Annotated in this window: 191 protein-coding genes, 2 tRNA genes and 12 pseudogenes (1 of these 205 cut by a window edge); 109 read left to right on the top strand and 96 right to left on the bottom strand. The window is 43.3% G+C overall.

What is annotated here, in order from left to right:
• Nucleotides 1-355: 355 nt before the first annotated feature.
• Nucleotides 356-805, bottom strand: coding sequence for a nucleoside-diphosphate kinase (ndk, locus tag RAM70_RS05615; protein WP_008205931.1), 450 nt, complete (start codon nt 803-805; stop codon nt 356-358).
• A gap of 690 nt (nt 806-1,495) precedes the next feature.
• On the opposite strand from ndk, the gene RAM70_RS05610 reads away from it, so the two are divergent.
• From RAM70_RS05610 to RAM70_RS05585, 6 genes are all read left to right on the top strand, one after another.
• On the top strand, nt 1,496-2,134 hold the full coding sequence (locus tag RAM70_RS05610) for a histidine phosphatase family protein (RefSeq protein ID WP_045361880.1): 639 nt from the start codon (nt 1,496-1,498) through the stop codon (nt 2,132-2,134).
• A gap of 49 nt (nt 2,135-2,183) precedes the next feature.
• On the top strand, nt 2,184-2,828 hold the full coding sequence (locus RAM70_RS05605) for a histidine phosphatase family protein (protein WP_002759710.1): 645 nt from the start codon (nt 2,184-2,186) through the stop codon (nt 2,826-2,828).
• 972 nt (nt 2,829-3,800) lie between these two features.
• A complete protein-coding gene (locus RAM70_RS05600) occupies nt 3,801-4,514 on the top strand; it encodes a biotin--[acetyl-CoA-carboxylase] ligase (protein WP_312672692.1) in 714 nt (237 codons plus the stop codon).
• Between the two features lie 45 nt (nt 4,515-4,559).
• Nucleotides 4,560-5,804 (top strand): M23 family metallopeptidase, encoded by a 1,245-nt coding sequence (locus tag RAM70_RS05595; protein WP_312672691.1) that lies wholly within the window; start codon nt 4,560-4,562, stop codon nt 5,802-5,804.
• Between the two features lie 212 nt (nt 5,805-6,016).
• Nucleotides 6,017-6,298 carry a hypothetical protein gene (locus RAM70_RS05590; protein ID WP_159251906.1) on the top strand — a complete coding sequence of 94 codons (282 nt, stop codon included), beginning with the start codon at nt 6,017-6,019 and terminating at the stop codon, nt 6,296-6,298.
• A 1-nt stretch (nt 6,299) separates the two neighbouring features.
• On the top strand, nt 6,300-6,482 hold the full coding sequence (locus RAM70_RS05585; RefSeq protein WP_253852245.1) for a type II toxin-antitoxin system RelE family toxin: 183 nt from the start codon (nt 6,300-6,302) through the stop codon (nt 6,480-6,482).
• A gap of 317 nt (nt 6,483-6,799) precedes the next feature.
• Here RAM70_RS05585 and RAM70_RS05580 read toward each other — a convergent pair whose 3' ends face one another.
• From RAM70_RS05580 to RAM70_RS05560, 5 genes are all read right to left on the bottom strand, one after another.
• Nucleotides 6,800-9,022, bottom strand: a complete 2,223-nt coding sequence (locus RAM70_RS05580) for a tetratricopeptide repeat-containing sulfotransferase family protein (RefSeq protein ID WP_312672684.1) — start codon at nt 9,020-9,022, stop codon at nt 6,800-6,802.
• Between the two features lie 119 nt (nt 9,023-9,141).
• Nucleotides 9,142-9,963 carry a PEP-CTERM sorting domain-containing protein gene (locus RAM70_RS05575; protein WP_312672682.1) on the bottom strand — a complete coding sequence of 274 codons (822 nt, stop codon included), beginning with the start codon at nt 9,961-9,963 and terminating at the stop codon, nt 9,142-9,144.
• Between the two features lie 271 nt (nt 9,964-10,234).
• Nucleotides 10,235-10,627: a hypothetical protein gene (locus tag RAM70_RS05570; protein WP_312672680.1), complete on the bottom strand. Its 393-nt coding sequence runs from the start codon at nt 10,625-10,627 to the stop codon at nt 10,235-10,237.
• A 17-nt stretch (nt 10,628-10,644) separates the two neighbouring features.
• Nucleotides 10,645-11,211 carry an IS630 family transposase gene (locus tag RAM70_RS05565; RefSeq protein ID WP_080754277.1) on the bottom strand — a complete coding sequence of 189 codons (567 nt, stop codon included), beginning with the start codon at nt 11,209-11,211 and terminating at the stop codon, nt 10,645-10,647.
• 11 nt (nt 11,212-11,222) lie between these two features.
• A complete protein-coding gene (locus RAM70_RS05560; RefSeq protein WP_045359021.1) occupies nt 11,223-11,714 on the bottom strand; it encodes a helix-turn-helix domain-containing protein in 492 nt (163 codons plus the stop codon).
• A gap of 61 nt (nt 11,715-11,775) precedes the next feature.
• Between RAM70_RS05560 and RAM70_RS05555 the strand changes: the two genes are divergently transcribed.
• From RAM70_RS05555 to RAM70_RS05545, 3 genes are all read left to right on the top strand, one after another.
• Nucleotides 11,776-12,306 carry a hypothetical protein gene (locus RAM70_RS05555; RefSeq protein ID WP_312672678.1) on the top strand — a complete coding sequence of 177 codons (531 nt, stop codon included), beginning with the start codon at nt 11,776-11,778 and terminating at the stop codon, nt 12,304-12,306.
• 40 nt (nt 12,307-12,346) lie between these two features.
• Nucleotides 12,347-12,916 carry an REP-associated tyrosine transposase gene (locus RAM70_RS05550; RefSeq protein WP_312672677.1) on the top strand — a complete coding sequence of 190 codons (570 nt, stop codon included), beginning with the start codon at nt 12,347-12,349 and terminating at the stop codon, nt 12,914-12,916.
• Between the two features lie 120 nt (nt 12,917-13,036).
• Nucleotides 13,037-14,203 (top strand): cysteine desulfurase family protein, encoded by a 1,167-nt coding sequence (locus RAM70_RS05545; RefSeq protein ID WP_312672676.1) that lies wholly within the window; start codon nt 13,037-13,039, stop codon nt 14,201-14,203.
• Between the two features lies 1 nt (nt 14,204).
• Here RAM70_RS05545 and RAM70_RS05540 read toward each other — a convergent pair whose 3' ends face one another.
• Nucleotides 14,205-14,402: a hypothetical protein gene (locus RAM70_RS05540; protein WP_012264871.1), complete on the bottom strand. Its 198-nt coding sequence runs from the start codon at nt 14,400-14,402 to the stop codon at nt 14,205-14,207.
• Nucleotides 14,403-14,808: 406 nt separating this feature from the next.
• Between RAM70_RS05540 and RAM70_RS05535 the strand changes: the two genes are divergently transcribed.
• Complete coding sequence (locus tag RAM70_RS05535; protein WP_312672675.1) at nt 14,809-15,750, top strand: TIGR04168 family protein; 942 nt, start codon at nt 14,809-14,811, stop codon at nt 15,748-15,750.
• A 46-nt stretch (nt 15,751-15,796) separates the two neighbouring features.
• Here the strand turns inward: RAM70_RS05535 and RAM70_RS05530 are convergent, their stop codons facing one another.
• Both RAM70_RS05530 and RAM70_RS05525 read right to left on the bottom strand, forming a co-directional pair.
• On the bottom strand, nt 15,797-16,738 hold the full coding sequence (locus RAM70_RS05530; protein ID WP_312675814.1) for a hypothetical protein: 942 nt from the start codon (nt 16,736-16,738) through the stop codon (nt 15,797-15,799).
• A gap of 160 nt (nt 16,739-16,898) precedes the next feature.
• Complete coding sequence (locus RAM70_RS05525; RefSeq protein ID WP_045361858.1) at nt 16,899-17,441, bottom strand: NUDIX hydrolase; 543 nt, start codon at nt 17,439-17,441, stop codon at nt 16,899-16,901.
• A 107-nt stretch (nt 17,442-17,548) separates the two neighbouring features.
• On the opposite strand from RAM70_RS05525, the gene ylqF reads away from it, so the two are divergent.
• From ylqF to RAM70_RS05515, 3 genes and pseudogenes are all read left to right on the top strand, one after another.
• Nucleotides 17,549-18,388 (top strand): ribosome biogenesis GTPase YlqF, encoded by an 840-nt coding sequence (gene ylqF / locus RAM70_RS05520; protein WP_045361857.1) that lies wholly within the window; start codon nt 17,549-17,551, stop codon nt 18,386-18,388.
• 31 nt (nt 18,389-18,419) lie between these two features.
• Nucleotides 18,420-18,608 (top strand): annotated as a pseudogene (locus RAM70_RS22885) (hypothetical protein).
• Nucleotides 18,609-18,765: 157 nt separating this feature from the next.
• Nucleotides 18,766-20,250 carry a glutamate synthase subunit beta gene (locus RAM70_RS05515; RefSeq protein ID WP_045361853.1) on the top strand — a complete coding sequence of 495 codons (1,485 nt, stop codon included), beginning with the start codon at nt 18,766-18,768 and terminating at the stop codon, nt 20,248-20,250.
• Nucleotides 20,251-20,628: 378 nt separating this feature from the next.
• Here RAM70_RS05515 and rpaA read toward each other — a convergent pair whose 3' ends face one another.
• The gene (gene rpaA, locus RAM70_RS05510; RefSeq protein WP_002736267.1) at nt 20,629-21,369 is read right to left on the bottom strand and encodes a two component system response regulator RpaA; all 741 of its coding nucleotides are present in this window, start codon (nt 21,367-21,369) and stop codon (nt 20,629-20,631) included.
• Between the two features lie 510 nt (nt 21,370-21,879).
• Between rpaA and RAM70_RS05505 the strand changes: the two genes are divergently transcribed.
• The 7 genes from RAM70_RS05505 (at nt 21,880) to RAM70_RS05475 (ending at nt 27,927) form a co-directional block, all read left to right on the top strand.
• A complete protein-coding gene (locus RAM70_RS05505) occupies nt 21,880-22,599 on the top strand; it encodes a biliverdin-producing heme oxygenase (RefSeq protein WP_312672672.1) in 720 nt (239 codons plus the stop codon).
• Between the two features lie 484 nt (nt 22,600-23,083).
• Entirely contained in the window at nt 23,084-23,335 is a 252-nt protein-coding gene (acpP, locus tag RAM70_RS05500) for an acyl carrier protein (RefSeq protein ID WP_002748990.1), read from the top strand.
• 70 nt (nt 23,336-23,405) lie between these two features.
• The gene (gene fabF, locus RAM70_RS05495; RefSeq protein WP_312672668.1) at nt 23,406-24,656 is read left to right on the top strand and encodes a beta-ketoacyl-ACP synthase II; all 1,251 of its coding nucleotides are present in this window, start codon (nt 23,406-23,408) and stop codon (nt 24,654-24,656) included.
• A gap of 82 nt (nt 24,657-24,738) precedes the next feature.
• Nucleotides 24,739-26,745, top strand: a complete 2,007-nt coding sequence (gene tkt / locus RAM70_RS05490; RefSeq protein WP_312672666.1) for a transketolase — start codon at nt 24,739-24,741, stop codon at nt 26,743-26,745.
• Nucleotides 26,746-26,858: 113 nt separating this feature from the next.
• Nucleotides 26,859-27,119 (top strand): helix-turn-helix domain-containing protein, encoded by a 261-nt coding sequence (locus tag RAM70_RS05485; RefSeq protein WP_036386251.1) that lies wholly within the window; start codon nt 26,859-26,861, stop codon nt 27,117-27,119.
• A complete protein-coding gene (locus RAM70_RS05480) occupies nt 27,100-27,666 on the top strand; it encodes a hypothetical protein (protein WP_238567890.1) in 567 nt (188 codons plus the stop codon). The genes RAM70_RS05485 and RAM70_RS05480 overlap by 20 nt, the downstream gene beginning before the upstream one ends.
• Before the next feature lie 72 nt (nt 27,667-27,738).
• A complete protein-coding gene (locus RAM70_RS05475) occupies nt 27,739-27,927 on the top strand; it encodes a hypothetical protein (protein ID WP_238567889.1) in 189 nt (62 codons plus the stop codon).
• A 9-nt stretch (nt 27,928-27,936) separates the two neighbouring features.
• Here the strand turns inward: RAM70_RS05475 and RAM70_RS05470 are convergent, their stop codons facing one another.
• Nucleotides 27,937-28,830, bottom strand: coding sequence for a DNA adenine methylase (locus tag RAM70_RS05470; RefSeq protein WP_312672662.1), 894 nt, complete (start codon nt 28,828-28,830; stop codon nt 27,937-27,939).
• A gap of 373 nt (nt 28,831-29,203) precedes the next feature.
• Between RAM70_RS05470 and RAM70_RS05465 the strand changes: the two are divergent.
• The 3 genes and pseudogenes from RAM70_RS05465 to RAM70_RS05455 all read left to right on the top strand — a co-directional run bounded on the left by RAM70_RS05465 (nt 29,204) and on the right by RAM70_RS05455 (nt 41,372).
• A pseudogene (locus tag RAM70_RS05465) lies at nt 29,204-30,443 on the top strand (ISL3 family transposase).
• Between the two features lie 623 nt (nt 30,444-31,066).
• A complete protein-coding gene (locus RAM70_RS05460; protein ID WP_312672661.1) occupies nt 31,067-40,819 on the top strand; it encodes an FG-GAP-like repeat-containing protein in 9,753 nt (3,250 codons plus the stop codon).
• Nucleotides 40,820-40,859: 40 nt separating this feature from the next.
• Entirely contained in the window at nt 40,860-41,372 is a 513-nt protein-coding gene (locus tag RAM70_RS05455) for a hypothetical protein (RefSeq protein WP_008203188.1), read from the top strand.
• Between the two features lie 130 nt (nt 41,373-41,502).
• Here the strand turns inward: RAM70_RS05455 and RAM70_RS05450 are convergent.
• Nucleotides 41,503-41,575, bottom strand: a tRNA-Ile gene (locus RAM70_RS05450).
• A gap of 64 nt (nt 41,576-41,639) precedes the next feature.
• Between RAM70_RS05450 and RAM70_RS05445 the strand changes: the two genes are divergently transcribed.
• The 4 genes from RAM70_RS05445 (at nt 41,640) to grrM (ending at nt 45,878) form a co-directional block, all read left to right on the top strand.
• Nucleotides 41,640-41,933: a hypothetical protein gene (locus tag RAM70_RS05445; protein ID WP_002768475.1), complete on the top strand. Its 294-nt coding sequence runs from the start codon at nt 41,640-41,642 to the stop codon at nt 41,931-41,933.
• 32 nt (nt 41,934-41,965) lie between these two features.
• On the top strand, nt 41,966-43,297 hold the full coding sequence (locus RAM70_RS05440) for a hemolysin family protein (RefSeq protein WP_312672658.1): 1,332 nt from the start codon (nt 41,966-41,968) through the stop codon (nt 43,295-43,297).
• A gap of 219 nt (nt 43,298-43,516) precedes the next feature.
• The gene (gene mltA / locus RAM70_RS05435) at nt 43,517-44,638 is read left to right on the top strand and encodes a murein transglycosylase A (protein WP_312672657.1); all 1,122 of its coding nucleotides are present in this window, start codon (nt 43,517-43,519) and stop codon (nt 44,636-44,638) included.
• 79 nt (nt 44,639-44,717) lie between these two features.
• Nucleotides 44,718-45,878, top strand: coding sequence for a cyclophane-forming radical SAM/SPASM peptide maturase GrrM/OscB (gene grrM / locus RAM70_RS05430; RefSeq protein ID WP_312672656.1), 1,161 nt, complete (start codon nt 44,718-44,720; stop codon nt 45,876-45,878).
• A gap of 144 nt (nt 45,879-46,022) precedes the next feature.
• On the opposite strand, the gene RAM70_RS05425 is transcribed toward grrM, so the two are convergent.
• On the bottom strand, nt 46,023-46,754 hold the full coding sequence (locus RAM70_RS05425) for a Uma2 family endonuclease (protein WP_045361831.1): 732 nt from the start codon (nt 46,752-46,754) through the stop codon (nt 46,023-46,025).
• Between the two features lie 391 nt (nt 46,755-47,145).
• Here RAM70_RS05425 and RAM70_RS05420 point away from each other — a divergent pair, with 391 nt between their 5' ends.
• The 10 genes from RAM70_RS05420 to rnhB all read left to right on the top strand — a co-directional run bounded on the left by RAM70_RS05420 (nt 47,146) and on the right by rnhB (nt 60,510).
• Nucleotides 47,146-48,090, top strand: coding sequence for a LysR family transcriptional regulator (locus tag RAM70_RS05420; RefSeq protein WP_288000395.1), 945 nt, complete (start codon nt 47,146-47,148; stop codon nt 48,088-48,090).
• A 46-nt stretch (nt 48,091-48,136) separates the two neighbouring features.
• The gene (locus RAM70_RS05415; RefSeq protein ID WP_312672655.1) at nt 48,137-49,990 is read left to right on the top strand and encodes an NAD(P)H-quinone oxidoreductase subunit F; all 1,854 of its coding nucleotides are present in this window, start codon (nt 48,137-48,139) and stop codon (nt 49,988-49,990) included.
• Between the two features lie 80 nt (nt 49,991-50,070).
• Entirely contained in the window at nt 50,071-50,796 is a 726-nt protein-coding gene (locus RAM70_RS05410) for a carbonic anhydrase (protein WP_288000397.1), read from the top strand.
• A 78-nt stretch (nt 50,797-50,874) separates the two neighbouring features.
• The gene (locus RAM70_RS05405; protein ID WP_288000398.1) at nt 50,875-52,425 is read left to right on the top strand and encodes an NADH-quinone oxidoreductase subunit M; all 1,551 of its coding nucleotides are present in this window, start codon (nt 50,875-50,877) and stop codon (nt 52,423-52,425) included.
• Between the two features lie 57 nt (nt 52,426-52,482).
• Nucleotides 52,483-53,778, top strand: coding sequence for a CO2 hydration protein (locus RAM70_RS05400; protein WP_190381593.1), 1,296 nt, complete (start codon nt 52,483-52,485; stop codon nt 53,776-53,778).
• Nucleotides 53,779-53,860: 82 nt separating this feature from the next.
• Nucleotides 53,861-54,553, top strand: a complete 693-nt coding sequence (locus RAM70_RS05395; RefSeq protein WP_045361816.1) for a Uma2 family endonuclease — start codon at nt 53,861-53,863, stop codon at nt 54,551-54,553.
• A 199-nt stretch (nt 54,554-54,752) separates the two neighbouring features.
• Nucleotides 54,753-55,508: a DUF2232 domain-containing protein gene (locus RAM70_RS05390; RefSeq protein ID WP_190381595.1), complete on the top strand. Its 756-nt coding sequence runs from the start codon at nt 54,753-54,755 to the stop codon at nt 55,506-55,508.
• Nucleotides 55,501-57,018, top strand: coding sequence for an FkbM family methyltransferase (locus RAM70_RS05385; protein WP_288000400.1), 1,518 nt, complete (start codon nt 55,501-55,503; stop codon nt 57,016-57,018). Before RAM70_RS05390 ends, RAM70_RS05385 begins: the two co-directional genes overlap by 8 nt.
• Before the next feature lie 709 nt (nt 57,019-57,727).
• Nucleotides 57,728-59,887 (top strand): ribonuclease E, encoded by a 2,160-nt coding sequence (gene rne / locus RAM70_RS05380; protein WP_045361808.1) that lies wholly within the window; start codon nt 57,728-57,730, stop codon nt 59,885-59,887.
• Entirely contained in the window at nt 59,884-60,510 is a 627-nt protein-coding gene (rnhB, locus tag RAM70_RS05375; protein ID WP_045361804.1) for a ribonuclease HII, read from the top strand. Before rne ends, rnhB begins: the two co-directional genes overlap by 4 nt.
• Nucleotides 60,511-60,810: 300 nt before the next feature.
• Here rnhB and gnd read toward each other — a convergent pair whose 3' ends face one another.
• Nucleotides 60,811-62,238 carry a decarboxylating NADP(+)-dependent phosphogluconate dehydrogenase gene (gnd, locus tag RAM70_RS05370; protein ID WP_045361801.1) on the bottom strand — a complete coding sequence of 476 codons (1,428 nt, stop codon included), beginning with the start codon at nt 62,236-62,238 and terminating at the stop codon, nt 60,811-60,813.
• A gap of 402 nt (nt 62,239-62,640) precedes the next feature.
• Here gnd and RAM70_RS05365 point away from each other — a divergent pair, with 402 nt between their 5' ends.
• Complete coding sequence (locus tag RAM70_RS05365; RefSeq protein WP_312672647.1) at nt 62,641-63,423, top strand: MBL fold metallo-hydrolase; 783 nt, start codon at nt 62,641-62,643, stop codon at nt 63,421-63,423.
• Between the two features lie 273 nt (nt 63,424-63,696).
• Nucleotides 63,697-64,650 carry a DNA-methyltransferase gene (locus RAM70_RS05360; RefSeq protein WP_312672646.1) on the top strand — a complete coding sequence of 318 codons (954 nt, stop codon included), beginning with the start codon at nt 63,697-63,699 and terminating at the stop codon, nt 64,648-64,650.
• Between the two features lie 295 nt (nt 64,651-64,945).
• On the opposite strand, the gene RAM70_RS05355 is transcribed toward RAM70_RS05360, so the two are convergent.
• Together RAM70_RS05355 and RAM70_RS05350 are read right to left on the bottom strand one after the other, a co-directional pair.
• Nucleotides 64,946-66,016, bottom strand: a complete 1,071-nt coding sequence (locus RAM70_RS05355; protein WP_312672645.1) for a glycosyltransferase family 4 protein — start codon at nt 66,014-66,016, stop codon at nt 64,946-64,948.
• Between the two features lie 146 nt (nt 66,017-66,162).
• Nucleotides 66,163-67,293 (bottom strand): glycosyltransferase family 4 protein, encoded by a 1,131-nt coding sequence (locus RAM70_RS05350; protein WP_312672644.1) that lies wholly within the window; start codon nt 67,291-67,293, stop codon nt 66,163-66,165.
• A gap of 430 nt (nt 67,294-67,723) precedes the next feature.
• On the opposite strand from RAM70_RS05350, the gene RAM70_RS05345 reads away from it, so the two are divergent.
• Nucleotides 67,724-68,818: a WD40 repeat domain-containing protein gene (locus RAM70_RS05345; RefSeq protein WP_312672643.1), complete on the top strand. Its 1,095-nt coding sequence runs from the start codon at nt 67,724-67,726 to the stop codon at nt 68,816-68,818.
• Nucleotides 68,819-69,300: 482 nt separating this feature from the next.
• On the opposite strand, the gene RAM70_RS05340 is transcribed toward RAM70_RS05345, so the two are convergent.
• From RAM70_RS05340 to RAM70_RS05330, 3 genes are all read right to left on the bottom strand, one after another.
• Complete coding sequence (locus RAM70_RS05340) at nt 69,301-70,641, bottom strand: AAA-like domain-containing protein (protein ID WP_312672642.1); 1,341 nt, start codon at nt 70,639-70,641, stop codon at nt 69,301-69,303.
• Nucleotides 70,642-70,855: 214 nt separating this feature from the next.
• Nucleotides 70,856-71,071 (bottom strand): hypothetical protein, encoded by a 216-nt coding sequence (locus tag RAM70_RS05335; protein ID WP_288000406.1) that lies wholly within the window; start codon nt 71,069-71,071, stop codon nt 70,856-70,858.
• Between the two features lie 11 nt (nt 71,072-71,082).
• Complete coding sequence (locus tag RAM70_RS05330) at nt 71,083-71,625, bottom strand: peroxiredoxin (RefSeq protein WP_190380848.1); 543 nt, start codon at nt 71,623-71,625, stop codon at nt 71,083-71,085.
• Between the two features lie 262 nt (nt 71,626-71,887).
• Between RAM70_RS05330 and aroA the strand changes: the two genes are divergently transcribed.
• Nucleotides 71,888-73,228, top strand: coding sequence for a 3-phosphoshikimate 1-carboxyvinyltransferase (gene aroA, locus RAM70_RS05325; RefSeq protein ID WP_190380847.1), 1,341 nt, complete (start codon nt 71,888-71,890; stop codon nt 73,226-73,228).
• An 83-nt stretch (nt 73,229-73,311) separates the two neighbouring features.
• Here aroA and RAM70_RS05320 read toward each other — a convergent pair whose 3' ends face one another.
• Nucleotides 73,312-73,527, bottom strand: a complete 216-nt coding sequence (locus tag RAM70_RS05320; RefSeq protein WP_312672641.1) for a hypothetical protein — start codon at nt 73,525-73,527, stop codon at nt 73,312-73,314.
• 211 nt (nt 73,528-73,738) lie between these two features.
• Here RAM70_RS05320 and RAM70_RS05315 point away from each other — a divergent pair, with 211 nt between their 5' ends.
• Nucleotides 73,739-75,454: an ABC transporter ATP-binding protein gene (locus tag RAM70_RS05315; protein ID WP_312672640.1), complete on the top strand. Its 1,716-nt coding sequence runs from the start codon at nt 73,739-73,741 to the stop codon at nt 75,452-75,454.
• A gap of 347 nt (nt 75,455-75,801) precedes the next feature.
• Here the strand turns inward: RAM70_RS05315 and purF are convergent, their stop codons facing one another.
• A complete protein-coding gene (purF, locus tag RAM70_RS05310; protein ID WP_312672639.1) occupies nt 75,802-77,265 on the bottom strand; it encodes an amidophosphoribosyltransferase in 1,464 nt (487 codons plus the stop codon).
• 137 nt (nt 77,266-77,402) lie between these two features.
• Nucleotides 77,403-79,673: a phosphoribosylformylglycinamidine synthase subunit PurL gene (gene purL, locus RAM70_RS05305; protein WP_312672638.1), complete on the bottom strand. Its 2,271-nt coding sequence runs from the start codon at nt 79,671-79,673 to the stop codon at nt 77,403-77,405.
• Between the two features lie 127 nt (nt 79,674-79,800).
• Between purL and RAM70_RS05300 the strand changes: the two genes are divergently transcribed.
• Entirely contained in the window at nt 79,801-80,313 is a 513-nt protein-coding gene (locus tag RAM70_RS05300; RefSeq protein WP_242017409.1) for a DUF29 domain-containing protein, read from the top strand.
• Between the two features lie 268 nt (nt 80,314-80,581).
• A pseudogene (locus RAM70_RS05295) lies at nt 80,582-81,160 on the top strand (DUF2887 domain-containing protein).
• 60 nt (nt 81,161-81,220) lie between these two features.
• Here RAM70_RS05295 and RAM70_RS05290 read toward each other — a convergent pair.
• Complete coding sequence (locus RAM70_RS05290) at nt 81,221-81,613, bottom strand: hypothetical protein (protein ID WP_312672632.1); 393 nt, start codon at nt 81,611-81,613, stop codon at nt 81,221-81,223.
• Nucleotides 81,614-81,909: 296 nt separating this feature from the next.
• Nucleotides 81,910-82,773, bottom strand: a pseudogene (locus RAM70_RS05285) (formylglycine-generating enzyme family protein); the annotation flags it as partial.
• 92 nt (nt 82,774-82,865) lie between these two features.
• On the opposite strand from RAM70_RS05285, the gene RAM70_RS05280 reads away from it, so the two are divergent.
• A complete protein-coding gene (locus RAM70_RS05280) occupies nt 82,866-83,927 on the top strand; it encodes an ISKra4-like element ISMae42 family transposase (RefSeq protein ID WP_312672631.1) in 1,062 nt (353 codons plus the stop codon).
• Between the two features lie 78 nt (nt 83,928-84,005).
• Here the strand turns inward: RAM70_RS05280 and RAM70_RS05275 are convergent, their stop codons facing one another.
• The 4 genes from RAM70_RS05275 to lepB form a co-directional block, all read right to left on the bottom strand.
• Complete coding sequence (locus RAM70_RS05275) at nt 84,006-85,076, bottom strand: YheT family hydrolase (RefSeq protein WP_045361992.1); 1,071 nt, start codon at nt 85,074-85,076, stop codon at nt 84,006-84,008.
• Nucleotides 85,077-85,141: 65 nt separating this feature from the next.
• On the bottom strand, nt 85,142-85,510 hold the full coding sequence (locus RAM70_RS05270) for a DUF1818 family protein (RefSeq protein WP_190381473.1): 369 nt from the start codon (nt 85,508-85,510) through the stop codon (nt 85,142-85,144).
• 6 nt (nt 85,511-85,516) lie between these two features.
• Complete coding sequence (locus tag RAM70_RS05265) at nt 85,517-86,092, bottom strand: hypothetical protein (protein WP_288001770.1); 576 nt, start codon at nt 86,090-86,092, stop codon at nt 85,517-85,519.
• Between the two features lie 151 nt (nt 86,093-86,243).
• Complete coding sequence (gene lepB, locus RAM70_RS05260) at nt 86,244-87,341, bottom strand: signal peptidase I (RefSeq protein WP_045361755.1); 1,098 nt, start codon at nt 87,339-87,341, stop codon at nt 86,244-86,246.
• 187 nt (nt 87,342-87,528) lie between these two features.
• On the opposite strand from lepB, the gene RAM70_RS05255 reads away from it, so the two are divergent.
• The 3 genes from RAM70_RS05255 to RAM70_RS05245 all read left to right on the top strand — a co-directional run bounded on the left by RAM70_RS05255 (nt 87,529) and on the right by RAM70_RS05245 (nt 89,254).
• Nucleotides 87,529-88,188, top strand: a complete 660-nt coding sequence (locus tag RAM70_RS05255) for a glutathione S-transferase family protein (protein WP_045361753.1) — start codon at nt 87,529-87,531, stop codon at nt 88,186-88,188.
• The gene (locus RAM70_RS05250; protein WP_045361750.1) at nt 88,189-88,485 is read left to right on the top strand and encodes a hypothetical protein; all 297 of its coding nucleotides are present in this window, start codon (nt 88,189-88,191) and stop codon (nt 88,483-88,485) included.
• 148 nt (nt 88,486-88,633) lie between these two features.
• Nucleotides 88,634-89,254: a chorismate lyase gene (locus tag RAM70_RS05245; protein ID WP_002740739.1), complete on the top strand. Its 621-nt coding sequence runs from the start codon at nt 88,634-88,636 to the stop codon at nt 89,252-89,254.
• Nucleotides 89,255-89,472: 218 nt separating this feature from the next.
• Here the strand turns inward: RAM70_RS05245 and RAM70_RS05240 are convergent, their stop codons facing one another.
• Nucleotides 89,473-91,512: a hydantoinase/oxoprolinase family protein gene (locus RAM70_RS05240; protein ID WP_312672628.1), complete on the bottom strand. Its 2,040-nt coding sequence runs from the start codon at nt 91,510-91,512 to the stop codon at nt 89,473-89,475.
• Between the two features lie 84 nt (nt 91,513-91,596).
• Here RAM70_RS05240 and RAM70_RS05235 point away from each other — a divergent pair, with 84 nt between their 5' ends.
• Complete coding sequence (locus RAM70_RS05235) at nt 91,597-92,604, top strand: Gfo/Idh/MocA family protein (RefSeq protein WP_312672626.1); 1,008 nt, start codon at nt 91,597-91,599, stop codon at nt 92,602-92,604.
• Nucleotides 92,605-93,115: 511 nt separating this feature from the next.
• Nucleotides 93,116-93,880 (top strand): type I methionyl aminopeptidase, encoded by a 765-nt coding sequence (map, locus tag RAM70_RS05230; RefSeq protein WP_045361741.1) that lies wholly within the window; start codon nt 93,116-93,118, stop codon nt 93,878-93,880.
• A gap of 747 nt (nt 93,881-94,627) precedes the next feature.
• Here map and RAM70_RS05225 read toward each other — a convergent pair.
• Nucleotides 94,628-95,876 (bottom strand): annotated as a pseudogene (locus RAM70_RS05225) (ISNCY family transposase).
• A 286-nt stretch (nt 95,877-96,162) separates the two neighbouring features.
• Here RAM70_RS05225 and RAM70_RS05220 point away from each other — a divergent pair.
• The gene (locus tag RAM70_RS05220) at nt 96,163-97,308 is read left to right on the top strand and encodes an aldo/keto reductase (RefSeq protein WP_312672623.1); all 1,146 of its coding nucleotides are present in this window, start codon (nt 96,163-96,165) and stop codon (nt 97,306-97,308) included.
• Here the strand turns inward: RAM70_RS05220 and cobO are convergent, their stop codons facing one another.
• Both cobO and RAM70_RS05210 read right to left on the bottom strand, forming a co-directional pair.
• Nucleotides 97,309-97,914, bottom strand: a complete 606-nt coding sequence (gene cobO / locus RAM70_RS05215) for a cob(I)yrinic acid a,c-diamide adenosyltransferase (RefSeq protein ID WP_002767649.1) — start codon at nt 97,912-97,914, stop codon at nt 97,309-97,311.
• A 74-nt stretch (nt 97,915-97,988) separates the two neighbouring features.
• A complete protein-coding gene (locus tag RAM70_RS05210) occupies nt 97,989-98,774 on the bottom strand; it encodes a Uma2 family endonuclease (protein ID WP_045361735.1) in 786 nt (261 codons plus the stop codon).
• Nucleotides 98,775-98,922: 148 nt separating this feature from the next.
• Here RAM70_RS05210 and RAM70_RS05205 point away from each other — a divergent pair, with 148 nt between their 5' ends.
• Nucleotides 98,923-99,276 (top strand): phenylpyruvate tautomerase MIF-related protein, encoded by a 354-nt coding sequence (locus RAM70_RS05205; protein WP_190380382.1) that lies wholly within the window; start codon nt 98,923-98,925, stop codon nt 99,274-99,276.
• Between the two features lie 28 nt (nt 99,277-99,304).
• On the opposite strand, the gene RAM70_RS05200 is transcribed toward RAM70_RS05205, so the two are convergent.
• The 3 genes from RAM70_RS05200 to rimO all read right to left on the bottom strand — a co-directional run bounded on the left by RAM70_RS05200 (nt 99,305) and on the right by rimO (nt 102,759).
• On the bottom strand, nt 99,305-99,739 hold the full coding sequence (locus RAM70_RS05200) for a DUF4332 domain-containing protein (protein ID WP_045361729.1): 435 nt from the start codon (nt 99,737-99,739) through the stop codon (nt 99,305-99,307).
• Between the two features lie 225 nt (nt 99,740-99,964).
• The gene (locus RAM70_RS05195) at nt 99,965-101,404 is read right to left on the bottom strand and encodes a DEAD/DEAH box helicase (RefSeq protein ID WP_312672617.1); all 1,440 of its coding nucleotides are present in this window, start codon (nt 101,402-101,404) and stop codon (nt 99,965-99,967) included.
• A gap of 41 nt (nt 101,405-101,445) precedes the next feature.
• On the bottom strand, nt 101,446-102,759 hold the full coding sequence (gene rimO, locus RAM70_RS05190) for a 30S ribosomal protein S12 methylthiotransferase RimO (RefSeq protein ID WP_045361723.1): 1,314 nt from the start codon (nt 102,757-102,759) through the stop codon (nt 101,446-101,448).
• A gap of 470 nt (nt 102,760-103,229) precedes the next feature.
• On the opposite strand from rimO, the gene btpA reads away from it, so the two are divergent.
• The 5 genes from btpA to RAM70_RS05165 all read left to right on the top strand — a co-directional run bounded on the left by btpA (nt 103,230) and on the right by RAM70_RS05165 (nt 108,789).
• Nucleotides 103,230-104,081 carry a photosystem I biogenesis protein BtpA gene (gene btpA, locus RAM70_RS05185; protein ID WP_061432788.1) on the top strand — a complete coding sequence of 284 codons (852 nt, stop codon included), beginning with the start codon at nt 103,230-103,232 and terminating at the stop codon, nt 104,079-104,081.
• A gap of 179 nt (nt 104,082-104,260) precedes the next feature.
• On the top strand, nt 104,261-105,247 hold the full coding sequence (locus tag RAM70_RS05180) for a vitamin K epoxide reductase family protein (RefSeq protein WP_312672613.1): 987 nt from the start codon (nt 104,261-104,263) through the stop codon (nt 105,245-105,247).
• A gap of 109 nt (nt 105,248-105,356) precedes the next feature.
• A complete protein-coding gene (locus RAM70_RS05175; protein WP_190380385.1) occupies nt 105,357-106,550 on the top strand; it encodes a DNA methyltransferase in 1,194 nt (397 codons plus the stop codon).
• Nucleotides 106,551-106,566: 16 nt separating this feature from the next.
• Nucleotides 106,567-107,478, top strand: a complete 912-nt coding sequence (locus tag RAM70_RS05170) for a Bpu10I family restriction endonuclease (RefSeq protein ID WP_288001792.1) — start codon at nt 106,567-106,569, stop codon at nt 107,476-107,478.
• A gap of 72 nt (nt 107,479-107,550) precedes the next feature.
• Nucleotides 107,551-108,789, top strand: coding sequence for a DNA cytosine methyltransferase (locus tag RAM70_RS05165; protein ID WP_312672607.1), 1,239 nt, complete (start codon nt 107,551-107,553; stop codon nt 108,787-108,789).
• Nucleotides 108,790-109,066: 277 nt separating this feature from the next.
• Here RAM70_RS05165 and RAM70_RS05160 read toward each other — a convergent pair whose 3' ends face one another.
• The 10 genes and pseudogenes from RAM70_RS05160 to RAM70_RS05115 all read right to left on the bottom strand — a co-directional run bounded on the left by RAM70_RS05160 (nt 109,067) and on the right by RAM70_RS05115 (nt 125,557).
• Nucleotides 109,067-109,573 carry a hypothetical protein gene (locus RAM70_RS05160; RefSeq protein WP_045361710.1) on the bottom strand — a complete coding sequence of 169 codons (507 nt, stop codon included), beginning with the start codon at nt 109,571-109,573 and terminating at the stop codon, nt 109,067-109,069.
• 43 nt (nt 109,574-109,616) lie between these two features.
• The gene (locus RAM70_RS05155; protein ID WP_312672604.1) at nt 109,617-111,230 is read right to left on the bottom strand and encodes an ABC transporter substrate-binding protein; all 1,614 of its coding nucleotides are present in this window, start codon (nt 111,228-111,230) and stop codon (nt 109,617-109,619) included.
• Nucleotides 111,231-111,452: 222 nt separating this feature from the next.
• A complete protein-coding gene (locus RAM70_RS05150; RefSeq protein ID WP_312672602.1) occupies nt 111,453-112,373 on the bottom strand; it encodes an FTR1 family iron permease in 921 nt (306 codons plus the stop codon).
• A gap of 34 nt (nt 112,374-112,407) precedes the next feature.
• Entirely contained in the window at nt 112,408-112,842 is a 435-nt protein-coding gene (locus RAM70_RS05145) for a ferritin-like domain-containing protein (protein WP_002731529.1), read from the bottom strand.
• 243 nt (nt 112,843-113,085) lie between these two features.
• Nucleotides 113,086-113,946, bottom strand: a complete 861-nt coding sequence (locus RAM70_RS05140) for a tetratricopeptide repeat protein (protein ID WP_312672600.1) — start codon at nt 113,944-113,946, stop codon at nt 113,086-113,088.
• Nucleotides 113,947-114,162: 216 nt separating this feature from the next.
• A complete protein-coding gene (gene ilvD, locus RAM70_RS05135) occupies nt 114,163-115,848 on the bottom strand; it encodes a dihydroxy-acid dehydratase (protein ID WP_151697214.1) in 1,686 nt (561 codons plus the stop codon).
• A gap of 239 nt (nt 115,849-116,087) precedes the next feature.
• On the bottom strand, nt 116,088-124,118 hold the full coding sequence (locus RAM70_RS05130; protein WP_312672597.1) for an ELWxxDGT repeat protein: 8,031 nt from the start codon (nt 124,116-124,118) through the stop codon (nt 116,088-116,090).
• Nucleotides 124,119-124,242: 124 nt separating this feature from the next.
• A pseudogene (locus RAM70_RS05125) lies at nt 124,243-124,661 on the bottom strand (DUF4347 domain-containing protein).
• Between the two features lie 156 nt (nt 124,662-124,817).
• Nucleotides 124,818-125,315, bottom strand: coding sequence for a PIN domain-containing protein (locus RAM70_RS05120; protein ID WP_103111397.1), 498 nt, complete (start codon nt 125,313-125,315; stop codon nt 124,818-124,820).
• Nucleotides 125,312-125,557, bottom strand: coding sequence for a UPF0175 family protein (locus RAM70_RS05115; protein ID WP_312672593.1), 246 nt, complete (start codon nt 125,555-125,557; stop codon nt 125,312-125,314). Before RAM70_RS05115 ends, RAM70_RS05120 begins: the two co-directional genes overlap by 4 nt.
• A 135-nt stretch (nt 125,558-125,692) precedes the next feature.
• Here RAM70_RS05115 and RAM70_RS05110 point away from each other — a divergent pair, with 135 nt between their 5' ends.
• Nucleotides 125,693-125,845: a hypothetical protein gene (locus tag RAM70_RS05110; protein ID WP_190381644.1), complete on the top strand. Its 153-nt coding sequence runs from the start codon at nt 125,693-125,695 to the stop codon at nt 125,843-125,845.
• On the opposite strand, the gene RAM70_RS05105 is transcribed toward RAM70_RS05110, so the two are convergent.
• From RAM70_RS05105 to RAM70_RS05090, 4 genes are all read right to left on the bottom strand, one after another.
• Nucleotides 125,817-126,809 carry a DUF4351 domain-containing protein gene (locus RAM70_RS05105; RefSeq protein WP_312672590.1) on the bottom strand — a complete coding sequence of 331 codons (993 nt, stop codon included), beginning with the start codon at nt 126,807-126,809 and terminating at the stop codon, nt 125,817-125,819. The two genes, RAM70_RS05110 and RAM70_RS05105, sit on opposite strands and share 29 nt — an antisense overlap.
• Nucleotides 126,810-127,055: 246 nt before the next feature.
• Nucleotides 127,056-128,546 carry an MFS transporter gene (locus RAM70_RS05100; RefSeq protein WP_312672588.1) on the bottom strand — a complete coding sequence of 497 codons (1,491 nt, stop codon included), beginning with the start codon at nt 128,544-128,546 and terminating at the stop codon, nt 127,056-127,058.
• A 22-nt stretch (nt 128,547-128,568) separates the two neighbouring features.
• Nucleotides 128,569-129,351 carry a DNA repair protein RecO gene (recO, locus tag RAM70_RS05095; protein WP_312672586.1) on the bottom strand — a complete coding sequence of 261 codons (783 nt, stop codon included), beginning with the start codon at nt 129,349-129,351 and terminating at the stop codon, nt 128,569-128,571.
• Between the two features lie 284 nt (nt 129,352-129,635).
• Nucleotides 129,636-129,708 (bottom strand) — tRNA-Ala (locus RAM70_RS05090).
• Between the two features lie 77 nt (nt 129,709-129,785).
• Between RAM70_RS05090 and trhO the strand changes: the two genes are divergently transcribed.
• Complete coding sequence (gene trhO / locus RAM70_RS05085) at nt 129,786-130,598, top strand: oxygen-dependent tRNA uridine(34) hydroxylase TrhO (RefSeq protein ID WP_312672584.1); 813 nt, start codon at nt 129,786-129,788, stop codon at nt 130,596-130,598.
• 48 nt (nt 130,599-130,646) lie between these two features.
• On the opposite strand, the gene RAM70_RS05080 is transcribed toward trhO, so the two are convergent.
• From RAM70_RS05080 to rpaB, 5 genes are all read right to left on the bottom strand, one after another.
• Entirely contained in the window at nt 130,647-132,194 is a 1,548-nt protein-coding gene (locus RAM70_RS05080) for a protein kinase domain-containing protein (RefSeq protein ID WP_312672582.1), read from the bottom strand.
• A gap of 57 nt (nt 132,195-132,251) precedes the next feature.
• Nucleotides 132,252-132,674 carry a shikimate 5-dehydrogenase gene (locus tag RAM70_RS05075; protein ID WP_045361681.1) on the bottom strand — a complete coding sequence of 141 codons (423 nt, stop codon included), beginning with the start codon at nt 132,672-132,674 and terminating at the stop codon, nt 132,252-132,254.
• Nucleotides 132,675-132,718: 44 nt separating this feature from the next.
• Nucleotides 132,719-133,273, bottom strand: coding sequence for a lipolpp family protein (locus RAM70_RS05070; protein ID WP_045361678.1), 555 nt, complete (start codon nt 133,271-133,273; stop codon nt 132,719-132,721).
• An 81-nt stretch (nt 133,274-133,354) separates the two neighbouring features.
• Entirely contained in the window at nt 133,355-133,996 is a 642-nt protein-coding gene (locus RAM70_RS05065) for a cofactor assembly of complex C subunit B (RefSeq protein WP_312672580.1), read from the bottom strand.
• Between the two features lie 9 nt (nt 133,997-134,005).
• Nucleotides 134,006-134,734 carry a response regulator transcription factor RpaB gene (rpaB, locus tag RAM70_RS05060; protein WP_002781934.1) on the bottom strand — a complete coding sequence of 243 codons (729 nt, stop codon included), beginning with the start codon at nt 134,732-134,734 and terminating at the stop codon, nt 134,006-134,008.
• Nucleotides 134,735-134,967: 233 nt separating this feature from the next.
• On the opposite strand from rpaB, the gene radA reads away from it, so the two are divergent.
• From radA to RAM70_RS05005, 11 genes are all read left to right on the top strand, one after another.
• A complete protein-coding gene (radA, locus tag RAM70_RS05055; protein ID WP_190381107.1) occupies nt 134,968-136,494 on the top strand; it encodes a DNA repair protein RadA in 1,527 nt (508 codons plus the stop codon).
• A gap of 45 nt (nt 136,495-136,539) precedes the next feature.
• Nucleotides 136,540-136,641: a cytochrome b6-f complex subunit PetL gene (petL, locus tag RAM70_RS05050; protein WP_002791324.1), complete on the top strand. Its 102-nt coding sequence runs from the start codon at nt 136,540-136,542 to the stop codon at nt 136,639-136,641.
• A gap of 72 nt (nt 136,642-136,713) precedes the next feature.
• Nucleotides 136,714-137,169, top strand: a complete 456-nt coding sequence (locus tag RAM70_RS05045; RefSeq protein WP_150975675.1) for a DUF29 domain-containing protein — start codon at nt 136,714-136,716, stop codon at nt 137,167-137,169.
• A gap of 12 nt (nt 137,170-137,181) precedes the next feature.
• Complete coding sequence (locus tag RAM70_RS05040) at nt 137,182-137,637, top strand: DUF29 domain-containing protein (protein WP_002796852.1); 456 nt, start codon at nt 137,182-137,184, stop codon at nt 137,635-137,637.
• A gap of 11 nt (nt 137,638-137,648) precedes the next feature.
• Nucleotides 137,649-138,104, top strand: a complete 456-nt coding sequence (locus RAM70_RS05035; RefSeq protein WP_045361665.1) for a DUF29 domain-containing protein — start codon at nt 137,649-137,651, stop codon at nt 138,102-138,104.
• 11 nt (nt 138,105-138,115) lie between these two features.
• On the top strand, nt 138,116-138,571 hold the full coding sequence (locus RAM70_RS05030; RefSeq protein WP_288016684.1) for a DUF29 domain-containing protein: 456 nt from the start codon (nt 138,116-138,118) through the stop codon (nt 138,569-138,571).
• Nucleotides 138,572-138,582: 11 nt separating this feature from the next.
• Nucleotides 138,583-139,041: a DUF29 domain-containing protein gene (locus RAM70_RS05025; protein ID WP_045361660.1), complete on the top strand. Its 459-nt coding sequence runs from the start codon at nt 138,583-138,585 to the stop codon at nt 139,039-139,041.
• The gene (locus RAM70_RS05020) at nt 139,034-139,963 is read left to right on the top strand and encodes a lysylphosphatidylglycerol synthase transmembrane domain-containing protein (protein WP_045361657.1); all 930 of its coding nucleotides are present in this window, start codon (nt 139,034-139,036) and stop codon (nt 139,961-139,963) included. The genes RAM70_RS05025 and RAM70_RS05020 overlap by 8 nt, the downstream gene beginning before the upstream one ends.
• Before the next feature lie 185 nt (nt 139,964-140,148).
• Nucleotides 140,149-140,979: a Uma2 family endonuclease gene (locus tag RAM70_RS05015; protein WP_190381708.1), complete on the top strand. Its 831-nt coding sequence runs from the start codon at nt 140,149-140,151 to the stop codon at nt 140,977-140,979.
• A 296-nt stretch (nt 140,980-141,275) separates the two neighbouring features.
• A complete protein-coding gene (locus RAM70_RS05010) occupies nt 141,276-142,649 on the top strand; it encodes a 1-acyl-sn-glycerol-3-phosphate acyltransferase (protein WP_045361653.1) in 1,374 nt (457 codons plus the stop codon).
• 349 nt (nt 142,650-142,998) lie between these two features.
• Nucleotides 142,999-143,460 carry an Hsp20/alpha crystallin family protein gene (locus RAM70_RS05005; protein WP_045361650.1) on the top strand — a complete coding sequence of 154 codons (462 nt, stop codon included), beginning with the start codon at nt 142,999-143,001 and terminating at the stop codon, nt 143,458-143,460.
• Nucleotides 143,461-143,562: 102 nt separating this feature from the next.
• Here the strand turns inward: RAM70_RS05005 and RAM70_RS05000 are convergent, their stop codons facing one another.
• The 3 genes from RAM70_RS05000 to RAM70_RS04990 form a co-directional block, all read right to left on the bottom strand.
• Nucleotides 143,563-144,777 carry a DUF790 family protein gene (locus tag RAM70_RS05000; RefSeq protein ID WP_190381040.1) on the bottom strand — a complete coding sequence of 405 codons (1,215 nt, stop codon included), beginning with the start codon at nt 144,775-144,777 and terminating at the stop codon, nt 143,563-143,565.
• Between the two features lie 78 nt (nt 144,778-144,855).
• Nucleotides 144,856-145,200: a hypothetical protein gene (locus RAM70_RS04995; RefSeq protein WP_061430783.1), complete on the bottom strand. Its 345-nt coding sequence runs from the start codon at nt 145,198-145,200 to the stop codon at nt 144,856-144,858.
• 462 nt (nt 145,201-145,662) lie between these two features.
• Nucleotides 145,663-146,433 (bottom strand): ABC transporter ATP-binding protein, encoded by a 771-nt coding sequence (locus tag RAM70_RS04990; protein ID WP_287998855.1) that lies wholly within the window; start codon nt 146,431-146,433, stop codon nt 145,663-145,665.
• 277 nt (nt 146,434-146,710) lie between these two features.
• Between RAM70_RS04990 and RAM70_RS04985 the strand changes: the two genes are divergently transcribed.
• Both RAM70_RS04985 and RAM70_RS04980 read left to right on the top strand, forming a co-directional pair.
• A complete protein-coding gene (locus RAM70_RS04985) occupies nt 146,711-147,787 on the top strand; it encodes an AI-2E family transporter (RefSeq protein WP_045361639.1) in 1,077 nt (358 codons plus the stop codon).
• 1,241 nt (nt 147,788-149,028) lie between these two features.
• Nucleotides 149,029-153,270 (top strand): S8 family serine peptidase, encoded by a 4,242-nt coding sequence (locus tag RAM70_RS04980; protein ID WP_312672561.1) that lies wholly within the window; start codon nt 149,029-149,031, stop codon nt 153,268-153,270.
• Nucleotides 153,271-153,469: 199 nt separating this feature from the next.
• On the opposite strand, the gene RAM70_RS04975 is transcribed toward RAM70_RS04980, so the two are convergent.
• On the bottom strand, nt 153,470-154,279 hold the full coding sequence (locus RAM70_RS04975) for a hypothetical protein (RefSeq protein ID WP_190381901.1): 810 nt from the start codon (nt 154,277-154,279) through the stop codon (nt 153,470-153,472).
• Nucleotides 154,276-155,499 carry an RNA-guided endonuclease InsQ/TnpB family protein gene (locus RAM70_RS04970; protein ID WP_312672559.1) on the bottom strand — a complete coding sequence of 408 codons (1,224 nt, stop codon included), beginning with the start codon at nt 155,497-155,499 and terminating at the stop codon, nt 154,276-154,278. Before RAM70_RS04970 ends, RAM70_RS04975 begins: the two co-directional genes overlap by 4 nt.
• Before the next feature lie 50 nt (nt 155,500-155,549).
• On the opposite strand from RAM70_RS04970, the pseudogene tnpA reads away from it, so the two are divergent.
• A pseudogene (gene tnpA / locus RAM70_RS04965) lies at nt 155,550-155,980 on the top strand (IS200/IS605 family transposase).
• Between the two features lie 108 nt (nt 155,981-156,088).
• On the opposite strand, the gene RAM70_RS04960 reads toward tnpA, so the two are convergent.
• Nucleotides 156,089-156,508 carry a hypothetical protein gene (locus RAM70_RS04960; RefSeq protein WP_312672557.1) on the bottom strand — a complete coding sequence of 140 codons (420 nt, stop codon included), beginning with the start codon at nt 156,506-156,508 and terminating at the stop codon, nt 156,089-156,091.
• 197 nt (nt 156,509-156,705) lie between these two features.
• On the opposite strand from RAM70_RS04960, the gene RAM70_RS04955 reads away from it, so the two are divergent.
• From RAM70_RS04955 to RAM70_RS04930, 6 genes and pseudogenes are all read left to right on the top strand, one after another.
• Entirely contained in the window at nt 156,706-157,431 is a 726-nt protein-coding gene (locus tag RAM70_RS04955) for a lysophospholipid acyltransferase family protein (RefSeq protein WP_312672555.1), read from the top strand.
• A 39-nt stretch (nt 157,432-157,470) separates the two neighbouring features.
• Nucleotides 157,471-157,632, top strand: a complete 162-nt coding sequence (locus RAM70_RS04950) for a hypothetical protein (RefSeq protein ID WP_312672553.1) — start codon at nt 157,471-157,473, stop codon at nt 157,630-157,632.
• A 48-nt stretch (nt 157,633-157,680) separates the two neighbouring features.
• Nucleotides 157,681-158,947: pseudogene (locus tag RAM70_RS04945) on the top strand (IS701 family transposase).
• A gap of 26 nt (nt 158,948-158,973) precedes the next feature.
• Entirely contained in the window at nt 158,974-159,519 is a 546-nt protein-coding gene (locus tag RAM70_RS04940) for a hypothetical protein (protein WP_312672551.1), read from the top strand.
• Nucleotides 159,520-159,612: 93 nt separating this feature from the next.
• The gene (locus RAM70_RS04935; protein WP_312672549.1) at nt 159,613-159,951 is read left to right on the top strand and encodes a hypothetical protein; all 339 of its coding nucleotides are present in this window, start codon (nt 159,613-159,615) and stop codon (nt 159,949-159,951) included.
• A 63-nt stretch (nt 159,952-160,014) separates the two neighbouring features.
• Complete coding sequence (locus RAM70_RS04930) at nt 160,015-160,731, top strand: polysaccharide deacetylase family protein (RefSeq protein WP_312672547.1); 717 nt, start codon at nt 160,015-160,017, stop codon at nt 160,729-160,731.
• A gap of 1,910 nt (nt 160,732-162,641) precedes the next feature.
• Here the strand turns inward: RAM70_RS04930 and RAM70_RS04925 are convergent.
• Nucleotides 162,642-163,756, bottom strand: a pseudogene (locus RAM70_RS04925) (ISAs1 family transposase).
• 706 nt (nt 163,757-164,462) lie between these two features.
• Here RAM70_RS04925 and RAM70_RS04920 point away from each other — a divergent pair.
• Both RAM70_RS04920 and purH read left to right on the top strand, forming a co-directional pair.
• Nucleotides 164,463-167,789 carry a S8 family serine peptidase gene (locus RAM70_RS04920; protein ID WP_312672545.1) on the top strand — a complete coding sequence of 1,109 codons (3,327 nt, stop codon included), beginning with the start codon at nt 164,463-164,465 and terminating at the stop codon, nt 167,787-167,789.
• 485 nt (nt 167,790-168,274) lie between these two features.
• Nucleotides 168,275-169,810, top strand: a complete 1,536-nt coding sequence (gene purH, locus RAM70_RS04915; protein WP_312672543.1) for a bifunctional phosphoribosylaminoimidazolecarboxamide formyltransferase/IMP cyclohydrolase — start codon at nt 168,275-168,277, stop codon at nt 169,808-169,810.
• A gap of 71 nt (nt 169,811-169,881) precedes the next feature.
• Here purH and RAM70_RS04910 read toward each other — a convergent pair whose 3' ends face one another.
• The 6 genes from RAM70_RS04910 to RAM70_RS04885 all read right to left on the bottom strand — a co-directional run bounded on the left by RAM70_RS04910 (nt 169,882) and on the right by RAM70_RS04885 (nt 175,379).
• Complete coding sequence (locus RAM70_RS04910; RefSeq protein ID WP_312672541.1) at nt 169,882-170,718, bottom strand: class I SAM-dependent methyltransferase; 837 nt, start codon at nt 170,716-170,718, stop codon at nt 169,882-169,884.
• Nucleotides 170,719-171,037: 319 nt separating this feature from the next.
• Nucleotides 171,038-171,379: a type II toxin-antitoxin system PemK/MazF family toxin gene (locus tag RAM70_RS04905; protein WP_159291501.1), complete on the bottom strand. Its 342-nt coding sequence runs from the start codon at nt 171,377-171,379 to the stop codon at nt 171,038-171,040.
• Nucleotides 171,379-171,624 (bottom strand): hypothetical protein, encoded by a 246-nt coding sequence (locus RAM70_RS04900; protein ID WP_002739747.1) that lies wholly within the window; start codon nt 171,622-171,624, stop codon nt 171,379-171,381. Before RAM70_RS04900 ends, RAM70_RS04905 begins: the two co-directional genes overlap by 1 nt.
• Nucleotides 171,625-171,700: 76 nt before the next feature.
• On the bottom strand, nt 171,701-172,963 hold the full coding sequence (locus RAM70_RS04895) for an NAD(P)/FAD-dependent oxidoreductase (RefSeq protein WP_312672539.1): 1,263 nt from the start codon (nt 172,961-172,963) through the stop codon (nt 171,701-171,703).
• A complete protein-coding gene (locus RAM70_RS04890; RefSeq protein WP_287998722.1) occupies nt 172,960-173,919 on the bottom strand; it encodes a hypothetical protein in 960 nt (319 codons plus the stop codon). Before RAM70_RS04890 ends, RAM70_RS04895 begins: the two co-directional genes overlap by 4 nt.
• Complete coding sequence (locus RAM70_RS04885; RefSeq protein ID WP_312672537.1) at nt 173,919-175,379, bottom strand: MBOAT family O-acyltransferase; 1,461 nt, start codon at nt 175,377-175,379, stop codon at nt 173,919-173,921. Before RAM70_RS04885 ends, RAM70_RS04890 begins: the two co-directional genes overlap by 1 nt.
• Nucleotides 175,380-175,541: 162 nt before the next feature.
• On the opposite strand from RAM70_RS04885, the gene RAM70_RS04880 reads away from it, so the two are divergent.
• Nucleotides 175,542-176,513, top strand: coding sequence for an FkbM family methyltransferase (locus RAM70_RS04880; RefSeq protein WP_045361620.1), 972 nt, complete (start codon nt 175,542-175,544; stop codon nt 176,511-176,513).
• A gap of 179 nt (nt 176,514-176,692) precedes the next feature.
• Here RAM70_RS04880 and RAM70_RS04875 read toward each other — a convergent pair whose 3' ends face one another.
• Nucleotides 176,693-177,118, bottom strand: a complete 426-nt coding sequence (locus RAM70_RS04875; protein WP_045361618.1) for a hypothetical protein — start codon at nt 177,116-177,118, stop codon at nt 176,693-176,695.
• 129 nt (nt 177,119-177,247) lie between these two features.
• On the bottom strand, nt 177,248-178,246 hold the full coding sequence (gene galE / locus RAM70_RS04870) for a UDP-glucose 4-epimerase GalE (RefSeq protein WP_045361615.1): 999 nt from the start codon (nt 178,244-178,246) through the stop codon (nt 177,248-177,250).
• 68 nt (nt 178,247-178,314) lie between these two features.
• Here galE and pap point away from each other — a divergent pair, with 68 nt between their 5' ends.
• Nucleotides 178,315-179,808, top strand: a complete 1,494-nt coding sequence (pap, locus tag RAM70_RS04865) for a polyphosphate:AMP phosphotransferase (protein WP_312672533.1) — start codon at nt 178,315-178,317, stop codon at nt 179,806-179,808.
• A gap of 184 nt (nt 179,809-179,992) precedes the next feature.
• A complete protein-coding gene (gene purN / locus RAM70_RS04860) occupies nt 179,993-180,628 on the top strand; it encodes a phosphoribosylglycinamide formyltransferase (protein WP_190380051.1) in 636 nt (211 codons plus the stop codon).
• A gap of 230 nt (nt 180,629-180,858) precedes the next feature.
• Here the strand turns inward: purN and RAM70_RS04855 are convergent, their stop codons facing one another.
• A complete protein-coding gene (locus RAM70_RS04855; RefSeq protein WP_190380050.1) occupies nt 180,859-181,455 on the bottom strand; it encodes a Uma2 family endonuclease in 597 nt (198 codons plus the stop codon).
• Nucleotides 181,456-181,928: 473 nt separating this feature from the next.
• Between RAM70_RS04855 and RAM70_RS04850 the strand changes: the two genes are divergently transcribed.
• Nucleotides 181,929-184,649 carry a valine--tRNA ligase gene (locus RAM70_RS04850; protein ID WP_312672530.1) on the top strand — a complete coding sequence of 907 codons (2,721 nt, stop codon included), beginning with the start codon at nt 181,929-181,931 and terminating at the stop codon, nt 184,647-184,649.
• Nucleotides 184,650-184,718: 69 nt separating this feature from the next.
• On the opposite strand, the gene RAM70_RS04845 is transcribed toward RAM70_RS04850, so the two are convergent.
• The 5 genes from RAM70_RS04845 to RAM70_RS04825 form a co-directional block, all read right to left on the bottom strand.
• The gene (locus tag RAM70_RS04845; RefSeq protein ID WP_286827026.1) at nt 184,719-186,155 is read right to left on the bottom strand and encodes an NADP-dependent isocitrate dehydrogenase; all 1,437 of its coding nucleotides are present in this window, start codon (nt 186,153-186,155) and stop codon (nt 184,719-184,721) included.
• A 433-nt stretch (nt 186,156-186,588) separates the two neighbouring features.
• On the bottom strand, nt 186,589-187,395 hold the full coding sequence (locus RAM70_RS04840) for a hypothetical protein (RefSeq protein ID WP_312672526.1): 807 nt from the start codon (nt 187,393-187,395) through the stop codon (nt 186,589-186,591).
• Between the two features lie 26 nt (nt 187,396-187,421).
• Nucleotides 187,422-187,637 carry a hypothetical protein gene (locus RAM70_RS04835; protein ID WP_312672524.1) on the bottom strand — a complete coding sequence of 72 codons (216 nt, stop codon included), beginning with the start codon at nt 187,635-187,637 and terminating at the stop codon, nt 187,422-187,424.
• 6 nt (nt 187,638-187,643) lie between these two features.
• The gene (locus RAM70_RS04830; RefSeq protein ID WP_312672522.1) at nt 187,644-187,823 is read right to left on the bottom strand and encodes a hypothetical protein; all 180 of its coding nucleotides are present in this window, start codon (nt 187,821-187,823) and stop codon (nt 187,644-187,646) included.
• Nucleotides 187,824-187,923: 100 nt separating this feature from the next.
• Nucleotides 187,924-188,112, bottom strand: a complete 189-nt coding sequence (locus RAM70_RS04825; protein WP_312672520.1) for a BrnT family toxin — start codon at nt 188,110-188,112, stop codon at nt 187,924-187,926.
• A gap of 113 nt (nt 188,113-188,225) precedes the next feature.
• Between RAM70_RS04825 and RAM70_RS04820 the strand changes: the two are divergent.
• The 3 genes and pseudogenes from RAM70_RS04820 (at nt 188,226) to RAM70_RS04810 (ending at nt 190,741) form a co-directional block, all read left to right on the top strand.
• Nucleotides 188,226-189,440 (top strand): annotated as a pseudogene (locus tag RAM70_RS04820) (ISL3 family transposase).
• A gap of 30 nt (nt 189,441-189,470) precedes the next feature.
• On the top strand, nt 189,471-189,638 hold the full coding sequence (locus RAM70_RS04815) for a transposase (RefSeq protein ID WP_312672518.1): 168 nt from the start codon (nt 189,471-189,473) through the stop codon (nt 189,636-189,638).
• Nucleotides 189,639-189,679: 41 nt separating this feature from the next.
• Nucleotides 189,680-190,741: pseudogene (locus tag RAM70_RS04810) on the top strand (ISKra4 family transposase).
• A gap of 42 nt (nt 190,742-190,783) precedes the next feature.
• On the opposite strand, the pseudogene RAM70_RS04805 reads toward RAM70_RS04810, so the two are convergent.
• Nucleotides 190,784-190,999: pseudogene (locus RAM70_RS04805) on the bottom strand (transposase family protein); the annotation flags it as partial.
• A gap of 149 nt (nt 191,000-191,148) precedes the next feature.
• Complete coding sequence (locus tag RAM70_RS04800) at nt 191,149-191,520, bottom strand: helix-turn-helix domain-containing protein (protein ID WP_312672517.1); 372 nt, start codon at nt 191,518-191,520, stop codon at nt 191,149-191,151.
• Between the two features lie 14 nt (nt 191,521-191,534).
• On the opposite strand from RAM70_RS04800, the gene RAM70_RS22880 reads away from it, so the two are divergent.
• Nucleotides 191,535-191,699: a transposase gene (locus tag RAM70_RS22880; RefSeq protein WP_376750910.1), complete on the top strand. Its 165-nt coding sequence runs from the start codon at nt 191,535-191,537 to the stop codon at nt 191,697-191,699.
• A 108-nt stretch (nt 191,700-191,807) separates the two neighbouring features.
• The gene (locus RAM70_RS04795; RefSeq protein ID WP_312675812.1) at nt 191,808-192,665 is read left to right on the top strand and encodes an IS5 family transposase; all 858 of its coding nucleotides are present in this window, start codon (nt 191,808-191,810) and stop codon (nt 192,663-192,665) included.
• Between the two features lie 206 nt (nt 192,666-192,871).
• On the opposite strand, the gene RAM70_RS04790 is transcribed toward RAM70_RS04795, so the two are convergent.
• Nucleotides 192,872-193,411 (bottom strand): phage tail sheath N-terminal beta-sandwich domain-containing protein, encoded by a 540-nt coding sequence (locus RAM70_RS04790; protein WP_312672515.1) that lies wholly within the window; start codon nt 193,409-193,411, stop codon nt 192,872-192,874.
• A gap of 840 nt (nt 193,412-194,251) precedes the next feature.
• Between RAM70_RS04790 and RAM70_RS04785 the strand changes: the two genes are divergently transcribed.
• A complete protein-coding gene (locus tag RAM70_RS04785; protein ID WP_312672513.1) occupies nt 194,252-195,535 on the top strand; it encodes a protein kinase domain-containing protein in 1,284 nt (427 codons plus the stop codon).
• A 521-nt stretch (nt 195,536-196,056) separates the two neighbouring features.
• Entirely contained in the window at nt 196,057-196,821 is a 765-nt protein-coding gene (locus RAM70_RS04780; protein ID WP_312675810.1) for a metallophosphoesterase family protein, read from the top strand.
• Here RAM70_RS04780 and RAM70_RS04775 read toward each other — a convergent pair.
• The 3 genes from RAM70_RS04775 to pgl all read right to left on the bottom strand — a co-directional run bounded on the left by RAM70_RS04775 (nt 196,740) and on the right by pgl (nt 199,575).
• Complete coding sequence (locus tag RAM70_RS04775; RefSeq protein ID WP_045361600.1) at nt 196,740-197,987, bottom strand: site-2 protease family protein; 1,248 nt, start codon at nt 197,985-197,987, stop codon at nt 196,740-196,742. The two genes, RAM70_RS04780 and RAM70_RS04775, sit on opposite strands and share 82 nt — an antisense overlap.
• A 142-nt stretch (nt 197,988-198,129) precedes the next feature.
• On the bottom strand, nt 198,130-198,756 hold the full coding sequence (locus RAM70_RS04770; protein WP_045361599.1) for a double zinc ribbon and FHA domain-containing protein: 627 nt from the start codon (nt 198,754-198,756) through the stop codon (nt 198,130-198,132).
• Nucleotides 198,757-198,852: 96 nt separating this feature from the next.
• The gene (pgl, locus tag RAM70_RS04765; protein ID WP_045361597.1) at nt 198,853-199,575 is read right to left on the bottom strand and encodes a 6-phosphogluconolactonase; all 723 of its coding nucleotides are present in this window, start codon (nt 199,573-199,575) and stop codon (nt 198,853-198,855) included.
• A gap of 396 nt (nt 199,576-199,971) precedes the next feature.
• Here pgl and RAM70_RS04760 point away from each other — a divergent pair, with 396 nt between their 5' ends.
• The 3 genes from RAM70_RS04760 (at nt 199,972) to psb34 (ending at nt 202,855) form a co-directional block, all read left to right on the top strand.
• Nucleotides 199,972-200,766: an HpsJ family protein gene (locus RAM70_RS04760; protein WP_312672508.1), complete on the top strand. Its 795-nt coding sequence runs from the start codon at nt 199,972-199,974 to the stop codon at nt 200,764-200,766.
• 683 nt (nt 200,767-201,449) lie between these two features.
• Complete coding sequence (locus RAM70_RS04755; protein WP_045361591.1) at nt 201,450-202,181, top strand: undecaprenyl-phosphate galactose phosphotransferase family protein; 732 nt, start codon at nt 201,450-201,452, stop codon at nt 202,179-202,181.
• 494 nt (nt 202,182-202,675) lie between these two features.
• Nucleotides 202,676-202,855, top strand: a complete 180-nt coding sequence (gene psb34 / locus RAM70_RS04750; protein ID WP_045361589.1) for a photosystem II assembly protein Psb34 — start codon at nt 202,676-202,678, stop codon at nt 202,853-202,855.
• Nucleotides 202,856-202,929: 74 nt separating this feature from the next.
• Here the strand turns inward: psb34 and RAM70_RS04745 are convergent, their stop codons facing one another.
• The gene (locus tag RAM70_RS04745; RefSeq protein WP_149987904.1) at nt 202,930-203,712 is read right to left on the bottom strand and encodes a tetratricopeptide repeat protein; all 783 of its coding nucleotides are present in this window, start codon (nt 203,710-203,712) and stop codon (nt 202,930-202,932) included.
• A gap of 62 nt (nt 203,713-203,774) precedes the next feature.
• Here RAM70_RS04745 and psbP point away from each other — a divergent pair, with 62 nt between their 5' ends.
• From psbP to ureG, 4 genes are all read left to right on the top strand, one after another.
• Nucleotides 203,775-204,323, top strand: coding sequence for a photosystem II reaction center PsbP (psbP, locus tag RAM70_RS04740; protein ID WP_008205525.1), 549 nt, complete (start codon nt 203,775-203,777; stop codon nt 204,321-204,323).
• Nucleotides 204,324-204,758: 435 nt separating this feature from the next.
• Complete coding sequence (locus RAM70_RS04735) at nt 204,759-205,127, top strand: hypothetical protein (protein WP_287998646.1); 369 nt, start codon at nt 204,759-204,761, stop codon at nt 205,125-205,127.
• Between the two features lie 128 nt (nt 205,128-205,255).
• Nucleotides 205,256-205,843, top strand: a complete 588-nt coding sequence (locus RAM70_RS04730; RefSeq protein WP_312672507.1) for a Maf family protein — start codon at nt 205,256-205,258, stop codon at nt 205,841-205,843.
• Nucleotides 205,844-206,018: 175 nt separating this feature from the next.
• A complete protein-coding gene (gene ureG, locus RAM70_RS04725; RefSeq protein ID WP_002792251.1) occupies nt 206,019-206,612 on the top strand; it encodes an urease accessory protein UreG in 594 nt (197 codons plus the stop codon).
• A gap of 113 nt (nt 206,613-206,725) precedes the next feature.
• Here the strand turns inward: ureG and RAM70_RS04720 are convergent, their stop codons facing one another.
• From RAM70_RS04720 to RAM70_RS04710, 3 genes are all read right to left on the bottom strand, one after another.
• Nucleotides 206,726-207,451 carry a WecB/TagA/CpsF family glycosyltransferase gene (locus tag RAM70_RS04720; protein ID WP_312675808.1) on the bottom strand — a complete coding sequence of 242 codons (726 nt, stop codon included), beginning with the start codon at nt 207,449-207,451 and terminating at the stop codon, nt 206,726-206,728.
• Nucleotides 207,452-207,478: 27 nt separating this feature from the next.
• Nucleotides 207,479-208,894, bottom strand: coding sequence for an ABC transporter substrate-binding protein (locus tag RAM70_RS04715; protein ID WP_312672506.1), 1,416 nt, complete (start codon nt 208,892-208,894; stop codon nt 207,479-207,481).
• A gap of 194 nt (nt 208,895-209,088) precedes the next feature.
• Nucleotides 209,089-210,690, bottom strand: coding sequence for a B12-binding domain-containing radical SAM protein (locus tag RAM70_RS04710; RefSeq protein ID WP_312672504.1), 1,602 nt, complete (start codon nt 210,688-210,690; stop codon nt 209,089-209,091).
• Between the two features lie 392 nt (nt 210,691-211,082).
• Between RAM70_RS04710 and RAM70_RS04705 the strand changes: the two genes are divergently transcribed.
• Entirely contained in the window at nt 211,083-211,259 is a 177-nt protein-coding gene (locus tag RAM70_RS04705; RefSeq protein ID WP_312672502.1) for a DUF4089 domain-containing protein, read from the top strand.
• A complete protein-coding gene (locus tag RAM70_RS04700) occupies nt 211,256-212,587 on the top strand; it encodes an AtzE family amidohydrolase (RefSeq protein ID WP_312672500.1) in 1,332 nt (443 codons plus the stop codon). Before RAM70_RS04705 ends, RAM70_RS04700 begins: the two co-directional genes overlap by 4 nt.
• Before the next feature lie 194 nt (nt 212,588-212,781).
• Here RAM70_RS04700 and RAM70_RS04695 read toward each other — a convergent pair whose 3' ends face one another.
• Entirely contained in the window at nt 212,782-213,951 is a 1,170-nt protein-coding gene (locus RAM70_RS04695; protein ID WP_045361566.1) for a glycosyltransferase family protein, read from the bottom strand.
• 166 nt (nt 213,952-214,117) lie between these two features.
• Between RAM70_RS04695 and RAM70_RS04690 the strand changes: the two genes are divergently transcribed.
• The 4 genes from RAM70_RS04690 to rodA all read left to right on the top strand — a co-directional run bounded on the left by RAM70_RS04690 (nt 214,118) and on the right by rodA (nt 219,044).
• On the top strand, nt 214,118-215,395 hold the full coding sequence (locus RAM70_RS04690; RefSeq protein ID WP_045361563.1) for a glycosyltransferase: 1,278 nt from the start codon (nt 214,118-214,120) through the stop codon (nt 215,393-215,395).
• Entirely contained in the window at nt 215,382-216,173 is a 792-nt protein-coding gene (locus tag RAM70_RS04685) for an MOSC domain-containing protein (protein WP_045361560.1), read from the top strand. The genes RAM70_RS04690 and RAM70_RS04685 overlap by 14 nt, the downstream gene beginning before the upstream one ends.
• Before the next feature lie 285 nt (nt 216,174-216,458).
• Nucleotides 216,459-217,520, top strand: coding sequence for an Mrp/NBP35 family ATP-binding protein (locus RAM70_RS04680; protein ID WP_045361557.1), 1,062 nt, complete (start codon nt 216,459-216,461; stop codon nt 217,518-217,520).
• A gap of 243 nt (nt 217,521-217,763) precedes the next feature.
• The gene (rodA, locus tag RAM70_RS04675; RefSeq protein ID WP_287998608.1) at nt 217,764-219,044 is read left to right on the top strand and encodes a rod shape-determining protein RodA; all 1,281 of its coding nucleotides are present in this window, start codon (nt 217,764-217,766) and stop codon (nt 219,042-219,044) included.
• Between the two features lie 33 nt (nt 219,045-219,077).
• Here the strand turns inward: rodA and RAM70_RS04670 are convergent, their stop codons facing one another.
• From RAM70_RS04670 to RAM70_RS04655, 4 genes are all read right to left on the bottom strand, one after another.
• Nucleotides 219,078-219,323 (bottom strand): type II toxin-antitoxin system RelE family toxin, encoded by a 246-nt coding sequence (locus RAM70_RS04670; RefSeq protein WP_045361551.1) that lies wholly within the window; start codon nt 219,321-219,323, stop codon nt 219,078-219,080.
• Nucleotides 219,320-219,544 carry a hypothetical protein gene (locus tag RAM70_RS04665; RefSeq protein ID WP_045361548.1) on the bottom strand — a complete coding sequence of 75 codons (225 nt, stop codon included), beginning with the start codon at nt 219,542-219,544 and terminating at the stop codon, nt 219,320-219,322. Before RAM70_RS04665 ends, RAM70_RS04670 begins: the two co-directional genes overlap by 4 nt.
• A 72-nt stretch (nt 219,545-219,616) precedes the next feature.
• Nucleotides 219,617-219,871: a DUF7219 family protein gene (locus RAM70_RS04660; RefSeq protein ID WP_002771824.1), complete on the bottom strand. Its 255-nt coding sequence runs from the start codon at nt 219,869-219,871 to the stop codon at nt 219,617-219,619.
• 97 nt (nt 219,872-219,968) lie between these two features.
• Complete coding sequence (locus RAM70_RS04655; protein WP_312672495.1) at nt 219,969-220,913, bottom strand: NAD(P)/FAD-dependent oxidoreductase; 945 nt, start codon at nt 220,911-220,913, stop codon at nt 219,969-219,971.
• A 97-nt stretch (nt 220,914-221,010) separates the two neighbouring features.
• Here RAM70_RS04655 and RAM70_RS04650 point away from each other — a divergent pair, with 97 nt between their 5' ends.
• On the top strand, nt 221,011-221,838 hold the full coding sequence (locus RAM70_RS04650; RefSeq protein ID WP_312672493.1) for a YaaW family protein: 828 nt from the start codon (nt 221,011-221,013) through the stop codon (nt 221,836-221,838).
• Between the two features lies 1 nt (nt 221,839).
• A complete protein-coding gene (locus RAM70_RS04645) occupies nt 221,840-223,114 on the top strand; it encodes an O-antigen ligase family protein (RefSeq protein WP_312672491.1) in 1,275 nt (424 codons plus the stop codon).
• Nucleotides 223,115-224,013: 899 nt separating this feature from the next.
• Here the strand turns inward: RAM70_RS04645 and RAM70_RS04640 are convergent.
• The 4 genes from RAM70_RS04640 to RAM70_RS04625 all read right to left on the bottom strand — a co-directional run bounded on the left by RAM70_RS04640 (nt 224,014) and on the right by RAM70_RS04625 (nt 226,912).
• Nucleotides 224,014-224,910, bottom strand: a complete 897-nt coding sequence (locus RAM70_RS04640; protein ID WP_312672489.1) for an AEC family transporter — start codon at nt 224,908-224,910, stop codon at nt 224,014-224,016.
• A 49-nt stretch (nt 224,911-224,959) separates the two neighbouring features.
• Complete coding sequence (locus RAM70_RS04635; protein WP_312672487.1) at nt 224,960-225,535, bottom strand: Uma2 family endonuclease; 576 nt, start codon at nt 225,533-225,535, stop codon at nt 224,960-224,962.
• Between the two features lie 161 nt (nt 225,536-225,696).
• Nucleotides 225,697-226,005, bottom strand: coding sequence for a nucleotidyltransferase family protein (locus RAM70_RS04630; RefSeq protein ID WP_024970637.1), 309 nt, complete (start codon nt 226,003-226,005; stop codon nt 225,697-225,699).
• A gap of 46 nt (nt 226,006-226,051) precedes the next feature.
• Nucleotides 226,052-226,912 carry a formylglycine-generating enzyme family protein gene (locus tag RAM70_RS04625; protein WP_312672485.1) on the bottom strand — a complete coding sequence of 287 codons (861 nt, stop codon included), beginning with the start codon at nt 226,910-226,912 and terminating at the stop codon, nt 226,052-226,054.
• Between the two features lie 278 nt (nt 226,913-227,190).
• Here RAM70_RS04625 and hisH point away from each other — a divergent pair, with 278 nt between their 5' ends.
• Complete coding sequence (gene hisH, locus RAM70_RS04620) at nt 227,191-227,829, top strand: imidazole glycerol phosphate synthase subunit HisH (protein WP_190380519.1); 639 nt, start codon at nt 227,191-227,193, stop codon at nt 227,827-227,829.
• Here hisH and RAM70_RS04615 read toward each other — a convergent pair.
• A complete protein-coding gene (locus RAM70_RS04615) occupies nt 227,818-228,570 on the bottom strand; it encodes an ABC transporter ATP-binding protein (RefSeq protein ID WP_002802598.1) in 753 nt (250 codons plus the stop codon). The genes hisH and RAM70_RS04615 overlap by 12 nt on opposite strands.
• Nucleotides 228,571-228,779: 209 nt before the next feature.
• Nucleotides 228,780-229,895, bottom strand: a complete 1,116-nt coding sequence (locus RAM70_RS04610; RefSeq protein ID WP_002742401.1) for a branched-chain amino acid ABC transporter permease — start codon at nt 229,893-229,895, stop codon at nt 228,780-228,782.
• A 372-nt stretch (nt 229,896-230,267) separates the two neighbouring features.
• On the opposite strand from RAM70_RS04610, the gene RAM70_RS04605 reads away from it, so the two are divergent.
• Nucleotides 230,268-230,686: the 5' portion of a response regulator transcription factor gene (locus tag RAM70_RS04605; protein WP_190380518.1), read on the top strand. Its footprint extends 238 nt past the window's final position; the window shows 419 of its 657 coding nt (coding positions 1-419); it begins with the start codon at nt 230,268-230,270; its stop codon lies beyond the right edge, outside the window.

Genomic DNA, 230,686 nt, shown 5'->3' with positions numbered 1-230,686 from the left:
ACTGAATTTCACAATGGGTTGTTCTGTGCTTTTTGGGGCAGCAATCGTTGAAACCCTTGCCACACCTACAAGGTAATCCCAATTCAGACAGGTAAATCAGTCAATTTCACCCACAACGATGATCTTTTTTTTGTGTAGTTTTATTGCAAAAAAAAAGTTTTTTTGACAAAAAGCACAAAGTATGAATTGGGAAGTGGGAAGTGAGAAGTGGGGGAGTGGGAATTATGAATTATGAATTATGAATTGGGGAGGTGGGGAAGTGGGGTGTGGGGAGAATCAATAAAAATAATCTTCTGCCTCCTGCCCCCTGCCGACCGCCGACCGCCCCTGCCCCCTAAGGGCTTCCAGTGGGGATTTACTCTACCACCCAGGGAGTGATGGCGGGAGTCCAATTAGCCAATTCTGCATCGCTAAACCAGAGACTAACTTCATCTTTGGCGGTATCTGGGCCATCGGAACCATGGATAAGATTGCGTCCGACACTAATGCCAAAATCACCGCGAATCGTACCCGGTTCAGCATTGAGGGGATTAGTGGCGCCAATAATTTTTCTAGCGGAGGCAATTACTCCTTCTCCTTGCCAAACCATGGCCACCACGGGGGAGGAGGTAATAAAATCGACCAACGAAGGGAAAAAGGGTCGTTCTTTATGAACAGCGTAGTGTTTTTCCGCTAATTCGCTAGAAACCTGCATCATTTTCAACCCAACCAGCGTAAAACCTTTAGCTTCAAAGCGTTGAATAATTTCCCCCACCAGATTGCGCTGCACACCGTCGGGTTTAATCATTAAGAAAGTGCGTTCCATACTGCCTCTTAAAATTTAGCCATAAATTGTCACAAAACCCAGATTAACCCGGAATGGCATCCTAGAGAAGGGCAGAATTTTCGCTTAAATTGCTGAGTTAGCTTGCCGTACGATTTAGCTAACCTTGGCAGGGTTTGGCCAACTTTCCCCGCAGCAATTAAGCTGCCCGCGCATTTAAATTGCTTGTTGAGACGAGGCAAGAGGCACTCTTGCAAGAGGCAACAGTAAAGGGATTGGGGGAGATTCGGCTAATCTTAAGAATAAGCGCTTTAAATGCGTCTTAGCTTATTACCGGTTAACTGTAACAGTTTAGTTAAGTAGTCATGCAAAATAAATTTCCTAGTGAAGACAGGCAAGAGGCAATAGGCAAGAGGCAAAAGCTTTATCGAAGTGTGTAATTAATTTTGCTTAGGTACTTAGATGTATCTCCTGACCTATAGTCTAAATATAGTGGTAATTTAGAGAATTACCGAGAAAAAAAGGGGAAAAAGGATGATTTCTCCAGATAAAGACGGGGTGCATCTCAATTTTGCAGAAATATCTATATTGCATTTTGGGCGCGGGCGATGCGGCCTTACTATTGGGAAAATAATATGATTGTAGCGGCGAATTGCCTTCGCCCTCTTTTAATAACTTCTGCTTATCAGTATAAGTGGGAGAGAGTCACAAATATTGAGATGCACCCAAAAGATGAGTCTAAAACTTTACTTTTTGCGTCATGGCGAAACCACAGCCAGTCAAGCGGGTAGTTTTTGCGGTCGATTAGACTTGCAACTAACCCCGGCTGGCGATGAAATGGCCAAGGATTTCGCTCTTGCCTATCGAGATGTGCCTTGGACAGGGATCTATTCTAGTCCCCTCAAGCGCACCCTAGCCACCGCCACCCCTTTAAGCGATCTCTTGGCTATTCCCATCCACAAACGGGAAGGATTAAAAGAGATTGCCTACGGCCAATGGGAGGGAAAAACCGCAGCCGAGGTTAATCGGGAGTTTCATGATGATTATGTGCGCTGGTTAGCAGATCCGGGCTGGAATTCTCCCACGGGGGGCGAAAAAGGCATCGATATCGCTCGCCGCAGTTCGGAAGTATTAGAGGAAATCGACCATAATCACGATGATGGCCATATTTTGATCGTTTCCCATAAAGCAACGATCCGAATCATGTTATGTTCTCTTTTAGGCATTGATATCGGCCGTTATCGCGATCGAATTGCCATGCCCGTGGCCTCGGTAACGATCGTCGAATTAGCCGAACACGGTCCCCTCTTTCAAGTTATAGGCGATCGCTCTCACCTCCGCAATGACCTGCGCTCGCGAGCGGGAACCTAACCAGTCAAAAGTAACCAGGTAAGCCCCGGATTTGGTCTGCTGAAAAACTATGTGCTTGATGTTATATTTTCTGCGACACGGACAAACGGCCTATAGCAAAACGGGAGGATACTGTGGTACTCCAGAAAATGACCCCGGTTTGACTGCCGAAGGCATCGAAATGGCGGAGGAATTCGCCGATGTCTATCGTTCTTTACCTTGGCGCGCAGCCTACGTCAGTCCCCTACAAAGAGCTATTCAAACCGCTAAACCCCTCTGTGAAGCGGTAGGACTGAAATTAGAAATCCGCCAGGGATTACAAGAGATCGGTTATGGTCTTTGGGAAGGTATGCACCCCAACGATATCGATCGTCAATATCATGATCTCTATGTACGTTGGTTGACGGATCCGGCTTGGAATGCTCCCCCCAACGGGGAAAGGGGTATCGATATAGCCCGTCGTTCCGCAGCCGTTTTGGAGGAAATCGAACACACCCACAGTGATGGCAATATCTTGATCGTTTCCCACAAGGCCACCATCCGGATCATGCTCTGTAGTCTGATGGGTATTGATGTGGGCCGTTATCGCGATCGATTTGAAATGCCCGTGGCCGCTGTCAGTATTGTTGAATTAGGCAGTCGTGGCCCGCTTTTCCATGGCATCGGTTTACGTTCCCACCTCAGTGAGTACCTGCGTTCTCTCCCCTGCACCTAATCAGTTATCAGTGATCAGTTATCAGTTATCAGTGATCAGTTATCAGTGATTCAGTTATCAGTGATCAGATGTCAGTTTTCATACTCAATCCGGTTATTAAAAACTGATTATCTATTCCCTCTTTTGCCTTTTGCCGTTCGGCTGAGCTCACGGCCGAAGCCTCTTGCCTTTTGCCTGTCCTGATATGTAGCCTATACTCAACGGATGGCCGTATTACTTCCCACTTGATCATTCAATCCAAGCTTTTGGTCAGTTATCAGTTATCAGTGATCAGTTATCAGTGATTCAGTTATCAGTGATCAGATGTCAGTTTTCATACTCAATCCGGTTATTAAAAACTGATTATCTATTCCCTCTTTTGCCTTTTGCCGTTCGGCTGAGCTCACGGCCGAAGCCTCTTGCCTTTTGCCTGTCCTGATATGTAGCCTATACTCAACGGATGGCCGTATTACTTCCCACTTGATCATTCAATCCAAGCTTTTGGTCAGTTATCAGTTATCAGTGATCAGTTATCAGTGATTCAGTTATCAGTGATCAGATGTCAGTTTTCATACTCAATCCGGTTATTAAAAACTGATTATCTATTCCCTCTTTTGCCTTTTGCCGTTCGGCTGAGCTCACGGCCGAAGCCTCTTGCCTTTTGCCTGTCCTGATATTTAGCCTATACTCAACGGATGGCCGTATTACTTCCCACTTGATCATTCAATCCAAGCTTTTGGTCAGTTATCAGTTATCAGTGATCAGTTATCAGTGATTCAGTTATCAGTGATCAGATGTCAGTTTTCATACTCAATCCGGTTATTAAAAACTGATTATCTATTCCCTCTTTTGCCTTTTGCCGTTCGGCTGAGCTCACGGCCGAAGCCTCTTGCCTTTTGCCTGTCCTGATATTTAGCCTATACTCAACGGATTTAGTATCAGGTCACTGATTACTGTTTACTGATCACTGAAAATACTCCCCACTTCCAATTTATGCCCAAAATCCATCACTTTGAGCTATTACCTTCCACTAATACTAAAGCGTGGCAATTATTAGAATCGGGGGAAAATCCGCCTTTTGTGGTGACTGCTAGTCAACAAAGTGCCGGGAGAGGACAATGGGGACGGGAGTGGATTTCTGAACCGGGAGGATTATATTTATCTTTGGCGTTAAATCTGGATTTAGAGGTGGATAAATCTGCCCATCTCGTTCTCGCTACAGTTTGGGGCATCGCTCATCAGCTGAATTGTCAGGAAATACCTGTTAAAATCAAATGGCCGAATGATTTAGTATTACTAGGGCGCAAACTAGGGGGAATTAACCTAGAAACCCGTATTCAGGGTCAAAAAATCCCGCAAGCAGTCATCGGAGTAGGCCTCAATTGGTCTAATCCTGTCCCCCCCACGGGTATTAATTTACAGGCTTTTACTGGCAATAAAATTACCTCGATCGCTCAGTTAACCTCTCTCACCAGCGATGCTATCCTATACGGCTATGAATATTACTGTAATCACGGCATAAAAGCCTTATTAGCCTCTTATTTAGAGTTTTTTGCCAATTTTGGTCAAAAGATAGCTTTTGAGGGCTATCAGGGCATAATAACCGGGGTAAGCGATCGAGGAGAATTAAAAGTTAAACTCACTTCGGACAATGCCAGTAGCGAAATTTATATACCGGCCGGTAGGGTTAGTCTCGGCTATAATTGAGTCTAAATATTTTTTTGACTAAACTGTGAGAAGTGAGGCCGCCCTATGTATCCTTCATCGGTGATATTGAAACTTTTTCTAGGAAAATCCTTAAAAAAGAAGCTGAGTTTATGCAGTGGTCTCGGTTTAGTAATCAGCGGTCTGATTACTCTTGCTCCCAATGCGATCGCTAATTCCGAAACTGGCAGCGAAACCCCGGTAGTGGAAAATGCCGCCCCGACTCTGAAAGCCCCCGTTATCAAAGAAAATACTAATCCTGCCCCCCGTCTGGCTATCCCCGAAAACCATCAAACCGATATGCCTACCCTTGCCCCCCGGGCCGGCGGTAAAAATAATTTTATCGATACTAGAAACTTTAACCCCCCCAGTTCCGTTGTTGTCACCGAGCGCCGCAGTGGTTGCCAAACCATCGCCCAAAATGGTCAACTGGTAGGAGGTAGCTGTAATCTGGCGGCCCGGTCTTCCCGTCGTCAGCCGGTCAGCACTGTGGCCAAACCCTTACCCCCGGTTAATCTGGCCCGGGTGCGTCTCAATCCTAATCCGGCTGTGCGAGTAGGACGGCAGCCCCGAAATCAGCCGGTTATCGCTAATAATTCCCTGGGTCGTTATGCCCCCACTCTCGTCGCTTCTAGCGCCCCGGTACGTCTGGCTGCCCCGACGGTGATTCCAAGTCAGGTGGTAGCTCTCAATCCCCCGGAATGGAATGGCGTAAAATTGGCTTTGGCCCCGGTGACTCGCGCAGAAGTGGAAGCAATCAGCGAAGCAACCACCTATGAGCGGGCCACCCGTTTAAGTCCCACGGATTCTAACCCAACTCAACGCACGGATTTACTCTTTCCCCTCGCCCTTCCCGCCCAAATTACCTCGGTTTTCGGGTGGCGAAATCATCCGGTCAGCGGGAATCGGGCCATGCACGCGGGTACTGATTTAGGCGCACCGATGGGAACACCTGTATTAGCCGCCTACGCAGGGGAAGTGGCCACCGCCGACTGGTTAGGAGGTTACGGATTAACGGTGATTTTACGTCACCTCGATGGTAGTCAAGAATCTCGTTATGCCCACCTTTCGGAAATTACTGTCAAACCGGGAGAATGGGTGGAACAGGGGGCGGTTATCGGTCGTGTGGGTAGTACGGGACTTTCTACCGGTCCGCACCTACACTTTGAATGGCGACACCTAACCGAACAGGGTTGGACCGCCGTAGATGCCGGTTTACATCTAGAATTAGCCCTCGATAATCTGGTGCAGAGAATGCAAATGGCCGCAGCCACTGACCCTAATCAGAATTAATTGGTCTTGGCTGACAACCATAGCGGTTTTTGGAGCTTAAAAACGCATCGTTGAGCTTTTGCCCAATTGATGCGTTTTCATACATTCGCAGTCTTAAGTAGTTGGACAAAAATAAAGTTAACTGTGGGGTAAGGAGTCAGGAGACAGGAGACGGGAGACAGGATACACGCTAAGATACAAATAATAAACTTGAGAGAAGCACTTGATTAAATATGACTCTAACTGACGTTGAAGTAAATCCCTCGACTCTAGAAGATTTTTTAGATTCTGAAACATTAGTACAGGTCGATTTAATGCAGCAAAAGATTCAACAATATATACAAACCCTATCAGTAGAAAATTTAAAGATGATTCTAGAATTTGCCGCTTATTTGTCAGATAAAGAAAGTGAAAAGGCAACGCAAGAAATTAGAGCAATCCCGAATATTATGGAACATTTGAAAGAAGCTGAAATGGATTTACAATCAGGTTGCCTCATTGATTGGGAAAGCTGAGATGACTTATAAAGTCCGTTTGACAGCTAAAGCAAATAAAGTTTATTCTGAAGCGGATCCAATCTTAAAAAAGAAGATTGCTAAGTGTTTAAAACTCCTTCAAGAAACACCGAAAAATCACCCTCAAATTAAAGCATTAAAGGGAGAATTTGCTGGGAAGTATCGCTTCCGGGTTGGAGACTGAGTAACGCACAGAAAACGGGTTTCTTCGAGAAACCCGTTTTCTACTCATGCAAAAGGCTTCGGCCGTGAGCTTTTGCCGAACGGCAAAACGGAGAATAAATAATCAGTTTTTAATAACTGGATTTAGTATCAGTCAGGAGGCAGGAGTTTCAGGCTTTGTTGTCCTCTTTTTTGTACTAATTTATGTACTATAAAAGTGGTAATGCAAGGTTTTTGAAGCTCCCAATTTTGGACTGAGAACCCTAATAGGCGGTTATTTCGGGTATTTGAACCCCATTTGATGCCTAAACATTTCGCAGTTATGGGAAACGCTGTAGCTTAGATGGTTAACCTTTCGAGCAGAGGTTGTAGGGCATCTTCATAACTGCGCCACCGCTCAACCGATCGCTTGTATATCGGTTGCCTTACTTGGGTGACACTGGCAGTACGCACTAAGCGATCGGTTTTATGGAACTGCATACAAGCATCATCCCATTCTAATCCGATAAAATCCAGGAGCCGAACCGTTTGCGCCGTTTGCTGGTCAACCGTTTCCTCATAGTCAATTTCCAACATGGGAACTGGTAAAACGCGCCGCCAATGTTCCATAATCCGCCAATATTGCCGAATGCGTTCGGCAATATGAGTTAAGTCGAACGCCCAGCGAATAGACTTAAACTGAGTCATCCAACAGGAAACCGCCACATCCCGCACATCGCGGCGACAATGGATAATCTTGGCATTGGGAAAAGCAGTGACAATCCAGCCCAAAAGACTGTAATTGTCGGGCATTTTATCGACAATTCTCTGGATATTCTCCCTCTCTGTCCCTGCTTTGGTAAGCAGTTGTTCTAACTGTGCCAGATGCCAATCGGCCAGGTGAAGAATCTGGGGTTGACCAAGCTGCTGGAGGCAGTTCCAGACGGTTGTACTGCCGGGATGCCCCATCAGTGCCGGTAGGCTGTTAAAGCAATTACCGGCAAAGTTGCGCTCACCGGCCCCAAATACTTGGGGATGGCTGGCGAGAATCTGCTCCGTCAAAGTCGTGCCGCTGCGGGGCATCCCGACGATGAAAACGGGGGCGGTGGAGGGATTGCCCATCCCCTGAGTGCGCTGGAAAAATTCGGGGGTGAAGTGAGCGATTAATTGGTCGATATATTGGGCATAATCATCGGGATTGTAATCCCAACCTCGCTCCTGCTTGTAGGCGGTGTGTAGTTTGTTGGCAGCGATCGCATGGGTGGCGGCCTGGGCGTAGTTCTTACAACCGTCGTAGTAGTGGGCGAGGCCAAAATGAAGCGCCGACTGTGTGCCTTCTCTGGCCCACTTGGCTTCGAGTAATGTCTCCATCTGTTGAGCATCCTCTGGCGGCAGTTTTCCCCGCAAATTCTGGGCTAAATTGACCAGGGCGGGAATACAGTTAGGATTGACGGCCAGGGCCTCGCGGTTGGCGGCGTTGGCGCTTTCCACATCCCCAGCAGAGGCGAGAATGCTGGCTAGATGCGCCCGCAAGCTGGCATTTTCGGGCTTGAGTTCTACTGCTCGATAGGCCACCGCGACTGCCTCTTCTGCGTCGCCATCTTCCCAGAGAGCTTGGCTGAGTCCTGAATAGGCCTCGCCATAGTCGGAATGCTGCTCGATAATTTCTTGGTAGCGAGTGATGGCGGTGGCGCTATCCCCTAAGTCGAGAATTGCCCCAGCGAAGGCACAGAGGCTATCAAGGCGATCTGGTTCAATTGCCAGGGCCTTATCGTACCAAGTGAGAGCCTGTGGCAATTCGCTGACTTCCTGCCAAATCTGACCGATCAGGGTGCAGAGCATGGCAGAATCGGGATTGAGATCGTAAGCTTTGCCATAGGCATCCATGGCCGCTTCCAACTGTCCCAAGGTGCGGAAGACGGTTCCCAAATTCATCCAAGCTTGACCATTTTTCCCTTCGGATTCGGTAGCCCGGCGGCAATATTCCAGGGCGCGTTCCGGTTGCCCGACTGCCAATAAAGTTAGTCCAAAATTGCCCATGGCGTGGGGTAAGTCGGGAGACAGATGGAGGGCTTGTTCGTAAGCCTCGATCGCCGCACGAATCCGCCCTAATTCCCGCAAGGCATCGGCTCGGTAGGCGTGCAGTAGAGCCTGTTCTGGGGCGATCGCGAGCGCCTGTTCGTAGGTTGTCAGCGCCTCCTGGTACTGCTCCGAGGCAAAGTAGGTACTGGCAAGGGTAGTTAGGGCATTGGGGTAGTTGGGACGCAGTTTGAGCGCTTTTTGACAGGCGGAAATTGCTTCGTTATAGCGGTGACTCTGGCGGTAAGCGGCGCCTAGGTTGCACTGGTAAATCGGTTCGCTGGGGTTGAGTTTTACTGCTCTCTGTAATAGTCGGACGGCTTGTTCTTTTTCTCCTTGGTTGAGGGCAATCAATCCCGATAAGTTGAGAGCGCCGTGATGGTTGGGATTACTGCTGAGGAGTTGATCTGCGATCGCCGCCGCTTCCTGAAGGCGACCTGTCCGCAGGCGATCGAATCCAGTTTCAATGGTTATACCGGTTGTTTTTGTAGATTTAGAGCGCATAGTAGTATGGTTATAGCATAAGCCAGAAAACGGGTTTCTCATCAACAACCCAGAAACCCGCTTTCTTAAAGAAAGCGGGTTTCTAAAGAAAACGGGTTTCTTTAAGAAACCCGTTTTCTTTAAGGGTTTCTTCGTTTGATCTTAGACAACAACCCAAAACCTAGTAAACTTCCCAATCCTATGAGGCTGGAAGGTTCGGGAGTAGTAGCCGGTGGCTGTTGTGGCGCCCAGTTGGCAGTTCCCGCAATCTGGGTGGGGGACAAACCCGCCAGCAAGCCAGCGGCTCCCAAGGTACTCAAGTCATTGAAAACCGGAGTACCTGCCTGGGCAGCGGCTAAACTATCGTTAAAGTTAACGAACCACATCAGGCTCTTAGTCTCTCCAGGGGCAAGGCTCAAAGTCCAGATATCCGCAAAGACATCTAAACGACTATTAAAGTCCTCACTCGGTACCACCGGCGTGGAAGAGGCAAGTTGCCCCCCCGGCCCGAAGCGCACGAAAGTTAGAAAGGGATCGTCATCAGCTGGACCATCAGAGGTAATGAACCAACGGTCGAGAGCCGACTGGAAGGCGTTGTCTCCCGTGCTGCTGTCCTCAATCGTACAATTACTATCACAACCCAAGTTACCGCCATAGGCGATCTCGGCTGAGAGGAGATTGGCGGTGGTGTTGGTGAAGGTACCAAACACCCGCAGAGTGGGGCTGTCAGCACTCATAAAGTAGTCCAGGCTGGTGTTGATGCCGCCGAGGTTGAGGGGGCTGATGGTGTTGAGGAAGGTTCCCGCCCCAGTGGTGGTCAGATCCACCTCGTCATTGGGCTGGTTGAAGGCTGCTCCGTTGACGGTGATGCCACCGAAACCGTCAAAGGCATCGGTTCGCCCGCCGACAGTCGTCGCAGAACCTATGCCATAGGCACTGCTTCCCGTTGCACCGGGAAGCACGGGAAGGGGAGTGGTGACAGTGCTGTTGTCGATAGTAAAATATACAACCCCCCCCCTGAGTCACCGTCTGACTCAGACTGACCACTGCCGCTTGTGCGGGGGCAGCCGCAGCCAGCATCATGCCTGCACCCGCCGCTAGGGCGATGGGTGCCAGTTTCAGCTTGTCGAAGGCGCTATTTTTTAGTTTTGTATTCATGATTGCTTCATTAAGATAACGATAAATTTGTTTGCGACCGCAGATTTTTCCAGTCGGGTCAAGTCACTGCGCCACCTAAGCGTAAAGCTCGCTTCCGAAACTACCATCTCCCCCCCCGAACTGTATCTTATGATACATTTTAATAAAATCTTTAGAAAGCGGGTTTCTCATCAACTCAGAAAGCGGGTTTCTCATCAACCCAGAAAGCGGGTTTCTCATCAACCCAGAAAGCGGGTTTCTCATCAACCCAGAAAGCGGGTTTCTCATCATCAACTCAGAAACCCGCTTTCTCATCATCAACCCAGAAAGCGGGTTTCTCCGCTTTCTCATCATCAACTCAGAAAGCGGGTTTCTCATCAACTCAGAAAGCGGGTTTCTCATCAACCCAGAAAGCGGGTTTCTCATCATCAACTCAGAAACCCGCTTTCTCCGCTTTCTCATCATCAACCCAGAAAGCGGGTTTCTCATCAACTCATACCAATTCTCTAAATACCGACTACAGATAAAGCCTCAAGAATATAAGCACGTCCTGTAATCGAAGCAATTACCTTCTGGGTCATAACTTTCAGTCTCTCGGTAATTAATTCTCTTAATTCATCTAAAGAAGCTGGTAATTTCCATCTCAATCCCTTCTTTAAGTATTGCCAAATCTGTTCAATTGGATTGGATTCAGGGCAATAGGGCGGTTGAAATATCAGTATAATGTTGTCGGGAATTTTTAACTTTTTCGCCTTATGAAATCGAGCATTATCTAACTGGATGATTAAAATACTATCGGCAAAATGTTCAGCAACTAACTCTAAAAATATCTGAAAACATTGACTGTTTAAATGAGTGAATTCGTAAAAAAAATGCTCTCCTGTCTTCGGCTCTACCACTCCATATATATAAGTTGCTTGAAATTTCCACTGCACCTTCCCATAAGGTTTTATCCCTTTTGCTGTGATTTTTCTGCCACTGATAGTCTTCAGTCCTATTCGAGTTTCATCTTCACATAAAAAGCGAATTTTTCCCTCTAATCCCATCATTATCATTGCCACCCAACTCAGCATTGCCAGGTTTTCTAAGAAGTTTTTTTAAAATACTCTAACCTTTCTTCTGACTGCTCTAGGCTTTTTGGTCTCGCTATTTTTGGTGACGCTTTTAGTCTATAATATACTAATTTATGAACGGTTTTATACTTTGCTTTTATCCCTATTTTTTTCTCTAACCATTCACAAATCTCGACCTGACTATCAAACCCTTGGTTTTCTTTTAATCTTTTTTCTAAGGCTTTTTCTGCCCATTGGGGAACTTTTCTTGGTCTTCCTGTACCCACTTTTTTCGACAATAATTTTTCTAATCCCCCTTGACGGTATTTTCCTACCCAATCTTGTACGGTGACTCTGTTTCTCCCGATCATTTCGGCGGCTTCTGTCACCGTTTTTGCCTTTTTTGTCTTTAATAAGTACAATACTTGTATTCTTTCTTTTCCTGAACCAGTTTTTTCTTGTCTGAGCAGTTCCTTGAGTTCTGCTTCGCTTTCTCTGATTTCTATCTTAGAAACTCCTGCCATATTTTTCCTTTAACTCTACTAAGATGATATTCTACACTATTTGTAGTCAGATTTTGGAGAATTGGTATCAGAAAGCGGGTTTCTCATCAACCCAGAAAGCGGGTTTCTCCGCTTTCTCATCATCAACTCAGAAAGCGGGTTTCTCATCATCAACTCAGAAACCCGCTTTCTCATCATCAACCCAGAAAGCGGGTTTCTCATCAACCCAGAAAGCGGGTTTCTCATCAACCCAGAAAGCGGGTTTCTCATCAACCCAGAAAGCGGGTTTCTCATCATCAACTCAGAAACCCGCTTTCTCATCATCAACTCAGAAACCCGCTTTCTCCGCTTTCTCATCATCAACTCAGAAAGCGGGTTTCTCATCAACCCAGAAAGCGGGTTTCTCATCAACCCAGAAAGCGGGTTTCTCATCATCAACTCAGAAACCCGCTTTCTCCGCTTTCTCATCATCAACTCAGAAAGCGGGTTTCTCATCAACCCAGAAACCCGCTTTCTCATCATCAACTCAGAAAGCGGGTTTCTCATCAACCCAGAAAGCGGGTTTCTCATCATCAATCCAGAAACCCGCTTTCTCCGCTTTCTCTTAGCTTAGAATAAGCCAGAGAAAGCTGTTTTCTAGAGATAAGATAAATATGCCCTATCGTCAGAATATCTTTCAAGCAGGACAATACTACCATATCTATAATCGCGGCAATAACCGTCAAGATATCTTCTTTGAGCGAGAAAATTATCTTTTTTTTCTGCGATTGGTGCGTAAATATCTGCTAGAAACGTTAGATGTTATTGCCTATTGCTTGATGCCCAACCACTATCACCTGCTAATACAGCTGAAAAAAGCCGAGCTTTCTGCGGCAATGCAAGCCTTTTCCCTGTCTTATACCAAAGCCATAAATCGGCGATATGGGCGAGTTGGCTCATTGTTTCAAGGGCGGTTTCAGGCAATTCTAGTAAATGATACAGAGTATTTATTAAATTTGTCGAGGTATATTCATTGTAATCCAGTGAAAGCGGGTTTGGTAAGTCAGCCACAGGAATGGGAATTCTCCAGTTTTCGCGAATATGTGGGATGGAGAGAAGGAACACTACCCAATCTGGAAAGTATCGTGGCGGCGTTAGGCTCGATGGCTGCTTGTCGTTCATTTATGATGATGGATATAGATGTCATCTCTCCAGAGTTAAAGGGGCTGTTGTTAGATGAGTAGGTAGAAACCCCCTTTCTTAAAGAAAGCGGGTTTCTTCAAGAAACCCGCTTTCTAATCTCTTAAACGGCTAAACTGAGAATAGCTGCCTGTCTTGACTCTCATTTCTCAGATTGTAAAATAATGCAAATTTATCTTGACTATAGTGCCACTACCCCCACTCATCCCCAAGTAATCGAGCGGGTTGCCACTATTCTCCGGCATCATTGGGGCAATCCCTCCAGTTTACACACTTGGGGACAGGATACGGCAACAGTCATCGAAATGGCCAGAGAACAGGTAGCAGGGTTAATTAATGCCAATCCGGACGAGATTATCTTCACTTCTGGCGGCACAGAAGCCGATAATTTAGCGATTATCGGGGTTGCTCAACAGTATAACCGCCCCCGTCATATAATTATTTCTAGTGTGGAACATTCGGCGATCGCTGAACCCTGTAAACAATTAGAGCAGCAAGGTTGGCAAATTACTCGTCTTCCCGTCAATCGTCAAGGTAGAGTGAATCCTTTAGACCTAAAAGCCGCAATTCAAAGCGATACGGTCTTAATTTCCATTATTTACGGACAAAGCGAGGTGGGAACCCTACAACCGATTGAAGAATTGGGCAGCATTGCCAGGGAAAGGGGAGTTCTTTTTCACACCGATGCGGTGCAGGTGGCGGCAAGATGCGACATTGATGTGCGGAAACTGCCCGTAGATTTATTATCTCTTTCCAGCCATAAAATTTATGGAATGCAAGGATCGGGAGCTTTATACATTAGAGCCGGTGTCGATATTTTACCATTACTGCGGGGCGGTGGTCAGGAAAAAGGCCTGCGATCGGGAACCCCAGCCGTACCAGCGATCGCAGCTTTCGGTTTAGCGGCCGAATTAGCCCAAAAAGACTTAATTAGCGAAAAAATGCGTTTAATAGCCCTACGAGATCGATTATTTGACCTCTTAGCCGATTATCCTTATCTGCTGCCCACGGGGGACCGATTCTATCGTTTACCCCACCACGTCAGCTTTATTGTCCGTCCGGACGATGACAGTCGAATCACGGGAAAACAGCTAGTTCGTCAGCTTAATTTAGCAGGAATCGGCATTAGTTCTGGATCCGCCTGTCATAGTGGCAAACTTTCCCCTAGTCCAATTTTAAAAGCTATGGGCTACAGCGATCGAGAGGCACTAGCGGGAATTCGTTTAACCCTGGGAAGGGACACCAGCGCCGCCGATATTGATTGGACGGCTCTAGTATTAAAACAAGTGATCGATCGCTGTTTATCTGCTTTAATTGTAAGCAAGAGTTAGTTTATCCCTCAAATTGTCCTTCAATCAAGATAATTTCGCCAAAATCGGGAATCCATGCCACCCAACGGCCCTGATCCTGTTCACAGAGTAGTAGTGCTTCATCAAAGCTGTATGGAGAGGGAAGCATTCTGAGTTGTACCCATGTGTTTGCTTGGGGGCAAGTAACAACGGCAGTAGTGCGGTATTGTAGTAAAGACATACACAGATCACCCTGATAATTCTGTATCTAAATTTACAAACAAACCGATGACTGTGGGTAACTTTGTTTTAAATCTTTACCTTTTCATTGGTAATTTGAGAAAAAATCTCTCTTTCTTGCCCACGGTTTTCGACTACCAATCCTAGTTAGGGTTTGCTGAATAAATGTGAAATATAGACGAGGTAAGGGTTTTAGGGTTCTGTTTCGCTCCCACAGATGCAAGATTTTGAGAGAATCGTGGTTCAAAACCTTGCGTCTTCATCGGCCCGCGTCCTGTAGGGGCGAAGCATTCGGGCAATAACCTATCGCTGAAACCGGAGATTTTCTATCCGAATGCTTCGCCCGTACTTTTTGCTGCAAACCCTAGTTATGATCGTTACTGATAAATGATAGTTGATAACTGGTAATGGTAAGTTCTTTCCCTCGCACCTATAAAATCGCCGTCATCGGTGACGTTCACGACCAATGGGAAATAGAAGATAATTTAGCTCTAGAAGCTTTACAAGTGGATTTAGCCCTATTTGTGGGCGATTTTGGCAATGAATCCCTAGAAATTGTCGGTCGGATTGCCAGTTTGTCCTTACCAAAAGCCGTTATTCTCGGTAATCATGACGCTTGGTATAGCGCCACCCCCTGGGGACGAAAACAATGTCCCTATGATCGCAATCAAGAAGATCGTGTCACCGCCCAGTTAGAATTATTAGGGGTTGCTCATGTGGGTTACTCAAAACTAGACCTACCCAGTTTAGAGCTTTCGATTGTTGGGGGTCGTCCCTTTACTTGGGGAGGTTCCGAGTGGAAAAATGGGGAATTTTTGCAAGAACGCTATAATATCAGCAGTTTTGCCGAATCTACCGCCAAAATTATCGCTAATATTCAAGATACTGCCTATAATAACCTGATTTTTTTAGGTCACAATGGTCCAGCCGGACTGGGAAAGGAAGCGGAAGCTATCTGTGGTCGCGATTGGCAACCTTTGGGAGGGGACCACGGGGATCCGGATTTAGCAGCGGCCATCGCACAAGCACAGCTATTAGGAAAACAGGTTCCTCTCGTCAGTTTCGGTCATATGCACCACCGTCTCCGTCATACTACTTCCCGTTTACGCAATCCCGTGGTCACTTCCGAGATGGGAACCGTTTATCTGAATGCTGCTAGTGTCCCTCGCATTCTCCACTCTGATACGGGTAAATCTCGCAATTTTTCCCTAGTCACTCTTGAAGAAGGTCTAGTCACAGAAGCATCTTTAATCTGGTTGAACGATAATTTCGAGATTATCAGCAATAGAAAACTTTATCACTCCGGGTCATCAATCGATCGCCTATCTCCCCAATCTTGTTATTCTTAATTTACATCTCCCCACACCCCACACCCCACACCCCACACCCCACTTCCTATAGATAGTTAAGTTTTTGAGCGAGTAGAGGTAAAGCAAGAGCGATAGTAACACTAACAATCATACCGATAAAAGCTTTCAAGGCATCCCCTAAAACCAATTTACCCGTGGCTGCTAAATTAGGTTTTTCTCTGGTTAAAGTCAGAGAAATTTCTCGACCTCCTAATAAACCTAAAAATACCCAAGTGGTACTCATGGGAATATGATTATAGCCAACGAAAAACAGTAAAATTAGACCATAAATTAAGTTAATAATTGTTGCAGAACGCGGATCATGGGCGTTAGTTTTGCTAGTGACAATTTTCTCGATTTGACCACCGTGATTAATAAAAATGATGGTTTGCAGGAGTAGCATAACTGTTAGAGATAAAACTAACCATGTTGCCGCTAACTTTCTGGGAAGATAGGCGAAAATATTAGCAAAATCTTGCATTAACCATTGACTCCAGAGAAACCCAGTAGATAACCACTGTAAAACCACCCAGATTTTTTGAGGTTCTTTATTAACTGTTTCTAGGAAAAAGTTTTCTAATCGATAAATAATTCGATAGATGACTAACCCCACTATAACAGCAATAGCATAACCCCACGCAGATTTAATTAACATTTCATCTAGAGATTGGGGAGCAAAAACTGTTAAAACCAAAAAGGTTGTACTCACGGGTATTCCCCAAGTGGTGAGAATTAAAATTGCTAGGGGAGGAACGATATAAATCCAAGTAAAAGTTTCTGGGAAGGGAATCATTTCTAGTCGATTATAAGCCACATCTCCCTGATTAATGTACCAACCAGCAATAAAAATCGAGGCTAAGATTATACTGGTGTACAGCCATAAAATCCACCAGGGATGTTTTTCATTGGCACTTAAAAAAGTACCTAAAGTTTGTAGGGAATCATTGGCAACAATCGCATAAGCTGATAGAATAAAGCCAGCAATCATCAAAAAATTACTCATAGACAAGTGAAAAAAATAAAACTTAAAGTAATACAAATCCTGTTCAAACAGTAGAGAAAAGCGCAGAGGTAGGAGAGCGGGAAGTGGGGAAGTGGGAATAAACGAAAACTTCCTACCTCCCCATGAATATAACTGCTATAACTCCTTAATTTTGCTTTAAAAAATCCCTAGCTAAATAGAAAGCAGCCAAACTACCAGAGACGGTAATTTCCTGTGGATTAATTTCCTGTAAAGGTCGAAGAATAACTTCAATTTCCTCGGTAATATCTAACTTTTGTTGACCAGTGGGAGTAGCATTAAGAGCCAAAAAAATATGAATTCTGTTAGTATCTTTAACAGGATTATCGTACAAAACAGCCAGAGGTATTAGAGAATCACTTTGATAACCAGTTTCCTCCTCGAATTCCCGACGCGCTGCCGCAGTAATATTATCTTCACCCCCATCTACTGCCCCGGCGGGAAATTCCAATAAAATTTCCTTAACTCCGTGACGATATTGACGGACAAAAACCAATTGATTATCCCCAGTAACCGGAACAACTAAAACAATTTCAGGACGAATATTAACAAAATAATCGTCGATAACTTGTCCAGAGGATAACTTCACTGCGTCTTGACGGACTTGACACCAACGATTATTAAAAACTAGCTCGGATTTAATAATTTGCCATTTTTTTAAATTAGTCATCGACAATCCTGTTATAATTGCAGTGAAATTACTAAACTTTTTCTCAGATAATTATAGCTATCTAGGGACTATTTCTGATAAGATTTAATTTTATACTCCCATCTCCCATGTCGTTAATTCAATGGTATCCCGGTCATATTGCCAAAGCGGAAAGAAAACTCAAGGAACATCTTAAACTCGTGGATGTGGTCCTAGAAGTGCGCGATGCTCGCATTCCCTTAGCTTCCCATCATCCGCAGGTGGACGATTGGATTGGCAATAAACCGCGCTTGTTAATCTTAAATCGTCTCGATATGATTCCCGAATCTGCCCAGCAACAATGGGTAACATGGTTTAAAAGTCAAGGAGAAACCGTCTATTTTACTAACGCTAAACAGGGAGAAAGAGTTAAAGCAATTATCAAAGCGGCGGAAAAAATTGGCGATGAAATTAACCAAAAACGCCAAACAAGAGGAATGTTACCGCGTCCAGTGCGCGCCGTGGTGATCGGGTTTCCCAATGTGGGTAAATCTGCCCTGATTAACCGTTTATTAGGGCGAAAAGTCGTCGCCAGCGCCCGCAGGGCCGGAGTAACGCGACAATTACAATGGGTACGAATTTCCGACACCTTAGAACTATTAGACGCGCCGGGGGTGATTCCTTCCCGTTTAGATAATCAAAGGGATGCGGTGAAATTAGCTATCTGTGAGGATATTGGGGATGCTGGTTATGATAACCAAAGGATAGCGGCGGCTTTTGTCGATTTATTAATAGAATTACACTATGAAGGACTTTTACAATCTCGTTACGGGTTGAATACCCTAGACATGACTGGGGAAGATTTTATCGAAAAATTGGCCAATCTCAAATATCAAGAAGATAAAGAAAGGGCAGCCATGCAGTTACTCAATGATTTTCGTAAGGGAATCATCGGGGCTATCCCGTTAGAATTGCCCCCTTCCTCTTGAAATCGCCTGTTTTTAACTCAATAGTTAGGGTCTGCTGAAAAAGTTTGTTGGTGGGGGCAGGGTGTGGGGTGTGGGGTGTGGGGTGTAGGGTTTTACCGATTTTGAGGTAGTCAGTTACCTAATTTTCAGGGAAAAAGTACCTGAATTTTACCCCCGATCCCTCGGTCGGCACTTTTTGAGGGAAAAAAAGTCTAAAAGCATTATCCAACAAGGTTTTTAGATTTATTCAGCAAGCCCTAGTTAATTCCCGAATTTGTCAAAATTACCGCCTGTTAGTCCACTGAGCTGCCGATAAGATTAAAGAAATCGGTAAAGTTGCGGGGATCGATCGAACCCTGAAGGAAGATAGGGAATAAACGACAGAGATAAAAAAGACTATGGGCAAACCGACTGGCTTTATCGAATTCCTGCGTGAACTTCCTTCCGAACTTACCCCCCTCGATCGCCTTCATAATTGGGATGAGTTTCATCTTCCCATGCCAGAAGATAAACTCCGCAATCAGGCCGCCCGTTGTATGGATTGTGGTACACCATTTTGTCACACGGGAACGCTAATTAGTGGCATGGCCAGTGGTTGCCCGATTAATAACCTGATTCCCGAATGGAATGATTTAATCTATCGAGGATTGTGGCGAGAAGCCCTCGATCGCCTCCATAAAACCAATAATTTCCCCGAATTTACCGGTAGAGTCTGCCCCGCTCCCTGTGAGGGTTCCTGTGTTCTCGGTATTCATAATCCCCCCGTTACGATCAAAAATATTGAATGTTCGATTATTGACAAAGGTTGGGAATCCGGGTGGATTACTGCCAATCCCCCCGCCATCCGTACCGGCAAAAAAGTGGCCGTGATCGGTTCTGGACCTGCTGGATTAGCAGCCGCCGACCAGTTAAATAAAGCCGGTCACTGGGTGACAGTTTATGAACGGGCCGATCGCCCCGGTGGACTATTAATGTACGGTATCCCCAACATGAAGTTAGATAAGGAAGAAGTCGTTCTGCGTCGTCTCCAGATGCTCGAACAGGAAGGGGTAAAAATGGTCTGTAACACGGAAGTGGGCAAGGATATCAGCGCCCAAGACCTATTAAACGAATACGATGCCGTGGTTATCTGTACCGGGGCCACCAAACCCCGGGATTTAAACATCGAAGGTCGCCAATTAAAGGGCATTCACTTCGCCATGGAGTTTCTCACCGCTAATACAAAAGCACTATTAGACGGACAGCCGGGGGAGGATTTTATCTCGGCCGCGGGTAAAGACGTGGTAATTATCGGCGGTGGTGACACGGGAACCGACTGTGTGGGGACTTCCCTGCGTCATAACTGCCGTAGCGTCACCCAATTAGAGATCATGCCGCAACCGCCCCGAGAACGGGCTGCCGATAATCCCTGGCCCGAATGGCCGAAAATCTACCGTCTGGACTATGGACAAGAGGAAGCGGCCGCACGTTTTGGCGATGACCCCCGGGTTTATACCACCACGGCGACTAAATTCGAGGGGGATAGCGAGGGTAACGTGACGGGGATTCACACGGTACGGGTGGAATGGCAACGCAACGAAAAAGGGCAGTTTATCCCCCAACCGGTGGCGGGAACCGAAAAATTCGTCCCGACGCAGTTAGTTCTATTGGCTATGGGATTTTTGGGACCGGAACAGCCTTTACTCGATGATTTAGGCTTAGAAAAGGATGCCCGCAGCAATATCAAGGCCGAACACGGTCAATTTGCCACTAGCTTACCGAAAGTCTTTGCAGCGGGGGATTGTCGTCGTGGTCAAAGTTTGGTGGTTTGGGCGATTAATGAAGGCCGCGGGGCCGCCAGAGAGTGCGATCGCTTTTTGATGGGGGCGACGGATTTACCTTAGACCAGTAGTTAGGACTTGCGGCAAAAAGTTTTTTGTGGGGGCGGGGTGTGGGGTGTGGGGTGTAGGGTTTTACCGATTTTCAGGGAAAAAGTCCCTGAATTTTCCCCCCGATCACTCCCAGATGCGGTACTTTTTGATTTCTAAAAGGTCTAAAAGTCTTACCCAACAAGGTTTTTAGATTTATTCAGCCAGCCATAGTTACTCCCGCCATTGTCCTGACTTGCTGGGGGTGTTTTCCCCTGGTTATAGTCAGGGCCAAAAAGAGGCCTCAGCCATAGCCATCAAAACCGAACCGCCGGTCAAACCTTCTCAATCTGAAGAGGAGGAGGAGCGAGGAAACAATTGTCCCTATTGCCTATCTAGACAATTGCTCCCTGTTTAAACCGTTGCCGCCGATGAATCAAGCACCACCTGTTCATTGGTGGGTAACTCCAGACAATAACCCGCACCGTAAACGGTTTTAATATAGCGAGGGTGGCGGGGATCGGGTTCTAGTTTCGTTCTCAGATGGCGAATATGAACGCGAATAGTCTCGATATCATCATCGGGATCGTATCCCCAGACTTCCTTGAGAATATCACTGGGGGAAACGGTTTGACCGTGACGTTGGAGAAGACAGTGGAGTAACTCGAATTCTAGATGGGTTAACTTGACCACACCTTCAAACCAGACCGCCTCAAAACGTTCGGGAACCAGGGTTAAAGGTCCAAAACTGAGTATTTCTGAGTGTTTAGCGGCTTGGGGAATGCGATCGGTGCGTCTGAGCAGGGCGCGCACCCTAGCTAACATTTCCTCCACCTCGAAAGGTTTGGTCAGGTAATCATCAGCACCCGCATTAAAACCTTCCACTTTATCTTGGGTTTGTCCTAAGGCTGTGAGCATCAAAATCGGGATGTCGGACGTGCGTTCATCTCGTCGCAAACGCTGACAGACGGTAAAACCATCGACTTTGGGCAACATTAAATCCAGCATGATTAAATCGGGTTGTAACTGGACGGCCAAGGCCTGGCCTTTAATCCCGTCCTCTGCGGGATTAACGTCATAACCCGCCATCTCCAGGTTGATGGAGACTAATTCCGCGATTGCAGGATCATCATCGATTACAAGTATTCGGGGCATTACCAGAGTGTTATGACTAAGGGTTTGGGTAGGGGGTTGCTCAATGTGTTCTCGCTGACATCGCCCCTAGGGCTTTGTCTCTCAAGGGCTTGAGTTTAGCACAACATAAAGAATCCTGTACTGATTATAAGCATGATTGCTAAATTCGGTTTTAATTTGTGAAATTTTGCTGATATAAGTCTCGTGAATGTTAAGAATTGCTAAGAAGTGTGAAGAATGTCGAGCAAGAATTGATATTGGTGCTAAATTATGCCCTCTCTCTCCCCAAGATCAACTAGGGAGCAGTTTTTCACTAATCTTTACAATTGCGCCATCTCGATCGATACCGGTTTTAACCGGCGGTCAAGTCCTGCTAGAGCTAAATTTCTCCCCTAAGCTCCCCCATCGGTACTGTAAAAATTCTTAATAAAATTACCGATCAATTCAGTTTAATCTACCAAAATAGACGGTTTTAGTAAGCATCTGTAACGAACCCGATCCATTCTACTCATCCCAACAGGTGATCATAATATGAGCGTTAATTTATCAACTCAACTGCGGGAAGGCACGAAAAAATCCCACACCATGGCAGAAAACGTCGGTTTTGTCAAGTGTTTTCTCAAAGGCGTGGTAGAAAAAACTTCCTATCGCAAACTGGTGGCTAACCTCTACTTCGTCTATTCGGCCATGGAGGAGGAGATGGAAAAACTTCCTAGTCATCCCGTTGTTTCTAAAATCTGTTTTCCTGAACTCAATCGCAAAAATACACTCGAACAGGATTTATATTTTTATTACGGTCCAAATTGGCGCAACGAGATCGCTTTATCTCCGGCAGGTCAGGCCTACGTTGACCGGATTCGGGAAATCGCCACAACAGAACCCGAATTATTAGTCGCTCATTCCTATACCCGTTATCTCGGCGATCTGTCCGGGGGGCAAATCTTGAAAAAAATCGCCGAAAAAGCGATGAATCTGGAAACTGGTGGCACGGCTTTCTATGATTTCAAAGATATTCCCGACGAAAAAGCCTACAAAAACCACTATCGTCAAACCCTCGACGAGTTACCAGTGGATCAAGCCATGGCCGATCGCATTGTCACCGAAGCTAACGCCGCTTTTGGCATGAACATGAAAATGTTCCAAGAGTTGGAAGGTAATCTGATCAAAGCGATCGGAATTATGCTCTTTAATACTCTCACCCGTCGTCGCACCACCGGCAGCACCGAAACTGGATTGGCTACCGCCGAATAGTAGTCAAGAAAACCAAAAAAACGGAAATTCTAAAATTTGGGTGATGGTCAGCCATGATTATTATCTTAATTTCAGAGTTATCCGTTATATTTTTGCTTTTTATTCGGTCGTCAGGATTCGGGAGATAGGAGTCAGGAGACAGGAGATAGGAGACTGTTTTATTTATTCTCCCTACACCCCACACCCCACACCCCACACCCCACACCCCACACCCCACACCCCACACCCCACACCCTACACCCTACACCCTACACCCCACACCCCACACCCCACTACCCCACTACCCCACTACCCCACACCCCACACCCCACTTCCCCGATGATCGCGAAAAAACTTCATCAAGAGGGGAACAACTTCCAGTAAGATAAAAAATGGTCAGTGAAAAAGCTAACCGAAATTTATTGTCGGAAATGGTAACACCGCCCCATTTCCCCAGACCCTAGAGGCTAGAGTCCGGTAAACCAGCGGATAAAAATTGACATTCATGAGTGCAGAAATTTTCGATCGAGTTAAAAAAGTTGTTGTGGAACAATTAGAAGTAGAGGATCCGGGTACAGTTACTCCCGAAGCAAGCTTTGCTAATGATCTGAAAGCGGATTCCCTTGATGTGGTCGAGTTAGTGATGGCTTTAGAGGAAGAATTTGATATTGAAATTCCCGACGAAGCAGCCGAACAAATTGACACTGTGGGCAAAGCTGCCGATTATATTAGCGGTAAAGTAGAAGCAACCGCCTAATTATTGCGGGAGAATTGACAATTTAGGATTAAATATCTGGGGCAAAATCTGCCCTTATTTTTGAACAAACATGACAGAATTGCCATTAAAAAGGGTTGTCATCACGGGGATGGGTGCGATCACTCCCCTCGGCAATAATCTAGCAGACTATTGGACAGGCTTAATCAACGGCAAAAGTGGCATTGGTTTAATTACCCACTTTGATGCCTCCCGTCACGCTTGTCGCATTGCTGGGGAAGTGCGGGGTTTTGATCCCCACGAATATGTGGATCGCAAAGAGGCAAAGCGGATGGACCGTTTCGCTCAATTTGCCGTCGCCGCCAGTTTGCAAGCACTGCAAGATTCTCGATTAGTTATCGACGCTCTCAATGCCGATGATATAGGTGTACTAATTGGTACGGGCGTAGGTGGCATAAAAGTGCTGGAGGATCAACAGGAAATTTACTTGACAAAGGGTCCGAGCCGGTGTAGTCCTTTCATGATCCCGATGATGATTGCCAATATGGCCGCCGGTTTAACCGCTATTCACACGGGGGCAAAAGGACCGAGTAACTGCACCGTAACCGCTTGTGCTGCCGGTTCCAATGCCATCGGCGATGCTTTTCGTCTAGTACAAAGGGGTTTGGCCAAAGGAATGATCTGCGGTGGGACGGAAGCCGCCGTTACCCCCCTAGGATTGGCTGGTTTTGCCTCCGCTAAGGCCCTGTCCACCCGCAACGATGACCCCACCCGGGCCAGTCGTCCCTTTGACAAGGAACGGGATGGTTTTGTCATGGGGGAAGGGGCAGGAATTTTGATTATAGAGGAATTAGAAACGGCCTTAGCCCGTGGGGCGCGGATTTACGCCGAAATGATCGGTTATGGTCTGACTTGCGATGCCTATCACATGACGGCACCGGTTCCCGATGGTCGTGGAGCCACCAGAGCGATCGAATTAGCGATCAAAGATGCCGGTTTAACTCCGACGGAAATTAGCTATATCAACGCCCACGGCACCAGTACAGCGGCCAATGATCCCACGGAAACCAAGGCGATTAAAAAAGCTTTAGGAGAATCGGCCTACAAAATCCCCGTCAGTTCCACCAAATCGATGACAGGCCACCTTTTAGGCGGTTCTGGCGGTATTGAAGCCGTGGCCACGGTAATGGCGATCGCTAATGATCGGATTCCCCCGACTCTCAACCTTGACAATCCCGACCCCGATTGTGATCTCGATTACGTCCCCTACGAAAGTCGTCAGCAGATAGTTAACGCTGCCCTCTCCAACTCCTTTGGATTTGGTGGCCATAACGTCACCTTAGCTTTTAGAAAATATGCTTGAGTCGATGCCCCTGAAAGAGTAATCTTTGAGTGGCTCCCTCTTTAACTGGGTCTTATTTTTGTAGTTCATTCTAAAAAACATTATGGTTGTCGCCTCCCAATCCCTCGAAGAACTTTGTATTAATGCGGTGCGTTTTTTAGCGGTGGATGCCGTGGAAAAAGCTAAATCCGGACACCCCGGACTGCCCATGGGGGCCGCACCCATGGCCTTTGTCCTCTGGGATCAATTCCTGCGTTTTAACCCGAAAAACCCCCAATGGGTCAATCGCGATCGTTTTGTTCTCTCCGCCGGTCACGGTTGTATGCTGCAGTATGCTTTGATGTACCTGACCGGATACGATAGCGTCCCCCTAGAGGAAATCAAACAATTTCGCCAGTGGAAATCGAAAACCCCTGGCCACCCCGAAAATTTCGTCACGGAAGGGGTGGAAGTGACCACTGGTCCCCTGGGTCAAGGGATTGCCAATGGTGTGGGTTTGGCCCTAGCAGAAGCCCATTTAGCGGCCCGTTTCAACAAACCGGATGCCAAAATTATCGACCATTACACCTATGTGATTTTGGGTGATGGTTGCAATATGGAGGGTATTTCCGGGGAAGCTTGTTCTTTAGCCGGTCACTGGGGTTTAGGCAAGTTAATCGCTCTCTATGATGATAACCATATCTCGATCGATGGTTCCACCGATATCGCTTTCACCGAAGACGTGAGCAAGCGTTTTGAAGCCTACGGTTGGCACGTTCAGCACGTCGAGAATGGTAACACCGATTTAGATGCCATTGCCAATGCGATCGCGGCTGCCAAAGCTGTCACCGATAAACCCTCGATGATTAAAATCACCACCACCATCGGTTATGGTTCCCCCAATAAGTCTAATACCGCCGATGTTCACGGGGCAGCTTTAGGAGCAACGGAAATCGAGTTAACCCGAAAAGAATTAGGTTGGCAATACGAGCCGTTTGTGGTTCCCGATGAGGTATTAAATCGTTTCCGGCAAGCAGTGGACAAGGGAGCGACGGCAGAAACGGACTGGAATAAGTTATTTAACGAATATCAGGCTAAATATCCCGCAGAAGCGGCTTTATTTGAACAGTTAACCACCGGTCAACTGCCGGAAGGTTGGGAGCAAGCTTTACCGGTTTATAAACCCGAAGATAAGGCTCTGGCTAGTCGTAAACACTCGGAAATCTGCTTAAATGCGCTTGCGGGGGTTTTACCCGGTTTAATCGGTGGTTCGGCGGATTTAACCCACTCTAACTACACGGAATTAGAGCATTTTGGTAATTTCCAAAAAGGCAGTTATCAGGAGCGTAACGTTCACTTTGGCGTACGAGAACACGCGATGGGGGCGATTTGTAACGGTATTGCTCTCCATAACACGGGATTGATTCCCTACGGGGCGACTTTCCTGATTTTCACCGACTATATGCGGAATTCTATCCGTTTATCGGCATTGTCAGAAACTCGCGTCATCTGGGTAATGACTCACGATTCCATTGCCCTAGGGGAAGATGGACCGACTCACCAACCCGTGGAACACGTTGCTTCTCTGCGCGCTATTCCTAACCTCTTAGTCATGCGTCCGGGAGATGGTACGGAAACTTCCGGTGCTTATAAAGTAGCGGTGAGCGAAAAGAAACGCCCGACTTTATTGGCTCTCTCCCGTCAAAATCTGCCCAATTTAGCGGGAACTTCCCTTGAGGGTGTGGCTAAAGGTGCTTATATTATCACCGATTGCGAAGGTACTCCCGATGTCATTCTCATCGGTACGGGTGGCGAGTTATATCTCTGCGATAAAGCGGCTGCGGTGTTGAAAGAAGCAGGAATTAAAGCTCGCGTCGTTTCTATGCCCTGTTGGGAGCTATTCGAGGAACAATCGGCAGAATACAAAGAATCGGTACTGCCGAAAGCAGTGAAAAAACGTCTCGCAGTGGAAGCGGGTTCAACCATGGGTTGGCATCGTTACATCACCGATGAGGGGGATGTGTTGGGGGTTGATACCTTCGGCGCTTCTGCTCCAGGAGGTGTGATTCTAGAGAAGTTTGGTTTTACCGTGGATAACGTGGTAGCGAAGGCAAAAGCGTTGTTAGGTTAATTACCTGAAATCTTAGCTGTAATGAGTCAGAAAAATCTGGCTCATTTTTTTGTTTTTCTATTGTGACTGTCAGTCAGTGGACTAGGGGTCACGTCAGGCAGTTTAATCGAAGCATGGCAAAGGACAATTTAGCTCAATTTGGCAGATGTTTACATAATGCTCGCATTCAAAAGGGTTTATCCCAAGAAAGGTTGGCCGAAGCGGCCAATTTGGATAGAACTTACATCAGTCTTCTTGAACGTGGTAAAAGGAATCCTTCTTTACTATGCTTGATTTCTTTATGTAGAGCATTAAACATAAGTCTTTCGGAGCTTTTTAACACTATGTCTATAAATTCCGATGTAAATACTGATGATGTCAGAAGATTTGATTAAATTGCTTGAGCAGTTTTTGCATGATAACGAGCTTGAATGGGAATGGTTTGAAAAAATAGAAAGTTTTTGTAAGAGTTATAGTTTGAATATCAAATATATTACAGAAGTTCTCAATGATCCAAAAGTTATTCCTATGATTCGTGGCAAGTTTTTTGAGTTCACTGTACAAGATGAACTGTCAAAAATACTCGCGAATAATTATTTAGTTACTAATCCTCGGTTAAATCCTCAAGCCGGTTATCACGATATAGATGTAGCTATTATCAATCAAAAAAACGCCAAGAAATACTCTGCTGAATGTAAGTTAGCCAAAAAAGGTAGTTTCCGTCTTCAGGGAGGTATCAGACCTTTTATTGAAGTCAAATGTATGAGATCAAGAACCTTAGGAGACAAAGCGGCAGAACAAAGGTCTAAATTGATAGGAATACCTTCAACAAGCCTCAATATTCACAAAGATCAATATATTGAAACAGATTTTGATTTAGTGATTACATCTCTTGCCAATGCTTTTTTTCAGACCAATTTAGAAACAGGACTATTTGTTTAAAAGCCCACACCAAAAGAGCAAATATTTTTAAGCAAAATTAATATTAATAATCAAGAAGAAGCCCTTTTTAAAATGTACGTTGCCAGGAGTAAAGATTTAACAGCAAATCAAACCAATAATATCAATTGTTCTCGCCAGAAATGCCACGATCGCAACTGTAATTTCATCCCTAATTATCCCAAAATTTTCTTTGATGTTAATACGGCTGAACCTCTACAACCATGGCTCCCGATCGAAAAAATAGAGGATTTACTTGATTAAAATTAGGAATCAAGATACATCGAATAAACTTAATTGTAGAGGTGTAAATCTTGCAGGTTTCTGAAAATCATAATTAGCAATAAATACCTCCTTGCCCTTGCGTCTTTCACTCTGATAACCATGTTCTAATTTTAAACCATTTTTTTGATCATCAGTTCGATTAATAGTGTAATTCCATTCATTATCTTGTAAAGAAATACACCAATCATACATTTCTCTAATTTCGGAGCAATTATCATAAGTCAAAAGAAATTTAAATCGATGTTGATGTTTTTTCAACGTCTTACATAACCTTTCATGATCTTCTAGACTGAAGAAGCAGGAATAGAATTTATTTTGATCTGCTTGAAAGTAAGGAGGATCGACAAATAAAAAGTAATCATCGGGTAATTGATTGATTAAATCTTCAAAATCTAAACAAGATAAGCTGACATTTTGCAGTTTTTCCGAAGTGGTTTTTAGGTGAGAAGGCCAGTTTTCAGGACGCATAGAATACTTATCACCATAGCCCCAATAACAATTTTCAAGTTTCATAATTCCTGAGTAGGAAGTTCTATTTAGATAATACCAACGCATGGCTCTTTCTAGGTCATTGGCTGGTTGAAATTCATTTTTATAATAACTGTGTAGTTCTTTGGTAGCGTTTAGATCTTTTAATAATTCAATTAGACTATCAAGATGATCTTTGATATGTCGATAACAGTTCATTAATTCCTCATCTTTGTCATTGAGAATATTCTCTGCTACACTTTCCTTAGCAAAGAATATAGATGCTCCCCCCGCAAAGGGTTCACAATACTTATGGTGACTAGGAAGACAAGCTAAGATTAGCTTACGGGCATAAAATTTACCGCCGGGATAACGAAAAGGAGAATTACTAAGTTTTTTAGCGATTTTGGACATTACCTTTGATTTTAGAGGCTTTTCTTTGAGATTATTTTAACAAAATTACGATATTTTATCTAGGAATGTCAGAGAAGTTCGGTTTTACCGTGGATAACGTGGTAGCGAAAGCAAAAGCGTTGTTAGGTTAATTAAAACTTTGCTTTTGTGGAAAAAGCCCGCGCCAGCGGGTTTTTTTGTGCTAGGATCTAAGGCTCTTCGGGAATTGTTATGCAAATAATTAACTTAAAATAAAATTCGATGAGAGCGCCTACGCTCAAAAGTATCTGAAATCCATATAGGGAAGGACTTAAGGCACAAACAAGTTAATACCAAAAGATATACAATCGAGTTAACATTTGATATAATAGCGAAAAACGAGATTATTTTACTTATGATACTTGACAAATTTTTGAACCTACAAGGAACCTCTATTCAAGGCTATCGACACCTAGAAAATGTCGGTATAGTTTTCCGAATCGAATCGAAAAAGAAAAAAGCAACGGCTCGACTGAGCTCGCCGAACGTCCTGTCCTCGTTGTGGGTTAGAGAGCGATAAACTACACCAAAATCATCGACATTTAGTCAAAGATTTACCGCTCTCAGGACAACCAGTGTACCTACAAGTTAATCGTCGTCAATTTAAGTGCGATAATTGTCAGAAGCCCTTTAGCGAAGAGTTAGATTTTGTCGCCAGTAAACGAACCTATACGAAAAGACTAGCCGAGAATATACTTGAACAATTAAAAGAAGGAGATATTTTAAATGTTAGCCGAAGAAATGACGTAACGGAAGAAGAGATTCAAAGAATGCTAGAGGACATCGCTGAAGAAATTACCGAGCCAGATTTATCGGAATTAAAAAGACTAGGAATTGATGAAATCGCTCTAGTCAAAGGACAAAAAAATTACTGTGCGGTTTTAGTAAATTTAGATACGGTAAAACTAATAGCTATTCTAGAGAAGCGAACACAAGAGGAGTTGAGAAAAACGCTGACAGGCTGGGGAAAAGAGGTGTTAGAGCAAATTGAAGAAGTAAGCATAGATCTTTGGTTGTCCTATAAAAATCTGGTAAAAGAATTGATGCCGTCGGCCGAGGTAGTCGCTGATAGATTCCATGTAATGAAACAAATTAATCAAGAGTTAGACGAACAGAGAAGAGCGGAAAAAAGAGCCGTAGAAGCGCGGAAAAATAAAAAACAGAAAGCGGAAAAAGAAGCAAAGCTAGAAGTTTTAAAGCGAAGTAAATATAGCCTGTTAAAAAATGAAGAAGATTTAACGGAACCCCAAAAAATTAAACTAGAAGCTATCAAAGAAAATTGGCCAAATTTGAAAAAGATGCAGGAAGTAAAGGAAGAATTCAGAAAGATTTATGAAACCTCAGAGAATCCGACAGAAGGACTGCTATCTATCTCGGAATGGTTGGCAAAATCCTCCAGTGTTTTTACCAAGAGTTGTCAAACAATCCGAAACTGGTTTGGAGAAATCATTAGTTATTTCGAGCGAAGAACAACGAATGGGGTAGTCGAGGGAATCAACAATAAACTTAAACTAATAAAACGGCGAGGCTATGGCTTTAGAAACTTTCGGAATTTTTGGGTTAGAAGTATGTTATCTTGGCATCTTGTCTGTTGATTTAGCATAAATAGTAACGAAGAGCCTACAACAAATCTATAGCTCTATTATCGCCTACCTAATTTTACAATTAATTGATATTGCGGAAGATTTTGAAAAAAGCTTATTAGATAAACTTCGCTATTTACAGAGTTTTATATGTCAACATATCAGCTATGTACACTGGTTTAGGAAAATTGTCTATTCAATTTGAAAAATGGCGTTTTGGGGTTGTTATGTTCTTAAATGTAAAGTTTTGTACGAGATTCAACGTTTCTGATTAAGACAGTATTGCAGGGTAAGCGCATCTTAACAATCCTTGACAAAATGAACTTTATGTAAGTTGCTTACCCAGAGAGCGATTCAGGCATATTTGAGGAGAATTTGCCCTCTGGGTAAGCAAAAATCGACCAAATCATGAAGATTTTGTAACTATTCTGATTGACTGGTATCACTTGAAATGCCCACGCGGATCACAAAATTGGCCAATTGTCAATAGCGTTTGAGATGCTCTCACCCTGGACAGTATTGACATCTGGAAAAATGCTACAATGTTTTTATTAAAAATTTAAGCCGTTCAACCCCAGTAAGAAAGAGAGAAAAAGGCTTATCTGTTCCCAATTTATCTAGAACACTAAATCGCCATGAGTAATCTGATAGACTATAGTACGATTCAACAAACTATCGTGAGCAATTCTACTCAGCGATTAGCTCTTACGACAAATGGGCAATATTACTACTGGGATAATGCCACTCAAAATTATAGTTTAATGGATACGTCTAGCATTCCAGCACCAAGTCAGATTGTTGGTATAGATTCTGACAATGCGGGTAATTTTTATTTTTTACTTTACAGGAATATTTCAGGACAAGCGGGTTATTATCTAACGTCTTGGAATAGCACTTCTCAGATATGGGCAGCTCCAATTCTAGTGCAATCAGCCACCAATACAGACTTTTTTGCTTCTTTTTCTGCTATTAATGATAATGAGATTTGGACAATTATCAAGTTCGATCTGTCTAATCGCATTCAACAATATGTCTGGAATACAACGACACAACAATTTGACGCAGGTTTTGGTACTGGTCTGAGTGGTGTTACTCAGATTACAACAGGAAAAGAGGATGGCTCGGTTTGGGCATTAGATAATCAAGGTGGTCTTTACAGTTGGGATGGGACAGATTTTAATCTCTTTAACGGTGGCAACAATCCAGCTTTTCAGCAAATAGTTTCGCTCAATAGTCAAACTCTATTAGGCTTAGATAATGAGGGAAATATTTATGCCTGGTCTAGTGGTGCTAATGCTTTCATTGAGTTAGATAATATTATCTCTGGCTTACCTGTTTTTAGTCAAATGCAAATTGATGAAACAGGAATTTTGTACGGAATAACTAACCAAAGTGTTCCTTATCAAGTTGGCAATATTAGCTCAATTTTAGGCTTAAATAACTCCAGTGGACAACCTTTTGGCATGACGACTGTTACAGATAGTAATGGTGTTACCCATGCTTTATGGAATCAAGATGGTCAAATTTATTACGGTTATCAACCCTCTGGGACTAATGGTCAATATGTTGGGGTGACACCCCTTAATAGTGGGATTGGAACCGAGAGTCAAGGAAGCGCCGCCAATTTAACATTAACCCAGACAACAAACGGCGGAGTTGTTGCTTCTTGGATAGCAGGAAATGGCAATAATGCGGAAGTTTATACATCGTCCCTGAGTCCCTCTATCTATGGTGGGTATCAATGGAGTTCACCAGCACAACTTACTAATGACGACATAGCAGACACAAACTTACAGGTTGTTGCTTTAAACAATAACAATATTTTAGTAACGACTCAAAAAAATAATCAAACAGTGAGTCAAGTAGTTGATGTTAGTCAACTTCCGGTAACAGATACTTCCGCCAATCAATTAACCTTTAAACCCAAGGGAACAGAATTTACCTACTCAATTGTTCCAGGTGCTTTGGACGGAGCCTCGGGAATTATTACTCTTCCTCCTTTTGTTTCCCTTAATTTCGGGTTAGGCAAAACACCTAATTCATCCCGGTTGTGGCCGAGTCTTGAAAACAGCTTATTTTCCTTTAATGTCGGCGGAGAAATTGATGCTATCATTGGAAAATATAGTAGCGAATCTCCTGTCGCTTTTAATAGTTTAAGACTTGATTTAACCTTGGGTAAAGAAGCAGGGAAAGCTAGTGGCGACCCTTATACACAAGGGTTGAGTGGTCTATTCAAAGGCTATGTTTCTTTGGATTTCTCAGCTTTTGCTCAAGGTAGTGGTGAGTGGGAAGAAGTTAGCAGCTATCCTTCTAGTGTTAAAGCTAAAGCGGGGGGGGGATTTGAGTTAGAAGTAAATGAGATTGGCATAGTTATCAATAGCCTTTTCCCTGGCGGTGGTACTGCCTTACAAGTGCTCAGTCAAAACGGATGGTTAAGTATTAGTGGGGGGCCAGTATTAGGTCTTGATTTCGCTTACACGACAGACATTGACTTTAACAATGAAACTAATTTAGGAGAAAGCGTACAAGCCAGTGATTACTTTTTTGAATTGGTTGACAACAACGGTAATCCTCCCACAGAAGAAACCCCTAATTCTGATCTCGAATGGCATCTAGATACAACTAAATTATTTAGCTTTTTAGGGGATGCCTTAGATGATACTAAAGATTCTGTCGTCAGTATGGGGATAGACACCGGAATGTATCTGAATGCGAGTGCGCTCAAGGGATTTATCGATTTATCTCTCAAAGGCATTCAAACAGAAGATTTTAATCTTAACAAGACTGGTTTTCAGGAAGCGGTTTATACTAATAAAGTCACTGTCAAACTGAACTTATATTTCTTCTCCCTGTCTTACGTTAATTATATCCGAATTAAAGAAGCAGGTTCAAGCGGGGAAAGCACTGTCACTCAAAATAGCCGAGGATTACCTGTCAGGGTTTCATTAGAACCTAATTCCACAATTTATCTAACTCAACCCGGTTACGCTGCATTATTAGGAGAGGATGTCAACGATTTAATTGATAGTAGTGATATATCCTACATCATTGCCCCTGATGGCACAACAGTTTACGGCACATTTACAGGAAGTGTGGATGATAATTCAGCTAATCTTTCCTACTTATACTTTTTGAATGGAACATTAGGAAGTAATGGTGTTAACTGGAATGCCAGCAGTTTACAAGCTATCTCAAATACAGCCGGAGCAAATCAAAGCCCAAATATTGCCCTAGATACTAATGGTAATGTTGTCATTACTTGGCAATATGAATCAATTGATAATCCTACCGTACAGCAAATTGCCACCACACCCCCCGGACAAGTTTATGTAGTATATGGACAAACAGAAAATAATCAGGTTGATTTAGGGACTTTCGCAGAAAATCCTGCCAATGCTAACGCTGCGGGTTTTTATTGGACTTTAGACAATGAATACTTTGCCAGTTTTGGACAAGCCGTAACCGCTTTAGGAGATGTTAATAGCGGTGGTAAAGCTGATTTTGCCATGACTGCACCAGATCTTGATGATGAACAAGGCGGAGTTTATGTGGTGTTTGCAGAAGACTATAACCAAGTTAATGACCTCAATAATTTGGGTAGTAATGGCTTGCTGTTAACAGGACAAGCGTTGAGTGAATTGGGTTATAGTATTGCCAATGCAGGAGATGTCAATGGCGATGGCAAGAGTGATTTGATTATTGGTGCGCCTGGTTTAAATAATAATCAAGGAGGTGCTTATTTAATCTATGGAGGAACCTTATTTGAGACTCCTCAAAGCCTCACTGATATTGATACTTTACTCAGCAATAATCCTGCTTACGGACAACAAATTACTAACCCCAATGGACAAGCTGGTGACCGCTTTGGTGAAGTAGTAACAGGAGGTTACGACTTTAATGGAGATAGTCAAGCAGATTATGCTATCAGCGCTCCTAACGCTAATCAAGAAGCCGGGGAAATTACGCTAATTCTATCCCAAAAAATTGCCAATGAGTTATTTACTCTGAGCCTCGACAATAGCGGTAATTTAGTCTTATTTAATCAAACGACTAATACTGAGGTATGGAATAGCAATACGGCTAATCAAGTCCCAGAACCTGACTACGCAAGTTACTATCAAGCTGCGATGGAATCAAACGGCAACTTTGTCCTCTATGAATGGGCGGGTTTAGCTCCACTCCCTTACTGGTCAACTAATACAGCGGGAAATCAGGGGGCTTATCTTGCTTTGGGCGAAGATGGGGGGCTGTATATTCGCAATCAGCAAGGAGATAATATTTATACTCTCCATAATGGCGCAAATCCGAATACTTCAGTTGTTAGTCGCTTAAACCAAGGCGATAGTATTGTCTCTAACGACCCCAATTCTAATTTGACCACTCAAAGTTATCTAGGCGGGACAATTACCCTGACTAACAGTACCTCAGCAATTAATGGAGAAACCCTGCTAGATATAACTAGCACGGCTCTAATTCCAGACATTAATCAGGATGGCAAAGCGGATTTACTCATTGGTGGAACAGGAGCCGCAGTTATACTATTTGGTGCGAATTTATCCACTCAAACCCTAGACTTAGGAACCATTAACCCGGGTCAAGGCTTCGTTATTTTTGATGATTTAGACAACCCTGCACCATTACAAGTCAGTAGCGCAGGTGATGTTAACGACGACGGTATTAACGATGTCATTGTTGGCTATCCCGCCACTGAAGATGCTAATGGAAATTATATTGCGGGAAATAGCTACATTCTTTTTGGTAGTTCCAGTCTTTCTACAAGCCAAAATAACAGTATCGGTTTCTCTGGAATCAATGGAACAAATGGCTTTACTATTATCGGTGCTGGAACCGAAGTTACCGGTGCTGGCGACTTAAACGGTGATGGTGTAGGAGATTTACTGATTGCTGAACCCAATGGTGGTAATAATCAAGCCGGTGTAAGTTACGTCATCTACGGAGGAAGCAGTAACAATATTGGCACTGTTGCTAGTATTAATGTTAGTAACATCGGCACAACTGTTCAGGGTTATATAATCGGTCAAGGAGGCGCAAATCAACTCAGTGGGTCTTCTGTTAGCGCCGTAGGAGACTTAAATAATGATGGTAAAGCTGATTTATTAATAGGAGCACCGAATACAGTTTCTAGTGATGCTCTCAATCAATTACAACAAACCATCACCTCCAACTATGTCATCGGACAGGTAAATAATGGGAACTTCAACACGAATAATTCAAATCCTACCGCTATCCCTTGGTTACAACCCGGTCAATCTGTACAAAGCTTAACCTCAACTCCCTATGGTGTTCTAGCTTTATGGACAACCAGCACAGGTTCGGAAGAAACGGCTCAAACTAGCTTATCTGTCGCCTTTTGGGTACCTAGTGGAACAACAGGAAGTTGGAAAAACTATCAATCTAGCGTTGCTACACTTTCCGGCTCTAATTTGAGTTTTTCTAGCATCAATGTTAACAATGCCGCTAACAATGCCGTCACCTTAAATTGGGTAGTTCTTGATTCTCAAACAGGAACTTCTAGCCTTGGTCAAAGTATTTATAACGGAAATAACTGGAGTACGGCTAATTCTATCCAAACAGATTCTAATCCGGCACCACCGGATCAGATTGATAATATCATTAGTAATTCCACCACCGGTAGCACCAGTAACAGTATCTTCTCAGTGAGTCATAAAACCGTCAAAGAAAATGAAGGGAAAGTGACTTTTACCATCACTCGAACAGGTGACATTAATACTAGCAAAACCCTAAATTATCACACAGTAGATATTAGCGCCACCGCCGGAGCCGATTACGAACATAAAGCTGGAACCCTCACCTTTGCTCCCAGTGAAACCAGCAAAACCATTGAGGTGAAGATTTTTGACGATAACTTATTAGAACATCTCAAGGAGAAATTTAAGTTAATCCTCCAAGATGGTCAACAAACCACTTTAACCGCTTACGCGACTATACAGGATACTAACCAAACGATTAACTTATTGGCTATAGATAGTGGGTTTTCCATGATTGGTCCAATCAATGATCAATTAGGTCAGGCTTTAGGTAGTGCGGGAAATGTTAACGGTGATACCAACAGTAATAATAAAAATGCACCCCTTGATGATTTCTGGATTTCAGCACCAGGAGCTAATAATAGTGACGGTAGTGTATATTTGGTTTTTGGGTCTGCTAGTGTGCAAGTTTCAGACCAAGGACTTGATTTAGATAATCCTCAATCAACACAAAAAGTAGTTAAAATTACTGGGGGAACACCTTCTACATCCGCCTCTCCCCAAAGTGGTAGCAGTCTTAGTTCTTGGGTTAGTTCTTCTAATACTTGGTATGGGATAGCCGCTCCCAATTCAACTAACGGCGGGGGAACGAACGATAGCAATATTTATATCTTCGATAAGACAGTAATTCCCAACACCAGTAGCACCGTAGCTCTTAATACTCTAGCCGCATCACCACTCACAGGAAATAGTAGCGATGGGTTTGGAGAAACGATCCTTTTAGCAGATTTAAATGGAGATGGAACACCTGAATTAATAGTGGGTTCTCCTTTAAGTAATCAGGTGAAAGTCTATCAATTATCTGGGTCGGGTAACAACATTACCACCAGTCTTATTGCTACCATTAACGCTCCCAGTCCGGGTCAAGGTTTAGGGTCTGCTTTACAGGTTTTAGATTTGAATGAAGATGGTAAACTTGATTTAGCCATCGGAGCACCTGTCGTTAATCCAGTAAGTGATCCCAGCAATCCTCAAGATATTCGCGGTTATGGCGGTGCAATTTATGTATTATCAGGAACCCAATTTAATTGGTCAAATACCAACGCATCTATCAACTTAACCAGCACTTCTAGCACAACTAACTGGGTTTTTGATGGCATAACCAGCTTTACCAGTGGAAAAATTAACGGTAAACTGAATCCAAGTACAGGTAAACCCAGTAGTGATCCTGCTACAAACTACGGTTTTTATGATGGAGTTGGTAATGCGATAACCACCCTAGATTTGAATGGAGATGGTCATTTAGATTTAGTAATCGGTGCGCCTAATGCGGCGGTTAGTGGTACTACTAATCTCGGCAAAGTTTATGTAATATTCGGAAACTCTGGTTCATTACCTTCGAGTTTAGCCTCTATTGGTGCGGGTAAAGGAGTGACATTTGAAGGGAATTTAGCTTTAGGACAAGCGGGTTGGGCTGTTGCTAATGGAGGTGATATTAACAATGACAAAATTAGTGATTTACTCATCGGCGCACCTTTTGCTTATGGTAATGCTGGTAGTGCCTATATAGTCTTTGGCAGTACAAATGCCTTCTCATCGGGTGGCACAATTTATCTCGATCCCAATCTAACGGATTCTCGTGTTTTCCAATACCAAGGAGTAGCTAACCCATTAAGTAATAGTAATCCTTCTAATGCAGGTAATGTGGGACAGAATCTTAATGGCATTGGCGATATTAATGGCGATTACGGTTCTAATACGGGGGGAGATGATATTATCTTGGGGGCTCCTAGTAGTAATGATGGTAATGGTCATAGTGAGGCTTATGTGGCCATTGGACATCCTTGGTTACAGGGTGGACTTTCTTTAAATGTCAATGATCTTCGCAGTGATAATGGTTTTATTGTAGTTAATCCCTATCCTGGGGTTTCGGTGGGAGATGTTAATGGGGATGGTTTTGATGATTTTGTTAATGTGAGCTCTTCTATCAACCCATCAGAAAATCAACTGACTTTTGGAGCAAGCACCCTAACAAATGTCAGCGGACAAAGGACTTATACTCTCACCGCCAATGATAGTAATTTACCCGCTACCAATTTAATCACCTCTCCTAGCACAAATTTGATTGCTCATGGCGATTTTAATGCCGATGGTTACGAGGATATAGCATCTGCGAGTATCAATAAAACAAATGGTAATACCACAGAACTGCTTGTGAATATGGGTAATAGTATCACGAGCAATATTATTGCAGGTCAGACTTTATACTCTTTCGATATCCCTGATACTGTTACTACTCCTATTATTCAAACCTGTGCAGGAGATATTAATGGCGATGGTTATGATGACTTAATCGTTTTAACTGAATTTATGTTAGATTATCAAATTAAATATTTCTTGGGTTCAGCGAGTGGGCTGAGTTCCCAATTCCAGAGTTATAGTCTTGGTACATTAGGCTATGCTCCGGGGATTGGAGTAGCGGATATTAACGCCGATGGAGTCAAGGAAATAATCACCCTTGAATATGCGTTTAATGGCTATCAGTCCGAGGTAGAACTCCAAACACAGGTTAGTGTTTACCAATTCAATAATGACATTCATCTACCCCTTTCTGAGCTATCCTTGAGTTTTCTGAACTCTCCTTGGACTGATAACAGTAATTGGTATGGGGATGGGTTCGAGGTTACAGACACGGTGGCTATAAATTCATCCATTAGTTCTGGCGACTTTAACTCTGACGGTATTGAGGACGTATTAGTATCTATTGCCCAAACATCTTGGTCAGAAATTGACGGCGAACAAGCCTATCCTATCATGCGTTCTACTATTTTGTATGGTACGGGAAAAACCAACAATTTTGGACAATTTCAAACAAATATCAGTTATACCCCGAACTCTTGGAATCTATACGAACCTACTAATCTTCCTTCTCCATCTGTTGCCGTTGGAGACATAAACGCTGATGGTTTTGATGATATTCTTTTTGATCAGGGGACTCCTTTCAATCCAAGTTACATCCAATTAGGATCAACCGAAATTACACCTTATACACCCACAACACCTCCCAATACCAGCCTGAATAGTAACACCATTGTTCTCGGTAACGGACAAAATCAGATTCCCATTCAAGGGTTGCCTAATCGAACCCTACCTTATCAAACCAATGCAGGTGGGGATGTCAATGGTGACGGTTATCAGGACATCATCATTACTGATACGAGCGATTATGACTTAACCTATGTAGTTTATGGTCAAGATTGGTTAACAGCAGACGAACAAAATAGTGGCGCTGAAACCTTTACCTTTTTTGATGGAACTAATGGTAATGATGTTTTTACCATTCCCTCCAATGCTACTACTCCTAAGATTGTGTTGCGGGGTCAAAATGGCGATGACTTTATGTTAATTCCCACCGCTAACACTTCTCAGATTTATGCTTTTGGTGGTGAAGGAGATGATCAAATTGGCTTAGGAGGTGAATACGGAACTGATAGTAAAACTATCGGTAAAATTGATGGAGGTGGTGGTTTTGACACGATCTTTGTTCCCCAAACAGTAGGTCAACAAACCAGGCTTTATCTAGATGCTAATACTGGTCATCTATTTAATATTGAAGCTGTTGATATTGGCTACAATAATTCCGTTCAATTTAATCAGTCTAGCTTGCTGCAAATGCTCGACGGCAATAAAAAGCTGTTGATTAACGGTACTTCTTCAAGCGCTTATTACTCTGATCCTTCCACTGTACCTTGGACTAAATTACAAACTGATGCTTATGATGGATCAGTTTATCAAATTTATGGCATTAAAGATACCGCCATTGAGGTCTGGATTGAACAGGGAATTAACTTTACTCCCCTAAATAATACTGCACCAAGTGTCCAAAATCTGATCACCGATGAAACTGTCATAGAAGATATCCCCTTCAACTTCCAAATTTCTGATAATACCTTTTTTGATCCTGATCTAAACGATAGCCTGACTTATTCAGCTACCGTCAGTAACGGTGATGCTTTACCCAGTTGGTTAAACTTTAACCCAACAACCCGAACTTTCAGTGGAACTCCTGCTTACAAAGATGTTGGTAATCTGAATCTAAAAGTAACTGCAACTGATCAGCTGGGAGCAAATATTAGTGCAAATTTCACCCTACAAGTGTTCCACCCAGTATTAGTTCCCCCCGGCGGCGGTATAATTCAAGGAACCTCAATAAATGATCGCATCGATGCTTTGGGTAAACCCGGTACTTACCGTCTAGAAGGTGGTGCTGGTGATGACTTGTTAATCGGTTCCAACCAACGAGATGTTCTCAAAGGTGGAATTGGTAATGACAGTCTCTATGGTGAGGGAAATATAGATAAACTCTATGGAGAAGAAGGAGATGATCTACTTGATGGTGGTTTAGGTTTAGACTTCCTCTATGGCGGTTCGGGTGCTGATAGCTTCGTTCTCAAGTCAGGAAATGGTAGCGACTACATTCTTGATTTCAACTCTGCTGAAGGCGATAAATTGGCTCTCAGTGGACTCAATTTCGGACAGTTAAGCTTTAACAGCAATCAAGTTATTTGGGGAACTGAAGTGTTAGCTTATGTCACTGACAATCTCGGTAATTCCCTCACGGGATTGAACAATCATCCTGAATGGTTTGTCTCTCTTTAATGACTCACCAATAACCAAAACTTAACTTCGGATAAACAAGATGAAAATCAACCGACCCAACTTGCTCTTAGCTGCTACAACAACCCTACTTGTTAGTAACTTATCGACCGCTATACCAGTTCAAGCACTGACTTGGACAATGAATAATGGTTCTCTGGCGGGAACTAATCCGATTACCGGTAGTTTCACCATCGACAAGGAAAATAGTGCAAATCCTAGTCTTACTTTTAGTAACATTATAATTGGCCCTCTCAATTTCACGAAAGCTGACTTAGTTAAGATTAGTTTAGCCAATCCTATTGGCAGTGGTATAGAATCTATTGATTGGGTTAATGGCTCTAATAGTCTATCTCTAGTTTTTAACTCTCCCTTTTTAACTACAGCAGGAGGGACAGTTACATTAAATAATTTTGTTAGTGATTTTAATGGTGATATCGTCAGTGGTTCTGTTACAGGTGCATCAAATCCCCCAACTACCGTCCCCGAACCTAACTTGAGCTTGGGACTGATTGCTTTTGGTACACTGCTAGTGGTCAGATCAAGATTTAATTAGGGTTTGCTGAAAAAGGCCTAGGCTGGGGTAAGTATGCGGCAGCCTAAAAAGATTGTATTGTGCACCAACAAGGACAAGATTAACTGACTCTAGTGCAGTCAAAGCTGATCGCCTGAAGCCGTCAAAACTATCCAGGGTGCAGGAGTTGAACCTGCCTAGCACGAATTATGAGTTCGTTGCCTCAACCGCTCGGCCAACCCTGGGTTATACTAATAACTCATTATAGATCGGTAATCACTCTGAACGTGAAAATTCAGCCCCACCAAGATGAAAAAATTTGCAATCAGCACCTCCTTGCAGTTAGGACTCCTTTTGATGGTAGCCATGTTAGCCGCCGGTTTCGGTAGCGGTTGGGTAGCCTATCAATTGGGAATCGCCTCCCTGAAGGGAGTCAGTCAACCGGATATCAACCCCGCTAAAAAGTTTACCAACGATCGCACCAGTTATGGTCGCAATCAAACTTTTATCCCCGTGAAAGAAGAAGAAGTAATTAAAAGAGTGAGAGTTTATATGCAACAACAGAAAAACCAACCGCAATCAAAGGACGAAACCAAAGGATAGGCTTTAAAAAAGGCGAATTTTGCCTTTTCGCTATGGATAATCAGGATTTATTGACTCGTTTAATTTTAGTCTTTTTACTAATCGCGCTCAATGCTTTTTTCGTAGCGGCCGAATTTTCGCTTGTGTCTGTCCGTCGTACCCGCGTCAGTCAGCTAGTGGCTGCGGGAGATGTGCCAGCGCAGACGGTCCAATCTCTACAAAGAAGTCTCGATCGCTTACTTTCCACTACCCAATTAGGTATCACCCTTTCTAGTTTAGCTTTAGGTTGGATCGGGGAGAGTACCATGACCGTTTTTGTGAAGAAATTACTAAGTTTTTTACCCTTTTCTTTAAACTGGCAAAATCTTCTCTCCCATGGTTTCTCTCTTTGTCTAGCTTTTTTAATCGTTGCCTATCTCCAGATAGTTTTTGGGGAACTTTATCCCAAATCCCTAGCTTTAATTTATGCCGAACCGATGGCGCGATTATTAGCCGCACCTATTGGGGTTATTTCCAGGATTTTTAAGCCTTTTATCGGTATTCTGAACCAATCAACTCGTTTTTTATTGGTTTTAACCCGTATCCCCGAAGTGGATCTACAGCGTTCTAATCGGGTAACTTCCGAGGAATTACAATTAATTATCAGCATGGAAGGGGAATTAACGGGATTAGAAGCAGCGGAAAGGAAAATTTTAAATAATGTTTTCCAGTTTAGCGAAATCACTGCCGCAGAAATCATGGTTCCCCATAACCGCTTAATAGCTATTCCCTCGACCGCAACTTTTGAGGAATTACTGCTCCAAGTAGTTAACAGCGGCTATTCTTGTTATCCTGTGGCAGGAGATTCCGGTGATGATATCCGTGGTCTGATCGATTTTAAAGATTTAGCTTTACCCCTTGCCGAAGGTCAGTTAAATTTAACGACCCCGATTAAACCTTGGTTAAAACCTGCGCGTTTTTTCCCTGAAACCACTCCTTTAAATGAATTACTAACAGTGATGCGGGAATCATCCTTAAAGATGGTTATCATTGTCGATGAATTTGGCAGAACAGCCGGTTTATTAACCCTGAAAGATTTAATCGGCGAGATTCTAGGAACTTTTCCCCCTAGGGATCAATCAGGAACAGTGGAATATCAACTCCTCGATGAATCGACTTTTCTCGTACAAGCACAAATGAATTTAGAGGACGTGAACAAAGCATTAAATTTAAGTTTACCCTTGGCCGATGAATACCAAACCCTAGCTGGTTTTGTCCTCCATCATTGGCAAAAAATACCGAAGGTGGGAGAACAATTATATTACCAAAATTTAGAATTTACCATCATTTCTAAGGTCGGCCCTCGCTTGGAACAAATTAAGATTTATCGTCAACAACCATCCTAAGGATATAAACAAGAAACAACTTTTCTCATTTATTCTTTTTGATTGTTAAGTAGTTGGTTATAATTAAATTAAAAATGGATTTTAGGTTCGATCCCCCCTGCCTCCCTTGATAAGGTAGGGTTGATTCATGAATCAACCCTACCCTTGATAAGGGGGGTGTCTGATAATTTTTAACGCCTACCTACTTAATCTAGTCAATAGCTGCCCACTCCTGTCACCATGAAACACCTTTTGACACTCATCCCCCTCAGCTTGGGATTAATTGCCCTCACCCCCGCAAATTTGCCCCTAGAACGCCTTGAAATCTCACAATTAGGAACATCTACGGGATACGATGAACGACTGCTAACGGACAAAAAAACCCTCCTACAAGCGATCGATCATAGTTTACGTTATCTGAATAGCTCGGCAGCGATCCGCGCCTATCAAAATTATCCTATTCCTGAAATAACTCGTCAGCGAGTGCAGCGTTCCTTAGTCCGTTTTCGTCAATTAGTGCAGAATTCTCCCACTCCCGCAGCTCTACAAAATGCAGTTAAAAAAGAATTTATTTGGTATCGTTCTTTGGGTAATGATAGCCAGGGAAATGTTAAATTTACTGGTTATTTTGAGCCAATTTATCAAGCAAGTCGGCAACAAACCGCCGAGTATAAATATCCTCTCTATCGCCGACCTTCTAACTTTTCTCGCTGGTCTAAACCCCATCCAGCTAGGGTAGAATTAGAGGGAAAAGATGGTTTACTGGGGGAAAATAGCCGTCTAGCGGGATACGAATTAGTCTGGTTAAAAGATCGCTTAGAAGCTTATTTAGTTCATGTGCAAGGTTCGGCAAAATTACGTTTACCGAATGGTCAAATTATGAGCATCGGTTTTGATGGCAATACCGAGCATCCCTACACAAGTCTGGGAAAAGAAATGATTGCCGATGGTATTTTTTCCGCCGAGGGTTTAACCTTACCAATGGTTTTAGATTTTCTCAGAAGTAATCCCGATCAATTAAAAAATTATATTCCCCGCAATAATCGGTTTATTTTCTTTCGAGAAACCCACGGCGCACCGGCCACTGGTAGTATTGGAGTTCCGGTTTTACCAGAAAGATCGATCGCTACAGATAAAAGTATTTTTCCCCCCGGTGCTTTAGCAGTAATTGAGACAGAAATTCCCCAGGAAAATCTTAATAAAAAATTAGTTAGTCGCTATGTTCTCGATCAAGATACTGGCAGCGCGATTAAAGGTACTGGGAGGGTAGATATTTTTATGGGAACAGGAAAAAATGCTGGCGAGCGAGCCGGTTTAATTAATACTCCCGGTCAGTTATATTATTTATTATTGAGGGAATAGGAAATAGTACAGGTAAAATTAAGATAGACTCCCCAGAATCAGTTATCATAACTTAAGTGAGAACTTAAACAATAGAATCATGAAAAAAACCATAAATATAGATTGGTCGGATTGTGGTCCAATTACTTTAGTAGTCGTGCAACCCACCTCTTTTTGTAATCTCAATTGTGATTACTGTTATTTACCCGATCGCCATTTAAAAAATACCCTATCCTTAGATTTAATCGAGCCGATTTTTCAGAGGGTTTTTAGTAGTCGTTTTCTCCAAGATAATTTTACCATTTGCTGGCACGCCGGCGAACCCTTGGCAGTTCCCATCAGTTTTTATGAAAGTGCCTTTGCTAAAATTGCGGAGGTTAGCGAGAAATATAATCAGCAGGGTTACTGTTTTCGTCATTCGGTACAAACTAACGCCACTTATATTAACGATGCTTGGTGTCAATTATTTAAAAAGCATGATGTTTATGTGGGAGTCAGTATTGATGGACCGGCTTTTATTCACGATATCCACCGGCAAAACCGCAAGGGAACTGGCAGTCATGCTGCGACGATGCGGGGGATTTCTTTCTTGCAAAAACATGAAATTGATGTGAGTGTTATCGCTGTTTTAACAGAAGATTCCCTCGACTATCCCGACGAAATTTTTAACTTTTTTTGGGATCATGGTCTTACCGATGTGGCTTTTAATATGGAAGAAACCGAGGGAATTAATTCACAATCTTCCTTATATAAATTAGGCATTGAACAACGTTATCGCCAGTTTATTGCCAGATTTTGGGAGTTAGTCACGGCCAAACAAGGAGAATTTAAGCTGCGAGAATTTGAATCGATCTGTAGTTTGATTTATACGGATGAACGCTTAGAAAATACCGATATGAATCGACCTTTTATGATTGTCAATTTTGATAATCAAGGTAATTTTTCCACCTTTGATCCGGAATTACTATCGATTAAAACCCAACCCTACGGCGATTTTATCTTTGGTAATGTTTTGACCGATTCTCTGGAATCTATCTGTGAAACCGAGAAATTTAAACAAATTTACGCTGATATGCGCGGTGGAGTCGATTTATGTCGGCAAAACTGCGATTATTTTGGGGTTTGTGGGGGTGGTGCCGGTAGTAACAAATATTGGGAAAATGGCACTTTCAACTCCACAGATACTAAAGCCTGTTTATACCGGATTAAGTGTATCACCGATATCGTTCTCGATCGCCTAGAAAATTTATTAGAAGTTTAGGGATCTTTTTAGCTATCAGTTATCGGTAATAAGTGAACTTAATAACTGTTTACTAATAACCTAGGAAAAAAACCTGCTCTAATGCTATTTTTCAAAAGTAACGACAGAGATGGTCATGCCTGCTACGAATAAAGAAAAATGGTATTATTCTTCTTCTAAACTTAATCCTAACGCCTGTAAGCGTTCCGCTAGTCGGTCTGCACGTTGTTTTTCTTTATCAGCGCGTTTCTGTTCTTTATCAGCGCGTTTCTGTTCTTTATCAGCACGTTTCTTTTCTTGATCGGCACGTTTCTTTTCTTGACGCATTTGAGACTCTAACTCAACAGTTGTTAAAAATTTCTCTCCATCGGGACGATACAATTCTAAACTAGATTTATCCCAGATAAAACGCATACCTAAACGGGGACTTATCCAGTCATTGATGGGGATAATTTCTCTTAAATTTTCTCCCTGTCTTTGCCAACCTTGTAAACGACAGCGCATCGGGTTATATAAATAGTATTCTTCTACATTATATGTGTCATAAAACTCTAATTTTCGACTCATTTCTGCTTTTGTATTCTTCGGTGATAGAATTTCAAAAACCACTTGAGGAGCGATATTTTCTTCCTGCCATTGACGATAGGAACCCCTTCGTCCTTTGGGACGGCCAAAAGCTACCATCACATCGGGAGCAACCGGTGAAACCAAAGTAGAACGCAGAGGATACCAGAGTAAATCTCCGGCAATAAACACCTTAGGGTCATCGGCAAAGATAATCTCTAAATTCTCCTTAATTTTGACAATCCACTCATATTGTTCGGTATTATCTGCCATCGGTTGACCATCGCTATCCGGGAAAAGAAGATCGTCGTCAATATCAAGATAACTAACCATTGTCTTTTAATTTTAATAGATGGTTGTTTTCTGATTGTAGCAAGATAATTAAGTAGGTAGGCGTTAAAAATTATCAGACACCCCCCTTATCAAGGGTAGGGTTGATTCATGAATCAACCCTACCTTGAATCAACCCTACCTTGAATCAACCCTACCTTGAATCAACCCTACCTTGAATCAACCCTACCTTGAATCAACCCTAGGGAGAGGGGGGGAGTGGGGAGAAGGGGAGGGGGGAGGAGAGAGAAAAAAGCTGATGGTTGACAAAAGGTCTTAAGCTGCGGTTATATCTATCAGAGTCTATATTTATCAAAAAGTTAATTGACTAGAATCTATAAAAGGGTTAGGATTGATGGTGACAAATAGTTGTTATTGAGGAGGGCATAGGAACTTGATACAGGCAACCCTGCACCAGTTAAGGGTTTTTGAGGCTACCGCTCGACACAGTAGCTTTACCAAGGCGGCCGAGGAGTTATTTATCACTCAACCTACCGTCTCAACCCAAGTCAAACAACTCACAAAAGCCGTGGGTTTACCGCTATTCGAGCAAATTGGCAAACGTTTATTTTTAACCGAAGCGGGTCAGGAATTACTGTTCACCTGTCAAGAGATTTTTAATAAATTGGACAACTTTCAAATGAAAGTGGCCGATATTAAGGGAACTAGACAGGGAAAGCTGACTTTAGGCGTAATTACTACCGCTAAATACTTTGTGCCGCGATTACTGGGGGCATTCTGTCAACAGTATCCCGGTATTGACATTGCCCTGCAAGTGACTAATCATCAGAAACTGCAAGAGCGAATGTTAAATAACGAGGATGACCTCTATATTCTCAGTCAACCCCCGGAAGAAGTGGAACTTTGTTCTCAGTCTTTTCTGGAAAATCCCCTAGTGGTGGTGGCGCGACGAGATCATCCTTTGGTAGGCCAGAAAAATCTCCCCCTTGAGTGCCTCAACCAGCAACCTTTTATTATGCGCGAATCGGGATCTGGAACCCGCCAAGCGGTACAAAAATTATTTAATCTCCACGATATTAAAGTTAAGGTGCGCTTGGAATTAGGCAGTAACGAAGCGATTAAACAGGCTATTTCCGGCGGTTTAGGGCTATCGGTACTATCTAAGCACACTCTCATCTCGGAAGGGGAAAACGGCGAATTAGCCATCCTCGACTTGGAACATTTTCCGATTCAGCGCGATTGGTACGTTTGTTACCTGGCCGGAAAACAACTTTCCGTGATTGCCGATGCTTTTTTAAAATACCTGCTGGAAGCTAGTCAAACCATCCCCATTCATGCCCCGTTAAAAAATGGTCACAGCTTATTAATGAGCCATTAAACCTTAAACTTTAATTCAGGATCATTTTTCTTCTTGAGGTGGTTATATGTTCGAGTCCTTCAGCCAGACCATCTGGTTGGTACCTCTTTACGCCTTTGCGGGCGCACTTCTCGCCCTACCCTGGTCTCCCGGTATTATCCGGCAAACCGGCCCGCGACCGGCCGGTTATCTGAATTTGATCATGACCTGCTGGGCTTTTTTGCATAGCCTTTTTGCTTTGCTCGCCGTTTGGGGTCGTCCGCCGCAATCTATAGCATTTAATTGGCTAAATGCCGCAGATTTAAGCATATCTTTAGATGTGCAGATTTCGGCCGTTAATATCGGGGCGTTACTGCTAATTACCGGCTTAAACCTCGCCGCTCAGGTATATGCGATCGCCTATCTAGAAATGGATTGGGGTTGGGCAAGGTTTTATTCTCTCGTCGCCCTCTTTGAAGGGGGTATGTGCGCCCTCGTTATCTGTAATTCGCTATTTTTCAGCTATTGTGTGCTAGAAGTTCTCACCCTCGGCACTTATCTGCTAATTGGTTTCTGGTTCAATCAATCTCTGGTGGTAACGGGGGCGCGGGATGCTTTTCTAACCAAACGGATTGGCGATTTAATCCTGTTGATGGGAGTGGTGGCCCTTTTACCCCTGGCGGGAACCTGGAACTTTGACCAATTGGCAGAATGGGCGGCTACAGCCAATTTAAACCCCAATGTGGCTAATTTACTCTGTTTAGCCCTGATTGCCGGTCCGATGGGCAAATGCGCTCAATTTCCCCTGCATTTATGGCTAGATGAGGCCATGGAAGGACCGATGCCAGCGACAATTCTGCGGAATACCGTCGTCGTTTCCACTGGCGCTTGGTTATTGGTCAAATTAGAGCCGGTGCTACAATTATCGCCCTTAACCTTGCAAGTAATGATCGTTGTTGGCTCTGTTACTGCTATCGGTGCTGGTTTAATTGCGATCGCCCAGATCGATGTTAAGCGTTCCCTTTCCTATTCCGTCAGTGCCTACATGGGACTGATTTTTATCGCTGTGGCCACCGGACAAACGGAAACCGCTTTAGTGTTACTCTTTACCTACGCGATCGCTATGTCCCTGTTAGTCATGGTGGTGGGTAACATCATTTGGAATAATATCAGCCAAGATTTAAGCCAATACGGCGGTTTATGGTCCCGTCGTCCCGTTTCCGGTATTTGTTATCTCGTCGGTGCCGCTAGTTTAGTTGCACTGCCTCCCTTTGGTGGTTTTTGGGCATTAGCGCGCATGGGCGATCGCCTCTCGGAAATCAGTGGTTTACTGTTATTAGTGCTATTGTTGGTCAATGCTTTAACTGCCTTTAGTGTCACTAGAGAATTTTGCGTTTTCTTTGGCGGTAAAATCAAACCGATGACCCTGCGCTCTCCGGAAGCTCTTTGGCCCTTAGTTATCCCCATGACTGTGACCATGGGTTTCGCCCTTCATCTGCCGATTTTATTGGCGCAATGGCATTTATTACCAAGTAACTTAAATCTGGGAGTGGCTTTTCTCTTGGTACTTTCCACTGCTGCGGGCGTAATTCCGGCAGCCTATATTTATCTGAATGAAAATATCTCCAAACCGATCGTTTTTCAACCGAAAGCCCTTCAAGATTTCTTTGCCAACGACCTTTATACAGCCAAATTGTATAAAGTCACCATCGTTTTTGTCGTCGGATTAATCTCGCAAATTATTAACTGGATCGATACCTTTCTGGTGGATGGCATCGTTAATCTGGTGGGATTAGCCACGGTTTTTGGTGGTCAGAGTTTGAAATATAACGTCTCGGGCCAGACCCAATTTTACTTTCTGTCGATTATTTTGGGGGTGGCTTTGATTGGTATTATCATCTGCTGGCCCCTACTAGCACAAATTTCTCTAGTTTTCAGTTAAAGATTTGATAACTTAGGCTTTTCTTTAGCATCCCCGGCCCTGACAATAGGATTTGTCCTGATTAATGGAAACAATTACCTATGTTCAATACCTCTCGTCGCCAATTAATCCGTTATGGGGGTGGTTTTTTGGGAACCAGTCTAGCCGCCACTGTTTTGGGTTCTCAGTTGTCCAAAACTAACGCCCAAACCGCCGTTAATTCCCAGCCATGGCTAACGGCTCAAAATCAAGGATTGAACCCAGACCAGGCCTTAACTATGCTCATGGAAGGCAATCAACGTTTCTGGGAACGAAGAAAAAAAAGTCCTAACCGCGATCAAGCTCGACTCACAGAAGTGGCCGAAAGTCAAGCCCCTTTTGCGGCAATTTTGGGCTGTGCCGATTCTCGCGTGCCGGCAGAAATTGTTTTTGATCAAGGATTAGGAGATCTATTTGTTTGTCGGGTAGCGGGAAATTTAGCCACTTCCGAAGAAATTGGTAGCCTCGAATTCGGCACGTTGGTGTTAGGAGCTAAGGTAATTGTTGTCCTCGGCCATTCTCGTTGTGGAGCGGTAAAAGCCACCATTGAAGGCGGTCGTTTTCCCGGACAAATCGGTCGTTTAATCGATGGCCTACAGGTGGGAGTTGATCGGTCTGAAAAACAACCCGGTTCCGACAAACTTGAGCGAGCAATTAAATCCAATGTTGTCTATCAAGTAGAGAAATTGGGCAAGTCCCCGGTCATGGGTGATTTAGTAGATAAAAAACAATTAAAAATTGTTGGAGCCTACTACGATCTCGATACCGGCAAAGTGAGTTTAATTTAGTCAATTCTAGATTAGCCATCGTGTCGTTTGGCTAATCCTTTTCTCATCCCAGTCATTATAAATTCGATCGATACCAATATGCTCAGTACCCTGCTTTGGTTGCCAATAATTGGAGCAATTATCGTCGGTCTTTTCCCCGATAAATTCGCCCCAGCAAAATTACGTCAAATTACCCTCTTTTTTGTTGCTGCCGTCTTCTTGTGGTCTTTATATCTGCTGACCCAATATAACTTAACCAGTAATGGCTTTCAATTTTCTGAATACCGCGAATGGGCAAAACCAATCGGTTTAAGTTATAACCTCGGAGTCGATGGTTTGTCCTTACCGTTAATTATTTTAAACTGTTTCTTGACAGGAATAGCTATCTATAGTAGCGAAGAAAAAATAGAGCGTCCCCGACTTTATTACATCCTAATCCTCCTGATTAACGCCGGGGTTTCTGGGGCATTAATGGCTAAAAACCTGCTGCTGTTCATCGTTTTCTATGAACTAGAATTAATCCCCTTTTATCTGATGATTGCTATCTGGGGAGGCGAAAAACGCGGCTATGCTTCGATTAAATTTCTTCTCTACACTGCTGTCTCCGGGTTATTAGTCCTAGCGGCATTTTTAGGCATAGGTTTCCTCAACGGTGGTACTTTTGACTATTCCTCCCTCTCCACCGCCGATTTCTCCCAAAAAACCCAGTTACTGCTCTTAACTCTGCTGTTAGTGGGATTTGGCATCAAAATTCCCCTCGTACCTCTCCATACTTGGCTACCGGATGCCTATACGGAAGCTTCCCCCGCTACAGCAATTTTATTAGGTGGTATCCTCGCTAAACTCGGTACTTATGGCTTAGTTCGCTTTGGTCTGCAATTATTCCCAGAAACTTGGTCTTTAATCGCCCCCGGACTGGCAATTATCGGCGTTATTAGCGTTATTTACGGGGCCTTGAGCGCTATTGCCCAAAAAGACATTAAACGCATGGTGGCCTACAGTTCGATCGGTCACATGGGCTATATACTGGTAGCAGCCGCGGCCGGCACGGGTTTAAGCGTCCTTGGTGCCGTCGCGCAGATGATTAGCCACGGTCTCATTCTCGCCCTCTTATTCTATCTGGTGGGCATCGTCGAACGCAAAGCCGGAACTAGAGATTTAGACGTTTTAAACGGTTTAATGAACCCAATTCGCGGTTTACCCCTGGTTAGCGCCCTATTAATTCTCGCCGGTATGGCCAGTGCTGGGATCCCCGGATTAGTGGGATTTGTGGCGGAATTTATCGTTTTTCAGGGTAGTTTTTCCCGTTTTCCCGTGCAGACGGTTCTCTGTATCATCGCTTCCGGTTTAACGGCGGTTTACTTTGTTATCCTGCTTAATCGCACCTGTTTTGGTAAATTGGATAATAAACTTGCCTACTATCCCAAAGTCTTGAAATCGGAAACTATCCCCGCTTTTGTCCTAATGGTATTAATCGTCTTTTTAGGTATTCAACCCAATTATTTAGTCCGTTGGATTGAACCCACCACTAACTCGATGGTTGCCAGCTTATCGGGGGAAGCAAAACCTAGTTTTGTCTTCAAAAAATCTTCGCAAAAGTCCTCAAAAACCAACTGGTTGAATCGGGGTAAATATTTGAGTAATAGTTAGTTATCCCTTGCTGTTTCCGAATTATTGTAACCGCTGCTAATTACTTTACCTAAAACTATGACTGGGACATTAATCAAAGCCAAAATTCCCCCTTCTACTCACGAATTTGCCAACATTATCCACCGTTTAGAAGCCGGTGGCTCCATGTTGCCGGATACTCCCGAAAACCTGATGCAAATTATCGGCATTTATAAAGCTTATGCCGTGCCGATGGATTTTTATTGGCGAGATCTGCTCTATATTGCCGAACGAGTTTTCCTCGATCCTTTGCCCTTTTTTAAATATTTTCTGCCCCAAGAATACCTAGACCTACAAAATCATTACGCTGGCGATAATGCCGATTTACGCATCTGGCGCGGTACGGGTTCCGCTCACCCTGAATTGTTAGAATTCATGGATAAAGGTAAAACCAGAAAAATGCCCAGATTAATCCATCACCTCTGGCATGACCGCGTTAATATGGAATTTGCCGAAGCTTGTATGCAAGCCATGTTGTGGCATGGCCGCGATATGGGTTGGGGTTTATTTGATGCCTATCTTGATTCAGAAGAATATCGCCAAAATGCCGACCGCGCTATTAAGGCCTATTTCAAGAAAAACCCCGTGATGATGAAACTTTATGACCTGTTCCCCGATATGTTCTTGGAACAGGTGCGGATGATGTCCTACTACTCTAATTTAGGACTATTCTGGGAAGTGATGGCCCCGGTATTTTTCGAGATGTCCGATATCTACGATGAAGGCGGCTTTAAAGGTGTTCCTGATGCCATGAATTTCCTCGTTAATGGTATTTTTGCCATCGCCGGCCGTCCAATTTACCATCACGTTTATATTGATGGTCAATGCTACGAAATTATCCCCAAATCAAAGGCTTTTACTTGGCTTTATGAAGCGGCTTTACCCTATGTAGAAGCGGTCTTTTATCGTACTGCTCCCTTCCGGGGTACAAAGTCCTATAATGCCCAAGCCAAACAGGTTCCCTACGAACAAAAAGACTTTCACTATGGCATTCTTTACGCGGATGTTTTCCCCGTGGGTACTGCGGGAATTCCTCCCACTTTGTTAATGGATGATATGTATCATTTTTTACCCCAATATCTGATCGATTACTATCAGCAACACTGCCGGGGGGAAGACGATATTTTGATTCAATTGGGTATTAGTTTCCAGCGATCGATGTATAATGTGACTTCGGCAGTTATTCAAGCTCTACGCACTGCTTTACTCTATCCCCTCGACGATCCTAATCCCAAACATTTACTTAAAAATCGTCAATTCTTTGAGGCACAAATGGACAGATTTAAACGCCCCGAAGCGCGTCTTAGAGATATCCAAAGTCCTAATTATCGTTAAGGTTTTTTGATTATTTTTCTGGTGGGTTTATAGCCCACCTTTTTTGATATAATGAGATGACCGACACCCAACCTCAAAAAAGATGACCACTTTTCCCATCATCGACAATAACGGGTTTTGTGCGGATGAGGTAAAATTTCCCCCCAGGGATATCTGGAGTGAGGAACCCCCCTTGGCAAGCTACGCTCATTTACAACAAATTCTGATTTTACTTCAATGTTTAGAATGGTTATGGCAAGATCGCAATGATTATTTTGCCGCCGCTAATTTGAGCATTTATTATAGTCCTAATCAGAAAAAATCTGAGGATTTTCGCGGGCCAGATTTTTTTGTCGTTTTGGGAACAGAAAGACGCTTAGATCGAAAAAGTTGGGTAGTTTGGGGAGAAGGGGGCAAATATCCCGATGTTATCGTGGAAATTCTATCTCCTAGTACCGCCAAGGTAGATCGCGGCCAGAAAAAACAAATTTATCAAGATATTTTTCGCACTCCCGATTATTTTTGGTTCGATCCTGAAACCTTAGAATTACCAGGATTTCGGCTAATGGAAGGGCAATATCAAGCAATTGAACCGACGGACCGGGGTTGGTTATGGAGCGATCGCTTAGGCTTATTTCTAGGTATTTATCAACAACAATTACGCTATTTCAATAGGGAGGGGGAATTAATTCCTACCCCCGCAGAAGTGGCTAAACAGGAACGTCAAGAGAAGGTTTTAGCTTTACAACAAATAGAACAACTAAAATCTCGTTTACGCGAGTTAGGAGCCGATTGAGAAGGTATTTAGAGCCGTTTTTTTTCAGTGAAAACAGGGAAATTTTCCGTAAATTCCCCCACCCCTAACACCTCATACTAAATCCAGTTATTAAAGACTGATTATTTATTCCCCCTTTTGCCTCTTGCCTGACTGGGAGTCACAAGTCTAAGCTAAGAATAGCTGGCCAACCCGTCCCGACCACCGGATAACTGATAGAATGAATGATTCTAACGCTAATTCTCCCGCTCAATCCTCAGAAGAGACAATAGATGAAACCAATTGGGTAGATCTCGGGGAAGAAGGGAAACCCCTAGATAAACCCACTGCCAAACCTATCCAACCATCTCCTCTCAAGTCTATCGCTACCCTGATCACGGTGGAGACGGCTTTTTTGGCCAGTGCTACCAGTTTAATCTGGTTAATTGACTATTATTTTCCCCTCGGACCGTTATTAAGGGTTTTCTTCCCGATTCCTATCGCTTTAGCCTATTTACGTTGGGGCGCTCGTTGTGCTTCCATGACAGCATTAGTTTCTAGTTTACTTTTGTCGGTGTTAATGGGACCGACTCGCAGTATCGTCTTTTTGATTCCCCACGGCTTGATGGGGTTACAATTGGGGCTATGCTGGCGCCGGGGTGCGCGCTGGGAATTTTCTATCTTGACTGGGGGACTGTTAGGGGCTTTTGGTTTATTCTTTCGTTTTTGGCTGTTTTCAATTCTTTTAGGCGAAAATCTCTGGTTATATGTGATTACCCAAGCGACTAATTTTATCGATTGGATTTTCACCTGGTTAGGGATTCTCGCTAAACCGACGCTGCTGCAAGTGCAATCGGTGGCAGTTGTGGGCATATTTGTCAATAGTTTATTATACTTATTTGCCGTGCATTTAGTGGCGTTATTAGTTCTCGATCGCCTTGGTAATCCGATTTCTCGTCCGCCCAAATGGGTGCAGGCCATACTAGATTATGAGTGATTATTTAGCGCTTTATCGTCAGTATCTCCAGTCAATTAATCCGGCAATGGATGGAGAGTTTTTAATCGCAGAAAATCTATCTACTAATTGGGATGAACCAGAAACAGCTTTAGATTTTCATAACTGTGCGGTGATGGCTTTAATTGAAGCGGAAAATTCCCCAATGCGATCGATGTATGTGGAGATGGCTTTTCAATCTCTGCAAAGAGTCCTAGAAATGGCGGTTTATCCCCTTGCTACTGCCCATTTAGCTCTAGTTTATTATCTAGTAGGCGATCGAGATTTAGCGGCACAAAATGCTTTTAATGCTTTAGTCCAAGTGCTATCATCGGTGAATGCTAATTATCCCCCGGGGTTAATTTATTATTTTCCTGCCCATAACCAACGGGAGTTATTAAGGGATTTATTGGAGACCGCTAATTATAGCGAGCAGACCTTGTTCTTATCTACAGAAATATTATATCGTTCATCCCTAGCTTTTTATAATCAAAATGGGGTAAGATTTTTGGAATTAGCTAATCATGTTAACCCCAATTCCTGTCATCTCAATCGTCAATTAGGTATCGCCAAATTAATTAATCAACAGCTAGAAGGTTTATTTCATCTCCATCGCGCCGTTAATCTCGATCCGGAAGATGCCGACAATTTGCAAGCTCTTTATTTAGCCTATCGGGGATTAGGACAACAACAATTAGCTAATTTTTGGTTAGAAACAGCGAAAGTAACGGGGAAAAGTTGGACAAATTTAGATATAAATCAGCCCTTTACCTATCTCGATTTTGATCGGGATATTACCCTAGCTGTAGAAGCAAGTTTTCGCAGTTTTGTCACGGGAGTTTTACTCGCCCAAGGGGATTGGTTTGAAGCAGAAATGGAATTTTGGCGCCATAGTATTAGGGAAGGAATGACGGTTATTGATGTGGGGGCAAATGCTGGAGTTTATACTTTCAGTGCCGCTCATCGAGTCGGTAAGACGGGAAAAGTTATCGCTATCGAACCTTTTTCCCAATGTATCCAGTTGCTAGAAGAAACCTGTCGGGTTAATCAATTTTCTTGGGTTTATCCCTGTGGAGGAGCGGCCAGTAATCAAGGGGGAAATGTTTATTTATCCCTTAATCAAGCTAGTGAATTAAATGAAGTCGTTACCGATGCAGCCCAATTAAAGTCAGACAATTACGAAGCAGTTCCCTGTTTTACCCTCGATAGTTTAATTGATACCTATCAGTTAGAAAGGGTGGATTTACTCAAAATTGATGCGGAAGGCCACGAAGTACTGGTTTTAGAAGGTAGTCAACTTTTAATTGAGCGTTTTGCCCCGATTATTCTCTACGAAAATATTGCCGGTAATCAAGGCAGTAATTTAGCTGTGGCCCGATGGTTAGAGGGGAAAGGTTATCGACTATACCGTTATCGTCCCTACCTGCAAGAATTGCTAGAAATCGAGTCAGAAGCCGATTTACAGGGAATTTTGAACGTTATCGCCTTGCCTGAACGGGAATTAAGGGATTAAGGAAACCGTCAATGCGGTCATCTCATGAATAATCCTAACTAGACCGGCGGGTTGATTAATTCTTGAGAAAGCCAAAAGGAGATAAAAAGGGAATTTTAGCCTGAAAAGTCGGCTATATAGCTTTTTATAGCTGTTTTATTGCCTATCATTGCTCCTGTCTCCTGTCTCGGAGTCTCCTGTCTCGGAGTCTCGACTAGGAAATTAATTTTGCACGACTACTTATCATCTTGTCAGAGAGTGACCGAGTGAGTTATAGTCGTCTATAAGACTCGATTAAAGCATTTCTTAAAAGAATCGTGGTTTTTGGAAAATCGAAAAGTGCGCTATTTTCCCTTCCACAGAAACCTGTTGCCGAGGGGAGTAACTCAAAAACTCCTTTTTTCCTAGATTCTGATAGACAGAACCGGCGGAAACGGATAAAAAATGCTGTTATCGAGCAAGACTCAGGGATTAATTGAAAATCTCGTCTCCTGGCTGTGCTTACCTAATTGTGGGTCAAGCCGGCACTTGCCAAACAGACTTAACAACTGAAACCAAGACTCAGTTCCCACGTCTGGGGGGCAGATGAACATCAAGATGAGGCTTTAACGATGCGGACTCATCTTCTTAGAACTTTCTTAACAAGACCAGATTTCCAGAAGTAGCCTCAAAGCATAGACAAATAGCCCATGGTCCGTCGCTTTTGAAACCGAAAGATTGAGGAAATTGAATGCCAAAACAAATAATCATAGCCGAACAACACCATATAGCGGCTGTTTTTTGGGAAGATCAAATTCAGGAATTAGTTGTAGCCACAGGTAATCAGCAGGTGGCCGACATCTATCTAGGATTAGTAGAAAATGTCATCCCCGGGATAGATGCGGCCTTTGTCAATATTGGCGATGCGGAACGCAATGGCTTTATTCATGTCACCGACCTAGGCCCCTTAAGACTGAAAAAAACCGCCGGTGCTATCACCGAATTACTGGCCCCCCAGCAAAAAGTGCTGGTACAGGTAATGAAGGAACCAACCGGTAACAAGGGACCGCGGCTAACGGGAAATGTCACTCTTCCCGGTCGTTATCTGGTATTGATGCCCAATGGTCGCGGGGTGAATCTTTCCCGTCGCATCCGCAGTGAAGACGAGCGCTCCCGTTTACGAGCTTTAGCGATTTTGGTCAAACCGGCGGGGATGGGGTTGCTGGTACGCACCGAGGCCGAAGGCAAAGCGGAAGAGGCGATTATCGAGGATTTGGAATTTCTGCAAAAACAGTGGGAGAGCATCCAACAGATGGCCGTCAGCACCAGGGCCCCGGCCCTGCTTAACCGCGATGATGACTTTATTCAAAGGGTTTTGCGGGATATGTACAGTGCCGATGTCAATCGCATTGTTGTTGATAACCCGATGGCGGTAAAACGAGTTAAACAGCAATTGACGAACTGGGGCGGCGGCAAAGCTCTCGAAGGGGTTTATATCGACTCCCATCGGGAAACCCAGCCAATTCTCGACTATTTCCGGGTTAACGCTGCCATTCGCGAGGCCCTGAAACCCCGGGTTGATTTACCCTCCGGCGGCTACATTATCATCGAACCGACGGAAGCTTTAACGGTAATTGATGTTAACTCCGGTTCCTTTACCCGTTCGGCCACGGCCCGAGAAACCGTACTCTGGACTAATAGCGAGGCCGCCACAGAAATCGCCCGACAACTGCGCTTGAGAAATATCGGCGGCGTGGTGGTGGTGGACTTCATCGATATGGATTCCCGTCGCGACCAGTTGAAACTGTTGGAATTGTTTAATAAGGCCCTGAAAAGCGATAAGGCCCGGCCCCAGATTGCCCAATTATCGGAATTGGGGTTAGTGGAATTAACTCGTAAGCGTCAGGGGAAAAACATTTATGAATTATTCGGCAAAACCTGTGACCATTGCGGCGGACTGGGCCATTTAGCCCATCTACCCGGAGAAGGCAACGCCATCGCCCTAGAAACCCCCACCCTTAGCCGCACCGAAAAAGAAACCTTTGTCATTGCTCCGACTAATACAAAAGTTCTACCTGATAAGAGCGCTCCTAGCGTTGCGGCGGCCGAACCCTATCTAGAAGTTTTCTCCGAATTTGAGGCCGAAGAAACCGCCCAAGGGATGGATCTTTCCTTCCACCCCAACTATCAAGAACAGGTTAATAATTCTCGCCGTCGTCGTCGTCGTCGTCCCTCGGAACTGTTGCTAAAAGAGGAACGGGGCGAAAAAGCCTCTACTAACGGTGTTAACAACGAAATCGAGCCAGAATCAGAACCACAACGCTTTGAGGAAAAACGAGAACGCCCCGCCCGTCTCTCGAAACGGGGAGAAGATGCCAGCGCGGGCAAAAATATCCCCGTCAGCGAACGGGAGCGGGTTTCCGTGGAAATGACCCCCGTAGAACAGGAAGTTTATTCTTTAATGGGCATTTCTCCCCTGATTCTGGTGGATAAGGAGTTTAAAGACCCGAAATCGGTGATTGTTTCCGTGAAACTGCCAGGGGAAAGAGAAGCGGAAAACCCAGAAATGCCTGTTACTCCTGAAATATCCTTGACTCCTACCCTAGAAGTCGAGGACACCCCGGTAGAAGCGACGGAAACCGCCGAGGAAGCCGAAAATCGCTCCTTGGTGCGCCGTCGTCGTCGTTCCACCACTAGCGAAGTTAGTCAGGAAATCGGCCAAGAAGCTAGTGCGCCAGTGACTTTTACGCCCCAACCGATTGCGTCCGAAACTCCAGTTTTTCTGGGTGAAGTCATTCCTTTCGAGACCCCGGTGAGCGCCGAGGTGACAGAGGAGCCACAACTAGAGCCTGAAACCGCGGTGCTGCGTCGTCGTCGTCGTCGTTCCTCCGCCACTGTCGATGAGTCATGAGCGCAGAACCCTTAATTGCCGGTGTCGATGAGGTGGGGCGCGGGGCTTTATTTGGCCCCGTGGTGGCGGCGGTAGTGGTCACTGTCCCCTCTGGTTTTGCACGGCTGTGGGAGTTGGGGGTGAAGGATAGTAAGCAACTTAGCCCCCAAAAACGGCAAAAGTTGAGCCGGCAAATACAACGGGATTTTGTTTGTCGCATCGGTTATGCTACGGTGAAAGAGATCGATCGCTTGAATATTTTTCATGCCTCCCTACTGGCGATGAGCAGAGCTATCGGGAAATTACCCCTTTCCCCCAGTCTCTGCTGGGTCGATGGCAAGCACATTATTAAAGATTTGTCAATCCCCCAAAAGGCGGTAATTCAGGGAGATCAACAATCCCCGGTAATTGCGGCGGCCAGTATCGTGGCCAAAGTCTGGCGCGATGACTTAATTACTCGTTGGCACCGACGCTATCCCGATTATGGACTCGCTCGTCACAAGGGTTATGGCACTGCTCAACACCTAGAAGCGATTGGCAACTATGGAGTTACTTCTCAGCACCGGCTCTCTTTTAGTCCCTGTCAACCGAGGTTGGAGCATGACTGCCGAACAATTTGCCCAAGGGTTATCGAAATTTCTTAACCGATAGTTAGGGTATGCTGAAAAAGTTTTTCCTGGTGGCAGGGTGTGGGGTGTGGGGTGTGGGGAGAAACAATTCATAACTTGAGAGTTAATCACACTATTAAAAACGGATTTGGTAAGTAGTCGTGCAAAATTAATTTCCTAGTGAAGATAGGCAAGAGGCAAGAGGCAAGAGGCAAGAGGTGGTTAGATATGTGTAATTAATTTTGCTTAGGTACTTATTAACTCTTAATCAGAAAAATATCGCCAAAAATTCCCCTTTTTAACGTAAATAAAAAGGGGAGAAGATATCAGATGGCTTTACAATTCAGTCATCCATTCCGTATGGAAAAACTCACCTCTGGGTTTATCGGTACGTTCATAGGTATGAGCGCCAAAATAATCCCGTTGTGCTTGGGTGAGATTTTGCGGTAAATTAGCCCGACGATAACTATCAAAATAGTCCAAAGAAGAACTAAAAGCCGGGACGGGAATTCCCAACTTATTAGCCAAGACTAACACCTCACGCCAGGCTTCTTGGCGATCGAGGATACTTTGCTTAAATTCCGGTGCTAACAACAAATTCGGCAGCCCCGGATTTTCCGCAAAAGCTTTGCGAATTTTATCCAAGAAACCGGCGCGAATAATACAGCCGCCCTTCCAGATGCGGGCCGATTCCGGCAGACTGATATTATAGTTAAACTCCTGAGAAGCTTTAGCGATTAAGGCCATACCCTGGGCATAGGAACACATTTTCGAGCAGTAAAGAGCATCACGCACCTTATCCACAAATAGTGCCGCATCCCCCGGATAGGTTTCCCCAGGTCCGGGTAACTCTTTTGAGGCTGCCACCCGTTCATCCTTATAAGCGGACATAACGCGAGCATTAACCGCAGCATAAATGGTCGGAATTGGCACCCCCAACTCCAAGGAACTTAACACGGTCCAGCGTCCTGTTCCCTTTTGTCCCGCCGAATCCAAGATTAAATCTACCAAATGATGACCGGTTTCTGGGTCAACATACTTAAAGATATCGGCGGTAATTTCAATTAAATAAGAATTAAGCTCATCGGTGCGGTTCCACTCGGCGAAAGTTTCCTGTAACTGCTGATTGCTTAGTCCTAGACCATTTTTCAGCACATCGTAGGCTTCCGCAATTAACTGCATATCGCCGTACTCGATGCCATTGTGAACCATTTTCACATAATGGCCCGCCCCCCCGGATCCCACATAGGTGACACAGGGACCATCATCGACTTGGGCGGCAATTTTGGTTAAAATCGGCTCTAATTCCCGATAGGCGAACTCTGTACCCCCCGGCATCAGGGAAGGACCGTGCAGAGCGCCTTCTTCGCCACCACTGACTCCCATGCCGACAAAACCGAGTTTAGTGGTCGATTCTAGGTCCCGGGTGCGTCTTTCCGTGTCCTCGTAGAGGGAGTTACCGCCATCGATAATCATATCTCCTTCTTCGAGAAGGGGTTTTAATTGTTCAATCACGGCATCCACCGGCGGGCCAGCTTTTACCATGACCAGGATTTTGCGGGGACGCTCTAAAATTTGGACGAATTCTTCTAAACTATAGGCCGCCTTGACATCTTTGCCGACGGCGCGAGTTTCCATAAATTCTTTAGTTTTGCTGGCGGTGCGATTGTAAACAGCTATAGGAAAACCCCGACTCTCCACATTGAGAGCGAGATTTTCTCCCATGACAGCTAGTCCGATAACACCGAAGGTACGTTTAGTCATAGAAATTCAGTCTCGGCTGATGCGTTCTTCCTCCCCTTTTAGCGCCTACTTTCCCTAAGATAGCTAAACTTTCCCTATTTCTTAAGCCTTGACTAATCAGTGATCAGTGATCAGTAATCAGTAATCAGTGATCAGATTTGGGTTTTCAGTGACCGGCATTGAGTGAGGAGTGTGACAGCGTTTCTCCTCAAGATGAAGTGTAACCTAATTTGGTATCACCCCCTGACGACTGGCTACTGTTGCCCGTTCCCTAAAACCAGAGACTTCCTGCCTCACCATTAAGATAACTGCTATAAATGGCATTAACAGTGCTGTGTTTTCACTGATGACTGAAAAACCCCCAAGCGCAGAAAAGTTAATGCTAATGTTAAATTAAATTAAGAAAATCCTCATTCTTGTTATATGCAGTTAACTTGGCTTGATAGTAATTCTTGGTTAATCGAAATCGGGGGAAAACGCCTGCTTCTCGATCCTTGGTTGGTAGGTTCCCTGACTTTTGGTAATTTAACTTGGCTATTTGAGGGCAAAAAAACCGCTAATCATGCCATTCCCGAACATATCGATCTGATTCTTCTCTCCCAAGGTTTAGAAGATCACGCCCATCCTCCTACTTTACAGGTACTCGATCGCCAAATTCCCGTGGTAGCTTCTCCTAATGCCGAAAAAGTCGTTCGAGCGCTCAATTATACCCATCGCATCCCTTTAACCCACGGTGCTAGTTATATCTTTGACAATGCGATCAAAATTACTGCTGTCCCCGGTTCTCCAGTCGGGCCGACTCTGGTGGAAAATGGTTATGTTATCAAGGAATTAGCGACAAATCAGAGTATCTACTACGAACCCCACGGTTATCATTCTCCTAGCCTCGATTCTCTCGGGAAAATCTCCGTGATTATCACCCCTTTGATTGACTTAAAAATACCTTTCCTCGGACCGGTAATCAAAGGACAAGAAAGCGCCTTAGCAGTCTGTCAACGCTTGCAGCCCCAATATATTATTTCTACGGCTGCCGGTGGTGATATTGAGTTTAAAGGTTTATTGATGGCGGTGTTAAGTGCTGGGGGTAGTCCCGAATCTTTTCAAGAATTATTAACATCCCATGCTTTGCCGACAAAAGTAATTGATCCTCGTCCCTGGCAGCCTTTTACGGTGGAATTAGGCGAGTGCGTCCCTGGTTTGAGCTAATCTCAATTGAGGGAAGAATAGAAAAAAGTTAAAACTTTCTTCCCGATTTTTATCTAAAAAAGTAGAATTTTTGTTATATCTTTGCTGGCTACAGATGACATTAATTATTTGAAAAAACTGGCTCTCTTGAATATTGGATGTAAAATGGGTAAAACCCCACACCCCCCCTGCCCCCCCGATGTCGGGGGGGTTGGGGGGGCTACACCCTGCCCCCAGGAAAAACTTTTTGCCGCAAACCCTAATTAAAAGTGGCTCTTCTCTGCTAAATTGTCTATGAATCAGTTGCCCTTATTTTCTCAGTCAAAATCAGTGCGAGACTTTTATCAACCTGATGCCGAAATAATTCTTTATCAAGGAGATACCAATAATTTTATCAAGACTATACCAGATAATTCTGTGAGCTTGATTATTACTTCTCCTCCCTACAATTTAGGAAAAGACTACGAAAAAAAAATCTCTTTGGATACTTATCTGGAAACCCAAACCAAAAGTCTGGGAGAATTCTCTAGAATCTTGCAAGATAATGGCAGTATTTGCTGGCAGGTGGGAAATTTCGTTCAAGAGGGAGAAGTTTATCCTTTAGATATTTTTTATTATCAGCTATTTAAACAAATGGGTTTCTTTTTAAGAAATAGAATTGTCTGGCATTTTGGCCATGGACTACATACCTCTAAAAGATTTTCTGGCAGGTATGAAACTATTTTGTGGTTGACAAAAACCGATAAATATATCTTTAATCTTGATCCGGTGAGAATCCCCGCTAAATACCCTGGTAAGCGCCATTTTAAAGGTAAAAATATCGGTAAACCCTCTGGTAATCCTTTAGGAAAAAATCCCAGCGATGTTTGGGAGTTTTTAGCACAAGAATGGGATGAGTTACTATGGGATATTCCTAACGTTAAATCTAATCATCCAGAGAAAACTATTCATCCTTGTCAATATCCAATCGAATTAGTAGAAAGATGTGTTTTAGCCTTGACAAATGAGGGGGATTGGGTTTTTGATCCCTTTGCTGGGGTTGGAACTTCTCTGATTGCTAGTATTATGCACAATCGTCGAGTGATGGGGAGTGAAAAAGAAGCAGAATATGTGAAAATTGCCAAGGAAAGAATCGCCGCTTATTGGCAAGGAAATCTCAAAATTCGTCCTTTAGGAAAACCTATTCATCAGCCTACTGGCCAAGAAAAAGTCGCTCAAATTCCCGAAGAATGGCACAATAATATATAGGAAGTCATACTAAATCTCCCCCCCAGGTAGGTGGATTCATGAATCCATCTACTATGAGTTGATGCTAAATCTGGTTATTAAAAACTGATTATTTATTCCCCCTGTTGCCTTTTGCATGAGTAGAAAACTGGTTTCTCCGAGAAACCCGTTTTCTGTGCGTTACTCAACGGATTTAGTATGACTCCTGACTCCTGACTCCTTACCCCACAGTTAACTTTACTTTTGTCCAACTACTTAATGCTTAGTGCCGTCTAACCCATCCTGCAATGATTGATAAATTTTTTTATCACCATTTTTAGAGAAAACTTTGCAGAATTGTGGCGGTTTCTTGTCCCGTTTTTTCCCAACTAAAAAGCTCGGCGCGTTGACGACTGAGGGACTTTAATTTTAGGCGTAATTGTTCATCGGTGGCGATTTGCTGCATTGCCTCTCTCATCTCATCGATACTATAGGGATTAATTAAAATTGCCGCCTCTCCTGTGACTTCCGGGAGAGAGGAAAGATTAGAAGTAATCACAGGAGTTCCACAGGCGATCGCTTCTAGTACAGGTAATCCGAAACCTTCCCAAAGGGAGGGATAAACTAAAGCAGTTGCTTGGTTTAAAAGTTGCGGCAATTCTTCATAGGAAACATAGTTTAAAAATTGCACTCGTTGAGAGATTGATAATGCTTCTACCTGTTGCTGTAGAGTAGGGGTAAAACGGGGGTCAAATTGACCGACAATTAATAATTGATATTCGGGATCGATTTGGGAAAAAGCAGTAATTAAACGAGCGATATTTTTATGAGGATCATAACGACCAAGATAGATAAAATAGGGACGAGTCGCCAGATTTAGAGGACGAAAATTATCAGAATCATATCCAGAAAGAATCACGTTTATTTTGTCAAGAGGTATGTTAAAAAACTTATGAATATCGGAGGCAGTTGCTTGGGAAACAGCGATAATATGTGTGGCTTTTTTCAGGACTTGGGGTAAATAGTATTTATTATAAAAAGTTAGGGGAGAAAATTTCGGAAATCGCAGGGGAATTAAATCATGGACTGTGACAATATAGCGACAATTTTCATAAATAGGTGCTTCGGGAATGGGGGTAAATAGTAGGGAAGACTGCAATTGTTGATAGGTTTGATAGAGTTGGGTTTCTGTCCAAATTAAGCGCCTAATATTGCCTTTGGTTCCCTGCTCTTGGGTGAGGTTTGCCGAGACAGGATAGGTGTTAAAATCTGGGTAACTATTAGAAGTGATTAGGGTAGGATTTAAGTTAGCTAATTGGGGAATTAGATTTTTAGTATAGGTAGTCAATCCAGTATATTTAGTACCGAGAAAAGCGAGATTGATTAATAATTGATTATTCCTATTCATAGATATTAGCTAGTTAAGCAGGTAGGTGTTAAAAGTTGTCAGATACCCCCCTTATCAAGGGGGGATTAAGGGGGGATCCGCACCCCCCTTATCAAGGGGGGATTAAGGGGGTATCCATCTTCAATTTAATTATAACTACTTACTTATTATAAAAGAAAACGATAAGCTTTTATAGTAGCTTGTGCGGTTTTTTGCCAAGAGAATTTTACTGCTTGTTTTTTTCCTTTCGTGATTAATTCTTGACGGAGAGAGGTATCACTAATAACTTGATAGATTGCTGCGGCAATTTCTAGGGGATTATCGGGATTAATTAATATTGCCGAGTCTCCCGTGACTTCGGGTAAGGATGCAGTATTAGCAGTTACGACAGGACAACCTAAAGTCATCGCTTCTAAAACTGGTAATCCAAAACCTTCGTAAAAAGAAGGATAGACAAAAACATCGGCTTTTTGATAATAATCCGCAACTAAGTCATCAGCAAGATAATCAAGATGTTGGATACTATCTCGAAAGGGAGACTGAGATATTTTATCGAAAATTGGTTGATACTTCCATCCTTTTTTGCCAATCAGAATCAGATTATGGTCTAATTTATACCTGTCCTTGAGATAGTTAAAAGCGGTGATAAGATTAATAATATTTTTTCGTGGTTCTAGGGTACTAACAAAGAGTAAATAGGGTTTAGTGATGGTTAGAGATGAGGGAGAATTGGGGAGGGAAGAATAACGACTTGCGAGGGGAGTAACAAAAATTTTCTCTGGGGTTACATCTAAATATTCAATAATATCTCGTTTGGTACTTGCGGAGTTAGCAATAACTAAATCTGTCCATTGTAGAGATTGTTTAATCCGTTGGGTGTAGGTTTTGACAATCCCCGTGACAAACTCAGGATATTTAATAAAAGTAACATCATGAATAGTCATAACTTTGCGACTCTGACGACAAGGATACACCACATGATCCAATCCGTGGAGAATATCGGGAGAATCAAGAAAGTTTTCTAGATAGGGAATTAGAGGATTAGGAAATCTGGTTAAGATATTGCTAAGACTGACGGGAATTGGTAAACATTTAACCTCTGGATAGGATTGCAGTGTTTCGGGGATAGAAAGATTACCCCGCAGCCAGTTTTTTACCGATGGTTGAAAACAGAGGGACAGGGAAAAGTTTTCTTGGTTTTGTAATTTAGCTAATTCGGCAATCAGGTGATAAGCATATAATCCAATTCCACTAGGATTTTGTCTTATCGGTGTACCATCAACTAAAATTTTAAGCATTTGTGGTTAGATGAGATTGACGGGATAGATATTTTTAAAATTACAGATTCAATTGTCAATTTTGCTCGCTTAGGACAAGATTAAAATCGGCAATAAACTCCACCCTAATAGTTAATCTTACCCTATAACGTCCCTAAATAGCAGCCTTTTTGGGCTAGGTTACGGCGAATACTTAATTTATCGGGCAATTTTTTCAATTATTGTCCCCTCACCCATCCTATTACTATGATTGTCAACGGGTACTTATAAGCTATGAATCTCCTTGACGAGAAACGCTGTAATTAGTTATAATTAGGGAAGAATGGCTTCCCCGTACTTGTGGTGAGCGGAGATTTCTCAAAAGTTATCTCAGGGATGGCTTAGTCTCCTACAGAACAACCAACATCGGGTAATGCCGAAAAATCTTGATTAACTAACTAATGTTTTCACTATGTTTAATCGCTTAGTATCTTTTAAATCCCTAGAAGGCCATGAAGGTGAGGTTAAATGTCTAACTTTTTCCCAAGATGGTAAATTTTTGGCTAGTGCTGGAGATGATAGTAATATTCTAATCTGGGAATGGAGAAAAAATCAGAAGTTTTCTTTAACTAAAAAAATTGATCAAGTTTTTGAAGATGATATCAATAAAATGTTTGGAGATCTAGAGGAGGGGATTGGCAATATATTTGGAAATAAGGGTGGAATCGCTATACCTAAAATTAATGATATATTCTCAAAACCTCCTCAAGTAAAGGTTTCGGAGATTGATGATATATTTTCAAGACATAGACATAAAAGAATCAATTCTGTTGCTTTTAGTCCCTGTCAAGGATTTTTGATTAGTGGAGGAGATGATCAAACCGTAAGAATTTGGTCACTAGAAACTAAAAAATTAATCTCTACCTTAACGGGACACCAAGACAAAGTTACAGCAGTAGCTGTTCATCCCGATGGGGAAATTATTGCTAGTGGCAGTGAAGATAAAACGGTGAAAATATGGTCAGTAAAAACTGGAGAAATTCTGTCCACATTACAAGGTCATAGCGATAAAGTCCTAACAGTTAAATTTAGTCAAAATGGTCAACTTTTAGCCAGTGGTGGCGGCGAAAATGACAAAACGGTAATTATTTGGAATCTGGGAGAAAGAAGCAGTATTACCTTAAAAGGTCATTCCGATTGGTTTGGAGGTATTTTATCGGTAGATTTCGGCAGTAATAACAAATTTTTAGCCAGTGGCAGCAAAGACAAAACTATTAAAATCTGGGATATTAAAAGAGGTACAGAGGTAAAAACTCTCAGCGAACATAGTGATCATATCAATTCAGTTAGTGTTAGTCCTAATAATCAACTATTAGCCAGTGGTGGTGATGATAAAAGCTTAAAATTATGGGATTTAAAAGCAGGAAAAGCGATTATTTCTATTCCCCATCCCCAGAAAATCTATTCGGTTTGTTTTAGTCCCGACGGTAATTATATCGCCACGGCCTGCCAAGACAAAATCGTGAGAGTTTATGGCACTTCCGAACTACAATCTTTAGCAAGTTGAACAATCTTTGAGCGGGTGCATCTCATTTTTGTAAATCTACTAAGTTGGGATTTTTAAAGGGAAACTATCTGGCAAAATTTATCGTTACTTCCGATTTTATTGCTCAATCCAAGCTTTTGGGGGGTAGAACCCCCCAAACCCCTAGGGTTGATTCATAGTAGGGTTGATTCATGGTAGGGTTGATTCATAGTAGGGTTGATTCATGGTAGGGTTGATTCATGGTAGGGTTGATTCATGGTAGGGTTGATTCATGAATCAACCCTACCCAAACCCCGGAGCGCATGAGCTTTTCGGTGGGATGCTTACACGCGGCTGCTGATATATTTGTAATAATTTAAGAGTCACTGATAATTGCTGATTGTCGATATTTCTGCAAATGTGATACTAAATCCGGTTATTAAAAACTGATTATTTATTCCCCTTTGCATGAGTGCCTGTCCTGATATGTAGCCTGTACTCAACGGATTTAGTATAATTATCTACTAGAGATCGCTGCCGGTCTGTTCCTCTCGGAAGTAAAGCTGATATAATTGACAGCTAGGCTGGGCTAGATCGCCTTTTAACTGAATTAAACCCATACTTTCCAGTTTATAGGCAGTAATCGGTTCTAATCGCGCTCCCTTATCGGAAGAATTAACCACTTCCCCCATCGCTGTCAATAATTCCGGCTGTTTTTGCAGACTATCCCAGTGATGACGCAGGTGTGCCGCATAAATTCCCCCTTGGGTAGCAGCATTAGGGAGAATATTTTTTTCCCCGCGCACCCGCGCTTCCAGGGCCAAACGGCTAAGATAGGGATGACCAGCGACTAGAGCAATTAAATCGCTAAGAAAACGCTGATTATCTTCATTTTTAGGCAATCCGTAGCTACTAGCCAAGTTTTCCAGTTGTTCGAGGCTAAAACCGGGTAATTTAATCGCACGGCCGACATTAAAGGGAGATTGATTAGCGTCCAATTGAATATAGATTTCCGTGGAATTAGCAATCGCTAACCGCAAATTCTGCCAGATTTCTAAATTATTAGCTTCTTCGTGCCAACAGCGCAACAGCGGCAGAAAATCCCTAGCGATGTCGGGATACTCGAAAATTCTGTCTAAATTATCTAGGGCCAAAAAGAGCGGCCCGTTAATCTGTTCCAAAAGATAGGACTGAAAATAGGTTTGACAACTGATTAAACTGCCAAATAGTTCCTCATCCCAATATTCATCTAATTGCGGCTTTAAACCCAATTCTCGGCTAACATTGGCCGAAAACCAGCGACAAAATCGGTCTAAACTGGCAAACATCGCCTTTTCTGCCACTTGACAATTAATATAAACTGTGCTATGTCCCCAACTATCTGCCTGAGCGAGCAGGTGTTTAAGCAGAGAAGTTTTACCAGTCTTTTCGGGGGATTTAATGCGAATAAGTGACCCTGGACGATTAATTTCTTGATAACAGTCGCTTTCGACGGGAGGGCGGCTAATATAAGTATCTATAACTGATTTTTCTGCTAGTATCGGGGTGGGGTGATTTTTCCATTGAGGATATTTGAGATCTTTGAACCATTCCCGGAGGATTTGGAACTTACCCGGCCCTTTACTACCTAATTCTAGTTCGGGACAGCCATTATCTTTATCTGCCGAGAAATAGCTATAGATTTTAGTCATTTGTTTTTTATAGGTTTCATGGCTGGCAGCCTCGGCCATTTCCCAAATTTCCTCATCCGGTTTACGCCAATTTTCGTAGGCAAAACGAACTAAAAAAATCTCCTTTAATTTGCCTTGAACACCGTATTCTCTAGCTAGATGTTTGAGAAACTCGTCCCATCCCTGTGGTTTCATCCCGTTCTACTTTATTCTACTTATATTCCCTTTTTTTCCATGTTAACCCCTTTTTCCCTCTTGGCAATGGGACTGACATCCGAGCGGAAAAACCCTATGGTAAAAATAGGTCAATTACCTGATGGTGTCTAAGGGAGTAAAACCATGAAAATCTCGTTAACCTTGTTTGTTGTGGTCTCCTTGCTGTTAGGTTCTCTTCCTCACACTTTAGCGGTTAATAGTCAAGATAACCATTTTGACCGTTCCTCTTCGCCGCTAATTTTACAAAACCGTGACTGTAAGGGTGATAAGGACGATGATTGTAATTAGTCCTGATTATCTCGGTTAAGGTTGTTAATCTATATCCCCCACCGATAACAAAATCGTGGTCGGGATTTTTTTTATCCCATCGGCTGCGGGTAGCTTTTATCAAGATAATTTCTAGATTCAAGACCAATTATCTCAAGAACTCGCCTGTAATTCCTCTAAACGTGCTAAAACTTCGGCGCTGTGAATGGCAGGATTTACCCCTAAATAAATCTCTTTTAAAATCCCATCGGGATCGATAAGATAGGTATGACGCAGGGAAACATAACCCATCCAAGAACCATAAGCTTTACTAACATCTCCGGTAGTATCTGCCAACAAGGGAAATTTTAACCCCTCCGAGTCACAAAATTCCGCATGAGAATCGACATCATCGGCACTTACCCCTAAAACTTGCGTATTTTTAGCCCTATATTTCGGCAAATCCTGCTGAAAACGCCGCGCTTCTAGGGTACAGCCGGGGGTAAAATCCTTGGGATAAAAATACAAAACTACCCACTTACCCCGATAGTCCGATAGGGAAATATTCCCTTCTCCCGTGTTAGTCGGTAGGCTAAAATCGGGTGCCGGTTGATTTAAAGGGGGTTGGGAACCACCTAAAGCGTTAGCATCGGGAATAAGGGCAAAAAATGCCAGAATTACTACGCTTAAAAAACTCAACAGTTGACGACGAGACATAATCAGTTATCAGTTATCAGTTATCAGTTATCAGTTATCAGTTATCAGTTATCAGTTTCTTGGTGTGATAAGTTTAACCTAATACGGGAGCGATCGATCTCTGTGTCCTTTGTGTCTCTGTGGTTCGTTCCATTCACTTGTTCCTGTCACACCAGAACAATCAACTGTCACCCTAGCTTAATATTCTTTACATAACTTGACAAGGAAAGGGCGAGGTAAAGGGGGAAAATAGATCGAGCTTGTCTTCATCTGCCTAAAGATCATGTCTATTGTCACCCTTAACCCCCTTCAATCCCATCAAGATTTAGTCATCGATCCAGCCAAAATCACGGGATTACGGGGAAAAATCACCATCCCAGGCGATAAATCCATATCCCATCGTTCCCTGATGTTAGGAGCGATCGCCGAAGGAGAAACCGTTATTCATGGGTTATTATTGGGCGAAGATCCCCGCAGTACCGCTAGTTGTTTTCGTGCCATGGGTGTGGAAATTTCCCAACTCAACAGCGAGAAAGTGATCGTCAAAGGTAGGGGTTTAGGCAATCTTGAGGAACCCTTAGAAATCCTCGACGCGGGCAATTCCGGCACGACGATCCGCTTAATGTTAGGATTATTGGCTGGTCATCAAGACCGTTTTTTTGTCGTCACCGGTGATGCTTCCCTGCGATCGCGTCCCATGTCCAGGGTGGTGAAACCCCTCAAGGAAATGGGGGCGCAAATTTGGGGCAGAAAAGCCAATTCTTTGGCTCCTTTGGCCGTTTCTGGGGAATCTCTGCAACCGATCCACTACTATTCTCCCGTTGCTTCTGCACAGGTGAAATCCTGTCTTCTCCTCGCAGGACTGTTAACCGAGGGGAAAACTACGATCACGGAACCCGCTTTATCTCGCGATCACAGTGAACGGATGCTGCGCGCTTTTGGGGCAAATATTGAGGTGGATGGGGAGACTAATAGCGTCACGGTGACGGGTTATCCCACTTTAACTGGACAAACGGTGATCGTACCGGGGGATATCAGTTCGGCGGCTTTTTGGTTGGTAGCGGGGGCAATCGTGCCTAATTCTGAGTTATTAATCGAAAATGTGGGAATAAACCCGACTAGAACCGGAGTTTTACAGGTTTTACAGGCAATGGGAGCAGATATCACCCTCGAAAATCAACGGGTAGTGACGGGGGAACCGGTGGCGGATCTGCGGGTGAAATCCAGTCCACTACAGGCAACCACGATCGCCGGTGAGATTATACCCCGTCTGATCGATGAAATTCCGATTTTGGCAGTAGCGGCGGTTTTTGCCCAAGGAACGACAATTATCAAGGATGCCGAGGAATTACGGGTGAAGGAAAGCGATCGCCTGACGGTGATGGCCACCCAACTCGATCGCCTAGGGGCAAAAGTAAGGGAATTACCCGATGGTTTAGAGATTACCGGCGGTACAGGCCTATTCGGCACGGAAGTGGACAGTTTTACCGATCATCGCATTGCCATGAGTCTAGCGATCGCTGCCCTCAATTGCCGTCAACCCACCACTATCCATCGCGCTGAAGCGGCCGGCATTTCCTACCCCGATTTTGTTAGCACCTTACAGCAAATTTGTCAAGAGTGAAAATATTAAGTTTTTATGCGAACGGGCGAGGGGTAACTGGTACATTTTCAGTATTTCTGAAAATCAGCAATTATCAGTGACTCTTAAATGATGACAAATGTATCAACAGCTGCGTGTAAGCATCCCACCGAAAAACTAATGCGCGGGGGGTTTGGGGGCGGCACTTCGACACGCTCAGTGACCGCGCCACGCCCCCAACGGGGGGTTTGGGGGGTAGAACCCCCCAAAGGCTTGGATTGAGTGGTAAAATCGGAAGCAATGACCAATTTTAGAAGATAGTTTCCCTTTAAAAATCCCAACTAAGTAGATTTACAAAAATGAGATGCAGCCTTTAAATACGTCTTAGCTTAAATCTTGCCATCGTTTTAAAATTGACAGAGTAGTGGGCTACCTGTGTGATAATCGAGTTCATCGATCGAAATAGCGGAAAATAGAAGCGTCCCTCATTCAAATTTCCCTGAAAAATATCTCCCTATCTACTCCACCCCCGTCTTCTATTCCCCACCGATAATGGAAATCATCGCCCAATTAGAGAAAGTTTCCTATATTTATCCCGAATCCTCCAATCTAGTGCTTAAAAATATCTCTTTAGCAATTCATCGAGGAGAATTTTTAGGTATTATCGGGCCCACAGGTGCGGGAAAAACTACTCTCTGTTTAACTCTTAACGGTATTGTCCCCCAATTTTACGGAGGGCGTTTTTTTGGTTATGCAACAGTAGCCGGTTTAGACACTTTAACCCATCCCGTTAGCACCTTGGCCCGCTATGTGGGGGCAGTATTTGAAGATCCGGAAACGCAACTTTTAGCCACTTCTATAGAAAATGAAATCGCTTTTACCTTAGAAAATTTACGGCTACCGCGAGAGGAAATTAAAGCGCGTATTCCCAAAGTTTTAGCGGCAGTCCGGTTAGAGGGAATGGAAAAAAAATCCCCGGGGGAACTATCGGGAGGACAAAAACAACGATTAGCGATCGCCGCCGCTCTCGCAGTTCAGCCCGCTTTGTTAATTCTCGATGAACCCACCTCCCAACTGGATCCGGTGGGATCCCAAGAAGTTTTCGCCACCATTAAGGAATTAAATCGCCATCTCGGTGTCACCATTGTGATGGTCTCCCACGCGGCCGAGGAAATGGCCGAATATGCCGATCGCCTCGTACTATTAAGGGAAGGTGCGATCGAAGCCATGGGAACCCCAGCAGAGATCTACTCCCAAGTACAACTTTTACAGGAAAATGCCCTGCGTCCCCCGCAAGTGGCCACTACTTTTGCTTTGATCGATCAAAAAATCGGGGCGATAAATTCTATTCCTGTCACCCTAGACCGCAGTTTTGCCCGTTTAAACGAGCTTAAATCCTTTTACCATCATAGAACCCCAACCCCTCCCTTATCGTCGGTTTCTGACCCCTTAAACCCCATACTGAGGGTAAAAAATCTCTGCCATACCTATCCCGATGGTACTACCGCCTTGCGGGATGTGTCCCTCGATATTGCCGAAGGGGAATATCTGCTGATTATCGGTCAAAATGGCGCAGGAAAAAGCACTTTAGTCAAGCATTTTCTCAATCTTCTCTCGGCAACCACCGGTCAAGTTATGATTGATGGACGTTCGATCAATAGCTTTTCTGTCAGTGATTTAGCCCGATCGATCGGTTATGTAGCCCAAAATCCCGATAATCAGATTTTTAACACCACTGTCGAGAAAGAGGTATCATTTGCCCTGACTAATCTCGGTTATTCCCCAGAAATCGTCATCCAACGCACGGAAGCAAGTCTAGAAGCCATGGGATTGCTAGAATATCGCTCCTATCATCCTCTCTCCTTACCGAAAGGCGATCGAGCGCGGGTAGTGATTGCGGCAATTTTAGCCATGGAACCGCGCATAGTTGTTTTCGATGAACCCACCACCGGCCAAGATTACCAAGGAGCTAAGGCAATTTTAGAGGTGAGTCGTCAATTACACCAGATGGGCAAAACGGTGATTGTTATCACCCATCACCTCTATTTAATGCCAGAATACGCCGAAAGAGTAATTATTATGGGTCAAGGAACCATCCTTTTAGATGCCCCAATCCGGCAAGCTTATCATCAAACCGATCTCTTAGCCAAAACCTATCTAACTCCACCCCAAGCAGTTTTATTAGCACAAAAATTAGGACAACTTTCCGGTTATCCTAATTCTCTTTTAACTCCCCAGGAAATTGCCGATTGTTTTCAGAGGATTTAGCCTTGAGGCTATCTAGGGTTTGCGGCAAAAAGTTTTTCCTGGTGGCAGGGTGTGGGGTGTGGGGTGTGGGGTGTGGGGTTTTACCCATTTTCAGGTGGTCAATTATACTAAATCCAGTTATTAAAAACTGATTATTTATGACCCCTTTTGCCTCTTGCATGAGCAGAAAACGGGTTTCTCGGAGAAACCCGTTTTCTGTGCGTTACTCAACGGATTTAGTATTACCTAATTTTCAGGGAAAAAGTACCTGAATTTTCCCCCCAATCACTCCAATGGTCGGCACTTTTTGAGGGAAAAAAAGTCTAAAAACCTTATCCAACAAGGTTTTTAGATTTATTCAGCAAACCCTATTTAACTGTTTCTAAAATCAACTTCGATCGCTTAACATTATCAGGTACAGGAATCGGATAATCGCCATTAAAACAGGCAGTACAGAAGGTTTTCGGATCTTCTTTTGTTGCTGTTAACATTCCATCGTGACTGAGATAAGCTAAACTATCCACCCCGATTTGTGCCTGAATTTCCGCCACCGATTTAGTTGCCGCAATTAATTGCTCTTGGTTATCCGTATCAATGCCATAAAAACAAGGATGAGTCACCGGAGGAGAAGATATTCTCATGTGAACTTCTCTTGCTCCAGCATCGCGTAAAGCTTTAACTAATTTCCGGCTAGTGGTTCCCCGCACGATCGAATCATCAACAATAATAACTCTTTTTCCCTGTAAAACATCCTTTAAAGGATTCAATTTCATCTTAATCCCCGACTCTCTCATGTGTTGGGTTGGTTGAATAAAAGTCCGTCCCACATAACGATTTTTAATCAATCCTTCCGCGTAGGGAATATCAGAAATGCGCGAAAATCCGATCGCAGCCGGAATACCCGAATCGGGAACTCCCATCACCATATCTGCTTCTACCGGCGACTCTTTGGCTAATTGTTCCCCCAAACGTACCCGATAAGTATATAAAGATTCCTCGTGAACAATGCTATCGGGACGAGCAAAATAAATCATCTCGAAAACGCATAATTTTTTCTCCGGTTTCATGGCCCAATCCACCGAAGATAAGCCATCTTCACTAATCCAAACTAATTCCCCCGGCTGCACATCCCGCAGATAATCGGCCCCAATAATATCTAATCCGCAGGTTTCCGAAGCTAAAACATAACGAGGGGGATTGCCTTCTTCTTGCAAAACCCCAATTACTAAGGGTCTGACACCATTGGGATCCCGCGCCCCGATAATTCCCGTCGGTGTGCCGATAACAAGGCTGTAAGCCCCGCTACAATAACTAAAGGCATCGATCGCCGCTTGTATCCAATCCTTGCCACTATCCACTTCCTGACCGATAGCGACGGCGATCATTTCCGAGTCGGTGGTGGTGACGAGATCACAACCGCGCTGTTCTAATACATTTCTTAACTCAAAAGTATTGACTAAATTGCCGTTATGTGCTAGGGAAAGTTTACCCAAACGGGTTTCGATCACAGCAGGTTGGGCATTGGCGCGACGGCTAGAACCGGTGGTAGAGTAACGAGTATGACCGACGGCGTGAGTACCCGGCAAGGTTTTAAGGACAGTTTCGTTAAAAACTTGGGAAACTAAGCCCATTTCCTTGTAACAATGCACCGTTTCCCCGTCGTAGGTGGCAATACCTGCCGATTCCTGTCCTCGGTGTTGCAGGGCATAGAGTCCGAAATAGGTCAGTTTTGCTACTTCTTCCTCGGGGGCATAGAGTCCAAAAACTCCACAGGCTTCTTCAGGCTTATCGACGCGGTTCAGGGATAGGGATGAGTCGGGATGGCTAGACATGGGAGGGTTGGGGCTGCAGAATACTTTGGTAACAAAATCTTAACCGATCTTAATCTTCTTTTAACGATTTATTGATCAGCTATCAGCCTTTATTTACCGATATAATCGGCCATCTTATCTAGCTGACGGCCTCAAGATTACAGCCTTCTTTCGATCGCTTTTGACCAAACTTGCTGTATAGTTTCTAGACTAACATCGATCGCTGGTTGTTTATCCCGGTCAAAAATCCGAAGATTATCGCTTTTTTCGCTAACTTTGCCGGTTATTTGCCAATAGTCTCCTAATTGTGTCTTTAGGTATTCTTCCCAATCTTGCCGATTTTCGGAGGAAACGGAGACAATAATGCAACTAGCTAACTCCCCGAATAACACCGCATCAAAACGGCCCTGATGCTGCCAAGAAAGGTCAATTTCCGCCCCTAACTGCCCACTAATACAGCATTCTGCCAGAGCAGTGACTAAACCTCCCTCCGCGCAATCGTGGGCAGATTTCACCCAACCGGCGCGAATTCCCCGACGACAGGCCGCTTGTACCTTTCTTTCTAATTCAAAATCAATTACCGGCGGTTTTCCCGTCACCAAACCGTGAATAACGGCTAAATATTCCGATGCGCCGATAGTTGGCAAAGAGAAACCCAAAATATAGATTAAATCCCCCGCTTTTTGCCAACCTTGGCCGCAAATTTGCCCGATATCCGGCACTAATCCCACCATCCCAATCACGGGAGTCGGATAAATAGACTGGGGGCTGCCAGCTGCATCAACGGTTTCGTTGTACAAAGAGACATTACCCCCAGTTACTGGTGTATTCATTTCCCGACAAGCTTCGGCAATACCCTGACAAGCAGTGGCTAATTGCCAATAACCGATTGAATTCTCTGGACTTCCGAAATTGAGATTATCCGTGACAGCAATGGGGTCAGCACCAACACAGCTAAGGTTTCTGGCCGCTTCCGCCACGGCCAACTTAGCTCCGTTATAGGGATCAAGATAAACGTATCGCGGATTACAATCTGTAGTCGCCGCTACACCTCGCCGAGAATTTGCGGGATTAGCACCCAGAGGACGCACGCGAATCACGGCCGCATCGGCCCCCCCGGGGAGAATAACGGTGTTATTCTGGACTTGATGATCATATTGACGATAAACCCAGCGTTTTGAGGCAATCGAGGGACTATCCAGCAGTTTTAATAAAATCTCGTTATAGGATTCGGGAATAGGAATAGTGGCATCTTGCCATAATTGAGCTTTTTGGGCGTATTCTGGCGGTTCTGTTAGTAATTCCCGATGATAGATAGGAGTATTATCCGCCAGGGCCGTGGCAGGAATTTCGGCGGCAATTTCCCCTTTAAATAATATACGGACGATCGGTTCTGCAATTACCTGGCCAGCGACCACAGCCTGAAGTCCCCAACGATGGAAAATCTCGATTAATTCGCCTTCTCGTCCCGATGCTGCCACAAATAACATTCTTTCTTGGGATTCCGATAGCAGATATTCGTAGGGGACCATCCCAGTTTCCCGGACGGGGATTTTATCGAGGTCTAATTCAATTCCCACCCCTCCCTTGGCTGCCATCTCGGAAGTAGAACAGGTGATCCCAGCGGCCCCCATATCCTGGGCCGCCACCACCGCGCCGGTCTTAAATGCCTCTAAACAAGCTTCTATCAGGGATTTTTCCAGAAAAGGGTCGCCCACTTGCACCGCGGGCCGGTCATCCATAGATTTATCGGTTAATTCGGCACTGGCAAAACTCGCCCCTCCCATACCGTCGCGGCCGGTGGTAGAACCAACGTATAAAACCGGATTTCCCAGTCCTTTTGCCCCAGATTTAACGATTTCCTCGGTTTCCATTAGCCCTAAAGCCATGGCATTAACGAGGGGATTGCCATTGTAGGCATTATCGAAGTATATCTCACCGCCCACCGTGGGAACGCCGACACTATTGCCATAATGACTTATTCCTTCCACGACTCCGGCAAAAATGCGACGATTGCGGGCATCTTGCAAGTTACCAAAACGGAGGGAGTTGAGGATAGCAATGGGCCGGGCCCCCATGGTAAAAATATCCCGCAGGATGCCTCCGACTCCGGTAGCGGCACCTTGGAAGGGTTCCACCGCAGAAGGATGATTATGGGACTCGATTTTGAAGGCTAATCGCAATCCATCGCCTAAATCCACTACTCCGGCATTTTCCCCCGGTCCGACGAGAATTTTTTCGCCGGTGGTGGGGAATTGTTTGAGCAGCGGCCGGGAGTTTTTATAACAGCAGTGTTCCGACCACATCACGCCAAACATTCCTAATTCGGCTTTGTTGGGGTGTCTTCCCAGTCTTTTGACTATTTCTTCGTATTCTTCGGGTTTGATGCCTTCTGAGGCAATTTCTGCGGCAGTGAAGGGGGTAGTCATGGGACAATGCGATCGAGGGACAAGATTTATTGTATAACGTCTGATGAGATCGAGTTACACTGCTTAGTAAAGGACAAAAAAGTTAAAAGGGTTTGCGCTAGTAAAGTTAAGCTAAAGACATAGTTTTATGATCAGTTGGAACGAAACTATGGCAGTAGAAACAGCTTTATCAATGAAAGCCTTATATGATCAGGATTTTGTTCTCTGGGCTTCAAAAACCGCCGAACTTTTAAAGCTAAAAAAGTTTGATGAGGTGGACTGGGAAAATCTGATCGAGGAAGTGGAGTGCATGGGGAAAAGTGACAGACGGGCTGTAGAGAGTTTATTAACCCAGCTGATCGAACACCTGTTTAAGTTAGCTTATCACAAATCGGAACGGGAGCGAGAACGCAACGTCTGTCACTGGGTAGGAGAAATCGCCAGTTTCCGAACTCAACTAGGAGAGTGGCTAGAAACTACTACTCTCAGCAACCACGCGCGGGATTATTTTCAAAAAGCCTACTCGAACGCTCGAAAAACCTCAATACAAGCGAAAACCGTCACTGGCGACGCGATTCCTGTGGAGCCTCCTTTCTCCCTCGAACAGGTATTAGATGGGGAGTGGTTCCCGATTGATATCGATCATTACTTCGACATATAAGGACAAAAAAGTTAAAGATGAATATTAAAGTTATTCTTTGGCAAGAAGATGATTTATGGTGTGCCACCCTTCCAGCTTTCCCCGGTTGTCATACTTGAGGAAAAAGTATAGGAGAAAATCTATCCAACCCCCATCATACCCTATTTAATCTTGGTTCCGATGGTGTTGGGTAACAGTCGTCATCCCAATTGCTCAAAAACAGGAGCTTCCTGAAGAATACAATAAAAAACTTTTGCTAAACTAGAGGCCTCTTTTTGAGTTTAATTGCGTGAAAACTGACAGTATTTTTTATCAACTCTTACAAAGATTTCCCGCTTGTTTCTTTGATTTGTTGAACCTTCCTCCTGAAACCGCCAATTCTTATCAATTCTCCTCGGTGGAAGTTAAACAATTGTCCTTTCGTCTCGATGGAGTCTTTTTGCCTGATACACCCAATCAGCCTATTTATTTCCTAGAAGTACAATTTCAGAAAGATAATAGGTTTTATTCCCGTTAGATTAGACAAGAATTACCTAAGCTCAAACAACAGCAAGAACTTTTAGAATTGATAGAGACAATCTTGGTTTATAAGTTACCCCAAGTCAGTAGAAAGGAGATAGAAGCGATGTTTAGTTTAAGCGATTTAAAACAAACTAAAGTGTATCAGGAAGCTTTAGAGGAAGGTAGAGAGGAAGGTAGAGAGGAAGGTAGAGAGGAAGGTAGAGAGGAAGGCCGACAAGAAGGCGAATTAGCGGCAAAATTAGCCTCTATTCCTCGTTTATTGGCCTTAGGATTAAACTTTGAACAGATAGCACAAGCTTTAGAATTAGAGATCGAACAGGTTAGACAAGCAAATCAAAGGGAATAGGAAAAGTTCAATGCGATCGCAATAAGGTTAGATAGCGTATCATGCTAAACGACTTTTGTACTATAGCAGAGAGACTAGCTGTGTCATCATTAGACATCTCCGAAAACGTAGGGACAATTCATGAATTGTACTCCGAAAACGTAGGGACAATTCATGAATTGTACTCCGAAAACGTAGGGACAATTCATGAATTTTACTCCGAAAACGTAGGGACAATTCATGAATTTTACTCCGAAAACGTAGGACTAATTTATGAATTTTACTCCGAAAACGTAGGGACAATTCATGAATTTTACTCCGAAAACGTAGGGACAATTCATGAATTTTACTCCGAAAACGTAGGACTAATTCATGAATTTTACTCCGAAAACGTAGGGACAATTCATGAATTTTACTCCGAAAACGTAGGGACAATTCATGAATTGTCCCTACCAAGGGTTTCAGGTTACGCATATTTAATTTTCGGAAATATCTATTCTCTATCATCTGGGATTATTGGCATATCTGTAATGATTTGATGGCATCGAACACAAGCCTTAACCCCTTGTTCCAAACGCCATCGACAGAAATTGAAAATCGAATCTTCTATGCAAACCCTAATTAAGTCTTCAACTGTTCATCTGAGATATTAACAGTAATGGAAGCCATTAAAAATCTTAAAAAAAAATCGACCCGCCTAGCGGCGGGAAAGAAAGAGAAAAATTGAAAAATAGGGAATGAGGGTAAAAAGGGAAAAAAGGGAAAAAGGGTTACAGAGTCCTCCCAGCACCGCACACCACCCGAAAACCGAGATCGTCGTCGCGGTCGTCGCGGCGGAGGCCGTTGACGCGAACCGCGGAACGGCAGCGAAGAGGAACGTCGCCCCAGGAACCGCCCCGCAATATTTGATAATCATTACCATTTTTTATCCAAGCACTGCCATCCGTCGGCGCTCCGATATAGCTATCATGCCAATTGTCCTCGCACCACTCCCCAACATTGCCAATCATGTCATAGAGTCCCCAAGCATTGGGCTTTTTCTGACCCACAGGATGAGTTGTATTTTGAGAATTTCCGCCATACCAAGCATAATCTCCTAACTGATTAGCATCATCACCAAAATAATAGCGAGTAGTTGTTCCCGCACGACAGGCATATTCCCATTCCGCTTCCGTCGGTAGGCGATAGGTTTTCCCTGTTATTTGACTCAATTTCTGACAAAAAGCTTGAGCGTCATTCCAGCTAACTTGTTCTACCGGATTTTGCGGATTGTTTTGAAAATAAGAGGGCAGCGACGCTGCCGTTGCTCTCCTCTTACCTCTCAGCGATTTTTGAGATGTTGCATTTGTTCCCATTACTGCTTGATATTGTGCCTGAGTAACTGGATATTTCCCAATCGCAAAACTGTTTACTTGAACTAGGTGTTGAGGCTTTTCATAACTTTCAGCATCGAGATCACTGTCAGGAGATCCCATGAGAAATTTACCTGCTGGTAAGCTCACCATCTTCAGTGTTACTCCATTGGGTAGGTTTTCGGTAGAGGTGATAATAAAATTCCCGACTCTCTCGATTACATGGTCGTTGATGCGTTGAATGGCGGTTTCGAGTTCGATTTCCTCATCGGGGATTTCCACTGGGAGCAAGTCAAAGCTGAAGAACAAATAAACTACTTGACAAAAGCATCAATTGGGTATGGGATAGAGAAAAGAGTGGGGAAAAGACAAAAATGACTCCAAAGCAACAACAAGAACTTAACCAACATATTCAAGCGATAGCCAAGATTCTTCATCAGGAAGCTGAGGCTGAAAAAATCCAAACTTTAGAGGGAATAGAGACGACAATAAGAGAACAGACCTTAAAATATATAACTCCGAAACTAGGATTTTTTTTTGTCACAAAAACGACAGGAACTCAAGCCGGGAGACCGAGAAAAATAAAAAGCATCATCGGAGAATTATGCCTGACAGAAAAACAAGCAATCCGTTTAAATATTCCTCGTAATAACCAAATTAGTCCTTACTTAGAACGCTGTTGTTTAAGAGCTAGTGCCAATGTTTCTTATGAAAATGCCGCCAGAGATCTTCAATTTTATATAGGGATGAAGGTCTCGGCTAGGACTCAACAACGATTAGTCCATCGCCACCAATTTGCCGAAGAAGAATCAGGAAACCCCGTTCAAGAAATTAGTCTAGATGGAGGAAAAGTGCGCTTAAGAACCGAAACTAAGGGAGAGGCTTGTATCTGGAAAGATTATAAAGCAATCTGTGTTGATACTTTCCTAAGAAAAGCTTGGTTTGGAGAAAATGAATCGTTAATATATTGGGTTAATCAACAACCTTTATCTGACCCCCTTACCTGTTTGGGAGACGGACATCCCGGTATTGGGAAAATTGTGAAAAACTGGGATTGTCCAGGAGAAAAAAGAGAAATACTTGACTGGTTTCATTTGGTAGAAAATCTTCATAAAGTCGGCGGTTCAGTGAAGAGATTGAAAAAAGCAGAAAGTTTATTATGGCAGGGCAAAATTGAGGAAACAATAGCATTAATCTCTCCTTTAAAAAACGAACGAGCTGAAAATTTCTGTCGTTATTTAGAGATTCATCGTCATCGAATTGTTAATTATAATTACTATCAACAAGAAGAGATTTGCTCTATTGCTTCGGGAGCCGTTGAATCCACGGTTAAACAGATTGACCGACGACTGAAAATTTCTGGAGCCCAGTGGAATGAAGAAAATATCCCTCAAGTGCTTAAACACCGCTGTGCTTACCTAAATAACAGTCTTTAGCTATTGAATAGTATTTATGTTCTGACAAAACTGACTTGCTCCCAAGTGATATTTAACCTATACTCAACGGATTTAGTATTATTTGCCAGTTTTTTGGTCAAACCAGTCTAAAACCCGATTCCATGCCCACCAGCGATCGCTATCGCCCCACTGACGCTGACAGGATAAACTGCTGATATAACCCACATGACCGCCATGGTTGGTTAAGAGTAGATCCACGTGGGGATTATCAGCGATCGCTGCTTGCAGATCGGGAATAACTGCGGGGGAAAAGAGGGGATCATCGGCCGCGTAGAGGATAAAAGTGGGTTTAGCTAAATAGGGTTGAAAGGGCAAGGGACTACTAGCGGCATAATAGTCAAAAACTGTCTCAAATCCTAGCTTTTTAATCACTAATTCTCGATCGAATCCGGCAATCGTGGTGGCGCGAGTAATTGCTTGAGGATCGATATGATCGGGATGAGCCTTATGGATGCGTTTGGCTAACTTGCGTAATTCCCTGGCGATCGCTTTTTCCAAATGTTTCCCCCAGGGATCCCGGACGAGATAGGATAAAGAACGATTAGAGTCTAAATTAGGACAAATTACCGCACCACCACCGATATCGACGGGATCAATCCCCCTATCTTCCCTATTCTCTGCCGATTTAATTCCCCAGAGGGCTAATTGTCCCCCCAGAGAGTAACCCGTGAACCAAAAAGGAGCAGGACAGCCCATTTTTTGGGCTTGGGCGGCAATATGAACGAAATCTAGCCCTTCATAGATGCCATCGGAGGTGAGAGTCGGGGATAATTCGGCTGTCTTACCGTGGGCGCGCCAATCGAAGAGGACGACCGCGTAGTTTCTCGCTACGGCTTTTCTGCCTAAAATTCTTAAAAACCATTGATTATCTAAGTCTCCCGTGATGCCGTAGGTGCCGATAATTGTTCCCTTCGCTTGCGGGGGAATGGAAACAATCCCGTAGATGGGGACGGCATCGGCCCCGGTGAAAATGGTTTCTTGATAGACTGGTTCGGGAATAGCGATCGTATTTTGCCAGGTTTCTCGCGCTTTCAGGGCCACATAGAGGGTCATGGCAAAACCGTTTTTCAGCAATGGGGGCGGGGTGTAGGTGAGATTATCGGTCTTCGTTTTAGGATGGGCAAGCATAGCAGCACAGGGGAGTAAAAAAGTCAAGAGAGGGAGACAAAAATTAACTTATGCCCACCGCTTTCTTAAAAATTGTAAAGCAAATTGTCCCAAGCGGCGAGCAACTCTGGCAGGGCAGTGGCCGACCAATTGCCCTCACAACCGCGACCTTGATAGAGAATAAATCGCAGGGAATAATGATCGGGAAATCCTGCCGCTTCTAACCATAAAAGCTCGCTTTCCGCTTCACAAGCAATACTTTCTTCATCCATTAATTCTGTGGCCATGGCCGCCATAGTTGCGGTCAATTGTGATAGTAACCGACGCAAATCTTGCCACTCGGCCTCGGTCAATTCGATCGCCCAATCATCGCCACCAATTAATCCTTTATAAATGGCCGCCTTAGAATCCCAACCGAGTCGCCAACCCGAACCATATTTGAGAATTTTTTCCATAATTTTCTAGAATTTTAATAGGTCGGCATCTCCTGGTTTTGATAAAGATGGACGACGGGGAGAAGGACTAGGAGAAGGACTAGGATTGGGGGTTTCTTGGGGGAGAATGGCGGGGTTATAAATTTCGACTAGAAGGGTGACTAACTGCTGCCGTTGACGACGATTAAGACTGTTAATCGCTTTGATATCGGCAGCCATGGGATTAACGGTAAGGGTTGCTTGTCCGGGATAGTTTTCTTCGCTGATTTTCTCGTTCACTCCTAGATAATCTCCTAGGGTTAATTGCCAATCAAAACGGATGAGAGTAAACCTTTTTTTTGTATCTTGATGATAACGAAGAAAGCGACTTATTAAAGTATTATTCGGATCGATCGCCCCTGTATCTCGACGGGTATAGTTGTTTTCTTTCGGTAAATCTGGCATTGCTTGGTAAATTTGTTGAGCAACTGTTTCGGGGCGTTGAATTTGGCTAATCCCGGTGGATTGCCACGATAACCACCAGAAAAATATCCCTATTCCTAGCCAGAATACTAATAATATTATTTGCTTAATTTTCAGCTTTTGAGGGAATTTTAACAGCATATTAATCAAGAAAAGATTGAAGTTAATTATCTAGCACCAGTGGTAATTTTTCAGGAACATTTCCATAGGTTGGGAATGTTATAATCATCTAACAATACCCAAACTCATCTAACTGTAACACCTAGGCTCAAAGTTACCCCAGTCATCTACATCATAGCAAAGACTGAACACGATCGAGAGGCCAGTAAACTTTATAGGCTTGACCAACGATATAAATTTTGGGCAAAAAACCCCAATCACGGGAATCAAAACTATGGTTACGATTATCTCCCAAAACAAACAGGGTTTTTGGGGGTATAGTCATAAATTCTATTTCATAATTGGCTAACTCGGCGGTGTAGGGTTCCTCGATAACTTGCTGGTTGAGATAAACTTTGCCCCCCCGGATTTCAATGGTATCCCCAGCAATAGCGATGACTCGTTTAATAAAAAAATCTCCAGACTTAGGATCTAGTTGCTTAATTTTTTCGGGAGTTCTAAAAACAATTATATCGCCTCTTTTTGCTTGATAATTACCAGATTGACTGACGAAAATGCGATCACCTACTGCGAGGGTAGGCAGCATGGATTCGCTAGGAATCTCGAAAAATTCTATTCTTTGATGTAACCAATCGGGAAAATAATTACAGATAATTCCCCAAGTAAAAATTGCTGCCACCATCAGCGCCAAAATGGAACGATAGGTGTGACGATGGGGATGGAATTGATGGGGGAAAGTGTGATAAACATGATAAATAGCGATCGCTGTAATTAAAGGGGTAAGAAAGAGGATATTGGCAAAAAAATGATCCATTTTCAGGGTAATCAGGGATATAGTCAGAAAAATTATCCCTAAGATCACCTTATCGGCGTACAATTGCCCTAACCCCGGTATAATCCGGTTAGCGAAGACGGCAAACCATGGGTTTTTTTGTTGGCGGGGAATTTTCTCTAAGCTGTTATTCTGTTCGGAATAATAAACACTCCAGTGAGCGTCAAAAATATTGCTAATGTAAAGGATAACCAGAGCAACTATTCCCCCTAATCCCCAGCTTACAGGGCCATTGGGGCTAAAAATTGACCAAATTGTCACAATTATTAATATTATTTGAGCGATCGCCCAAATGGTTGCTTTCTGGTTTTTGTTAGCATACCATTGTCCCAAACCGGGGAAAAACATCGAGAGATTGACCGCTAACCAGGGATCTTTTGTTTGTGAATTAGTCGCATCAGGAGGAGAAACAGCCGAAAAAAGGGGGGGGTTGCTCATAGTATAGACCTATTGCCAATTCAGTAAACAGTAATCAGTGATCAGTAAACAGTAAACAGTAAACAGTAAACAGTAAACAGTAATCAGTGAAAACACAGTAGGAATAATACTGCTCGCTTAATACATACTGCTCACTTAAAACTCAAATCTGATAACTGATAACTATTATAGCAACCAACAAAACTTAATGCTTTTACTTCAATTTAGCACATCTCATTACTGTCGCAAAGCTCGTTTAGCCCTAGGTTATAAGGGGATTGATTACCAAGTAGAAAATCTCACTCCCGGACTACATATTCTCAAACTCAGTCCCCTAACTAAAGGGTTAACCACTGTCCCCGTTTTAATGGCAGCAGATGAGATTATTGCCGATTCTACTGCCATTTTAAAATATTTAGAAAAAGTAGTTCCTTTCCCCTCTTTTGTTCCCGCTGGGGAAAAGGAGAAAAATCAAGCTTGGTTACTAGAGGATTGGTTAGATGAAAGTATTGGAGTAGCGACGAGATTTGTCTATTATGATTATCGCGCCGGAGAGGGAAAAGCGATCGATCCTTCCCTGAGTAGTCAAATAATTATTAAGATCGTGCGACAACAATATAAAATCACCCCAGCCAGGGTAAAACTAGCGGAGGAGCGCCTAGAAAATGCCCTCAAGATTCTAGAATATTGGCAAGATCAGCCCTATTTAGTGGCAGATAAATTAAGTGTAGCCGATATTGCCGCCACTGCTCTACTCAGTCCTCTGGCTCTAATTCCCAGTTATCGTCAAAAATATCCCTGGTTGTTTGCTAGAATCGGGGAAATTCATCAACAGTGTCGAGAAAAATTGCCCCCCGGTTTAAATTAAATGCAGCGAACAACCAAAATTATCATCCTTATCTCGATCGGTTTCTTATCGCCCCTCAAAACCCTTGCTTTGCCCTCTCCCGAAGATATTCCCGAAGAAATTTTACGAGCAGAAATTATCACTTCGGCTCGCTCGCCCCTTGATAATCAACCCCTAACTGCGGCAGAATATGCTTTACTAGAAGAACAATTAGCCACCAGCATTTATCCCCCCCAAATTAATCCCAAGATTCGACAATTAATTGCCCTGAGAAGATTACAAAAACTCCTCCAGATATTCATACCTTTCTATCGTTAAAATCAAAATAGTCGATCTCCTTTGGCAAGAGTGCATCTGCTAACCGAAAAGTTAGAGAGGATTAGAGCAAGGCGATCGCTTTTATCACCAGCAGACAAAAATCCCGTGTTATGATTAATGAAAAAATCATAAAGTTTTGTAACAAACCTTGACTGCTATCCTCCGCCCCCAAGAAAAGCCCCTGCTTAATCGTCCTTGGTACTCCCTGTCCCCTCTCTGGCAAGGAGACGAAACCGATGTTAAACAAGGTTTACCCCATAGCCAACTCGCGCCTCCTTGGCAGATTTTAATTCTCGGCGATGGTTCTCCCACCCGTCATTTACAACTTTTAACCGGTGAAAAAACGGAAGTGGATGTGATCGATATGTCCCCCATCGGCGACGATGAGGATGGCGCACCGATGAAAATTAGCCTGATTCCGGGGCCGAGATTGCGTCGTCAAGTTTGGTTACGCACAGCTAGTGGTCAAAGGTTAGCCTATGCCGCTTCTTGGTGGTCTGCCAATCAAGTGGACGAATATCTAGAAAATCGTTCCCTACCGATTTGGGAAAGTCTCTCGCGGCTGCACACGGAATTATATCGCGATGTGCAGGGACTTTATTACGGTCATTCCCCGGAATTAGAAATAGCTTTTGGGGAAAAAGGAGCATTTTGGGGTCGTCATTACCTATTTTGGCACGCTCGCCAACCCCTTACCCTGATTTACGAGGTTTTTTCTCCCTATCTCCGTAAATACCTCGGCGAAATGAGAATTGATCAATTAGGATAACTGCTGTAGATATTTCTATGTAGGGTTTACTGAATAAAGCTAAAAACCTTGTTGGATAATATCTTTAGGCTTTTTTGAAATCAAAAAGTGGGGGAAATTTAGGCACTTTTTCCCTGAAAATTAGGTAATTGGCCACCTCAAAACTGGTAAAACCCCACACCCCACACCCCACACCCCACACCCTACCCCCACGAAAAACTTTTTGCCGCAAACCCTAGTTAATCTTTGGAGAGAATTAAATGATTTTTCTCCGTTAATTTTGCCATCCAACCCGGTTCAATCACAATCGTGCTAATTTTTTCGATAATAATTGCGGGTCCTGCCAGACAATCAAAAGGTTGCAGATCTGAACGCTGATAAATTGGCGTTTCCCGCCATTGATTAGCCATAAAAACCGCTACTCGATCGAGGATATGAGGTAATTCTCCCATCGGACGGGTGCGGGTTAAAATTGCTTCTTGGGGACTGTCCATAGTCTGGATCAATTCCACGGCAATCGACTCAACAATTAAAGCTTTTTGTTCTTGTTTAAAGCCATAACGTCTTTGATGTTCCCGTTCAAAATCCTGACGCATTTGATCGCTAAAATTAACCGCTAAAGTGGCATCACTGCCCTGATATTTTAAACTGACTTGCTGCCGCACCCGATTATAACCCTCTAATTCCCGACCCGCTAAGACTTCTAATTCGTTCATTTCCGTGAGTAACTGCGCGATTAAATCGGCATTTAACGGCTGTTCGATCGCTTTTTCTTTAATTACCCTCAAATCGGCCAAACCCATGCCGTAGGCACTTAAAACCCCGGCGTAGGGATGGAGAAAAATACTTTTCATTCCCAGAGTATCGGCAATTAAACAGGCCACTTGACCCCCGGCACCGCCAAAGGTACAAAGAGTATAATCACTGAGATCATAACCCTTTTGTAGAGAGATTTTTTTAATTGCATTAGCCATATTTTCCACGGCAATTTGAATAAACCCCGCAGCCAACATTTCAGGACTATTATTACCCCCCATTGTTGCCGCCAATTCTTGAAACTTTGTCAGCACAATCTCTCTATCTAGGTGTAAATTTCCCTCTTCTCCAAAAATAGCGGGAAAATAGGCAGCTTGAATTTTTCCTAACAAAACATTAGCATCGGTAATTGTTAAGGGTCCACCCCGTCGATAACAGGCCGGTCCCGGATTAGCTCCGGCACTTTCCGGTCCGACCCGAAAACGATAACCATCATAGACTAAAATCGAACCCCCACCAGCGGCCACGGTGTGAATACTTAACATCGGCGCTCGCATTCTTACGCCGGCAATTTCGTTATCTGTTTGGCGCTCGTATTCCCCTTGAAAATGAGAAACATCGGTGCTAGTTCCTCCCATATCAAAACTGATAATTTTGCTAAATCCCGCCCTTAAACTGGTTTGTACTGCCCCAACTATTCCCCCCGCAGGACCGGATAAAATGCTATCTTTACCCTGAAATTTATCGGCGGTGACTAAACCGCCATCGGATTTCATAAATAGTAAGCTAGTTTTCGGTAATTGCTGGCTAATACTATCAACATAGCGGCGTAAAATTGGCGATAGATAGGCAGAAACTACCGTGGTATCTCCCCGGGATACCAGTTTCATTAAAGGACTGACTTGGTGGGAAATGGCTAGATGAGTAAAGCCGATTTCTTCGGCAATAGCTGCCACTTGTTTTTCGTGGTCAGGATAACGATAACCGTGCATAAAAACAATCGCACAACTTCGGATACCCGCTTGATAAACTGGTATTAAATCGGCTTTAACTTGGGCGGGATTAACGGCGATTAATTCTTGTCCTTGACTATCGTAGCGTTCCGCCACTTCGATAACTTGTTCGTATAATAAAGAAGGAAGAATAATTTGACGGGCAAAAATATCGGGGCGATTTTGATAGCCAATTCTCAAGGCATCTTTAAAACCTTTGGTGATTAACAAAACCGTGCGCTCTCCTTTTCTTTCTAACAGCGCATTGGTGGCTACCGTTGTTCCCATTTTGATCACTTCGATGTTATCTAGGGAACCGCTAATATCTTTGATCCCTTGAATGACTGCATCTGGGTATTTTTCGGGATTCTCCGAGAGCAGTTTATAGAGAACAATCCACTGTTGATCGGCAAGGGGAACAATCAGAAATCTAGCGGCATCTCTAGCTAGTCGTTCAATAATTTCTGGTTGATCGATTATCGCCACGATATCGGTAAAAGTTCCCCCTCGATCGATGAAAAATTTTAACATAATCCCTTCCAGTTCTCAGAATCAATTAACAATTGTGCCTAATTCTTTTAAGATAAACTAGATTGATTTATCTGAGTAAGCAAAATGTCCACAGGAATCGCTATCTTAGGGGTAGGACGTTGGGGAGTGCATTTCGTCCGTCATTTTTCTCAACATCCCTCAGCACAAGTGGTGGCAATCGTTGATCCCTCCCCTGAAAAACTCCGTCTCTGTCGGGATCAATTTAATCTGGATACTAATAAAGTTATTTTAGCCAATGACTGGGAATCAATTCGTCTTCACCCCGAAATCTCGGCCGTAGTCGTCGTTACTCCCGCCATCAGCCATTATCCCCTGATTAAAGACGCTCTTAATTTAGGTTATCACGTCCTCGCCGAAAAACCCTTAACCCTCAATCCCCAAGAATGTGCCGAATTAACGGCATTAGCGGCGCAAAAACAGCGTATTTTATTAGTTGATCATACCTATCTTTTTCATCCCGCCGTTATCACTGGACAAAAAGTCCTGCAATCCGGGGGTATCGGTAAACCTCTTTATGGTTATGCCACTCGCACCCACTTAGGTCCCGTCCGTCAGGATGTGTCCGCTTTGTGGGATCTAGCTATTCACGATATCTCGATTTTTAATCATTGGCTAAATAGTACACCAGTATTAGTGCAGGCGAGGGGAACCTTCTGGCTACAACCTCATCTAGCCGATTTAGTCTGGTTAACCCTGATCTATGGCGATGGTTTTCAAGCGACTATTCACCTTTGTTGGTTGAATCCCGATAAACAGCGACGTTTAGGGATAGTTGGCAGCGAAGGGACTTTAATTTTTAATGAATTAGACTCTCGATCGCCTTTAACCCGACAAAAGGGCCATTTTGAGCGTCAGGAAGCCTATTTTATTCCCCGGGGACAGGAGACGGAATCTATCCCTATTGCCGATGGTGAACCCCTAAAAGCATTATGCGAACATTTTTTAGAGTCGGTGGCTACGGGTGTCGATTCTCCTGTATCTTCGGGATCGGTAGGGACCCAATTAGTCAAAATCCTCCAGGCAGCAGAATTATCTCTAGCTAGAGGTGGAGAAATCCTGCGCTTAGAATAGGGAAACAGGGGATTGATAAGTAGGGTTTGCGGCAAAAAGTTTATTGGTGGGGTTAGGAGTCTCCGCGTCGGTCGTCAGTAGCCGGTCGTTTCAGGCTTTGTTGCCCTCTTTTTTTGTACCAGTCTATGTACTATACAAAGGATAATGCCAGGTTTTTGAAGGTCTTAATCCTATTTTCGCAGCATGAACATCGGATTTTAACAGGTCAAAAGCCTTATTTTAAAAGGGTTTTACCATTATTCAGCAAAACCTAGTTAATTGCCCCCCCTTGCCCCCCCCACCCCCCCCGATGTCGGGGGGGGGTGGGGGGGGCAAGGGGAGTAGGATGTCTGCCACTAATAAAGAAAAATGGTAAGCAGTATTAAATGGCAGTAACAGTGCTGTCTTTTCACTGATTACTGTTTACTGTTTACTGATAACTGAAAAGTCTCCCCCCCCTAAACCATAACGCTGCCCGATTTTGCTAGGATAAGAAATGTAACAAGAATCTTTCTCAACAGTCGGATAATTCATGGGCAACGATACCATCACCTTACTCTCCTCCCGGGAAATTGAAAAAATGCGTCGAGCCGGACGATTAGCGGCTAAACTGTTAGATCATCTGGCAGATATGGTTAAACCGGGGGTAAGTACCCTAGAAATCAATGACGAGGCAGAACGTTGGACTCGCGCCCATGGAGCCAAAAGTGCGCCTCTAGGATACCATGGCTTTCCTCAGTCCATCTGTACTAGCATTAACGAGGTTATCTGTCACGGCATCCCCAGCGCCAATCAAATCCTCAAAGACGGCGATATTATTAACATCGATGTCACCCCGATTTTAGAAGGTTATCACGGCGATACTTCGCAGACTTTCTTTGTCGGTACTCCCTCCCCCTTGGCCAAAAAGTTAGTGGAAGTGACCAGAGAATGTCTGCAAAGAGGCATAGATGCGGTGCAGCCGGGGGGTAAAATCGGCGATATCGGCGCAGCTATCCAAGAATATGCCGAAGGACAGGGATTTTCAGTGGTTAGAGATTTTGTCGGTCATGGTATCAGTAATGTTTTTCACACCGGTCCGCAGGTTCCCCACTACGGCATTCGCGGCAAAGGCAAAACAATTCGCCCTGGCATGGTATTCACCATTGAACCAATGATTAATGAGGGTACTTGGCAACATATTCTCTTAAAAGACGGTTGGACTGCTATTACTAAAGATGGTAAACTTTCGGCCCAATTTGAACACACCATTGCCGTCACCGAAACCGGTGTCGAAATTCTCACTTTACCCGATTAAATTTAGGGAACAGGGAACAGGGGATAGGGAATGGGAGAATGGGGAAATAGAGAAGTGTCAACTAATACCCCAAAACCCCAAAACCCTAAAACCCCATCTCCCCACTGATATAGTCATTTCAGATAAGTCTGATACACTCTAGACCGACAAAAACCTTATGAACTCTGGGATTGATATTCTCAATCTTAATTGAAATGACTATAAGTACCTAAGCAAAATTAATTACACATATCTAACCCCCCCTTGCCTCTTGCCTCTTGCATGAGTGCCTTTCTTCACTAGGAAATTTATTTTGCACGACTACTTAACTGATAACTGATAACTGATAACTGATAACTGATAACTGATAACTGATAACTGATAACTGATAACTGTTCACTGATAACTGATAACTGAATATATGCAGTATCGTCGTTTCGGTCGCAGCAATTCTCATTTTGAAAACAAAAGAAGATAAAGTTCTCTATGTGAACAAGAGAACTTCTGTCTAATTATCATTTTTTTTCAAGATAATCATCATAATTAGCTTCAAGAGACAGTTTTAAAATATCTGCCCATAAAAAACTTATCTCAACTCATAAATTTAGCTGAAATTCTGACCTAATTTGTGGTTTTTTCAATGAATAAAATAATCTTTCCTTCTCTCGAAAAATTGACATTTTTAACTAGAATTTATTTTTTTGAGCGGGACATATTCGGTAAGAATAAACAAGAAAAACTCTGACCAATTCTTAAAACAAAAATATTTTAATAAAGTACGAATATCATTAAAAAAACTGGTGCGAGTAACTAATAACTCACGAATCTTTTGATAAGTATGATTAACTAAATCTAAAACGGTATGAAATAAAAAAGCTAGTAAATTTAAAGACAACAAGAACTCGCATAAATGACTTTGACCATGACCAAAATTATGTTCTAAATTATAACCGTGATTTTTAAGAACGTTATTTCCTTCATTCTCAACTTTCCATCTGCTGCGTCCAGCTTTGACAATTTTTTCAACATTATTTTCAGTAATTTGATGATTGGTAATCCAATTATTTTGATAGATAATTTTCTGTGTTTTTTCATTAATGACCGTGACTTCACACCAATTAACTTCGAGACTTGACTCGACCTCTCTCAGAGGAACTCTAGAAACATAACGATAACGATAAATGAGATTCTTTCGTCCATCCCATTGTTTCTTTTCTACGGTTTTAACTTCTCCACTTTTTTCTAAAAATTCTAGCCATTCATATAAGGTTTTATGAGAAGTTTCAAGACAAACAAAAATAAAATTATAACCTTGTTTTAGAGCTAACTCACAGATAGGTTGGCGAGAGTATAAGTCATCTCCTAACAGGGTTACAGGATAACCATACTTCTTTTGATGATTCTTATCTAACCATCTTTTAACAGCCGCATTTTCACAATCTTGTTTTTGCTGCCCATCTTGTTTTTTAATAAATTCTGGTTCTAAATTAATCACTTGTTTTTGCTCAGGAGAAACCACAATTGGCGTGACGCAACCATGAAAATAAGTTGTCGTTCCCTTACGATGATTGCGGCAATTACAATGGGGACAACTAATTTTCTTTGAAGAAAAATATTCCGTACCATCTAAAGCTATTAAAATTTCCTCATCTAAGTAGAAAAAATTTTTAATAACTCCCTGTTTTTTTAACCATTGATAGACTTGTTGAAAAGAGCCAAATATTGTGGCAGCTGGGATAGGATCTAACAGGTTTCTGATTTGATTATCACAAGGTATTTTTTTGATACCAAATAAACTTGAAGCATTATCTTTTCCCTTACTAATTTTCATCAAACGTTGATGCTCTAAAAAAGAAGGTGACTGAGTAAAAAAAACCGAAAAAGCCGCCTTAACTGCATCTTCTACCTGATATTTGGTATTGTTTCCTGGTTTTCTGTCATCGGGTAAGTCATGTAATTCTTGAACTAAAAATTGTATTAATTCAGGAATTTCTAAAGTCACAGCCTTTTTCGTCATCGCAGAACAGTTTGATTAATTAATATTTCCAACTTAATAATTTTACCTCAACAGACAACAATCATCAATTTTTATTTGGTTCTCTTTCTGATGTAGAGAACTTTTGTTCTAGATTTCTCCCATCTTTCAAATATTTTGAGTATAAATACTCTATATACTCACTTCTCTGCGATGCAGTCGCACTCGCGGGAGCGCATTTTGTAGCTTGCTTAAAGCTTTGTTTCTGTCTGTATCACTTGTTACTTTTTAAAATGAGAATTGCTGTTTCGGTCGCACTAATCTACAAATGCCGGTGTTTTCCTGTGGGGGAATGCGCTATCAATTTCAGTGGCAGGATTTGCCAATGTCGCAAATTCCCGACGAGAATCAAGGCAATTTAGAGGCAATCATTAATAAATCTCTGGAAGTGGGGATTAATCACATCGAAACCGCTAGGGGTTACGGCACTTCCGAGATGCAATTGGGCAAAATTTTGCCGCAACTACCGAGGGATAAGATTATCGTGCAGACGAAAGTTTCTCCTAGTCAAGATGTGCGGGAATTTCGCCGTAAATTTGAGCAATCCCTGCAATTTTTACGGTTAGATTATGTGGATTTGTTGGGCATCCATGGCATCAACACGGCCGAAATTCTCGATGACACTATGGCCGAGGGCGGTTGTTGGCAAGAGGCGAAAAAATTACAGCAACAAGGAAAAGTTCGTTTTATCGGTTTCTCCACCCATGCACCAACTGATGTAATTGTCAAGACTATTGCAACAAATTGTTACGATTACCTCAATCTGCACTGGTACTATATTTTTCAGAATAACTGGCCGGCCATAGAAGCGGCAAAACAGCACGATATGGGCGTTTTTATCATTAGTCCCTCCGATAAGGGCGGCCATCTCTACAATCCTCCCCCTAAGCTCGTGGCTCTCTGTTCTCCTCTCAGTCCGATGGTTTTTAATGACCTATTCTGTCTCAGTCATCCGGCCGTTCATACCCTGAGTATCGGTGCAGCGCAACCCACAGATTTTGATGAACACCTGAAAACTTTACCCTTACTCGATCGAGCCGAGGAGATTTTACCGGCAATTATCGAGAGATTGCAAGGGGAGATGATCAACTGTTTAGGCGATAATTGGGTAAAAACTTGGTCTGTGGGTTTACCTAGCTGGGAAAATACACCCAATCAGATTAATATTCCTTCTATCCTCTGGTTACACAATCTTGCTATCGCCTACGATATGATCGACTTTGCCAGGGCCAGATACAATCTCTTGGGGAATGGGGGTCATTGGTTCCCCGGTCAACAAGCAAAAGAGGTGGAAAAACTCGATTTAACTGCCTGTTTAGCCGCTAGTCCCCACGCTGATAAAATTCCCTATCTTCTCGCCGAAACTCATCGATTATTGTCGGGAGAGACGGTACAACGCTTAAGCAGTAGTTAATTAAAATTCGATGCCGGGTTGCGCTTTTACTCCCTGTTGACGAAAGGGATGTTTAATTAACTTCATTTCCGTGACTAAATCCGCTATCTCGATTAATTCGGGTAAGGCTCCTCTACCAGTGAGAATAACGTGACAATTAGCGGGTTTTCGGGCTAAACCAGCGATAACTTCCTGAATATCCAGATAACCGAATTTAAGGGCGATATTGATCTCATCGAGTAAAATTAATTTATATTGGGGATTTTCGAGAAAAGTTAGGGCTTTTTGCCATGCTTCTTGGGCTTTCTCTATATCTCTTTCCCTATCTTGGGTTTCCCAGGTGAAACCTTCCCCCATAGCATAAAACTCGATTTGTTCCCCCCAAACACTAAAAATCTTTTGTTCGGCAGGTTCCCAAGCACCTTTGATGAATTGTACCACCGCCACTTTGTAACCATGACCGAGGGAACGTAAAACCATACCGAGGGCTGCCGTGGTTTTTCCCTTACCATCGCCGGTATTAACGATAATTAAACCTTTTTCAGCAATTTTTTCGGCTAAACGTTCTTCTTGGATTGCCTTGCGGCGCTGCATTTTTTCTTTGTATTGTTCGGGAGTCAGTTGCATTCGGGTCTATCCAGTCAAATCAAGATAATTATAACTCAAGGGTTTATTGATGGCCGTTTGCAGATTTTAACCGGCTAAATTGTCTGGGGATTGATGCCTAATTCTCGTAATTTTGCCGCTAATTTTTCCTTAGCTTGTCGTTCTTGTTCTTTTTCTAAAAGAGCTTGTTCTTTTTCTAAAAGAATCCGTTCTTTTTCTAAAAGAGCCTGTTCTTTTTCTAAAAGAATCCGTTCTTTTTCTAAAAGAATCCGTTCCTTTGCTTGTCTTTGCTCTAATTCAGCTTCTTGGGGAGTGGGAACCAGTTGACCATCGACGGTAAAATAACGCAGTTTACGGTCAAATATGCCTAAATATAATCCTAACTGTTCACTCCATAGATAACCCTGCTCATTGGCAGCAATAGCTTGATATTGTCCCTCAATTAGTCTAAATCCTTGCAATTCTAAGGTATTAGGATCGAACCAAAAATAATTAGGAGTGCGAAAAGTATTTTGGTAGAGAATTTTCTTTTTATTGCGGTCAATATTGGCCGTAGAATCGGAAATAATCTCGACGATTACATTGGGATATTTACCCTGTTCTCCCCAAACCACCCAACTTTTGCGGGGACGTTTTTCTGTATCTAAAACCACAAAAAAATCTGGACCACAGAAATCGCGCTTTTTCAGTTGTTCTTCGTTATAGTAGATAGTCAGATTACCAGAAGCGTAGTAATCGTTTTTCTCTTGCCATAATAATTCTAGACAACTGAGAAGAATTATGATCTGTTGCAGGTGTAAATCACTTTCCAAGGGTGGTTCATCACTCCATAAATCGGTGGGGGGACAGGTAACTTCTGCTGAAATGTCGAGAGTCGTCATAGTTTTTCCCCTGGCTGGGACATTTATCTAATTATAACAGCTAGGTATCATCAAAGAAGCTCTAGCCGGAGTTATGTGGTTCGATAATTGAAGCTTTCTGAAGGAAAAAACTGTTATATTATAGGAAAATATTTCTGAGATTTTTCCTATGCCTCTAATTAAAATTCAAACTTCTGTCACCTCCCCCGATGATGAGACTGTTAATCAACTTTTGCAGAGTCTTTCGGCTAAATTAGCTAAACATCTGGTAAAACCCGAATCCTATGTGATGACAGCTTTAGAATCGGGTATAAAAATGACTTTTGCTGGCACTTTTGAGCCGGTGTGTTATGTGGAGATTAAAAGTGTTGGTTCTATTTCCGCCGCTCAAACTAAAAGCATGAGTAGTGATTTTTGTCAAGAAATTGAGGCTTATTTAGGAATACCGAAAAATCGCATTTATCTAGAATTTGCCGAGGCGAAAGGTGATCTTTGGGGATGGAATGGCACTACTTTTGGCTAATTTATGCCAAAATTATCGGAGATAGGGCTTATTTTAACTCTCTGGTTAAGATTTTCGCCTGTTCAATCCAAGCTAACATCACCGCAATATCGGGACATAAATCGCGTCTTTGCAGATTAGCCACCTGAAAGCGGAGAATCTGTCGATGCAATTGCTGAATTGATGTCTGTGCCAATTGCGGGATGGAAGCAATACCGGCATGAACCAGCAAACCGCAGTATTGACAACCCACGGCGGGAATCGAGGCTAATTCCGCCATTGCCCCCCACTTATTAATATGTTTAGCCTGAATTTGCATTCTTACCGCTAATTTTTCCTTACCCAATTGCGGAAGAACTTTTTGCAAAAGTTGTGCGGTGGTATCGATACCGCAATCCTTTAATTTTTGGCAATCTTGGTCACTTAACCCCGGCAAATGTTCAATTAACCAGCTTTGCCTGTGGATAAGTTGCGATCGATTCATCGAAATTATTAACTATTGATAAGTAGATTATAGCAGTTATCTTCAGGCCCAGATTAGCCGGTCGATGTCTGGTGAGAATCGCTCCCCCTAGCTTCGGTATCCCCTTAAAAAAGGGGAAAAGGGAGGAATTCAATGTGTAGTTTTTATGAATTGTACACAGAAAAAAAGTTGATAGAACCAAAACGGTCTATCAACTCTTAAAATTATCTATTCAAGAACTAAAAATTAACGTTCTTGAAAGACGATTTTTTTGTCCAGGGAAGGACGGTTATTCGACTTAGAGGGATACTTATTACCACCACTGCGGGGAGTTTTATTGATCACCGGTTTACTGCTCGTCGCTGCGGGAACTTCCCAATCGGTTTTCATCCACTGGGGACAATTTTGATCGTAGATCATTTGCAGGGCAGCAGCCGCGATCGCTTGGGGATCGTATTCTTCACTTAAATCCCGCACTAAAGGCAAGAAAGAAGCCATACGTTCCCCCGATAAAGCCTCTTTTAGCTGATTTTGCAGCTTGGCCAGGCGTTTTGCTTCTACTTCGGCACGACTAGGAATGGGACTAGATTCCAGACGTTGACGCAGACGCTGTTCAATCTGACGTAATAAACGCCGATCAATCGGTTCTACTAAGGATATAGCAGTTCCTGTTTTACCAGCGCGGCCGGTGCGGCCAATGCGGTGAATATAGGTTTCGGCATTATCTGGCAGATCATAGTTAATAACGTGGCTGAGATTTTCCACATCTAGACCGCGGGCCGCGATATCTGTGGCTACCACCAATTTAATTTTGCCCTCGCGGAAACGTTGCACCAGTCGTTCCCGTTGCACTTGGCTTAAGTTACCGTGGTATTCATCCACCGTTTGCCCCGCTTCTTGCAGTTTGCTGGTTAATTCGGCTGCGGTTTGCTTGGTGCGGACGAAAATAATCGCCGATTCTAGGGGTTCGATCTCTAACAGGGGTTGCAGGACTTTTAATTTTGTCCAACCGCGAGGGATCAGATAAATTTTCTGCTCGATCTTAGCAGGAGCGGCCTGGGGTTGAGAAACCGTCACAGAAACGGGAGATTTCAAGAAATTAGCGATTAAATCGCGGATTTCCCGGGGCATAGTTGCCGAGAAACAGGCGGTTTGACGGGTGGAGGGGGATGCTTGCAGAATTTTCTTAACATCATCGATAAAACCCATACTGAGCATTTCGTCCGCTTCATCGAGGACTACCCAGTTTAGGGATTCTAGATGGAGTTTTTTGCGATCGAGCAGATCGATTACCCGGCCGGGAGTCCCGACCACAATCTGGACACCTTTTTCCAGACTGCGGATCTGACGTTCCATGGATTGACCACCACAGACTGTCAGGATAAAGAGACGACGATCATCAGAGAAATCTTTGATGGCGCTGGCTACCTGTTGGGCTAATTCCCGGGTGGGGGTGAGGATTAAAGCTTGAACGTTAGGATTTTTGGTGTCCATGCGTTCCAGTAAAGGCAGGGAATAGGCGGCGGTTTTGCCGGTTCCCGTTTGTGACATTCCTACCATGTCATGCCCTTCTAGAAGGAGAGGGATGGCTTTGGTTTGAATTTCCGTGGGGGTGGTGAATCCAAGCGTTTCTAGGTGTTGAAGACGGCTATCGGATAAACCTAAATTGTTGAAACCAGTGGTCATAGGGATTGTTTTGTGGGAATTAAATTAGAAAAATGGAAAAATTAGACTATTTCGCCGTAGAGATCGTAGGTATCGGCCGCAGTGATTCGGACTTGCACGATCGCACCTAGAATCGCCTCCCCTGTCACATAAACCAAGCCATCCACTTCCGGGGAAAAACGAGCGGAACGCCCGATTAATTCTCCTGTTTCTGGGTTTTCCTGTTCGATGAGAACATCGACAGTGTGACCGATATAAGCTTGATTTTTGCGCTCCGAGATTGGTTGCTGAGTTAACATCAACCTTTCGCGGCGTTCGTCCATAATTGCCTGTGGCACTGGATCGGGCAGGTCAAAAGCGGCTGTACCTTCTTCGGCGGAGAAGGTAAACACCCCGACGTGATCGAACTCATGACGCTTGACAAATTCCAGCAGATGGCTGAAATGTTCCTCGGTTTCTCCGGGGAAACCGACGATAAAAGTCGTTCGTAAAACCGCGTTCGGGATAGCTTGCTTGATCCGCTCGATAATGCCATCGTTGACTCGTCCTTGCCAGGGACGGTTCATCGCCCGCAGGATGTGGGGATGGGAATGTTGTAGCGGCAAGTCTAGATAGGGTAAAACATTCGGGGTCTCTCGGATCGCCTCGATAACCTTTGGCGTTAACCCGGTCGGGTAAGCGTAGTGAACGCGAATCCAAGGTATATCGACTTCTCCCAGCGCTCGCAAGAGTTCCGCTAATTTGGGTTCGCCATATAAGTCTAACCCATAATTGGTTGTTATTTGCGAAATGAGAATTAATTCTTGGACTCCTTGGCTGGCTAATTGTCGCGCTTCGGCCACAATCGACTCGATCGATCTCGATCGCTGATCGCCGCGCAGGTGGGGAATAATACAGAAAGCACAGCGATAATCGCAGCCTTCGGCCACCCGCAGATAGGCGACTCCTTCGGTAGTGGTGCGATAACGGGGCAGATTTTCATCGGCGATAAAAGTGGGATCGGTGCTGACTTCTTTGACTCGTTCTCCCGTCTCTACCCGTTCCACGATCTCGACGATTTTCTGATAATCCCCTGTGCCGACAATGGCCACGGCTTCCGGCAATTCCGTCAGCAGTTCATCTTGGAAATGTTGGGCCATACAGCCGGAGATAATAATTTTTTTATTAGCTTCCGCCAGTTCCACGAGGGTGCGAACGGATTCTTCTCTAGCTGCTTGAATGAAACTACAGGTATTAACGATAACGTAATCGGCCAACTCCTCGTCATTATCTACGGGATAGCCGGCCTTGGCCAGCAGTCCTAACATATGCTCGGAGTCGATCCGGTTTTTCTCACAGCCCAGGTGTGAGATAGCGATGGTTGGCTTATTGCCCATGCGATCGAGTATCAACCAAATCTTAAACTTCTCTTTTAATGTTAAGACATTGTGAACTACTCTCAACGGATTTGAGAGCTTCCTGCTTCAATGGGATGCGCTTTCTACCTCGAAAGATAGCAAGTCTTACCTTCCCTCTACAGGCAGGAGTCCTAGTTCCTAAGACCCACACTTTTTCTTGCAACACGACCCGTTGAGCTTGGTTATCGCTTAAGGAATAGTGGTCAAGACCCGTTTATGATAACATAGTTTTTTGGAATTGTCTATATACAAAGTCAGCATTGATGAGGGGAACTGTGGGGCGAATTACTTCGCCCCTTTAAAAGCCCCGTCCCATCGCACTAAGTGCGAGGGACGAATGCTGGCACTAAGTTAAAATAATTTCCCCCCCGTGGAACCGTGGCTAGGCCTTCACCCTGTTAAAATGGGTGAGCGGCGCATGGTTGGGGACGCTAAGAGTAGTAGACGCTGTGAACTTAATTGCAACTTTCAAGACAAAAAACCCGATTATTGGCGTGGTTCATCTCGCCCCCCTGCCCACTTCCCCCCGTTGGGGTGGCAGTCTCAAGACGGTGATCGAGCGGGCTGAACAGGAGGCGACGGCTTTGGCTGCCGGTGGTGTTGATGGTTTGATTATCGAGAATTTTTTTGATGCCCCCTTTACTAAGCAACAGGTGGATCCAGCCGTGGTTAGTGCCATGACTTTAATTGTCGATCGCATTAAAAATCTGGTGGTCTTACCGATCGGTCTTAATGTTCTCCGCAATGATGCCCATAGTGCCTTAGCGATCGCTACCTGTGTCAATGCCCAATTTATTCGGGTTAATGTGCTAACGGGGGTTATGGCTACCGATCAAGGCATTATTGAGGGTCAAGCCCACGAACTCCTGCGTTATCGGCGCGAATTGGGGTCTGAGGTCAAAATTTTAGCGGATGTTTTGGTTAAACACGCCCGCCCCTTGGGAACCCCTAATCTGACTACGGCGGTGCAAGATACGATCGAACGGGGACTGGCAGACGGGGTGATCCTCTCCGGTTGGGCCACCGGTAGCCCCCCCAGTTTTGAGGATTTGGAACTAGCAGTGGCGGCGGCCAAGGGAACACCGGTTTTTATCGGCAGCGGGGCTGATTTGGACAATATCGGGCGGTTACTGCCGGCTGCTGATGGGGTGATCGTGGCTAGTTCCCTCAAGCGTCATGGCAAAATTACCGAACCGGTGGATCCGATCCGGGTGTCGCAATTTGTGGAAACGGCCCGCCTGATCAACGATCAAAAGGCAAAAATTAATAATTCTCTGCCTTCTTTGCCTCTGTCCACATAACCCCTTGCTAGAATGGCGGATAGTTATCAGCCGTGGTGCGATCCTAAGTTTTTAGGAATTGAAAACGTCCTAATTAACACAATATGGTTAGGGAATTTTTCCTTTCGACAAAGTACATTTAGATTTCTCTCCTGACTCCTGACTCCCGAATTCTGCTGTAATTTAATCTAAATAATATTATGCGTCGTCGTTCTGTACCTTGGATTCATCGCTACTCCCGGCCCCTAATTGGGGGCGTTTCGATCGTGGGGGCGATTCTGACCGGCTATTTAACCATTACCAAACTGACGGGAGGGGCTGCTGCCTGTACTGCCGGGGCTAGTGATGGGGCTGGTTGTAGTGGTGTTCTTAATAGTCCCTACGCTACGGTTTTCGGGCTGCCCTTGAGTTTGTTCGGTTTTTTGGCCTATATTGCCATGGCGGTTTTTGCCCTCAGTCCTCTATTTATTAATGGGGAAACTCAGAAAAATATCCGCAAAAGTTTAGAAAATAATACTTGGTTATTGCTGTTAGCGGGGGCGACGGCGATGGCGGTATTTAGTGGTTATTTAATGTATATTCTAGCCACGGAATTAAAGGAATTGTGTCCCTACTGCATTACTTCGGCTTTGTTCGCTTTAACCTTATTAATTCTTACAATTATCGGTCGCGAATGGGAAGGTTTAGGACAAATTATACTGCCGATGGTTGTAGTGGCAATGATTACTTTTGTGGGAACTTTAGCGGTTTATGCGGGAGTAAATTCCCCGACGGTGGCAGGAGGAAAAGAAGAAATTACCCGGCCAATGACAGCGGCTACACCTCCCTACGGTTGGGAAGTAACCACGGTTTCGGGAAAAGCAGAAATCGCCCTGGCTAAACATTTAAAAGCAATTGGTGCGAAGGAATACGGGGCTTTTTGGTGTCCCCACTGTTACGATCAAAAACAGTTATTTGGTAAGGAAGCGGGAGAAATCCTCAAAAAAGAAGGGGTTTATATCGAATGCGATCCCCAAGGGGTTAATGGTAATCCCCAAGCTTGTCGCGATGCCGGAATTAAAGGTTTCCCCACTTGGATTATTAAGGGTCAAGAATATTCGGGAACCCAAAGATTAGAGAAATTGGCGGAGGTTTCTGGTTATACTGGCCCGATGAATTTTAAATATACAGTTCCGGGGCGCAATTAGGAAAATATTGAGGGGTTGAACCTGGTTCAGCCCCGACATTTTATAGTGTTTGTTCTCCAGATAAAGTAGAACTTGAATTTTGTTCTTAGCAATAGAGGGAGATTGAAAGTTGCCAGATTTTGATCAACCTATACCCCAAGAAAAACTTGACATTATTGAGAAAACTAGAGCCAATTTATTTGCTTGGCGAGGTCAGTTTTCACCCCAACTGATAGAGACTATTTTAAGTTTCTATTGCCCATCTAATTCGGTCATCCTCGATCCTTTTGTGGGTAGCGGAACTGTTTTGCTAGAGGCAAGTTATTTATCCCTAGAAGCTTATGGATTTGAGATTAATCCCGCTGCTTATATCATGAGTCATACCTATGAATTTATCAATGATTCTCAAAAAAAAGAAGTTCTTAAAAACCTGAGAAATATCATCGATCAAGAATTTACTTTGAGAATTTTTGAAGTCAGTGACCAAGTAGAAAATTTAGTATATAAATTGCAAAATACTAGGAATATGCTACCGGATCGGTCAAAGGTTTTATTTGATGCTTTGGTAATCATTCTTGATGTATGTAAGAATAAAATTACTCAGGAATTTATTCAGAAAAAATTTTTACATCTTAGCAATATAATTACTAAGCTACCTTACTCTCAAAAGCCGATCAGGGTTGGATTATCTGATGCTCGTTCTCTACCACTAAAAAATAATCAGATAGATTTTGTTGTGACTTCTCCACCCTATATAAATGTTTTTAATTACCATCAAAATTATCGTCAATCTGCTGAAATCTTAGGATGGGATTTACTCAAGATAGCCAAGTCAGAAATTGGCTCTAATAGAGCAAATAGGAGTAATCGTTTCTACACTGTAGTACAATACTGTTTAGATATGGGTGACATTTTAAAGGAACTGGCAAGAGTCAGCAAGCAGCAAGCAAGAATTGTTTTAATTGTAGGACAAGAATCTAACGTTCTTGGCGTACCTTTTTATAATGCTGATATTATTGAAAAAATAGGTGTCAAAGCCAAGCTATTTCAGAAAGTATTAAGACAAAAAAGAAAATTTAAGAATAAATTTGGTAAAGTTATTATAGAGGATATAATTAATTTTATCAACTTAAATAATCAAGTTAGCCAAGAGGTAATAGAACAAATTTCTAGAGAGGTAGCATTCGAGGTATTGGAAAGCAGTAGGCTTTTTGTATCTTCAGAAAACCAGCTATGTTTAGAATCAGCAATTGCCAAAGTCAATAATATTCAAAAAACACCAATTTTAGATAAGAGATTATATATTAATCCTGTTAATATTTGAACATCAACAAAAATACATGAACGAATTTTCCCGTCCTCACTACACAAAACTAACTGCCTGTCTTAACAATCCTCGGTTGCCAGAAGCTGATCGGGAACGTTTAGAAGAAGCTATTATAAAATATCGCCAGTGGATTATCGAGTTAGAATCGATTAATTCTAGTCAAGCAGATGCAGTAGAAAAGCTAGTGTCAGCTACTAACCGATATAAGCGTTTTATTGAACTTGACTTGATTTTTGATAGTTCAGATAACTTTTTGTATAGACAGAAGGGACAGTTAAAATTAGATAATACTATATTAGAAGAATTTTTACCGCAGCTCGTTTTCCGTAGTTTACAAGGAATAGATAACTCTTTTGAATTGGGTCCAAGAAATACCTTCTCTGGACTAAGTTTCCTATCCTCTCTCGGCAATATTGGTCAAGGTGGTCAAGCAAATATTAGAAGCAAAAATCAGGATTTTATACTGGGCAAAAAGTTATATCTAAAGTCATCTTTTGATCCAGAATTTCAAAATTATGAATTGATTGAGTCTCATCTTGGCTATGTTTGTGCAGAGTGCAAAACTAATTTAGATAAAACTATGTTTCAGGAAGCTGTAGCCACAAGTAGAGATTTAAAAATTGCCGTTCCTAACTCTTTATATTTTTTGATTTGCGAATTTCTTGATATGACACCAGTTTCAATAATTTCTACTCAAATTGATGATGTGTTAATTATACGAAAAACTAAGCGTATGACCGCTAATCTTCGACAAGAGTATCGCTCCTCAAAAGCAAGACAGCTGCACAGACAGGAATATGTAGATTTTTTGGATGCTTCTCAATATTATCCCGATGTGTTTCAAAGGATGATCGATAAAATACAAACTCATATTGATAATACAAATCCATCACTGGAAAATGTTTTATATCAAGGATATTTCTAAAAATTTTCTCGACATCAAGTTTAGCTACTTTGATTTATAATAAAGACGTAGATAGGTTGCTAATTATTGCTTATGACTCAGGTAAATCTACAAAAAGCCGCTAATATTCTCGGTGTAACTACCGCAGAAATACTAACATGGCAAAAGAAAAAATTAATCAAAGGTCAGAAAATTAATCAAGTTGATTGGTTATTTGATCTCGAGCAATTAACCAATCTTAAAAATAACCAATCCCCTGGAGAATTGAGAATTTTACAAACTGTTGAGCCAACTAATTACACAGTTATCGAATTATTTGCTGGCTGTGGTGGTATGGCTTTAGGTTTAGAAAATGCGGGACTAAAAACGCAATTACTGGTGGAAATTAATCAAGATTGTGTTAATACTTTAAGACTCAATCGACCGCAATGGAATGTTATAAATCAAGACATAAAAAAGATTGAATTTTCTGATTTTAGAGACAAAATAGATATTGTAGCTGGAGGTTTTCCCTGCCAACCTTTTAGTTATGCTGGGTTAGGGAAAGGATTAGAAGATTTGAGAGGGAGCTTATTTTTTGAATTTGCTCGTTGTTTACAGGAAGTGCAACCTAAAATCGCTATAGCCGAAAATGTTCGAGGATTATTAAGCAATAAAAAAGGAGAACCCCTCCAATTAATGCTGCAAGCTTTACAGGAAATCGGTTATTATGCTGCTTATCAAGTTTTATCGGCTCAATTTCTCGATGTTCCCCAAAAAAGAGAAAGATTAATTATTATCGCCACCCGTCAAGACCTAAATATTAAACCCATTTTTCCCCAATATAAAAACTATACTATTTCTCTGAAAAAAGCTCTAGAGAATTGTCCAAGTTCTCCAGGAGTAGAATATAAAGAAAGAAAAAAAGAGATTATGTCTTTAGTTCCCCCAGGAGGAAATTGGCGGAATTTGCCGATGGATATTCAAAAAGAATATATGAAAAATAGTCTCAAAAATCACGGCGGACGGACAGGATATGCTAAAAGATTATCTTGGGATGAACCAGCTTTAACTATTACCTGTAGTCCTGCACAAACCCAAACAGAAAGATGCCATCCCCAAGAAACTCGTCCTTTGACTGTGAGAGAATATGCACGAGTGCAGTCCTTTCCCGATGATTGGCAATTTACCGGTAATTTAACCTCTCAATATCGACAGATTGGTAACGCGGTTCCCGTTAATATGGCCTATCATCTTGGTGGCTGTTTAATTAATATATTGCAAGGGGATTATCTGGGGGAAACACAGCCAAAAACTGAACAGTTAAGCATTCCGGGGTTAGAAGTTAATTAATTTTGACTAAAAGTAAATAGTTTTTACCTAATCAGCAACAGCTAGAGAAAAATTAAGTAGCTAGATACAATTAATTACACATATCTAACTACTTCTTGCCTGAGTTCCTATCCTCAGCCAGAAATTGATTTTGTCCGATTTTACTGTCCGGAGTCTGTAGGGTTGATTCATGAATCAACCCTACCCCACTAGAAATTGATTTTGTCCGATTTTACTGTGCGGGGGGAATAACTTCTAAAATCAACCCTACCCCACTAGAAATTGATTTTGTCCGATTTTACTGTGCGGGGGGAATAACCTCTAAAGGAATACTTTCAGTTTCTCCATCTTTAGATGGATTGACATCGGGACTTTTTTCTGCATCTGGAGTTTTTTCCACCGCTTTGGTTTCTGGGGTGGGGGGATTTTCGGGGGGGACTTCTGGACTGGGGTTATTTTCCGGGATGGGAGTGAATTCCACTGGAGTTTCGCTTTCAGGAGACGGGGAAACTTCGGGGGAAGCTTCGATATTACGGGTAGTTTCTGCGGGAGTTGCTTCTATCCGGGGAGATTCTGGGGTAGTTGCGGGGGTAGTTGCGGGGGGAGATTCCGGGGTAGTTGCGGGGGTAGTTGCGGGGGGAGATTCCGGGGTAGTTGCAGGGGTGTCTTCGCTGATGTTTTGTTCTTCCCGGGGACAGGCTGCCGATTCTAAACCGAGATGACATCGGACTTCCTCCCGTCCCAAAGACACGGCAATTCCCGACACCGACATTAACAAAGCTAGGATGGGTAAGATATTGTTCATAAAATTAGACTTGATTCTACTCCTCGACATCACATTATCTATTTTAGATAGGATCGAATTGATATTGAGAACCCTTTGGCCCTTCATTGCCGCGATTAGCGCGTACGAGGGGAACTTGATTAAAAATGTTAAAATCCGTGGTGCTTCCCTGCAAGGTGATTCCTCGATTTAAAGTTTCGACTGCACTAGCACGGTCAGAACTTTTAGCGATCGCTTCTCCTAATACTTTCATGCTATCGTAGGCGGTAGCAGTACGCCAACTGACGCGACCGCGCCAACTTTTCAGCGCATCTTTGGCAAAAGGATCCGTTGCTTGGAAACTCCAAGGTACTGCTAGAACTAATCCGTCGATGCTATCGGCTCCTTGAATAAGGATATCGGGTGTATAAAGTTCATTTCCGCCTAATAAGAGCATTCCAGACGATTCTTGGGCAATAGCCACGGCTTGATCTATGCGATCGCCGTCTTTACTCAAGGCCAAAAATACCACCTTAGCGCCAGCTTGTCTTGCCTGATCTATGGCGGTTTTAGCGTTAAAATTGGCTTTGGTTGTGTCTATTTCCTTAACTATCTTGCCTCCCGGTTCCTTTATTGCTTTAGCAAAGGAATCCCTTAATTTTTGACTATAGGGACTATCGGAATTATAAAAAAGAACCACTGACGGAGAATTCTCTTGCTGACTAGCATAATTAGCCAAAGTTTTGGCCACTGCTTCCAGATAACTGCCTAAAACTTCCTGAGACTTATCCTTAAGGGGAATGGTTTTCAGGGTTGATTTTCCCGTTTGACTAACACTGGTAGTCAGGGGAGAAAGAATCGCTAATCCTTCTTTTTCGTAACTTTCAATCGCTTTTTGACTAAAAGGATCGATTCCGTGGCCCATAACTGCCAAAACTTGACCGGATTGAATCAGATCATCAGCGATCGCTTTTGATTGTAACCCACCGCCATCATTAGCGATGACTATTTCCAAAGGATTACCCGGATTAGAATTATTAAACTCCTCTTGATACCTGGCCACACCTCGGAGAATTTCCTTGGCGCTGTTGGGGTCGTTAGCGATGGGGACAACAACGGCTATAGTATTCTGATTACCCTTTTGTCTAGCTTTGGCGTTATTGTAATAGATTTTGCCCTCCGGGTCGTTTGCTTGGGGAGTGGCTGCTAGTTGGTAAGATGCGATCGCATTTGACCAATCTTCCTTTTTAAAGGCCGCTGCGCCTTTTTCTTTGTTAGGAGTGTAATTAAGCAGTATTTTCTCACCTTGGCTAAATAAATCGGGATTTTTAGCCGTATTACTCACAAAAGTTGCCTTAGATTGCCTATCTGGGGTTTTTTCTGGTACAACTTGGGGAGTATCGGGTTTGGGAATCAGCATTTGCAATAGACTCCAACCCCCTAAACCTGCGGTTAAAGCGGTAATTATCAAAGCGAAGGGAAGTAACCAGTTAGATTTTTGGCCGACTCTAGTTGTACCCCCCGGGGAGACCACAACCGTGGTTTTAACTGTCGTTGTTACGGGATCCATCGCTTCCCTAGGTAGGCCACAGATAGGACAATCAGGAGTAGTATTTTCGCAGGGTTCATGACCTCCCGCAATCGCTTGCGGATAAGTTTTACCATCTTTAGGGATACCGTCACATTGCCAAGTAGTCATAATCAGTTATCAGTTATCAGTTATCAGTTATCAGTGGGTAAGTTATCAGTTATCAGTTATCAGTTATCAGTGGGTAAGTTATCAGTTATCAGTTATCAGATTTGAGTTTTAAGTGAGCAGTATGTGTTAAGTGAGCAGTATTAAATAGCAGTTTCTTGCCATCTTTTCACTGTTTACTGATTACTGTTTACTGTTTACTGGTCACTGTTTACTGATTACTGTTTACTGTTTACTGGTCACTGTTTGAGGACGTTGTCGTAAGCTTTGGAAATAGAGGCCACCGATAAGCATTAAAAAGAGGATATAAGCAACAATTTGACTGATATAGAGGTTTTGACGATAACCAAACAGGGATTTGAGGAGGAGTCCGGGGAAAGTGCGATCGCTTAAAATTTGGGAACCGTCCCAAACTTGAAAACCGAGAAGACAGGAGGAGGGGAGAGAAGGACAGAAATTGCGATAAAAAGGGTCAATTTCACTTAAAAGACTGATTCCCGCGTCGATATGTTTCAAAACACCGATGAGTAATCCCGCAACGATTAAGAGCAGCAAAGTCCCCATAATTTGGAAAAAGAGACGGATATTAATTTTTACTCCCCCCGCAAATAGGAGAATTCCCAACAAGGTTGCGACACTTAACCCCGCTATCGCACCGAAGGTTTGTATCTGCCAATCTTTTTGGAATTGGGCCAGGATAAAGAGAACTGTTTCAAATCCCTCCCGCAAGACAGCGATAAAAACGAGCAGAAAAATCGCTTTTCCTGCCCCATTTTCCGCTTTTAAACCCGCTTTTACCGCACTTTCTACCTCAGATTTCAAAGATTTGGCCTGTTGAGTCATCCAAATTAACATCCAACTCAACATCAAAACGGCAATCAGTCCAAAAGTGGCGGCCAGTAATTCCTTGAGCATTGGTACAAATGGACTAGGAGAGGCATCCACTTGCAAAAGGATTCCCCCTAGCAAAATACCGACCAAAACACTAGCGACTACTCCCGCACCAATACCACGATACACCCATGAGTTAAGTTGCGATCGACCAGATTTTTGTAAACAAGCGAGGACAATTCCCACTACTAAAGCGGCCTCGAAACCTTCCCGGAGAGTGATAATAAAAGTGGGTAAAGCGGAACTAAGATTCATAAGCTAGTGGATAAACTCTAGCTTTGATCCTAGCTTAAGCAAAATCCCGCAGCATCTTGCGAATTTCCAGATTGTGTAATTCTTCTTGTCCAATCATACCGCGAGCGAATTCTTCTAGGTAAATACTGGCATCTTCGACGGTTTCTAGGAGTGCTTTGTACAAATCAAGGGATTTTTTCTCATGATTGAGGCTCTCACTCAAGATTGCTTTGATATTATGTTCATAGCTTTCTTCGATGGGGGCAATTTTTAGGCTAGGATGACCTTCTAAACCGGTGAGAATTTCCCCAACTTGTTGCGCGTGGGTGAGGGACTCCGTGGCCTGGGTCTGGAAAAATTGGACGATGGGGATGCGATGGGGTCCTGTCACCATCAGGGAATAGTGGGTGTAACGGACAACTCCCGCTAGTTCAAATTCCATGATTTCGTTTAGTTGTTCGATGGTTTTGTCTCTGTCTAGTTCTCGCATAAGATTCTCAATAATTCGTCTCTAATTGCAATTGTAGCTAATCCAGGCTGGCTAAATAAATCTCAAAACCTTGTTGGCTAATATCTTTAGGCTTTTTTGTCATCAAAAAAGTGCCAGATATTGGAGTGATCGGGGGAAATTTTCGGCACTTTTCCCCTGAAAATGCCTAAAACCCCACACCCCACGACAAACCCTTTCAGCAAACCCTAGGTGCTGAATCGAGGCGATCGAGTCAAAAGGATTTTAGCCGGGGGAATAGCAACTCAAGAGGTCATTAAAGGTTTCATTTTGCCTTAAACCATCGAAAACAAAGTTATTACGCGCTAATTCGCCACATATATCTGGTTCTATGTCTAGAGCTTCGCGTAAACAGTTGATCGCTTTTTGTTGTTGACCGAGGGCGGCATAACAGCAGGCGGCATTATACCACGCATAGCGATCATCTTGATCGATTTTTAACGATTCTTCATAACAGGCGATCGCTTCTGGTAAACGCTGTAATTCCTGTAGGATCACACCCTGTTGATACCAAGACCAGTAATCTTGCGGTCGGATATCGAGGGCGGTACGATAATTAAATAAAGCCTCTTGGGGATTGCCCCAATCCCGGAAAGCGTCGCCGCGACGATACCAGGCCCAATAATCCCGGGGTCGCGCCCCCAGGGCCAGATCATAGGAAGTGATAGCGCGTTCGTAATTTTTCAGCAATCGATAGGCCTCCCCTTGCCGGTAGGCCGCCCAATAGTCCCCCGGACTATGACTTAGGGCCCGTTGAAAACAAGCGATCGCTTTTTGGTAGTCCTTTAATTCTTGTAGATAAACACAACCTTGATCGTACCAAGCCCAATAGTTATCATCCTTTACCTGTGCGGCGTTAGCATAACTTTGAGCCGCTTCTTCATACATTCCCAAGTCTTCTAGTATCATACCCCTTTTGTACCATGCCCAATAATCATCTGGATAATATTCTAAGGCTTTTTCGTAGCTGATTAAGGCTCCAAAATAGTCCATTCTTTCTTTTAAAATATTGCCTTGGTCATACCAGTCCCGATAGCTATCCGGACGGCATTCGAGCGCTCGATAGACAGTAAATAGATAGGTCATAGTTATTAATCTATAGTAATTAGGTTCGTCAGTCTTATCAGTTATCAGTTATCAGTTATCAGTTATCAGTGGGAGTGTTGGGTGAGCAGTGGGTGCTTTTTCCCTGAAAATTAGGTAGTTGACCACCTGAAAATCGATAAAACCCCACACCCTACACCCCACACCCCACACCCTGCCCCCAGGAAAAGCTTTTTGCCGCAAACCCTAGTTATACTTTTAGAACAGATTCAGATCCGTTAAAGCGCCGAGACTGCTAGAGGAGACTAACTTGGCGAATTTGCCGAGAATTCCCGTTTTATAGCGTGGGGGGCGCGGTTGCCAATGGTTACGACGACGGGTTAATTCTTCCTCCGATACATTTAAACTCAAGAGACGCTGACGAGCATCAATAGTGATTTGATCCCCTTCCTCGACCAGAGCAATTGTACCACCCACCGCCGCTTCTGGAGCGACGTGACCGACCACCATGCCATAGGTTCCCCCGGAAAAACGACCATCGGTAATTAATCCCACGGAATCCCCTAAACCGGCGCCGATAATTGCCGAAGTGGGGGCTAACATTTCCCGCATACCCGGTCCACCTACTGGTCCCTCGTAACGGACAACCACCACATCCCCGGCTTGAATTTTTCCGGCTAAAATTGCCTCTAAACAGGTTTCTTCCGACTCAAACACCCGCGCAGGTCCGGTGATGACCGGAGTTTTCACGCCGCTGATTTTGGCCACGGCCCCCTCCGTGGCCAGATTTCCTTTTAAAATGGCTAAATGACCCTCTTTATAGACAGGATTGCTAAAAGGACGGATAACATCTTGGCCTGAGGGCGGTTGGTCGGGAATATCGGCTAAAATCTCGGCGATAGTCTGACCGCTAATGGTGAGAGCATCCCCGTGTAGTAAACCATTAACCAGGAGAATTTTCATCACTTGGGGAATACCGCCGGCTTTATGCAGATCCACGGTAACGTAACGCCCGGAGGGTTTAAGATCGCAGATAACCGGTACACGCTGGCGGATGGTTTCAAAATCATCGATCGATAATTCTACCCCGATGGTGCGGGAAATGGCTAAAAGGTGCAGCACAGCGTTAGTGGAACCTCCCACCGCCATAATTACCGAAATGGCGTTTTCAAAGGCTTTACGGGTCAAAATTTGGCTAGGGAGAATCTGTTTTCTAACCGCCTCGACCAAAACCTTGGCCGATTCTTCGGTACTATCGGCTTTTTCCGCATCTTCGGCGGCCATGGTCGAGGAGTAGGGTAAACTCATCCCCATGGCTTCAAAAATGGAAGACATGGTATTAGCAGTAAACATTCCACCACAGGAACCGGCCCCGGGACAAGCGTTGCGTTCAATTCCGATGAGGTCTTCTTCACTGATTTTACCAGCACTGTACTGTCCCACGGCTTCAAAGGAACTGACCACGGTTAAATCGCAATCTTTGTAGCGCCCCGGTTTAATCGTGCCACCATAGACGAAAATAGCGGGAATATTCATCCGGGCCATGGCAATCATTGCCCCCGGCATATTTTTGTCACAACCCCCGATAGCGAGGACTCCATCGAGACTTTGACCATTACAGACGGTTTCAATGGAATCGGCGATTACTTCCCTAGAAACGAGAGAATATTTCATCCCTTCTGTTCCCATGGAAATCCCGTCACTAATGGTGATAGTCCCGAAAAGTTGCGGCATTCCCCCCGCTAATCTGGTTCCTGCTTCGGCACGCATTGCTAAATCATTAATTCCCATGTTACAGGGGGTAATGGTGCTAAATCCGTTAGCGATGCCGATGATTGGTTTGCTAAAGTCCTCATCCCCAAAACCTACCGCTCTTAACATGGCCCGATTCGGACTGCGTTGGGTACCTTGGGTAACAATGCGACTTCTGTAGTTATCTGCCATAACTTTATCTTTCTCCAATGGCGGCTGACAGGTGCGATCGCTGCTCAAGTTCTCCAATCGCACCTTTATTTCTATTTTCTGACTTTTGGCCGCTCTGAGCAGGTTTTAGGACAGTCCATCTCTAAAGAAAATATAAAACTGTGGGATGATTCAGGGGACAGCTATCGGGAATCAGAAATCAGCAGTCAGACTGTTTCCAGAAAACGGTCCGAGAAACCCGTTTTCTCTGTGTGGCTAGGTTAATTTATCAGTGTGAAATCAGCCGCTATCAGGGTAGGAACAGTCAACAAATTGGCAAATTCAGAGCCACTTCCTAAGCCAGCAGCACTACCATTTTGATTGTAGTAGATACTGCCACTGCTGTTACTGTAAACGATAAAAGCACTGCTAGTGGCGACTAAATCATCGTCAGCGACGCTGGCAAATTCAGCCGCTTGACTGAAGCCATTGCCAATGCTACTTTGCAAAGCGGAAAAGATGGCTTTACTTAATACTATTTTATCACTGCCTGGGGTGAAATCGCTGATGGCATCGATTCCTAAATTACTACTGTTGAAGATAAAGTTATCGCTACCATTACCACCAGTGAGTAAATCATCGCCGGAACCACCAATTAAACTATCGTTTCCGTCTTGACCGGTTAATTGATCGTTGCCGCCACCACCAGTTAGAGTATTATTAAGGCTATTCCCGGTTAGTCGGTCATTACCGCTATCGCCAATAATATTTTCGATGGTGTTATTTGCCGAAAAAGTCAATCTTAGATTATTGGTGACGACGGTTTGGTTTGTAGTAATCCCTAAGTTAACTCTTACTGCGGTATTTGTCCCAGTAAAGTCGAGGGTATCGATACCGCCGGTGGTAGTTTCTTGGATGATATCGCTTCCTAATGGGGTTGAAGCATTGAAACAGTAAATATCGTTACCATTAGCACCAGCGAGGATATTGTTACCGCTATTTCCGGTGATTTTATTGTCACCAGCGTTACCTGTACCGTTAATATTATTACTGCCAATTAGTCTGAGGTTTTCGACATTGTTGGGTAAGGTGCGAGTAATTGCGCTTTGTAGGGTGTCAGTAATAATTACTTGTCCAATTGCTTCCTCGGGATTGATGGTAGCATTAACGGGATTTGATAGGGTTACTGTAAAGGCTTCATCGGCTTCGTTGAGGTTATCATTGAGGATGGGAATGCTAATAGTAGCGGTGGCAGTATTAGGTGCAATGGTGAGGGTTCCTGTCTGGCTAGTGTAATCTACATTGGCGGTAGCATCAATGGCTGTAGTGGTATAGTTGACAGTAATTTGTTGTGGATTGGGGTTATCAACCGTAACGGTGAGGATTGCATTACTATCTTTACCTTCCACCACGGTGATGTCATTGATGGAGAGTTGGGGGAAATCATCATTGGTAATTGTCCCCGTCACTGCGGTAGTTGTCCCAACTGTATAACCAGTCCCGGTCGCAAGGGTTAAAGCAACAGTTTCATCACTTTCTACTGTAGTATCAGCAGTGGGGTCAACTGTTACAGTAGCAGTGGATGAACCAGCAGCAAAGGTGACACTGGTGGGAATAGAAGTGTAATCGGTTCCATTAGTAGCTGTTCCCCCAACTGTATAGTTAGCGGTTAAGGCGCTGGTAGTAGAACCGGTACGAGTAAAGGTATAGACTAAGTTAGTTGTCCCATCTTCAGTTACGCTTGCGGGAGAGACAGCAAGAGTAATACTGGGGAAATCATCATTGGTAATCGTCCCCGTCACTGCGGTAGTTGTCCCAACTGTATAACCAGTCCCAGAAGTAAGAGTTAAAGCAACAGTTTCATCACTTTCTACTGTAGTATCAGCAGTGGGGTCAACTGTTACAGTAGCAGTCGCTGAACCAGCAGCAAAGGTGACACTGGTGGGAATAGAAGTGTAATCGGTTCCATTAGTAGCTGTTCCCCCAACTGTATAGTTAGCGGTTAAGGCGCTGGTAGTAGAACCAGTACGAGTGAAGGTATAGACTAAGTTAGTTGTCCCATCTTCTGTCACACTACTGGGAGAGACAGCAAGAGTAATACTAGGGAAATCATCATTGGTAATCGTCCCCGTCACTGCGGTAGTTGTCCCAACTGTATAACCAGTCCCAGAAGCAAGAGTTAAAGCAACAGTTTCATCACTTTCTACTGTAGTATCAGCAGTGGGGTCAACTATTACAGTAGCAGTCGCTGAACCAGCCAGAAAATTCACTGTCCCAGTTGTACTGGTATAACTAGCTGCACCGGTTTGAGTGTAATCTGTGCTAAAAGTAGCTGTTCCCCCAACTGTATAGTTAGCGGTTAAGGCGCTGGTAGTAGAACCAGTACGAGTGAAGGTATAGACTAAGTTAGTTGTCCCGTCTTCATTGACACTACTGGGAGAAACCGCAAGAGTAATACTAGGGAAATCATCATTGGTAATCGTCCCCGTCACTGCGGTAGTTGTCCCAACTGTATAACCAGTCCCAGAAGCAAGAGTTAAAGCAACAGTTTCATCACTTTCTACTGTAGTATCAGCAGTGGGGTCAACTATTACAGTAGCAGTCGCTGAACCAGCAGCAAAGGTGACACTGGTGGGAATAGAAGTGTAATCGGTTCCATTAGTAGCTGTTCCCCCAACTGTATAGTTAGCGGTTAAGGCGCTGGTAGTAGAACCGGTACGAGTAAAGGTATAGACTAAGTTAGTTGTCCCATCTTCTGTCACACTACTGGGAGAGACAGCAAGAGTAATACTAGGGAAATCATCATTGGTAATCGTCCCCGTCACTGCGGTAGTTGTCCCAACTGTATAACCAGTCCCAGAAGCAAGAGTTAAAGCAACAGTTTCATCACTTTCTACTGTAGTATCAGCAGTGGGGTCAACTATTACAGTAGCAGTCGCTGAACCAGCCAGAAAATTCACTGTCCCAGTTGTACTGGTATAACTAGCTGCACCGGTTTGAGTGTAATCTGTGCTAAAAGTAGCTGTTCCCCCAACTGTATAGTTAGCGGTTAAGGCGCTGGTAGTAGAACCAGTACGAGTGAAGGTATAGACTAAGTTAGTTGTCCCATCTTCTGTCACACTACTGGGAGAGACAGCAAGAGTAATACTAGGGAAATCATCATTGGTAATCGTCCCCGTCACTGCGGTAGTTGTCCCAACTGTATAACCAGTCCCAGAAGCAAGAGTTAAAGCAACAGTTTCATCACTTTCTACTGTAGTATCAGCAGTGGGGTCAACTATTACAGTAGCAGTCGCTGAACCAGCCAGAAAATTCACTGTCCCAGTTGTACTGGTATAACTAGCTGCACCGGTTTGAGTGTAATCTGTGCTAAAAGTAGCTGTTCCCCCAACTGTATAGTTAGCGGTTAAGGCGCTGGTAGTAGAACCAGTACGAGTGAAGGTATAGACTAAGTTAGTTGTCCCGTCTTCATTGACACTACTGGGAGAAACCGCAAGAGTAATACTAGGGAAATCATCATTGGTAATCGTCCCCGTCACTGCGGTAGTTGTCCCAACTGTATAACCAGTCCCAGAAGCAAGAGTTAAAGCAACAGTTTCATCACTTTCTACTGTAGTATCAGCAGTGGGGTCAACTATTACAGTAGCAGTCGCTGAACCAGCAGCAAAGGTGACACTGGTGGGAATAGAAGTGTAATCGGTTCCATTAGTAGCTGTTCCCCCAACTGTATAGTTAGCGGTTAAGGCGCTGGTAGTAGAACCGGTACGAGTAAAGGTATAGACTAAGTTAGTTGTCCCATCTTCTGTCACACTACTGGGAGAGACAGCAAGAGTAATACTAGGGAAATCATCATTGGTAATCGTCCCCGTCACTGCGGTAGTTGTCCCAACTGTATAACCAGTCCCAGAAGCAAGAGTTAAAGCAACAGTTTCATCACTTTCTACTGTAGTATCAGCAGTGGGGTCAACTGTTACAGTAGCAGTCGCTGAACCAGCAGCAAAGGTGACACTGGTGGGAATAGAAGTGTAATCGGTTCCATTAGTAGCTGTTCCCCCAACTGTATAGTTAGCGGTTAAGGCGCTGGTAGTAGAACCAGTACGAGTGAAGGTATAGACTAAGTTAGTTGTCCCATCTTCTGTCACACTACTGGGAGAGACAGCAAGAGTAATACTAGGGAAATCATCATTGGTAATTGTCCCGGTAACTGCGGTAGTTGTCCCAACTGTATAACCTGTCCCAGAAGCAAGAGTTAAAGCAACAGTTTCATTACTTTCTACTGTTGTATCAGCAGTGGGGTCAACAGTTACGGTAGCAGTGGATGAACCAGCAACGAAATTCACTGTCCCTGTGGTTGCTGTATAACTGGCTGCACCGGTTTGAGTGTAATCTGTGCTAAATGTCGCTGTTCCCCCAACTGTATAGTTAGCGGTTAAGGCGCTGGTAGTAGAACCGGTACGAGTAAAGGTATAGACTAAGTTAGTTGTCCCATCTTCTGTCACACTACTGGGAGAGACAGCAAGAGTAATACTAGGGAAATCATCATTGGTAATTGTCCCGGTAACTGCGGTAGTTGTCCCAACTGTATAACCAGTCCCAGAAGCAAGAGTTAAAGCAACAGTTTCATCACTTTCTACTGTAGTATCAGCAGTGGGGTCAACTGTTACAGTAGCAGTCGCTGAACCAGCCAGAAAATTCACTGTCCCAGTTGTACTGGTATAACTAGCTGCACCGGTTTGAGTGTAATCTGTGCTAAAAGTAGCTGTTCCCCCAACTGTATAGTTAGCGGTTAAGGCGCTGGTAGTAGAACCAGTACGAGTGAAGGTATAGACTAAGTTAGTTGTCCCATCTTCATTGACACTACTGGGAGAGACAGCAAGAGTAATACTAGGGAAATCATCATTGGTAATTGTCCCGGTAACTGCGGTAGTTGTCCCAACTGTATAACCAGTCCCAGAAGCAAGAGTTAAAGCAACAGTTTCATCACTTTCTACTGTAGTATCAGCAGTGGGGTCAACTGTTACAGTAGCAGTCGCTGAACCAGCCAGAAAATTCACTGTCCCAGTTGTACTGGTATAACTAGCTGCACCGGTTTGAGTGTAATCTGTGCTAAAAGTAGCTGTTCCCCCAACTGTATAGTTAGCGGTTAAGGCGCTGGTAGTAGAACCAGTACGAGTGAAGGTATAGACTAAGTTAGTTGTCCCATCTTCATTGACACTACTGGGAGAGACAGCAAGAGTAATACTAGGGAAATCATCATTGGTAATCGTCCCCGTCACTGCGGTAGTTGTCCCAACTGTATAACCAGTCCCAGAAGCAAGAGTTAAAGCAACAGTTTCATCACTTTCTACTGTAGTATCAGCAGTGGGGTCAACAGTTACGGTAGCAGTGGATGAACCAGCAACGAAATTCACTGTCCCTGTGGTTGCTGTATAACTAGCTGCACCGGTTTGAGTGTAATCTGTGCTAAATGTCGCTGTTCCCCCAACTGTATAGTTAGCGGTTAAGGCGCTGGTAGTAGAACCTGTACGGGTGAAGGTATAGACTAAGTTAGTTGTCCCATCTTCATTGACACTACTGGGAGAAACCGCAAGAGTAATACTAGGGAAATCATCATTGGTAATTGTCCCGGTAACTGCGGTAGTTGTCCCAACTGTATAACCTGTCCCAGAAGCAAGAGTTAAAGCAACAGTTTCATTACTTTCTACTGTTGTATCAGCAGTGGGGTCAACAGTTACGGTAGCAGTGGATGAACCAGCAACGAAATTCACTGTCCCTGTGGTTGCTGTATAACTGGCTGCACCGGTTTGAGTGTAATCTGTGCTAAATGTCGCTGTTCCCCCAACTGTATAGTTAGCGGTTAAGGCGCTGGTAGTAGAACCGGTACGGGTGAAGGTATAGACTAAGTTAGTTGTCCCGTCTTCATTGACACTACTGGGAGAAACCGCTAGGGTGACATTGGTATCATCATTGGTAATTGTCCCCGTCACTGCGGTAGTTGTCCCAACTGTATAACCAGTCCCAGAAGCAAGAGTTAAAGCAACAGTTTCATCACTTTCTACTGTTGTGTCAGCAGTGGGGTCAACTGTTACAGTAGCAGTCGCTGAACCAGCAACGAAATTCACTGTCCCTGTTGTACTGGTGAAAGTTGCTGCACCGGTTTGAGTGTAATCTGTGCTAAAAGTAGCTGTTCCCCCAACTGTATAGTTAGCGGTTAAGGCGCTGGTAGTAGAACCTGTACGGGTGAAGGTATAGACTAAGTTAGTTGTCCCATCTTCATTGACACTACTGGGAGAAACCGCTAGGGTGACATTGGTATCATCATTGGTAATTGTCCCGGTAACTGCGGTAGTTGTCCCAACTGTATAACCTGTCCCCGCAGCGAGAGTTAAAGCAACAGTTTCATCAGTTTCTACTGTGGTGTCAGCAGTGGGGTCAACAGTTACGGTAGCAGTGGATGAACCAGCAACGAAATTCACTGTCCCTGTGGTTGCTGTATAACTGGCTGCACCGGTTTGAGTGTAATCTGTGCTAAAAGTAGCTGTTCCCCCAACTGTATAGTTAGCGGTTAAGGCGCTGGTAGTAGAACCTGTACGGGTGAAGGTATAGACTAAGTTAGTTGTCCCGTCTTCATTGACACTACTGGGAGAAACCGCCAGGGTGACACTGGTATCATCATTTTGAATGGTTCCGGTGGCAGTAGCGGTGGTAATAGTAGCGCCGTTGGTGGCATTGGAGAGGGTGACGGTAAAGTTTTCGTTCAGTTCTACCGTTGTATCTCCCTGAACGTCAACAGTAATCACCTTACTGCTTTCTCCCGGGGCAAAACTCACTACCCCACTGGGTAACAATCCCCCAGCAAAATCAGTGGCATTGGCAGGATTGCTGCCGCTGCCGGTAACTGCCCAGTCAACGTTATTGCTTCCCGTGGTGTTATCCCCACGAGTGACGGTGAAAGTAAAGGCTTTACTGCCACTGTTGCCCTCGGTTTGACTGGCACTGGTGGCGGCAATGGCGAGGGTGGGAACTGTGGGACCACCCACATTTAAGGCCCACAATTCCTGACCGTTAACGCCGTCATAGGCCTGGAAGAACAGGGTGTTGCCCACCGCCGTTAGAGAGAAGGGGTAGGAGCCATAGGAACCGGGACGGATGTCGCCCACCAGAACCGTACCGGCCGCCGTGCCGTCACTCTGCCACAATTCAGTACCGTTCACGCCGTCATAGGCACTGAAGAACAGGGTGCTGCCCACCACCGTTAGATAGCCGGGGAAGGAGTCACCGAAGCTGATGTCGGCGACCAAAACTGTACCGGCCGTCGTGCCGTCGCTTTTCCATAACCCATAACCGTTCACGCCGTCATTGGCCCAGAAGAACAGGGTGTTGCCCACTACCGTTAGATACCTGGGGCCGAAGCCAGAGTAACCGGGGCGGATATCTTTGACCAGAACCGTACCTGCCGCCGTGCCGTCGCTTTTCCACAATTCAGTACCGTTCACGCCGTCATCGGCAGTGAAGAACAGGGTGTTGCCCACCGCCGTTAGATTGCCGGGGTAGGAGGTAGATAAACCGGGGCGGATATCTTTGACTAGAACCGTACCGGCCGCCGTGCCGTCGCTTTTCCACAACTCCCCACCGTTCACACCGTCATCGGCCCGGAAGAACAGGGTGTTGCCCACCGCCGTTAGATAGCCGGGGCCGAAGCCAGAGTAACCGGGGCGGATATCTTTGACTAGAACCGTACCGGCCGCCGTGCCGTCGCTTTTCCACAATTCAGTACCGTTCACGCCGTCATCGGCAGTGAAGAACAGGGTGTTGCCCACCGCCGTTAGATTGCCGGGGAAGGAGTCACCGAAGCTGATGTCGGCGACCAAAACTGTACCGGCCGTCGTGCCGTCGCTTTTCCACAATTCAGTACCGTTTACACCGTCATCGGCAGTGAAGAACAGGGTGTTGCCCACCGCCGTTAGATTGCCGGGGTAGGAGGTAGATAAACCGGGGCGGATATCTTTGACTAGAACCGTACCGGCCGCCGTGCCGTCGCTTTTCCACAACTCCCCACCGTTCACACCGTCATAGGCCTGGAAGAACAGGGTGTTGCCCACCGCCGTTAGATTGCCGGGGAAGGAGTCACCGAAGCTGATGTCGGCGACCAAAACTGTACCGGCCGTCGTGCCGTCGCTTTTCCATAACCCATAACCGTTAACGCCATCATTGGCCCAGAAGAACAGGGTATTGCCCAGTGCCGTTACAAAGCCGAGGTAGGAGCCAAAGGAACCGGGGTAGATATCCTTAACTAAAAAAGGAGTTGACATGATTTTTTCCTGAATAAAGGGTGAAAATTAAACAGTTAAGTAGTCGTGCAAAATAAATTTCCTAGTGAAGATAGGCAAGAGGCAAGGGGTGGTTAGATTTGTGTCATTAATTTTGCTTAGGTACTTAAGCTGGCAAAGAAGGGTATATCTGGCTGAAAAACCCCAGATGTCTGCAACTCCGACAAATCTAAGGTTTCAACAGTGGTAAAAAAGCGGATATTTGTTCGATTCCGTCTTGATTGGGAGAGAGAATAACCGTGGCGACTTCTGGAATTACCCCAGCTTGGAGACTTTGATAATCGGTAAGCTAAACGGCGCTTAACCTGCATGATCCAATAGCTATAACCCTTTTGGAGTCTATATCGGTGATCCGAAGTAAAAGCCGTTTAGCTTAACACCAGCATCGAGGAAAACTACGGTAGCGGTTAAACGCTGATTTCTCGCACTATTCACCTGATTAGCTTGAACAAAGCCATCAGATTGAGCGAAATTGCACAAAACATCGTCAACAGCAGGAAAGCTCGGCAACAGGGTAGAAGTCATGACATTCCCCGCAGAGGTTTATTGCTAACATTTTTAGCTCAACAATCCCCAATCTTTCAAGGGGGATATAACAAAAATTTACAGAAAACGGGTTTCTCAAAGAAAACGGGTTTTCTAAATAGTTTCTCGAAGAAACCCGTTTTCTAAAATCACAACTTAATCTAATTCATTTGCAGTTTGCAAAACCTCCTCATAAAGTTGATGACTGATGCGAAAATTTGCTTGGCTAATTAGAGACTCCATTATCGGTTTAACCTTAGCAATCAATCCTCTATTTTTAGCGATTAAAAGAACTCCTAGAACCCCCGTAATTGACAGCCCCAAACGCACAGCCTCCCTCCGTCCAAGACGCTCATCAATTAACAATTCATCTGCTTTTAATTCTAAGGCAAGAGCGATTGCTTCTGCTTCGCCAAGATCTAAATTATATTCATTCCTCAAACAAGCCACAAGTTCTAAATTAGTGGCTTGTTTAACCTGTATCCAGTTCAGAGAAATTATCGCTTTAATGCGGATATCTTCCTCAGTTAAATTGGCTAATTCATTGGCAACTGCTTGGGGAATAACAACATTAGTATAAATATCTTTTAAGATTGACAGATAACCAACAAGAGCAAGACTGCTGAGAGGAGAAGTATCGCTAATAATAATCATAGCCAACCTTTCTCTTTTAAATGCTTAATATCTTGCTGAAACTCAGCAACATCATAGTGAATACAAATTCCTCGTTCAGAAAGCATCCGTTGAAACTTGATTTGATTAATACCTAATAACTCACTTGCTTTTCCTAAGCTAATCTTATCTTGTTGAAATAACATAATAACAATCTCTTTTAACAGTTCATCCTCTGATAAACCACTTGCTTTAATCACTTCTTGGGAAATAACTAGACTCATATTTTCTTCGTATTTTGACAAGAATTATACAAATGTTATCCTATTTTTCGCCGCCTGTCAAGGTGAATTGGTGAGTAATTCCCACCCTACGGTAAGAAGCATTGTCTTTGACCTCACTTCAATCAACAAGCTATAATGACAATTTTAGCGGGTCATTGTGAGGGGGATACTTCCCGCGTTAACTTTTCTCTTTCAGCCAAAACCACCCGAAGCAATCTCACCGCTTGTGATGGCGAAGATGCGATCGCTAACGTCAAAGCTAGGCAGTTAAAGTATTTAACCAATTGATTAAATCTTCAACCGTAGAGAAGTCGAATAAAGCTTCTCCTAATGCTTCGACATCATCAATACTTAACTGCATGATTTTAGTTTCTAATGCAGGATTAATCTCCCCTAACTTGCGTTTAAGTTGGCGAATAATAAACGTCTTTTCGCGTTCGATACCTTGTTCAATACCCCGTTCAATACCTTGTTCGATACCCCGTTCAATACCTTGTTCGATACCTTGTTCAATACCTTGTTCAATACCTTGACGCATCCAACTGGTGGTAATTTGCATAACTCCCTCCTGTACGGGTTGACTAAATGTGCTAATCTCTTCTTGAAATTGTCTCTCTTCCACCGGATTTAGATTGAGATAAGTATCAATAAATCCAGAAATCAATTGCATTCTCGCCGCATCTAACCTTAAAGTGATTAACAAGCGCAGACATTCCGCTTTAACCTTAGCTCGCTCTTTCTCGGCAATGTTCATCTTAGCCATCAAAGCCGAAGCAACTGGATTCTGCTGATTGAGAAAATCTCGCCAATTTAATCGATTTAACTGCACTACCTGATAGTTAAATTCTAAGACTTTAAAATCGGGAAAATCGACCACATATTGACTAATCGCTTCTCTTTTTGGCTTTGAATAAGAAAAAATTACAATGGGATAAATCGGTAAGACAAATTTCTCATGAAAGCGAGCAAAATAAGTAAACATTCGCCGGTTAAACCACTGGCGGGAACTTTGCTGCGCCTCCAGATGAATCAGAAAGAAAGATTCTTTTCCTCGAAACTTAACCTGTGCGACTAAATCGCTTTCATGCTTTTCTCCTTCCGTGACATCGGTAAATACTTCTTTGTCTAAAAAAGTAATCGAGTCCCTATCTAAATAATCCATTACTTGAGGAAAAAATAAATCGATAAATTCGACAAAAAAGGTTGATATTAACTCCTTAAATAAGCGATCATGGTCAATATTATTAGTCATGTCATATCATCTTAACTAATCTGAGCGGTGAATGACTGCCAGAAAATAACAACTCTTTGATTCTAACAAGTTTAAGGTTACTTGACAAGACTTACTTAGAAAACGGGTTTCTTGAAGAAACCCGTTTTCTATTTTAGTTTCGCTTCTTTGCCGGGGAGATAGGAGAATAAATAAAAGCAATCTCCTGACTCCTGACGACCGACTCCTGATAACTGACTCCTGATAACTGATAACTGAAAACTTCCGCTAATCTTTAAATAAATTGCGAGAAACATACCAAGTAAAACCACCGCCGATAACTGCCATAACTGCTAAAGCTAATAATACCGGTCGGAGTCCGAATTGAGTTTCAGCGATACCCGCGACAGCTAAGGGTAAAGAGAGGGCAATATTAACGGCATTATTTTCTAAACCAAAGACTTTACCGCGCATTTCGGGGGGTGTATCTGCCTGTAGGGTAGTTTGCATGGGAACCCCGACTAAAGCGGCAAAAATCCCTAATAAAGCGGTCATAGCGAAGGCTAAAATTAAACTCTTTGTGGCTAGGGATAAACCGATTAAAGCTGCCGCCATACCCAGGGAACCCCAGAGACTTAATTGGGTGTGGGAGAATTTTTGGCCCCAATAACCCAAAGTAATGGCACTAACTGCCATTCCTGCACCACAGGAGGCTAATAAAAAGCCGAATTGAGAAGCTTTTAACCCGGGTAGTTTTTCAGCCATACTGACAGCTAATACTGATAGGGCAGCAAAAATACAGAATAAGATGACTAATTGAATCAGAGCGTTACGAACTTTATGATTTTTGTTGAGGTAACGAATGCCGTCGCGGATATCTTCCCAAACATGGGGCTGTTCTGCGGTAGGAATAACATATTTTTCGTTAGTTCGCAGGATAATTAGAATTAAACCGGCAATTATATAAAAAGCACCGACAATCATCACTTTGCCAATATCAAATTGTCCGGCTCTAGTGCCGAAAATGCTATCAGCAAAAGCTAATAGGGGTTCACCGATGGCAAAACCGATAATTAATACTGCCATGGTGGTTAAAGTGTTGAGGGAATTAGCGGGTAGAAGATGACGACGTTTTACCACTAATGGCAGGGTAGATTGTTCGGCGGGGGCAAAAAATTGGGTTAAGGTGGAGACAACAAAAGTAATGACTAACAACAGGAAAAAACCGAAGGGTAAGTTAAATTCTCCCTGTAACCGGTAATGCCAATTTCTTAAACCGTCAGGCAACCAACCGAGGGGAACCGCTAAAGTTTGCTCGCGCACTAACCACAATAATAGGGGAATGAGGAGGACAAAAGCCCCGCGTAAAAGGTTAGAAATAACTAAAACTTGTTTTTTTAACCATCTATCAACATATACACCCGCCACCGAACCCACTAACACCGCCGGAATTGTATTAGCAATCATTATCGCCGATACCCAGCCACTAATCGACTGATCGGCTTTTTGGTAATGGGTGGCAATTAGGGATATCATCAGGACTAAATAGAATTTATCCGCTAATTGGGAAAAAATTCCCCCCGCCCAGAGAATGAGAAAGCGCGGGTTTTTTAGCACTGGGGCAAAACCCTTACTAGGATTGGATTTGGGCGCACGTTTAGGCAAGCGGTTCATGGTTTCTGTGTCGGATTGCCTCGGTGAGGAATCGGAAGAATTAAAAACAGGTGTGGAAGAGTCGCTAGAATTAGCGTCGCTAGTTTCTGAGTCAAACAGTTGCATTATGATGATTTTTGCTATCTGTTTAAAATTCTAAGGGAGATAAACCCTCAACTAATGCCGAGGAGCGAAAAGTTTTTCCCAGATGATATTGAGTATAGCGGCGCAGCAGGCGATCGAGGTTAATCCAAGCTAGTTCTGAGGCAGGGTTTTCTGGTGGGGGAAAATCGGTTTTTCCTAAGCATTGCAGTAATTGCAGTTCTTGCAACGTCAGTTTACTATCGATTTTGGGCGGGTTGATTGTTTCTGTCAGGGCAGCTAGATCTATTATTCCCCCTGCCTCAAAACTAAATCCTAGGCAATTTTCCCCAATTAAAGCTTTTCCCGTCAACAGGCAGTTATGAACTTGCGGTACTAAGCCAGCAATTATTAAGAAATGAAAAATTGCTTGACAAAGGTAGGGAAGTATGTATTCATTTTCGTCGAGGACTTCAATTCTGGCCAGATGGCTGCAGATTAATTCGTATAATTCCCTCTGGGGTTGTTCGCTCAGGGCGATCGCCAAAACCAGTTCGCAGAGGTATTGGCTAACGGTGAGTTTGGCGAGATTTTGACTTAATTTGGGATAAGATTCGATAGTTTCGGCTTGAACGACCTTATCTAGGGATTTTCCTGCGACTATTAACAGATTATTGACCACAAATAGTTCACTTCTACCCCGGAGGGAAGATTTATACTTGCGCGCACCAGGGGCAATGGCTCTAATTAAACCATATTCGGCGGTCAAAATAGTTAAGATGCGATCGGCTTCTCCGAAGGCCATTCCTTGCAGATTGATTCCAGTAGCTTGATAGGTACGAGACATCATTTAATAATTAACTAGGGTCTGCGGCAAAAAGTTTTTCGTGGGGACAGGGTGTGGGGTGTGGGGTGTGGGGTGTAGGGTTTTACCGATTTTGAGGGGGTCAATTACCTAATTTTCAGGGAAAAAGTCCAGGAAATTTCCCCCCGATCACTCCCATATCTGGTACTTTTTGATTGACAAAAGGTCTAAAAGTCTTACCCAACAAGGTTTTTAGATTTTTTCAGCAAACCCTAGCTAATTGTCTCCCCAAAAAGAATTGAGCTAATCACCAGGCAAAAGGGAAACTATGGAGGTTAGCGGACTCGAACCGCTGACATCCTGCTTGCAAAGCAGGCGCTCTACCAACTGAGCTAAACCCCCGATCTGGTTTTTGAGACACTCTCGTTATTATAACCTATAGTGAAAAATATTACAAGTTAATTTTTCCCTTGCCTGCCATGTCTTATCTAGTCGCCACTTTTTACCAGTTTGTGGCTTTGTCAGATTATCGTCAAAAACAGCCAGAAATACAAAAATACTGCCAAGAAAGAGGAATTAAAGGAACTATTCTTCTGGCAGCCGAGGGGATTAATGCAACGATCGCAGGAAACCGTCAAGCGATCGCGGAGGTGATTAGTTGGTTAAAAACCGATACTCGTTTAGCTAATCTAGAGGTGAAAGAGTCTGTTTGTGATTATTTGCCCTTTCAACGCTTAAAAATTCGCTTAAAACAGGAAATTGTCACTTTTGGTCAACCCAAGGCTAATCCTCTCGAAAAAACAGGAATTCATCTCAAAACTGAACAGTGGAACCAATTACTGAAAGAGCCGGACGTGGTAGTTATCGATACTCGTAATAATTATGAAGTGGCGATCGGTACTTTTGCGGGAGCGCTTAACCCGGAAATCCAGCATTTTCGCCAATTTCCCGAGTATATTCAGGAAAATTTTGATAGTATTAACAATAAGAAAATAGCTCTTTTTTGTACGGGGGGAATTCGCTGTGAAAAGGCGGCAGCTTTTTTATTAAATCAAGGCTTTTCTCAAGTTTATCAGCTAGAGGGAGGTATTTTGAAATACTTAGAAGAAGTTAGTCCCGATCAGAGTCTTTGGCAAGGAGAATGTTTTGTTTTCGATCAAAGAGTGGCCCTAACAGCTAATTTAGAGGTAGGACATTATGAAATGTGTCCCGCTTGCGGTCATCCCATCGATGAAAAAGATCAACAATCCCCAAATTACCGAGCGGGAATATCTTGTCCCTATTGTAGTTAATTTTATCCTATCGTCCCGCTCTCATCTCCCTACTTTTCTAGGTTCTGGTTACTTTTTTTTGCGGATTTGTGTACCGGAAATCATGTCATGAAGGGTGCGTTTTTTCTTTGTCCAGGCTGCCAGTAAAAAGCCCAAATATAAGGGAGCAGTGGAGAGAAATTTTAGTAAGTAGCGGCGATTGGCTCTCGCAAAAGATATGCGTCGGCCTTGGCTATCGGTGACGGATAAATCAAAAAACATTTTACCAATAGTGGCTTTAAAAAGATATTCTAAGAAAACGTAATATAACCATTTAATAACTATTCCTAAACCGAGGGCGCTAAGAATGGCAATATGCTCGTGAGTAAAGTTGATTTTGGCTTGAATATTATAGATAATTGCCGCTATAAATAAAGCAAAACCGATAATTGTTGTTCCAGCTGCACTTAATCCCGCGGCATAGTAAACCCAGATTTCTTTGGGAATATCAAAATTAAGATTTAAATCTTGAAAAGTTGACCATTTTTGTAAGCGAAAACAGATATAACCACCTAATAAAGCGGCGAGAATAAGAACGATAAAAAAATCAATTAAAGAGGCTTTTAACCGGAGCCAAAAACCAGCATAACTGGGAGAAATTGCAGCGATTAAAGAAATAAGTGCAGGATTGGGAATAGGAATAATTCTAGGTTTTTCAGGAGAAGAATTTTTAGTTTTTTTAGTTTGATGGAGATTAGCTTTAATATCAGTAATAATTTTTAGCAAAGTTTTGGTATCTTTAGGTCGATCAATAGGTTTTTCTGCCATTAAATTATCGATAAAATCTGCTAATCGAGAAGGGATTTTTGGGGCATATTTACGCCAGTTAAATTCATTGGTATTAATATTATAAATTTTCGGGTCACTGGGTTCTTTACCGGTTAACAAAAAGACGAAAGTTTTGCCCAAAGCATAAAAGTCTGATTGGGGGACAGAGTGACCGAGAGATTGTTCGGGAGGAGCATATCCGGGGGTATAAATTCCCGTATTTTTACCTCCTGCTAGGACGGTTTTAGTGACTTGTCGCGCTGCCCCAAAATCAATTAAAACTAATTGACCATTGGGTTTTAAGATAATATTAGAGGGTTTGATGTCGCGATGATAGAATTTATGTTTATGAACTTCGTGGAGAATATTAGCTAACTGAGTTAACCAATCCAAAGCGAGATGATAATCAATCGGTTTAAATCCTCTTTGTTTTTGATATTCTTCTAAGTCAATACCAGCAATTTTCTCCATGACTAAACAGTGTAAAGCAGTTTGACTCTCCCGGGGATGATAAATAAAATAGTTTTCTCCTTTGGGAATACCGGGGTGATTTAATTGTTTTAAAAGATTGGCTTCCTGTTGAAATAAATCAATAGCTTTGCTGGAATCGTAGGTAAGAACTTTTAATACTTTGGGTATTTTACGTTCATCTATCACTTCATAGGTATTACCAAATCCACCTTTGGCACTCAATAAATTTGTGACTCGATATTTACCATTTAAAAGCAAGTCGGAACCACAGGATTGACAGTAACGACTCTCCTTGATACTTTTCGGTTTAGGACAATGAGGATTAATGCAAAAACTCATGGATTTTATTGGTAGAGTACAAAATAAACTTGATGATTAAAATATCCACTGATATATTTAAGGTTTATTGCCAAGAAAAAAGCCGCGCAATCCCAAAGTGACCACGGCACTTAAAAAAGCCACAACCATGGGGATAATCAGAGATTTAAACCCTTTCAAGTCAGCAATATCTTTAACTAGGATTGCATAACTATCCTCGACTTTTTCCAGTCGTTTATCCATCGCTTCGACTTTCTGATCAAGAGTTTTAATATCTCCTTTGATTTCTGTGACTTCCACCTTTAAATCATTAACATCTTTTTGGAGAGTGTCAAATTTTTGATTAACATCTTTTTGGAGACTGTCAAATTTGTGATCCATATCTCTTTGGAGATTGTCGATTTTCTGATTAACATCTCTTTGGAGGGTGTCGATTTTACTCTCGATCCTTGTCAGGACAGATTCGAGAGAATAGGTAACGGTTTCGCTAGTTTGTGTCATAATTAAAAACCTCTTGCAAATAACTACTTTCTTGACATAAAAAATTAAGGTTTGTTGCCAAGAAAAAAGCCGTGCAATCCTAAAGTGACCACAGCACTTAAAAAAGCCACAACCATCGGGATAATCAGGGATTTAAACCCTTTTAAGTCAGCAATATCTTTAACTAGGATTGCATAACTATCCTCGACTTTTTCCAGTCGTTTATCGATACCTGCGACTTTTTCAGTCAGAGTTTTAATCTCTCCCTTTATTTCTGTGGGTTCCACTTTTAAATCATTAACATCTTTTTGGAGAGTGTCAAATTTTTGATCCACATCTTTTTGGAGAGTATCAAATTTTTGATCCACATCTTTTTGGAGAGTGTCAAATTTTTGATCCACATCTTTTTGGAAGGTTTCAAATTTTTGATTAACATCTCTCTGGAAGGAATCTATTTTCTGATCCACATCTCTGTGGAAAGAGTCGATTTTCTGATCTACATCCCTCTGGAGAGTATCAAATTTTTGATTAACATCCCTTTGAAAATTGTCGATTTTACCCTCGATCCTTGTCAGGACGGATTCCAGCGAATAGGTAACGGTTTCACCAGTTTGAGTCATCGGTTAAAATCCTTAGCTACAAGTCGATCGCTAATTGCCTACTCTCATCTTAACCAAATTCTTAAATATTACTGAAATCGTCTAAAACTGACTGAAAGTGTTGGCTAATTTATCAGCAATTCCCTCGATCCAAATTTCATCTTGTTTAGTATAACTGCGCGGCGCATTTGCCGCCAAAATTAACACCCCTTCCTTACCGATGGGTTGACAGATTAAGCCTTGGGTGTTTTCTGGCAAATAGTCAAACTCGATTTTAGCGGGATATAAATTTAAATTAACTAAATAAACTGCTTTACCGGTTTCTAAAACTCTTTTGATAATATTACTAACTTTAACTTCAGAATTCTGGCTTAAGATACCGCGACGTAATAAAACCTGTCCCTGATAATAAACGATCAGAGATTTTGTGGCGGTGTTAGTTAAAAGTAAATGGGAAGCCCAGGCAAGCTCAATTTTAACCGGTTCTGGCAAATCTGTGGCAAATTCCAGGCCTTCGCGCCCGATTAATTCCACAGCATCCGGTAAGCGGGGTTGAACTCTTTGCCAGATTAAACCCACCAAAATTAAAACCCCACTCAAAATCACTCCCATCACATCGGAACGCGCTTGCGATGGGGTTAAATCGGCAGTGGCAAAACGATTAAACATTAATACCGTACCCCCGACGATGCCGGCGAACAGGGGTAACAGTCTTAAAATACGATCGGGATCAGCTGGTGCCATAGCTGAGAACTATTCCTCGTCTGGTTCTAGAATACGTTGAAAAAGATAGCCTGTACCTCTAGCGGTGAGAATTAACTCAGGATTGCTGGGATCATCCTCTAATTTGGCTCGTAAACGGGAAATATGTACATCTACCACCCGCGTATCCACATGACGTTCGGGGGTATAACCCCAAACTTCCTGAAGGATTTCCGAGCGGGAAAAAGCTTCTCCCGAGCGACTGACCAATAATTCTAGTAAACTAAATTCCATACCGGTCAGACGGATGCGTTCATCTCCCTTATAAACTTGGCGTTTATTGGTATCGATTTTAATTGAACCGATATGAATCACACCGGAACTAGGAATCCCTGGAGCGCCATTTTTCTCTACCCGACGCAACACCGAACGAATCCGCGCCTCGAGTTCTTTGGGAGAAAAAGGTTTAACTACATAGTCATCCGCCCCCAATTCTAGCCCAGTAATTCGATCAGCCACATCCCCCAAAGCGGTTAACATAATGATAGGAATATCCGATTCTTTGCGGAGTTCCTGACAGACACCGTAACCGTCTAATTTCGGCATCATCACATCCAAAACCACTAAATCGGGTTCGGCGGTGCGGAAGGTTTCTAAAGCTTCCTCGCCGTCGGCGGCGGTGACGACTTCATAACCAATCATCGACAAACGAGTCTCTAAGATACGACGGATGCTGGCTTCATCATCAACAACGAGAATTTTTTCCTTCTGGTTCTCCAACTGAATTAACACTCCTTAGTTAAATAGTGTGATGAATTTTAAAGTTAAATAACGAGCGTTCCTGTTTATAGAATATCCTTTGGCCGTTATCATTAAGCCTAAATTTCCTATTTTATTTCTTTTATGGCAATTATCAATAACTTTATGGTCTTCCTTCCCCTTTATCATACTTAACTAAATTTGACAAGAGAATTAATCCCCAAACCGCTTTTCTTCAACTTTTCTTAAAAAACATGGCGAAATCGCGAACAATATATATCTGTAGTGCTTGTGGGGCGGAATCTCCCCAATGGTTAGGAAAATGCCCCAGTTGTGACACCTACGGGACGCTAGAAGAACAAGTGGTGGCTGGTGGCAATAATCCGGCGGTAAATCGCCCAGGATGGCAAAATAGTCGCCCAAATAACGGCAAAGGGGAACGCAACCCCCAACCGCGCATCTCGGTGCGCTTCTCGGAAATTACCCAGTATGAACAGGAACGTTTTCCCTCTGGTTACGGGGAATTCGATCGCGTTCTCGGTGGCGGCATCGTCCCGGGTTCTCTTGTACTAATCGGCGGCGATCCGGGCATCGGCAAATCGACGCTTTTACTGCAAGTTACCAACCAACTCGCCCAAAGATTACCGCGCATCCTCTACGTTTCCGCCGAAGAATCGGGACAACAGATTAAACTGCGGGCTGCCCGTTTGGGGGTGGGAGTGGTTGCCGTGGAGTCGGAAAATAATGGCAATGGCAAGGAGAAAAAAGCCTCCGAATCAACCGCAGAACTCGATAATCATCTCTATGTTCTGCCAGAGACCGATTTAGAGGAAATTTTGCGAGAATTAGAATCTTTACGCCCACAGGTGGCGGTAATTGACAGTATTCAAACTCTTTATTTTGGGGCCTTAACTTCCGCACCGGGATCTGTCGCCCAAGTTCGCGAATGTACCTCCGCCTTGATGCAGGTGGCAAAACGGGAGAATATTACTTTATTAATTGTCGGTCATGTGACTAAAGAAGGGGCGATCGCTGGTCCGCGAGTTTTGGAACATTTGGTCGATACGGTGTTATATTTTGAAGGCGATCGCTATGCCTCCCATCGTCTCTTAAGATCCGTGAAAAACCGTTTTGGGGCAACCCATGAGATCGGTATTTTCGAGATGGTGGACCACGGTTTGGTGGAAGTGGAAAACCCCTCAGAATTATTTTTAGGCAATCGCGACGAATTTTCCCCGGGTACGGCGACGGTGGTAGCCTGTGAAGGTACACGCCCGATTGTGGTGGAGTTACAGGCATTAGTTAGCCCCACCAGCTACGCTTCCCCCCGAAGATCGACCACGGGCATAGAATACAACCGATTACAGCAAATTCTCGCCGTTTTAGAAAAGCGCGTCGGCATTCCTTTATCGAAATTAGATGCCTATGTTGCCTCCGCAGGAGGGTTGGGAGTGGAAGAACCGGCGGCGGATCTGGGAGTTGCGATCGCTGTTGTCGCCAGTTTTCGCGATCGAGTCGTCGATCCGCGCACAGTCTTAATCGGGGAAGTGGGATTAGGCGGACAAGTGCGCTTAGTGTCGCAAATGGAACTAAGATTAAAAGAAGCGGCTAAATTGGGCTTTAAACGGGCAATTGTCCCTAGAGGTCAAGTTTATCCCGAAGATGTGGGCTTAGAAATTGTTCCAGTCGGCAAGGTAATCGAGGCAATTGTCGCCGCAATCCCCCCCCAGCAGCGCTTTGGGGAAGATATAGAAGACGAGGAAGGGGAAGGGCAAGAATAACGGTACAATGCTAAAAAAGATTAAATTACTTGGGAGATTTTCACCATGTCTGTGTTAGCTGTTGCTGCTTTGGCGGGTTATCTGATCGTTTTTACCGGAATTGCCCTCGGTCTCTTTTTCGGTCTGCGCGCCGCTAAAATTATCTAGTATATAAACAGTAAAAAAGCTTTAGTGATCGGTTTAACTGGTCACTATTGCCAATTCTAGGGGAGATAAAAAATGACTGTTATTCTAGACTTAAAAACTCTCTACGAAATTGATGATTCTCTCTGGTTAGAAGAAACTATCGAACTGCTCAAGGCTAAAAATTTTGAAGCGCTAGACTTAGAAAACTTGATCGAGGAGTTAGAAGACTTGGGAAACGAGAAAAAGTTTCGTGTTGCTAGTTTTTTACAGCAAATTATTAGACATTGTTTATTATTACAATTTTGGACAAGTGAAAGAGAATATAATCAGGCTCATTGGCGTTCAGAAATTATCAATTTTAAAGATGAACTTAATACTTATTTGACGACTAATTTAAGAAATTATCTAGAACATAATTTGGCAACTATTTATGAAAAAGCCCTTCGCTATCTTCGTCAAAAAACCGATAATAAAGTCAACTTTCCTGATACTTGTCCCTACAGTTTAGAAGAACTGCTCGCTCCTAATTGGCTACCACCTTACAAATAAAGGAGATAAAAAATGACTGTTATTCCCGACTTAAAAACTCTCTACGAAATTGATGATTCTCTCTGGTTAGAAGAAACCATTGAACTGCTCAAGGCGAAAAAATTTGACGCTTTAGATTTAGAAAACTTGATCGAGGAGTTAGAAGACTTGGGAAACGAGAAAAAGTTTCGTGTTGCTAGTTTTTTACAGCAAATTATTAGACATTGTTTATTATTACAATTTTGGACAAGTGAAAGAAAATATAATCAAGCTCATTGGCAAGCAGAGATAGTCAGTTTTCAATATCAGTTAAAGCGCTATTTAACTACAAATCTTCGTAAATATCTAGAACAGGAATTTGAGCAAATTTACTTTGAGTCCGTGCGATATGTTCGTCAAAAAACTGATAATAAAGTCAACTTTCCTGATATTTGTCCCTACAGTTTAGAAGAACTTCTCGATCCTAATTGGCTACCACCTTACGAATAAAGGAGATGATAATGACTGTTATTCCCGACTTAAAAACTCTCTACGAAATTGATGATTCCCTCTGGTTAGAAGCAACCATAGAACTATTGAAGAATAAAAGATATGAAGCTTTAGATTTAGAAAACTTAATCGAGGAGTTAGAAGACTTGGGAAACGAAAAAAGGTTTCGTGTTGCCAGTTTATTAGAGCAAATTATTCGTCATGCTTTGTTACTGCAATTTTGGACAGAGAAAAGAGCATATAATCAGGATCACTGGGAGTTAGAAATAGTCAACTTTCAAATTCAGCTAAAAAGATACTTAACCACCAATCTCCGTAATTATTTACAAAATGAATTAACTAACATTTATGAAGATGCAGTTTTCTTTGTCAGAAAAAAGACTAAAAATCAAGTCAACTTTCCCGATACTTGTCCCTACAGTTTAGAAGAACTTCTCGATCCCAATTGGCTACCACCTTATGAATAAAGGAGATGATAATGACTGTTATTCCCGACTTAAAAACTCTCTACGAAATTGATGATTCTCTCTGGTTAGAAGAAACTATCGAACTCTTAAAAGCGAAGAGATTTGACGCTTTAGATTTAGATAATTTAATCGAGGAGTTAGAAGATTTGGGAAACGAAAAAAAGTTTCGTGTTGCTAGTTTTTTACAGCAAATTATTCGTCATGCTTTGTTACTGCAATTTTGGACAAGGGAAAGAGAATATAATCAAAGTCATTGGGAATCAGAACTGGTAAATTTTCAAGATCAATTAAATACCTACCTAACGGCAAGTTTACGGAAATATTTAGAACAAGAATTTGATAATATTTATCAGAAGGCAACCCGTTATGTGAGAAAAAAGACAAAAAATCAAGTTATTTTTCCCGATACTTGTCCCTACAGTTTAGAAGAACTTCTCGATCCCAATTGGCTACCACCTTATGAATAAAGGAGATGATAATGACTGTTATTCCCGACTTAAAAACTCTCTACGAAATTGATGATTCTCTCTGGTTAGAAGAAACTATAGAGCTGCTCAAGGCTAAAAATTTTGACGCTTTAGATTTAGACAATTTAATCGAGGAGTTAGAAGATTTGGGAAACGAAAAAAAGTTTCGTGTTGCTAGTTTATTAGAGCAAATTATTAGACATTGTTTACTGCTACAATTTTGGACAGTCAAGAGAAAATATAATCGTAGTCATTGGCGTTCAGAAATCGTCAATTTCAAAAACCAGATCGACACTTATTTAACTACTAATCTCCGCAATTATCTCACTAAAGAATTACCTCGTATTTACCAGAAAGCCTTAAATTATGTTAGAGAAAAAACCGATAATCAAGTTAGTTTTCTTGGGCAATGTCCCTACAGTTTAGAAAATCTCCTTGATCTCGATTGGTTTCCTCCAGAAAATGAATAAAGGAAAAAACGAAATGCTGAAAAAGTTTCTACGTTGGCTGATTATTGGGGGAACCTTATTTTTTGTTCTCAGTAACCTTAAAAATAACTGGGATAACGTCACCTCAGTTAGAATTGAAAATCATGGCTGGTTATTTCTTTTCTTGGCACTTGTAACCACCGTTATCGCTCAAATTTGGGCAGGATGGGTGTGGACATGGATACTCAAAAGCTATCAACAACCGATTAAAACCTCCGCAGGAATTGGCATCTATATGATTACCAATTTAGGAAAATATCTACCCGGTAATATCGGTCACTTTTATGCTCGCATCGTGGCAATTAATAAAGCAGGAAGTGATTGGGGAACCGCTAGTTTAAGCGTTTTATTAGAACTTTTATTGCTGGTATGTGCAGCCTTAGCCATAGCAGTTATTGGTAGTGGTTTAGGTTGGATGAAATCTAGCTCAAGTCTAGGGATACAGATATTAGTTTTAGGATTAATTTTAATCGGCATTCATCCCAAATTTTTAAATTATCCTCTGAAAATCCTTAGCCAAAAGAAAAAGATTGCTCAAGAACCGGTTTATCTAACTAAATATCCTCTTGTACCTCTCCTGGGTGAAACTGGATTTTTATTGTGGCGCGGTGCGGGTTTTATTTTAGCTTGGATGGTATTAAAAATGATTACCCCCGCTCAGATTTTACCCCTCTTAGGAACCTTTAGTTTTGCTTGGTTATTGGGTTTAGTTGTCCCCGGAGCGCCGGGGGGATTAGGAGTTTTTGAAGCTACAGTGATCGCACTTTTAGACACAGAAAAATTTCCCGCCGCTAACGTACTTGTCACCGTTGCTATCTATCGTTTAATTAGCATTCTCTCCGAAGTCATTGCCGCCGGAATCGGGACAAAATTAGTTAAAGATAAAGCCAAGTTTTTGGGTTAGCTTAAGGATATTAGTCGGGTGTGTTAGCCCAATGTAACGCACCCAGAAGAAAAGTTTTGATCATTGTTAACCGAAGATAATTTTCTCAACTCCTAACATCTATCTCCTCACTCCTAAATTCTGATGTAACATAGGATCAATAATCAGCAAAAATATGGATACTCCCACCTAGAGAGGCCGAAAAAATGACGATTGCCAAAAGCGACGAAACTGCCACCTCTCCGGCACTGATAGAAGAAGATTTCGAGGACTTCTGGGAACCCACCCCACCCCCCACAGACTTAATTTTTGATGATGGTGAACCCTTGGCAAGCAACCGACACCGCATTGCCATGAATGTCTTGATTCGCTCCCTACACCAGGGTTACGGCGAACGAGACGACTTCTACACCGGTGGCAATATGTTTATTTATTTCAGCCGTGAACAAGCCAAAAATCGCGATTTTCGCGGGCCCGATTTCTTCGCTGTCCTCAATGTCGATGGCAAGAGAGAGCGACAGGGTTGGGTAATTTGGGAAGAAGAGGGACGTTATCCTGACGTTATCGTGGAATTAACCTCTCCTAGTACCGCCAAGACCGATAAAGTGCGAAAAAAGGCAATTTATGAGGGAACCTTCCGCACACCAGATTATTTCATCTACGATCCTTTTGATGCCAATTCTTTACAAGGATGGCATTTAGGGTCTGACCAACGCTACCATTCTTTAGAACGAAACGAGCGCGGCTGGTTATGGTGTGAAACTTTAGGCTATTGGTTGGGGACTTGGGAGGGGACTATTGACCGAGAAACGGCAATTTGGGCGAGATTTTATGACCCGGAAGGCAATTTAATCCCCTTGCCGGAAGAAGCGGCCCAGGAGCAAGCGGCTGCGGCCCAGGAGCAAGCAGCTGCAGCCCAGGAGCAGGCAGCCGCAGCACAGGAGCAATTAAATGTTACTCAGCAAGCTCTGGAAGCGGAAAGACAGCGTTCTCAACAGATGGCGGCTCGTTTGCGAGAAATGGGGATAGAGCTATAGTATAGCTGTATTTGTTTAGGTGAGGAGGTAAACTGCTCCTGTTCCTCCTCGTTCAAAGTCGGTTAATTTCTCCTTTCACAGTTGAGGGAGCCTGCAATCCCAGTGTATTTGAAATCTAGCTCGACACCTGTTTGCTGCTGTGATTACCTTTTGGCCAGTGGGTAATTATTGATCAGAGTTTTCTTTTATTCTTCCTTAAACAGTAAACAGTAAACAGTAAACAATGAACTGAAAACTAAAATCTGATACCTGTCTCGGAGTCTCAACTAGGAAATTTATTTGGCACGACTACTTGTATGTCTAATCTATCTTTGGGCGCACAACCCCCCCTCGAATTTATCCCCCCTGACCTTAATCCCTTGCTTTTAAAGGGATGTCAAATCTTTTTACCTCTCTGGTTACAAACTAAAACCAATTTAAGAGAAATTTCCGCCGCCAATCTAGAAACTTTAATCACATTTTATCAAAAAAGTCAAGAGAAAAAAGTCCGTTTACTGCTTGCTTTTCGTCATCCCAGTATTAACGATCCCTACTGTATGGCCTATCTTTTGTGGAAATTAGTACCCAAAAAAGCCCAAGAGTTAGGAATAAAATTACCAGCACCGATTCACGCTCATTTTATGTACGATCGAGGTATTCCTTTATGGGCTGGAGAAAGGGTAGGATGGTTATATTCTAAGTTAGGTGGCACACCAATTCAACGGGGAAAAGCCGATTTAATCGGATTGCGTTCGGCTCGTCGTTTATTATTAGAAGGAGATTATCCTTTAGCCGCTGCTCCAGAAGGGGCAACTAACGGACATAATGAGCTTGTCAGTGCTATTGAGCCGGGTATTTCTCAATTGGCTTTTTGGGGTGTGGATGATGTCAGAAAAGCTAAACAACAGCAGGAAGTAATTATTTTACCTATTGGTATTCAGTATTTTTATCTGACTCCAGTGTGGCAAGAAATCGAGCAAATTTTAACTAATTTAGAAACCGATAGCGGTTTACAACCAATCCCGAATTCATCCCTAGAAGAAAAGGTTTTATACGAGCGTCTTTTTCGGTTAGGAGAAAGATTATTATCCTTAATGGAGGATTTTTATCGAGATTTCTACTATCAATCTTTGCCGGTAGTGCCTGCCAATGGTGATGATCCGAACGAAACCCTAGCCAAACGTTTAGCCAATTTATTAGATGTGGCCTTACAAACCGTAGAAAAGTATTTTAATGTTTCTCCTAATGGTAATGTGATCGATCGCTGTCGTCGTTTAGAACAAGCAGGATGGGAACGCATTTATCGCCAAGAATTAAAACCCACTCATTCTATTTCTCCCCTTGAATTAGGATTAGCTGATCGCCTGGCCGATGAAGCTAATTTAAAAATGTGGCACATGAGAATTGTCGAAAGTTTCGTGTCAGTAACCGGTTATTATGTAAAAGAAAACCCCACCGTAGAAAGATTCGCAGAGACAATTTTATTGCTCTGGGATTTAGTGACAAGAATTAAGGGAGGTAATCCCTTTTTCCGTCCCCAAATTGGTCAACAAAAAGCGATAATAACTATCGGTAAGCCTATTTGCGTATCCGAGCGCTATGGCGATTATAAAAGCGATCGACGCTCGGCCGTAGCACAATTAACCCAAGATTTACAAACCAGTTTAGAAAGTTTAATTATTCATCAGTAGATAATTAGGGTTTACTGAAAAAGTCTGTTGGTGGAGTCAGTTATCAGTTATCAGTTATCAGTTCACTGAGAAAACCCCCCACTCCCCTAGGGTTAATTCATAGTAGGGTTAATTCATAGTAGGGTTAATTCATAGTAGGGTTGATTCATGAATCAACCCTACCCACTCCCCACTTCCCACTTCCCCGGGAAAAACTTTTTCACCTAGCTCTAGTATAGGAGATAGTACGGGAATCTGGAAAAACTCAATACCGAAAACCCTACCCCAGTCAGAGAATCTTTTATCTATCCTAAAAGTGTAGAGATAAATCAAAATCTCTAGCGTCAAGAAAACTGCGGAGGTGAATTATATGGCACTTATACGTTGGGAACCTTTCAGAGAAGTAGAAAGCCTACAAAAAGAAATGAATCGCTTGTTTGACCGTCTTGTGCCGACTGATGTAGGCAATGGCGAAAAAATGGGGTTATCCTTCATCCCAGCGGCGGAAATTACCGAAACGCCAGAGGCAGTTCAGCTTAAACTGGAAATACCTGGTATGGAAGCCAAAGACCTCAACGTGGAAGTAACAGCCGATAGTCTGACCATTAATGGTGAAAGAAAATCGGAAATTAAAACCGAAGAGGAAGGATTTACCCGCACTGAATTCCGTTATGGTAAATTCCATCGGGTTATTCCTCTACCGGTCCGGGTTGATAACACTAACGTGATCGCTGAATACAAAGATGGCATTCTCAATCTCACCCTCCCGAAAGCGGAAGAAGAAAAAAATAAAGTGGTGAAAGTGTCCATCAGTCCTGCCATTGCTCAATAAGGTAGCACTCATTGTCTGGTCTTAAGCGAAAAGGCTAACCTAGTCTGATTAAACCGAAGCGGGAGTATGAAACTATACTTCCGCTTTTAACTTCTTAACCTTTTAATTTAAAACTTCTAACACTGCTTGGGGTGATAATTTATCTTTAAACCAGATAACCTGAGCGGGTAGATTTTGAAATTTAACTCCAGCTTTTTCTAGATTTAACCGTTCCGATACGGCTAAAATTAGATTATTTGCTTGGGCCGATTTAACCTGTAAAAATTTCTTTTGTAGGTATTCTGGTCGCCAATAACCAACAATTTCGAGGAGAAAAACGCGACCATCGGGATGTACTAAACGGAAGTCGGGAATCATCACTCCTCCGGGTAAAGGCACTAAATCCACTTCCCTTTCTAACTGCCATTCAGTTTTTAACTGTAACCAACGTTTAGCGAAAGATTCCTCTAACATACTATCGTAGGGTTTACCTGGGGAATAGTGGGACACCAGACCACAGTTATCCTCTAAATTGAACTGTTGTTTTTTAATAGTTCCTGTATAGGAATCTTTGTACTGTAATTGTGCCTTCAGATTCCAGTGAGTAACATGGAGTAAGGCAGGAATTAATTTAGCGATTTCAATGCCATAACGACTGTTAGCTTTAAATAAACTGGTGGGACCATCGATAGTAATAGTGAATCCCGTGTCGGCATCCCCTTCGATATAAGTCATTAAACGAAATAGTTTTAGATAGCGAAAGAGATATTTATATTCCCCCGGATCGTTGCGGTGGACGTTGATGATTAAATAACTGGCCCGATAAAAAATACCTTGAATTTGCGAGAGGTTAAAACGATAAATTAGGTTTTCGGGGGTGGGAGCATCAAATTGAGTCAGAATTTTATTCTCTGCTAAATCAGCATAGAGTCCTTTTTCTAGAGCCACTGGAAAAATTTCTTGATTTAATTCTTGGCTGAGTTGCTGGGCAATTGTTTGAAGAATTAGCGATCGATTTTGGGGAATAGGAACAAACTTGGCCGCTTGTTCAAAAACTCTTTTTCTTAATTCCTGCGGTTCTAAGGGACTAATAATCTCAAAGGTGGCAAAATGATTGGTTAATAGGTGAGCAAATCCCCGTTTAATTTTATAATCGGGACTGTCTCCCTCCAAGATTAGGAGTTTTTGGCTTAATTCTCCCTTAGTTTGACCGATACTTTCCTGAAAACAGGTGATTTGTTCTTTAGCGATCGCCAGATAATCGGCAGCGATCGGTAAGCGTTTGGGAATAATTGTCTCGCCATTTTGACGGGAAATCAATAAATCGGTCGGCAACATGGCAAGCTAGAGAAGAATAATCAGATGGGGAAAGGTGGAACGACAAGGAAAGGTCGAAACCCCAAAAATCCCCCGCTTCTAACTATTTTGGTCGAGATAACGCTCTAAATCCTCGATCACACGGGTTAATTCTGCTTCTGTGGTTAAGCGTAGGCGATCATCGCGAACCGTTAACAAAACTTTAGCAGAAAAAGGACTCGGATAAATATTGGGATTACAAAACACTTCCAGAAACACATCACCAGTGTGCTGATATTCCAGCGGTTTTTGGGGTTGGGGTTTACCCCCACTAGAGGCATTACTGGCGATCGCTTTTAGGCGATCAAGTAAAATATTAATTTCCCTTTGCAAATCTAGGGCAGCACTGGGACTGAAACGAAAAGTAACGGAACCTTGCAAGAGATTAAGAGTTAAAGGAATCATGGAAAAATTTGGTCTGAAACCCCGCCGTTTTAGGTTGGCTTTACTGTTAAATAGTAGCACATTGACACGATATATGCTAGAATGAGAGCAGAGCTTACGCAAATATCAGTCTAACACAGAACAAAATCAGCCTCATTTAAGTGGAAGCAAGTGTAGAGTTTTAACTCAGATTTAAAGGTTAACATCCTTGATTAAACCTCTTGCATAATTAATTTTCGAGGGTTCAAAAACGGCAAAAATAAGGATTAAATTGCCTAAAATATGTTCAAGATACCATTTAATTAATTATTATTCATTCTTAATTATCCTGACTACTGACTACTGGCTACTGACTACTAACCCTAACAACAATTTTTGATTTTTACCAGAGGTCTATACTTTTAACTCTTTTTCTAACTATCTCTGGTAATTCGATAATCATTATTATCTCCTATTAACCCGAATAGCAATTATCTAAAATCCTTATTCATCCCCTAAATAAGCTTCAATCACCGCGGGATTCTCCCTGACTGTGGACGGATCTCCCAAAGCGATTAACTTACCGAAATCTAACACGGCAATGCGATCGCATAATCCCATCACTAAAGGCACATGATGTTCGATTAACAGGACAGTTAAATCCTCTGAATTATCACGAATTTGTCGAATTAGCTGACTTAATGCCCCCTTTTCGCTGGGATTCATCCCGGCTGCCGGTTCATCGAGCAGTAATAACTGGGGTTGCAAAGCTAAAGCGCGGGCAATTTCCAAGCGTCTTTGATCACCATATGCTAAATTACGGGCTTTCCGATTGCTTTGGTCGGTTAATCCGACTAAATCTAATAATTCCCCCGCTCTTTTGTAGGTTTTTTCCTCTTCCCTTCTCGAAACTGGTAAACCCAACATTCCTGTCCAGAGATTGGAGCTATTGTGAAGATGACCAGCGATCGCTACATTTTCTAAAGCCGATAATTCGCCAAATAAGCGCAAATTCTGGAAAGTACGGGCAATTCCTGCCTGAGCGATCTGGTGAGGACGATAATTCGCCAGACTGTAGCCTTGATAAATTAAATCACCACTCGATAGGGGAATTAAACCGGTGATCAGATTAAATAAAGTCGTTTTTCCCGCCCCGTTGGGTCCAATTAAGCCAAAAATCTCCTTTTTTTGTACCTGAAAGGAAACCCCATCGACAGCGACTAATCCCCCAAATCGACGGGTGGCTCCCCGCACTTCTAATAAATTTGCTTGCATCCTTGTTAATAGGTTAAATTAGTCGATTTTACTCGATCAAGACGATTGCAAGTAAGCATTGCACCGACCAACCAAAAAAAGATATTTCTCAGGAGATTTACCCTGAAAGAATCAGTTGTAGAGATTTATCGGGCAATTATTTTGATCAGGAAATATTCTACACAATCCCCACCAGATAAGCAAGACGGCTCACCACTACTAGCGAATCACTACCCATAACGAAAAACTGCCATAATTGCAGAAATGTCCTCATCTAGCCAAAAGGCGATCGCTATTGATGAAAAATGACGCTAAAATTATCGATCTCGTCATCCGGCTGTTTTTTCTCGGCCTGTTGTTATTTGCCGGTTTTACCCTGCTGCGTCCCTTCCTAACCATGATCCTCTGGGGAGCAATTCTAGCGATCGCTTGGTATCCGATCTTTCTCTGGTTAAAAAAGCTGCTCGCTGGCCGGGCGAAACTGGCCACAGTTCTCCTCACCCTACTTTGTCTAGGGATTATTATCGGTCCGGTGAGTGGCATTGCAGCGGTTCTGGCGGGTAATCTGCGAACGATGGCCGAATATATCGATACCGGTGCGGCGGTGATTCCCCCTCCCCCCGCCGATGTGGCCACCTGGCCGCTGGTCGGCGAAAGGATTGCCAGTCTCTGGCAGCAGGCATCAAATAACACGGGTCAATTTCTTCAGCGCTTCGAGCCGCAATTAAAAGAACTGGGGAAAATCTCCCTTTCCCTAGCCACCAGTACCGGTCTGACGGTGCTGAAATTTATCGCCTCGATTCTGATTGCGGCAGCCCTCACCCTCTCGGCTAAAAATCTGACTCACCTGATGAACCGGTTAGCGGAAAAGATCGCCCCGGGTCGAGGCATCGCGCTGGCCAGTCTGACCGCCTCCACCGTCCGCAATGTTAGCCGCGGTATTATTGGCGTTGCCATTATCCAGAGTCTTTTGATCGGCATCGGTTTAGTGACGGTGGGAACGCCTGCGGCCGGTTTATTAACTCTCCTCACCCTAATTTTGGGCATTCTCCAAATTGGCCCCGGTTTGATTGTCTTGGGGGCGCTCATTCACGCTTGGGTAACACTACCCCATTCCACCGCCCTATTATTTACCATCTGGATGATTCCCGCCACCTTGGTGGATAATTTCCTCAAACCGATCTTAATGGGGCGCGGTCTGCCCATTCCCATGGTGGTGATTCTGCTAGGGGTGTTCGGGGGAGTGATCGCCTACGGGATTATCGGTTTGTTCGTCGGACCGGTTCTGCTCGGTCTCTGCTACGAGTTAGTCAGGGCTTGGATTGGCGAGGATAGCCCCGAACCAGTGGCCAATAGCCATGATCAGTCAGTCTAAAGGCCGATATATCTAGGGTATGCTGAATATTACTGGAAGCCTTACTAGAAAACGGTTTTGGCACTTTTTTGACTAAAAAAGTGCCAGAAACAAACGTTGAGAAATCGATCCGAGGGACTCAAAATTCTTGCACTTTCCGGAGGCGATTGCAAAGGGTTCCGCTTCCCAGTGCGCGAGGTCATTCTGTTATTCTGACTTCCCCGACTGACGACCGACGACCGGCTACCGACTCCTAACCCCACCAACAAACTTTTTGCCGCAAACCCTAAATAAATTTTTACCTTAATCTTTCCAGGGAACTTAGGAAAAAAGATTAATTTAGCCACGGTTCCGGTTAAGCAGATTGAGGTAAAAGTAGGCTCATCTAAAGGTAAGATTTCTTCAGTTGGTGACAACAAGCAATCAAACAGCAGAAACCAGACTGAAGTGAGGAGAAGGTTTGATTTAAGCAATAGGTATTGATTTGAATGTGGCGGCTGATTTATTGTAAGAAGATAAAGGTGTATATTTGGCTGGCAATTAATAGAAAAATAAATAAAATTACTGATTTATATTTAAAAAATATAAATCGCAAATCAGTTAAAAAACTATAAAAAATTTTACCAGTTATTGAACAAAAAACTACTTTTTATCTCCAAATATTACCCATTTATTGTCTCTGATAAACCTGGTATATTTATTAGTGCTTATTATTTATACAAGTCTTGCTATGCAAGGTTTTAAAGACTATATTTTAGAAAATTATTTCTATTCTTCTCCCTTACACACAGAAACAATAAGAGGCGATTTATCCACTTAATTATCTTTTCTATAATTGGGCTACAGTTTTTGGAAAATAGTCTTAGTATTTACTCTGTTGATTGAGAAACCCTGACCTAGTAAGCTAGGACGCATTTACGCAACGAATTTTAACTGCGCCTCAAGGAGTAATTTAAATGCACAGGCAGCTTAATACTTTCACGTTTTTTCATTCTCAATAATGCTTTTCTTATTGCTGTGACTCATCAGGCTATTGGATAAATTTAAGAAAAAATTTATTTTTTTGTTAAACTTGTCTATTTATAATCATAAATAGATGAGAGATTTAGCCCCAGGGCAGAAAAGTTGGGCTTGTCCTTTTCCCTAACCATAAACAGAAAAAATCCAACACCCCCAAGTAATTAACCGATTAATTTTCGGAAAATGGGGTGTGCCTGCTGATGAAGACAACATAAGTAAGTTCCAATTTATTTAGTACAGATATGTCATCTCTAGAAGATTCTTTGAGTTTTGATGGAGCCTCCCCAATCACCTTTGATTTAACAGGTTCCGACGATTTAAGTGTATCGAGGGAAACTCCTCCCTTAGGAGTCCTGAACTCTAACCCCTCCCCATCTACAGTATCCTCTGAGGCTGCCACGGTTCCAGTCTCCCCTGCTGCTACGGGCCAAGTGGTGTTTCCCGATCCTCTTAGTATTAACTCTTCTGGTTATTCCACCAGTCCAGGGTCGCGTCCTGCCTCTGTACCCACCGCTGCCCCCGTCACCTCCAGTCCAGGGTCCGGTCCTGCCTCTGTACCCACCGCTGCCCCCGTCACCTCAGAGCTAAAACCGGCAGCAACTAGCACCCTTGCCCCTTATGCTCCCAATCAAGTGATTCTCAAGTTCAAGCAAGGGATCGCCGCCGCCCAAGTTGCTCAGTTTCAGTCCCTCTTTGGTGCTGTTAAAACCCAGAAGATTAAACTAACGGGGGCAGAGATTTGGAAGTTATCCGGGTCGCTCTCTGTGGAGAAGATTCTGGCACAATATCGCTCCAATCCGATTTTTGAATACGTTGAACCCGACTATATTGTGACAAAAGGCACAATTAGTGCCCAGGCGACATTCCCCAATGACCCCAGTTTTAATCAACTTTGGGGACTGCATAACACCGGACAAAGTGGCGGTACTGCCGACGCGGATATTGATGCCCCGGAAGCCTGGGATATTCAAACCGGCGATCCTAATTTAGTGATTGGGGTTATTGATACGGGGGTTGACTACAATCACCAAGACCTAGTTGGCAATATCTGGACAAACCCAGGGGAGATTGCCAACGACGGCATTGACAACGATGGCAATGGCTACATTGATGACATTCGCGGTTGGGACTTTGCCTATAACGACAATAACCCCAGTGATGTTGATGGTCACGGAACCCATGTTTCGGGAACCATTGCTGGCAAAGGAAATAATGGGGTAGGCGTGACGGGGGTGGCTTGGAATGCCAAAATCATGCCACTGAAGTTCCTTGATGATACGGGGTCAGGCTCTACCTCCAATGCCATTAAGGCAATTAACTATGCGACGGCCAAAGGAGTTAAGCTCACCAATAACTCCTGGGGAGGAGGCGGTTATAGTCAAGCGCTCTACGATGCGATTAACGCAGCGGGTCAGGCGGGGGCTTTATTTATTGCGGCGGCTGGTAATGATGCAAAAAACACTGACACAAGCCCCTCCTATCCTGCCAGCTACAACCTAGCTAATATTATTTCCGTTGCTTCCACCACCCGCACCGATGCTCTCTCTTCGTTTTCCAACTATGGCTTAACCAGCGTAGATTTAGGCGCACCTGGTTCAGAGATTTACAGCACCACTCCAGGCAATACCTATGCCACCTATTCAGGGACATCCATGGCCAGTCCCCATGTGGCAGGGGCGGCGGCTTTGTTGTGGTCACAAAATCCTACCTGGACAGCCCAACAGGTGAAAAACACCTTAATGAACACGGGCGACCCCCTGGCATCCCTTGCCGGTAAAACGGTTTCTGGTAAGCGGCTCAATATCAATAATGCGCTTACTGCGACTGAATTACCGTCCGTAACCGTCAGTGTCAGTCCCAGCAGTGTGCAGGAAGACGGTGCGACTAACTTGGTTTATACCTTTACTCGCACCAACTTAAACCTGAGTTCTCCCCTGACCGTTAACTTCGGGGCGAGTGGCATAGCCAACGCCGCCCCGGTGGGAAGCGACCCAGCCGATTACAACGTATTAACAGGTAGTGGTGTCACCTTCGACCCGACGACGAAATTGGGAACCGTCACTTTTGCCGCCGGTGCGACAACGGCAACGGTCGAGGTTGATCCCATTGCTGACACCGTACAGGAAAACAGCGAATCAGTTATTTTAACCGTCAATTCTGGGACCGGCTACATTGGCGGTTCTCCTAATACAGCAACGGGAACTATTATTTCTGAGGAAGGATTTAGCACCTACTTCTCGGATGATTTTGCCAATAACACGAAGGGTTGGACTCTGGGGACAGAATGGCAAATCGGTGCTGCCACAACTTCTACGGGTCAAAGTTATGGCAACCCTGATCCCGGAACGGACAATACTCCCACAGCCGATAATGGTGTAGCTGGGGTTGTTATTGGTGGAAATGCCTCTACAGCCTTGCACGACTTCTATTATCTAACCAGTCCGATCATCAACACCAGTACGGCCAATCAGTTGTTCCTTGAATATGCCCGTTGGCTCAATAGTGACTACACTCCCTATATGCAGAACACAGTGGATATCTTCAACGGTTCTAGCTGGGTCAATCTCTGGAGTTCAGGAGCTTCTCCAGGAGTCCAAGAAAACGCTTGGACCCCTCAACAATTTGATATTAGCGCCCACAAGAGTGCCTCAACTCAAATTCGTTTCGGGTTCAATGTTGGTAGCACTGGTGTATTTACAGTAAGTTCCTGGAACGTTGATGATGTCAAAATCTATGGTGATGGGGGCGCGGCGACAAAATCAATCTCAATCGCCAAAACCACCGACGGTAAGGAAGCAGGTTCAGTGAGCAGTGTCTTTACCCTCACCCGCACCGGCGACCTCTCCAGTGCCTTAACCGTTAACTACACCCTAGCGGGTACTGCTACCCTCGGCAGCGACTACAATGACCCCAGTTTAGGCCAAGCCACCTTTGCGGCATTTTCCCCCACTGCTACCATCACTCTGCCCACCATCGACGATAGTGTGGTAGATCCCAGTGAAACCATCATCACCAAAATTACCGCCCCCGCCGGCTACACTATCAGTGGACCTGACACGGCTACGGCCACCATTCTTGACAACGAGTTTACCACCTACTTCTCGGATGATTTTGCCAATAACACGAAGGGTTGGACTCTGGGGACAGAATGGCAAATCGGTGCTGCCACAACTTCTACGGGTCAGGTATATGGCAACCCTGATCCCGGAACGGACAATACTCCCACAGCCGATAATGGTGTAGCTGGGGTTGTTATTGGTGGAAATGCCTCTACAGCCTTGCACGACTTCTATTATCTAACCAGTCCGATCATCAACACCAGTACGGCCAATCAGTTGTTCTTTGAATATGCCCGTTGGCTCAATAGTGACTACACTCCCTATATGCAGAACACAGTGGATATCTTCAACGGTTCTAGCTGGGTCAATCTCTGGAGTTCAGGAGGTTCTCCAGGAGTGCAAGATAACGCTTGGACACCTCAACAATTTGATATTAGTGCCTACAAGAGTGCCTCAACTCAAATTCGTTTCGGGTTCAATGTTGGTAGCACTGGTGTATATACAGTAAGTTCCTGGAACGTTGATGATGTCAAAATCTATGATGATGGGGGCGCGGCGACAAAATCAATCTCGCTCGCCAAAACCACCGATGGGAAGGAAGCTGGTTCAGTGAGCAGTGTCTTTACCCTCACCCGCACCGGCGACCTCTCCAGTGCCTTAACCGTTAACTACACCCTAGCGGGGACAGCGACTCCAGGTGTTGACTACACAGGCACTACTCCTAGCAGCGTCACCTTTGCGGCAGGTTCATCCAATGCTACCATCACTCTGCCCACCATAGATGACCTCTTGAGTGATCCCAGCGAAACCATCATCACCACAATTACCGCCCCCGTCGGCTACACTATCAGTGGACCGAGCACGGCTACGGCCACCATTCTTGACAATGATGGTAACTCAGCCAATAACAACTTGGTCGGGACAAGCTTTGCCGATGCCCTAGCTGGAGTGGGAGGTAAAGACACCATCAGCGGTTTAGAAGGTGATGATACCCTCGATGGTGGGGCCAATAATGATAACCTGAGAGGCGGTCTTGGCAAAGATAGCCTGACAGGAGGCACTGGATTGGATACTTTGAACTACAATTCCCTCGGTGAGTCGCTGCTGAGTGGCTTTGATGTTATTCAAGGCTACAGTGGCACAGGTGCTAGTCTTGATCGCATTAATGCCCCTGGATCTATTGCGGCAATCAATTTGACCGCATCGAAAGGGACAGCTACTTCTTTAACCGAAGCGGCGATTCAGTTGGTCTTGACTAATGCGGCCTTTGCTGCTAACACTGCGGCGGCCTTTAAAGTGACAGGTCAAAGTGGTACTTTTATCGCTCTCAACAATGGAGTGGCTGGTTTCCAAGCCGCTAGTGATGCGATCATTCAACTGAGTGGTTACAACATTGCTGTCGCTACACCAGTGGTAGTGATCTAGATTGAGAGATCATTTAAGTTTGCAGGCAGTAGGAGAAGAGTCTCCTACTGCGACTGGCGGTCTTTCAGAATCTATGAGATTAAACTCTTTTGGGCTTAATCGAGAAGTATTGGGCCTGGATTGGCGAGGATAGCCCCGAACCAGTGGCAAATAGTCATGATCAGTCAGTCTAAATCTTTCCGGGGAACTTTGAGAGCAGCTAAGGAAAAGAGATTAATTTAGCCACAGTGTCCACGGTTTGCTGGCGACAGGTGCGACCATCGGCCAGGGTTCTTTCACCGTCCATATAACCCATAACCCCGTTATGATGGGTCGGCCCCAGGAAGATAATCTTGATAATGCCGAGACGACGGGCTTGATTCCAGTAGGACAACCAAGCGATCGGCCAGCGTTCGGGAAAAATCGTCCAGCCGATCGGTTCTACCGTATCCCGTTCACCGACTAAATGATAGAACCGATCCAACTGCAAAAAACCGACATTGCCGCTAAAAACACCCCCTAGAGAAATCATTTCGATCGGTACTTTCAAGAATTTTTTGAGATAGATAATTGCACCCAAGGAAACCTGAGCGCCGCCACTATAACCGATAAAAGTAATTGGTATCTTACTGGCCAAGGGATAATCATTGTGTAGTAATGCCTCAAGAATCACTCCCGCCGAACCCTGATTAAAAATTGGTCCGTAGCGATCATCGGCCGAAACCACGATCTTAAATAAATTCCGCAGATTGATTAAAGCCATTACACCGTTATGCCCTTTCTGACCGTTTGTTTCCACCCATTGCCAGAAACCGGCTAGAGGGCGCTCGGAATCGGTTAAGGCGCGATTAGTGGTGGAATAGGGCATAATATTGCCGACGATCCGCACTTGCGTCGGTAAAACCCCGTATAGTTCGGCCAGAAAATTTTGGGCGTAGGGTTTCAAGCGAGTGGACTCCTGACAGATGCCGTCGAGTTGACACTCCCCCGCTAACCGCTCGCGCGGTGTAGCAAGGGATTCTTGATTCATAGGCTCTTGACTAGATCGAACAGATTTAACTGAACGACCCCCGCCAGACCGCCTCCGCAAGGGTTTTCTAATACGGTCAGTCCGACCGCATTTTTTCCTCGATTCTTGATTACTTTTGCTGATGCTGTATCTCTCGGTTCAATGTGACCGCAAGAATCACACCGGTGAACTCTTTCCGATAACGACTTTTTGCCGGTAATCGCGCCACAATTCGGACACTCCTGGGAAGTTCCGTTTTTATCGACTTTAAGATAATATTTTCCCCGTTTCCAAGCGACAAACGGTAGTATCTCGTTAATAAAACTACCGATACCCGAATCTAGAGATTGTTTTCTGACGATACCCCTAGACCACGAAACGAAGTTAATATCCTCAACGAAGATATTATCAGCAAAATCGCAAAGGTAATGACTTAATTTAAAGTGCCAATCTCTACGAGTATTAGACACTTTTTCAGGTAATCTTGCTATCTTCTCCTGAAGTTTTAACCAATTGTTCGAGCCTTTGACTTGATGTTTCAAGCGTCTTTGTAGCAATTTAAGCTTACTCTGTACTTTCAACAAAAATCGAGGGGCTTTGATTAAATCTCCTCGTGAAGTAGCGACAAAACTTTCAATTCCCGCGTCAATTCCTAAACAGGTCTTCCCAACTGTCATATCGGGAACTAATTCCGGAGATTGGAAGGAAACCGAAACGTAAAATCCCGACGCTTTTTGGATAATTCGAGCTTGTTTAGGCTCGAATCCGGACGGGTATTCTCTAGATTGCCTGATTCTAATTTTTCCTAATTGTGGAAAATTCAAGCATCCATCCCCTAGAAAGTTTTTTGACAGCGCAGGAAAAACCAAACTCCGCATCTTTTTCTTAAATCTAGGAAAGCCGAAGCCTTTCGATTTCATCTGGTTAAACGCCTTATCTAAAGTTTTTAAGACTTGCTGTAAAACTTGAGCGTTAACCGTCTTTAATATCGGGGAAACTTTTTTAGCTTCCGTTAGATTTTTAGCTTGAACGAAGTAATTTGGATAGGGTTGATCCGCAGGAATTATGTACTCGGAAACTAGCGAACAGTGATCCGCCAGACACTTTCGAGAGTTTAGCCAGTCTTTTCGCTCCGAGAGCGCGTAATTATAAACGCTCTTACAAACATCAAGAATGTGGACGATCTCCCGTTCCTGTTGCCTGTTTACCTTTAGTTTGTACTGGTAGGTAAGCGTTATCACTGTCGTTTGTTTCGTGATGTAAAATTAAATTCTAACACTTACTGCCTAATATGTCAACCGATTACAATCATGGATTTCGCTCTGTTTACAAACTTACTGCTCATGTTGTATTTGTCATCAAATACCGACGAAAAGTTATTAACAATGAAATCTTAGCCCGACTTAAAGAAATCTTTGTATCAACGTCACAAAATGGGACAGCACATTACTTGATTTCAACGGTGAATCGGATCACGTTCACCTGATTATCGATTACAAGCCTGACATCGCTTTATCCAAGTTAATTGCCAATCTTAAAACAGTTAGTAGTCGCTTAATTAGAAAGGAATTTCCGTACTTAGCGGCAAAGTATTTCTACAACAAACCCTATTTTTGGACGGGAGGTTATTTCGTGGCCAGTTGTGGCGGCGTTACTGTCGAACAACTAAAAAAATACGTCGAGAACCAAAACTCCCCAAAAGTGGAAACGCTACCGCGTTAGTTTTATTCTGGTGGCGATTCATCTCCCGTTAAACTGCGTAGCGGTTAACGGGAGATGAATCGCTCCATTGAGATAGATCGCCCGACCAGCGTAGGGAAGAGCAATCGCTCATCCGAAGATAAAGGGTGCGTAACTAAATCCTAGGGTACTGGCCACCTCAAATAGGCGGGTATCACCCCGAAATAAGAGGATAGTGACTAGCCAAAGTCCAGCGGCCCAAATGCCAAAATTAAAAGCGTAGAGAATAGAAGTAATTAATAAACTAAAAATAAAGCGGCTGGGGGGAATCCGGTTAATAAATAAGACAAAACTTTGTCCTATCGCCTCGGAAACACTAGCGATAAAAACAACGATAATCGCTTCTTCCAAACCAAAGCGCAGGGATTTAATGGTGACGAAAGCCCGGGGATCGAGAACCAGCACACCGAAAAGAGTCGGCCAGGAAGGGGCAAGAAATAAAAGCAGCAATCCGGCGATTCCTAGTAATCCCAAAAGAGCCAAGGCTTGAATGAGTTGTTTCACGGGCATTGTTAAAGTTAGATCAGTTAATTATGAGAAGGTCAGAGCGGGCGATCGAGGTTTACTGGCGGCTAGTTTGTCCGCCGATACTTAGGATCATTGAAGATGGAAAAAAATCAAATATCATACTGAAGTGAACCGATAATTTTCTCCGGCTCCGCTCAAAATCCTTGATTCTGTCCTATCCATAATAAACTCATTCTCCGATGACAAAACCTATCCGGGTTCAATCACCGCTAAAATTTCTCGCCCCCCATTTTAACCCCTTGGTCTTGGCGGCAATTTATCGGCTGTTGCCCTTCTATTTGCGATCGCAATGTCAGATTGAGCGGGTGGAAGGGGAAAATAGCGAAATTCTCGTCGATTGTTACCGCCGTTTCCAGGCTGGACAGTTGCGGTTTCTGCTTGCCTATCGTCATTCCAGTACTAACGATCCCCCCTCCTTGATCCATTATCTTCATACCAACCTGCCTAAAATGGCGGCAAATGAGGTAATAAGTTTAAATAAGCCAGTTTTTGGCTATTTTCTCTACGATCGAGGGATTCCCCTCTGGGCAGGTCCAGTGGCTAATTGGCTCTTACCGGCGATCGGTGGCGTTCCCGTGAGCCGCGGTCGTCCCGATTTCGGCTGTTTGCGTACCCTGCGCCATCTCTACGTTCGCGGCCAATTTCCCTTGGCCATTGCGCCGGAAGGCTATACCAACGGTCACGGCGAACTGGTCAGTCGTTTAGAATTGGGCTGCGCTCAAACCAGTTTTTGGTGTGTCGAAGAGCTGGTGGCAGCGGGGGAGAATCAGCAGGTGTCTATTGTCCCCATCGGTGTGAGGTATCAGTATTTAGAAAATCCCTGGCCGAAGATTTGGCAACTCTGTCGGGCGATCGAGCGCGAATGTGGTTTTTCTCTGGGGGATGGGGCCAATCGGCAATTATAACAATCTCTCTCATCGAGGGAATGGAATCCAACGCAGCAATTGACCCCAGAGGAAGAGGCCCTACTCTACCCGAAACTATTGCGTATTGCTGAATATTTATTAGAACAAATGGAAAGTTTTTATCGGCGTTTCCATACCGCCATTCAGTTAGAGGAACAAGCGGCAAAGTTAGTGGGACTTAAACGCTCAACAAAGGTTTAATCGAGTATAATCGTTACAGAATAAGCACTTAACGTTGAGAAATCGGCGATGAAAGAGACAACCCCTAGCGATGCCTCCCTGCTTTGACCGATGGTGTGGACGGTTTGACAATTGCTTCAAAAACGAAGCGCAAAAAAACGGCTTCAGACAATATTTAGGAGGATTATTAGGGGAAAGTGAGAGGAAAAACCTCACTCAAATGGCCAATAATGCCGTCGGAGTAGTTTATAACCGATTACATCACTTTTTGACCGAATCTCCCTGGTCAGACCGTCAGGTGAATGAATGTCGGTTGCAAGTGATGAACCAATGCCGCCAGACGCAAATCCCCCGAGGATTTACGCTGATTGTCGATGACTCAGGACATCGAAAAAGTGGCAATCTGACCGCCGGAGTTGGGAGGCAGTACTCGGGAGAAATTGGCAAGACAGACAACGGAATAGTCGCCGTCACTACTCATCTCTACGACGGCAAAAAAAGTGTCCCCCTAGACATTGAAATTTATCAACCGGCTAGTTCCTTAGCCGAGGGGAAAGAAGACAAAGAATTTAAGAAGAAACCAGAGATAGCGATAGATTTAATTGACCGGAGCTTAACCAGAGGCTATCGACCGAAAATCGGGTTAATAGATGCTGGTTATGGCAATAACACGAGTTTTCTAAAAGCCCTGGAAGAAAGAAAGCTAAAATACTTAGGAGGAGTAGCCAAAAATCGAAAAGTAATTATTGAAAAAGAAGGGGGTGTGGAAGAAACAATCCAGCTTGAGCAACTAGCAAAAAGCTTATCAGAAGGGGATTTTGAGAAAATAACTATTCAGCTAGAGCGAGAAAAAACGGTTTGGGTAGCAGTATTCAGTGCGAAAATATCTAGCCGAGAAGGAGAAAGGAACTTTGCTATCGTCATCAAGGCAAGTTCAATTGAAAAAGCTACAGAGGTGGACTATTTCATGACCAATGTAGTTGAGGCAGATACAGTAACAGCGTCGTGGATAGTGAGGACTTACACCGAAAGAAATTGGGTGGAAGTATTCTACCGAGAAGCCAAAGGATGGTTAGGGTTAAGAGAATACCAAGTCAGGGATAAACGAAGCTTACTTCGTCATTTTATCTTGGTGTTTTGTGCCTATACATTTATCTTGTGGCATAAGTTAACTGGGGGATTGCAAAGGCGGTGGGCGAATCGACCTTTAAACACTTTTGTGGAAGCCTTGGAAGCTTTTCGGACAGCGATGTCTTTCCGTTTCTTTGAGTGGCTGACCGAGAATCGGGATGTGTTTGCCGCTTACAAAGCCAGTTTAGGCTTTGTTTGGGCTTGAAATTTGTTTAAGTCCCATTAGCCAATTTGAGTCCGACCGAGGGATTAACCCTGCGTTTACAGGGATTGATGGATGCAGTACTAAAAATGTTGGAGGGATATCTGCAAATGCCGCCGCATGGCGATCGTAATTTGATCGAACGCGCCCACGATATTGAGGATACGGTCTGGGATTGGCTCTATCGTCGGGACGTGGACATCCAAACTCTCTCGGACGTGGAAAGAGGTTTGGCGGCTCTGGTGGCGGCGGAAGCGCATCAGCATCTCTGGCACATGAGATGGGTGGAGAATTTTGTCGTCGTCACCGGCCATTATTTACAAAATAAACCCACCGCTAGAAGGTTTGCAGAGACTTTATTGATGATCAATGCCCTGATTCACGAAATTACGGGCAAAGGCCAAGCTTGGCCGACAATTGCACCACAAAAGGCGATAATTACCGTAGCAGAACCCCTCGATGTGACGGCGCGCTGGCACAGCACCTATCAACGGGACGGGGCAGCCAAAAAACAAGCGGTGCGAGAATTAACTAGCACCTTAAAAAAATCTTTAGAATCGATGATAAACCCTTGACATTAGGAACTAAATATGATATGACAACTAGGAACTTTACCCACGATCGCCGTTATCAGCGTCATCGCGATCATTATTTTGCTGAATGTCTTGGTGGCTTGGTTTCACTATAACGCTCTGGTAATTCTCCCCCCCGAACATCGCCGGTTTCCACCAGTATGGATGTGGTTGATGATCATCCCGATTGTTCACAGGGTTTTTATCTGGATTATCTCAGCTTTCAAGCTACCAGCATCCTATCGCTCGGCTTTAGGAGAAAATGCTCACCGGTTTGGTAGTTGTAATCAGCGTCTGGGATTAGCTTGGGCGATCGTGGCCACTACCCTATTTTTACCCGTAGTTGATATCCTCAGTTTTGTGGCCTATGTGGTTTTAATGATTATCTATTGGCAGAAACTCAACAAAATGCAGAAATATCTCCTACAGAAATAATCTTTCAGTCACTGGCCTGTAATTGCTAATCTTTGCTTATCTTCTCATCCCTTAATCCCGCGAATGAGCATTGCCAAATTAATTATCTCGATCGTCGCTCGACTTTTGACCGGGGCAATTTTCTATCAACCGACAGAAGAGAAAATTATCGCCCTTACCATCGATGATGCACCCACCCCCAACGATCCGGAAGGAAAATCCACTGATCGCATTCTAGCAGCGATCGCCGCTCATAATCGAGAAAAAGCCAGCCCAGCAACCCCCGTCAAGGCGACTTTTTTTCTGATCACAGGACACCTGCAACCCAACTCCACCTTGATTGAGTGCCTAATCGCCCAAGGTCACGAAATCGCTAATCACGGCACCCAAGATCTCCGCACCAGTCAACTGGCTGCCGGTGCTTTTGCCAGTCAGTTTCGGGAAGCTAACGATATTTTAAGTCGTCTTGCCGGTCAAGCACCGCGCTGGTATCGTCCCGGTCAAGCCTTCTATAATCAATCTATGCGCTCGTTTTTGCGGAAATTCCCGGGCTACGAGTCCCGATTTGCTCTCGCTTCCATGATCCCTTTAGATACCAGAAAAGGAACGAATCATCCTCAATTTACCACTTGGTATATCTCGCAATTTATTTTTCCTGGGGCGATTTTAGTGCTTCACGGTGGTTCCCCCGAAAGAGATGAGAATACGGCGATCGTGCTGAAGAATTTATTAGCGAAATTACACGATCGAGGTTATCAGGTGGTGACTCTCAGCCAATTAGTTGATCACAAACGTTATTAAGTAGTCGTGCAAAATTAATTTCTTGGTTAGGATAGGCAGAAGGCAAGAGGCAAGAGGCAAGAGGTAGTTAGATATTAAGTAGTCGTGCAAAATTAATTTCTTGGTTAGGATAGGCAGAAGGCAAGAGGCAAGAGGCAAGAGGTAGTTAGATATTAAGTAGTCGTGCAAAATTAATTTCTTGGTTAGGATAGGCAGAAGGCAAGAGGCAAGAGGCAAGAGGTAGTTAGATATTAAGTAGTCGTGCAAAATTAATTTCTTGGTTAGGATAGGCAGAAGGCAAGAGGCAAGAGGCAAGAGGTAGTTAGATATTAAGTAGTCGTGCAAAATTAATTTCTTGGTTAGGATAGGCAGAAGGCAAGAGGCAAGAGGCAAGAGGTAGTTAGATATTAAGTAGTCGTGCAAAATTAATTTCTTGGTTAGGATAGGCAGAAGGCAAGAGGCAAGAGGCAAGAGGTAGTTAGATATTAAGTAGTCGTGCAAAATTAATTTCTTGGTTAGGATAGGCAGAAGGCAAGAGGCAAGAGGCAAGAGGTAGTTAGATATTAAGTAGTCGTGCAAAATTAATTTCTTGGTTAGGATAGGCAGAAGGCAAGAGGCAAGAGGCAAGAGGTAGTTAGATATTAAGTAGTCGTGCAAAATTAATTTCTTGGTTAGGATAGGCAGAAGGCAAGAGGCAAGAGGCAAGAGGTAGTTAGATATTAAGTAGTCGTGCAAAATTAATTTCTTGGTTAGGATAGGCAGAAGGCAAGAGGCAAGAGGCAAGAGGTAGTTAGATATTAAGTAGTCGTGCAAAATTAATTTCTTGGTTAGGATAGGCAGAAGGCAAGAGGCAAGAGGCAAGAGGTAGTTAGATATTAAGTAGTCGTGCAAAATTAATTTCTTGGTTAGGATAGGCAGAAGGCAAGAGGCAAGAGGCAAGAGGTAGTTAGATATTAAGTAGTCGTGCAAAATTAATTTCTTGGTTAGGATAGGCAGAAGGCAAGAGGCAAGAGGCAAGAGGTAGTTAGATATTAAGTAGTCGTGCAAAATTAATTTCTTGGTTAGGATAAGCAGAAGGCAAGAGGCAAGAGGCAAGAGGTAGTTAGATATTAAGTAGTCGTGCAAAATTAATTTCTTGGTTAGGATAAGCAGAAGGCAAGAGGCAAGAGGCAAGAGGTAGTTAGATATGTGGAATTAATTTTGCTTAGGTACTTAGGTAACATTTTAAGAATAAGAAAAGATGATGGTAATCTGACAATATTTAGCGATGACGGTTGCCAAGAGATTTTCATCAATCTCGATGGACTTGTTTACCCTGAACAATCCTGTATTTTTTAACAAGTCAGTCCCGATGAAAAAATTTTCACCACCAGAGATGAAAGAGGTTTCCTTCCCTACACCCCACACCCGTTCGGACCTCGGCGTGAGACTTCGGACGTTCGGCGAGCTCAGTCGAGCCGCGTGAGCTTTTGTCGAACGCTCGGTCGAACGCTGAGCTCACGGCCGAAGCCCACACCCCACACCCTCTTTCAAGTCAGACTAAATCTTTCCGGGAGGACTTGAAAAATTGCCTTGCCATAAGTTGATATTTGAGAGACGAAAATATAGAAGCAGCTGATTAAGCTAAGACGCATTTAAACAGCTTATTCTTAAATTAGCCGAACCTCCCCCACCCCCCCTGCCCCCCTTATTAAGTAGGGCTGTTTCATTTAAATTAAGTACAGCTGATTTTGAGTCAATAAATTTGACTAAAGATTCTCAAGTTTATCTTTATCTAACCAAAAGAGTTAGTCACAATAATTAATCTTTAATATTCTACCAATATTTATTATGAATAGATTGATAAAGCTTGTTCCCAAGGCACTAAAAGCCTATCTCTCTTGAAATTGTCTGAGAGTACATCCTGTTAATTTAGCTAATTTTTCTGCTTCTTACGTCGATAAAACTATCAGTTTTTCCCAACGTTCAGCTAACCACCTCTGTCTCTCCGTTATTGAGAGAAAACCTAAACTTCTGAAAAGATTCAATCCCATGGTTGTGAGAATTGACCAATTGCTTGCCGCTTGAAAATCACTGATCTGGCTTTTATCTTCCTCAAAAATTACATCTTTTACCCAATGTAACTGATTTTCTATTTTCCAATGTCCTCGAATAATTTCAGCCAATACTTGGGCGGATGCGGTTAGGCTACTGATATAGTAAGCTGTTTCTTCATAAGTTTTATCTCCGCGACTACCCCTTCTTTCTAATTTAAAATTCTGTGCAGATTTTCAAACCCTTGTCTTTCATTTTTCCTCACTTTAAAAACTTCTATTTTTCTTGATATTTTTCGACCATGACTATTATCTTGTTCAAGAAAACAACTTTCTGGCTTTGAGGAACTACTCAGGTCTTGAATTCGCTGATGAAGATTTTTCTGATTTCCTTTAACGGTGATAACATCATCATTTTTACTCTTGATTATTAAGCTGATTGTTTTCTTCTGACAGGGTCAAGCATCGCCAGTAAACACTTTATTTTGGAGAGAGCAATGCTCAATTATAGCTTGACCTTCCTCGATTTCAGACCCTTTTTTGTTTTCGATTCTTTTTAAGTGTAATACTAATCCACTTTCTTGACTAAACAATGAGATAAACATGATAAAATTTTGTTGTTCATTGTTAGGATTATTTCGGGTGTTTTTGAGACTTTTTCCATCTATATCTAGCCAATTTATATCACCTCTTTGTCCATATTCTTCTAATGCCCATTCATTGAACACTTTTAACAGACTCTGCCATTCCATTCCCATGATTACCCTTCTAATTGTTGAATAGGATGGGACTCTTTCTGGAATTATGTTAAATTCTTGACTGAGCCTGTGCCGACCCTTCGACTTGGCTCAGGGCAAGTTATTTTTAGCGAACTCTCCTAGCTCTCTATAACTTAAGTATCCTAGCATTGTTCCCAGTATTATTACTACTAATACTATCCATAAAGGGTGTCTTTTTCCTTTATCTTTCCGAAAGTCCTTGACTTGTTTCAGTTTTTCTATTAAGCTCAACATATATTTAAAAGTTGCCGGTCACTTCTCATTTTAGAAAGACAGTGATCGCTTTTACTTTTGATATTCTGATGGGAGAATGAAACAGCCCTAGGGTTGGGGGGGGTTGGGGGTCTTGCCCCTTGCAAGAGTGCCTCATCTCAACAAGCAATTTAAATGCGCCGGCAGCTCAATACTTCTACGTTTCCTCATTCTCAATAAGGCTGTCCTTATTGCGGCGATAATCAGGCTTTGGATGAATACAAGAAAATTTTTCTTATTTTTTTAACTTGTTAATTACCCACTTCCCGCACTTCTTAACATTCAATTGATAACTTTTACTAATATATTGCTGACAACTTTTTGCTGGTAAGGATTATAGCTACAATGATGGATTTTTGTCAAGGTGAAGAATTGTAAATTTTTTTCTCAGAAAAAATCAATTATTGAAAATGTGCTCAATAGTAGTTTCTACAATGAAGGTTTTTCGTCAAAACATCTTGGGGAATGTAAAACTATATAAAAGTATATGAAGATGTGCGGAATGTCGGTATAATTATGGGTAGATGAAAGATTTAGCACCAGGACAGGGAAGTTGGGCTTGTCTTTTTCCCTAACCACAAACAGAAATAATTCAACACACCCAAGTAATTGACCGATTAATTTTCGGAAAATGGGGTGTGCCTGGTGATGAAGACAACACAAGTAAGTTCCGTTATCTAGTACATATATGCCATCTCCAGCAGATTCTTTGAGTTTTGATGGAGCCTTCCCAATCACCTTTGATTTAACAGGTTCCGACGATTTAAGTGTATCGAGGGAAACTCCTCCCTTAGGAGTCCTGAACTCTAACCCCTCCCCATCTACAGTATCCTCTGAGGCTGCCACGGTTCCAGTCTCCCCTGCTGCTACGGGCCAAGTGGTGTTTCCCGATCCTCTTAGTATTAACTCTTCTGGTTATTCCACCAGTCCAGGGTCGCGTCCTGCCTCTGTACCCACCGCTGCCCCCGTCACCTCCAGTCCAGGGTCCGGTCCTGCCTCTGTACCCACCGCTGCCCCCGTCACCTCAGAGCTAAAACCGGCAGCAACTAGCACCCTTGCCCCTTATGCTCCCAATCAAGTGATTCTCAAGTTCAAGCAAGGGATCGCCGCCGCCCAAGTTGCTCAGTTTCAGTCCCTCTTTGGTGCTGTTAAAACCCAGAAGATTAAACTAACGGGGGCAGAGATTTGGAAGTTATCCGGGTCGCTCTCTGTGGAGAAGATTCTGGCACAATATCGCTCCAATCCGATTTTTGAATACGTTGAACCCGACTATATTGTGACAAAAGGCACAATTAGTGCCCAGGCGACATTCCCCAATGACCCCAGTTTTAATCAACTTTGGGGACTGCATAACACCGGACAAAGTGGCGGTACTGCCGACGCGGATATTGATGCCCCGGAAGCCTGGGATATTCAAACCGGCGATCCTAATTTAGTGATTGGGGTTATTGATACGGGGGTTGACTACAATCACCAAGACCTAGTTGGCAATATCTGGACAAACCCAGGGGAGATTGCCAACGACGGCATTGACAACGATGGCAATGGCTACATTGATGACATTCGCGGTTGGGACTTTGCCTATAACGACAATAACCCCAGTGATGTTGATGGTCACGGAACCCATGTTTCGGGAACCATTGCTGGCAAAGGAAATAATGGGGTAGGCGTGACGGGGGTGGCTTGGAATGCCAAAATCATGCCACTGAAGTTCCTTGATGATACGGGGTCAGGCTCTACCTCCAATGCCATTAAGGCAATTAACTATGCGACGGCCAAAGGAGTTAAGCTCACCAATAACTCCTGGGGAGGAGGCGGTTATAGTCAAGCGCTCTACGATGCGATTAACGCAGCGGGTCAGGCGGGGGCTTTATTTATTGCGGCGGCTGGTAATGATGCAAAAAACACTGACACAAGCCCCTCCTATCCTGCCAGCTACAACCTAGCTAATATTATTTCCGTTGCTTCCACCACCCGCACCGATGCTCTCTCTTCGTTTTCCAACTATGGCTTAACCAGCGTAGATTTAGGCGCACCTGGTTCAGAGATTTACAGCACCACTCCCAACAATACCTATGCCACCTATTCAGGGACATCCATGGCCAGTCCCCATGTGGCAGGGGCGGCGGCTTTGTTGTGGTCACAAAATCCTACCTGGACAGCCCAACAGGTGAAAAACACCTTAATGAACACGGGGGATTCTATTGCCGCCTTAGCAGGGAAAACCGTTTCTGGTAAGCGGCTCAATATCAATAATGCGCTTACTGCGACTGAATTACCGTCCGTAACCGTCAGTGTCAGTCCCAGCAGTGTGCAGGAAGACGGTGCGACTAACTTGGTTTATACCTTTACTCGCACCAACTTAAACCTGAGTTCTCCCCTGACCGTTAACTTCGGGGCGAGTGGCATAGCCAACGCCGCCCCGGTGGGAAGCGACCCAGCCGATTACAACGTATTAACAGGTAGTGCTGTCACCTTTGACCCGACGACAAAACTGGGAACCGTCACTTTTGCCGCCGGTGCGACAACGGCAACGGTCGAGGTTGATCCCATTGCTGACACTATTGCCGAAATCACCAGCGAAACAGTGGCTCTCGCGGTTAATAGTGGAACTGGTTATATTGGCGGTTCACCCGGAACAGCCACAGGAACGATTGTTTCCGAAGAAACCCTACCGATTTTTAGTAATCCTAACCCAATCACTATACCCAGTAGTGGTTCCAGTACCCCCTATCCTTCGACGATCAATGTTTCAGGCTTAAGTGACAATATCAATAGTCTAAAGGTAACGCTGACAAACCTGAGCCATACTTTTCCTGACGATATTGATGTATTACTGGTCGGTCCGACGGGGGCCAAAGCCTTATTAATGTCCGATGTGGGTGGCTCAGGTGATGTCAATAACGTCACTCTCACCTTTGATCCGACGGCCGCCTCCTTCTTGCCCGATTCGGGGCCAATTACCAGTGGCAGTTATAAGGCCACAGACTTTGTAACTGGTGATGTCTTTAACTCGCCCGCTCCGGGTGGCCCCTACGGAACAGATTTCTCGGTCTTTAACAACACCAACCCCAATGGAACCTGGAGCCTCTATGTCATGGATGACGAGGGGGGAGATGCGGGAACTATTGCCGGTGGTTGGTCTCTAGATATTGGCACGGGAGCAGCGACAAAATCAATCTCGATCGCCAAGACCACCGATGGTAACGAAGCCGGTCCAGTAAGCAGTGTCTTTACCCTGACTCGTACAGGTGACCTCTCCAGTGCCTTAACCGTCAACTACACCCTGGCGGGGACAGCGACTCCAGGTGTTGACTACACAGGAACTACTCCTAACAGCGTCACCTTTGGGGCCGGTTCATCCACAGCTACCATCACTCTGCCCACCATAGATGACCTCTTGAGTGATCCCAGCGAAACCATCATCACCACAATTACCGCCCCCGCCGGCTACACTATCAGTGGACCTAACACAGCTACAGCCACCATTCTTGACAATGATGGTAACTCAGCCAATAACAACTTGGTCGGGACAAGCTTTGCCGATGCCCTAGCTGGAGTGGGGGGTAAAGACACCATCAATGGCGGTGTTGGCAACGACACCCTCGATGGTGGCTTGGGTGTGGATACTCTTACTGGTGGTGCTGGAAACGATTTCTTCAGGTTCGACAACGTAGCGAACCGTGATCGTGTCACCGACTTCTCCGTAGCCGATGACACGATCATTCTGGCGAACAGTCTTGACAGCACTTTAGCCGGATCCATTAATCCGGGGATCAACGGTCTGCTCTTTGATAGTGGTAACGTGGACGGAAGTGTCCTTAGCGCTGCCGGGTTCTTCAAGGGGCCGGGGTTCACCGGGGGAGCATCGGGAAACCTCTCCGGCATCTACGTCAACACTAGCAACGGCGACATCTGGTATAACGATTCCAACCTCGTCGGTAGTTACCTAATTGCCAATGTTGGGACTGCCGCAGCAACCATGACTAATGCTAACTTCGTTTACGGGGTGTAAGTCTTAGCTAGGCATCACAGGAAAACTATGCCATGTCCCCCGCTAACGGCGGGGGTTTTTTGTCGGCATCCTCAGACTAAATCCTGTTTAAAAGGTATAGGATGGTGAGAAGTAGGGAGTGGGGGGAAACAATTCATAATACTAAATCCGTTGAGTATAGGCTACTTATAAGCATAGGCAAGAGGCAAGAGGCAAGAGGCAAAAGGGAGAATAAATAATCGGTCTTTAATAACCAGATTTAGTATAACTGGGTTTTTAAAGTTGGATTGGGGGTTAATCATACTATTAAAAATAGATTTGGTATCAGAATCTAAAACTAAGTAGAAAATATCTAGGTAATAAGAGTTGCAATTTTTTTCTTGGCATAAGTTAATATTTGAGAGAGGAAAATATAGAAGCAGCTGATTATTTAGTCACCTACTTTTTTTAATTTTTAACGGGTTAGGACTGAGATATACTGAAATTGTTGCTTATAGATCACTACTATGGGACGTTTAGCGCTGATCAGCGTGACTGACAAAACCGGAATAGTTGACTTTGCCCGTCAGCTAACAGAAGAGTTTGATTTTGAAATTATTAGCAGTGGAGGAACCGCGAAAACGCTCCAATCGGAGGGAATTCCCGTGGTTAAAGTGGGAGAATACACAGGTTCTCCTGAAATCTTGGGCGGAAGGGTGAAAACTCTCCATCCTCGCATCCATGGCGGTATTTTGGCTAGACGGGATTGGCAGTCAGATTTAGCGGAAATGGAGGCTAATCAAATTCGTCCTTTTGATTTAGTGGTGGTTAATCTCTATCCCTTTGAACAGACGATCGCTAATCCTGAAGTTACCACCGCTCAGGCGATCGAACAAATCGATATCGGCGGTCCGGCGATGTTACGCGCCTCGGCTAAAAATTTCGCCCATTTGACTGTCATCAGTAACCCGAAGTATTACGAGCAGTATTTAAGCCAATTACGGCAAAATAACGGCGAAATCTCCCTGGAATTCCGTCAAAAAATGGCGGGGGAAACCTTCGCTTTAACCAATGCCTACGATGGTGCGATCGCATCCTATTTCGCCAGCTTAAACGGGGAAACGACTCGCTTTAATTTGGCGGGAAATGCCCTGCAAACCCTGCGTTACGGCGAAAATCCCCACCAAAGTGCCACTTGGTACGGCAGCGGTACAATGGCTCAAGGTTGGGGAAAAGCGACCTTATTACAGGGAAAAGAACTAAGTTATAACAATTTAGTCGATTTGGAAGCAGCCCGCCGTTTAATCGCCGAATTCGGCAGGGAAGAACCGGCCGCCGCTATCTTGAAACACACTAATCCCTGTGGAGTGGCGATCGGTGGTAGCTTAGTGGAAGCTTATACTAAAGCTTTTAATGCCGATGCTATCTCGGCTTTTGGGGGTATTGTTGCCCTAAATCAAGCCATAGATGAAGCAACCGCTAAAGAATTAACGAAAACCTTCCTAGAATGCGTGGTTGCCCCCGATTGTAGCCCCGAAGCCCGGGATATCCTTGCTAAAAAGTCAAAAGTGCGGATTTTATTGCTGCCGGAGTTAACCACGGGAGAAAAACAAACAGTAAAAGTTATCGCTGGCGGTTTTCTAGTACAAGCGGCCGATGACGTGGTGGAAACTCCGGATGAGTGGCGCGTGGTGACAGAAAAACAACCCACTGCCGGACAATTAGCGGAATTGCTGTTTGCTTGGAAAGTATCTAAGCACGTTAAATCTAACGCTATTGTGGTGACAAAAAATCAAACTACTTTAGGCGTTGGTGCGGGGCAAATGAATCGTGTTGGTTCGGCGAAAATTGCCCTTGAACAAGCAGGGGAAGCGGCCAAAGGTGGCTATTTAGCTAGTGATGGTTTTTTCCCCTTTGATGATTCTGTTCGCACGGCGGCCCAGTTTGGTATCGAGGCAATTGTTCAACCCGGAGGTTCTTTAAAAGATCAGGATTCGATTAATGCTGCTAATGAGTTAGGTTTAATTATGGTCTTAACAGGCATTCGTCATTTCTTGCATTAATACAAAGTTAGGGTGTGTTATTGCTTAAATTAACGCACCCCAACCAGTTATTAATTATTGGTTAATTTCCCCTATTCAATAGTCTTAAATTTGCCAAAAGCGCGAGGATGTCCAGCTTTTTGGGAACAAAGAAAATAGCGCGCGGGTTCGTAATGATTTTCAGCACTAAAAGGGGAAAAGAAATGATCTGCAAGTAAATCTTCTCGCACAAAGAAAGCATTCACTCCCGAAAAACTACAACCCACCAGTTTATAACCCTTTTGATGACCAAGTTTTTCTAGAGCTTTCAAACTTGATCCCACATGACTATTATATTTCCATTGGTGACTAGGATTATACTGCATCACCCAACTGGATTCGGGGGGATAAATAGCATTATATTCGACAATTACCACCCGGGGACGATAATTAGTAATTGCTTGCCAGACCCAATAATCATTACCATCAATATCAATGGATAATAAATCTAATTCTGTCGGTACATTGCCCTCTCGAAACAAGTCTTCAATATTTGCGGCAGTGATGAAAGTATTTTTTAAAGTTAATTGTTGGTTAGCAATTAAATCTTCAAAAGATTGGCGAATACTTTTACAAAATCGCTCACTGCCTTCAATCCAATAACCTTGCCATCCTTTCACTAACAAATAGGCACTATTATTTTCTAAACCGTTGCCAACTCCAAATTCCACAAAGAATTTATTTGTGGTTCCAATGCGATTAAAAATCTCGCTAATAATGCCATCTTCTCCCGCTTGAGAAAAAACCTTAAATTCGTAGCGGTTTAGTTTTTTAGGGCTATCATATTTGGGGTTTTTATGCAAGTTTTCTAGCAGATAATTATCAATTTGTAACTCTGTTACTTGGATTGTTTGCCAAGGTGCTGCCATACTTTTGAGAAAGGTTTTCATGGATTTTAACTACAATTAACGAGTATTTTTGGATTCAATGGGTTGATTAGTGCGATCGCCGATCTTGTAGGGTGCGTTCCCTAATCTGGATCCTACTGCTCCACCGATCGATTTTTGGGAACGCACCATGCCCATTGATTGAAGCTGTGAGTTTAGTTGCGATGCCGAAAGCACTGGTTGGTCTATCGGCGCGTTACGAGGGCAAGCCTAATCGTAATCAAATTCAGAATGGTACAGTCACACGAAGGTGGCATTGGAACAGTGGAAGAATGCAAACTAAAACCTGGGCTTGGAGCGCAAATTGGTGAAACTATCTTCATTACAGTCCCATTAAGATTCTCAGTCTGTCTTCAACCAATGCCAGGGTTTCTGAGGATACAGTTCCCCATCGCTTCTCAAGTCGTTCTACTGAGATTGATCTTACGTCCTCGCACTTGATAAAACTTGGCATTTTCACTCCTCCCTCTGGGGGTTCCACTTTTATGTGGAAAGGGATTCCTTTGTCTTTAGAAGTTACTGGCAAAACAACAACTAAGCCAGATGCACCCTGATTAAACAGGTCTGCTGAAATCACTAAACATGGACGCTTACCAGCCTGTTCATGCCCCCTTACTGGATTAAGATTTGCTAGCCATATTTCTCCTCTGGTAATTTCTGCCACTACCCTTCTACTCCATCAGCGAGAGTTTGCTCCCATGTCTGCCTTTCAGAAATTTCCTCTTGCCATAAAGTCTCATTCTTCCTTAAGGCGGCGAAGGCTTCATTCGCTTGAACTAGAAAAACATATCTGCGATAATTTTCGATGGCTTTGTCTAATACTGTTGGGAGCGTATCCCCAGAGGAGTCAACGAGTGCTAACAGCGTTTTGTGAGCAGCCTCACTAATGCTAATTTTTAATTCAGGCATACTTTTCTCTCGTAGCTTGTGTAGGACTATTGTAGCCAATTGTGTAAGGGCTAACAACCTGGTTGGAACTGATTATTTATTCTCCCTTTTGCCTTTTTCCTCTCCTAATATGTAGCCTATACTCAACGGATTTAGTATTAGATAACACCTGTGAATAACGGGGTCGGAGAAGAATTTTTTTCGCCCAATGTTGAAACACTTTCAATTGATGGCGTTTGCTGGGTAAACGCAGAATATAGACAAAACGACGCATTATATCAGCCAATCTACCAGTAATATTAATGCCAAAACTGGAAACAAGGGCTGATTGTTTACCCAGGGTTAACATATCACCTAAATGGAGATAATAATAGGGTTGGGGTGATTTTTTTCTGATCACTGCCGAGATATTTTTGGCTACTACACTGGCTGCTTGATAGGCTGCCTGTGCTGTGGCAGGAATTACCTGTTTACTGGGATAAATTTCGGCTATATCCCCAACGGCAAAAACTTCGGGATAGTCGATTAATTGTAAACTGGAACGGGTTAATAATTTGCCTTGTGCTGTTTTCTGACAATCTAAATGATTGATCCAATCCTGTGCTTGGGTTCCTGCTGTCCACAATAATAAATCAATGGGGATAACTTCATTTGTATTATCTTTAAATACGGTTATGGAATTAGCGGTAACTTCCTTTAATCCCGTGTTTAAATAGAGACTAACATTCTTGGCTAAAAGGGAACGATAGGAAGCAACACGCACCGATTTAGGGAAGTTTTGCAGTATTTCCTCGTTCCTTTCCACTAGATGAACTTTGCCCTTTTTTCCTAAACGATCAGCTACCTTACAGGCTAATTCTACCCCATTGGGACCACCGCCAATAATTGCTAAATTAATTGAGGATTTTCCTTGAGTTTCTAATTCATGAATTGCCGTTTGTAATCTTTCTACATCCTCTAAACTCCGAAAAGTTAGCCCATAATCAGCTAACCCCGGTATAGCCGGCCAACGATTCCGCACTCCCACCGCTAAAACGAGGTAATCATAATCTATAACTTCCTCATTTTCTAAATATACTCGATGATTGTTTAAGTCAATATTACTGGCTTTTTGAGTTTTTAAATTAACCTGAGTTCCTGTTAATAATTGACGGTAGGAGGGGGCAATTTCCCAGCGTTGCAATTCTCCTGTAATTAGTTCATAGAGAAGGGGAGTAAAGAGAAAATGGTCTTTCGGTTCAACTAAAGTTATTTGCCATTGACCTGATTTTACTGCTGTTAATCGACTCAGATCGAGCGCCGTGTATAAACCACCAAAACCACCGCCGAGAATGCAAATCTTAGTTATTGGTTTATTCATGGATTTTTATTCTCAGTTGTGTTTAAGAGGGGTTTCAGTTCCGAAACTAATTGTTCTGAACGAATAATTCTCACTGGAGGCAAAAGATGATAATGGGTATCAGCAAAGATAGTAGAATCGGTCTTAATATTCAAGTCTTTTGGGTCGTAAATTGTTGGCACAACCCGACTTAGTTCTTCGGCAGATTTGCGAATATTAGCAACGGTTTTAGCCTCATTTTTGGCATAAACCCAGGGCAAAGAAACCACTAAAGTCGCCCCTTTTGCTTCTAAATCTTTCTTGAGTTTTTCAATCAATTTAATTGAGTGAGGAGAAGCAGCAGTATCAAAGGTCATTTGCCACCATTTCCCTGTTCTTTCCTTAACTATAGTCGGATCACCTGTATTAGTAATCGGATCGGAAAGATAACCCGTCATTCTGCCTTTGGTGAATAAATCAACCATCGATTTAGTGACTGGACGCATCCCCGGAATACCTAATAACCAAGTATCCTCGATCATGGTTTTTAAAGGTATCCCACCTAACCCTGGTTTGCCAATAGCGACGCTAAAAGGAGCCGATCCCCAAAGTCCTTCGCCGCGATTAAAACCGTCCTCATCCATGAGCATGAGATATTCAGGAATCAGCAGAATTACGTCTCCTTGGCGCGCTTTTTCGAGAATCATAGCGGCAATGACATTTAAGCCGATATCCCCCTGTAAACCGAAGTTAACCACGGGCATTCCCAATTCTTTGGCCATTAATTCCGAATTTATGCTATAATGCGCCCCCGATCCCGCCGTGACGATTAAACGCCGCGGTCCTTCGGTACTAGATGCGATCGCTGATTTTTCCTCGTACATCATCCGCAACCAGCTTAATTCGCCACCGTAGATGACATTATAAACAAAGCCGAGGGACCAAGCGACTCCCAGAGAGGCTAACCAGGGGAAAGGGTTAAAGGATTTAGTATTCATCAGAATTCAAAGTAAATAAAGTCACCGGTATTAGTGGAAGCTAGGAGAATAGTTAAACCTAGCAATATTTTAGACATCCAAGGCGATAGTAATAGTTCATATTCAAACTTTTTCTGAGCAATAGCCAGATGTTCGAGGATTAAAACAATGATACCAAGAACTAAAGCAACGCTTAAAACTGCTCCTTGATTAAGACTATAGGAACTAAAAATCTCACCGATATTAGCTAAGGAATAATTGAAAGGATTGGCAATAACCAGCATTTTGCCGATTAATCTTCTGGTGTTAACCTCCATGAAAAAGAGACAACCAAAAATGACAGCCAATTGCGTTAAAGCCCAGGAGACAATTTGCGGCTGAGAAACGTATTTTCCGACGAAAGCATAGAAAGGTCGGCCCAGATAACGCAGTAATAATAATAATGCCCCGTGGTAAGCGCCCCAAAAGACGAAATTCCAAGCCGCACCGTGCCAAAAACCTGAAAGAGTAAAGGTAATGAATAGATAAAAAGGCGCCCAATTTTTATTGGAACCCATCAGGGGTAAAAACACATAATCCCGAAACCAAGTGCTAAGGGTAATATGCCAACGTCGCCAAAATTCGTTAATACTTTGGGATGTATAGGGGGCTAAAAAGTTTAATTCTAATTTAACCCCGACAAAATAGGCTAAACCAACAGCAATAAAGCTATAACCGCCGAAGTCAAAATAGATTCTCAGGGTGAATAAAAAGGCCTCAAACCAGATATACCAAGCATTGTCGATCATCTTATCTAATTCGATGTAGGGCGCAATGTTATCGGCGAGGACAAATTTCATAAATAAACCGAGGGAAAGCCAACGCAAACCCTTCTCGAAGTTTTCTCCTGTAAATTTGAGGCGAAATCCCTCCATTTGTGGCAATAAATCCCGGCGACGCTCGATCGGACCTGCGACAATTTGGGGGAAAAAGGAGATAAAATTGACATAATCGAGGACGGCTAGGGGTTTCTTTTTCTTTTCGCGTAGGGAGTCCACCACGAAAGCCACCATCTGGAAGGTGTAGAAGGATACCCCCGGCGGTATTTGGCTAGGCACGGGAATTGGGGAAAGTTCCTTCCAGTTAGGGGGGAGAGAAACGACCAATCCGATGATTTCCTGCACAAAAAAGCCGAAATACTTGAAGTAGGCCAGGACGAGAATATCGATGACGATAACGATAGTGGCTAGGAGATTCGCTTTCCAGCCGCTCATTTTCAGCACTAGCCAGACCATAATGTAGTTAAAGGCTAGGGAGACGATGAAAACGAGGAAACTGGTGCGACTGGCGTAATAAAACAGGATCAGGGACAGCGCCGCCAATCCGACTCCATCAAAAACACCTCGCCAGAGATTGAAGGACTTCGCCAGGTAGCGCGCCGTTAGGAAAGGAACGCTAAAAAGGATTAATATCCACCAAAATATAAAATCAGAGTAATTCAAGGCGTGTTAACTCCTGATGGTCTGTGTTACCTTGTTTGAGATGGGTTTCCTGACTTCTGATGCTCAGAGACGGGGGATTTTCTTGACAAGCCTATCAAACTTTGTCAGACTTGTCCATAAAATTACCTTCATCCATCCTAAAAAATCGAGGCTAGACAAGCAATGCTTTACCAAAAACTGTTAGATGCACATAAACGCTATCGGCAATTTAAGACTTATCCCCATATTGCCGATCAATACTGGTCTAGTCAGTTGGCAGAGCATAATATTAGTCCTAATTATGTGGAATATGATGCTAAATCTGGTCAACTTTTTTACAAACCCTTAGGGATCAGTTTAAGCAAAAATAAGCAAGATTTCCTCTTGGCTAGTAAAGTTTTTAACAAAGCTAACGCCTTAAAAGCTCTAGCCGATTGTAAATTTTATATCGATGAGCAACAGGAATTAATTATCGAGATCGATGGAGTTAAGTTAATTATCGAGACGGGACAGGATTTGGATATCGCCCATGAAATTTTCCTTTTAGGTGTATATAATTTCCTCTATGACAAGCCCTGTGTAGCGATCGATATTGGTATGAATACGGGTTTTGCTAGTCTCTTTTTTGCCAATCGAGCTAATGTGAAAGCTGTCTATAGTTACGAACCTTTTAAGGCTACCTACGACCAAGCTTTAAGAAATTTTGCCCTCAATCCTAATCTAGCGGAGAAGATTAAAGCTTTTGATTATGGAGTCGGCGCTCGTGATGAAATTATTCAAGTAGAATACGATTACAATGTTAAAGGCAGTGTTGGTATTTCTGGTATTGACAACCAATTAAAACCTTTTGCCTCGAAACAAACCGCTAGAGCCGATTTAATTCTTAAACCTTTCACCGATGTGTTTAAAGGTATTACCTCTGACTATCCCGATAGCGATATTGTTGCCAAGATTGATTGTGAAGGTTCCGAATACGAAATCCTCGATTCTTTAGCGGCAACTGGTCAATTAGGACAGATTAAAATTCTCATGATGGAATGGCATAAAAAGGGTCCCGATGCTTTAGTCAAACATCTGCAAGACTTCGGTTTTATCATCTTCTCCCGGATGCCTCGCAGTAAAAATGTCGGCACTTTGTACGCAATTAAACCCTAATCCGTAGGGTGCGTTAGCGATAGCGTAACGCACCACAATATAGGCAATTAGACCTTATATTTTTGGGGTAAAAAGTCAAGATTCAGTAACCCACCACAATATAGGCAATTAGACCTTATATTTTTGGGGTAAAAAGTCAAGATTCAGTAACCCACCACAATAGCTGTGCTAATAGTGCCTTACTGTGCTTGACAATAGGTATTAAAAGCTTCGCCAGTTTCTTTTTCTAATTGGCCAGCTTTTCTTACCTTTTCCTGTGCTAATTTTGCCCCGTTTTTATTGCGAGTTTCGATAACTTGAATTATTTCACGAGTGGCAGTGGCATAATCTTCATAAACTTGAGCGAAAGCGGTCTTATATTTCTCTAGTTCAGGATCCTTCACTGCTAATTTTTTCATATTTTCTGCGGCCTGTTCGATTTTATCGGCGGCTAATAGCCAACTTTTTTGGTCAATTTCTGTCCCTTGACCCTTGGTTAAGGATTTGGTTTCTTGGGCCACTTCGTTGGCAATGCGATAGATTTTTTGACATTGAAACTGTTTACTATCAGCACAACTTGCCAAAAAAGTCAAGCCTATAAATATTAAGATTATTTTGTTATTCATACCATTGTATTCGAGAGGATTCTAGAGAAGCTTATAGCGGTAAACTATCAGCCTCTAGCAGTTTTTTACTGTTATCGACTGATAGAACTGTTCAATCTTATAAGATTAAAGTTTAGCACTCGATCGCTGTTAAGCGTGTCTTTTTTGATGCCAATTCCAAGCGTGTTCAACTATTACCTTGAGATCGGCATATTGGGGATGCCAACCGAGAACCTGTTTAGCTTTATCACTACTGCCGATTAAAATGGGGGCATCACCTGCCCTTCTGGGACTTTCGATGACGGGAATATCTAAACCAGTTACCGCTTGCGCTGTTTCAATCACTTCACGCACAGAAAAACCGTTACCATTGCCCAAATTAAACACATTACTTTCGCCCCCATTTAAGAGATATTCTAAGCCTAAAACGTGAGCTTGGGCTAAATCATTAACATGGATATAATCGCGAACAGCAGTACCATCGGGAGTATCATAATCCGTGCCGAAAATTGACAGGGAATCCCGTTTTTTCAGGGCAGTTAATAAAGCCAGGGGAATTAAATGGGTTTCCGGTTGGTGATCTTCCCCTAATAAACCACTGGGATCGGCTCCTGATGCATTAAAATAACGGAAAGCCACCGATTTTAAACCGTAGGCCGGATCAAAATCTCTGAGAATTTGTTCCACCATTTCCTTACTGGCAGCGTAGGGACTGAGGGGATGATGGGGGTGATTTTCCGTCATCGGAATTTCCTTGGGCATTCCATAAATAGCACAGGTAGAAGAAAAAACAAATTTCTTCACATCGGCGGCGATCATCGCTTGCAAAAGAGTCAGACTACCACTAACATTATTTTGATAGTAAATAGCCGGTTCTTGCACCGATTCCCCCACGGCAATAAAAGCGGCAAAGTGCATGACGGCGGCAAGATCACGACTAGCAAATAAATTATCCAGCAGCGATCGATCCCTAGTATCACCGACAATTAACTCAACTTTTAATATATCCTTAATGATTTCGGCGTGACCATAGGATAAGTTATCGAGTACGATGACGGAATAACCGGCATTTTTGAGCGCTAGAACTGCATGGGAACCAATATAACCCGCACCGCCAGTGACGAGAATGGTAGGTTTAACTTGAGACACGCTAAAGACCTATTTGAGATTGACTTGTCTATAACTTTATACCCTAATTTTGCTTTTATTTGACCATCATGTTAAGTCCCCTCGATCTATCTCTTTCCCTTGACAAGGAAACTTATCAATCACAAATTAAAGATTTAATGGAACAACTGCGATCGCTACAGAAGTCCTGTTGGGAATGTAAATTACCTGTGGTGGTGGTTTTGGAAGGTTGGGCGGCGGCAGGCAAGGGAACTTTAGTCAAAAAAATGGTTAACTATATGGATCCTCGCGGTTTTACCGTCCATCCAATTTTAACCCCTTCCCCCCAAGAGGAAAGTTACCCGTTTTTGTGGCGATTTTGGCAAAAACTGCCAGCAAAGGGCAGTATAGGCATTTTTTATCACAGTTGGTACACCCATCTGCTAGAGGATCGACTCTTAAATAAATTGCCCTCCTCCCAGATTCCCCTAGTCATGCGCGATATCAACACCTTTGAGCGACAATTATCTGATGATCGGGTGGCGATCGCTAAATTCTGGATTCACCTCAGTCAAAAGGAATTAAAGTCACGCATCAAAGAATACGCCGAAAATGAGCTAGAATCTTGGCGCGTGCGTCCGGAAGATTGGCAACAGGCCAAACGTTATGATGAGTATGCCAGTTTAGCCGAGGAAATGATTACCTACACTAGCACGGGGGCCGCCCCTTGGACATTGGTGGAGGGCAACTGTCAACGTTGGGCGCGGGTAAAAGTTCTCTCCCAATTAGTCGGTACGATCGCTCAAGCTTTGGATCAGCGCCAATTACCGATCGAACCCCCTGTCAATCTACCACCCCAAGCGCAATTACTGCCCACGGAACCCGATTATCTAGGGAGAGTGGACTTAAGTGCCAAATTGGAAAAAGAAGACTATAAAATCCGCTTGCGTGAGGCACAGGTAGAATTAAGAAAACTGCAATTAAAGATTTTTCAGGCAAATATCCCCGTTTTAGTCCTCTTTGAAGGGTGGGATGCCGCCGGCAAGGGAGGTGCGATCAAACGCTTAACCGATACCCTCGATCCTCGCAGTTATCAAGTGATTGCCTTTGCTGCCCCGACGGAGGAAGAACACCGCTATCATTATCTCTGGCGCTTCTGGCGCAAATTACCCGCAGCCAAAACTATCGGTATATTCGATCGCAGTTGGTATGGACGGATTTTGGTGGAGAGAGTAGAAGGATTCGCTAAAGATATGGATTGGCGGCGGGCATATCAAGAAATTAACGAATTTGAGGCCCAATTAACCCATTCAGGCTGTGTTTTAGTCAAATTCTGGTTACATATTAGCCCCGAAGAACAGTTAAATCGCTTCAACGAACGGCAAAATAACCCCTATCGTCAACATAAACTCACCGATGAAGATTGGCGCAATCGGGAAAAACAGCCCCTCTACCATGTGGCAGTTAATCAGATGGTAGCCCGTACTAGCACCCCCGTCGCCCCTTGGACGATTGTAGCGGCAAATGATAAGTATTTCGCCCGCGTTAAAGTCATAGAAACAGTAATTGCCGCTATTGAAACCGGTTTGAAACAACGGGGATAGGATCAGTAATCAGTGATCAGTAATCAGTGATCAGTAAACAGTAAACAGTAAACAGTGATCGGTGATCAGTAAATGGGGATCAAGATGAAAATAACTAACTAATTAACTTAAAACTTAAATCTGATAACTTAAATCTGATAACTTAAATCTGATAACTTAAATCTGATAACTGATAACTGAATTTATGAGTTTTTCCCCAAGTTTAATTTCTCCCGATCTCAGTTTGGCCGATATTGCCCTAGAGGAAACCCTCTCTTTAGGAGTGATGGCTTCTGGTAGTGGTTCCAATTTTGCTGTTTTGGCAGAAGCGATCGCCAAAAAACAGCTAAATGCCCAAATTTCTGTTCTCATCTACAATAATCCCGATGCCAAGGTAAAAGAAAGAGCCGATGACTACAATATCCCTGCGGTCTTCCTCGATCATCGTCAATTTAAACCCAGAGAAGAACTCGATCGAGCCCTGGTCAAAACTTTCCAAGAATACGGGGTAAAATGGGTAATTATGGCCGGCTGGATGCGAATTGTCACCCCGGTGTTACTGGATGCTTTTCCCGATCGCGTGATCAATATCCATCCTAGTTTACTACCCAGTTTTAAGGGTGTGCGTGCCGTGGAACAAGCTTTAGCGGCGGGGGTAAAAGTGACCGGATGTACTGTGCATATCGCTCGCGCGGAGGTAGATAGCGGCCCAATTTTAATGCAAGCAGTGGTTCCCATTCTCCCCGATGATACCGCCGCCAGTCTCCACGAACGCATTCAAGTGCAAGAACATCGCATTTTCCCAGTAGCGATCGCTTTAGCGGCGAAATTGGGTCTGTAGAGATAGATTTCCCGATTCCTTGGCGATAATACTGGCAAAAAAACGAAAATTCAAGGCAAATCGTTAAATAGGGTTTGCTGAAAAAGTTTGTTGGTGGGGTTAGGAGTCAGTAGCCAGTAGTCTCCGAGTCAGGAGAATTAAGAATGAATAATAATCAGTTAAATGGTCTATTTACAGACTTTATGCTATTTAATCCTTATTTTTGCCGTTTTTGAACCCAGAAAAATTAATTATGCAAGAGGTTTATTAATTATATTAAAAGTAACTCCTTCGTAAATTTCCTGAAAACTGAGAGCAAAATTGACAGAAGTTAAAGATAAACTGGCATTTTCGCCCTCGTATTCCGTTAATAACCATTTATTTTCTTCAGTTTTGTTATACTGCATGATATATGGACGACTTTGACTGATCAGAATATATTCTTGAAATCCAGGCAGCGAACGATAATAGAGAAATTTATCACCCTGGTCATAATTTTGAGTTGATTTTGATAGGACTTCTACTATTAATTTGGGATTGGTAACAGTTGTCTTACCAGTTTCATAATAAATCGGTTCTCCCTCAATTAGCATCACATCGGGATAGGTTGCTTGACGATATTGTGCTATCCATAATTTCACATCACCGATAAAAATATTATATTTCTGTCCTTTGAGGGCAAATTTTAAATAAGCGGCAAAATTGAGAGCAATTTTATTATGATCGGTAGTGCCTCCTGTCATCGGTACGATTTCCCCGTCTTGATACTCATTTTTATAGGCTGCCGTTTCCTCTAGTTGTAAATATTCGGCAAAGCTATAGGTACTTTTATCTGTTGCTATGGTCATAATTTAAGTAGCTGGTTATAATTAAATTAAAAATTTATTTTAGGTTCGATCCCCCCTTATTAAGTAGGGTTGATTCATGAATCAACCCTACCCTTAATAGGGGGGGGTGTCTGAAAGTTTTTAATACCTACCTACTTATTGATTGGCTCCCTCAATTGATTATAGCAATTATTATACTGGTGAGATAGAAAAAAGTTACCATAAATTAGCTAGGTTTAGCCGAGGAAAAGATAACAGCTATTTTAATAAGCTGTTCGTAATTTAAATTGCTTGTTGAGACGAGGCAAAAGGCAAGAGGCAAGAGGCAACAGTAAAGCGATTGGAGAAGATTCGGCTAATCTAAGAATAAGCGGTTTAAATACGTCTTAGCTTAGGACTCTTGAAAATTTTTAGCTGGCAACTAAACCAGAATTTGATCTCTCCCAAATGTGGGACAATTGACAAAGAACTAAGAATTGTAGAATCCCCCCATCATGACCTCGGAACTATCGAAGCAATACGATCCCAAGATCACAGAAACCAAATGGCAGCAATATTGGGAAAATCAAGAAATATTTACAGCAAACCCCGAAAAAGGCGGCGAAACCTACTGTATAGTCATCCCCCCTCCCAATGTTACCGGTAGTCTCCACATGGGTCACGCTTTCGAGAGTGCCTTGATTGATACACTTGTTCGCTACAAACGCATGACCGGCAAAAATACCCTCTGGCTGCCAGGTACAGATCACGCTAGTATTGCAGTACAAGCCATACTCGATCGCCAATTAAAAGCCGAAAAAACCGACCGTTATCAACTAGGAAGGGAAAAATTCCTCGAACGCGCTTGGCAATGGAAAGAGGAGTCCGGTAGTACCATTGTTAATCAACTGCGGCGCTTGGGGGTATCCGTCGATTGGACGCGGGAACGTTTCACCATGGATGAGGGACTTTCCCATGCTGTCCGTACTGCTTTTATCAAACTTTATGAAGACGGATTAATCTATCGCGGTCAATACTTAGTTAACTGGTGTCCGGAATCCCGATCGGCCGTTTCCGATTTAGAGGTAGAAAACAAGGATATTGAGGGAAATCTCTGGTATTTTCGCTATCCTCTCAGCGATGGTAGCGGTTATCTTCAAGTAGCCACCACAAGGCCCGAAACCATGCTCGGTGATACTGGTGTAGCTGTCAACCCGCAAGACCCCCGTTATCGCCATTTAATCGGCAAAACCGTCACTTTACCGATAATGGGGCGAGAAATCCCCATTATTGCCGATGAATTGGTGGATCCCCAATTCGGTACCGGTTGCGTCAAAGTTACGCCGGCCCACGATCCCAAGGATTTTGAGATGGGTAAACGCCATAATTTAGCCTTTATTAATATCATGAATTTAGACGGCAGTTTAAACGAAAATGCCGGAATATTCGCAGGTCAAGATCGTTTTGTTGCCCGCAAAAATGTCGTTAAAAAACTCGATGAAGACGGCTTTTTAGTTAAGATTGAAGCCTATCGCCATAGCGTCCCCTATAGCGATCGAGGTAAAGTTCCCGTGGAACCCCTTTTATCTACCCAATGGTTCGTTAAAATTGAACCTTTAGCCACAAAAGCTTTAGCCTGTTTAGATCAGGAAAACTCGCCCCGTTTTGTGCCGGAAAGATGGACAAAAGTTTATCGCGATTGGTTAGTTAAACTAAAAGATTGGTGTATTTCTCGACAACTGTGGTGGGGTCATCAAATTCCCGCTTGGTATATTATCAGTGAAACTAACAACGAAATTACTAACCATACTCCCTTCGTCGTTGCCCCAGATGAAACCTCCGCTTTAGCCAAGGCTAAACAAGAGTATGGAGAGGATATAATTATTCAACAAGACCCCGATGTTTTAGATACTTGGTTTTCCTCGGGATTGTGGCCATTTTCGACTATGGGATGGCCAGAAAAAACCCTTGATCTAGACACCTATTATCCCACCACAACCCTCGTCACTGGTTTTGACATTATCTTTTTCTGGGTGGCCAGAATGACGATGATGGCGGGCTATTTTACCCAACAAATGCCCTTTAAAGATGTGTATATTCACGGTTTAGTTAGGGATGAAAACGGCAAAAAGATGTCTAAATCTGCTAATAACGGCATCGATCCCCTAATTTTAATTGATAAATATGGAACCGATGCTTTACGATATACCTTAATCCGAGAAGTGGCAGGAGCAGGACAGGATATCAGTCTGCAATACAACCGTAAAACCGATGAATCGGAATCCGTAGAAGCTGCCCGAAATTTTGCCAATAAAATTTGGAATGCTTCCCGTTTTGTCATGATGAATCTGGAGGGAAAAACCCCAGAAGAATTGGGAGAACCAGTTTTAGAAAATTTAGAATTAGCTGATCGCTGGATTTTATCTCGTTATCATCAAACAGTGCAAAAAACTAGAGATTATCTAGAAAATTATGGCATGGGAGAAGCGGCTAAAGGTCTATACGAATTTATCTGGCGCGATTTCTGTGATTGGTATATCGAGTTAGTAAAAACTCGTTTATGGAAGGATAAAGAATCGGTTTCCTGTGCCACGGCCCGGCAAACTTTGGCTTTTATCTTGGCAGGGACATTAAAATTATTACATCCCTTTATGCCCCATATTACCGAAGAAATTTGGCATCATTTAACCCAAGAAAATCAGCAGGTTTTAGCTTTAGAAACCTATCCAATAGCTGATAGTTCTCTGATCGATTTAGACTTAGAAAATACTTTTGAGTTATTAATAGAAAGTATTCGGGTGTTGCGTAATTTGCGGGCCGAAGCGGGGATTAAACCGGGGGCAACGATCACGGCAATTTTACAGACAGAAAACAGTCAAGAATTAGCTATTCTGCAACGCGGACAAGTGTACTTAAAAGACTTGGCCAAGATCGAAAACTTAATTTTGACGGCAAAATTGACCGAGGAAGTCAATCAAGCGATCGCTGGTGTTGTCGCTACGGTAGAAATCCTCATCCCCCTGTCCGGATTGGTTGATATATCGGTATTGGCTGGGAAATTAGAGAAAAATTTAGCTAAAGTAGAAGGGGAAATCAAGAGTTTGAGCGATCGCTTGAATAAACCTAGCTTTGTCGAAAAAGCTCCAGAAGCTTTAATCCAAAAAACGAAGCAAGCTTTAGCAGAGTCCGAAAAACAAGCCCAAATTCTCCAAGAACGCTTAAAACGTCTGCATTAACGGAGGCAGGGGTAATTGTGGGGATTTTCCGAAAAATAGGGCAGTTTTCAGGCTACCCTAACCAGAAAATTAATCGCCAAAATGGGAGATAATCGCGTCGGCAAATTCGGAACATTTCAGGGGAGGATTAACGGGGGGTTCCATCAGACGCGCTAAATCGTAGGTAACTTGTCGATTAGCGATCGCTGCTGCGATGCCTTTTTTAATCAAATCGGCTGCTTCTTGCCATCCCATGTATTCCAACATCATCACCCCGGAAAGAATCACCGAACCGGGGTTAATTCGGTCTAAACCGGCGTGTTTAGGGGCTGTGCCGTGGGTTGCCTCAAAAATAGCGCAAGTATCGCCAATATTCGCCCCGGGTCCCATCCCTAAACCACCGACGATCGCCGCTGCCGCATCGGAGAGATAATCGCCATTCAGGTTCATGGTAGCGAGGATCGAGTATTCATCGGGACGGGTTTGGATCTGTTGGAAGATACTATCGGCGATGCGATCGTTAACCATAATTTTATCTTGCCACTGGCCATTGCCGTGGGTTTCCCAGATAGCATCGAGAACACTGGTAACTTCTTGACAGATTTTAGCTTTTTTCTCGTCCGTGAGGGCATCATAACCCGGTTCCACCATGCGGGCGTTATCTTCGATGCTCAGATCGGGGTTTTTCTCCTTATTGCTCAGGATCCATGATTCCATCTCGGTAACGCACACATCCCGGAATTCACTTTTAGCTAATTCATAACCCCAATCCCGGAACGCCCCTTCCGTATATTTCATAATGTTACCCTTGTGGACAAGCGTAACTTGATTTTTCGGTTTCGGTAAAGTCAGCGCTCGTTCGATCGCCCGGCGGACTAATCTTTGGGAACCCGTCTTACTAATCGGTTTGATCCCGATACCCGCATCGAGGGGAATTTGTTTTTTACCATGTTCGGGAGTGGCGGGAATTAGTTCGGTGTTGAGATAATTAATCAGTTTATCGGCGATTTCCGTGCCTTGTTTCCATTCGATACCGAGATAGATATCCTCGGTATTTTCCCGATAGACGATGACATCGAGTTTTTCTGGGGTTTTATGGGGGGAAGGGGTTCCCGCATAGTAACGACAGGGACGAACACAGGCATAGAGGTCAAAAATTTGCCGCAAAGCCACATTCAGGGAACGAATGCCGCCACCGATCGGAGTGGTCAAGGGACCCTTGATGGCAATACCATATTCTTTAATCGCTGTCAATGTATCTTGGGGTAGATATTGATAGGTCCCGTAGATTTCGCAAGCTTCATCGCCAGCATAGACTTTAAACCAATGGATTTTCCTTTGACCACCGTAGGCTGTGGCGATCGCTGCATCAATGACTTTTTCGGTTGCGGGCCAGATATCGACTCCCGTACCGTCACCACGAATGAAGGGAATGATGGGATCGTCGGGAACTAGAGGTTTTCCGTCAGAAAAAGTAATTGTCGAGCCTGTTGTCGGTGGGGTGATTTTTTCGTAGCTCACAGTCATGGGCTTCCAGAAACAGTATTTATCTATACGTTGGGAGTCTAGCGCCGTCAATATCTGTACTCAGGGATTTTGGGTAATTTCTTAAAGATTCCCTTGCTGGCAGCAACTTCGTACCTCATCATTAAGATAACTGCTATAGCTAAGTAGCTGGTTATAATTAAATTAAAAATGGATTTTAGCTTCGATCCCCCCTGCCCCCCTTAATAAGGGGGGTGCCGATAGGCGGGGGGCTCCCTCCTTAATCCCCCCCCGATGTCGGGGGGGGCAGGGGGGGTGGGGGTTAGGGGTGAGGGCGATTAACCATCTCTGCCATTACTTATGAAAAATGGTATAAGACTCTTTTAAGCTGCCCGCGTATTTAAATTGCCTGTTGAGATGAGGCAAGAGACTTCGCTGGAATTTGATGAGGGTTTACCCAAAATTGATCGGGAAATTATCGACTAACCGTTGGTTCGATAATCTCAATTTTTTCGATGATACCAAATGCTTCACTAATTGATCGTGCTGCTTTCAGTTGACCGGTTACTAAAAACTTCAGCTTCATTTTAATTGAGGATGTATCGGCTGGATTTCCTGCTAAAAACTGAATTTGATGCAGTTGGGCTAAAATTCTCAGGGAAGCTGCATTATATTCTGTTTTATAGGTGGGATCTTGATTATAGGCTTCGATTAATTGGTCGTGGTGGGTTAGGATAGAGCCAGCAATGAGAGCCGTTAATTTTTCCAGTTCATTGGTACTTGCAGCTTGTACCTCTATGAAAAGTTCTTGTTCAAAGTTTCTTAGGCTAAAAATCCCGACAAACGAGTAGATAAACAGGATACTTTTTGCTTTTGATATATCATAGGTAAAGTTACACTCTTTCGTTTTATAATTGATGGTAAAGTCTTGTTTTTCCTGAAGCCAAATTTGCTTTTCTGTTAATGTACCTTCAGCAAAGAAAACTTGACACTGAAACGTTCCTTGTAGCGGTGTTTTGGCTAAGATATATGGTCCTAAAGGTTTTTCTTGGCTGACAGCCAGTTTTTCCCGAAACTCTTCTGGACGCGGTTGATTAGAGGTGTTTTCTCCGGGCTGTTGGCTGATGGTAAAGCAACCCGGAGTTATAACAATCATCGGGAGATTACTGCTATCGCTTGAGTCAACCGGTCCAGCCTTAATGTGTTGCTCTGCGGGAGAAAGAACGCTTGCTAAGGTTTCAACTAGCAAGCTGATTATTCTCAAAACTAGATTTTGAATCATGGCAGTTTTGGGGAATATTAACTATTTCATTGAGAGAGAACTTCTACTTTTTTAGCGTTGTCAAGATTTTCTTCTTCCTCAGCTTTAGCAAGCAATTCTTCTAATACTTGAATCGCACCACTGATGCGCAGCATAGTAGTTCTTAGATTAGACTCTTGTGTTTCTAGATCAGCTAACATTTTTTGACCGGACTCATATTCGGCTTTGAGTTGTTCGATGCGTTCTTTGATTTGTTCTTTCATGTTCCTTTAGTGATCAGTTGTTTGAGCAAGGATTTCTTCTATGATATTCGATATTTCTGCTTCTGAGTCAATATGCTTGGCTAAAACCTGTGCTGTTGTCTCTAATATACGGTTAGAAAACAATTTGGTTAAATCCTGTCTTAGTCCTTGTCCAATATACAGCTTCAGCAGTGCTTCATAAGACATATCTCGATTAGCAGCTACTTTTTTGATGGCGGCTAAGGTATCTTTTGGAATATCCAGAGAGATTGTCTCTTAAAGACGGGGATGCAGTTTTAAGCTATATTCATCTTCTGGTTTGTTCATAGAGTTTCCTTTCATTTCTAGTAGCTTGACGAGCAGAAATTATCCAGTTTCTTTTTTCTTTTTCTACATAGATAACTAACAAAAGATGCTGTTCTAAAGAAGGCTCTTCGGTAATTGTTATGCAAATAATTAACTTAAAATAAAATTCGATGATAGTGCCTACGCTCAAAAATAGCTGAAATTTATACAGGGAGAGATTTTAGACACAAACAGGTTAATACCAAAAGATAGACAATCGAGTTAAGATTTGATATAATAGCCAAAAACCAGAGTATTTTACTTATGATACTTGACAAATTTTTGAACCTAGAAGGAACCTCTATTCAAGGCTATCGACACCTAGAAAATGTCGGTATAGTTTGACCAGTCGAATCGAAAAAGAAAAAAGCAATCTGTCCTCGTTGTGGGTTAGAGAGCGATAAACTACACCAAAATCATCGATATTTAGTCAAAGATTTACCAATCTCAGGACAACCAGTGTACCTACAAGTTAATCGTCGTCAATTTAAGTGCGATAATTGTCGAAAACCCTTGAGCGAAGAGTTAGATTTTGTCGCCAGTAAACGAACCTATACGAAAAGACTAGCCGAAAATATACTCGAACAATTAAAATCAGGAGATATTTTAAATGTTAGTCGAAGAAATGACGTAACGGAAGAAGAGATTCAAAGAATGCTAGAGGACATTGCTGAAGAAATTACCGAGCCAGACCTATCGGAATTAAAAAGACTAGGAATTGATGAAATCGCTCTAGTCAAAGGACAAAAAAATTACTGTGCGGTTTTAGTAAATTTAGATACGGGAAAACTAATAGCTATTCTAGAGAAGCGAACACAAGAGGAGTTGAGAAAAACGCTTACAGGCTGGGGAAAAGAGGTGTTAGAGCCAATTGAAGAAGTGAGCATAGACCTTTGGTTGCCCTATAAAAATTTGGTGAAAGAATTGATGTCATCGGTTGAATTAGTCGCCGATAGATTCCATGTAATGAAACAAATTAATCAAGAGTTAGACGAACAGAGAAGAGCAGAAAAAAGAGCCGTAGAAGCGCAGAAAAATAAAAAACAGAAAGCGGAAAAAGAAGCGAAGCTAGAAGTTTTAAAGCGAAGTAAATATAGCCTATTAAAAAATGAAGAAGATTGAACGGAACCCCAAAAAATTAAACGAGAAGCTATCAAAGAAAATTGGCCAAATTTGAAAAAGATGCCGGAATTAAAGGAAGAATTCAGAAAGATTTATGAAACCTCAGAGAATCCGACAGAAGGACTGCTATCTATCTCGGAATGGTTGGCAAAATCCTCCATTGTTTTTACCAAGAGTTGTCAAACAATCCGAAACTGGTTTGGAGAAATCATTAGTTATTTCGAGCGAAGGACAACGAATGGGATGGTCGAGGGAATCAACAATAAACTTAAACTAATAAAACGGCGAGGCTATGGCTTGAGAAACTTTCGGAATTTTTGGGTTAGAAGTATGTTGTCTTGGCATCTTGTATGTTGATTTAGCATAAAGGGTAACGAAGAGCCAAAATTGTTAGCTAAAGCGGGATGTGAAGTGCTATTTTTACCCGCCTATTCTCCAGATATCAACAAAATTGAAAAGTTCTGGGCTAGATTGAAAAACTATGTTAGTCAGATTATCAATGATAGTGAAAACCTTGTGGATGCTGTGAGTAAAGCCTTCAGCCATCTGTCCTAACTAACTCGTTCTATGCCATATATCAAAGGAGGAAACGGTCAATGAACCCAGAAAACCAGAAAAAACTCCAAGAATACGCCCGAGGAATCGCCGAAATTCTCTATCAAGAGGCCGCTCCCGAAGACTTAGCCAGTTTAGGGGATATTGAAAAAACGATCCGACAACAGACTTTAGATTATGTTACCCCCCAATTAGGAATTTTTTTATCGAAAAAACAACGGGAACAAAAGCGGGACGAGAAAAAATTCTAAAAAGTATAATCGGTCAACTACCCGTCACCGAAAAACAAGCGGAGTATTTACATCTGGAATCCCATCAAAGAATTAGTCCAGCTTTAGAGGAATGTTGTTTAAGGTTAAGTGCCACGGTTTCTTACAAGAATGCAGAAAAGGCTCTACCCAAATACACGGGAATAAAAGTTTCCGAGAAAACGTTACAAAGAATTGTCGAGCGCCACGAGTTTCCCGAGGAAGAAGTAAGAGAAACTATCAAAGAAATCAGCTTGGATGGTGGGAAAGTACGCTCTTTGAACGGAGACAAAAGGAGAATCGTGCGTTTGGAAAGATTACAAGGCGATCCGGGCAGATAATCTAGTGACCAAAGCCACGTTCAGGGAAAACGAGGTTTTAATCGAGTGGGTAAATCGGCAAGAGTTGTCCGATCCTCTAACCTGTCTAGGAGACGGTCATCCGGGGATATGGAAAATCATCGGACAGATCGAAGCCCCAGTCGAAAAACGAGAGGTTTTAGATTGGTTTCATCTGGTGGAAAACCTGTATAAAGTCGGAGGTTCCCAGAAGAGAATTCAAGAGGCGGAAAGCTTGTTATGGAAGGGAAAAGTCGAGGAAACTATCGCTTTATTCTCTTCTTTATCGAAAAAACAAGCGGAAAATTTCTGTAATTACTTGAGAGAGCATTGTCATCGAATAATCGATTATTCTTATTTTCAAGAGAACGAAATTTGTTCGATTGGTTCAGGAGCGGTGGAATCAACGATTAAACAAATCGATAGACGCTTGAAAATTTCGGGAGCGCAATGGAATGAAAGGAATGTACCTCAAGTTCTCAAACTTCGTTGTGCGTACCTGAACGGAACACTTTGAACGAGGCTTGGTACGTTTGTTCTGACAAAATTGACTTGCTCCCCGATTAACTTGTAGGTACACTGGTTGTCCTGAGATTGGTAAATCTTTGACTAAATATCGATGATTTTGGTGTAGTTTATCGCTCTCTAACCCACAACGAGGACAGATTGCTTTTTTCTTTTTCGATTCGACTGGTCAAACTATACCGACATTTTCTAGGTGTCGATAGCCTTGAATAGAGGTTCCTTCTAGGTTCAAAAATTTGTCAAGTATCATAAGTAAAATACTCTGGTTTTTGGCTATTATATCAAATCTTAACTCGATTGTCTATCTTTTGGTATTAACCTGTTTGTGTCTAAAATCTCTCCCTGTATAAATTTCAGCTATTTTTGAGCGTAGGCACTATCATCGAATTTTATTTTAAGTTAATTATTTGCATAACAATTACCGAAGAGCCTAAGTTTTTTTTTTCTAGTAAATCCAATTCTTTTGAGGGCTTGACCAATTCTCATCCTACTGACTGGGTTAGCCCATTTTTGCGCCATTTTTTCTTGGGTCAAATGCCCATATTGTTCGGCCAACTTTTGAAAGGCTTCTAAATCGTCAATTTGGGGCTTCGGCCCTCGACGATAGTTAGTTTTAGCGGCCACCGTCCCAGTTTGTTTCTTCCGTTTCAGCCAGATGTCTAATGTATTACGACTAATATTGAGGGTGCGACAGACATGGCTTTTTTTCTCCCCTCGCTCTACGGCACTCACTGCTTTCTGTCTTAAATCATCACTATAGGGTGCTGCCATGAAAGCTTCTCCTCATTTCTTTTTCTCTATTATGTCCTAACTATCCCGCTCTTTGCTATAAAGCGGGATGTGAAGTGCTATTTTTACCCGCCTATTCTCCAGATATCAACAAAATTGAAAAGTTCTGGGCTAGATTGAAAAACTATGTTAGTCAGATTATCAATAGACCTCTTGCATAATTTTTTTATGGTATAATGGAGGGTTTTGCTTTTTTCTCGATTTTTAGATTGAAGTTGAAAAAAGAATAAAATGTGATCTTAGGTCAGGAAATCATCTATACTTTTGCTATATTTATTAGCAAAAATATGGATTATCAAAACTTATCAGCTGAACAATTCAAACGCCGTTTCGGTGTGTATAAACAAACATATAGAAAGATGGTAGAATCAGTAAAAAGTGTTGAAGCCGACTCTAATTCACCATCTAAAAGGGGACCGAAACCTAAACTATCTATAGAAGAACAAGTTTTAGTAACGTTAGAATATTGGCGAGAATATAGAACATATTTTCACATTGGTACAAGCTGGGAACTATCAGAATCAACTATAGGTCGGATTGTAAATAAGACGGAAAAAATGCTTTTACAATCGGGAAACTTCCGTTTAAAAGGAAAAAAAGCTTTACTCAATCAAGCAGAGATACCGGTCGTAACGGTAATGGATGTAACGGAAACTCCCATTGAACGCCCCCAAAAGAAACAGAAAGATTTTTGGGGGGGTAAAAGAGGTTATCATACTTTAAAATCCCAATTAGTAGCTGATCAAAATACAGAGGAAATTATCTGTGTCTTTTGTGGGAAAGGCAGAGGTCATGATTTTAGTTTATTTAAAAAAAGTCGAGTTCGTTTTCATCCTTTAACTACCAGCATAGAAGACAGTGGTTATCAGGGAATAGCTGCATACCATAGTAATAGTTATACACCGAAAAAGAAACCGAAAAATAGAAAATTAACAGAGTTAGAAAAAGAGTATAACAAGGCTTTAGCCAAAGAAAGGATTATCATTGAACCTATAAATAGGAAACTCAAAATCTTTAAAATCTTATCCTGTAAATATCGGAATCGTCGTCGAAGATATAGTTTAAGAGTTAACTTGTTGGCGGCTATTTATAACTGTGAGTTAGGGATAGGTATAGCAGCTTCTTAAAAGTTGCCTAAAGATTAATCAAGTCAAGGAGAATTTATTCTCAATTATAAAAATTGAGATAGTTTGTGCCGCTTAAATAAAGAGGTTTTGATAACCAAATTAAAGCAGATCTAAAGAGTTTTGAGTTAAAAGTTAAACTTCAAGTTTTTATTCAGTACAAATGTACGAATTAACTAATTTTCCCCAAAAAATTAGTTAATCCATCATTATAACATATAATTAATTTGCAAGAGTTCTACTAAAGTAGAACCTTTAGTCTGGTTATTGACTTGTTGTTCCAGGTCGCCGGACTTAGAAATGGTATAGGTTTCTTTAGTATTTTGATAGGTTAGCTCGACTTTCTTGCTCTTAGCAGGCGAGTCGGCATCAGTGATTTTGATCTTGATGTCATTACCCCAGGTTCCTGGAGTTTTTGCCTCTAGTGTCACCAGATCTTTCACAGAGCTATCTTTGATTTTGTAGGTAGCTTTGGCGGCTTTAGCAGCTGTACGAACTGCATACACAGTCTTACCGCCATTGTTGTAAATCTGCTCTAGTGCTTGAATTAAGGTTAGTTGGCGAGCGGGATCGATTTCCCCGAAAATTGCTTTAGCTTCAGAAAAACTGCCAAGAATTTGTACCTCATCCACTGGTCCTTTGGCTGCGGTTCCAACAATTCCGATATTTCCTGAAACAACCTGACCAGCACTAATCAGTCCTTCATCTCGTACTGTTATATAAGTACCCGGCAAGATGGCCTCAACCATGAGAGGTTCCTCCTATTTTGGGAAAATTTTAGGTTTATCCTAGCCACCTGGTTTACTCTCGTCGTCACCCTTGGGAGTCGTGCCAAGCAGAGAATAAACTCACAAGCGAGCCGATTTAATTTTAGTCCGACATTCCGCAGACCTTCATATACTTTTATATATTTTTACATTCCCCAAGATGTGATGTTTTGACGAAAAACCTTCATTGTAGAAACTACTATTGAGAACATTTTCAATAATTGATTTTTTCTGAGAAAAAAATTACAATTCTTCACCTTGATAAAAATCAATCATTGTAGCTATAGTCCCTACTGGCAATGGGTTTTAAGCAATATATTAGTAAAAATTATCAATGGAATGTTAAGAAGTGCGGAAAGGCCTCTCGGCTTCTCCCAACCAACAACTCTTACCCCTGACTGCTGGTTGTGACTTAGTTTAACTCTTTGAGCCGAAAAAATATTTGGTATTTGATTATTTGGTTCTTCCGAACTTACACTGTAGAAAATTCCTCAAGCTCCCTCTTTGCCCAGCAATGCTCTAAAGTTGATAAATATCAATCTAACAAAAACTCAAAGCCTTAGTATACAAGCTTTACAAGCATGAGTTGTTGATAGTTTTACCTGACAGGTTCGGTAGAGCCGATTATTTCTTCTCAATATCTGATTGGTTGAGTATTTTTTTTGCTTATTCTGATTTTTTTTCTTGGAAAAGACCTGGAGTTTTTTATGCTTCAAACTGAAGTGGGGAATATGGGTTAAAATATTAAAAGGATGCTAAAGATGGGGACTAGAGTTTCCAGATTGAGCTATCCTAGAGATACTACTTACGCTATCCTCGCCCATGCTCGATCGAGTTCTCCATAGTCGTTATCAAGTCCAACAGTTGCTGGGAAAAAAAACTATCTTAGCTAGGGACAGACACACCACCCAGTTAGTGATCATTAAACTTATTCCTGTTCCTAGTGGGCAAGGGAGTCAGTTTATCGGAGAAATAACCAGTAAAATCGCCCTGTTGCGACAACTCTCTCACCCATCTCTCCCCAAATACCTCGATAGCTTTGAGATAGATTCATCCCCAGAACAAATCATCGCTATTGTCCGACCTTATTTATCGGCGCAGCCTTTAGAAAACTATCTTAACTCCAGTTGTTTGTTAGCAGAACAAGATCTCAAACAAATTGCCAAATATCTCTTGGAGATTCTCTCCTATCTCCATCAGCAGGATGTCCCCCTTAACCACGGCAATATCAAACTTAGTAATATCCTCTTTGATACTCAGTCTAATCGTTTTTATCTAGTTGATTTTGCCTTTGATTCTGATTCTCCCATCACGGACTTACAGGATCTAGGCAAAACTTTGATCAGTTTAGCCACCGGGATTAAGCATCGTTACATACCAGAAAATTTTGAACAAAAAACTAATCTAAGTGCTTTTTTCATCTATTGGTTAAAAAGATTATCAAACTCCCATTCAGTCTATAATTTTCGCTCAGTAACCGAAGCTTTAGCCAGTTTATATAGTTGTCAATTGATCTTAGTATCTATTGGCAATCTGACCAAACCCTACGGCAGCGAAGTTACTGTTTATAAAAAAGATAATCTCCTGGAAATAAAAATCGCTAGTAAAACCAAACAAAAGTTTTTCAACAATCTCAAAACCCAGTTAAGACAGTTTTTACCATCCCTATTCTTTACGATTATCCTCTTAACCATAGTCGCTATTTACGATCTCAAACTGGTCGCTTTTTTAATCCCAATTATCCTAATTTTTCTGCTCAATTTAATCTCCGCTAGTTTATCTTGGCAGTTGTTCAAATCTTTTGGGCAGGGAGAACTAGAGTTAAAAATTACCACCCAAAAAGTTTCTCTTTACCAAAAACTCTGGGGGCTGAAATTTAAACTAACTGCCGATGCCGCTAGTTCCGAAATTTATAGTCTCATTCGTCGCAATGTCACTGTCACTATGCAGGGAGAAAATCTTACTATTGTTCCTCCTTGTCTGGCCCTGATTGCCAGCCATCAAGAATATATTATCACTGCCAGTGAAGATGTTAGCGAAGCGGAATTAGATTGGTTGGCACAACAATTAAGCGATTGGCTACGTTTACCGATTACGAGAATTTGACTTCTCCCCCGCATAAATGACGGGGGATTCTAAGCGGATGCTAGGCAACGGGATAAATCGACGTTGCCTATAAGTGCAATCGGACGGGGCTTTTAAAGGGGCGAAGTAATTCGCCCTAGGGTTCCCCTCAGCAAAAAAGTCTAAAAGTTTTATCCAACAAGGTTTTTAGATTTATTCAGCCAGCCCTACTTAAAGCATTGACTAGGCTCGCTCAAAAGTCCTATAATGTCAGGGTCTAGGTTGCCAATCTAGTAACTGAGCAATGACAAAAGAACAGGGTCGCCTACAGGTCGATAACCAACAGGGCAGGCAAATCTAAGCAGTGAAAGCTCTTGTTTTAGGCTTGGAAAGATAAGCTAAGACCCATTCTAACCGCCTATCCTTAGATCGGCTGAATCTCCCCCGCCCCCCCCAACTCCCCCGACATCGGGGAGGTTGCCTGTTGCCTCTTGCCTCATCTGTTGGTTTGTGTTAGCAAAAAAGTATCGGTGAGTATTACCAACATAGCAGACAAAATCCTCATGCGAACCTTAGCGATCGGCGATATTCATGGTTGCTCGAAAGCTCTAGATCACTTGCTAGAGATCGTCAATCCCAAACCCCAAGATACTTTAATCACCCTCGGTGATTACGTTAATAAGGGCAGAGACTCGAAAGGGGTGATCGATCGCCTGATTTCCCTACATAAACAGGGAAATTTGATTCCCCTCAAAGGTAATCACGAGATTATCATGCTGCAAGCCCGTAATAACCCCCTCAAACAGCGTCTCTGGTTAGAAAAAGGCGGTAAAGCCACCCTCAAATCCTATAGCGAAGGCCACCTGATTAAAATTCCTGAATCTCACTGGGATTTTTTAGGAAAAGTCTGTATAAATAGCTACGAAACTGCCAATCATTTATTTGTTCACGCTAATCTCGATCCCCATCTACCCCTGGCCAGACAACCAGAATACAAACTCTTTTGGGAGAAATTTCAACACCCCGCCGCCCATAGTTCGGGAAAAACCATGATTTGCGGCCATACCAGCCAAAAAAGCGGTAAACCGGTTAATCTCGGCCATGCCATTTGTATTGATACTTGGGCCTACGGCAAAGGCTGGTTAAGTTGTTTAGATGTGGAAACGGGGAAATTGTGGCAGGTTAACCAGGGAGGAAATTTTCGGATTAGCCATATTCAAGATTATTATCGTCCATCCTCTCTACGTCAGGACATTAAGGACGGTTCGCCGATTTTTGGCGGTTCACTCTTTTCGAGAGCGGCAGCAATAACATTTAAGGGCAAATAACTGGGATAAACTCCCTCGCGAGCGCGTTTAATATCCGTTTCCTCTAGGGGAATTTGGTATTTAATCGCAATTGCCTTGAGGATATCGCCGCGATCGATCACTCCCGCTACGGCGGAGGCTGGTGTTAACACCGTGATCATGCGGTCCGGGATGGTTTCCAATTTTTGCACCACCGTCACTAAGGGGGTTTTTTCCTCAACAGTGGCAATTTCCGCGAGGGGATGGGCAAGATCAAGCAGTTGTTTTTCTGACCAGAAACTCCGCTCGATCGCCTGTAAATCTTCCACCCGAATTAATCCCCGATAACGCCCCTCGGACGCGGCAAAATAAGCAGTATTGGCAGCCGCTCGGTCTAAAACGTATTCTTGGGCGAATTCCTCTAGGGTTTGATGGGCGTTTAAAACCCGCAAATTTCTGCTCATCACCTCTCCCGCTGTGAAATTGAGGAGACTTTCCTGTAAATTAGTCAAATTATCGTAGGCGCTGGCATTTCTGAGGATAAACCAGCCCATTAATCCTAACCAAGCACCCTCCACAGCTGCCGTCAAGAGAACCAAGAAAATCCCCAAAATAATCCCTAACCAACCGATGAATTGACCACTGATCGCCGCCCAATGTAAACCTTTCCAGCGATCGCCAGTCGCTTGCCAGACCATTGCTTTGAAAATTTGACCCCCATCGAGGGGTAAACCGGGGATAAGATTAAATAGAGCCAAAAACAGGTTAATTATCGCTAAATGCCCGCATATATAGGTTAAATTGGCGTTTAAATAGGGTAAGTGACTGGCTAGGGATAAGAGACAAAACAGGAGAAAACTAACGAGGGGTCCAGCGATCGCTACTTGCAGGGCCTCTGGAGGGGTCCGAGATTCTCGCTCGATCGAGGCCATACCCCCAAAAAGAAACAGGGTAATGGAATTGACCTCGATGCCTTGGCAACGGGCCATGAAACTATGACCTAATTCGTGGAGTAAAACCGAGATAAACAGCAATAAAGCGATGATTAAACCAATTAACCACGCTAAAACAGAACTTTGGGCGGCCAGAGACTGAATTTCTGCATCGGTGGCATTGATCAGGGTGACAAAAGCCAGAATCAAAAACCAGGAGGAATCAATATAGAGAGGAATGCCCAATAAAGAGCCGATTCGCCAATTTGTACGCATATTGACCAAGTAAAAAGTGAGAAGTAAAAAAGAAGATGGATAGTGATCAAGGGAAAATTAAAAAGGAAAAAAGCGGACTTTGGAGTGAAAAACTGTCAACCTTCTCGGGGTCTCAACCAGGAAATTAATTTTGCCAGACTACTTAAGACATTTGGAAAATAAAAGTCATTTTGTCGCCTTTACCGAGGGAAATGCGATCGCCAGCCCGGAGACGATGACGATTGCCGGGGGGTAGGGGAGTGTGATTAACGTAGGTTCCGTTAGCGCTGCCCGTGTCTTCAAGGTAATAGATGCCCCCTTCGACGCGGATATCGGCATGAACCCGGGAGACGATATCAGAATCGGGAAAACCGGAAACATCGATATCGGGGGGAATGCGATCGTTAGGTTTGCCGATATGAATTACCGATAGATGTAGGGGTAATTCAATTTTGCTATCGGTTTGCAGGTGCTGCAAACTAGCTATTTCCGTCTGTAAGCGGGTGGCAGCCGGAACCGGTGGGGGGGCAACAGGAGGAGGTGCGATCGAGGCGACGGTGGCTGTAGGGACTGGTGGGACGGGTTCAGGTTCCGATTCGGCCTCGGCCGTAACCAGGGGAACGGAATTAGGCTGTAAATTGTAGCCACACTGACCGCAAAAGGTGGCATCAGTTTGGATGGTTGCCCCACAACTAGGACAGGAAGACATCCGCGGTAAGGGGGTATAACAGGCCTCACATTGACTGGCCTCATCGGGGTTAGTATGTTCGCAATTAGGACAAACGATCATTTTTCAGGAAAAAGTGAAAAGTAAAAAAGCAGATTAGGGTTTTAGGGTTTTAGTTGAAATTCCCCCATTCCCCCTATTCGTCCATTCCCCTATTCTCTAGACAAACGAGGAACCAGCGGCGGCATCGAGTAACCAGTATAATTCCCCTGCCGGGGGGTGGATGAGACGGGAAGGATAGGAGAAAGAATCACCATAGGCAGAGAAAATCTCATGTAAAGCGGGGCGTTTACTTTCGCCGGCAGCGATAAAGATCACACAACGGGCCCGATTGATCAGGGGAACGGTAAAAGTTAAGCGGGGATTGCCGTCTTTCTCGCCGACGGTAATACAGCGATCGCTGACCGTTAAAGCCGCCGTGTGGGGAAAGAGAGAGGCGGTGTGACCATCATCGCCCATTCCCAATAAAATCAAATCAAAAACGGGAAAATCGGGAGAATTGACCCCAAACCATTGGCGGAGATGATCATCGTATTTTTGGGCGGCCAGGTAGGGATCGGGGTCATCCGTGGGAACATGATGAATATTAGCGGCCGGGATCGCTATGCGATCGAGCCATGCTAACCGGGCCATGCGTTGATTACTGTCAGGATGATCGGGACTAACGTAGCGTTCATCTCCCCAGAAAACGTGAATTTTTGACCAGTCGAGGGGTTGAGAGGATAAAGCCTCGTAGAGAGGTTTCGGGGTACTACCGCCGGACAGAGCGATGGTAAAATAGTCCTGTTGGTCGAGGCTGGTTGTGATTTTTTCCAGAACTAGAGCCAGAGATTTTGCGATCAGAGCTTGTTTATCGGCTAAAACTTCCACCAATTTCTGCATGGGTTTTGTTATCAACTCAGGGGGGCTGTCTTTACTATAGGCTAACCATTGAGGACTCGTCTGAGAGCTTGGGAAAATTTTATTCTTTGACAGCCTCTGTCTTAGGTAAGAGATCCGGGGGAAAACCTCGTCTGAGAGCTTGGGAAAATTTTATTCTTTGACAGGGATAAGTTTAGCGATACCATATTGAGGTAATATTTTTAGAGTCAATTCTCGCAAGGGGTTGACAAGCAGAACGATTTTAATATAGGGTTTAGCGGGGGGGCTGAGCGAAAGTTAATTAGAAATTGCAGTTTGTCAGAGTGCCTCTCGGCAAAATCCTTCCGCGAATCCCCAGCGAGAACTTTTAAACAGACTAATGAATCTATTCATTGACATACCATTACAGAAACAGCGATGAACAGCTTTACTTCTTTGTCCCTGAAATTAACGGGATTGGTTTTCATTCTTTCCTTCCTTTTGGATGGGTTTATCCTGCCGCTGCCCTATCGATTCAGTCAATCCCAATGGCAGGTAGGGTTCGTCACCACCTTTGTCGATCGAGGAATTGTTCCTCTTCTGGGTATCATTCTCGTTTTAATCGCTTACTGGATTGATGCTAACAGAGATAGAGATGTCATTTCCAGAAAATCCCGCTTTGAATTGCGTTGGCCGATCTTTATTTTTTCCACACTGTTAGGCTTAGTTTTTCTGTTGATGATTCCTGTTCATATCAATAATATCAACCAGATTAAAAACAACGCTTTGACTCAAATTCAACAGGGTGTTGACCAAGGGGAGGGACAAATTCAAGCCTTCTTAGTCCAGTTAAATACTCTATCCCAAAATCCTCAACTATTAGACCAGCAGATCTCTCAGAGAACTCAAGTGATTGAAACAGGTCGTTTCCAAGGACAACCGATCAGCACAGAACAGTTAGAGACCCTCCGTCAACAAAAAGAACAATTAACTAATTTACGGAATTTATCCAAAAAACCGAAGGAGTTTAAACAGAAATTAGATGAGATCAAAAATCAGCTACAAACTCAGCTGCAAGATCGGCGAACACAGGCAGAAAGTCAAGCTAACTTGGAGGCTTTGAAACAGTGGTTAAGAATTGGTATTCAAAGTATGTTGCTATCGATTTGCTATAGTTTGATCGGTTGGTTAGGCATTCGAGAACTAGGTAGTATGAAAAAACGCCCCGCCTAAGCAGGGGATTTATCTTCATGATGAAGTATAAAGTTTTCGTTTTCGGGACTCAGAATTCTCCGAGTCAGGAGACGAGCGCAGACAAGAGCATAATTCATCCTTAGGATCAAAGCTGTAACTACTTAAATGTTCAGCCACAGGGCATCATTTGCTGATGCTCTTTTATTTCTTGCATAATTAATTTTTGGTGGTTCAAAAACGTCCCATAAAACCAAATCCTGTTTAAAAGGTATAGGAGAGTGGGGAGCAGGGAGACCACTTCGTGCGCGACGTTCGGACGTTCGGCGAAGCTAAGTCGAGCGGACGGTGAGGCTTCGACGGTGAGATCAGCCGAACCGCTTGTCGAACCGCCGCGATGCTCAGTCGAGCCGTTGCGGGGGGAGAGGGAATTATAAATTATGAATTAGGAATTATGAATTGGGAAGTGGCAAGAATAAATAAAAGCAATCTCCTGACTGCTGACTACTGACTACTGACTGCTGACTGCTGACTGCTGACTGCTGACGACCGACTCCCGACTCTTAACCCCAGCAACAAACTTTTTGCCGCAAACCCTAATTAGAGATTTTTCAGTACAAAGGCTCTAAAATAGCCCGTGCCAGTTATTGGCCTGAAGACTTGTTTTTTCAGTCTTGTGGCTTTATCATGAGTACTGTGTGGTGTGTGTGATGTGAAGGAGTAAGATGACTGCTAATAGCCAACTTATCTCCGTCAAGGCTCTACAAGCTTTGATGAAGCGAGGGTTCAAACCTTCGGTCTCTGGTAGACGGCATCAAAAATCTTGGTTAATAGCTTTAGACGGCGATACCTCAAAACGATTATTCGATATCGTTTTCTCCCTATCGGTGCTAATTTTCTTTTCGCCGCTTTATTTAATCTTAGCCTTATTGATCGCGATTAGTTCCCCCGGTCCGGTCTTCTATGTGCAGAAGCGTGTCGGTCAAAACTTCCAGCATTTCAACTGTATTAAGTTCCGTACTATGGTGATGGATGCGGATAAGGTATTAGAGAGACTGATGGAAGACTCTCCCCAACTGCGGGCGGAATTCGAGGATAATTTCAAGCTTAAGGACGATCCCCGCATAACTTGGATTGGCAAATTTCTGCGCTTAACCAGTTTAGACGAGTTCCCCCAATTCTGGAACGTCCTGCGAGGAGATATGAGCGTCGTCGGTCCGCGGCCTTTAGTTCCCGAAGAATTGCAGAAATATGGCAATCGCATCGACAAAGTTTTAACTATTCGCCCCGGTTTGACTGGTTTATGGCAAGTTTCTGGACGTAATGACATCCCCTATCCCATGCGCGTGCAGATGGATGTGTATTACGTTAATTCGCGTAACTGGTTAACCGATATCTGGGTAGTCTTCAAAACTATCGGTGTTGTGGTTTTTCCCAAAAATAATGGTGCTTACTAAAGCAGTGAATAGTAATTAAAGATTACTCACTGCTGTTTGAATGTAATTAATCGCTAGACTGGAGGAGAGAAAGGCAGAACTGGCTTTTTTCTCCTCTTTTTTTGAGAAAGATGATGACAGTAATTATAGCGCTTTTCACCTTACTGAGGTATCGACAATGAAAACTGCTATAAATACGTCTTAGCTTACCAAGTTTTAACATTGGGTAAGGATGGTCTCTGTCGCTTGCTATTCTATGAGACTAGGCTTCTGTAAGAATTTTTAACAGACAATTTGTGAAAGTGATTGGCTTTTTTTAAGTTGTTTTCGCGGTTTCAATCAGGGGAAATGCGATCGCCAATAAAAGTAGCAGAGTCCAGCAGTTACCCCAAGACTAAGAATTGTTATCCCCGCCGGAATTCCAAACATCCCCGACTCACTTACTAAAAATATGTTGTACTATTGTAATAAGAGGATTTTTTTCCTGAAAAATTGTCATATTCGAGGTTTTGATTATGCCTTATACAAACGAAGAAGGTGGACGCTTAAATAATTTCGCCGCCGAACCGAAAGTTTATCAAGCGACCCCCCCCACTAAATCGCAACAACGTAATTATCTTTTCTGGGGTGTTGCTGCGATCACACTTGTCGGTGGACTGTTAGCCGTCGCTTTTTACGCATCTCAAGCTGGCTAAAATTTAGTCCCTCGTAGTTGCGATTTAGCCCCTTTCACTCCTCTTTAGCGCTAATATCACAACTACTCCCTATTTTAAGGCTTTTGACCCTGAATTAATGCCACTGCTGACTGAGACTTAGCCGCAGTCCCCTGTTTACCCTGAGATAACGCTAGACGGGCCGCTTCCTCTAAATCAGCGATCGCTTTTTCCCTGTTTCCCAATTTATAATAGGTTAAACCCCGATTGTGGTACGCTTCGGCAAAATTAGCATTGATTTTCAGACTCTCATTATAGTCCCTTAAAGCCATTTCCTGCTGTCCGGCTCGGTTATAGGACAGGGCGCGATTATAGAAAATGCGATCCTGTCCTCTAGTTCCCTGTAAACTCAAAGCTTTTGTGTAATCCTCGATCGCTTCTAGGTGTTTACCTAAGTCATCCTTAGCATTACCGCGATAAATAAAGAAATCAGCAAAATTTCCGTTTAAAGCGATCGCTTTTGTGCAATCTTCCACCGCTGCCTCGTATTTTTTCGTCAGATAATGCACATAACAACGATTACCGAGAGCATTAACATAATTGGGGTTGATTGTCAAGGCCTGGGTATAATCTGCGATCGCTCGCTCGTACTGGCCGAGAACTAACTCCGCATAGCCGCGATTATAGTAAGCATCGGCATCCTTGGGTTCTAATTGTAGAGCTTGAGTAAAATCTGCGATCGCCCCTGAGTAATCCCCTGCGGTTAAACGATCCACCCCCCGATTATAAAATTCTACAGCCTTGACGGGGTTAGCGGTAGTTTGAGCGCTTAGGGGAGAGATAGTCAGTAAAAAAGTGGCTATAGCTATAATAATTGTCAATTTTTTCTTAATTTTCATAATCCGTTCACCTAAACAATTCAAGGTAAAATTAAACAGCCCTACTTACAGGTCAAAATATCATGATTAAATCTCTTTTGGCGACTTTCCTCCTAATTACCACCCTCCTCTTCACCGCTTGTGCAACTCCCATCGCTGGACTGCAAGGATACACCAGTGGCAGCCAAGGCTATCAATTTTTATATCCTAAGGGTTGGACGCAGGTGGATGTGAAAAAAGTTGCGGGAGTAGATGTGGTTTTTCATGACCTGATCGAAACGAGCGAAAATTTAAGCGTTATTATCAATCCCGTCCCCGACAATAAAACCTTAACAGATTTAGGGACCCCCTCGGAAGTGGGCTATCGTCTCCTGAAAAATAACAGTCTTAACCCCAATCTTGATAAGGAAGTAGAATTAATTCGCTCAGAATCTCATCAAATCGACGGACAAGATTATTATATCCTCGAATATCAAGTTAAATTAGCCAACGGTCAAGAACGTCATAATCTGGCCAGCGTCACGGTTAATAATAATAAACTCTATTCTTTTAATCTTTCCACTTCCCAAAAACGTTGGACGCAAATTCAAGAACTCTTTGAAACTATCGTTGATTCTTTCTCGGTTAGTTAGGGAAACTGGCAACAGGCAACAGAAAAACGTAGGGTGCGTTAGACGGCAAAAATCCCTGCTTTGACTTAAAGGTAACAATCCGTCGTAACGCACCACCTATCATCAACTAGGTAGCCGGTTTACAATTAAAGATAACAGACAAAGAACCAGAAGCCTGTCCCACTATCTAACAATTAATTGAGATTACTTACTGAGTCAGTAATCAGTGGGGAAGTGGTAACTGGTAACTGGTAACTGATAACTGGTAACTGATAATTAGCTGGTTATAATTAAATTAAAAATGGATTTGAGGTTCGATCCCCCCTACCCCCTAGGGTTGATTCAAGGTAGGGTTGATTCATGAATCAACCCTACCCTTGATAAGGGGGGTGTCTGATAATTTTTAACGCCTACCTACTTAACTGATAACTGATAACTGATAACTGGTAACTGAATATGAGTAACTCGGAAGAAAATAGACTAGATAGACTCGAATCTCTTGCTGACAATACCCTAACAGAACTACGGGAGATTAGATTAGGATTACAGGAAACCAATCAGGGATTAAAAGAAACTAGAGTGATCGCTAATTCTAACGCTAAATCGAGCGAAGCGTTAACTAATAGTCTTGCTGAGTCTAAAAAAGAATGGGAAAAAGACAGACGGGGACTTGATCAACTGCTAGGACAATTAACTCGATCAATGTCAAATTTTTATGAGGTTCAGTCAGATTTTTATAATCGATTTGACAAGGAAGAAAGACAATCCCGCATGGTTGAGATTTTAGATCGTTATTTACCCCCCGAAAATCCTGTCAATTCCTAGCATAAATAGCTAAAAACCTGATAACTGATGGTGGGTTACGGTAAATAGATAAATTGATAATTAAGTCTAATAATTTGTCATTGCCTAACCCACCCTACCTAACTTTTCTCCTTTTTCCTTTAAAACTTATGTCCATTCCCTTGATTCTTGCTTCCGCTTCTCCTGCACGCAAAAAACTATTACAAATGGTGGGAATCGATCCAATTGTGCGGGTGAGTAACTTTGATGAATCGACAATTAATGCTGATGATACTCTCCATCTTGTCCAAACTTTAGCCCAATGTAAAGCGCAAACGATCGCCCCCCAATTTGAGACAGGATTAATTCTTGGTTGTGATTCCGTCTTAGAAGTAGCGGGGGAAGTCTATGGCAAACCCAAGGATAAATCAGAAGCGATCAATCGTTGGCAAAAAATGCGCGGTCAGGTGGGTACACTCTATACAGGTCATGCTTTAATCGATCGAGTTAATCATCAAACTTTGACTCGTTGTGGGATTACTAAAGTTCACTTTGCCAATATCAGCGATGAAACAATTATTGCCTACGTTAACACCGAAGAACCCCTCAAATGTGCTGGCTGTTTTGCCCTAGAAGGAAAGGGGGGTTTATTCGTGGAAAGATTAGAGGGATGTCACAGTAATGTGATCGGTTTAAGTTTACCCCTATTTAGGCAGATGTTAACGGATTTTGGCTACCAAATCACTGACATTTGGTGATCTTTTTGCCGATAATTTTCCCAAATTTATTGGCAAAAGGGCTTGACAAATTCTCAAATTTGTGTTAACCTTTTATTATAATGGGAATCCGTGTCGCCCTGCGAACCCCTCTTTTTTCTATCCGATAGCCCGAAAATTTTTAACCCTTTCCTTTTCACTTTTTCCCGAAAAAACTATGTCTTGCTTGCGCGTGGGAATTGCCGGTCCGGTGGGTTCAGGAAAAACAGCCCTGCTCGATGCCCTGTGTAAAAATTTGCGGGATCAATATCCGATCGCCGTAGTCACCAATGACATTTATACTCAAGAAGATGCCCAATTTTTAGTGCGATCGCAAGCTTTAGCCCCGGAAAGAATTTTAGGAGTAGAAACGGGAGGATGTCCCCATACAGCTATTCGCGAGGATGCCTCAATTAACTTAGTTGCCATTGAACAGTTAGAGAGAAAATTTGCTAACTTAAAGTTAATTTTTCTGGAAAGTGGTGGCGACAATTTAGCGGCAACCTTTAGCCCGGAATTAGTAGATTTAACCATCTATGTGATTGACGTGGCAGCCGGAGATAAAATTCCTCGCAAAGGTGGACCGGGTATCACCAAATCGGATTTATTGGTAATTAATAAAATAGATTTAGCCCCGATGGTGGGGGCAGATTTAGGAGTGATGGATAGAGATGCCAAAAAGATGCGCGGAGATAAACCCTTTATCTTCACCAACTTGAAAACACGGGAAGGATTAGAGCGAGTGATTGCCTTTATCGAAAAGAATTTATAATAACTAAGTAGTCGTGCAAAATAAATTTCCTAGTGAAGAAAGGCAAAAAGGCAAAAGGCAAGAGGCAAGAGGTGGTTAGATATGTGTAATTAATTTTGCTTAGGTACTTATTACTAGGAATAAAAAAGAGAGCGCCAGAAAAATTTAGGTAAAGCTAACATTCTTTTCCAGCGCCAAGGTTCCTGATAGAGTCGATACAACCACTCTAAATTATTGTCACAGAAAAAGCGAGGGGCGCGGATTTTTGTCCCGGACCAGATATCAAAACTACCCCCCACCCCTACCCAGATAGCTTGGGGACAGAGATGGCGATGTTCCCTAATCCAATATTCTTGTCGGGGTACTCCCAAACCAACTAAAATTAACCGCGGTTGTTGATCTTTTAATACCTGAATCCAATCGGACATTTCCTGGGAGGATAGATAACCGTGGTTAGCCAGAATACGGATATTAGGGATCTTTTTTTGCCAATTACTTGCCGCTTGTTCCGTAATCCCCGGTTTACCACCAAAAAAAGCAATAGGAAAACTCTCTCCCTGCATTCCTAACTCAGTAATTAAGGATTCTGATAATTCAATACCGGGGCAGCGGGTTTGTTTTCTGCCCCTTAATTTTAAGTAAATAACAATCCCCGCACCGTCGGGAATAACTAAATCTGCTTCCCGAATAACTTGGGCTACTTTAGCATCATTTTCTCCTAACATTGCCATTTCTGCATTGAGAGTGACAACGTGGGAACCAAAACCTTGATAGAGGCGATCGATTAGCCAACGACTGTAGTTATCGAGGAGATGAACCGGTAAACCGAGAACTGAATATTTAGGGGGAGTTTCTAACATATAAGTCATCTTGATTTAGTTGTCATTTTATCGAGAAATTGGCACAAAATCTACCCCAAAACTAGAACGAGAACCGGGTTTAACTACCACTAATTGCACGGATTGATTGCGATCGCCAGACGGTAAAAATCGCACGGGATTAGTCGCCCCGGGGACAGAAAAATCACTGCTTCTTAACGACTGTTGAACTCCCTCTCGGCTAGATTCTGCCTTAATGCCAGCGATTAAAGCCTGGGTAGCGTCATAGGCGGTAGCAGTGCGCCAATTTACGTCTCCTTGCCACAATTGGCGGGAATTATTCACAAAAGGACTGTTCGGATTAGCCCCCAAATGCCAAGCGATAGCGACAACCATGCCCAAGGCCTTTTTTCCGCCTACCTCCAGAGTTTTGGGGCTATAAACGTCATCACCCGCCACAATCGGTAATTTTTGACCATTGATCTGAACCACCTGTAAAGCCTTATCTAGGGTTCCACTATCCCCAAGAAGGGCGATTAGATTTGCTCCCTCCTGTTGAGCTTGTTGGAGGCTTTTAGAAGGGGTAAAAGTGAGGGAAGATAGATCAAATTCACTCACCACTTGACCTCCTCCTAATCCTAAAGCGGTGATAAATTCAGATTTTAGGGATTGACTATAATTACTTTGGGAGTTAAAAAATACCACTGCCTTGACGTTAGGAATTTTTTGCAAGCTAGATTCGGCTAATGCCCGTGCCGCCACAAAATCACTGGGAACAGAACGAAAGATATAGTCACCAAAATTGGAGAGTTTAACTGAGGTACTGATGGGGGAAATCATTACTAATCCTGCTTTTTGATAGATAGCAGCCGCCGCTAAAGAGGTGTCACTGCTAGTGTGTCCTACTACTCCTAAAATGCTGTTATCAGCCGCTAATTTTTGGGCAATTTGAGCGGCAATTGCGGGATTATCAGCATCATCGGCAATGAGAACTTTTAAAGGAGTGCCATTAATTCCTCCAGCTTGATTGATTTGATTTTGAGATTGGGCAACTCCTCGTAAAACTTCTAGGGCGGTGTTGACATTGCTACCAATTGGCACGGAAACGGCGATAGTATAGGACTTAGCTTGAGCAATACGGGCGTTATTTAAGTAGATGAGAGCTTCCGGATCATTTTGATTAGCTCGCAGGGATTTTTCTAGGAGGAAAACTGCTTGCTGAAAGTCTCCTTTTCCGATTGCCTGTATAGCAGCTTGTTTGTCAGAAGAAGCCCCTTCAACTATTAATAAGTTTTCCCCTTGACTAAATTTTGCTTGTGCCGATACCGATTTTTGCTCTGGTGATATTTTCTCGATTTCAGAAAGATTGGTTGGGCTATTTTTTCCTTGAAAACGATTGTATAACCACCAACCACCTGCCCCCAAAAATACTAGGGTAATCAGCAGGGCTAAAAGCAGGGGAACGGTCTCATTTTTCTGGCTCATGGGCTGATCAACTAAGATTAAATTAATGGTTTAATCGAGATTTATAGTTAATAAAAGTAGCATTTTTTTTGTTTTTAATAGGGCCAATCCAAGTCTGAATGACACCAATATCCGATCTACCTTGATAGAATACCTCATTTCGGGTCTGATAGTCAAGACATTGTTTAAATGCGTCTTAGCTTATTAGGGATACTTTACCTTTTTGTTTGGGATTGTTCTAAATGTTTTACCAAAACATTTGAGGATAAAGGACCGTGTAAATGACTCCAGGGTAAAACCTGTTCTAAACGCCATTGTTGATGAACATAATAATCTAGAGGGGGAATTTGTCCTTTTAGTTCCTTAAAAGCCCGTTTATAACTGCCTAAAGAATCACCGTAGCCACGGGTTAATTCTAACAGGGAAGTTAAGCGGCGATCACCTCTAGATAATAGGGCTTGAATCACCGACCAATTATAACTCTCTGGTCGAAATTCTATGCCCTGTTTACCTAATTGTTTCTCTAGATATTTTAATCTTTTTTCGGCCATTTTATTCACTCCAAACCACTGAAAAGGAGTATGAGATTTAGGCACAAAGGTGCTGCAACCGAAAGAGATTCGCAGTCCAGAGGCGGCTTTTTTTAATGCTGTTAACATTTCCACAGTCGCCGCAATATCTTCGGTTTCTTCTCCCGGTATTCCCACCATACCATAGAGTTTTATCCCTTTTAAACCGCCCGCTTTGGCATTAATGGCAGCTTGGATAATTTCATCATTGACTAACTTTTTGTTGATAATTTCTCGTAGGCGATCAGAACCACTTTCTACGGCAATAGTAATTGATTTGGTGTCTCTTTGGGATAAAATTCTGGCTAATTTTTCCGTGACGGTATTAGTTCTAACTGAAGCGATCGAGAGTCTAACTCCCTCAAATTGTGGTTGAAAAAGATAATCGAGTAAGGTGTCAAATTCAGGATGTTGGCTGACGGAAGCACCTAATAAACCAAGGCGATCAGTCACTTTTAAACCTTTTTCAATGGCGGGAATCAGGGATTCTAAACTAGCGGTACGAAAGGGTAAAGTTAGATAACTAGCTAAACAAAAACGGCACATTTCTGGACAACTTCGCACCACCTCTACCATATAAATATTCTCCCATGCCGCTTGTTTTGTTACCACCGTAGAAGCTGAAAGGGTATTACTGCGATAGGTTTGTTTACTAACAAAGGCGGGAACATTATTATCTATGGGTAGAATTGCCGTAATTTCACCTTCAGGACTATCATAATTAACCGTATATAAACTAGGAACATACACCCCCGGAACCTGGGCTAAATGACGGAGTTTTGTCGGGCGATCAGCATTTCTAACCTCTTGATACGCATTAATAAAATCAGCAATTAAATTTTCACCATCTCCCAATAAAATTACATCAAAAAAAGCGGCAAAAGGTTCGGGATTAGCAGTTAAAACTGGCCCACCTCCGAAAATTATCGCTTGCTGATCTTGCCGTTGATGACTGTGGCAAGGAATTTCTAAAGATTCTAACAGCGAGAGGATATTAACATAGTCCAATTCCCAGGAAAAGGAAAAGCCAACTAATTCGGGATAACGGGGTAAAGATTCTTGAAAATCCGTAAATAAACGACTAACTTGTATATCCGATCGCAGGGCTAAAGTTGCCCAAACAATTTGATAACCTAAACTGGTTATACCGACGGAATACTGATTAGGAAAAGCAAAAATAGTTCTAATGGCATCACCGTTAGGGATTGCGGGAGTAAAGAGGAGTTTTTCGTCTTGTAAGATGGTCATTTCAGTTATCAGTTATCAGTTATCAGTTATCAGTTATCAGTTATCAGTTATCAGTGACTACCAGTAGTCTTCAGTAGCTTTTAATTTTCATTCTCTTGAAAGGGGAGACTTGTTACCTCTTGTTTTTGGTCATATATAAGTTTAATTTAATCGGGGGGTGAAGGGCAGGAAAATATCTCAATATACAGTTCTAGGATACTATCTCAGGTTATGATCCTAGGGAGTCGGTGGTCAAGAACAAATTCAAGTTATACTTCCTCCCTAGGGATAGCTATTGTATTTACAGCAGATTTTCTCTTATATCCTAGCAGCTTAACTAGGTGTCGATTTTATTCCTGAGTGCCGCTTTCAAGCAACTCTTGATCTCCTTCCCCCCAACCAAAACGAAATCTATGAATAATCCAGAAGAATACGTTATAATCATGGCGAAAATCCTAGATTTAACCATTCGCTATCGCTATTTAAATTCTGTGGTTGAAAACTGGCAACGCTTGCAAGAAATCGCCAGTTTAGTGACAGAATTTCCCTTAGAGGATGACGGGGAAAGCGCCCTCAGCTTTGAACCATGACTATTTCTGTGTGCAATTTAGCTCGATCGATCCAAAATCGTCAAACTAGCGCCTTAGAAGTTATTAGCCAGACTTTGGCAGTGATAGAGGCGAAAAATCGCCATTTAAATTGCTTTACCGACATTTTACAGCCTAGAGCGCTCGCTCAAGCCCAAAAAATCGATCAAGCGATCGCCAATGGGGAACCCGTCGGTGTCTTAGCAGGAGTCCCCTTCGCCGTCAAAAATCTCTTTGATATTGAGGGTATTGTCACCCTTGCTGGTTCCAAAATCAATCGAGATCACCCTGCCGCCGGACAAGATGCGATCGCTATTCAAACCCTAGAAGCAGCTGGGGCAGTTTTGGTGGGGGCGACCAATATGGATGAGTACGCCTACGGTTTTGTCACCGAAAATGCCCATTATGGGGCAACTCCCAACCCCCGCGATCCTAGTCGCGTCTCGGGGGGATCCTCCGGCGGTTCCGCCGCTGCCGTTGCCGCTAATTTAGTGCCTCTCGCCCTCGGTTCCGACACTAATGGTTCCGTGAGGGTTCCCGCCGCTTGCTGTGGCTTGGTGGGGCTAAAACCCACCTTTGGGCGCGTATCCCGTCAGGGCCTATTTTTGTTCGTTAGTAGTTTAGACCATCCGGGATTTTTTAGCGGCAATGTGGCGGATATGGCGGCTATTTGGAGTCTTTTTGCCAAAAATAACCTTAAAGCTTCTTTAAATGGCTTAGAGGGCGTAAAAATAGCCCTTGCCGACGATTATTTTCAGCAGGGAGCCGAACCGGAAGTATTCGAGGCGGTGACAGCGATCGCCGAACGTTTAGGAGTGACTAAAAAAATCACCATTCCCGAAACCGCCCGCGCCAGGGCAGCCGCCTATATAATTACCGCTGCAGAAGGAGCAAATTGGCATTTACCGCGTTTACAAACCAGATTAGAGGATTTTGACCCCGCAACCCGGGATCGCTTCTTGGCAGGGGCATTAATTCCCTCTAGCTGGTATTTACAGGCTCAACGTTTTCGCCGTTGGTATCGCGATCGTCTGCGAGAGATTTTCACCGAAGTCGATATTATCCTCACCCCGACAATTCCCTGTACTGCGCCGCCGTTAGGAGTAGAAAAAATGATTATTGACGGGCAAGAGCTATTAATTAGACCTAATTTAGGCAGATTCACCCAACCTTTTTCTTTTATCGGTTTACCTGCCCTTTCTTTGCCGATTAAACGTTCATCCCGGCTACCTTTAGGTTTACAAATCATCGCCGCACCCGATCGCGAAGACTTAATCCTAAGCGTAGCCATGGTTTTAGAGGAAATGCTCAAAGATATCCCGCACCAGTGAGATTTCAAGGGCTTACTTCCCCTTAAAATCCCTAATTTAGGCACTTATTAAGCGAAAAGGTCATTTTTCCAGTCTGATACCAAATACTGTTATTAAAGGCTGATTATTTATTCCTCCTGTTGCCTCTTGCCTCTTGCCTTTTGCCTATCCTGATATGTAGCCTATACTTAACGGATTTAGTCTGAGTAAACAATCTACTGGCTCGGAGACTCCTTTTCAATCACATCTAACCAAGCGGCGGCCGATCGCTCCCAGGTGTCAGTTAGGGCAATTTGACGACATCTTTCGCGCTCTTGGGCTAAAAGCTGGGGATTTTTCAGTAATTCGACAATTTTCCAGGCTATAGCTTCCTGAGTAGCCGGATCGGTTACTTCCCCCGGTACTTTCACACAGTAGTCCTTTTCTCGAAAAACAGCAAAATCCGTCACCACTGGCAGACAGCCCACCACTGCCGACTCGCGCACGGAAATACAATCGATCTCACGATAGGTGCAACCGTAGTAATGAATAGCAGAGCGCGCTTTTTCCTCGATTAGTTGACGATAACCCATCATTCCGCGATCAACTACCCCCGCACTAGCTTTAATCAAAGCGATTAAATTATCCCGCCATTCCTTGCGATCGCCATAGTCATCCCGTTTAGTAAAACCATAGTAGAGATGTAACTCGGCTGCGGGAATTGCCGCCTTGATAATCGGCCAGCCATGCTTTAACATTGACTCTAAGCCGCGATAATAACGAGAGGCATAGACTAGACGATAGGGAAGATACTCACTTTCCGGCACCGTCTCACTTACAGCCAAAAGGGAAGCATCAATACCATTAGGAACAATCGGACATTGATGATCGGGACAGAAATCCAGTAAATCCCGTTGATATTGGCTTTTACAGAAAATTTTGTCATATCTAGCCAAAATTTCGGGGGTATAGGAGGCTGCTGGCACTTTAATATCTTGCCAATCAAAAAAAATTCGTTCTGCCTTGGTACCAGGACGGCAATAGGTGGGATGACGAGAGATCACCAATGTCTCAAAGTGATCCTGCCAATTCATCTGGTAATAATTAACATAGCGAATACCGTCCTGTTCCCCTTCCATACCCTCACAATTGCCAAAAATCGTCACTTTATAGCCGCGTTTCGTCCATTCCTGCGCTAAAAAAGCCACCGATGCCTGTGTACCACTGGCCCCCCGTTGCCAAATTTCCGCCGGAAGCATGGGACGATATTTTTCTGTGTAAATAACGATCGATTTTTTCGGCCAACGACGGGCGCTCAAACGCTGTTTAATTTGAAATAGGGAAGGTGCGCTGGCTCGTAGCCATTGTTTGAGATTAGATTGTAGGGATGGAGTAGCTTGTGACACTCTTTTTCTCCAAGATCGAGGGAAAATAGGGGCGATGGGTGATAGAGTCTTAGTTCCTTGTATTTAACTCGATTTCTCGACTCAGTAGAACAATTCGAGCCTATCATATAATTAGGTTCAAGTCAAAAATCAATCTTTTTATTGCCAGCTATCGACAAGGAAATCTATGAAAATTGTCATCCCGATCGTGTTTTATCGCAAAGGAGGAGTAGAAAGAGTCATTATCTCTTTAATACCTAGCTTATTAGAATACGTCGAACAAATTATTATCGTCCTCCCTCGTAATGACATTGAATATTTTAAGTCTTTAATGCCCGATTCCGATAAACTTATCTACGAGGATTTTGCTTTTTATCCCCAGAGTTTTGAGCCAAAATTAATCTATTTTTATGGTCTTCTAGCGAATTTTTATAAAACCCTAAGACTGACTTCTATTCATCGTCTTTTCTCTCGTAGAATTGAACTTTTACGCATCGAGACAAGAATTAATCAGATTATCAAGCGTTACCAAGCTGATCACTGTTTGTATGGAATGACTAATCGGATTTCTCCTCCCAATGTCAAGGTTACTTTAAGTGGCATTATTTATGATGTCTTTTGGCAATTTGCTCCCTTAACTTACTCAGAATCCTATCAAGAACCCTACAATGAAGCGTTAAAAGAATGGTTAGATCGGGCCGATCTACTCTTCACAATTTCCCAAAAAACTAAAGACGATGTTTTAAAAGTTTTTCCCAATGCTACCTATGCTAGTAAGTTAAAAGCTGTACCCTTAGCGGGATTTGTTGAGCAGTCTAATCCCAAGAGTGATTTAGTCAAAAGTGAGCTAGTTACTTTTTATTTTCCCTCCTCCTTTGGTATCTACAAAGATCATCTGACTTTGCTCAAAGCAGCCATTAAACTAGCGAAACAAGGTTTAAAATTTCAAATAGTTTTTATTGGTAAAGAAACCGATAATCTAGTTAGTGGAAATTTGCAATTATCTCAACAGTCCAAAACCCAAGAATACCAAGATTACCTCCAAGAATGTACCCGACTTTATCTGGAAAATCAAGAAATTTTCCAGAGTCATTTCAAGGGATTAGGTTATCAAGACTATGAAACCTTGCAATTTTATTATCAAACCTGTTACTGTGTGGTATTTCCCTCAAAATACGAAGGTTTTGGATTAGCAATAGCGGAAGCCATTTTACAAGGTATTCCCGTTATCGCTTCCGATTTAGAAGTGTTTCAAGAACAGGTGGAATTATATAATTGTCCTGAAAGAGTGCAATTCTATCCTAGGGGAGATGCGGAAAGTTTAGCTAATTGTTTAGAACAATTTATCCTCAATCCAATTCCTCGCTTGTTACCCGAAGATATCCCCAATAGAGTTAATCTCTGGACTTGGGAAGATGTGGCAAAAAAATATGTAGAACTACTGAAAGAAAATGCAGGTTACTGATCTCTATATCTACCCGATTAAATCCTGTCGAGGTATTCAATTATCCCAAGCTGAAGTGACTCCTAAAGGTTTACTCTGGGATCGGGAAATGATGTTAGTAGATGGCAAGGGTAAATTTATCACTCAAAGAGAATATCCGCAATTAGCCAGGGTTTCTGTCACGATGACAGGAGATAAATTTTCTCTAAAAACATCTCAAGATTCCCTAACTTTTCAGCCTAATTTCACAGGAGAAAAAAGAGCGGTTCAAATCTGGGAATCTCAAACCCTAGCCATGGATCAAGGGGATGAAATCGCCGAATGGTTCGAGAAAATTCTCGACATTCCCTGTCGTTTAGTGCGACAATCTCCCGATTATCCACGTCCTGCGAATCCTCGCTATGCGGGGAACGATCATACTCCCGTCAGCTTTGCCGATGGTTATCCAATTTTATTAACTAATACTGCTTCTTTAGAGGACTTAAATCGGCGTTTAGTCGCACCGGTGCCGATGAATCGTTTTCGGCCTAATCTTGTTATTAGTAGCGATCGAGCTTTTAGCGAAAGTAGTTGGCAAAAGATCACAATTGGAGAGATAAATTATGCTCTGGTTAAACCCTGTAGTCGCTGTATTATCACCACCACCGATCAAGAAACAGGTAGGAGAAATCCCCAGCAAGAACCTTTAAAAACCTTAAGCACTTTTCGCAGTTTCCCCGGAGGCATCATGTTCGGAGAAAATGTCATCCCCGAAAAGACAGGTACAATTAAAGTCGGCGATCCTATTACCGTAATCTAGGGAAATGGGGTTATCAGTTATCAGTTATCAGTTATCAGTTATCAGATGTGAGTTTTCAGTTCACTGATTAAGTACCTAAGCAAAATTAATTACACATATCTAACCCCGCTCTTGCCTTTTGCCTTTTGCCTCTTGCCTATCTTCACTAGGAAATTAATTTTGCACGACTACTTACTGTTCACTGTTCACAGCAAAAAACTCCCCACTCCCCACTGATAACTGTGCGGGCATCAAGGTTAAGATAAATAACCATAAGAACAATACTTGACTAGAGACACTGAAACCATGCCCCTTGATACCGCATCGATTTTAGAAGTATTACGTCCCGTTCAAGATCCGGAACTGCAAAAAAGCCTAGTGGAATTGAACATGATCCGCAATGTGGCGATCGATGGCGGAAAAGTCAGCTTTACCCTAGTTTTGACCACTCCTGCCTGTCCTTTGCGCGAATTTATCGTGGAAGACTGCCAAAAAGCCGTTAAACAGCTGCCCGGTGTGGAAAGTGTCGCTGTGGACGTAACTGCCGAAACCCCGCAACAAAAAGCTTTACCCGATCGCCAAGGTGTGGAGGGGGTTAAAAATATTATCGCCGTTTCCAGTGGTAAGGGCGGTGTGGGAAAAAGTACCGTGGCTGTCAATATCGCCGTCGCCTTGGCTCATTTAGGGGCAAAAGTGGGGCTATTAGACGCGGACATCTACGGCCCCAACGCCCCGACAATGTTGGGCTTAAATGACGCACAAGTGACGGTACAGGGCGCAAATGGCGAGATATTGGAACCCGCTTTCAACCATGGCATCAAAATGGTTTCCATGGGCTTTTTGATCAACCCCGATCAACCGGTAATCTGGCGCGGTCCGATGTTAAACGGCATTATCCGTCAGTTTCTCTATCAAGTCAATTGGGGCGATTTAGACTATTTAATCGTCGATATGCCTCCCGGTACCGGGGATGCACAATTAACTTTAATTCAATCGGTCCCCCTAGCGGGTGCGGTGATTGTCACCACTCCCCAGACGGTTTCTTTAATTGATGCGCGTCGGGGTTTAAAAATGTTCCAACAGCTAGGGGCGCGGGTTTTGGGTATCGTGGAAAATATGAGTTATTTTATCCCCCCAGATCAGCCCGATCGCTCCTATGATCTATTTGGGTCCGGTGGTGGGGAAAAAACCTCGCAAGAATTGGGCGTTCCTTTACTGGGATGTGTGCCTCTGGAGATATCCCTCCGGGAGGGCGGTGATACTGGCGTACCAGTGGTTTTGGGGCAACCGGAATCGGCCTCAGCTAAAGCCCTGATAGCGATCGCTCGTCAGGTGGCGGCGAAAGTATCCCTAGCAGCCTATAGTTAGGGTTTGCGGCAAAAAGTTTTTCCTGGGGGCAGGGTGTGGCCCCCCCAACCCCCCCGACATCGGGGGGGCAGGGTGTAGGGTGTAGGGTGTTACCCATTTTCAGGGAAAAAGTCCCTAAATTTTCCCCCCGATCACTCCAATGGCCGGTACTTTTGGATTTCAAAAAGGTCTAAAAGTCTTATCGAACAATGTTTTTAGATTTATTGAGCAAACCCTAGTTAGTTAGTAAATGTGGGGAGAGAAATGGTGAGAAGACAGTCCCTTATTAGTAGGAAACTAAGGGGTTTTAATGAGCGGTTTAGCTTCATTTTCCGGGATATAGCCCAAATTGATTGGCTTTTGTTCGTTTTGGTGACGGGTTTAACCGTTTTCGGTGGTTTAATGATTCGTAGTGCCGAAAGGAACACCACTGCTCTCGATTGGTGGCAACACTGGTTATTCGGGGCCGGGGGAGTGGCGATCGCTTTATTTCTGGCCCGTTGTCGTTACGAAAGTCTGCTGAAATGGCACTGGTTAACCTATCTTCTCACCAATCTCTCCCTAATTGCGGTAATTGTCCTAGGGGTGACGGCGAATGGGGCGCAAAGTTGGATTAATATCGGCAGTTTTAACGTGCAACCGTCGGAATTTGCCAAGGTAGGTTTAATTATCACCCTGGCAGCCCTCCTACATCATCGTCCCGCCGATAATCTTTTTGCGATCGCTCGTGTCTTTGCCGTCACTGCCATCCCCTGGGTGTTAATTATGGCGCAGCCGGACCTGGGGACGGGATTAGTCTTTGGGGCAATTACCCTAGGCATGATTTACTGGGCTAATGCGAAACTGCCTTGGATGATTATCCTCTTATCTCCCCTCCCATCGGTTTTTCTGTTTAATTTACTTTTTCCTGCTTGGATTGTTTTAGCAATTATCATCGCTGTCCTTGCTTGGTTTACCCTTCCCTACCGTTTTGTATCTACTTTCATCGTGGTGGCAACTAATCTGGCAGTGGGTAAATTAGGCGAGGTTTTTTGGGGTTTATTAAAAGAATATCAAAAAGATCGTTTAACCCTATTTCTTGACCCAGAAAAGAATCCTTTGGGGGGAGGTTATCAATTAATTCAATCCCGCATTGCCATCGGATCGGGAGAATTATTGGGACGGGGATTACACCAAGGCACCCAAACCCAATTAAATTTTATTCCCGAACAACACACCGATTTTATCTTCTCCGTAGTCGGGGAAGAATTCGGTTTTGTCGGCAGTATTTTGGTTTTAATAACTTTCTGGTTAATCTGTTGGCGTTTGTTAGTCATTGCTAATACTGCCAAAGAAAACTTCGGTTCTTTAATAGCGATCGGTGTTCTCTCGATGATCGCTTTTCAGGCAATTCTTAATATTAGCATGACCGTGGGATTAGCCCCGATTACAGGGATTCCTCTACCCTGGTTAAGTTATGGACGTTCATCTTTATTAACCAATTTTATCGCCCTGGGTTTAGTGGAATCCGTGGCTAATTATCGACCCCGTAAGCGTTTGTACTAAGTAGAGCGATTTTATAGTCTTTTAAGTAATTAATCATTCATCATGAGTGCCAATCCAATACCAATAAATGTGATCGGATTCCAAGAAACCCAATGCACGATAGTTGAGGCTAATACGCGCTGAATAAATCGGTTGTCGATGACTCACTTTTTTGAATTGAATACTATTATGATACGGATCTTTTTGCCAAAGTTGATAAGCTTTAGCTGCCTGTTCTTGAGTTGAGATCGGTAACTGTTCGAGTTGTTTACGAAAAGACTGGGTGATGCTAGATTTCATTCGGGAAAAATTTGATTCAAGAGAACAGTTTTACTATTCCTAATTTCTTGGCGCACCATCTCGGCCATCTTATCCCACTTATCATCGGTTGTTTTGTTAAAGCTAGTTTCCCACTGTTGTTCGTCCTGTACTTCTGCCAATAGCCTAGATGCAATCGCGTCTTCTTGATTGGGAGACAGTTTTTCAATTTCGGCGATCGCCTGTTGCCATAGTTCCGTCATAATCAATTGAAAAATAAAATTTACTATGCCACTTTAGATACTGTTTACTGGTCACTGAAAAACCCCCGTCTCTCAATCTCCGTCATCCTCAAAATGATTAGCTAGTAGGAATTTTTGACTGGTATTCAACTCTTGCCAAAGCTGGTTAATTTTCTCGTAAGCTTCCGTGGAGGTAAGCTTTCCCCCAGTGTGTAAACCAGCGATAAAAGAGACTCTCAGGGCGAATTCCTGCAAGTTAGCGTTAAAAACCAGATTTTGTGGCGTGAATAAACCCCTGTAGCTGGTTTTAGGGTAGAGAAAGTTATCTTTAGAATTGAATTTTTCCATTGTTACCGACCCCCCAGTATAGGATACCTACATTATTATATGTTTAACCTTTTGTTAACCCAAGCTTAACCTAAGAATTTAAACCTGTCTCTAGATTCTAGAAGAGTAGCTGCTGAACTTGATTAGCTGCCGCTATCCCAGAAGTTAAGGCCGTTTCTAGGGAAGAATTTCTCGATAAATCTCCCCCTTGACACCAATCACCACAGGCAACCAGAGGTAAAGGACTATTAACACTTAAACAGGGTACAGCTAAACCCTGACGGACTAAAGCATAACGCCAACGGTGCAGCTGAGACCAATCCGGGAGAGGCAAAGAAGCACGAGAGAGCAAATCTAGCTTAACTGCTTCCAAATCCTCGCTATCGAGATATTTAACCGCAAAATCGGCACTACTATGCACAACAAAGACATAATCAGGGGATGATTGCCGTTTACTGCTATCAAGTCCTAACCAAGCGATGGCGGTGGAGGGAGTAACTGCGGGTAAAGAATCCCCATAACCTGCCATTACCGTTAAACAGGGATCGTAAACGATTGATCGCAATTCTGGCATAGTAGTTATATGAGAGTTTTCTAACAATAACGCTGCTTGCGGGGCGGGAATAGCCAAGACAATCACCGAAAACTCTCCCCGAATTTGACCGTTATTGTTTAAAACCCATTTTTCTTGACGATTTTCCAGACGAGTAACCAGAAAATCTCGTTCAATTTCTAAACCTTTAGCTAAAAATTTCGCCACGCTATTGATGCCAGAAGAAGCAACATAGCTAGAATCAAACCAAGAAGTAACTAGATTCTCTCTCAGGAGATTATCAATTAAAGCCGCCGTTTTTTCCCCCTGAACAGTCAAAAAAGGCAAGCCATGATCCACAGCCATCTCTTGATTAGCTCGGTTAACCCGTCGTGTGGCTAAACGACCACCAATGCCTCTAGACTTATCAAATAGCTTAACAGTATAACCTCGATCACACAACTGACGAGCGCAGGTTAACCCAGCTAAACCCGCACCAATGATCCCAACCTTAATCGAAAAATTTGTCACTAGCCTTCCTAATCCTGTGAACCCTTGAGTTAATATTATTAGTAATCGGCACTAGCGAAACTGATTTAATTATTGGGGCTGAGGAGGACAAACCACATTGGACGAACTACGCACAGCTTTGGAGTTAGCCACCGAGGAGGAACTACAGCAAATCACTAACATCCTCTTTTGCCGTCGTTTTAACCCCCTCGATTATCTACGAGCGCCGGACGCAATCGCCGTTCAAAGTCAAGATTGGGAAAGTTGGTTAGATAGCGTCGAGGATCGTTTTCGTTATCTGGCTGCCGATGGTGTGACAGTATTAAAAGGTCAAACCGAAAAAGTTAGTTATCGTCAAATTCTCGTCCGTGTCTGTCATTTCCTCAAGGTTCCCTACTCCCAAAAAATGCCGACAACGGAAATTGAAGCGGAAATCTATCTTCATCTCGTTAACAAAGCGTGGAAACGTCTCCCCCCATCGGAACAAAAATCCCTCTCGATTCAAATTCAAAAGGCACTCGCGGATTCCCGCACTCCCCAACCCTTACCCGTTCACCTACAACACAATCCCCTCGATATTGTCCTGAAAGGTAGTAGCGTAATTGCGGTTAATTCTCTCCTAAAACCGATTCTGCTCAAACATATCGCCGGGCAGTTCGCTCTCCATTTTGTCCGCTATCAAGGGGCAAAAACTGCCGTAGTCCAGGGTGGGGCAATTGTTAATCAAATCGCCCTACAAACGGCTAAACAGGGCATGACTAGGGCGGCGGCCCGCTACGGAGCGGTCAGAACCGTGTTAAGTTTGGTAGGACCGGCTTTATGGGGTTGGTTTATTGCTGATCTCGGTTGGAAAGCGATCGCCACTGATTACGGCCGGATTATCCCGACTATTTTTGCCCTTGCCCAAATTCGTCTGACTCGTGAGGATTGTTGGCAACCTGCCTAGCATGAAAAAGATTTTTTGTCAAGGGTGGGAGTGGAATTTAATACTTTTTTCAGTTTTTATCGCCATGATCCTGCCGGAGTTGGCGGGTATCGGCATTATTATCGTGTTAATTAGGGTTTTTACCGGCAATTTTCGGGCAATTATCCAGTCACGTCTTAATCAAGGTCTCGGTGTCGTCACTCTTTGGTTGATGATTAGTGCCAGTCTTTCCCCAACTCCGGGGGATGCTTGGATTGGTTTAGGAAATTTTCTGCCTTTTTTCTTCTTTTTTAGCAATATTCGGCAATTAATTAAAAAACCCTCTCAATTGCGTCAACTAGCTTGGGTGATGGTTATTCCCTCGGTTTGGGTAGTGGTGATGGGATGGGGACAAATTTTTCTCGGTTGGCAAAAACCGGAAGCATTAAAAGGGATTTTTACCTGGCCCTACGGAGCGGGGGGCGAACCTTTAGGGCGAATGTCTTCGGTTTTTATGTATGCTAATCTTTTGGGGGCTTATTTACTGATAACTCTGATTTTAGCGATCGGTTTATTAATTCTAACTTGGCGGCAGTGGCACAGACAAAGAAATAACCTTTTAAATCTCAAAATCGGGTTTTTAACTTTAACTATATTTATCGACAGTGTAGGGCTGTTTTTAAGCAATTCTCGCAATGCTTGGGCCTTAGCCTTTTTAGGTTGCCTAATTTTCGCCCTTTATCTGGGTTGGAATGCCTTAGTCGCTGGTTTTGTCCTCTTGGGAGGGGTGATTTCCCTTGCTTCTTGGGGACCAAATCCTTTCAGGGATAGTCTGCGTTTTTTGGTTCCTAGGGCGATTTGGGCGCGATTATCCGATGAAATGTTCCCCAATCGCCCTCTAGCGACTCTCAGATCAACTCAATGGCGTTTTACTCTAGAAATGACCCAAGAAAGACCCCTATTCGGTTGGGGATTACGCAGTTTTACACCTCTCTACGAAAAAAGTCAGGGATTATGGTTAGGTCATCCCCATAATTTATATTTGATGTTAATGGCAGAAACGGGAATTATTGGCTTAATTTTATTGTCTGTTTGGGTGGGTTGGATTTATGCCCAAGGGTGGCGTTTATTTATCTTTCTAAGGCAACAAAAAGCCGGGGGTGAGTTAATTATCTTTACCTATCTGGTGGCCTTTGGTGCTTGCGTTTTATTTAATCTCGTCGATGTCACCCTCTCCGATGTCAAGATTAATACTATTGTTTGGTTTCTCTTGGCTGCTATTGCTGGGGTCAGTCAAGGGATAAATTATGAATTATGAAGTGGGAAGTGGGGAATTGGGGAATTGGGGAAGTGGGGTGTGGGGTGTGGGGTGTGGGGTGTGACCCCCCCAACCCCCCCGACATCGGGGGGGGAGTGGGGTGTGGGGTGTGGGGTGTGGGAATTGGGGAAGTGGGGAAGTGGGGAATTGGGGTGTAGGGTGTAGGGTGTAGGGTGTAGGGTGTGGGGAGAATAAATAAAATAATCTCCTGAATCCTGAATCCTGAATCCTGAATCCTGACTCCTGAATCCTGAATCCTGAATCCTGAATCCTGAATCCTGAATCCTGACTCCTGAATCCTGACTCCTGACTCCTGACTCCTGACTTCTAACCCAATTTTGGACAAAGATAAGCAAAAATTATTTATTGACTCCACAAACTTGAGAATATTTAAATTAACATTCCGCAATATTTACAAATTCTTAAGAATTAATTGAGAAAGATTTTTATTTAACAACGATGTTATGATGGTTACAGCGATTTTACTGAATTTCATAATGGGTTATTCTGTGCTTTTTTGGACAGCAACGGTTGAAACCCTTGCCACACCTACAAGGTGATCCTAATTAGGACGGGTAAATCAGTCAATTTCACCCACAACGATGATCTTTTTTTTGTGTAGTTTTATTGCAAAAAAAAAGTTTTTTTGACAAAAAGCACAAAGTATGATATGAACCAACGTATTTCTGGCTGCCAGTAGTTATTGCAGAGTGGGAGTTGTGGAGAAGGGATAAGGGAGTGCTGGAGCATTTTCAGTCAACAGTTAACAAAACGAAAACTTCGCACCTCACCATTAAGATAACTGCTATATAGCGGTTCTCACATCTGTGTGGCATACTTAAACCTTTGCCGATTAAGCTTTTCAACATAGATAATGTACCTCTTGCGAACAGGAAACGCTATAAATAGACTTTTAATAACCAAAGAAAGAAAGGAATAGTCAGAAAACTAGCAAGGGTAGTGACCACAACTGTGCGGGCCATTAAAGTAGCCGAACCACCGAATTCTGTGACTAAAATGACGGTATTAACGGCGGTGGGCATGGCACTCTGTAGGATGAGAATTTTTATATCCATACCAGTTAATCCTAAACTATTGCCGATGGCAACTGCCAAAAGAGGAGCGACTAAAAGACGCAAACAGGCCCCTAATAATTCTAATTTACCGATCGCTAATTTTTGCTGAGATAATTGGATACCTAGGATAATTAAAGCCAAAGGAATTGCCGCTTGTCCTAGATAGCTAATACTTTTATCTAATTGCAGGGGAAGATGAAAAGAGAAAGTTTGAAAGCTAATGCCGATAAAAATTGACCAGATTAAGGGCAATTGAAAAACTAAGCGAAATCCTGAAAGAAAGCTTTTTCCTTGCAAATAAGCGGGACTAATACCAAATAAAAGAATACTAGAGCCAATCATATAGATTATCGCTCTTTCCAGTCCGGCCGCACCCAGGGCAAAACTAGCCACAGGTAAACCCATATTACCGTTATTGGGCATCACAGCGGCAGCCATGAGGCTTTTGCGGGTATCAGCATCGAGACTAAGACAAGAGGCGATAATTTCGACGACAATCACCATTACCAGTGAAATAAGGGCAAAGCCTAGGAGAATTAAGCCGATATTGCTGCCGGATAAAGTGGTGCGATAGAGTCCATCAATCACCAAAGCGGGAGCAAGAATATACACCGTGATTTGGGAAAGGGAATGCACTTCAACAGTGAGAATTTTTCCTGCTATCACACCGATGAGGATGATAAAACCCACTGGAATAATAGCGGAGAGGATGACAAGCATTAATCAGGTAAAAAGTAAATAGTAAACAGAAAAAAACTGATCTGATTTTTTAACAGATTTCTGTTATATCTTCATATAAAGATTTGATCGCACAGTGAAAATCGATACTAGCTAGATAAATATCTGCTCCTTTGCTGTAGGGATAAAGAACCCAGAATCCTTCGTCATTGCGACGAAAACAATCCACACTGATGCGTTCTTGACTGATAAGAACGTATTCTTCTAAAGTTTCAAGGGAACGATAGTCGGCAAATTTATCGCCCCAGTCAAAGGCAGCAGTAGTGGGGGATAATACTTCTACAACCAAGCGCGGATAACGGATAAAATCTTCCGAGAAAGACTGATTATCTCGCGAGTCGCAAGTAACTACAAGATCGGGATAAAAATAACTATTAGCTATTTCTAGACGAACTTTCATAGCTGTGGCATAGACAAGACAACCACTACCCCGCAGTCGGTTTTTTAAAAGTGTGGCTAAGTTGATAATAATCATACCATGGGCTTTACTTGCACCAGCCATGGCGTAGGTTTGACCGCGAATGTATTCGTGTTTATCCTTGGCTATTCTCTCCGTTGCTAAATAATCTTCCGGGGAAAGATAGTTATGGTCAAAGTTAGCAATCATTTGGTTAAATCACCTTTATTATCTCTAAAATCAATTCTAACTCTCGATCGAGGAGCGGTACATTTTAAAAATTTTTCTGACAAACACCTGCAAATTTTGCCAGTTGCTCGGCAAATTGTTGAGCTAATTGACCGGCTCGGACAATATCTAGTAAAAAAGCCTTATCCCGCCACATAAATCACTTGTGCTGTCTCTAAAATCTCTCGTTGACGAATCCAATTATGACTCTGCTCGATCGATTTTTTCGTTAGCAAATCAACTTTCCGTCCCAATAAATTCTCTAATTCCCGTTTCATCCTCGAAAACTCCAGAAGTCCCCAAGAAACACTATCTTGGAAACTGACCAGTATATCAATATCGCTATCTGGACGAAAATCTTCCCGCAAAACCGATCCGAATAAACACATTTCAGATATCTGCCATTTCTGACAAAATTCGCTGATTATTTGCTGGGGTAGTTCTATTTTCAATTTTTTCACCTCCCTGTCACCGGTAATCAGTGATCGGTTTTCAGATTTAAGGAGAATTATCGCTAACAACACGAAAACCGATATCATAGAGTCCAGCAGTAGCCAAAAATTTGACCCGGTAGGCCGAGCGACATTTGTTAGGGCCGTCATTCCAGGAACCCCCGCGTAAAACTCGTCTGTCCCTATCTTCTATTGTGGCTGCTTCGTAGTTATCGCGCCAGTAATCTGCACACCATTCCCTGACATTTCCGTGCAGGTCGTAGAGTCCGAAAGGGTTAGCGACGGCAAACATTCCCACTGGTGTGGTTTCTCTGCGATCGCTGCCTAGGGAACCTTCCCCATAACGACCAGAACTGCACACTTTCCCGCCATAATCCCAGTCCACCCCGGAATAGTTGGCTAAATCAGTGGAAATTGTCGGGCCGAAGTGAAAGGGGGTTGATGTACCTCCCCGACAAGCGTATTCCCATTCTTTTTCTGCGGGTAAACGATAATTCAGTCCCGTGAGACGGGATAGGCGATCGCAAAATTCCACCGCTTCCCACCAGTTAATTTGTTCTATGGGGCGATCGTAACCTTCAAAATGGGCCGGATAGGGATTAAGTTCAATATTTACCGGTTCTAATTTTGCCACCTCGCGCCATTGTCGTTGGGTAATTGGGTAGCGACTCAGACAAAAAGCCTGAACATTAACCGGAGATTGGGGACTTTGACTCGATTTCCAGCCTAACTCGCTTTTGGGCGCACCGATGAGGTATTGACCGCTAGGGATAGAAATCATTTCTAAAAAGGTTTTTTTGCTTAAAAAATATTTATAACCTCGATTAGTGACTTTTTCCCGTTTAATTTCCTCACCTTTGCCATTAACAGTGACCACCTCATCGGTAAAATCTAACCATTCTCCCATTCTGCACCCCTCTATCGGTTATCGGTTGATCGGGTTAAGCTGCGGGCCTAGAAAAATCTCGCAACCTACCAGTTTAAGAATAACAAGACTTCGATCGATCACCTAGAGACTGTTCGTATTGGCGACAAGGGTGGGAAAAGGGTTTGATCGATTATGTATAGCTGATTACAAATCAGCCGGTCGCCGGTTCAAATCCCATGGAACAACTTTTGAGTCAAGACCTAATCTAGCAGCGTGATTGCTCTAAAATAAGGTCATCGCCCGATCAGTATATAGCAATGACCTTAATCGCTGTCATCGATTACGACATGGGAAATCTGCACTCTGCCTGTAAAGGACTGGAAACCGTGGGTGCAGTGCCGAAAATTACCGATTCTCCCCTCGATCTGGAAAAAGCTGACGCTATTGTCTTACCCGGAGTCGGTTCTTTTGATCCTGCCGTCCGGCAAATTCGCAGCCGTCATCTAGAAAAACCAATCAAAGCGGCGATCGCTAATGGTAAACCCTTTCTCGGTATCTGTCTCGGTTTACAAATTCTCTTTGACTCATCGGAGGAAGGTCAAGAGGCGGGTTTAGGGATTATTCCGGGGACAGTGCGCCGTTTTCGCTCGGAACCAGGCATTACCATTCCCCATATAGGTTGGAATCAATTAGACTTCACCCAGCCGGATCATGCTCTTTGGCAGGGATTACCTAAGCATCCTCACGTCTATTTTGTCCATTCCTATTATGTTGATCCCCTTGATAGTCATCTGACTGCCGCCACCGTCACCCACGGCAGTCAAACGGTGACGGCAGCGATCGCTCGTGAGCGTTTGGTGGCGGTGCAGTTTCACCCCGAAAAATCCTCAACTAATGGCTTAAAAATTCTGGCTAACTTTGTTGAACAGGTGCAAAAATTAGCTTTAGTCTCCTAAATAAGCCTTTAAAACCCGCTCGTTTTTTTGGATTTCGCTGGGAATGCCATCGGCTAAATTTGTCCCTTCTGCTAATACCCAAACGTAGTGACAAAGGGACATAATCACATCCATATTATGCTCGATAATTAAAAAGGTAATTCCCTGACGATTCCATTCAATAATATGGTCGCTGATTTGACCGATTAAAGTGGGATTAACTCCGGCGGCCGGTTCATCTAATAAAATTAATTTTGGCTCGGTCATTAGCGCTCGGCCAATCTCTAATAATTTACGCTGTCCTCCCGATAAAGCCCCCGCATAATCGTGCGCTTTTTCCCCCAGACCGATCGAATCTAATATGTCCAAAGCTTTGGCACGATTTTCCTGTTCCTGTTGGCGAATTTTTGCCCCCTGAAACCAGACTTTGAGAAAATTTTCGCCCGTTTGCCCCGGACTAGCTAAGAGCATATTTTCTAACACCGTTAATCGGGATAATACCCTTGCTACTTGAAAAGTTCTCACACATCCTTTCAGGGCAATTTGATAGGGAGGCAGCTGATGAATGGGCTGACCATCAAGAAAAACTTCTCCTTTATCTGGGCGAATAAAATTAGATAAAAGGTTAAAAAGTGTGGTTTTGCCGGCTCCATTTGGCCCGATTAACCCGGTGATGCTGCCCTGCGGCACGTCCAAATAAGCATTATTGACGGCGCGAATGCCTCCAAAACTTTTCGATAATCCTTTGGCAGAAAGTAACATATATGAATTATGAATTATGAATTATGAAGTGTTATCAGTTAACAGTAAACGGTGAACAGTAATCGATGAACTGAAAACTGAAAACTGAAAACTGAAAACTGATAACTGATAACTGAAAACTGAAAACTGAAAACTGAAAACTGAAAACTGATAACTGATAACTGATAACTGATAACTGATAACTGATAACTGATAACTGATAACTGAAATTATTTTCCCAAAGTTAACTCCTCTTTTTTGCCGAGGATACCCTGGGGGCGCCAGATCATTAAAACCATGAGCAGCAGACCGATAATCATAATCCGTAAAGCCCCTAATTGGCTATCATTAAAAATATCTAATTGGGGCAGAATAAAGCGAGTCAGGGAATCGTAAGCCCAGAAAATTACTGCTCCTAGTAAGGTGCCGGCATTGCTACCAGAGCCACCGAGAATGATAATAATCCAAGCGTTAAAAGTCAATAACGGCTCAAAATTAGTCGGGTAAATAGTGGTTAATTGCCATGCTAAAAAAGCCCCGGCTAAACCAGCGATCGCACCGCCTAACATCAAAGATTGTAACTTATACCAAAAGACATTTTTTCCCAAGGCCCGGGGAATTTCTTCATCTTCCCGGATAGCTTTGAGGATGCGTCCCCAAGGCGATCGCAAAAGTAATTCTAAACCAGTATAAACGAGAGCGAGGAGGACTAAAACTACCACCATCAGCCCCGCTTTATAATTATAGTCATTCAAGGCAATTACGCCGTTTATATACAGAAAAAGCAGTATTATCGCCCCTAACAACCCCCAAAAGATTAAAGCTCTCTTTTGCGTCGGTTGATAGCTTTTACCGCTAATTTGTCCGGCTTCGCGCCATTGTCGTTGCAGATTGCGCCCCAATTGCCAGAGAGCAAAGATAGCAAGCAGGGTAAACAGGGCAATAATTAATAATTTGACGGGAAAACTGGGATTTATATCCAAAGGTAGGGGATAACGTTGTAGTCCGAAACTACCCTTCGTTAACCAATCCTCGTTAAGCACCAGCAAACGAATTAACTCAGACACCCCGATGGTGACAATCGCTAGATAATCGGCCCTTAATCTCAGGGTGGAAAAACCGATAGCCAATCCCAACAATGCCCCTAGGAGCGCCCCGACAATGGCGGCAAAAATCATCGGTACACCCTGTAAAGTTAATAAAACCGTTGCATAAGCCCCTAAAGTGGCAAAAGCAACGTGACCAAAGTTAATTAAGCCAGTAAATCCCCATTGTAGATTTAAACCGAGGGCAAAAATCGCGTAAATACCCGCCCAAATTGTCAGGGAAACCAAATAATCTGTCATGTTATGGCAATTATCTTAATAGTGAGGTACACAGTTGTCGGTTTCGGGAGTCAGGAGCCAGAAGTCAGGAGTCAGGAATCAGGAGACGATGCCCAATCCAGTTATACTTCATACTTATGAGAAACGCTATAACTCAAAAACGATCTTCAAGGTAAAAAGTAAAAAAGGGGTTGGGAGTGGGGGAGCGCCGGAGTTGGGGAGAAAAAAGCTGAAAACTCACATCTGATCAGTGATCACTGATCACTGAAAAGGCTGATAGCTAACTGCTAGTATAATATCAGTTACAACCGCCTCTGTAGCTTGATGGACAATTGTGACGAGCGGAGGGTGCTAGGCTATTAATAACGAAAAAACCTTGTCCTGTTGATTTCTATGCCTCTTTTGATTCTAATTGCCGATGATGACCCCGGTATCCGCCTAGCGGTCAAAGACTATTTAGAATTAGCAGGTTATAGTGTGGTAGCGGCGAGTAATGGTTTGGAAGCTTTGAATTTATTGGATACCTATCATCCCCATCTTTTGGTATCGGATATCAAAATGCCGCGTTTAGACGGCTATTCTTTGGTGACTAAGGTGCGGCAACAGCCAGAATTTAGGTTATTACCAGTAATTTTTTTAACCGAAAGAGGGTCAACAGAGGAAAGAATTCGCGGTTATCAAGTGGGTTGTGATATCTATCTTCCTAAACCTTTTGAGATGGAGGAATTAAAAGCAGTTATTCGCAATCTTTTAGAGCGATCGCAAATGGTGCAAAGTGAACGTCAATATCAGAAATTAAAACCAGAAGAAAG

It is taken from the genome of Microcystis wesenbergii NRERC-220, assembly GCF_032027425.1.
GTDB classification, from domain to species: Bacteria; Cyanobacteriota; Cyanobacteriia; order Cyanobacteriales; family Microcystaceae; genus Microcystis; species Microcystis wesenbergii_A.
This window is presented reverse-complemented; position numbering and strand designations above follow the sequence as displayed.

Bases quoted from the DNA above. Each gene is read 5' to 3' on its own strand.
- ndk (WP_008205931.1), bottom strand. From the start codon at position 805: ATGGAACGCACTTTCTTAATGATTAAACCCGACGGTGTGCAGCGCAAT.
- RAM70_RS05610 (WP_045361880.1), top strand. From the start codon at position 1,496: ATGAGTCTAAAACTTTACTTTTTGCGTCATGGCGAAACCACAGCCAGT.
- RAM70_RS05605 (WP_002759710.1), top strand. From the start codon at position 2,184: ATGTGCTTGATGTTATATTTTCTGCGACACGGACAAACGGCCTATAGC.
- RAM70_RS05600 (WP_312672692.1), top strand. From the start codon at position 3,801: ATGCCCAAAATCCATCACTTTGAGCTATTACCTTCCACTAATACTAAA.
- RAM70_RS05595 (WP_312672691.1), top strand. From the start codon at position 4,560: ATGTATCCTTCATCGGTGATATTGAAACTTTTTCTAGGAAAATCCTTA.
- RAM70_RS05590 (WP_159251906.1), top strand. From the start codon at position 6,017: ATGACTCTAACTGACGTTGAAGTAAATCCCTCGACTCTAGAAGATTTT.
- RAM70_RS05585 (WP_253852245.1), top strand. From the start codon at position 6,300: ATGACTTATAAAGTCCGTTTGACAGCTAAAGCAAATAAAGTTTATTCT.
- RAM70_RS05580 (WP_312672684.1), bottom strand. From the start codon at position 9,022: ATGCGCTCTAAATCTACAAAAACAACCGGTATAACCATTGAAACTGGA.
- RAM70_RS05570 (WP_312672680.1), bottom strand. From the start codon at position 10,627: ATGAGAAACCCGCTTTCTGGGTTGATGATGAGAAAGCGGAGAAAGCGG.
- RAM70_RS05565 (WP_080754277.1), bottom strand. From the start codon at position 11,211: ATGCTGAGTTGGGTGGCAATGATAATGATGGGATTAGAGGGAAAAATT.
- RAM70_RS05560 (WP_045359021.1), bottom strand. From the start codon at position 11,714: ATGGCAGGAGTTTCTAAGATAGAAATCAGAGAAAGCGAAGCAGAACTC.
- RAM70_RS05550 (WP_312672677.1), top strand. From the start codon at position 12,347: ATGCCCTATCGTCAGAATATCTTTCAAGCAGGACAATACTACCATATC.
- RAM70_RS05545 (WP_312672676.1), top strand. From the start codon at position 13,037: ATGCAAATTTATCTTGACTATAGTGCCACTACCCCCACTCATCCCCAA.
- RAM70_RS05540 (WP_012264871.1), bottom strand. From the start codon at position 14,402: ATGTCTTTACTACAATACCGCACTACTGCCGTTGTTACTTGCCCCCAA.
- RAM70_RS05535 (WP_312672675.1), top strand. From the start codon at position 14,809: ATGGTAAGTTCTTTCCCTCGCACCTATAAAATCGCCGTCATCGGTGAC.
- RAM70_RS05530 (WP_312675814.1), bottom strand. From the start codon at position 16,738: ATGATTGCTGGCTTTATTCTATCAGCTTATGCGATTGTTGCCAATGAT.
- RAM70_RS05525 (WP_045361858.1), bottom strand. From the start codon at position 17,441: ATGACTAATTTAAAAAAATGGCAAATTATTAAATCCGAGCTAGTTTTT.
- ylqF (WP_045361857.1), top strand. From the start codon at position 17,549: ATGTCGTTAATTCAATGGTATCCCGGTCATATTGCCAAAGCGGAAAGA.
- RAM70_RS05515 (WP_045361853.1), top strand. From the start codon at position 18,766: ATGGGCAAACCGACTGGCTTTATCGAATTCCTGCGTGAACTTCCTTCC.
- rpaA (WP_002736267.1), bottom strand. From the start codon at position 21,369: ATGCCCCGAATACTTGTAATCGATGATGATCCTGCAATCGCGGAATTA.
- RAM70_RS05505 (WP_312672672.1), top strand. From the start codon at position 21,880: ATGAGCGTTAATTTATCAACTCAACTGCGGGAAGGCACGAAAAAATCC.
- acpP (WP_002748990.1), top strand. From the start codon at position 23,084: ATGAGTGCAGAAATTTTCGATCGAGTTAAAAAAGTTGTTGTGGAACAA.
- fabF (WP_312672668.1), top strand. From the start codon at position 23,406: ATGACAGAATTGCCATTAAAAAGGGTTGTCATCACGGGGATGGGTGCG.
- tkt (WP_312672666.1), top strand. From the start codon at position 24,739: ATGGTTGTCGCCTCCCAATCCCTCGAAGAACTTTGTATTAATGCGGTG.
- RAM70_RS05485 (WP_036386251.1), top strand. From the start codon at position 26,859: ATGGCAAAGGACAATTTAGCTCAATTTGGCAGATGTTTACATAATGCT.
- RAM70_RS05480 (WP_238567890.1), top strand. From the start codon at position 27,100: ATGTCAGAAGATTTGATTAAATTGCTTGAGCAGTTTTTGCATGATAAC.
- RAM70_RS05475 (WP_238567889.1), top strand. From the start codon at position 27,739: ATGTACGTTGCCAGGAGTAAAGATTTAACAGCAAATCAAACCAATAAT.
- RAM70_RS05470 (WP_312672662.1), bottom strand. From the start codon at position 28,830: ATGTCCAAAATCGCTAAAAAACTTAGTAATTCTCCTTTTCGTTATCCC.
- RAM70_RS05460 (WP_312672661.1), top strand. From the start codon at position 31,067: ATGAGTAATCTGATAGACTATAGTACGATTCAACAAACTATCGTGAGC.
- RAM70_RS05455 (WP_008203188.1), top strand. From the start codon at position 40,860: ATGAAAATCAACCGACCCAACTTGCTCTTAGCTGCTACAACAACCCTA.
- RAM70_RS05445 (WP_002768475.1), top strand. From the start codon at position 41,640: ATGAAAAAATTTGCAATCAGCACCTCCTTGCAGTTAGGACTCCTTTTG.
- RAM70_RS05440 (WP_312672658.1), top strand. From the start codon at position 41,966: ATGGATAATCAGGATTTATTGACTCGTTTAATTTTAGTCTTTTTACTA.
- mltA (WP_312672657.1), top strand. From the start codon at position 43,517: ATGAAACACCTTTTGACACTCATCCCCCTCAGCTTGGGATTAATTGCC.
- grrM (WP_312672656.1), top strand. From the start codon at position 44,718: ATGAAAAAAACCATAAATATAGATTGGTCGGATTGTGGTCCAATTACT.
- RAM70_RS05425 (WP_045361831.1), bottom strand. From the start codon at position 46,754: ATGGTTAGTTATCTTGATATTGACGACGATCTTCTTTTCCCGGATAGC.
- RAM70_RS05415 (WP_312672655.1), top strand. From the start codon at position 48,137: ATGTTCGAGTCCTTCAGCCAGACCATCTGGTTGGTACCTCTTTACGCC.
- RAM70_RS05410 (WP_288000397.1), top strand. From the start codon at position 50,071: ATGTTCAATACCTCTCGTCGCCAATTAATCCGTTATGGGGGTGGTTTT.
- RAM70_RS05405 (WP_288000398.1), top strand. From the start codon at position 50,875: ATGCTCAGTACCCTGCTTTGGTTGCCAATAATTGGAGCAATTATCGTC.
- RAM70_RS05400 (WP_190381593.1), top strand. From the start codon at position 52,483: ATGACTGGGACATTAATCAAAGCCAAAATTCCCCCTTCTACTCACGAA.
- RAM70_RS05395 (WP_045361816.1), top strand. From the start codon at position 53,861: ATGACCACTTTTCCCATCATCGACAATAACGGGTTTTGTGCGGATGAG.
- RAM70_RS05390 (WP_190381595.1), top strand. From the start codon at position 54,753: ATGAATGATTCTAACGCTAATTCTCCCGCTCAATCCTCAGAAGAGACA.
- RAM70_RS05385 (WP_288000400.1), top strand. From the start codon at position 55,501: ATGAGTGATTATTTAGCGCTTTATCGTCAGTATCTCCAGTCAATTAAT.
- rne (WP_045361808.1), top strand. From the start codon at position 57,728: ATGCCAAAACAAATAATCATAGCCGAACAACACCATATAGCGGCTGTT.
- rnhB (WP_045361804.1), top strand. From the start codon at position 59,884: ATGAGCGCAGAACCCTTAATTGCCGGTGTCGATGAGGTGGGGCGCGGG.
- gnd (WP_045361801.1), bottom strand. From the start codon at position 62,238: ATGACTAAACGTACCTTCGGTGTTATCGGACTAGCTGTCATGGGAGAA.
- RAM70_RS05365 (WP_312672647.1), top strand. From the start codon at position 62,641: ATGCAGTTAACTTGGCTTGATAGTAATTCTTGGTTAATCGAAATCGGG.
- RAM70_RS05360 (WP_312672646.1), top strand. From the start codon at position 63,697: ATGAATCAGTTGCCCTTATTTTCTCAGTCAAAATCAGTGCGAGACTTT.
- RAM70_RS05355 (WP_312672645.1), bottom strand. From the start codon at position 66,016: ATGAATAGGAATAATCAATTATTAATCAATCTCGCTTTTCTCGGTACT.
- RAM70_RS05350 (WP_312672644.1), bottom strand. From the start codon at position 67,293: ATGCTTAAAATTTTAGTTGATGGTACACCGATAAGACAAAATCCTAGT.
- RAM70_RS05345 (WP_312672643.1), top strand. From the start codon at position 67,724: ATGTTTAATCGCTTAGTATCTTTTAAATCCCTAGAAGGCCATGAAGGT.
- RAM70_RS05340 (WP_312672642.1), bottom strand. From the start codon at position 70,641: ATGAAACCACAGGGATGGGACGAGTTTCTCAAACATCTAGCTAGAGAA.
- RAM70_RS05330 (WP_190380848.1), bottom strand. From the start codon at position 71,625: ATGTCTCGTCGTCAACTGTTGAGTTTTTTAAGCGTAGTAATTCTGGCA.
- aroA (WP_190380847.1), top strand. From the start codon at position 71,888: ATGTCTATTGTCACCCTTAACCCCCTTCAATCCCATCAAGATTTAGTC.
- RAM70_RS05315 (WP_312672640.1), top strand. From the start codon at position 73,739: ATGGAAATCATCGCCCAATTAGAGAAAGTTTCCTATATTTATCCCGAA.
- purF (WP_312672639.1), bottom strand. From the start codon at position 77,265: ATGTCTAGCCATCCCGACTCATCCCTATCCCTGAACCGCGTCGATAAG.
- purL (WP_312672638.1), bottom strand. From the start codon at position 79,673: ATGACTACCCCCTTCACTGCCGCAGAAATTGCCTCAGAAGGCATCAAA.
- RAM70_RS05300 (WP_242017409.1), top strand. From the start codon at position 79,801: ATGATCAGTTGGAACGAAACTATGGCAGTAGAAACAGCTTTATCAATG.
- RAM70_RS05290 (WP_312672632.1), bottom strand. From the start codon at position 81,613: ATGCGTAACCTGAAACCCTTGGTAGGGACAATTCATGAATTGTCCCTA.
- RAM70_RS05280 (WP_312672631.1), top strand. From the start codon at position 82,866: ATGACTCCAAAGCAACAACAAGAACTTAACCAACATATTCAAGCGATA.
- RAM70_RS05275 (WP_045361992.1), bottom strand. From the start codon at position 85,076: ATGCTTGCCCATCCTAAAACGAAGACCGATAATCTCACCTACACCCCG.
- RAM70_RS05270 (WP_190381473.1), bottom strand. From the start codon at position 85,510: ATGGAAAAAATTCTCAAATATGGTTCGGGTTGGCGACTCGGTTGGGAT.
- RAM70_RS05265 (WP_288001770.1), bottom strand. From the start codon at position 86,092: ATGCTGTTAAAATTCCCTCAAAAGCTGAAAATTAAGCAAATAATATTA.
- lepB (WP_045361755.1), bottom strand. From the start codon at position 87,341: ATGAGCAACCCCCCCCTTTTTTCGGCTGTTTCTCCTCCTGATGCGACT.
- RAM70_RS05255 (WP_045361753.1), top strand. From the start codon at position 87,529: ATGCTTTTACTTCAATTTAGCACATCTCATTACTGTCGCAAAGCTCGT.
- RAM70_RS05250 (WP_045361750.1), top strand. From the start codon at position 88,189: ATGCAGCGAACAACCAAAATTATCATCCTTATCTCGATCGGTTTCTTA.
- RAM70_RS05240 (WP_312672628.1), bottom strand. From the start codon at position 91,512: ATGTTAAAATTTTTCATCGATCGAGGGGGAACTTTTACCGATATCGTG.
- RAM70_RS05235 (WP_312672626.1), top strand. From the start codon at position 91,597: ATGTCCACAGGAATCGCTATCTTAGGGGTAGGACGTTGGGGAGTGCAT.
- map (WP_045361741.1), top strand. From the start codon at position 93,116: ATGGGCAACGATACCATCACCTTACTCTCCTCCCGGGAAATTGAAAAA.
- RAM70_RS05220 (WP_312672623.1), top strand. From the start codon at position 96,163: ATGCCGGTGTTTTCCTGTGGGGGAATGCGCTATCAATTTCAGTGGCAG.
- cobO (WP_002767649.1), bottom strand. From the start codon at position 97,914: ATGCAACTGACTCCCGAACAATACAAAGAAAAAATGCAGCGCCGCAAG.
- RAM70_RS05210 (WP_045361735.1), bottom strand. From the start codon at position 98,774: ATGACGACTCTCGACATTTCAGCAGAAGTTACCTGTCCCCCCACCGAT.
- RAM70_RS05205 (WP_190380382.1), top strand. From the start codon at position 98,923: ATGCCTCTAATTAAAATTCAAACTTCTGTCACCTCCCCCGATGATGAG.
- RAM70_RS05200 (WP_045361729.1), bottom strand. From the start codon at position 99,739: ATGAATCGATCGCAACTTATCCACAGGCAAAGCTGGTTAATTGAACAT.
- RAM70_RS05195 (WP_312672617.1), bottom strand. From the start codon at position 101,404: ATGACCACTGGTTTCAACAATTTAGGTTTATCCGATAGCCGTCTTCAA.
- rimO (WP_045361723.1), bottom strand. From the start codon at position 102,759: ATGGGCAATAAGCCAACCATCGCTATCTCACACCTGGGCTGTGAGAAA.
- RAM70_RS05180 (WP_312672613.1), top strand. From the start codon at position 104,261: ATGCGTCGTCGTTCTGTACCTTGGATTCATCGCTACTCCCGGCCCCTA.
- RAM70_RS05170 (WP_288001792.1), top strand. From the start codon at position 106,567: ATGAACGAATTTTCCCGTCCTCACTACACAAAACTAACTGCCTGTCTT.
- RAM70_RS05165 (WP_312672607.1), top strand. From the start codon at position 107,551: ATGACTCAGGTAAATCTACAAAAAGCCGCTAATATTCTCGGTGTAACT.
- RAM70_RS05160 (WP_045361710.1), bottom strand. From the start codon at position 109,573: ATGAACAATATCTTACCCATCCTAGCTTTGTTAATGTCGGTGTCGGGA.
- RAM70_RS05155 (WP_312672604.1), bottom strand. From the start codon at position 111,230: ATGACTACTTGGCAATGTGACGGTATCCCTAAAGATGGTAAAACTTAT.
- RAM70_RS05150 (WP_312672602.1), bottom strand. From the start codon at position 112,373: ATGAATCTTAGTTCCGCTTTACCCACTTTTATTATCACTCTCCGGGAA.
- RAM70_RS05145 (WP_002731529.1), bottom strand. From the start codon at position 112,842: ATGCGAGAACTAGACAGAGACAAAACCATCGAACAACTAAACGAAATC.
- RAM70_RS05140 (WP_312672600.1), bottom strand. From the start codon at position 113,946: ATGACCTATCTATTTACTGTCTATCGAGCGCTCGAATGCCGTCCGGAT.
- ilvD (WP_151697214.1), bottom strand. From the start codon at position 115,848: ATGGCAGATAACTACAGAAGTCGCATTGTTACCCAAGGTACCCAACGC.
- RAM70_RS05130 (WP_312672597.1), bottom strand. From the start codon at position 124,118: ATGTCAACTCCTTTTTTAGTTAAGGATATCTACCCCGGTTCCTTTGGC.
- RAM70_RS05120 (WP_103111397.1), bottom strand. From the start codon at position 125,315: ATGATTATTATTAGCGATACTTCTCCTCTCAGCAGTCTTGCTCTTGTT.
- RAM70_RS05115 (WP_312672593.1), bottom strand. From the start codon at position 125,557: ATGAGTCTAGTTATTTCCCAAGAAGTGATTAAAGCAAGTGGTTTATCA.
- RAM70_RS05110 (WP_190381644.1), top strand. From the start codon at position 125,693: ATGACAATTTTAGCGGGTCATTGTGAGGGGGATACTTCCCGCGTTAAC.
- RAM70_RS05105 (WP_312672590.1), bottom strand. From the start codon at position 126,809: ATGACTAATAATATTGACCATGATCGCTTATTTAAGGAGTTAATATCA.
- RAM70_RS05100 (WP_312672588.1), bottom strand. From the start codon at position 128,546: ATGCAACTGTTTGACTCAGAAACTAGCGACGCTAATTCTAGCGACTCT.
- recO (WP_312672586.1), bottom strand. From the start codon at position 129,351: ATGATGTCTCGTACCTATCAAGCTACTGGAATCAATCTGCAAGGAATG.
- trhO (WP_312672584.1), top strand. From the start codon at position 129,786: ATGTCTTATCTAGTCGCCACTTTTTACCAGTTTGTGGCTTTGTCAGAT.
- RAM70_RS05080 (WP_312672582.1), bottom strand. From the start codon at position 132,194: ATGAGTTTTTGCATTAATCCTCATTGTCCTAAACCGAAAAGTATCAAG.
- RAM70_RS05075 (WP_045361681.1), bottom strand. From the start codon at position 132,674: ATGACACAAACTAGCGAAACCGTTACCTATTCTCTCGAATCTGTCCTG.
- RAM70_RS05070 (WP_045361678.1), bottom strand. From the start codon at position 133,273: ATGACTCAAACTGGTGAAACCGTTACCTATTCGCTGGAATCCGTCCTG.
- RAM70_RS05065 (WP_312672580.1), bottom strand. From the start codon at position 133,996: ATGGCACCAGCTGATCCCGATCGTATTTTAAGACTGTTACCCCTGTTC.
- radA (WP_190381107.1), top strand. From the start codon at position 134,968: ATGGCGAAATCGCGAACAATATATATCTGTAGTGCTTGTGGGGCGGAA.
- petL (WP_002791324.1), top strand. From the start codon at position 136,540: ATGTCTGTGTTAGCTGTTGCTGCTTTGGCGGGTTATCTGATCGTTTTT.
- RAM70_RS05045 (WP_150975675.1), top strand. From the start codon at position 136,714: ATGACTGTTATTCTAGACTTAAAAACTCTCTACGAAATTGATGATTCT.
- RAM70_RS05040 (WP_002796852.1), top strand. From the start codon at position 137,182: ATGACTGTTATTCCCGACTTAAAAACTCTCTACGAAATTGATGATTCT.
- RAM70_RS05035 (WP_045361665.1), top strand. From the start codon at position 137,649: ATGACTGTTATTCCCGACTTAAAAACTCTCTACGAAATTGATGATTCC.
- RAM70_RS05030 (WP_288016684.1), top strand. From the start codon at position 138,116: ATGACTGTTATTCCCGACTTAAAAACTCTCTACGAAATTGATGATTCT.
- RAM70_RS05025 (WP_045361660.1), top strand. From the start codon at position 138,583: ATGACTGTTATTCCCGACTTAAAAACTCTCTACGAAATTGATGATTCT.
- RAM70_RS05020 (WP_045361657.1), top strand. From the start codon at position 139,034: ATGAATAAAGGAAAAAACGAAATGCTGAAAAAGTTTCTACGTTGGCTG.
- RAM70_RS05015 (WP_190381708.1), top strand. From the start codon at position 140,149: ATGACGATTGCCAAAAGCGACGAAACTGCCACCTCTCCGGCACTGATA.
- RAM70_RS05010 (WP_045361653.1), top strand. From the start codon at position 141,276: ATGTCTAATCTATCTTTGGGCGCACAACCCCCCCTCGAATTTATCCCC.
- RAM70_RS05005 (WP_045361650.1), top strand. From the start codon at position 142,999: ATGGCACTTATACGTTGGGAACCTTTCAGAGAAGTAGAAAGCCTACAA.
- RAM70_RS05000 (WP_190381040.1), bottom strand. From the start codon at position 144,777: ATGTTGCCGACCGATTTATTGATTTCCCGTCAAAATGGCGAGACAATT.
- RAM70_RS04995 (WP_061430783.1), bottom strand. From the start codon at position 145,200: ATGATTCCTTTAACTCTTAATCTCTTGCAAGGTTCCGTTACTTTTCGT.
- RAM70_RS04990 (WP_287998855.1), bottom strand. From the start codon at position 146,433: ATGCAAGCAAATTTATTAGAAGTGCGGGGAGCCACCCGTCGATTTGGG.
- RAM70_RS04985 (WP_045361639.1), top strand. From the start codon at position 146,711: ATGAAAAATGACGCTAAAATTATCGATCTCGTCATCCGGCTGTTTTTT.
- RAM70_RS04980 (WP_312672561.1), top strand. From the start codon at position 149,029: ATGTCATCTCTAGAAGATTCTTTGAGTTTTGATGGAGCCTCCCCAATC.
- RAM70_RS04975 (WP_190381901.1), bottom strand. From the start codon at position 154,279: ATGAATCAAGAATCCCTTGCTACACCGCGCGAGCGGTTAGCGGGGGAG.
- RAM70_RS04960 (WP_312672557.1), bottom strand. From the start codon at position 156,508: ATGCCCGTGAAACAACTCATTCAAGCCTTGGCTCTTTTGGGATTACTA.
- RAM70_RS04955 (WP_312672555.1), top strand. From the start codon at position 156,706: ATGACAAAACCTATCCGGGTTCAATCACCGCTAAAATTTCTCGCCCCC.
- RAM70_RS04930 (WP_312672547.1), top strand. From the start codon at position 160,015: ATGAGCATTGCCAAATTAATTATCTCGATCGTCGCTCGACTTTTGACC.
- RAM70_RS04920 (WP_312672545.1), top strand. From the start codon at position 164,463: ATGCCATCTCCAGCAGATTCTTTGAGTTTTGATGGAGCCTTCCCAATC.
- purH (WP_312672543.1), top strand. From the start codon at position 168,275: ATGGGACGTTTAGCGCTGATCAGCGTGACTGACAAAACCGGAATAGTT.
- RAM70_RS04910 (WP_312672541.1), bottom strand. From the start codon at position 170,718: ATGAAAACCTTTCTCAAAAGTATGGCAGCACCTTGGCAAACAATCCAA.
- RAM70_RS04900 (WP_002739747.1), bottom strand. From the start codon at position 171,624: ATGCCTGAATTAAAAATTAGCATTAGTGAGGCTGCTCACAAAACGCTG.
- RAM70_RS04895 (WP_312672539.1), bottom strand. From the start codon at position 172,963: ATGAATAAACCAATAACTAAGATTTGCATTCTCGGCGGTGGTTTTGGT.
- RAM70_RS04890 (WP_287998722.1), bottom strand. From the start codon at position 173,919: ATGAATACTAAATCCTTTAACCCTTTCCCCTGGTTAGCCTCTCTGGGA.
- RAM70_RS04880 (WP_045361620.1), top strand. From the start codon at position 175,542: ATGCTTTACCAAAAACTGTTAGATGCACATAAACGCTATCGGCAATTT.
- RAM70_RS04875 (WP_045361618.1), bottom strand. From the start codon at position 177,118: ATGAATAACAAAATAATCTTAATATTTATAGGCTTGACTTTTTTGGCA.
- pap (WP_312672533.1), top strand. From the start codon at position 178,315: ATGTTAAGTCCCCTCGATCTATCTCTTTCCCTTGACAAGGAAACTTAT.
- purN (WP_190380051.1), top strand. From the start codon at position 179,993: ATGAGTTTTTCCCCAAGTTTAATTTCTCCCGATCTCAGTTTGGCCGAT.
- RAM70_RS04855 (WP_190380050.1), bottom strand. From the start codon at position 181,455: ATGACCATAGCAACAGATAAAAGTACCTATAGCTTTGCCGAATATTTA.
- RAM70_RS04850 (WP_312672530.1), top strand. From the start codon at position 181,929: ATGACCTCGGAACTATCGAAGCAATACGATCCCAAGATCACAGAAACC.
- RAM70_RS04845 (WP_286827026.1), bottom strand. From the start codon at position 186,155: ATGACTGTGAGCTACGAAAAAATCACCCCACCGACAACAGGCTCGACA.
- RAM70_RS04840 (WP_312672526.1), bottom strand. From the start codon at position 187,395: ATGATTCAAAATCTAGTTTTGAGAATAATCAGCTTGCTAGTTGAAACC.
- RAM70_RS04835 (WP_312672524.1), bottom strand. From the start codon at position 187,637: ATGAAAGAACAAATCAAAGAACGCATCGAACAACTCAAAGCCGAATAT.
- RAM70_RS04830 (WP_312672522.1), bottom strand. From the start codon at position 187,823: ATGTCTTATGAAGCACTGCTGAAGCTGTATATTGGACAAGGACTAAGA.
- RAM70_RS04800 (WP_312672517.1), bottom strand. From the start codon at position 191,520: ATGGCAGCACCCTATAGTGATGATTTAAGACAGAAAGCAGTGAGTGCC.
- RAM70_RS04790 (WP_312672515.1), bottom strand. From the start codon at position 193,411: ATGGTTGAGGCCATCTTGCCGGGTACTTATATAACAGTACGAGATGAA.
- RAM70_RS04785 (WP_312672513.1), top strand. From the start codon at position 194,252: ATGCTCGATCGAGTTCTCCATAGTCGTTATCAAGTCCAACAGTTGCTG.
- RAM70_RS04780 (WP_312675810.1), top strand. From the start codon at position 196,057: ATGCGAACCTTAGCGATCGGCGATATTCATGGTTGCTCGAAAGCTCTA.
- RAM70_RS04775 (WP_045361600.1), bottom strand. From the start codon at position 197,987: ATGCGTACAAATTGGCGAATCGGCTCTTTATTGGGCATTCCTCTCTAT.
- RAM70_RS04770 (WP_045361599.1), bottom strand. From the start codon at position 198,756: ATGATCGTTTGTCCTAATTGCGAACATACTAACCCCGATGAGGCCAGT.
- pgl (WP_045361597.1), bottom strand. From the start codon at position 199,575: ATGCAGAAATTGGTGGAAGTTTTAGCCGATAAACAAGCTCTGATCGCA.
- RAM70_RS04760 (WP_312672508.1), top strand. From the start codon at position 199,972: ATGAACAGCTTTACTTCTTTGTCCCTGAAATTAACGGGATTGGTTTTC.
- RAM70_RS04755 (WP_045361591.1), top strand. From the start codon at position 201,450: ATGACTGCTAATAGCCAACTTATCTCCGTCAAGGCTCTACAAGCTTTG.
- psb34 (WP_045361589.1), top strand. From the start codon at position 202,676: ATGCCTTATACAAACGAAGAAGGTGGACGCTTAAATAATTTCGCCGCC.
- RAM70_RS04745 (WP_149987904.1), bottom strand. From the start codon at position 203,712: ATGAAAATTAAGAAAAAATTGACAATTATTATAGCTATAGCCACTTTT.
- psbP (WP_008205525.1), top strand. From the start codon at position 203,775: ATGATTAAATCTCTTTTGGCGACTTTCCTCCTAATTACCACCCTCCTC.
- RAM70_RS04735 (WP_287998646.1), top strand. From the start codon at position 204,759: ATGAGTAACTCGGAAGAAAATAGACTAGATAGACTCGAATCTCTTGCT.
- RAM70_RS04730 (WP_312672507.1), top strand. From the start codon at position 205,256: ATGTCCATTCCCTTGATTCTTGCTTCCGCTTCTCCTGCACGCAAAAAA.
- ureG (WP_002792251.1), top strand. From the start codon at position 206,019: ATGTCTTGCTTGCGCGTGGGAATTGCCGGTCCGGTGGGTTCAGGAAAA.
- RAM70_RS04720 (WP_312675808.1), bottom strand. From the start codon at position 207,451: ATGTTAGAAACTCCCCCTAAATATTCAGTTCTCGGTTTACCGGTTCAT.
- RAM70_RS04715 (WP_312672506.1), bottom strand. From the start codon at position 208,894: ATGAGCCAGAAAAATGAGACCGTTCCCCTGCTTTTAGCCCTGCTGATT.
- RAM70_RS04710 (WP_312672504.1), bottom strand. From the start codon at position 210,690: ATGACCATCTTACAAGACGAAAAACTCCTCTTTACTCCCGCAATCCCT.
- RAM70_RS04705 (WP_312672502.1), top strand. From the start codon at position 211,083: ATGAATAATCCAGAAGAATACGTTATAATCATGGCGAAAATCCTAGAT.
- RAM70_RS04700 (WP_312672500.1), top strand. From the start codon at position 211,256: ATGACTATTTCTGTGTGCAATTTAGCTCGATCGATCCAAAATCGTCAA.
- RAM70_RS04690 (WP_045361563.1), top strand. From the start codon at position 214,118: ATGAAAATTGTCATCCCGATCGTGTTTTATCGCAAAGGAGGAGTAGAA.
- RAM70_RS04685 (WP_045361560.1), top strand. From the start codon at position 215,382: ATGCAGGTTACTGATCTCTATATCTACCCGATTAAATCCTGTCGAGGT.
- RAM70_RS04680 (WP_045361557.1), top strand. From the start codon at position 216,459: ATGCCCCTTGATACCGCATCGATTTTAGAAGTATTACGTCCCGTTCAA.
- rodA (WP_287998608.1), top strand. From the start codon at position 217,764: ATGGTGAGAAGACAGTCCCTTATTAGTAGGAAACTAAGGGGTTTTAAT.
- RAM70_RS04670 (WP_045361551.1), bottom strand. From the start codon at position 219,323: ATGAAATCTAGCATCACCCAGTCTTTTCGTAAACAACTCGAACAGTTA.
- RAM70_RS04665 (WP_045361548.1), bottom strand. From the start codon at position 219,544: ATGACGGAACTATGGCAACAGGCGATCGCCGAAATTGAAAAACTGTCT.
- RAM70_RS04660 (WP_002771824.1), bottom strand. From the start codon at position 219,871: ATGGAAAAATTCAATTCTAAAGATAACTTTCTCTACCCTAAAACCAGC.
- RAM70_RS04645 (WP_312672491.1), top strand. From the start codon at position 221,840: ATGAAAAAGATTTTTTGTCAAGGGTGGGAGTGGAATTTAATACTTTTT.
- RAM70_RS04640 (WP_312672489.1), bottom strand. From the start codon at position 224,910: ATGCTTGTCATCCTCTCCGCTATTATTCCAGTGGGTTTTATCATCCTC.
- RAM70_RS04635 (WP_312672487.1), bottom strand. From the start codon at position 225,535: ATGATTGCTAACTTTGACCATAACTATCTTTCCCCGGAAGATTATTTA.
- RAM70_RS04625 (WP_312672485.1), bottom strand. From the start codon at position 226,912: ATGGGAGAATGGTTAGATTTTACCGATGAGGTGGTCACTGTTAATGGC.
- hisH (WP_190380519.1), top strand. From the start codon at position 227,191: ATGACCTTAATCGCTGTCATCGATTACGACATGGGAAATCTGCACTCT.
- RAM70_RS04615 (WP_002802598.1), bottom strand. From the start codon at position 228,570: ATGTTACTTTCTGCCAAAGGATTATCGAAAAGTTTTGGAGGCATTCGC.
- RAM70_RS04610 (WP_002742401.1), bottom strand. From the start codon at position 229,895: ATGACAGATTATTTGGTTTCCCTGACAATTTGGGCGGGTATTTACGCG.